The sequence below is a fragment of the Pseudomonas mediterranea CFBP 5447 genome (assembly GCF_000774145.1).
Lineage (GTDB): Bacteria > Pseudomonadota > Gammaproteobacteria > Pseudomonadales > Pseudomonadaceae > Aquipseudomonas > Aquipseudomonas mediterranea.
In genome coordinates, this window is sequence record NZ_KN322986.1 from 511,774 (window position 1) to 732,948 (window position 221,175).

A 221,175-nucleotide genomic window follows, 5' to 3' on the forward strand; every position below is an offset into this window, starting at 1 on the left:
CGCGGATCTTCTCTTCAGGCAGCTCGTCGGCGATGAACACGATCACGCTTTCCCGGGCCTCATCGGGGGCCCATTCGGTGTCCCAATCGAAGCCATACAACTTGAGCACACCCTGGAACACCAATCGCCGCGGTTCGCCGGCGATGTTCAGCACACCCTTGTAGCGCAACAACTGTTTGCCGTGGTCTTCCAGCAACTGATTCATGAACTCGCTGAGCTTGTCGATATCCAGCGGCTTGTCGGTACGCAGCACAAGGCTGCTGATACGGTCGCCCGTAGCAGCCTTGACGACCGGGCGCAGGCTGAACCCGGCGCCCAGGTCCGCATTGAGGTTGAAGCCGCGGATATCGAGCAGTTCAGCCAGGTCGATCTGGCCATGCTTCACGATACGGATGGGGGCCCGCCGGTTGATACGGGTCAGGCGCTCGCCAAGGGCCTCGACCTTGGCCGCCTCCACCAGGTCGGTCTTGCTCACCAGAAGGCGATCGGCGAATCCGACCTGGGCCTGGGCAATGGCTTGGGTCAGGTGGACCTTGGCGTGGGCGGCATCCACCAAGGTCAGGATGCCATCGAGAATGTAGCGCTCGCGCAACTCCTCATCGATGAAAAAGGTCTGGGCCACCGGGGCCGGGTCGGCCAGGCCGGTGCACTCGATCACCAGGCGATCGAAGGCGATCTCACCGCTGTCCAGCCGTTCGAGCAGCAGGTACAGGGCCTTGGTCAGGTCGGTGTGGATGGTGCAGCACACGCAGCCGTTGGCCAGGGTCATGACCTGCACCGGCTCGTCGCCCAGCAGTTGCGTGTCGATACCTGCATCGCTGAATTCATTTTCGATCACGGCTATTTTCAGGCCGTGCTCGGCCTTGAGCAGATGGCGCAGCAACGTGGTCTTGCCGGCACCGAGGAAGCCGCTGAGGATCGTCACGGGAATGGGAGCGGACAAACGGAGTCTCCTTGATGCGGATTTTTTTGTGAGAGTGAGCTTGCTCGCGATAGCAGTGGGTCAGTCACTATCGATGTGGGCTGATAGTACGCCATCGCGAGCAGGCTCGCTCCCACAGGGAATCGATGGCGGACGCAAAACCTGAGGCTGCCCAAAAACAACTGTGGGAGCAAGGCTTGCCCGCGATAGCGGTGGGTCAGCCGACATCTTCATCACTGACCCGACGCCTTCGCGGGCAAGCCTTGCTCCCACAGGCCCGCTCCCACAAGGGGTGTTACAAGGCCTTCAGCAGCACTTCGGCCCACCCTTGCCACCGTAACGGGCCTCCTGGCGTTCGCGGAAGAACGCCTCGTAGTCCATCAGCGGTTGGTCCGGGTGCTTGGTTTGCATGTGCTCGACGTAGTTGTCGTAGTCGGGCATGCCGACCATCAGGCGGGCGGCCTGACCGAGGTATTTACCGAGGCGACTCAAGTCATTGAACATCGTTGCAATCCTCGTTTCAGGCGTCCGGCAGGGCCTGGAATGGCGCTTCTTTATCCGTGCGTTCTTTCTTGCCCCAGGCGGCGACGCCGACCTTGAGCGCGTAGAACAGGATGCTCAGCACCACGAACAGGAACAGTACCGTCAGCGTGGCGTTGGTGTAGGCATTGAACACCACGTGCTGCATCTGCTCGACGCTCTTGGCCGGGGCCAGGATCTGGCCGGCCGCCAGGGCCTCGTTGTATTTGCGCGCCAGGGCCAGGAAGCCGATCGCCGGATTGGCGTCGAACAGCTTGATCAGGCCCGCCGTGGTGGTGCAGATCAGCAGCCAGGCCGCCGGTAGCAACGTGACCCAGATGTAGCGCTGGCGCTTCATCTTGATCAGCACCACGGTGCCGAGCATCAGGGCGATACCGGCCAGCATCTGGTTGGAGATGCCGAACAGCGGCCACAAGGTGTTGATGCCGCCCAGCGGATCGATCACGCCCTGGTACAGCAGGTAGCCCCACAGTGCCACGCAACCGGCGGTGGCGATCAGGTTGGCGCTCCAGGATTCGGTGCGCTTGAGCGATGGCACGAACGAGCCCAGCAGGTCCTGCAGCATGAACCGCCCGGCACGGGTGCCGGCGTCCACCGCGGTGAGGATGAACAGCGCTTCGAACAGGATCGCGAAGTGGTACCAGAACGCCATGGTGTTCTCACCCGGCAGCACCGAGTGCAGGATCTGCGCGATACCGACCGCCAGGGTCGGCGCACCGCCGGCACGGGCCAGGACGGTGGTCTCGCCGATGTCCCGGGCCACCGCCTGCAGCGCATCCGGGGTAATGGCAAAGCCCCAGCCGCTGATGGTCTGGGCCACGGCCACGACGTCACCGCCGACCACCGCCGCCGGGCTGTTCATGGCGAAGTACACGCCCGGCTCGATCACCGACGCGGCGACCATGGCCATGATCGCCACGAAGGACTCCATCAGCATGCCGCCGTAGCCGATGTAGCGGGCGTTGGTTTCGTTGTCCAGCAGCTTGGGCGTGGTGCCCGAGGAGATCAGCGCATGGAAGCCCGAGACCGCGCCGCAGGCGATGGTGATGAACAGGAACGGGAACAGCCCGCCCTTCCACACCGGGCCCATGCCGTTGGTGAACTGGGTCAGCGCCGGCATTTTCAGCTCGGGCATGGTGATCAGGATGCCGATCGCCAGGGCGACGATGGTGCCGATCTTGAGGAACGTCGACAGGTAGTCCCGCGGCGCCAGGATCAGCCACACCGGCAGCACCGCCGCGACGAAACCGTAGCCGATCAGCATCCAGGTGATCTGGATCCCGGTGAAAGTGAAGGCCTTGGCCCAGACCGGGTCGGCGGCGATCTGCCCGCCCAGCCAGATAGAACCGAGCAGCAACAGCACGCCGATGAGCGAGATTTCACCGATGCGGCCCGGGCGGATGTAGCGCATGTAGATGCCCATGAACATCGCGATCGGGATGGTCGCCATCACCGTGAAGATCCCCCACGGGCTCTCGGCCAGGGCCTTGACCACGATCAGCGCGAGCACCGCGAGGATGATGATCATGATCAGGAAGCAGCCGAACAGCGCGATGGTGCCGGGGATGCGGCCCATTTCCTCGCGGACCATGTCGCCCAGGGAACGCCCGTTGCGGCGGGTGGACAGGAACAGGATCATGAAGTCCTGCACGGCCCCGGCCAGCACCACGCCGGCGATCAGCCAGAGCGTGCCGGGCAGGTAGCCCATCTGCGCTGCCAGAACCGGCCCGACCAGCGGCCCCGCGCCGGCAATGGCGGCGAAGTGGTGACCGAAGAGGATGTGTTTGTTGGTCGGGACGAAATCCAGGCCATCGTTGTTGAGCACGGCAGGGGTGGCCCGGCGCGCATCGAGTTGCATCACGTTGTTGGCGATGAAGAGGCTGTAGTAGCGGTAGGCGACCAGGTAGATGGCCACGGCTGCGACGACGATCCAGAGGGCGTTGATGGATTCGCCGCGGCGCAAGGCCACTACGCCCAGGGCGCACGCTCCTACAACGGCCAGCAGGAGCCACGGTAGATGGCGCAGCAGGCTATTATTGTTTTTCATTTTTATATTCCAGCCAGGGGTGGACAAGAAAGACAGCCACCGAAGTTTAGCTCTAACGACGGCAAAGGCCATACCCGACATTCGTCTGTCATCGGTCGAACGGTGACGACGATGCTTCAGCTGGGTCTATAGTCAGTGAATCTTCAGAGGGATTGGGCAATGAGCGAACGACGCCGCTTCGTACGAATCGAGTTTCATACCAGGACCGAGCTGAGCCAGGGCGAATACATCTGGCCGGTAAAATTACTGGACCTGTCCCTGAAAGGCTTGCTGATCGAAAAGCCCGAGCCATGGCTCGGCGACCCCGAGGAACCTTTCGAAGCCGATATTCACCTGGGCAAGGATGTCGAGGTGAAAATGGAGGTTCGGCTCGCCCATGACGACAACGGCCACCTGGGGTTTGTCTGCGAACATATCGACCTGGACTCCATCGCACATCTGCGTCGGTTGGTGGAGTTGAACCTGGCCGATCACGATGAGCTGGAACGGGAATTGGCGGCGCTGGTCCAGATCTGACAGGTACGCAGCCATCCTGTGGCGAGGGAGCTTGCTCCCGCTGGGGCGCGAAGCGGCCCTCAAACCCGAAAAACCGGTACACCAGCCAAATTGAGCAGGCTGCTTTTGGGGCTGCTGCGCAGCCCAGCGGGAGCAAGCTCCCTCGCCACAAAAGATCACAGGCGCTGCACTACTCGAACAACGCATCCAGCGCCTGCTCCAACCGCGTCACGGCAATGATCTGCAAACCTGCCGGCGCTTCCTTCGGCGCGTTGCCCTTGGGCACGATGGCGCGTTTGAAGCCATGCTTGGCCGCCTCCTTGAGTCGCTCCTGCCCGCTGGGCACCGGCCGGACTTCGCCCGACAGGCCGACTTCACCGAACACCAGCAAATCATGGGGCAGCGGCCGGTTGCGCAGGCTGGACATGACCGCCGCCATCAACGCCAGGTCGGAGGCGGTTTCCAACACCTTCACCCCGCCCACCACGTTAAGGAAAACGTCCTGGTCGTGGGTCGGAATGCCGCCGTGTCGATGCAGCACGGCCAGCAACATCGCCAGCCGGTTCTGATCCAGCCCCAGGGTGACCCGGCGCGGGTTCGCCAGGTGACTGTCATCCACCAGCGCCTGGACCTCCACCAACATCGGCCGAGTCCCTTCCCAGGTCGCCATGACCACGCTGCCCGGGACTTCTTCCTGGGCACGCGTCAGAAAGATCGCTGAAGGATTGGAGACTTCTTTCAAGCCCCTGTCGGTCATGCCGAACACACCCAGCTCGTTCACGGCGCCAAAGCGATTCTTCACCGCCCGCAACAAGCGCAGGCGTCCATCGGACTCGCCCTCGAAATACAACACGGTATCGACCATGTGCTCCAGCACCCGCGGCCCTGCCAGCGCACCTTCCTTGGTGACATGGCCCACCAGGAAGATCGCCGTGCCGCTCTGCTTGGCGTAACGCACCAGCAACGCCGCGCTTTCACGCACCTGGGACACACCGCCCGGCGCCGATTGCAGCTGTTCGGTGAAAATCGTCTGGATCGAGTCGATCACCATCACCTTGGGCTTTTCCAGGCGCGCCGTGGCGATGATGGTTTCGATGCAGGTCTCGGTCATGACCCGCAACTGATCCTGGGGCAGGCCCAGGCGGCGGGCGCGCATGGCGACTTGCTGCTGGGACTCCTCGCCAGTGACGTACAGCGCCGGCATGCGCGTGGCGATGTTGCACAGGGTTTGCAGCAGGATGGTGGATTTGCCGATCCCTGGGTCGCCGCCGATCAAGACCACGGAGCCGTCCACCAACCCGCCACCCAATACGCGGTCCAGTTCACCGGACGCGGTGGAAAATCGCGGGATCTCCTCGACGCTGACTTCGGCCAGGGTCTTGATCTGCGTCTGCTGGCCGGCCCACCCGGTGCGTCCGGTGGGCGCCGCGGCACCGCCGCTTTCCACCATGGTTTCGGTCAAGGTATTCCAGGCGCCGCACTCACCGCACTGGCCAGCCCATTTGGGAAAGGTCGAGCCGCACTCGGTGCAGCCGTACATGCGCTTTGCCTTGGCCATCTGAACTCCGGGAGAAAAACCGCGATGATAGCCCAGGCGAGGGTCAGCGCGGGGCCGGCATTCTGATTTCACCGCTGGCCAGATTCGCCGCCGTATTGCCCAACGGGTCCGCAGCGTCCATGTCGGCACCCTTGGCCTTCAAGGCATCGAGCAGCTCGACACGGTTGAACAGGCCGGCATACATGGCGGCGGTCTGCCCGGCGCCGTTGCGCTGGTCCGGACTGCAATCGGTGGATAACAGGCGCCGCGCGATCTGCACTTCGCCCTTGAAAATGGCCCCCATCAGCGCCGTGTTGCCGCGCTTGTCCTGGACACAGGCATCGGCCCCCGCGGCCAACAGCCGCTCCACCGCTGGGCCGTGACCATGGTAAGCCGCCAGGATCAGGGCGGTGTAGCCCTTCTCATCCTGGGTATTGAGCGAGTAATGCGCATTGATGAAGGCATCGAGCATGGCCACGTCACCCCGTCGGGCGGCGTCGAAATAATAGGTCTGCAACTCTTCTTGCACGGCTGCCGGGTCGGTCGGCAGGGACTGATCGGCCAACGCGGTCAACGACCAGGTGGCAAGCAACGAACACAGGAAATAACGCATCACGGTGCCTCCTTTTGACACAGGACTGTGGGAGCAGACCTTGCTCCCACAGGGCATGTACCTGACCTATGGATCAGTCGGTCAGTTTTTCCGCCAGCGCCTTGACGCGGGCCAGGTCACCCTTGGCGACACGGGCCACGCCAGTGCCATATTCCGGGTCGGCCTTGTAGAGGAACGACAGGATGATGTGCTTGCTCTCGTCATCGGTGGTGGCCAATGAGCCGCCGAAGCTTTCAATCAGGTCATTGCGCTCCTTCTGGTTGAACGAGCGGTACAGGTCGCCGGCCTGCTTGAAGTTCTGCTCGCGCTGGATCTTCGCCTGCTGGGTACTGCCGCTCAACGCGGTCTGGCTGTAGCGCGCCGACTGCAACTCCTCGCGGGGCATCAGGCGGCTCGGCTGGTAATTCACCCCGGTGCTGGTGCTCCCCGGGTTCATCGCGCCGTCCTGGTTACCGGTGTTCACCGCCACCTTGGGGGCGTTGATCGGCAATTGCAGGGCATTGGCGCCTATCCGGTACATTTGTGTATCGGCATAGGAAAACACCCGGCCCTGCAACAGACGATCTTCCGAAGGTTCGATGCCCGGAACCAGATTGGCCGGAGCCATCGCCACCTGTTCGGTTTCCTGGAAGACATTGGCCGGATTGCGGTTCAAGACCATCTGCCCGACTTTACGCTCAGGCACACCCGGCCAGATCTTGGTTGCATCCAGCGGGTCGAAATCGAACTTGGACAAGTCCTGCGGGTTCAGGACCTGAACATACAAGTCCCACTTCGGAAAATCGCCCTTATTGATATGGCTGACCAAATCGTTGGTCATGTGGCTGTAGTCCTGGCCTTGAACCTTCACAACTTCTTTCGGATCGAGATTCTTCAGGCCCTGCAGACTTTTCCAATGGAACTTGACGTAATGAACTTCGCCCTTGGCATTCACCAACTTGTAGGCATGCACGCCATTACCGTCCATTTCACGGTAACTGGCCGGAGTACCGGAGTTGGAGTACAACTCGGTCAGTGTCCGAGTTGCTTCCGGTACATGGGAGAAGAAGTCGAAACGACGTGAATCGTCGTCCAGGTTGGTTCGTGGATCGGGTTTGAAGGCATGGACCATGTCCGGAAACTTGATGGCGTCGCGAATGAAGAAGGTCGGGAAGTTGTTCCCCACCAGGTCCCAGTTACCGTCGGCCGTGTAGAACTTGGTGGCAAAGCCACGGGGGTCGCGCAGGGTTTCCGGCGAATGATTGCCATGCACCACGGCAGAAAAACGCACGAATACGGGAGTGACCTGCCCTGCCGCAAAGACCTTCGCCTTGGTCAGATCACTGAGGTCGTTGGACACGGTAAAGGTGCCATGGGCACCGGTGCCACGGGCATGCACCACGCGCTCGGGAATGCGCTCACGATCGAAACGCTGGAGTTTCTGGATCAACTGCACGTCCTGCAGCAAGGTCGGCCCATTGGGGCCTGCTGTCTGCGAGTTCTGGTTGTCGCCGACAGCCGCGCCATTGTCCCGGGTCAGGGGGGCAGCGTCGACGGAAAAGGACAGCAGGCCAGCGGTCAGCACAAAAAGGGCGCGACGTTGGGGAAGAGTCCCGCCGCCAAGGGAAGTGTTCATAGAATTTCCTCTGATGTTATAGAGCGCATCCATGTGCGCCTGTCAGAGGCTAGTGCTCGAAAAAGCAAAACCTAAATAGAAATGCCATACCGCACTGATAGAAAAAACCTTGTAGGGAGTCCACTTGAAACCGCGTATCACGCGCGATTGATGGCACTTTGTAAACTTTTAGCGGGGAGCCAGGTCGATAGCTGGGGAGCTTTGTAAGTAGACGTGTCGAGCGAGGTGCGTTTGACTGAATTACACTGCCATTCAACTCATTTGTCACAAGGAACCATTCATGGGCATGTTAAGCGAGTTCAAGGCCTTCGCGGTCAAAGGCAATGTCGTCGACATGGCCGTCGGGATCATCATCGGCGCCGCTTTCGGTAAAATCGTCTCGTCATTTGTTGGCGACGTGGTCATGCCGCCAATCGGCCTGCTGATAGGCGGGGTGGACTTCAGTGACCTGGCCATCACCCTCAAGGCTGCCCAAGGTGACACACCGGCGGTGGTGCTGGCCTACGGCAAATTCATCCAGAGCACCATCGACTTCATCATCGTTGCGTTCGCGATCTTCATGGGCGTCAAGGTGATCAACCGTCTCAAGCGTGAAGAGGCCGTTGCCCCGAGTGCGCCACCGGTTCCCAGCAAGGAAGAACTGTTGCTGAGCGAGATTCGCGATCTGCTCAAGGCCCAGAACGAAAGGTCCTGAACGCTATCTGCTGGAGTGGTTACTTGAACACTGTCTATCAGCAGCCCTGACTTGGGGGCTGCTGCGCAGCCCAGCGGGAGCAAGCTCCCTCGCCACAAGATGCCTGCTGGACACCGGCCTACCAATAGTTTTCCACCGCCACTTGGCCCGGCCGCCGGGAAAGACTCAATTGCAGGCCCCTGGCCTTGAGCAGCTTGCGCGTGTCATCGATCATCTGCGGGTTGCCGCACAACATGACCCGCGAATGCTCCGGCGTCAGCGCGACCCCGGCCGCTCGCTCCAACTCGCCATTTTCCAGCAGGGCCGTGATACGTCCATTCAATGCCCCGGGATGCTGCTCCCGGGTCACCGTCGCGATAAAACGAAACTTGTGGGCGTGCTCGGCCAGGTAGTCGCGCTGGCCCAAGCCATCGATCAGCTCCTGATACGCCAGCTCCTTGGCCTCGCGAACGCTGTACACCAGGATGATCCGCTCGAATCTTTCCCATACCTCGAAATCCTGGAGAATCGAGAGAAACGGCGCCACTCCCGTCCCGGTGGACAGCAACCATAAATCCCGTCCATCAACGAAGCGGTCGAGTGTCAGGTAACCAAATGCCTGACGGTCCACCAACAGGCTGTCATCCGGTTTCAAACGGCTGAGTTCACTGGTGAATTCGCCATCCGGAACGACGATGGAAAAAAACTCGAGAAACTCGTCAAACGGCGAGGACACCATTGAATAGGCCCTCCAGACAGTATTACCGTCCGCCTTGACCACCCCCAACCGGGCAAACTGCCCCGCCCGGAAACGAAAGCCACGATCCCGGGTGGTGCGCAAGGTAAACAAATGGGAGGTCAATGGTTGCACGTCCAGCAGGGTCTGACGGGTGAACTTCTCTGCGCTGTCGGTCATGAGCCACTCCAAAGGGACGAGGACCACAGTGTCCCGCAAAGTGAGCGCCTTAACCACCGACAAAGAGTAGTGGCATTTTAATTACGACTATTTCATTAACTGTTTGGAACATATACCAAAGCTATACAAATATAAGAACTCTGTAACAGGTCCAACTCTGCGCTGTATTTTCGTAAATACCGTCCATAGTCTGTGAAATTAAAAATTCTAACTACCACGTAGGAAAAGTCCTACACTATCCTTTCGCATCAGATTGGATCCACACCGTTGAACGTCAATCCAGGAGAAGACGATGGACAAGTGGAAGGACTTACAGTTAAGGAAGTTATCTTGCGAAAAAGACCTGCAGACAGCCTATCGCCTGGTCCTGAATTTCTTTAATAATCAAGGATTTGAATTCTGTGCATTTGCGTCTTATTCCGGCAGCCCGGATAAACATTCCAGCAGGGTAAACCTGAATAACTACCCCTATGGCTGGGACAGGTTATATGAACAGAATGGTTATGCCTCCTGCGATCCAGTAGTAGCACACTGCAATCAATCGCCTCTTCCCATCCTTTGGGATGAGAGCCTCTTTGCCCAGGCACCGAAGTTATGGCTCGAACTGAATCGACAAGGTCTGCGATATGGTTGGACACAGGCCGTTCATGACGAACATGGGGGCTATTGCAGCCTGTTCAGCCTCGCTCGGACTCATAGCCCTATCGATATCGAGGAGCATTATGGGAATCTTGGCTACGCCATCTTCGCCAGTCAGAGGCTGCATGCGCTGGCGAGCAAGAAAATGGCAGACACCACTGCATCCACGCAGAAATGCCATTTGTCACCGAGGGAAATCGAAGTCCTGAGATGGTCAGCCGAAGGGAAGACCGCGTCGGAGGTCGGCAGGATATTGTGTTTATCCGAACGTACGGTGAACTTCCATGTCTGCAGTTGCATGCGAAAGCTGAACGTCAACAATAAGATTTCAGCCGTGGCCAAGGCAGCTCACATCCACGTGATCTGATCGGATCGACCTCCTCGACTTTGAAAACCCTCGGGTAATGCGCAGCAAAAAAAAGTACCATCACGGCCCCACTTGAATGATGTCGCCCTCAGCCCCCGACGCAGTTCATTCAGGCGGCCCCGCTGAAACACCTGCCTCAGGCAGCGGGACATTCGTCGATTGCCAGAGCCCCCACCATGCCGTTGCTTGCCAGCCCCTTCGCCCAACTCGATCTGATCCGCCAACCCGAACAGCCGAACGAACCGCTGCAAGCTTTCGATGCGGCCGATGAGTACCTGCTCGCCCATCTGGCCGAACAGCAACCGGCTGCAAGTACTCGGGTCCTGGTGCTCAATGACGGCTTCGGCGCCCTCGCCGCCAGCCTGGCCGGCCAGGTTGAAGTAATCAGCAGCAGCGACTCGTTCCTGGCCTTGCAAGCATTGCAGAAAAATCTGGTGCGTAACGGACGCCCCTTCGATGCGGTGCCGGTACTACCGGCCAGTGAACCGTTGACCGGACCCTTCGACAGGGTCTTGATCAAAGTGCCGAAGACCCTGGCCCTGCTGGAAGAACAACTGAGTCGCCTGCAAGGCCAACTGGCCCCCGGCGCCCAAGTGGTGGCGGGCGCAATGATCAAGCACCTGCCCCGGGCAGCCGGCGACCTGCTGGAGCGTTACATCGGCCCGGTGCAGGCCTCGCTGGCGGTGAAGAAGGCTCGCCTGTTGATCGCCACGCCGCAAACCGCCTCGTCGGCCCCGCAGGTATCGCCCTACCCCACCCGCTACTGGCTGGACGAGCCGAAGATTGAATTGCTCAACCACGCCAATGTGTTCTGCCGCGAAGGACTGGACATCGGCACCCGGGCCTTCCTGCCGCATCTGCCCACGAACCTGGGGACAGCCCGGGTCGCTGACCTGGGCTGCGGCAACGGCGTGCTGGCCATTGCCAGCGCCCTGCGCAACCCCGAAGCGCATTACACGTTGGTGGATGAGTCCTTCATGGCCGTGCAATCGGCCGCCGAGAACTGGCGAGCGGCCTTGGGCGAGCGCAAGGTCACCGTACGGGCCGGCGATGGCCTGGCCGGGCAACCAGCGCAGTCGCTGGACGTGGTGCTGTGCAATCCACCGTTCCATCAACAGCAGGTGGTGGGCGATTTCCTGGCCTGGCGGATGTTCCAACAGGCCCGCGAAGCGCTGGTGGTTGGCGGCGCGCTGTACATCGTGGGCAACCGGCACCTGGGCTATCACAGCAAACTGGCGCGGCTGTTCCGCAGCGTCGAGCAAGTGGCCGCCACGCCGAAGTTCGTGATTCTCAAGGCTCGGAAATAACTCGCCTGGCGGGGCAGCGTTGCCCCGGCCGGATATCAATGAGTCGTCAGCCCCGCAGCATTCATGAACATCCGCATCAGGCTGGCGACGATGAACAGCGCCAGCACGCTGCCCATCCAGATCCCCGCCAACCAACCCAGACGCTGCCAGAGCGGCTTGCGTTCGGCGGCTTCGATGTCCTTCAAGTCCGGCTTGGCCATTTCAATCCCCCCGCTGCTCGGTCAATGGTAACCGTCGTCATGGGTGACCTTGCCCCGGAACACGTAGTAGCTCCAGAAGGTGTACACCAGGATCAACGGGATGATGAACAGCGTGCCCACCAACATGAACCCCTGGCTCTGGGGCGGTGAGGCGGCATCCCAGATCGAGATGGACGGCGGCACGATGTTCGGCCAGAGGCTGATGCCCAGGCCGCTGTAGCCAAGGAATATCAGCACCAGCGTCAGGATGAACGGCGTGTAGTGCGCGTTGCGGGCGACGGCGCGGAATAACCCGTACATGGTCACCAGTACCAGGATCGGCACCGGCAGGAACCAGAACAGGTTCGGCAGTGTGAACCAGCGCGCGGCGATTTCGGCGTGGGCCAACGGCGTCCAGAGGCTGACGATGCCGATCACCGCCAGCACCACGAACGCCAGCGGCCGGGCGAGGTCGTGCATCTGTTCCTGCAATTTGCCCTCGGTCTTCATGATCAGCCAGGTACACCCGAGCAAGGCATAGGCTGCGATCAAGGCCATGCCGCAGAACATCGTGAACGGCGTGAGCCAGTCCAGGGAACCGCCGGCGAACTGGCGATTGACCACCTGGAACCCATCGATGAACGCGCCCAGCGCCACCCCCTGGAAGAAGGTGGCGGTCAGCGATCCGCCAATGAACGCCTTGTCCCAGAGATGTCGCTTTTCGGCCTTGGCCTTGAAGCGGAACTCGAAGGCGACACCACGAAAAATCAGGCCGATGAGCATCAGGATCAGCGGCAGGTACAGCGCCGACAGCACCACCGAGTAAGCCAGTGGAAACGCCCCGAACAGGCCGGCACCGCCCAGCACCAGCCAGGTTTCATTACCGTCCCAGACCGGTGCCACGGTATTCATCATCACGTCGCGGTCGCGCTCGCCCTTGATGAAGGGGAAGAGAATGCCGATTCCCAGGTCGAAACCGTCCATGATCACGTACATCATGATGCCGAAGATGATGACCACGGCCCAGATCAGCGGAAGATCAATACCCATGACTCAATTCCCCTTGTTCGAGCGGTCGTTGTGGTCCATCTCTTCGTCGCCCTCGTTGGCGGCCGACAGTGGCCGCGCCGGGGTACGTTTCTGGCCCGGGCCGCCATCGGTCGGCTCGGCCTCGTGGGCCACCGGCCCTTTGCGCACCAGGCGCATCATGTAACTCAGGCCGGCACCGAACAGCGCGAAATAGACCACGACGAACAACACCAGGGTGATACTCATCTGAGCGAAGCTATGCCCGGACGACGCATCGGCCGTACGCATCAGGCCGTAGACCACCCACGGCTGGCGGCCGATCTCGGTGGTGAACCAGCCGGCCAGGATCGCGACCAGGCCGGACGGGCCCATCCACAACACCAGGTGGAGGAACGGCCGCGATTGATAGAGTCGGTCGTTGCGGCGCAACCAGAGGCTGCACAGGCCGGTGAAAATCATCAGCAATCCCAGGCCCACCATGACCCGGAACGACCAGAACACGATGGTCGAATTCGGTCGGTCCTCAGGCGGGAACTCCTTGAGGGCCGGCACCTGCTTGTCCAGGCTGTGGGTCAGGATCAGGCTGCCCAGGTAAGGAATCTCCACGGCGAAGCGGGTCTTCTCCGCCTTCATATCCGGAAGGCCGAACAGAATCAGCGGCGTGGGCTCGTTGCCGACGTTTTCCCAATGGCCTTCGATGGCCGCGATCTTCGCCGGTTGATGCTTGAGGGTATTGAGGCCATGGAAGTCGCCGATCACCGCCTGTACCGGCGCCACCAGCAATGCCATCCACATCGCCATCGAGAGCATCCGGCGGATGGCCGGTGTATCGCGCCCGCGCAACAAATGCCAGGCGGCCGATGAGCCGACGAAGAACGCCGTGGCGACAAACGCCGCGGTGGACATGTGCAGCAGGCGATAAGGAAACGAAGGATTGAAGACCACCGCCAGCCAGTCCACCGGGATGACCCGGCCATCGACGATTTCATAGCCCTGGGGCGTCTGCATCCAGCTGTTGGAAGACAGGATCCAGAATGTCGAGATCAGCGTGCCGATCGCCACCATGACCGTGGAAAAAAAGTGCAGGCCTCGGCCGACCCTACTCCAACCGAACAACATCACGCCGAGAAAGCCCGCTTCGAGGAAGAACGCCGTGAGTACTTCGTAGGTCAGGAGCGGTCCGGTGACGGCACCGGCGAAGTCCGAAAATCGGCTCCAATTGGTACCGAACTGATAAGCCATGACCAACCCGGAGACCACGCCCATGCCGAAGTTGACGGCGAATATCTTCGACCAGAAGTGGTACAGATCGCGGTAGGTATCGTCGCGGGTCTTGAGCCACAGGCCTTCGAGTACCGCGAGATAACTCGCCAGGCCGATGGTGATGGCCGGGAACAGGATGTGGAACGAGATCGTGAATGCGAACTGGATCCGGGCGAGATCGAGCGCCTCCAAACCGAACATAAGTCTTCCTCTGTCAGGTAAAACCGGCTGCGGGCGGGGCCTGCATCGCTGCCCCCAGGGATATGGAGTGCGACGCTTTTCAAATCGTTCTTTTTAAAACCGTCACAACGCAGGAACCTGGCCGGTTGGCCACCAGATCGACGCCCCAAGCGGAGTTGATCTGGATCAAGCAATGTTCAAAGAGTAGTCGCATTCTCGCCGATGAACGGCGTGGTCTTTTGTCGCGTGACAGGTTGACTCAGTGGCTGGCAACGCTGTTGCAGCTTGCCTGTACTGCAAATCTGTGGGAGCAAGGCTTGCCCGCGATGCAGGCACCTCGGTCTCGGGGATACTCCGAACAGCATCGCGAGCAAGCTTTGCTCCCACAAGAAATTCGGTATTCCACCCAAAGATCGATGTCTGGCTAACTATTTTTTCGCTGGTCGCAACTTCCAGTTACAGCTCGGTGATAATCTCGCTGCCTTCATCAGTGGATCCGTCATCGATGCCCAGCCAAGCGCCCACGCTGCTCCGTCACCACCGCCCCTTCATCGCCTTCTGGCTGGCCCGGATCTTCACCGCCAGCGGTTTTCAGATGCTCACCGTGGCCATCGGCTGGAACCTTTACCAACTGACCGGCAACGTCCTGGACCTGGGCCTTGTGGGGTTGGTGGAATTCGCGCCGCGGGTGCTGTTCATGTTGCACACCGGGCATGTAGCGGACCGCTATGACCGGCGCAAGGTCGCGGCGATCTGCCAGTCGTTGCAAGCGATGATCGCCCTGGCCCTGGCGATCGGCAGCGCCACCGACAATGTCACGCGAGAGATGATCTTCATCCTCGCCTTCCTGCTGGGCGCCGCCCGCTCCTTTGAAATGCCGACCACCCAGGCACTGTTGCCGAGCATCGTACCGGCCGCGCTGTTTCCCCGTGCCGTGGCCGCCGCGCAATCGGCCCAGCAGTCAGCCACCATCGTCGCCCCGGCCCTCGGTGGCCTGCTGTATGCCTTCGGCAGTGTCTGGGTCTATGGACCGACCGTGGTGCTCTACCTCATCGCCTGCAGCCTGATGCTCAACCTGCCCGCTCGCCAGACGCCGCTGAACAAAGGCAAGGCGACCCTGGATTCATTGCTGGCCGGGATCCGTTTCATCCGCAGCCGCCCGGACATTCTCGGCGCCATTTCCCTGGATCTGTTCGCAGTCCTGCTGGGCGGCGCGACGGCGCTGCTGCCGGTATTCGCCAAGGACATCCTGCTCACCGGCCCCTGGGGCCTGGGCCTGTTGCGCTCGGCCCCGGCGGTCGGTGCCCTGCTGATGTCGCTGTGGCTGGCGCGGTTCGCCGTGGAACGCCAGGTGGGCCGGGTGATGTTCAGCGCCGTGGGCGTGTTCGGCGTCGCCACCATTGCGTTCGGCCTCTCCACCTCGTTCTGGTTTTCCCTGGCGGTGCTGGTGGTGCTGGGCGCGGCGGACATGATCAGCATGGTGATCCGCGCGTCCTTCGTGCAGTTGGAAACACCGGATGAGATGCGCGGCCGGGTCAGCGCGGTGAACGGGCTGTTCATCGGCGCGTCGAACCAGCTGGGCGAATTCGAGTCAGGCCTGACCGCCCACTGGTTCGGCACGGTGCCGGCGGTGGTCATGGGCGGCGTCGGTACGCTGCTGGTGACCGGGGCCTGGATCAAACTGTTCCCGACCCTGGCCAACCGCGACCGGATGCATGAACCGGTGGACGACGCTAAAGCAACTTATCCAGGGTGATGGGGAAGTCCCGCACCCGCTTGCCGGTGGCGTGATAAATCGCATTGGCCACCGCCGCCGCCACGCCGACGATACCGATTTCACCGACGCCCTTGGAACCCAGCGCGTTCACGATGTCGTCCGGTTCTTCGACGAAAACCACATCGATGTCACCGATATCGGCATTCACCGGCACGTGGTACTCGGCAAGGTTGTGATTCATGTGGCGTCCCAGGCCATGGTCGGTCAGGGTCTCTTCGTGCAACGCCATGCCGACGCCCCAGACCACGCCGCCGAGGATCTGGCTGCGGGCCGTTTTCGGGTTGATCACCCGTCCCGCCGCAATCGCGCTGACCACCCGATTGACCTTCACCGTCCCCAAGTCCTCGTCCACCGCTACTTCGACGAACACCGCCGAATGCGTGGCGGTGGCATAGGCCTGGCGCTTCTTGTCCGGCTCGGCGGTCACCTGGGCCTGCAACGGTGTCTCACCACTGTTTTGCGCCAACTCCGCCAACGACACGCAGGCATCGCCCAGGCGCAACTGACCGTCGGCAAACGTCACCTGCTCAAGGGTCGCGCCGCTGAAGGCCGGACAGGTCTGCCGGGCCACGGCCAGCAGTTTTTCCTTGAGAGCTTCACAGGCCTGCTGCACCGCTGTGCCCACCGACGAGACAGTGAACGAGCCACCTTGCAGCGGTGCGGTCGGCAGGGATGAATCGCCGAGGATGAACCGGACATTTTCCAGCGCAACCCCTGACGCCTCGGCGGCGATCTGGGTCATGACGGTGTAGGTGCCGGTACCGATGTCCGTGGTGGCACTGCTGACGGTCAGCTTGCCATCAGCCGCCAGCGAAGCCTGGGCACTGGCCTTCTGCTGCATGGCTTCCCAGACACCGCCCGCCATGCCCCAACCCACCAGATGCCGGCCCGTGCGCATGCTGCGCGGTTCCGGATTGCGCTTGTCCCAGCCGAAACGCTGGGCACCTTCGGCATAGCATTCGCGCAACGCCTTGCTGGAATACGGCTTGCCTTCGTTCTCGTTACGCTCGGCATAGTTGATCAACCGCAACTGGAGTGGATCGATCGCCAGGGCACAGGCCAGCTCGTCCATGGCGCACTCCAGCCCGATCAACCCGAGGGCTGCGCCGGGGGCACGCATGTCCAGCGGCGTGTAGACATCCAACGGCACCAGTTTGTAGGTCAACTCCACGTTGTCGCAGTGATAGAGCATGCCGCTCCACTCCACCACGTGCTCGGTGAAGTCTTCGAAGCGCGACGTCTGGCCAATGGCGGTGTGCGCTACGGCCAGCAACCGTCCATTGGCCGCGGCGCCCAATTGCAGGCGTTGCAAGGTCCGCGGCCGATAACCGAAGGTGAACATTTGCTGGCGCGTCAGGCTGACCCGTATCGAGCGCTTGAGCGCCAGCGCGGCCATCACCGCCAGGGGCAGCTGGTATTGCGGTCTCAGCCCGGAGCCGAAGGCACCGCCGACAAACGCGGCGAATACGCGCACCTGTTCTTTCTCAAGCCCGAACACTTTTTGTACGTAGGCCTGGCAGTTTTGCGTGCCCTGGGTCTTGTCATGGATGTGCAGGCTGCCATCAGGTTGATACAGCACGGTGCTGGCGTGGGGCTCCATCGGGTTGTGATGTTCCACAGGGGTGCTGTAGGACACATCCACATTGATCGCCGAACTGGCGTACTCACCCTGAAAATTCCCACGGGGCTTGGGCAGTTCGGCCGGTGCCGGATGGGCTTCGTTTTGCAGGATGGTCAGATCGGTCTGATGGTCTTGGGCTTCATATTCGATTTCAATGAGTGAGCCGGCGTAACGAGCCAGTTCGAGATTCTCCGCAACCACCAGGGCCAGCGGCTGGCCACTGTAGAGGACCTGGTCGTTGTACAACGGCCGGAACGGCGAACCGTCCGCCGCGTCGGCATCCTGGTAGGGCTCGTCATAGCTGGCGATTTTTGGCCGGTTGGTATGGTCGATCACCGCGACTACGCCGGGCAGCGCCAGGGCTCGGGAGGCATCGATGCGCACCACGCGGCCACGGGCGACAGTACCGGACACGACGCTGCCATGCAGCAAGCCTTCCTCAGGGTATTCGCCCGCATAACGGGCCCGGCCCGTCACCTTGAGCAAGCCATCGACCCGGTCCAGCGGCTGCCCCATGGGTTTGTTCGGTGCATTCATCTGGCTTCTCCTCCCAGTGCGGCATCGCTCAAGGCGCGAACGATCGCCCGGCGCGCCAGCCTGACCTTGAAGCCGTTGTGGGCCAACGGCTCGGCGTTCTGCAGCAGCGCGTCGGCGGCGGCCGTGAAGGTTTCGCGGCTGACGGTCTGGCCCGCCAGCCAACTCTCCACGGCCCGGTCGCGCCAGGGTTTGTGGGCAACGCCTCCCAGGGCCAGGCGCGCCTGGCGGATGACCGGCCCCTCCAGCTCCAGCGCCGCCGCCACGGAAACCAGCGCAAACGCGTAGGAAGCCCGGTCCCGGATCTTCAGGTAATGGCTGTGTTCGGCAAAACCGGCGGCAGGCAACTCGATGGCGGTGATCAGCTCATCATCGGCCAGTTGATTGTCCCGCTCCGGTGCATCGCCGGGCAGTCGGTGGAAGTCGGCGAACTCGATGGTCCGCGCCCCGCCTCGACCAAGGACATGGACCACCGCCTCGAGGGCGGCCAGCGCGACACACATGTCGGAAGGATGGGTCGCAACGCAATGATCGCTCGCGCCGAAAATCGCATGGATCCGGTTCAGTCCATCCCGCGCCGGACAGCCACTGCCGGGCTGGCGCTTGTTGCAGGGCACGTTGGCGTCATAGAAGTAATAACAGCGGGTCCGTTGCAGCAGGTTGCCACCGGTGCTGGCCATGTTGCGCAGCTGCGGCGAGGCGCCGGCCAGGATCGCCTGGGACAACAGCGGATAACGACGCTCGATCCACGGATGCCAGGCCAGGTCGGCATTGCTCACCAAGGCACCGATCATCACGCCGCCGGAAGGGGTTTCACTGAGGTCCGCCAGGGGCAGGCCGGTAATGTCGATCAGATGCGCGGGGCGGGTGAGGTTTTCTTTCATCAGGTCCAGCAGGTTGGTACCGCCGGCGATGAAGCGTGACGTGGGACTCGACAAGTCGATGGCCGCCTGCACGGTGTCGGGCTTGCTGTAGTGGAAGGGGTTCATTGGTCGTCCCCCTGCTGCTGGCACAGGGGCAGCGCCTCCTCGATGGCGTCACGGATGTTGTTGTAGGCGCCGCATCGACAAAGGTTGCCACTCATCAGCTCGCTAATCTGGGCGCTCGTCTGCGCCCTTCCCTCGTTGACCAACCCCACCGCCGAACAGATCTGCCCGGGCGTGCAATAACCGCACTGGAAGGCATCATGCTTGATGAACGCCTGCTGCAGGGGATGCAATCGATCGCCATCGGCCAAGCCTTCAATGGTGGTCAGCTCGACGCCGTCGCACATCACCGCCAGGGTCAGGCACGCGTTGATGCGCTTGCCATCGCGCAGCACGGTACAGGCACCGCATTGGCCGTGGTCACAGCCTTTCTTGCTGCCCACCAGATCCAACTGCTCGCGCAACAGGTCCAGCAGAGTGGTCCAGGGCAACACTTGCAACTCACGCTCTTGCCCATTGAGTGTCAGACGGATCGGATGGCGGACGAAGGACGCCTGCGTCGCTTCGGACAGGGTCGCGCTCATGGAACACCTCACGGTTGGACGTACACGCGGCGTTTTGGAAAACCGCCGTCATAAGGGGTACGACTTCGGGGTGAGGTGAGTGTTCAAGGTAATTGCGCAGGCCGGGTACAAGCGCTGGCACGGCATGACGCATACATTTGTCGGGCATGTGCGGTATATAGATACCGCACCGAGTGTAATGTATCGCCTTACACTCGTTTCCATGATTAAATCCTTCCAGCACAAAGGTCTTCGCATTTTCTATGAAACGGGTTCGACTCGTGGCATCCGGGCCGACCACGGAAAGCGCCTGGCTCGCATGCTTCAGTTCATGGACAGGGCGACAGCACCGAACGACCTTGATGTCCCGGGATGGCGTCTGCACCCACTCAAGGGCGAACTGACGGAGTACTGGTCGCTGAGCGTTTCGGGTAACTGGCGAATCATTTTTCGTTTTATCGGATCGGATATCGAACTGGTCGATTATCTGGATTACCACTGACAGGAGGCTGGAACATGCCCATGCACAACCCGCCACACCCTGGCGAAACGCTCCTGATGGACGTGCTGCCCGAACTGGGTATCACCGTCACCGAACTGGCGCGGCACCTGGGTTTCGCCCGGCCTCATCTCTCTCGGGTGTTGCATGGCCACGCCCCTGTCAGCCCGGACCTGGCTGTTCGCCTGGAACGGGCAGGAATCGGGAAGGCCAGGGTCTGGTTGGGGGTTCAGACCGACTACGATTTGTGGCAAGCCGAACAGCGCGAACAACCTGTTATCGAACCTTTCTCACAACACGCCTGACGTCTGTCAGGCCAGCATTTCCGCCGCCACCACGGCGCGCACGCCTTTGCCACTGAGCTGTTCTACCAGCGTCAGGGCAAACGCCAGGGCAGCCGCCGAGCCCTGGGCGGTGATGCAGTTGCCGTCCACCACCACAGGTTGATCGACAAAGCTGCAACCGGACAGTTGCTGGCTGACGGCGGGCAGGCAGGTCATGCGCCGCTGGCGCAGGACACCGAACGCCTGCAGCGCCAGTGCCGGCGCTTCGGCGATGGCGGCGAAGAAACGTCCGGCGGCGGCCTGGTCCTTGAGCAACTGTTGCAGAGGCTGATGGGCCGCCAGGTGCTGGGCACCGATGATGCCGCCGGGCAGGACGACCAGGTCAAAGTCCTGCACCAGCATGTCCACCAACATGCCGTCGGCCGTCAGGCGAGTACCGCGGGCACAGGTCAGCATCCGTCGCCCTTCGATACTCGCCACGACGACTTCGACCTGGGCCCGGCGCAGCACATCGATCAGGGTGACGGCTTGCAAATCGTCGACACCTTCGGCGACGGCGATCAGGGCCCTCGGGATCTTGGTTCCAGGAATCATGGCGACTCTCCGCTGAGTGATTACTGGAAGCCTAGTCAGGTTTGCCGGATTGCGTGCCAAGCATCGCGCGGGCTATTTGATGTACAGCTGGGTCGACATGCGATTGCCCGGGGCGTTGATCGAGGTATTGCTGAAGCTGAAGGTGCCTTCCTGCTTGCCCTTCAGATCGAAGACATACAGGTAGCCGACCACTTGGGTCCGGGTGGAACAATCGTTGAGGTTGCCATTGCTGAACGCACACACCGGCGAACGGGTGCCGTCGACTTCGAAACCGTCCAGCGTGACATGAGGCTGGTGGCCGTAGCCAACCTCCAGCACGTAGACCTTGATATTCGGTCCACTGTGATCGCAGCGGGTCTGGGCCTGCCCTTCGGTGATGTCTTCGAAGCCACAGGCCGGCGACTCGACCTTGAGCACCTTGACCTGGCTCAATGGCGGAGCCGATGCGGCGTTGACGACCTGAGCGGGCAACCACAGGCCCACTGCGCACGCCACTGCCAGCAGATTTCTTTTCATTGGACACCTATCGAGCTCCGGGAACCGCGCGCAGTATGGCCCTCTTTTTGCTTCGGTAAAACATCGACGACGATCGCAGTCACATCGCCGCGCTGCTGGTATCATGCGCGGCTTTTTCCGACCCGCAGAAAACTCCCGGACGCCATCGGCCGTCTGTGCTTTGCTGTTGAGGTCGATACATTCACGGCGCCCGGCGCGCCACGGGGAGCAGACATGCTGGAAAGGCTGTTTCAACTCAAGGCACACAACACCAACGTGCGGACCGAGATCCTGGCGGGCGTCACGACATTCCTGGCCATGGCCTACATTCTGTTCGTCAACCCGAGCATCCTCGGCGAAACCGGCATGGACAAAGGCGCGGTGTTCGTCGCCACCTGCCTGGCCGCGGCCATCGGCTCCACGGTCATGGGCCTGATCGCCAACTACCCGATCGCCCTCGCCCCGGGCATGGGCCTGAACGCCTTCTTCACCTACACCGTAGTCCTGCACATGGGCCATACCTGGCAAGTGGCGCTGGGTGCGGTGTTCGTCTCCGCCGTATTGTTCTTCCTGCTGTCGATCTTTCGCATCCGCGAGTGGATCATTAACAGCATCCCCTTGCCCCTGCGCTCGGCCATTGCCGCCGGCATCGGCCTGTTCCTGGCGCTGATCGCCCTGGGCAATGCCGGCATCGTGGTGAAGAACCCGGCCACCATGGTCGGCCTTGGCGACTTGAAGCAACCGGCGCCGATTCTCGCCACGCTCGGCTTCATCCTGATCGTCGCCCTCGAAGCACTGAAAGTGCGCGGGGCCGTACTGATCGGCATCCTCGCGGTCACCATTGTCTCGATCCTGATGGGCTTCACCCCGTTCGGCGGCGTGATGTCGATGCCGCCATCCCTGGCCCCGACGTTCCTGCAACTGGACATCAAGGGCGCCCTGGACATCGGTCTGGTCAGCGTGATCTTCGCCTTCCTCTTCGTCGACCTGTTCGACAACTCCGGCACCCTGATCGGCGTCGCCAAGCGCGCCGGGTTGATGGGCAAGGACGGCCACATGCCGAAGATGGGCCGTGCGCTGATCGCCGACAGCACCGCCGCCATGGCCGGTTCGCTGCTGGGCACCTCCACCACCACCAGCTACATCGAATCGGCCGCGGGCGTCAGCGCCGGTGGCCGCACCGGGCTGACCGCCATCGTCGTGGCGATCCTGTTCCTGCTGGCGCTGTTCTTCTCCCCACTGGCCGCCAGCGTGCCAGCCTTTGCCACCGCCCCGGCCTTGCTGTTCGTGGCCGTGCTGATGACCTCGGGCCTGGCGGAAATCGACTGGGACGACATCACCGTCGCCGCCCCGGTCGTGATTACCGCACTGGCGATGCCGTTCACCTACTCCATCGCCAACGGCATTGCCTTCGGTTTCATCGCCTGGACCGCCATCAAACTGGTGTCCGGTCGCGGCCGTGAGCTGAACCCGGCGCTGGTCATCCTGTCGATTCTGTTCGTGATCAAGTTGGGTTGGTTCAACGCATGACTTTCGATACCCAGGCCTACACCGCCCAGCTCCAGGACAAGGTCGCCCGTTTGCGCGACCTGCTGGCCCCGTTCGATGCACCGGAGCCGACCGTGTTCGACTCGCCGCTGCAAAACTTCCGTTTGCGCGCCGAGTTCCGCCTCTGGCGCGAGGCCGGCGAACGGCATTACGCGATGTTCTCCCAGGAGGACAAGCGCACGCCGATCCTCATCGAAGAGTTCCCGATCGCCAGCCTGCGCATCAACCAGTTGATGCCGCAACTCAAGGCCGCCTGGCAGGCCAGCGCGCCCTTGAGCCACAAGCTGTTCCAGGTGGAGTTCCTGACCACCCTGGCGGGCGATGCGATGATCACCCTGTGTTACCACCGCCCGCTGGATGAGCACTGGCACGCCGCGGCCTCGAAGCTGGCGAGCGATCTGGGCGTCAGCATCATTGGTCGCTCCAAGGGCAAGCGGGAAGTGATCGGCCATGACTACGTGGTAGAAAAACTGGACGTGGGCGGTCGCACCTTCAGCTATCGCCAGCCCGAAGGCGCTTTCACCCAACCCAACGGCACCGTGAACCAGAAGATGCTCAACTGGGCTTATGAAGCTTTGGGCGATCGCAGCGACGACCTGCTGGAGTTGTACTGCGGCAACGGCAACTTCACCCTGCCCCTGGCGACCCGTGTGCGCAAAGTGCTGGCCACTGAAATCAGCAAGACTTCGGTGAACGCGGCGCTGAGCAACCTCAGTGAAAACGCGGTGGACAACGTGACGCTGGTGCGCCTGTCGGCCGAAGAACTGACCGAAGCCTTGAACGAAGTCCGGCCGTTCCGTCGCCTGCACGGCATCGACCTGAAAAGCTACGCATTCGGCAGCGTCTTCGTCGATCCACCCCGCTCCGGCATGGACCCGGACACGTGCGAGTTGACCCGGCGCTTCGACAACATCCTGTACATCTCCTGCAACCCGGAAACTCTCGCCGCCAACATCGCGCAACTGCACGACACTCACCGCATCACCCGCTGCGCCTTGTTCGATCAATTCCCCTGGACCCACCACATGGAATCCGGGGTGTTACTGACCCGGCGTTGAGTCAGATCCTGTGACAAGGGATTTATCTGTGGCGAGGGGATTTATCCCCGCTGGGCTGCGAAGCAGCCCCTAAACCATGCACCGCGGTGTAACAGGCAAACCTTGTTGGCTGGTTTGCGACTGCTTCGCACTCGAGCGGGGATAAATCCCCTCGCCACAGTCATCACTCGCCACAACGCCCCTGCCAGATTGAGAGCTGGTGTTCGATCACCGAACACTTAATGGCTATGGGCGTCGGCTTCGTTTGACCAAATTAACCATCTAGTACAATTTATCTCCACCGGCTGAAAACCAACCGAAGCCGACAATAACAATGTGGAGAAACTGCAATGCCTCCGATCGTTCTGGTGCTCAACGGCCCGAACCTGAACCTGCTTGGTACCCGCGAGCCGGCCACCTACGGCCATGAAACCCTGGCGGATATCTCGGCACTGTGCGGCCGCGCAGCCGAAGAGTTCGGCCTGGCGGTGGAGTTTCGCCAGACCAACCAGGAAAGCGAGCTGCTGGACTGGATTCACGGCGCCCGTGGCCGGTGCGCCGGAATCGTGATCAACCCGGCGGCCTGGACCCACACGTCGGTGGCGATCCGCGATGCGCTGGTCGCCAGCGAAGTGCCGGTGATCGAAGTCCACCTGTCCAACGTCCATGCCCGGGAAACGTTCCGTCACCACTCCTTCGTTTCATCCGTCGCCATCGGTGTGATGTGCGGCTTTGGCAGCCATGGCTATCGCTTGGCCCTGGAACATTTCAGTCAGCGGTTGAAAGGTTGAAACGCATGTCGAATAGCACCGTACTGGCCGGCCTGATCGGCGCAGGCATCCAGGCGTCTCGCACTCCCGCGCTCCACGAGCATGAAGGCGATGCCCAAGGCATGCGCTATCTCTATCGATTGATCGATCTTGACGCGTTGAAACTCGACAGCAGTGCCCTGCCCGATCTGCTGACCGCCGCCGAACGCATGAGCTTCACCGGACTGAACATCACCTTCCCCTGCAAGCAGGCGATCATTCCGCTGCTCGATGAGCTCTCGGCCGAGGCCCGCGGCATTGGCGCGGTGAACACCGTGGTGTTCAAGGGCGGCAAGCGCATCGGCCACAACACCGACTGCCTCGGGTTTGCCGAGGGTTTTCGCCGCGGCCTCGGCGATGTTGCGCGTCGATCCGTGGTGCAGATGGGCGCCGGAGGTGCCGGCGCGGCCGTTGCCCATGCGCTGCTGGCGGAAGGTGTCCAGGCCCTGAGTATCTTTGACGTCGAATTCAGCCGTGCCGAAGCCCTGGCCAACAATCTGAACCAGCACTTCGGTGCTGGCCGGGCCCGTGCCGGACACGATTTGCCCACGGCCATGGCCGAGGCGAACGGCCTGGTCAACACCACCCCGATGGGCATGGCGAAACTGCCAGGCATACCAGTGCCGGTCGAGTTGCTGCGGGGCGAATTGTGGGTCGCCGAGATCGTCTACTTCCCGCTGGAAACCGAACTGCTGCGCCACGCCCGGACCCTGGGTTGCCGCACACTGGACGGCGGCAACATGGCGGTGTTCCAGGCCGTCAAGGCGTTCGAACTGTTCAGTGGCGTCGCCCCGGATGCGCAGCGGATGCTGGAACATTTCCAAAGCATGAATCACTGAAGAACCTGTGGGAGCGAGCCTGCTCGCGATAGCGGTGTGTCAGTCACTTATATTTCGACTGACACACCGCTATCGCGAGCAGGCTCGCTCCCACATGGGTCACTATCAGGTTTGCAGATAGCGCAACACCGATTCGCAAATCATCTGGCGATGACGCTGCTTGATCGCCTCGTCCGCCAGATCGATCTGGAAAATCTCGCCGAAGGTGTGACGGTTGGACACCCGGTGAAAACAGAACGAACTGATCAGCAGGTGCACATCCTGCGGTTCGAGGCCGGTACGGAACACGCCTTCTTCGGCGCCGCGGCGCAGGATCAGGTCCAAGGCGTCGAGGATGCTGCTGTTCATCGCCTTGATCACGCTTGATTGCTTGACGTATTCGGCGTTGTGGATGTTCTCGATAGAGACGATGCGCACGAAATCCACATTGCGGTCGTGATGGTCGAAGGTGAACTCCACCAGGCGCCGGATCGCGTCGACCGGGGCCAGTTCCGCCAGGTGCAGGCGGCTCTCGGTGCTGCGGATATCACCGTAGAGTTTTTCCAGCACCTCGATGTACAACTGCTCCTTGCTGTTGAAGTAGTAGTAGATCATCCGCTTGGATGTGTGGATGCGCTCAGCGATGGCATCGACCCGGGCACCGGCCAGGCCCTGCTGGACAAACTCGACGATGGCTTCCTGAAGAATGTTTTCCCGGGTCTTTTCCGGGTTGTTCTTGCGCCCCTTGCGCGGCGCGGCGAGAGGCTCGTCGAGGGCATCGGACAGTTCTGGATTCATAGTCATTGCGGGCTCACGGCCATCACTGCACAAGCTGGCGATTATGGGCTGCACCGTGCAGTGAAGGAAGGCACAGGGTTGCCGTTTTACTGCCGCGCTTACGATTTCCCTACAACTTGGCGTGCCGCAGGCCACCGCTGCGGGACTTGGCCATGGCCGCCAGCCGCACCGCGACGTTGGCCGCGCCATACCCGGCATAACCGTTCTTGCGCTGGATGATTTCAAAGAAGAATCGCCCCTCGAACGGTTCGGTATAGACATGGAACAGTTCACCGCCCTGGGCGTCGCGGTCGTACAACACGTTGAAATACGCCAGTTCGCTGAGGAACTCATCGTCGAAATCGAAGCGTGCCGCCAGGTCGTCGTAATAGTTGAGCGGAATATCCAGCAACGGCACGCCGGCCTCCTTGGCGCGGCTGACCTGGGCGAAGATGTCGTCACAGTCGAAGGCGATGTGATGCACGCCGGAACCGCGATAGCTCGACAGCGCATGCGAGATTGCGGTGTTGCGGTTTTCGGAAATGTTCAGGGGCAAGCGGATCGAACTGCAGCGACTGCGCAGGGCCCGGCTCTTCACCAGGCCATAAGGGTCAGGCAACACCACTTCGTCATCGGCTTCGAAATCCAGCAGGCTCTTGTAGAACAGCACCCAGCTGTCGAGGCTGTCGGCCGGCAATGCCATCGCCATGTGGTCGATGCGCTTGAGCCCGGCCCCAATGACCGCGCCCGGTTGCAGGTTGAAATCCGTTCCATAGACGTCCGCCTCCCGGTCCACCAGGTAGATCAGGCTGCCGTCAGGTGCGCGCACCGCCGCCAGTTCCAGCTCATTGGGCCCCACCAGGCCGCGATAGGGCTGCCCCTTGTAATCCACGGCCCGCTTCAGGGCGCTGGCACTGTCTTTCACCCGCACCGCAGTGGCGCACAGCGACGGCCCGTGAGCCTCAAAGAAACTGTGGGCGAAGGAGTACGGCTCGCAGTTGAGGATCAGGTTGATATCGCCCTGGCGCAGCAGGCTCACGTTCTTGGAGCGATGCTGGCCGGCCTTGACGAACCCCAACCGCTCCAGCCAGTGGGACAGTTTGGCGCCGAGGTTATCGTCCACGGCGAACTCGAGAAACTCGATGCCGTCGTATTCGCTGGGCGGTGGCGGGGCAAACAATGGATCGAGGTTGGCCACCGGCTCAGCTTCCGCAGCCAGGCGCTGGCGGGTTTTCTCCTCCAGATAGAGCAATGAACGCAGGCCATCGGCGGCATTGGCCCGTGGCGGTGCGGCGCGAAAACCGTCGTTGAAGATCTCCAGCGACAGTGGCCCGGTATAGCCGCTCTTGATGATCGGCGCCAGGAAACCCGGCAGGTCGAATTCGCCCTGCCCCGGGAAACAACGGAAATGCCGGCTCCACTCCAGCACGTCCATCGCCAGGATCGGCGCGTCGGCCATTTGCACGAAGAAAATCTTCTCGCCAGGGATCTCGGCGATGGCATTCGGGTCGCCCTTGAGGGACAAGGTATGGAAGCTGTCGAGCAGGACACCCAGGCTGGGGTGATCGGCCTGGCGCACAAGGTTCCAGACCTGTTGATAAGTATTCACGTGCCGCCCCCAGGCCAGCGCCTCGTAACCGATGCGCAAGCCCCGCGCACCGGCTCGCTCGGCCAGCAGCCGCAGGTCATCCACCAGCATCCGCTCGTCTCCCAGGCTGTCGGCCGAGGCGTTGCTGCACACCAGCACCAGGTCGGTGCCGAGCTCCTGCATCAGGTCGAACTTGCGCTCGGCGCGCTCCAGGTTGCGGGCCAGGCGATCGCGGCGACAACCTTCGAAGTCACGAAACGGCTGGAACAACGTGATCGCGATGCCCAGGTCAGCGCACATCTGCCGGATTTCCCGAGGGCTGCCGTCGTAATAAAGCAGGTCGTTCTCGAAGATTTCCACGCCGTCGAAACCGGCGGCGGCAATGGCTTCGAGCTTTTCCGGCAGGGTACCGCTCAAGGATACGGTGGCAATGGAACGCTGCATGGGTTCGGCTCCCGGGACAGGCATCGGCTACAGAAGATTCGCCGCTTTTGAAAGAGTGAACAGATTATTGAGGCGCCAATGCCTTTCAGCAATTTAATATGTACCACCCAGTTAGTTTTATGGGCGATTATCGAACAAAATGCCCTGGAGCGAATTGACGACTTTTCGTCCACTGCGCACCATCGGTCCCACATTGCTGCAGGCGCAGAACGCCGGCAGCAATGGATGAAACCCAGACCACCCCATAAGAATTTCAAAAACGGGTACACCCTATGAATCCTTCCCAAAGTTCCCCCTTGAGCCCAGGCATGGGCGTCACGACCGGCGGCATCGGCGACAAGATCCGCGGCGCCCTGGCCGTGGGCAAGACCCGTTGGGGCATGCTCGCACTGGTGTTTTTCGCCACGACGCTGAACTACATCGACCGCGCCGCCCTGGGCGTGATGCAGCCCATCCTTGCCAAGGAAATGAGCTGGACGGCGATGGATTACGCCAACATCAACTTCTGGTTCCAGGTCGGCTATGCGGTCGGCTTCATATTGCAGGGCCGGTTGATCGACCGGATCGGCGTCAAGCGTGTGTTCTTCTTCGCCGTGCTGCTCTGGAGCCTGGCGACCGGCGCCCATGGCCTGGCGACTTCCGCGGCGGGCTTCATGGTCTGCCGTTTCATCCTGGGCCTCACCGAAGCCGCCAACTACCCCGCCTGTGTGAAGACCACCCGGCTGTGGTTCCCGGCGGGCGAACGAGCCGTGGCCACCGGTATCTTCAACGCCGGGACCAACGTTGGCGCGATGTTCACGCCCATGCTGCTGCCGCTGATCCTGCAAGTGTGGGGCTGGCAGGCGGCATTCCTGTGCATGGCGGCATTGGGCGGGGTCTGGTTGCTGTTCTGGGGCCTGAAATACTTCAATCCGGAAGACCACCCCAGCGTCAAACAGTCGGAACTGGACTACATCCAACGTGAGAGCGAACCGGAACAGGTTCGCGTGCCGTTCTCCCGCATCCTGCGCATGCGCGGCACTTGGGCGTTCGCCCTGGCCTACTCGATCACGGCGCCAGTGTTCTGGTTCTACCTCTACTGGCTGCCACCGTTCTTGAACCAGCAATACAGCCTGGGCATCAATGTAACCCAGATGGGCATCCCGCTGATCATCATCTACCTCACCGCCGACTTCGGCAGCGTGGGCGGCGGCATCCTCTCTTCGTTCCTGATCGGTCGCGGGCTGAACCCGATCAAGGCACGACTGGTCTCCATGCTGCTGTTCGCCTGCTGCATCGTCGGCGTGATCATGGCCGCCGGCGCCAGCAACCTGTGGATGGCGGTGTTCGCCATTTCCCTGGCCATCGGCGCACACCAGGCCTGGACCGCCAACATCTGGAGTCTGGTGATGGACTACACGCCCAAGCACATGATGAGCACGGTGTTCGGCTTCGGCGGCATGTGCGCGGCCATCGGAGGGATGTTCATGACCCAACTGGTGGGACACATCCTGACAGTGACCCATAACAACTACACCGTGTTGTTCACCCTGATCCCGGCGATGTACTTCACGGCCCTGATCTGGCTGTACTTCATGGCACCGCGCAAGATTCCGACGCTGGAGAGTTGATACGCCTTCAACCACCTGTGGCGAGGGAGCTTGCTCCCGCTGGGTCGCGAAGCGGCCCCCGGCTTCTGGCGATTGCTGCGCAATCGAGCGGGAGCAAGCTCCCTCGCCACAGAGGTCCGGGCACGACCAGTCATTTGCGCCGCTGCTGCCACGCAGCGGCCAACCCACTGAGACAGATCAGCACGATACCCAGCACCGTGGTCAGGGTCGGCGTGTGGTTGAACAGCAGCCACCCCAGCAAGCCGGCGAACACGATCTGGCAATAGCTGAAGGGCGCCAGCAGCGCCGGGGCGGCGACGCGGAAGGCCTGGGTCAGCATCAGGTGCGCCGTCATTCCACAAGCGCCCAACGCCAGCATCATCGCCCCGTGCAACAGGCTCGGCACCTGCCAGAAGAACGGCACCAATGCGCTCATCACCAACGTGTTGCACAGGCCGGCGAAGAAATTGCTGGTGGTCGGGCTGTCAACTTCGCTGAGCTTGCGCGTGAGCAACTGATAGAAACAGAAGAACAGCGCCGAACAGAACGGCAACAGCACGGCCGGTGTGAACAGGTCTCCGCCAGGATGGACGATGATCAACACCCCGATGAAGCCGAAGATCACCGCCACCCATTGACCGCGTGTCACCCGCTCGCCCAGCAGCGGCACCGACAACGCCGTGACCAGCACCGGGGCCAGGAAGTTGACCGCCGTCGCCTCGGCCAATGGGATGTACAACAGCGACGTGGTGAAAAACAGACTGGTGCCCAGCAGGCACAATGCCCGCGCCAACTGCCACAACGGGCGCTTCGTACGCAGCACCCGCAACCCCGAGCGCGGCAGGAAAATGCCCGCCATCAGCAGGGTATGCACCACATAACGGGCCCACACCACCATGATGATTGGATAGAAACCCGAGAGGTATTTCGACAGCGCGTCGTGGCTGGAAAACAGGAACGTCGCGAAGACAATCAGCAGGATGCCCTTGAAGGCCTGATTGACACCGGAAAGCGGGGTGCTGACGGTCATGGAGTGATCCTGGGTGACGTAATTTAGGGGCCAATCTCTGCTTGTGTCAGCTGAATAACTCCGACGCCTGGCTCGCTTGCGACAATTCCTCAGCAAACGCCAGCAAGGTCGGGGCCAATTCATGCAACCGCACCCGCGTCATCCGTGCGCTGGGTCCGGCAACGCTGAGTACACCGACGACCCGGTCGTCCAGCGGGTGTCGCACCACGGCGGCGATGGCCGAGGTGCCGACCGCCGAGCTTTCCTCGACACAGGCATACCCTTGCTCGCGAGCCGCCCGCAGGTATTCGAGCAGTTCATGGTTATTATGGGGCGCGTTTGGCCCCACATCCGCGGGCACCTGCGCAGCCTGGCGCTCGACCAGCGCCAGCGCCTCGGCATCGCTCATGCATGCCAGCCAGGCATGGCCCGACGCCGTATAGAACAACGGCGTCTCGCGGCCCATGTCCGGGTCGTAGCGCAAACCGGACCGCGCGCCCTGGGACTTGGCGATCCAGGTCTGGCGATCCCCTTCGATCACTCCCAGGCGCACCAGCTCACCGGTTTCCCGGGCCAGACGGTCCAGCACCGGCTGCACAATGTCGGCGCCGCTGCGCGAGAGATAGCGAAACCCCAGGGCGACCAGCCGGGTGGACACGTGATAACGCAGGTTCTCGGGATTCTGGCGCACGTAGCCCAGGCGCATCAGTTCGGCAAGCAATCGGTGGGTGGCACTCTTGGGGATCTGCAGTTGCTCGGCCAGCCCTTGGAGCGGCCAGCCGCGAGGTTCGCTGGCGAGACTTTCCAGCACATCGAAAACCCGCTCAATTTGACTTCCAGCCATGGGACCCCGATGCGATGTTATCGATTCCAGAATTTTGAAAGTCTAATGCAGATTCTGGAACCAAGTACACTTTCATCGGCAGATGCTGTCTCTTGTGGGAGCTTATGTCAGAAAGCTGTTAGTAAACTGGCGTCATTCCCACTCAACGGCAACACTGTCCACACGGTCAATCAGAGGACTCCCACATGCTATGGAAAAAAGGTCGCCGCAGTGACAACGTGGTGGACGCCCGTGGCGATGGTGACGGCGGCGGTGGCGGGATGCGCTTTGGTGGGGGCAAGGGACTGAGCCTGACGGCCATTCTGTTGATCGTCGGCATCGGCTGGATCACCGGCCAGGATCCGATGCAGATCCTCGGGCAACTCGCCGGGCAGATGGATCAGTCCGCACCGACTTCTTCTCAAACCCGCCAGGCACCACCGGCCAACGATGAACAGGCCGAGTTCGTGCGTTCGATCCTTGGTGATACCGAAGACACCTGGGGCCAGGTCTTCCAGCAGGCCGGACGCCAGTACCAGCAACCCAAACTGGTGCTGTTCAGCGGTCGGGTCAACTCGGCGTGCGGCCTCGCTTCTTCGGCAACCGGGCCGTTCTACTGCCCGGCGGATCGGCAGGTCTACCTGGACATGAGCTTCTTCAAGGAGATGTCCCAGCGCTTCTCCGCCGCCGGAGACTTCGCCCAAGCCTATGTCATCGCCCATGAAGTCGGCCACCACGTGCAGACGTTGCTCGGTGTGTCGGCAAAAATCCAGGAGGCTCGCCAGCAAGGCCGGCAGATGGAAGGCGACGGCGGGCTGCTGGTGCGTCAGGAATTGCAGGCCGATTGCCTGGCCGGCGTCTGGGCCAACCATGCGCAGAAGCGCCTGAACTGGCTGGAGCCCGGAGACGTCGAAGAAGCCTTGAACGCCGCCAACGCCATCGGTGACGACCGCTTGCAGCAGCAAGGCCAGGGGCGCGTGGTGCCGGACTCCTTTACCCACGGCACCTCAGCGCAACGGGTGCGCTGGTTCAAGGCCGGGTTTACCCAGGGCCAGGTCAGCCAATGCGACACCTTCGCGGCGAAAAACCTGTAGATGAAATGGGCCACAGCGATCGCACTGGTGCTGTGCAGCCTCTTTGCCCAGGCTGACGAGCACGCGGTGAACACGGTGGCGCAGGGGCGGTTGCAGCTCAAGGGCGGCAGCATGGTCGTCGGCGTCAGCCCGCCCCCGGCGTCTATCCAGCGCGTGCTGATCATCCTCCATGGGCGGCTGCGCAATGCCGATACCTACTTGCACAACGCCGAGAAAGCCGCCGGCCAGGCCGGACAACTGGCTACCACGCTGATCATCGCCCCGCAGTTTCTCAACGAACAGGACATCGCCCGTCATCAACTCCCCAATGAACTGTTGCGCTGGCAAGGCAACGACTGGATGGCCGGCGGCTTATCCACCGGACCGAGTCCGGTCAGTTCCTACCAAGTGCTCGACGACATCGTTGCGCGGGTCAGCGATCGGCAGCAGTTTCCCGACGTGAAGGAAATCGTCATCGCCGGTCACTCCGGCGGCGCCCAGGTGGTCCAGCGGTATGCCCTGCTCGCCCATGGGCAGTACCGGATCGCCCCGCGCTTCGTCATCGCCAACCCGTCCTCCTATGCCTATTTCGATGCACAGCGGCCCATGGCCTTCGACCCTACTGGTTGCCCCGGTTTCAACCGCTGGAAATACGGTCTGCTCAACCTTCCCGCCTATGCCGCCGGGCAGACAGCCGCCCAACTGGAAGAGAACTACATCAAGCGCGACATCACCTACCTGCTCGGGCAACAGGACGTCGACCCGGAGCACCCGGCGCTGGATAAAAGCTGCGAGGCGCAGACCCAGGGACCGTATCGGTTGCTGCGCGGGCATTTCTTCTTCGATTATCTAACCCGACGCCACCCCGAGGGGCTGAACCAGCGGTTGATCGAAGTGCCCGGCGTGGGGCATGACGGGGATGGGATGTTCAATTCGCCTGAGGGGCTGAAGGCCTTGTTTGGGCAGTAAAGGCCTCATCGCGAGCAGGCTCGCTCCCACAAGCGAACGCTGATCTTGTAACCGACACCGATCTACTGTGGGAGCGAGCCTGCTCGCGATAGCGATTGACCTGCCAACCTGTTTCTCAAGCCGAAATCATCCGCCGCAACTCGCCACAATCCCGGGCATGCCAATCCGTCAGCTCCGGCCACGGATTGTCCGGCAGGTTCACCAGCACGGTCCGCGCACCCGCCGCACGACCACAGTCCAGGTCAAAGCGATAATCGCCGACCATGACCATGTCCGCAGGCGCCACGCTCCAGGCTTCGGCCAGTTTCAACAGGCCACCCGGGTGCGGCTTGGGCGGCGCTTCGTCACGGCCCAGCACGTCCTCCACGGCGAAACAATCGGCCAGGCCAATGGCCTCGAGTGTCACATGGGCCAGTTCCCGGGCGTTGCGGGTCAGGATCCCCAAGCGATAGCCACGCCCGGCCAGCTCACGTACCAACTCGACCGCACCCGGCGCCGGTTTGGAGCCCAGCGCCAGGTCCCGCTCGTGCTCCAGCAGCCAGGCATGCTTGGCCGCGGCTTCATCCGCCGGCAAGGCCGCCAGGTGGGTCAGGATGTCGTCTTCGGCCGGAATCGCCAGGGCCACCCGGATGGCCGCGAAATCATGCACGGCAATGGTCAGCGTGCCATCCATGTCGAAGACCCAGTGCCGTACATCCGCCAGGCTCATGCCCAGTCCTTGCGATGCCGGATCAGGCCTTCCTGGGTCACCGAGGCCACCAGTTGCCCGGCGCGATTGAACACGCTGCCACGGGAAAATCCCCGGGAGTTGCCAGCCCAAGGGCTGTCCATGGCGTAGAGCAACCAGTCATCGGCACGCAGGTCGGCATGAAACCACAAGGCGTGGTCGAGGCTGGCGACCTGCATGTCCTTCTGCCAGACCGATTTGCCATGGGGCAGCATCGACGTGGTCAGCAGGCCGAAGTCCGAAGCGTAGGCCAGCAGGTATTTGTGCAATGCCGGCGAATCCGCCAGGGCGCCATCGGCGCGGAACCACACGTATTTGATCGGATCGGCCGGCTGCGGGTTGTACGGGTCTTTTTCCGTGACCGGGCGTACCTCGATCGGCTTGGGGCACAGCAGTTTTTCCCGCATGTGCTCGGGCAACAGGTGCGCCCGCTGCTGGGTCAGCTCCAGTTCGGAGGGCAGATTTTCCGGGCCGACGACCTGGGGCATGGTGCTCTGGTGCTCGAAGCCCTGTTCGTCGTACTGGAACGACGCACTGCAGGTGAAGATCGGATTACCTTTCTGGATCGCCGTGACCCGGCGGGTGCTGAAGCTGCCGCCGTCGCGTACCCGGTCCACCTGGTAGACCACAGGCAACGCCGCGTCGCCCGGACGCAGGAAATAGCCATGCATCGAATGCACATGGCGCGCCTCTTCCATGGTCTGGCTGGCCGCCGACAACGACTGGCCCAGCACCTGGCCGCCGAACAACTGGCGGAACCCGAGGTCCTGGCTGCGACCGCGGAACAGGTTTTCTTCGATCGGCTCCAGGGTCAGCAGGTCGACCAGATCTTCCAACACGTGGCTCATTCAGACTTCCTCACACAGCACACCGCGCAGTCTGCGCTGCGACGGTGGATCAATTGTCGCCCGTTCTGGCGGGCAGTGTAGACGTCCGTGTCGGTTAACCGTGCAGGGTCTGCAGCCACTGCTCGCGGTTGATGCGATAGAGCACATGGTGACGCAATGGATGACCGACCGCGAGTTTTGGATGTTCGAAATCGTCAACCGGGTCATGGAGCATGCCGATCGCCTGCATGACCTTTTGCGACGGCAGGTTATCGGTCGAGGTGAATGCCACCACTTCGTCCAGCCCCAGGCGGTCAAACCCACAGCGCAACGCCGTCCAGGCGGCCTCGCTGGCATAACCCAGGCCCCAGTGCTCCCGGGCCAGGCGCCAGCCGATCTCGATGGCCGGCGTGAAGTGCGCGTCGAACCCCACCACACCCAGCCCGGTAAAACCGATGAAGGCACCGGTGTCCTTGCGTTCCAGCGCCCACAGGCCAAAACCATGTTCGGCAAAGTGCCCACGCACGCGCCCGATCAGCGCGGCACTTTCAAGGCGACTCAAGGGTGCCGGGAAATAACGCATCACCTGCGGATCGGCAGACATGGCCGCAAACGCCGGCAAATCCTCATCGTGCCACTGCCGCATGAGCAGTCGCGCACTTTCCAGTTCCAGTATCGGCTCCATCTCTACTCCCCTTCCATGCCCCAAAGTCTACATCGCTGGTAGGATTCGTCATTCAATAACCGCTGAAAACACCATGCCGCTGCCGCTTATCTATCACGAAGACTACAGTCCCGAATTCCCGGCGGAACACCGTTTCCCCATGGACAAATTCCGCCTGCTGCGCGACCACCTGGTGGACAGCGGGCTGACCCGCGACGCGGACCTGTTGCGCCCGGCGCTGTGCCCGCCGGAGATCCTCGCCCTGGCCCATGATCGCGTCTATATCGAACGCTACATGAGTGGCGAGTTGTCCCGCGAAGACCAACGGCGGCTCGGCCTGCCCTGGAGCGACGCCCTGGCCCGGCGAACGGTACGGGCCGTGGGCGGTTCGCTGCTGGCGGCCGAGCAGGCCCTCGAACACGGGCTGGCCTGTCACCTGGCCGGAGGTACCCACCACGCCCATTACGATCACCCTGCGGGATTTTGCATTTTCAACGATCTGGCGGTGATCAGCCGTTATTTCCTCGCCAGTGGCCGCGTCTCTCGGGTGCTGATTTTCGACTGCGACGTGCATCAGGGCGACGGTACCGCCCGAATACTCCATGACACCCCGGACGCAGTGACAGTTTCCTTGCATTGCGAAAAGAATTTTCCCGCACGCAAGGCCCAGAGCGACTGGGACATTCCTCTGCCAATGGGCATGGAAGACTCGGCGTACCTGAAGGTGGTGGACGACGCCCTCAACTATCTGCTGCCGCTCTACCAGCCGGACCTGGTGCTGTACGATGCCGGTGTCGATGTGCACAAGGACGACGCCCTCGGTTACCTGAAGCTGACAGACCAAGGGCTCGCCGCCCGGGACGAAAGCGTCATGCGTCATTGTCTCGGGCGCGACATCCCGGTGGTCGGGGTGATCGGCGGCGGCTACAGCAAGGACCGCAGGGCCCTGGCCCGGCGTCACGGGATCCTGCATCACAGCGCACAAAAAGTCTGGACGTCATCAGGCTGTCATTGAAATCTGGGTGCGTTACCCACAATGCCTGTGGAGCGGCCTGTGGATAACCTGAGCGAAACGGCCTACAGGCTATATCGGGCATAGCTTGCAGAGGCCTGGTTGTTTTTTAACCACATTTCAGCAACACCCCCATCCCCCCTGTGGGAGCGAGCCTGCTCGCGATAGCGGTCCACCCTCCAACATTGATGTCGCTGATCCACCGCAATCGCGAGCAGGCTCGCTCCCACAGGATTTTTGTGCTGATAGAATGCCGCGCTTATTCCCATCTCTGCAGTCCACGCCATGACCTCGACCGCCCCATCCACCACCCCAAGCATCGCCATCATCGGCGGCGGCCCTGCCGGCCTGATGGCGGCCGAGGTGTTGAGCCAGGCCGGCATCCAGGTCGACCTGTACGACGGCATGCCCTCGGTGGGCAGGAAGTTTCTGCTGGCCGGTGTCGGTGGCATGAATATCACTCATTCGGAAGCCTTCCCGGCCTTCCTGTCCCGCTACGCCGAACGGGCCGCGAATATCGCCCCATTGCTGCGGGCATTCGGCGCGGATGAGCTGTGCAGCTGGATTCACGGGCTGGGGATCGACACCTTTGTCGGCAGCTCCGGGCGGGTGTTTCCTACGGACATGAAAGCCGCCCCGCTGCTGCGTGCCTGGCTCAAGCGTCTGCGCGATGCCGGGGTGATGATCCACACCCGCCACCGCTGGCTCGGCTGGAACCCCGACAACAGCCTGCGAATAGCCAGCCCCGAAGGCGAAAAGACCCTTCAGCCCGACGCCACGCTGCTGGCACTGGGCGGCGGCAGTTGGTCACGCCTGGGCTCCGACGGCGCCTGGATGCTGGCCTTGGAGCAGCGCGGTGTCGTCCTTGCGCCGTTGCAACCGAGCAACTGCGGCTTCGACGTGCAGGCCTGGAGCGACCTGATGGTCAGCAAATTCGCCGGCGCCCCGCTGAAAAACATTGCCATCGGCCTGAACGACGACGTCCCCCGTCTTGGCGAGTGCGTGATCACCGCCACCGGTATCGAAGGCAGCCTGATCTATGCGCTGTCGGCACCGATTCGCGAGGCTATCAATCACCATGGCAGCGCGACGATCCATCTGGACCTGTTGCCGGGCCGGCCTGTGGATAAAATTTTCCGGGCCTTGAACAAGCCGCGCGGTTCACGCTCGATGGCCAAGCACTTGCACAGCCAGTTGGGGATCGATGGGGTCAAGGCTGGGCTGCTACGCGAACTCACACCGGCCGACGGCTTCGCCGACCCCGCACGCCTGGCCCAAGCCATCAAGGCGTTGCCCATCACCCTGGTCAGAACCCGCCCCCTGGACGAAGCCATCAGCAGCGCCGGTGGCGTGACATTCGACGCCATGGATGAAAACCTGATGCTCAAGCAGATACCCGGCGTGTTCTGCGCGGGGGAAATGCTCGACTGGGAAGCACCGACCGGGGGTTATCTACTGACGGCGTGCTTTGCCAGCGGGCGGGCGGCGGGGTTGGGGATGCTGGAGTTCCTGAAGCAGTGATCATTCCCACGCTCTGCGTGGGAATGCCTCAACGGACGCTCCGCGTTCGGCTTTTTGGGACGCGGAGCGTCCCCGGATGCATTCCCACGCTGAGCGTGGGAACGATCAACGGGTCAGGGTTTCTTTTTACGCGGCCCGGTATTGAACACCGGCACTTTGCGCACCGGCTTGACCGAAGGTTCCACCGGCCCCGTGTCCCCGCTGTCCACCCACTTGCCGAGGTTGCGCTTGCCACCACCGCCCGGCGTTTTTGGCTTCTTCGGCTTTTTCGGCTTCTTGATCACCTGGCCACTGGCGTCGGTATCCGGCACCCGGTGTTCAGGCTCGAAGTCCTGCTCCATCTGGCGAGTCAACGTCTGGCGGGTCAACATCTCGATGGCTGACAGCAGGTTCACTTCATCGGCACACACCAGGGAAATCGCTTGCCCCGTGGCGCCCGCCCGGCCAGTACGGCCAATGCGATGGATATAGTCTTCGGCGACGATCGGCAAATCGAAATTCACCACCAGCGGCAGGTCTTCGATATCCAGCCCACGGGCGGCGACGTCGGTGGCCACGAGGATCTGGACTTCACCGAGCTTGAAACGGTCCAGCGCGCGCTGGCGGGTGGCCTGGGGTTTGTCGCCGTGGATGCCGTCAGCGTTGACGCCCAGTCCCTGGAGTTTTTCCACCAATGCATCGACGCCGTTGCGGGTCTTGGCGAATACCAGCACCTGCTTCCACTTGTTCTTGCGCAGCAGGTGCACGAACAATTCCGGCTTGCGCTTCTTGTCCACCGTCACCACCCATTGCTTGACAGTGTTGGCGGCGACGTTGCGCGGGCTCACTTCGATGCTCAGCGGATCGTTGAGCATCTGCCCGGCCAGCAAACGGATGGCGTCGGAAAAGGTCGCCGAGAACAGCAGTGTCTGGCGCTTCTTCGGCAGGGCCCTGTAGATATTCGCCAGCTCTTCGGAGAAGCCCAGGTCAAGCATGCGGTCGGCTTCGTCCAGCACCAGGGTCTGCAACTGGTTGAACTTCAGCGCGTTCTGTCGGAAGAGATCGAGTAGGCGTCCCGGCGTGGCGACCAGCAGATCGACACCCTTGCGCAGCTTCATCATCTGCGGGTTGATGCTGACGCCACCGTATACCGCGTAGGTGCTCAACGGCAGGTTTTGCGCGTACTGGCGCACGCTTTCATGGACCTGCTCGGCCAATTCGCGGGTCGGCACCAGGATCAGCGCCCGCACCGAGTTGGCGGCCACTTTCGGCCCTTCGGTGGTCAGCAACTGCAACAGCGGCACGGCGAAACCGGCGGTCTTGCCGGTGCCGGTCTGGGCCGCGGCCATCAGGTCGCGACCGGCCAGCACCGCCGGCATGGCCTGGGCCTGTACCGGGGTCGGGGTCTGGTAGCCGAGCGTCTCGAGGGCGCGCAACAAAGGTTCGATCAGGCCAAGGGTGGCGAAAGTCATGGAAGTACCGTAGGAAAAATCAGCGCAGGGTGTGCAATGCGCGGCAGTTTACCTTAATTCAGGATTCAACCGGCGCAGGCTTGGGCTTGCGCCACTGAGGCAGCCCGATCAACACCACGGCACTGATGATCACCAGCATCGCCAGGGACTCTTCGACACCGATGCTTTCGCCGGCAAACACGATCCCCAGCAGCACCGCCACCGCCGGGTTGACGTAGGCATAACTGGTGGCCGCCGCCGGCCGCACATGCTTGAGCAGGTACATGTAGGCGTTGAAGGCAATGATCGAACCGAAAAAGGTCAGGTAGGCCAGCGCGAACCAGCCTTCGAACGGCGGGATGCGCTCCAGCTGTTCGCCACTGGCGAAACTGCCGATCAACAGCACCACGCCGCCCACCAGCATTTCCACGGCACTGGCCATCGCCCCCGCCGGCAAGGGCAGATGTTTGCTCAGCACCGAGCCGAAGGCCCACGATGCCGCAGCGAACACCAGCAGGGTTGCACCCAGCGGACTGGATTGCAGGTTTGAGCCCAGGTTGAGCATGGCGATGCCGATCAGCCCCAGCACAATGCCCGCCCATTCCAGGCGTGTATTACGTGCCCCCCAGAAATACCCACAAAGCAGGGTAAACAAAGGCACCGTCGCCACAGCCAACGCCGCGACCCCGGACGCCACGCCGGTGTGCTCGGCGACACTGACCGCGCCGTTGCCGAAACTGAGCAGCAGCACGCCGATGATGGCCCCGGCCTTCCACTGCGCCCAGGTCGGCGCCGGCGCCCCGCGCCAGCGCAGGAAGCCGTACATGAGCGAGCCGGCCAGCACGAAGCGAATCCCGGCCAGCAACAACGGCGGCCAATGCTCCACGCCGATGCGAATCACCAGGTAAGTCGATCCCCAGATGACATACAGGGCGAAGAAAGCAGCGATCAGCGGCAGTGGAAAACGGCGTGGGCCAGGCATGGTCAGCTCGAAGTCAGGACAATGAAAGACGTTATTCTAGAAAGGCGACGAACGGAAAATAAGCTACAAAACCTGTTTATCCTACCCATACACTTTTCAAATCAAGGAGATCGGCGCTATAAACCGTGCTTTCGAAAGTCATGTCATCTGGAAGCCAAACCGTGGATAAATACGACCGCATGCTGCTCAGCGCCCTGTTGGAAAACGGTCGTGCGTCCTACGCCGAACTGGCCCGCAAAGTGAACCTCTCGGCCCCGGCCGTGGCCGAACGCGTCAGCAAACTGGAGGCCAGCGGCATCATTACCGGCTACCAGGCCAAGGTCGACATGGCCAAGATCGGCCTGCCGGTGCAGTGCGTGATCGAATTGCGGATGAACCAGCACGGCAACCAGAAGGCCTACGACGACTTGTGCAAGATTCCCCAACTGACCGAATGCCACCGCGTGACCGGCGACCCCTGCGTGATCATGCAAGCGGCGGTCGGCTCGATGCCGGAGCTGGAAGAACTGATCAACCGGATCGCCAAGTTCGGCTTCAGCAAGACCTCGATCGTGCTGTCCAGTGCCATTGAAAAGCGGGTGCCGCTGGGGCAGCTGGAAAGCAACGGCAAGTAGCCGCTTTCACCTGTGGGCGAGCCTGTGGGAGCGAGCCTGCTCGCGATAGCGCCAGCCCAGTCAATATTTGCGGTGACTGACACACCGCTATCGCGAGCAGGCTCGCTCCCACATTTGGATGACGGTGCTCCTAGAACCCTCGATGGCGCTTGAGATGCTCATTGATCTTCGCGGCCGGGACCTTCTGCAAACTGCACAACAGATCATGGGACAACTCCCGCAGCCCATGCTTGTGCCGCAGTTCCGAAGCCAGGTGCGCGGTGAGGTTGGCGGCCATTTCGGCGTCGGCCATGGCCCGGTGGGCCTGGCCGGTATGGGGCAGGCCGGCAAAGGCGTTGAGGGTGCCGAGCTTGTGGTTCGGCGCGGCCGGTATCAGGCGTCGGGCGAGCAGCAGCGAACAGGCAAAATTCTGCAGGCGGGTGCGCTTGATCCGCCCCAGTTCGAAGTCCCAGAACTTCTGGTCGAACGCGGCGTTATGCGCCAGCAGCGGCGTGGTGCCGACGAACTCGTTGACCTCGTTCATCACCCGCTCGGCCGACGGCGCGCTGCGCAGCATGGCATTGCTGATGCCGGTCAGTTGCTCGATGAAGGCCGGCACCCGCACGCCGGCATTCATCAGGCTCTGGTAGCGGTCGACGATCCGGCCTTGCTCAAGCATCACCACGGCGATTTCCGTGGCCCGGCAACTGCTGCTCGGGGTGATTCCGGTGGTTTCAAAGTCGATGACTGCGATGCGTTCCAAACCTGTCTGAACTCCGTAACGATCAATTCTTGAGCAGCAGCGCGCCTTCGATGGGCACGTAGCGACTGGCGGCGCGGATCAGCGAGTTGGCCGTCAACCCCGGCACGCCGTACGCCACCGCCTGCACGCCGTGCTTGCTGATGATGCGTTCGAGCAGCATGTCGAAATCGCCGTCACCCGAGGCCAGCACGACCTCGTCGACATGGTCGGCGGCATCCATGATGTCCAGCGTGATGCCCACGTCCCAATCGCCCTTGGCCGAGCCGTCGCTGCGCTGGATGTAGGGCTTGAGCTTCACGGTGAAACCCAGGTTGCGCAGGATCTGCTGGAATTGCTGCTGCTTGCTGTCACCGCGATCGATCGCATAGGCGTAGGCCTCGACGATCTGCCCCTGTTTGCTGACATCGGCCCACAGGGCGGCGTAGTTGAAGTGACAACCATAGGCTTGGCGCACGGTGTAATAGAGGTTCTGAACATCGGCGAACACTGCGATTTTCTTCACCGCGGTTCCTCTTGAATGCACAAGCGCACAGGCTCTGGGTCAGGCATCAGTGGCCGATGTGGCCACCGGGCCCGAAAAGGCGCCCAGTATGCCAGCCCGGAGGAGGGTTCCGCGAATAATCGGTCCGAGGCGCGTGGGCACCCCGGACGAATGGCAGGTCAGACGAAGGAATCGTCGTCGCCAAAGAAGGAAGAGTCGTCGCTGTAGTCCGCGTCGCTGAAGCCGCCCTGGTCGTTGCCGTAGTTATCGTTGTCGGCCATGCGCTGGTCGTCGCCCCAACCGTTGTCGCTGCCGTTACCCACGTCGTTGACCGGTTGGGCCGGCTCTTCCTTGATGATCTCGACGATCTCCTGGGGCTGCTGACCGCTGTGGAACAGACTGCTGATACCTTGCGCCAGCATCACGCCACCCGCGACGCTGGCCGCGGTTTTCAGGGCGCCACCCAGGAAGCCGCTCGCTGCCGGGGCTTGTTGTTGCGCAGCGCCATAGCCCGCTGGCGGCGCACCGAAGCCCTGCTGCGCCTGGGCGTTGTTGAAAGACGGCCGCGCAGGCTCGCGCCAGCCGCCACCACCGGTTGCCGGAGCGCTTGGGGCGGGGGCCGGTCGCGAATCGCGACTGCTGCCACCAAAAATACTCGAGAGGAAACCACCGCCACCGCTGGGAGCCGAGGCCTGGCTGCGAGCGTTCTGCAGGTCCGCCTGCAGTTGCTGGACTTGCTCGGTCAGTTGCCTGTTCTGCTCGTCGAGGCGCTTGATTGCCGCCTCCTGCACCAGAATCGCCTGGGCCATGAAATAGCCGGCCGCAGGCTGGCTGGCCAGGTGCTCCTTGATCCGCGCCTCGGCCTGGGCGTCGCGCGGGGCTGAATCCTTTTCGGCCTGTTGCAGCCGTGAAAACAGTCCATCGATCAGGGTTTGTTCTTCGCTGTTCATGGCGACCTCATCAGATTGCCGGGTAGAAAACCAAGCCGGTTCCGCAGAACCGGTGCTCATCAGTAATGGGGTTTGCCACGAGGGTTTCAATGGTCTTTACCTGATGTTTACGTTTGCTTGTGCGGGTGCCTGATCGGTTAAAGTGTCGGACCGCTTCTGGACCTGCGATCCGACTCATGAATCCGTTTGACGTGCTGCGCGACTCTTTGTATTTCTTCAAGCGCCATCTGGGCCGGATCGCCCAGCTGTGCCTGCCGCTGGTGATACTCGAGGCCGTGCTGCAACAAGCCGTCGACAGCGCTCTCGGCCCGGATGGTTTTCCGGGCTACAGCGTGATCGTCGGGCTGCTGGTGTATCCGGTGTACACCGCCGCACTGATCCTGTTTCTCGACGCCCGCAGCCGAGGCGAATCGCCGCACATTCGCGACCTCCTCGCCGCGGCCCTGATCCTCTGGCCGCGCTTCGCGTTGCTGACCGCCCTCAACACGTTGCTGATCCTGCTGGGGATTTCGTTGTACATCCTGCCAGGCCTGTGGCTGATGGTGACCCTGGCGTTCAGCGAGTATCTGCTGGTGCTCCGAGGCCTGGCGCCGCTGGCGGCGATGAAGGAAAGCCTGCGCATGAGCCGCGGCCAGTTCTGGCGGATCCTGTTGTGCATCATGGGCGTGATGGGGCCGCTGTGGCTGCTCAAGGGCGCCAGCGTCTCGGTGTATCCGCCACCCCAGAACCCCTGGCTAGGCCTGTTGATCGACAGCATTCACAGCTTCCTGCAACTGTTCACCAGCGTTGTGCTGTTCCGGATATTCATGCTGATCGGGGAAAAAACCGAGCCATGACCCGTTTACTGCGCTACACATTGCTGGGCTTGTTGTTGGCCGTCTGCCTCGCGGCCCTGGCGATCTACGGCCTGACCTGGCGTCCACAAGCCCGGGAAACACTGCCGGTCAATTGCACCGCCGGCGCCGCACCGCTGATGCCCGGCCAAGCGGTAAAAGTGATGACCTGGAACGTCCAGTTCCTGGCCGGCAAGCGCTACGTGTTCTGGCACGACCTGGCCCAGGGCGACGATGAAAGCCCAACCCTGGAAGACATGGCGTTCAGCCTCGACGAAGTGGCACGGGTCATCCGTGACGAACAGCCCGGCATCGTCCTGCTGCAGGAACTGGACAACGGTGCCAAGGCCAGCGACTACCAGGACCAGCTCAAGTTGTTGCAGGAGCGGCTTGCCGACCTTTACCCCTGCAGCACCAGCGCCTTCGACTGGAAGGCCGATTTCATCCCCACCCCCCATATCTTCGGCAGCGTCGGCCGACAACTGGCCACGCTGAGCCGCTACCGCATCGATCACGCCGAACGGGTGCAACTGCCGGTGGCCGAAACCAACTTCATCAGCCGCCAGTTCCAACCGAAGAATGCCCTGCTGGTGAGCTATATGCCGCTGAGCGATGGCAGCCAACTGGCCGTGCTCAACACGCACCTGGAGCGAGCCGCGCAGCCGGACGACACCCTGCCCAGGCAGGTCACTGCCGTGGCCAAGGCCTTGGACAAGTTCGAATCCCGAGGCATGCCCTGGCTGATCGGCGGCGACTTCAACCTGCTGCCCCTGGGCCAGTACCTGCGGCTGCCGCCCGAACAGCGTACCCCCTACTCTGCCGACAGCCCGCTGCACCTGCTGTGGGACAAGTACCCGATGATTCCCACCAACAACGAGGCCAGCGGCATCGACCGTGCACACTGGCTGACCCACTACCCGAACGACCCCGGCCTCAACGGCCCGGACCGCACCGTCGACTATCTGTTCTACAGCCCGCGCATCAAACGGGTCGAGGCCCAGGTAAGGCAGGACGACACGTTGCGCATCTCCGATCATTTGCCGGTGATTGCGCGGTTTCTGCTGCCCGTTACGCCATAGCCGCAAACCTGTGGAACGGGTCTGCTCGCGATAGCCCTGTGTCAGCCAGTTTCAATGTCGACTGACAGGCCGCTATCGCGAGCAGGCTCGCTCCCACAGGAACCTGCTGATGAATAGCAATCGTGCCGCCAGCCCGGAGCCAATGTGGGAGCGAGCCTGCTCGCGATAGCGGATGTTCGGCCAATGTTGATGTGACTGACAGATGGCCATCGCGAGCAGGCTCGCTCCCACACGGGTGGGTCCACTTGGATTAACGTCTGTTCACTTACGCGGTTTGACCCGCGCCGTCGCCTCCGCCACTAACGGATCATCCGGCCAGTAATGCTTGGGGTATCTGCCCTTGAGATCCTTCTTCACCTCGGCATAGGTGCTGCGCCAGAAGTTCGCCAGGTCCTGGGTCACCTGCACCGGCCGGCGTGCCGGGGACAGCAGGTGCAGCTTGACCACCTGGCGTCCGCCGGCGATGCGCGGGGTGTCGGCCAGGCCGAAGAGTTCCTGCAAGCGCACCGCCAGGATCGGCGGATGTTCGCTGTAGTCCAGGCGGATCGACGAACCCGAGGGCACGCTCAGGTGATGGGGTGCTTGCTCGTCCAGCCGCTGCGGCAGGGGCCAGGGCAACAGGTTGTGAACAATGCTCGACAAGTCCAGGTTGGCAAAATGGCTGAGGCGCGAGACTCGGCCCAGGTAAGGCATCAGCCAATGTTCAAGACTGCCGAGCAGCGCTGCGTCGCTGACGTCGGGCCATTCGCTTTCGCCCTTGGCGTCCAGGTCCAGACGACGCAGGAGTGCCACCCGCGCCTGCCATTGCCGCAGTTCCGGCGTCCAGGGCAATAATTCCAGACCTTTGCGCCGCACCAGGTTCACCATGGCCTGGCTACGAGCGGACTCATCCAGGCCGGTCAGCGGTTCGCGGCTGAGCACCAGTTCGCCGACCTTGCGCTGGCGCTCGGCCCGCAGCACGCCTTCGCGTTCGTCCCAGTCCAGTTGATCCACCGTGTGCACCTGCTCGGCCAGTACGGAATCGAACAACGCCGGATCGAAATCCGTTGCCAGGTAGATCCGCTCTTCCCGCTGGCCCTGGCGGCTGCCGAGATCGGCGATCACCAGCCACGGCTGCTTCATCAGACTGTCAGCCTCGGCGAACAGCGCCGCACGGCCGTTGGCCAGGCGGTATTCCGCGCCGCCGGGTCGGCGCTGCTGCGCGACCCGATCCGGATAAGCGAACGCCAGCAGCGCTCCGAGCCAACGCGGATGATCGGGATCGGCCACGGCTTCTTCGGCCTTACCCCGCAAGTAACCGCGATACTGCCGGGCCAGTTGCCGCGCCCGCGTTACGCCGCCTTGTGCCCCCCGCGCCGCCCGTTCTTCGCCGGACAGCAAGGCCAGGCGACTGTGCAAATCCGCGCCGGCGCCCCTGAGAATGTCCCGTTCGCCCAACAACGCTGCCACGTTACAGGCCATGTCTGCCAGCCCAAGCGCCTGCCCACGCAGCAATAAATGGGCGATACGTGGGTGAGCCGGCAGTTCGGCCATGGCCTGGCCGTGGCGGGTCAATTGCTCGCCCTCCAGCGCCCCCAGGCGTTGCAGCAGGTCCTGGGCCTGGGCATAAGCGGCGCCGGGCGGCACGTCGAGCCAGATCAATTGCTGCGGCGTCACGCCCCAGCGTCCCAGTTGCAGGGCCAATCCGGCCAGGTCCGCCGAAAGAATCTCCGCGCTGCCATAGGCGGCCAGTTGTTCGTGCTGGTCTTCGGACCACAACCGATAACACACCCCCGGCTCCAATCGCCCGGCCCGGCCCGCCCGCTGAGTGGCGCTGGCGCGGGAAATGCGCTGGGTATCGAGCCGGGTCATGCCGCTGCCCGGGTCGAAACGTGGAACCCGGGCCAGCCCGGCATCGACCACCACCCGCACGCCGTTGATGGTCAGGCTGGTCTCGGCGATGTTGGTCGCCAGCACCACTTTGCGCAGGCCAGGAGGCGCCGGGTCAATGGCGGCACGCTGGGCCGCGAGGTCCAGTTCACCGTGCAATGGACAGAGCAGCACGTTACCGCCCTCGCCCAGGGCATCGGCCAGTTGCTGGTGAACCCGACGGATCTCCGCCTGCCCGGGCAGAAACACCAGCACACTGCCGGTTTCATCGTGCAGGGCTTCGAGCACGGTCTGCACCAGCCGCGGCTCGATGAACTCGCCGGGCTGGAATGGACGGCCCCAGCGCACGGTCACCGGGAACATCCGTCCCTCACTGCGCAGGATCAGCGCGTCGTCCAGCAACCCGGCCAGGCGCTCGCCCTCCAGGGTCGCCGACATCAGCAGGATCTTCAGCGGCTGGTCTTCGCGAAACAGCTCCCGACCGTTGAGGCTCAAGGCCAGGGCCAGGTCGGCGTCGAGACTGCGCTCGTGGAATTCATCGAAAATCAGCAGCCCCACACCTTCCAATGCCGGATCGTCCTGCAGGCGGCGGGTGAGGATCCCTTCGGTGACCACTTCGATACGGGTGCTTGGGCCCACCTTGCTGTCCAGGCGAATCCGGTAGCCGACGGTTTCACCGACCTTTTCACCCAGTTCACTGGCCAATCGCTCCGCCGCAGCCCGTGCCGCCAGGCGTCGGGGCTCGAGCATCAGGATGGTCTGTCCGGCCAGCCACGGCTCGTTCAGCAAGGCCAGGGGAACGCGGGTGGTTTTACCGGCACCGGGCGGTGCTTCGAGCACAGCTTCATGGCGTGATGCCAAGGCTTGACGCAGGGCAGGTAAAACTTCATCAATCGGCAAAGAAATCATGCTGGCTCCAAAACAGAGGGCCGAGTATAACGGCGAACTGTTTGGCGTGGTCTGGACTCAAACCAACAACGCCCCTACCTGCTCAGGAGATTGTTATGCGTATTCCCTTTCGCGTGATCGGTGGTGTCCTGGTCGCCACCCTGCTGACCCAGGTCAGCGCCTGCGGCTCGATCTTCTACCCTGACCGTCGCGGCCAGATCGACGGCAAGATCGACCCGGCCATTGCCGCACTCGACGCCGTCGGGCTGCTGTTCTACATCATCCCCGGCCTGATTGCGTTCGCGGTGGACTTCGCCACCGGCGCCATTTACTTCGAACCGGGCAAGACCGCCCAGGTCGCGCCGGAAAAACTCAAGCAGGCCATCAACCCTGACGGCAGCGTCGACAACCATAAGCTGCAGGCCATCCTGGAAAGCGAACTGGGCCGCAGCTTCCCCCTGGACGATCCACGGCTGATCCAGCACAAGGGCAGCGCGCAGCAACTGGCCGCCCTTGGACTCAAGCCGGCCGCATAACGGGCGCCACTGAAGGAACGACCGCGCCATGACCACCAGCACCGAACACGCTCGCCTGTTACGCCTGGCCACCCGCGCCTCGGTGGCCGTGGCGTCGATCCTGATTATTGCCAAGGCACTGGCCTGGTGGCTGAGCGGTTCGGTGAGCATGCTTGCCGGCCTGACCGACTCGGCCCTGGACGGCGTCACCTCGCTGCTCAATCTGCTGGCAGTGCATTACGCCTTGCGCCCCGCCGATGCCGATCATCGCTACGGTCATGGCAAGGCCGAATCACTGGCCGGCATGGCCCAGGCGCTGTTCATCGGCGGCAGCGCCGTGTTGATTGCCCTACAGGCATTCGAGCGTCTGAAAAACCCGGTTCCGGTGGAGGCACCCTGGCTCAGTGTTGGCGTGATCGTGTTTTCCCTGGCACTGACCCTGGCGCTGCTGGCATTGCAGCATCGGGTCATCCGCGCCACCGGCTCCAACGCCGTGCGCGCCGATTCGCTGCATTACCGCTCTGACCTGCTGCTTAACGGCAGTATCCTGGTGGCGCTGGTGCTGGCCGGGTTCGGCTGGTACCAACTCGACGCCTGGTTCGGCCTGGGCATCGCCGCCTACATTCTCTGGAGCGCCATCCAGATCGCCCGGGAAAGTTTCTCCGTGCTGATGGACGAAGAACTGCCGCCCGACGTCAGCCAGCACATGCTGGAACTGGCCTGCGCCGTGCCCGGCGTACTCGGAGCCCATGACCTGCGCACGCGGATTTCCGGCAACCACTGGTTCGTGCAACTGCACCTTGAATTGCCCGGGGAGCTGACCCTGTCAGTGGCCCACGGCCTCAGCGACCAGGCCGCCGATGCCATCCACCGGGCCTATCCGAAGGCCGAAGTGCTGGTGCATGCCGATCCCTCGGAAGTGGTGAAAGCGGCCAGCGCCTGATGCTTGCAGGAGTCATTGTGGCGAGGGGATTTATCCCCGCTGGACTGCGAAGCAGTCCCAAAAACTTGCAATTCAACTCGTCAGCCAAACCGAGGTCTCAGGTTTCAGGGCTGCTTCGCAGCCCAGAGGGGGACTGCATTCCAGGCTGAATGTTCAGTAACTCACCTGATACCCACGACTGCTCAGGCAATTCCCCTGGGCCTGCCGATAGGTCTGCACCACTTCCGGCGCGGGCGGGTAGGTATAGTTGCGCGGGTCGAAACCGCTCTGCTGCACCGCCCAGCGATAGCACTCGTAGCCGTCCTGATTGACCTGCTCGGGAGACTGGCCGTTGGCCGGATAGGCCACCACATCGAAACCGTTGCCCTGGGGTTGCGGCTGCGGGTTGGCGACTGGCGCGTCGACCACGACGTAGTCCTGGGTACTGGCTTCGTAAATGTAATAGGCGCCGGCGGCGAGGAAGAACAGCGAACTGCCAATCCACACTTCCCGGGCATAATCGGGCAGGTAACGGGTGCGAATGCCCCGTGGCGGCTGCACCACGACATAGCGTGGTCCTTGTGGGCGATACCAATAGCCGCCCGAGAAGAAATAGTCCTGGCCACGATAGGGCACGCGGTAGTTGCGATCCGGGAAGCGATCGATGACATAACCGGGACGATACTGCGGCCCCGGCCCCCAGCCATTGCCATGTCCGTCCGGGCGACCGGCCCAGTGCTGGTCGGGGCGATTGTCATGCTCGGGGCGTGGCCGATTGCTCGGATAGCCGTCGCTGCGGCGCGGGATATCGCGGTAGTAACCCGGTTGCGGCTCCCGGGTCTGGGTCACGCTGTCGGGCCGCCCCTGGATCGGCAGGTTATTACCCGGCTGTTGCTGCGGCGGGCGACCATGACCGTTGGGGTCCTGGGGCGATCGATCATAGGACGGGCCACCCTGGCGCTGGGCACCGGGTTCGAACTGACGACTGTTGTCACCACGAATGATTTCATTGCTCTGGGGCCGCGGCTGGCCCGAGTACCCCTGACCATTGCCGCCACGCCCATCGCGCCCCCGATCACCGTCGGGACCACCGCGATTCTGCTGATCATCGGCCATCCCTTGCGCACTGACACTTGCCCACAACAGACCAACACCTGCCAGACGCCAGATGCGCGACTTCATGTTATTCCTCACAACGGTTCAGGGCCTGATGATAAGACTGGGAAAAGCCCAGGCCGGTTCTGCACCAGATTATCAGCAGCGCCACTTATTTCGCAGGCATTAAAAAAGGGAGACCCGTCGGCCTCCCCTTGAGAACTTCGTCCGTGCTCGACGCTTTTGACGTCGGCTCACCTCACGCCGTCTTCTGGACAGTGTGCAGCTCGGGGGCCTGCCAGCACCGGTGGGTGCCGCGACCGCAGCCGGCCTGCTTGGGCGGGCTGCATTGGACTGTTTGTCCGAGCAGTGATCTTGGTAATAAGAATAAGCCTGGGGCGTCGACAGATGATTGCTAAGATTGCGGAAATAAACATCACTTGCGCAATTTTTACCCTCGGATAGATAATCCCACGCAATTATCAAGATAAAGGCCCGATTGATGAGCAAACTCGACCGTTACGACCTGAGCATTCTGGCGGAATTGCAGCGCGATGCACGCATCTCCAACCAGGAACTGGCCGAGCGCATCGGCCTGTCGCCCTCCCCTTGCTCACGACGGGTCAAGCAATTGGAGGACGACGGCTACATCACGCGTCAGGTCGCCCTGCTCGACCGAAAGATGCTGGGCCTGAGCCTGACCGCCTACGTGCTGATCGGCATGGACCGCCACACTCCCGAGCGCTTCGAAAACTTCGAAGCGGCCATCCGCAACCTACCGCAAGTGCTGGAATGCAGCCTGGTGACCGGTATGGACGCGGACTACCAGCTCAAGGTGGTGGTGCCGGACATGGACCACTATCAGAAACTGTTGCTGGGCCACCTGACCCGGATCGACGGCGTCACCAGCGTGCGCTCGAGTTTCGTGCTGAACCAGGTGCTCAGCAGTACCGAATTGCCGTTGACCCATCTGCGCAGCTGAAACCGCCATCGCGAGCAGGCTCGCTCCCACATTGATCGCGATCCCCTGTGGGAGCGAGCCTGCTCGCGATAGCGTCAGCCCAGGCGATGAATAGCTGCGACACACCGCCGCAGGTCAATCCCTCGCCCTGCCCCCATGCCGTATACTCGCCCGGTGTTTTCAACCCCGCCCACGCCGGAGTGTTTCGATGGATCCTGCTGTTTTCGAAGAGTGGATGATGACCGGCCTGGTCAGCATCCTGATCATTTTCATGGGTTTCATCGTCTGGGATCTGGCGAAGAAGTCCAAAGCCGGGCGTTTCGGTTCGTTCATCCTGTTTTTCGTACTGGGGCTCGGCGTGGCGGCGTTCGTCATCAAGAGCGTGGTGATCGGCCTGATCGAGTCGGGGGCGCTATAAGCGCGCCGGAACCTCTTTCCACTGGCCCTGATCAAGCCCTTCGATCGTCCAATCACCGATCCTGACCCGCACCAGCCGTAGCGTCGGCAAACCCACGGCGGCGGTCATGCGCCGCACTTGGCGGTTGCGCCCCTCACGGATCACCAGTTCCAGCCAACGCGTAGGCACGCTTTTGCGAAAGCGCACCGGCGGGTTGCGCGGCCATAGCTGCGGCTCATCCAGCAGTCGCGCCTCGGCGGGCAGCGTCATGCCGTCGTTCAACTCGACACCTTCGCGCAGACGCTGGAGTTGTTCGGCGCTCGGTTCACCTTCCACCTGTACCCAGTAGGTCTTCGCCAGTTTGTGCTTGGGGTCGGCGATACGTGCCTGCAATTGCCCGTCATTGGTGAGCAACAACAGCCCCTCGCTGTCGCGATCCAGCCGCCCGGCCGGGTAAATGCCCGGGATGTCGATAAAATCCTTGAGCGTCGCCCGCCCCTCGCCATCGCTGAACTGGGTCAGCACATCGAAAGGCTTGTTGAACAGGATCAGCTTCGGCTCGGCTGGGGGCGCCTTCGCCACACGGCGCGGCGTGGCGGCTGGAGGCTTCGCGCCAGGACGACGGGAAGCAGGGCGTGGAGGACGGGGCATGGCGAATACAACATCTAACGGTCAGGGCCGCCAATGCTAGTGGCCTGACCGCTAAATAACCACCGCCGTATCAGCGGAACGGTGGCTCGTCGAAGCTGCGCAATTTGCGCGAATGCAACGAATTGAGCTGGTTGCGCAACAGATCCAATGCCTCGATACCGATTTTCAGATGCTGGTTGACCGCCCGTTCATAAAACGCGTTGGCCGAGCCCGGCAACTTGATCTCGCTGTGCAGCGGTTTGTCCGAGACGCAAAGCAACGTGCCGTAGGGCACCCGCAGGCGATAACCCTGGGCGGCGATGGTGCCGCTCTCCATGTCCACCGCCACCGCACGGGACAGGTTGATCAGCGGACGCTCCTGGGCCCAGCGCAGCTCCCAGTTGCGGTCGTCGTAGGTCAGCACAGTGCCGGTGCGCAGGCGCTTCTTCAGCTCATCGCCTTTTTCGCCGGTGATGTTCGCCGCGGCTTGCTGCAGCGCCAACTGCACTTCTGCCAGGGCGGGAATCGGGATGTTCGGTGGCACTACCCGGTCGAGGATGCCATCGCGGCGCATGTAGGCGTGGGCCAGCACGTAGTCGCCGATGGTCTGGGACTGCCGCAGACCGCCGCAGTGACCGATCATCAACCAGCAGTGCGGTCGCAGCACAGCCAGGTGGTCGGTGATGTTCTTGGCGTTGGAAGGGCCGACACCGATGTTCACCAGGGTCACGCCATGGCCGTCGCTGGCCTGCAGGTGATAGGCCGGCATCTGGTAGCGGTGCCAGACCACGCCGGCGGCGATGGCCGAGGCTTCGCTGTGATCCATGTGCTTATCGATGATCACGTTGCCCGGCAGAACCATGCGCACGAAGCGCGGATCGCTGCGCAACTGCTCCAGGCCATGGACGATAAACTGATCGACATAGCGATGGTAGTTGGTCAGCAGGATCCACGGCTGCACATGGCGCCAATCGCTGCCGGTGTAGTGCACCAGACGGCGCAGGGAGAAGTCCACGCGGGCCGCGTCGAACAGCGACAGGGGCAGCGGGTCGGTGTTTTCCCAGTCATAGAGGCCGTCGGCGATGCCATCGGTGGCGGCCGACAGGTCCGTGCTGGGGAACACCCGCGCCAGCACCGCCGCCGTTACACCGGAACCGGCCAGCTCATCGCCTTGTTCCACTACATAGGGGTAGGGAATGTTCTGCTCGCTGACGCCCACTTCCACGGTGACGGTGAAGTCGTGCATCAACGGAACGAGTTGTTCGAGAAGGTATTTACGAAACGCGGCAGGATGGGTGACGGTGACGCTGTAGGTGCCCGGCAACTGGACCTTGGCATAAGCACGGGTGGTTTGCGGAACCTCGCCGTGGCAGTGATAAGTCAGGCGCAGGGCCGGGTAGCGAAACAGCGCACGTTGCTCGGCATCCGGCTCGATGCGGTCCTTGAGATAGCGCATGAGCGCCTGGTTCAACGCGGTGGTCGCACGCTCGTGCAGGGCCGCCAGGCGATCCACGGCTTGTTCGGCGGTTTGAACGACTATAAACGCTTCGGTCACGATCAGCTTCCTGTGTTCTGACTTGCAGACCTTCATCTTGCCTGCATCGTCGTCCGACGGGAACAGTGGCGTGTTGGACACTCTCGATCATCCACTGAGGCCCCACTGTGGGAGCGAGCCTGCTCGCGATCGCGGTGAGTCAGCTTGCATGGATATTGGATGAGCCGCCCCCATCGCGAGCAGGCTCGCTCCCACCCTGATCTCTGGCGGACACGCCCTCCATGCTCACCGCCAATCCCCTGTGGGAGCGAGCCTGCTCGCGATTGCGGTGGGTCAGCTTGCATTGATGCCGGATGTGCCGACGCCATCGCGAGCAGGCTCGCTCCCACAAGGGATAGGCGCCTGTCGTCGGCTTCTCAAAACCCTTGCGGGGTACAACGCGTCACGATGGCTTCCACATTCAGGCCCCGCGGCAAGGTGCCGTAGACCCGGCCAGTCGAGCCCAGGCGGCTGGCAATGAAGGCGTCGCTGATGTCGCTGTTGCCCGCCTCGAGCAGCAACCGGGCTTGCAGGCCCACGGCGATGTCTTCGGTCAATTGCCGGGCGCGGTACTGGATGTCGTCGGTGTCCTTGAACGCCGCATGCAACCGGTCGATATGAGCGGCCAGGCGTTTATCTCCATGACCGTCACCCAATTCGCTGAACAGCACCTCAAGCACCCCGGGCTCCTTGGACAGGGCCCGCAACACGTCGAGGCATTGCACATTGCCGGAACCTTCCCACGTCGAATTGACCGGTGCCTCCCGGTACAGGCGCGGCAGGATGCTGTCTTCGACATAACCGGCGCCGCCCATGCACTCGGCAGCTTCATTGATCATCGCGGGGGCGCGTTTGCAGATCCAGTACTTGCCCACCGCCGTCACCAGCCGGGCGAACTTGGCTTCGTGCTCGTCATTCAAGTGATCCAGCGCCCGCCCCATGCGCAAACTCAAGGCCAACGCGGACTCGCTCTCCAGCGCCAGGTCGGCCAGCACGTTCTGCATCAAGGGCTGCTCACTCAACAGTTTGCCGCCGACCGTCCGATGGGCGCAGTGATGGCTGGCCTGGGTCAGCGCCTGGCGCATCAGGGCGCTGGAACCGACCATGCAATCGAAGCGGGTCATGGCGACCATCTCGATGATGGTCGGCACGCCACGCCCCTCTTCACCGACCATCCAGGCCAGGGCACCACGGAACTCGACTTCGCTGGAAGCATTGGAGCAGTTGCCCAGCTTGTTTTTCAGACGCTGGATGTAGAACTGATTGCGGGTGTCGTCCGGGCGATGGCGCGGCAACAGGAAACAGGTCAGGCCCTTGTCGGTCTGGGCCAGGGTCAGGAAGGCATCGCACATCGGCGCCGAACAGAACCACTTGTGGCCCACCAGCTCATAGGCCTGGCCCGGCCCCCGGGCGCCCACCGGAAAGGCCTTGGTGGTATTGGCCCGCACATCGGTACCGCCCTGCTTCTCGGTCATGGCCATGCCAAGGGTGACCCCGGCCTTGTGGACCATGCCGACATTGCGCGGGTCATACTCGGTGGCGAGCACTTTCGGCAGCCAGCGCTCGGCCAGGTCCGGCTGCAGGCGCAGCGCCGGGACACTGGCGAAGGTCATGGTCAGCGGACAACCCGTACCGGCTTCGGCCTGGCTGTGCAAATACGTCATCGACGCCCGCGCCACGTGAGCACCGGGTTGCGGATGGGCCCAGGGCAGGCTGGGCAGTCCATGCTCGATGGCGGCCCGCATCAGTTGGTGATAAGCGGGATGGAACTCCACCAGATCGATGCGATGACCATAGCGGTCATGGCTTGAGAACACCGGCTTGTTCTGGTTGGCCAGGAACCCTGCCTCCATCAACGGCCCACCGGCCAACCCACCGTATTCATCGATCCGTGCCTGGGCCCAGCCGGCACCGAAGCGCTGTGACCATTGCTGCAGCGGCAAGTCGATGCGGTACAGGTTGGCGCCGTCCAGGGAGGGCGGCTGATTGGTGACGTCGTGGGTTTCGGCGAACTGGTGCAGGTTCATGACGGGGTCCTCGGTCGGCCAGCAGGAACCAGTTAAGCACCGCCTCCAGGCTTAACAAAGTGTCATACCCGCCTAAATGTCGGCGCTTTCACCCTGTCTCGGACACAACACACGACGCTGCAAAATCGCCTGCAGAACCTCGAATTTCACCGGTTTGCCCAGGTAATCGACCAACGCGCCCGCCGGGCAACCATTCGGGTCCAGGCTCGGACCGACCACCAGCACCGGCAAATCCTCACAGCCGGCCAAGGTACGGATCTGGCAACAGACCGACACGCCGTCCAACGGTGGCGACTGGCAGTCGAGCACCACGGCATCGAAACGCTCGTTCCGCAACATCTCCAGCGCCCCATGGCCACTGTCGGCGGTGCGCACCCGGTAGCCCAGCTTGAGCAGCATGCCGCGCATGACCAGTTGATCGATGCTGTCGTCATCGGCCAGCAATACCGTACAGTCCTGGGGCTGATGGCTACCGTGTCTTCTGTTGAGCGGACACGGCGCGGGGCCCGCCAACGGCAAGGCCATTTCAAACTCGAGGTCCAGTTGGAAACGGCTGCCGCGCCCGGGCTCGGACGAATGGGTCAAGCGTCCGCCCAGCAAGCCCACCAGTTGTCGACAAATCGCCAGGCCCACGCCCAGGCCGCCGTACTCACGGGTCATGGAACCGTCGAGCTGGAAGAAACGCTGATACAAGGTCGCCTCGCCCAGGTCGGTGAAGCCGATCCCCGTGTCGATCACGGCGAAGGACAGCCCCCAGCGATCATGCTCCATCGGCTTGCCGCTGACTCGCAGCGCCAGGCCGCCCACCCGGGTGAACTTGATGGCGTTGTCCAGCAGGCATTCCAGGCACTGGGTCAGTTTGCAGCTGTCACCGAGCAATCGATCCGCCAGCCCCGGCGCCACCTCGACCTTGAAATCCAGACCCTTGGCCTGGGCATTGGCCGCGAACTGCACCTGCAAGACATCGATCACCCCGCGCAGGCTGAACGGCGCCGGATTGACCTTGAGCTTGCCGGCCTGCAGCTCCGTAAGGGTCAGCATGCCATTGACCATGCGCATCATGTCCCGCGCCGAACCGGCGGCGGTCTGTTGGTACTGGATCAGTTCCTCGTCCATCTCGACGGTTTCCATCAACTCCAGCGAGCCGATTACGCCATTCATGGGTGTGCGCAGCTCATGGGTCAGGGTCGCGAGGAACTCGTCCTTGAGCTTGTTGCCATGGGCCAGTTGCTGGTTGAGCACCTCCAGCTTCTGCCCGGCATCCAGCAGGGTCTGGGCCTGTTGCTCGCGCATGGCATTGATGCGGTCAGCCAGGGCCAGGGACAACAACGCCACTTCGATGGCCGAGCCGATCTGGCTGGCGTACATGGTCAGGAACACGTTCGGCAGGTAACCAAGCACCATCAGGGTGTTGACGATGCCTCCCAGCAAGAAGGCCGACCAGGCAATGATGAAGTAACGCGCCACCCTCAGCCCACGCCACCAGGCAAACAGGCCGGCGGCAAAAATCACCACCGTGAACACCAGCGCCAACGCCGTCGCCAGGCGCAGTGCCAGGGCGTAGCTGGCCATCAGCGACAGCCCCACCACCCCTGCGCTGAAGACAATCAGCGCCAACAGCAGGCGATCGAGCCAACGGCTGTGTTCGCCGGTTTGCAGGAAACTGCGAGCAAACTGACTACCGAACAGGCCCGCGCAGCCGATGAAGAACGGTGTCGCGGCGTTGGTCCACCAGGGATTGTCCGGCCAGAAGTACTCGGCGGCGGCGCCGTTGACTGACAACTGGTACAGGCCGAACGAGGCAATGTAGACGATGTAATAGAGGTAACTGGTGTCCCGCACACTGAGGTAGATGAACAGGTTGTACACCAACATGCCCAGCAGTACGCCATAGATGATCCCCAGCACATACAAGCGCACCGGCTGCTGTTCGAGAAAAGCCGTGCTGGACCAGAGCGTCAGCGGCGCCTGGATCGATCCCTCGCTCTGCAGGCGCAGATAAACGATCTGCTGCTGATCGGGGACAAAATCCAGGCTGAACAGGTAGCTGTTCTGACGGATTTCCCGGGCGCCGAACGGCAGCGCATCGCCGGTCTGGCGGACCAGGCGATAGACACCGCTGGCATCAGGCAGATACAGATCGAGGTGATCCAATGGCGGATAGGCCAACTCCAGCAGCCAGGTGCGCTGGGCATTCACATTGCGGGGAAGGTAGTGAAGATCGATTTTCAACCAGAACGCCGACCGCGAGTAACCGGCATTCAGCGTTTCCTTGCCCTGGGGTTTGAAGCGGCCGGCTGCGGCCTCGGCCAGCACGTCGTCGATGGTGGCGGTGCCGTTTGCGTCTTCGAATACTTGCAGCGCCTGGCCCAGCGGCAGGCTTTGGGTGAACTCGTCGAATTCGAGGGCGCTTGCCAAGGGGGACAAGCACAGCAGCAACATCAGCAAATAGCGCATTTAAGCCCCAGCGTGGCCTGTCCGGTTGAATCAGGAAGCCCCCCATTCCCTGAGTAGACGTAAAACCGGCATTACCTGTTATTTAAGTTGGATCCATCCTTAGCATAGCCGTTGATGGCCAACTTGCACCATTGAAATCTCTTCCGCAGAAGGCTCTAGAACGGGCGTTCCAGAGCAAAGCATTGAGATAGAGCTGTTGCTTTGGTCAGGTTGCGGCGTTGCATTGGAACATCCCTCCGCCAATGGCCGGGAAATTCAACGGTGGCACCGACCGAAGGGGTTTGGTGGTAAGCTCGCGCACCATGAATATCTACAGCTCTCGTCCCGTTGTCCTCTGTCTCTCCGGCCACGACCCCAGTGGTGGCGCCGGCTTGCAGGCAGATATCGAAGCCCTGCTCGCCCAGGGTTGCCACGCCGCCCCGGCCGTTACCGCGCTGACCGTGCAAGACACGGTGAACGTGAGCGACTTCCGTGTCCTCGATCGCGAGTGGGTCCTGGCGCAAGCCAATGCCGTACTCAACGATTCGCCGGTGGCGGCAGTCAAGCTGGGCATGCTCGGCTCCCTGGAGATGGTCGACACCGTAGTCGAACTGCTCCAGGCGCACCCGCACCTGCCCATGGTCTGCGACCCGGTGCTACGCGCCGGCGGCGGCGGACGCCTGGGCAAGGACGAAGTCGGCTACGCCATGCGCGAACGCCTGCTGCCCCTGGCGATCATCGCCACCCCGAACCTGCCCGAAGCCCGCATCCTCGCCGAATTGCCCGAGGGCAGCGCCGATGAGTGCGCCGAAAAACTGCTGCCCTTCGTCCAGCACCTGTTGATCACCGGCGGGCATGGCGACGAACATGAAGTTCATAATCGCCTGTACAGCCGTGACGGTCGCCGCGAGACATTTACCTGTCAGCGCTTGCCCGGCAGCTACCACGGTTCCGGCTGCACCCTGGCCAGCGCCCTGGCCGGTCGCCTGGCCCAGGGCGAACAGCTCGCCAGCGCCGTGCGCAGCGCCCTGGACTACACCTGGCGCACCCTGCGCGACGCCGAACAACTGGGCAAAGGCCAGTTCGTGCCACGTCGCCTGCCGTTGGATTTCTGCTCGTAACATTTTTGCCAGTCACATTTTTTGCCAGAAACAGAGGGCAGTGGAATGAAATTACGTGGCCTCTATGCCATCACTGATAGCCAGTTGCTGGCCGGTAAATTCCTCGCCTACGTAGAAGCGGCACTGGAAGGCGGCGTCACCCTGCTGCAATACCGCGATAAAAGCAGCGACGAGGCCCGGCGCCTGCGCGAAGCCGAAGCCCTGCGGGACCTGTGCGAGCGCTACAAGACCCAGTTGATCATCAACGATGACGCCGAACTGGCCGCGCGCCTGGGCGTTGGCGTGCACCTGGGACAAACCGATGGGCCGCTGGCGCCGGTTCGGGCATTGCTCGGGCACAAGGCAATCATCGGATCGACCTGCCATGCCAGCCTGGAACTGGCTGCGCAGGCTGCCGCCGAAGGCGCGAGCTACGTCGCCTTCGGCCGCTTCTTCAATTCCAACACCAAGCCCGGTGCACCCAGCGCCAACCTTGAACTGCTCGAACAGGCCCGCCTCAAACTGCATGTACCGGTATGCGCCATCGGCGGCATCACCCTGGAGAACGCTGCCCCGCTGGTGGCCCACGGTGTCGACCTGCTGGCAGTGGTCCATGGCCTGTTCGGCGCCGACAGCACTCATGAAGTGACGCGCCGCGCCCGCGCATTCAACGATCTGTTGAAGATCAAATAATTTCCGTTTTCGAGAGACCGACCATGTCCCGTTCCGAAACCCTGTTTGCCAACGCCCAAAAACATATCCCCGGCGGCGTGAACTCCCCCGTGCGTGCGTTCAAGAGTGTGGGCGGCACCCCGTTGTTCTTCAAACACGCCGAAGGCGCCTATGTAACGGATGAAGACGACAAGCGCTATGTGGATTACGTGGGCTCGTGGGGTCCGATGATCCTGGGCCACAGCCACCCGGACGTGCTGGACGCAGTGCGCAGGCAGCTGGAACACGGCCTCTCCTATGGCGCCCCGACTGCCATGGAAACCGAAATGGCCGACCTGGTCTGCGCCATCGTGCCATCGATGGAAATGGTGCGCATGGTCAGCTCCGGCACCGAGGCGACCATGAGCGCGATCCGCCTGGCGCGGGGCTACACCGGCCGCGACAGCATCATCAAGTTCGAAGGCTGCTACCACGGTCACTCCGACAGCCTGCTGGTCAAGGCCGGCTCCGGCGCGCTCACCCAGGGCGTGCCGAGCTCCGCCGGTGTGCCGGCGGCATTCGCCAAACACACCCTGACCCTGCCGTTCAACGACCTCGAAGAAGTCGAAAAGATGCTCACCGACGTCGGTCAGGAAGTGGCCTGCATCATCGTCGAGCCAGTGGCCGGCAACATGAACTGCGTACCGCCGGCGCCGGGCTTCCTCGAAGGCCTGCGCAGCCTGTGCGACAAACACGGCGTGGTCTTGATCTTCGACGAAGTGATGACCGGTTTCCGTGTCGCCCTCGGCGGCGCCCAGGCCCATTACGGCGTGACGCCGGACCTGAGCACCTTCGGCAAGATCATCGGCGGCGGCATGCCGGTGGGCTGCTTCGGCGGCAAGCGCGCCATCATGGAATGCATCGCGCCACTGGGCCCGGTCTACCAGGCCGGCACGCTGTCGGGCAACCCGCTGGCCATGGCCGCCGGCCTGACCACGCTGCGCCTGATCAGCCGGCCGGGCTTCCACGCCGAGCTGACCGACTTCACCACCCGTCTGCTCGACGGCCTGCAGATTCGCGCCGATGCGGCCGGCATCCCGTTCGTGACCACCCAGGCAGGCGGCATGTTCGGCCTGTACTTCAGTGGCGCCGACGACATCGTGACGTTCGAAGACGTGATGGCCAGCGACGCCGATCGCTTCAAGCGCTTCTTCCACCTGATGCTCGAGGGCGGCGTCTACCTGGCGCCGAGCGCGTTCGAAGCCGGCTTCACCTCCATCGCCCATGGCGAGACCGAGTTGAAAATCACCCTCGACGCGGCTGAGCGGGCCTTCGCCGCCATGAAGTAAGCCTGTGGATAACTGACGCTGGCTGACACCGGCGTCAGTGATTACCGACAAGCATTGTCTCTTTTCCTACGTATTGGTCTATAAAGCAGCCATCGACAGGCTCTGGCAGCAGAAAAACGAGTAAAGACTTTGTAAGGATGGCCCTGCTTATTTCATAATGCGCGCTTATTGGATCCCCCGGAGGGTCCGCGCGCCCCTCAGAGGTAAGTCGATTCCCATGAACCGCACCGGCCGCACCCTTGCCCTGGGCTGCCTGTTGCTCCTTCAGCCGCTGCTCGCGAATGCACAAGCAGGCGGCAACTCGTTGTTGATCCCGGCGGTGGGCCGTTGCACGCTCAATACCCAGCCACAAGATCTCGCACCGGCACTCGACGCCTGTCAAAAAGCGGCGGACGCTGGCGATGCGCAAGCGCAATACGAGTTGGGCGAGTTCTACTACGAAGGCAAGGCCGCGCCACGCGACCTCAAGCAAGCCCTCAACTATTTCGAAAAAGCCTCGTTGCAGGGCCATGCCCAGGCGCAATTCAAGCTGGGTGGCATGTTCTTCCATGGCGAAGGCGTACCCGCCAATAACGTCCAGGCCTACATCGTGCTGAAGATGGCTGCGGTCAACGGCGCCGAAGACGCCCTGGACACCGCCGACGAAGTCGCCGAGCAGATGCCTCGTGACGAACTGGAAGTGGCGACCCAGGTGTTGGGGCAGATCTTCCGCAAATACCTGATGGAACTGCAGAACGCCGATGGGCGCACGCCCTTCTCGCCGTTACCCTGATTTTGCTGTGGTCTTGATGGCCTCATCGCGAGCAGGCTCGCTCCCACATTGGCACTCTGTGAGCACAAGATTTGTGATCATCTGTTATCCAGTGTGGGAGCGAGCCTGCTCGCGATTGGCAGCGACTCGGACTTGAACCTTACTTCTCAGGCATCGGCATCGGAAACGGCATCACATTGCCGACCGTACCGCGGGCTTCGCTGATCTTCGGGGTACCCAGGCGTTCGACTTCGTCGATGCGCACGATCGAATGCATCGGCACGAAGCTGCGCACCACGCCTTCGAACTGGGCCTTGAGCTTTTCTTCGCTCGGGTCGACGACCACTTGCGTGCGCTCGCCAAAGACGAACTCTTCCACTTCCAGAAAGCCCCACAGATCACTTTGATAGATCTGCTTGGCGTACATTTCGAACACCTGGCCCTGGTTGAGGAAAATCACCTTGTAGATTGGAGCTTCACGTTTGGTCATGGCGGGCGAAACACATCGGCAGGTAAAAATGAGGGCGCGAACTATAGCATAGCCACTGCTCGCACAGCGGTAGGAACCGCGGGACTTGTTCCCTATAATGCGCGGTTCTTTGAATCACGTGATGACCCCCTCCATGGCCAAGAAGCTTTATATCGAAACCCACGGTTGCCAGATGAACGAGTACGACAGCTCGCGCATGGTCGATCTGCTGGGTGAGCACCAGGCCCTGGAAGTCACCGCACGCGCCGAAGACGCGGACGTGATCCTGCTCAACACCTGTTCGATCCGCGAACGCGCCCAGGATCGGGTCTATTCCCAGCTCGGCCGCTGGCGCGAACTGAAGCTGGCCAACCCGGAAATGGTCATCGCCGTGGGCGGTTGCGTGGCCAGCCAGGAAGGCGCTGCGATTCGTGACCGCGCGCCCTACGTGGATGTGGTCTTCGGTCCGCAAACCCTGCACCGCCTGCCGGAGATGATCGACGCGGCGCGTGTCACCAAGCTGCCGCAGGTGGACGTTTCGTTCCCGGAAATCGAGAAATTCGACCACCTGCCAGAGCCGCGTATCGATGGCCCGAGCGCCTATGTCTCGGTCATGGAAGGCTGCAGCAAGTACTGCACGTTCTGCGTGGTGCCCTATACCCGGGGCGAAGAAGTCAGCCGCCCCTTCGACGACGTGATCGCCGAGATCATCCACCTGGCGGAAAACGGTGTGCGGGAAGTGACGCTGCTGGGGCAGAACGTCAACGGCTATCGCGGCCTGACCCACGACGGACGGCTGGCGGACCTCGCCGAGCTGATCCGCGTGGTGGCGGCTGTGGACGGCATCGATCGCATTCGCTACACCACCTCCCATCCGCTGGAGTTCTCCGACAGCCTGATCCGTGCCCACGCCGAGGTTCCCGAGCTGGTCAAGCACCTGCACCTGCCGGTGCAATCGGGCTCCGACCGGATCCTGGCCGCCATGAAGCGCAACCACACGGCGCTGGAATACAAATCCAAGCTGCGCAAGCTGCGGGCGGCGGTGCCGGGGATCTGCATCAGTTCGGACTTCATCGTGGGCTTTCCCGGCGAAACCGAGAAAGACTTCCAACAGACCATGAAGCTGATCGAAGACGTGGGGTTCGACTTCTCCTACTCGTTCGTCTACAGCCAGCGCCCCGGCACCCCGGCGGCAGATCTGGCGGACGACACCCCCGAAGAACTGAAAAAAGAACGGCTCAATGCCCTGCAACACCGCCTGAACCAGCAGGGTTTCGAGATCAGCCGACAAATGGTCGGTTCCGTCCAGCGGATTCTGGTCACCGATTATTCGAAAAAAGACCCGGGCGAACTGCAAGGCCGGACTGAAAACAATCGCATCGTCAATTTCCGCTGCGACACCCCGGCCCTGATCGGCCAGTTCGCCGACGTGCACATCGACTCCGCGCAACCCCACTCCCTGCGCGGCTCGCTGGTTCAGTAAACACCATTCCCTGTGGGAGCGAGCCTGCTCGCGATATGGGCCTATCAGTCGACATCCATGTTGAATGACACCCCGATATCGCGAGCAGGCTCGCTCCCACAAATCACTTCCATACAGGCCGCGTCGGTCGCTGGAATGGGTTTACCCCGCTTAAGAGCTTTCGCACCCAGCCTACTGGCGTTATCCTTGATTTCATCTCAATTGCCCCCGGGCGGCTAAAAACGACCTTGAACGCACCCATCGAACCCCATCGTTTCATTCTCGAGCCCTTTGAGGCTCGCCGCTTCGCCAATCTGTGCGGGCAATTCGACGAGCATCTGCGCTTGATCGAACAGCGCCTGGCCATCGAGATCCGCAACCGCGGAAACCAGTTCGAACTGATCGGCGAACCCAAGCACACCACCTCCGCGGAAAACCTGCTGCGCCGCCTCTACCGGGAAACCAAGGGAAGCGAGCTGTCGCCGGACACTGTCCACCTGTTCCTGCAGGAATCGGCCCTCGAAGAGCTCGACAACCACGCCCCGGCGGAACCTGCCGTGGCCCTGCGCACGAAGAAAGGCATGATTCGCCCTCGCGGCTTGAATCAGCAGCGCTACGTGAAGGAAATCCTCGGCAACGATATCAATTTCGGTATCGGCCCGGCCGGTACGGGCAAGACCTACCTGGCCGTGGCCTGCGCAGTCGATGCCCTGGAGCGCGAACAGGTGCGACGCATCCTGCTGGTGCGCCCGGCGGTCGAAGCCGGGGAAAAACTCGGCTTCCTGCCCGGCGACCTGACCCAGAAAATCGACCCGTACCTGCGCCCGCTCTATGACGCGCTGTATGAAATGCTCGGCTTCGAATACGTGGCCAAGCTGATCGAACGCCAGGTCATCGAAGTCGCGCCGCTGGCCTACATGCGTGGCCGGACCCTGAACAACAGCTTCATCATCCTCGACGAGAGCCAGAACACCACCGTCGAGCAAATGAAGATGTTCCTGACCCGGATCGGCTTCGGTTCCACCGCCGTCATCACCGGGGACATCACCCAGGTCGACCTGCCCCGCGGTACCAAGTCCGGGCTGCACCACGTGATCCAGGTGCTCAAGGACGTGCCGGGCATCAGCTTCACGCATTTCCTGCCCAAGGACGTCGTGCGCCATCCATTGGTGCAGCGCATCGTCGAAGCCTACGAGCGCTTCGAGCAGCGCGCCGAGGATACGCACGAAAGCAAAGGCAGCCGTCAAGATGCTTGAACTTGACCTGCAACTGGCCAGCGCACATGCCGTCCCCAGCGAAGTCCAGTTCCGCCAGTGGTGCGAACTGGCCCTGCGCCAGCGCAGCGCCGACTCGGAGCTGACGATCCGCCTGGTGGACGAACCCGAAGGCCGGGAACTGAACCATACCTGGCGGCAGAAAGACTACGCGACCAACGTGCTGTCCTTTCCCGCCGACGTGCCCGACGAGCTGCTCGATATCCCGCTGCTGGGGGACCTGGTGATCTGCGTCCCGGTGGTGGAGCGCGAAGCCACGGAACAAGGCAAACCTTCCGAGGCCCACTGGGCCCATCTGGTCATTCACGGCTGCTTGCATCTGCTTGGTTACGACCATATTGAAGATGACGAAGCCGAAGAAATGGAAGCACTGGAACGAACGTTGCTTGCAGAGCTGGGTCATGCCGACCCCTACGCCGGCGACGAGCACTGATACATCAACCTGTAATGAAAAAGGATTCAGAGTAATCGCTATGAGCGAAGATCGATCGAGCAACGGGCAGAAGTCATGGCTGGGCAAGCTCACCCAGGCTTTTGCCCATGAGCCGAAAAACCGCCAGGAGCTGCTGGAGCTGCTGCGCGATGCACACCAGAACAAACTGCTGGACAGCGAAGCGCTGGCCATCGTCGAAGGCGCCATCCAGGTCGCTGACCTGCAAGTACGGGACATCATGGTGCCGCGCTCGCAGATGGTCAGCATCAAGGCGACCCAGACACCCCGCGAATTCCTGCCTGCCGTGGTCGATTCCGCCCATTCGCGCTACCCGGTGATCGGTGAGAGCCACGACGACGTCATGGGCGTGCTGCTGGCCAAGGATCTGCTGCCGCTGATCCTCCAGGAGAACGGCGACAGCTTCAATATCAAGGATTTGCTGCGCCCGGCCACCTTCGTGCCCGAGTCCAAGCGCCTGAACGTGCTGCTGCGTGAGTTCCGCGCCAACCACAACCACATGGCCATCGTCATCGACGAATACGGCGGCGTAGCCGGGTTGGTCACCATCGAGGACGTGCTCGAGCAGATCGTCGGCGACATCGAGGACGAGCACGATGTCGAGGAAGACAGCTACATCAAGCCGTTGCCCAGCGGCGACTTCCTGATCAAGGCCCTGACGCCGATCGAAAACTTCAACGAATTCTTCGACAGCCAATTCTCCGACGACGAGTTCGACACCGTCGGCGGCCTGGTGATGAGCGCTTTCGGACACCTGCCCAAGCGCAACGAAACCACGGAAATCGGCTCCTGGCGCTTCCGCATCCTGAACGCCGACAGCCGCCGGATCCACCTGTTGCGCCTGTCACCCATTGGCCGATAACCCCTGCGAGACCCGCTAAGGACACACATGCGCTGGATAACCCGCCCCGGCTGGCCCGGTAACCTGCTGGCCGTGGCGGCCGGTGCGATCACCACCCTGGCCCTGGCGCCGTTCGATATATGGCCGCTGGCGCTGCTGGCCGTCGGGCTGTTCTACGCCGGGTTGCGCGAACTCTCGCCACGCCAGGCCCTGGGTCGGGGCTGGTGCTTCGGTTTTGGCCTGTTTGGCGCCGGCACCAGCTGGATCTACGTCAGTATCCATAACTTCGGCGGCGCCTCGGTACTGCTCGCCGGGCTGTTGATGCTGCTGTTCGTGGCCGCCATCGCCTGGTTCTTCGCCCTGCCCGCCTGGCTTTGGGCACGCTGGCTGCGGCGCAACGAAGCCCCGCTGGCCGACGCCCTGGCGTTCGCCGCGCTGTGGTTGGGCCAGGAAGCCTTTCGCGGCTGGTTCCTCACCGGCTTTCCATGGCTCTATTCCGGTTATAGCCAGCTCGACGGCCCCCTGGCCGGTCTCGCGCCGGTGGGTGGAATGTGGCTGATTTCCTTCACCCTGGCCCTGACCGCCGCGCTGCTGTACAACGCCCCCCGCCTGATCCGCACCGGACGCAAAGGCTTTATCGCGGCGGGCGTGGTCCTGCTGATCGGCCCGTGGGTGGCCGGCATGGCGCTCAAGGGCCATGCCTGGACCAGTCCCTCGGGCGACCCGCTCAGCGTTGCCGCCATCCAGGGCAACATCGAGCAAAGCATGAAGTGGGATCCGGAGCAGCTCAACGCGCAACTGGCGCTGTACCGCGACATGAGCTTTACCTCCAAGCGCGTCGACTTGCTGATCTGGCCGGAAACCGCGGTCCCGGTGCTCAAGGAATCTGCCCAGGGCTACCTGGACATGATGGGCAGCTTCGCTGCCGAGCGGCATTCGGCGTTGATCACCGGCGTCCCGATTCGCCAGTTGGTACGTCATGAAAAACGTTACTTCAACGGCATCACCGTGACCGGCGAAGGTGACGGCACTTACCTGAAGCAGAAACTGGTGCCTTTCGGCGAGTACGTGCCCCTGCAGGACCTGCTGCGCGGGCTGATCGCCTTCTTCGATCTACCGATGTCGGACTTCGCCCGGGGGCCGGCCGACCAGCCGTTGCTGCAAGCCAAGGGTTACCAGATTGCGCCGTTCATCTGTTACGAAGTGGTGTACCCGGAATTTGCCGCCGGCCTCTCGGCCCGCAGCGACCTGCTGCTGACCATCAGCAACGACACCTGGTTCGGCACCTCGATCGGCCCGTTGCAGCACCTGCAAATGGCCCAGATGCGCGCCCTTGAAGCCGGCCGCTGGATGATTCGCGCCACCAACAACGGCGTGACCGGCCTGATCAACCCCTTCGGCCAGATCACCGCGCGGATCCCGCAATTCGAACGCGGCATCCTGTACGGCGAAGTAGTGCCGATGCATGAACTGACGCCCTATCTGCAATGGCGCTCGTGGCCGCTGATCATCCTGTGTGTGTTGCTGCTGGGTTGGGCGTTGGTGACGAGCCGGATCGCCAAGACGGTCTGACTCACTCCCCATTTTGATCGTTCCCACGCTCCGCGTGGGAATGCAACCCGTGACGCTCCGCGTCACATTGGCAGCCGACGCCAGCCCGATTTGGAACGCAGAGCGTCCCTTGAGGCATTCCCACGCAGGAGCGTGGGAATGATCCGGTAATACCTCAGCGGTAAAACAACCAATACCCCAGCAACCCCGCCGCCTCATTCATCAACTGCCCCGACTGCCAGATGGACTTGAACTCCGGCATCCAGCCGCCCAGCGGCCGGGCATTGTCCTGCCCCAGAAAGCCCACCGGCGCCGGCACTACTTCGAACCCGGAACGCTGGAAACTCCAGACAGCCCGGGACATATGCCACGCCTGGGTCACCACCACGACACGCCGGATCCCTTCCGGATGGAGGATTCCGGCGCTCATCTGCGCGTTTTCCCAGGTGGTGCGGCTGAGGCCTTCCTGCCAGCGTACGGTGACGCCAAAATCATCCTGCATCGAGTCGGCCATCAGCTTGGCCTCGCTGGGGGGCGTACCGTAATGCAGGCCGCCGGAGGTCAGCACGGGCAAACCGGACGCCTTGGCCAGCCGCGCCGCGTAACGCTGGCGCTCCAGCCCGACCCCGGTGGGCTGGTCGGCGCCCCAGGCCGGATCACCGCGCTCGCGACCCGAGCCCAAGACCACGATGGCATCGGCCCGCTGGGCCAGGGCCGCCCACTCATCGCGGGACAGCGGCGGGTCACGCTCCAGTGCCTTGGCACTCCATTGCACCACCACGGGCAGGCTCATCAGCCAGAAACCGCCCAACCCGACGATAAAACACAGGCGCGCCAGGCGCGGCCGCGAATTGCGCCACCACCAGGCAAGCGCCAACAGCAGCAAAAGAATGCCGGGCGGCAGTAGCAATTGTTTGATGAAATAGCGAAACGGCATCGGGCATCTCCAGAGATGCCCGAAGCCTAGGTGGGTTGACGCAAAGCGACAACTGATTCGAAAGAAACCTGAATCAAAAGCTTGGACCAAAAAAGCGCAACGTGTGAATCCGGCTTTACTTGAACTGTAACGACCGGACTTTTACAGCATCCTTGTCGGGCGTCCGATCCTTGAGCCAGACAACCTTGGCCGAACGGGGCGCATCAAGACGCTGGAGTACCTGGGTCCCGCTTGTGCAGGCCTGATGTCCGACCTGTTCGAGGTAAGCCTTGACCAGTTCGAACTCTGCGGGGCTCAAGCCACGCAGTTCCAGCTCTGCCGGACGTTCATTACGCAAGCGTCCGGCGGTTCTTGCAGCGTCCAGGGCCACCCCGAGACGATCGATCAGCTTTTCATACAACTCCGGTGTAGCGACTTCTCGTTGTGATTCAACCATCCCTCACCTCATTGAAGATAAGACTCACTCCCCACTCAGAAGCTTAGCTTCGCTGGGCAAACCGACAGGACGCCGCGACCAACGGCCCTGAACGCCCGGCGCCGCCGGCTGTCGACACTGCCCGACACGCAATCAGGGTTTCCCTCCGTCGAGCGCGGTCATGTATGCTACGGCGCTTCCTGTAACTCCACTTCCAGCTCCGCTGGGCATCGAAAGCGCCGTATTCGGCGTCGTCTGCGTCCAGCATGGCAACGAAGAGGATTGGGCCACCCCATTCAGTACAAAAGTAGCCATGCACGAACACTATCAGCCCCGTGAAATCGAAGCCGCCGCCCAGTCGTTCTGGGACGAGCAAAAGTCCTTTGAAGTCAGTGAACAGCCAGGCAAGGAAACTTACTACTGCCTGTCGATGTTCCCTTACCCCAGCGGCAAGCTGCACATGGGGCACGTGCGCAACTACACCATCGGCGACGTGATTTCCCGCTACCAGCGCATGCAAGGCAAGAACGTCCTGCAACCCATGGGTTGGGACGCCTTCGGCATGCCGGCGGAAAACGCCGCGATGAAGAACAACGTGGCGCCCGCCAAGTGGACCTACGAAAACATCGCCTACATGAAGTCCCAGCTGCGCAGCCTGGGCCTGGCGGTGGACTGGTCGCGGGAAGTCACCACCTGCAAGCCCGACTACTACCGCTGGGAACAATGGCTGTTCACCCGCCTGTTCGAAAAAGGCGTGATCTACCGCAAGAACGGCACCGTGAACTGGGACCCGGTAGACCAGACCGTACTGGCCAACGAGCAAGTGATCGACGGTCGCGGCTGGCGTTCCGGCGCGCTGATCGAAAAGCGCGAAATCCCGATGTACTACTTCAAGATCACCGCCTATGCGGATGAACTGCTGGAGAGCCTCGATGAGCTGACCGGCTGGCCCGAGCAGGTCAAGACCATGCAGCGCAACTGGATCGGCAAGTCCCGGGGCATGGAAGTGCAGTTCCCCTACGACGTCGTCTCCATCGGCGAAGCCGGCACCCTGAAGGTCTTCACCACCCGTCCGGATACCCTGATGGGCGCCACCTATGTGGCCGTGGCCGCCGAGCATCCGCTGGCGACCCTGGCGGCACAGAACGATCCCGCGCTGCAGGCGTTCATCGCCGAATGCAAGGGCGGCAGCGTCGCCGAAGCCGACGTCGCCACCCAGGAAAAGAAAGGCGTGCCGACCGCGCTGTTCGTCGAGCACCCACTGACCGGTGAAAAACTCCCGGTGTGGGTCGCCAACTACGTGCTGATGCACTACGGCGATGGCGCCGTCATGGCGGTACCGGCCCACGACGAGCGCGACTTCGAGTTCGCCCACAAGTACAACCTGCCGGTCAAGACCGTGGTCCGCACCAGCGCCGGTGACCAGACCCCGGCCCCCTGGCAGGACGCCTACGGTGAACACGGCGAACTGATCAACTCCGGTGAATTCGACGGCCTGGATTTCGCCGGCGCGTTCGACGCCATCGAAGTGGCCCTGATCAAGAAGAACCTGGGTGCCTCCCGCACCCAGTTCCGCCTGCGCGACTGGGGCATCAGCCGCCAGCGTTACTGGGGCTGCCCGATCCCGATCGTGCATTGCGCGACCTGCGGTGACGTACCGGTACCGGAAGACCAACTGCCCGTGGTTCTGCCGGAAGACGTCGTTCCGGACGGCGCCGGCTCGCCGCTGGCGCGCATGCCTGAGTTCTACGAGTGCAACTGCCCGAAATGCGGCGCACCGGCCAAGCGTGAAACCGACACCATGGACACCTTCGTCGAGTCCTCGTGGTACTACGCCCGCTACGCCTCGCCGCACTATGAAGGCGGCCTGGTGGAAAAATCCGCCGCCGACCACTGGTTGCCGGTGGATCAGTACATCGGCGGCATCGAACACGCCATCCTCCACCTGCTCTATGCGCGCTTCTTCCACAAGCTGATGCGTGACGAAGGCCTGGTGAGCTCCAACGAGCCGTTCAAGAACCTGCTGACCCAGGGCATGGTGGTCGCCGAGACCTACTACCGTCGCGAAGCCAACGGTGCCTATACCTGGTTCAACCCGGCCGATGTCGAACTCGAACGCGACAGCAAGGCCAAGGTCATCAGCGCCAAGCTGATCGCAGACGGCCTGCCGGTGGAAATCGGCGGCACCGAGAAGATGGCCAAGTCGAAGAACAACGGTGTCGACCCACAGTCGATGATCGACCAGTTCGGCGCCGACACCTGCCGCCTGTTCATGATGTTCGCCTCGCCACCCGACATGAGCGCGGAGTGGTCCGACTCCGGCGTCGAGGGTTCGCACCGTTTCCTCAAGCGCGTCTGGCGCCTGGCCCAGGCTCACGTCGTCCAGGGCCTGCCGGGCAAACTGGACGTCGCCAGCCTGAACGACGAACAGAAGGCCATCCGCCGCTCGATCCACCTGGCCATCAAGCAGGCCAGCCATGATGTCGGCCAGAACCACAAGTTCAACACTGCCATCGCCCAGGTGATGACGCTGATGAATGTGCTGGAAAAAGCCGCGCAGGCGACCGAACAGGATCGCGCATTGGTTCACGAAGGCCTGGAAGCCGTGACCCTGTTGCTGGCTCCGATCACGCCGCACATCAGCCACGAGCTGTGGAACCAACTGGGCCACGCTACTCCGGTGATCGACGCCGGCTGGCCGGTGGTGGATGAAAGCGCGCTGGTGCAGGACAGCCTGACTCTGGTCATCCAGGTCAACGGCAAGCTGCGCGGCCAGATCGACATGCCGGCCACTGCAACGCGCGAAGAAGTCGAAGCCGCCGCACGGACCAACGAAAACGTGCTGCGCTTCGTCGATGGCCTGACGATCCGTAAAGTGATCGTCGTGCCCGGCAAACTGGTCAACATCGTCGCAAGCTAATTGGATCGGGCGCCTGGTCAGGGACCCGGCGCCGAATATGACCTGCCGGGGCCGCATTGCCGGCCCATAGGTTTCAAGGGGAGCAACAAGATGATGAAACGTAATCTGCTGGTCATGTGCCTGACGGTATTGCTGAGCGCCTGCGGCTTCCAGCTGCGCGGCACCGGCACCACCGAACTGGCCATCAATGAACTGGACCTCAGCGCACGCGACGCCTACGGCAGCACCGTGAAGATGCTGCGCGAAACGCTGGAAAACAGCGGGGTTAAAGTCTATACCGGTGCACCCTACAAGCTGGTGTTGACCCGTGAACTACAAAACCAGCGCAGCCTGAGCTACGCCGGCGCCGGTCGTTCGGCCGAGTACGAGCTGAACAACGTGCTGAGCTATGAGATCCGCGGCCGGAACGATCTGGTGCTGCTGGACGACAAGTTGCAGGTGCAGAAGGTCTACCTGCACGATGGCAACAACATCACCGGTTCCGACCAGGAGTCGACCGAGGTACGCGAGGAAATGCGTCGCGACCTGGTCCAGCGCATGATGCTGCGCCTGCAACAGCTGAGCCCGAGCCAGCTGGAACAGCTGCAACAGACCGCCGATGCCAAGGCCAAGGCTGAGGCCGAGGCGCTGGAGGCGGCACGCAAGGCTGAGGCGGAAACCCCGCAACAGTCGCCCATGCAAATCCCGGCTGAATAAGCTTGGTGGGGCGCTCCGGCGCCCCACATGCTCGCTCTTATGAAGCTCGCCCCCGCCCAACTCGGCAAACACCTGCAAAGCGCCCTCGCGCCGGTCTATGTCATCAGCGGCGATGACCCGCTGTTGTGCCAGGAAGCCGCCGACGCCATTCGCTCCGCCGCCCGCCAGCAAGGCTTTGACGAACGCCAGGTGTTCGCTGCCGACGCCAGTTTCGATTGGGGCACCTTGCTGCAGGCCGGAGCGAGCATGTCGCTGTTCGCCGAAAAGCGCCTGCTGGAACTGCGCTTGCCCTCGGGCAAACCCGGTGACAAGGGCGCTGCCGCGCTGATCGAGTACTGCTCGAGGCCAGCGGAGGACACGGTGCTGCTCATCAGCCTGCCGAAACTCGACGGCAGCGCGCAAAAGACCAAATGGGGCAAGGCGCTGGTCGAAGGCCCGCAAACCCAGTTCGTGCAGATCTGGCCGGTGGACGTCAGCCAACTGCCGAGCTGGATCCGCCAACGCCTGTCCCAGGCCGGGCTGTCGGCCAGCCAGGATGCGGTGGAGCTGATCGCCGCCCGGGTCGAAGGCAACCTGCTGGCTGCCGCCCAGGAAATCGAGAAGCTCAAGCTGATGGCCGAGGGCGGCCAGATTACCGTGGAAACGGTACAGGCCGCCGTGGCCGACAGCGCGCGTTTCGACGTCTTCGGCTTGACCGATGCGATCCTCAACGGCGAAGCCGCCCATGCCCTGCGCATGCTCGAAGGCCTGCGCGGCGAAGGCGTCGAGCCGCCGGTGATCCTCTGGGCCCTGGCCCGGGAACTGCGCCTGCTGGCGAACCTGTCATTGCAATACAGCCAGGGCGTACCGCTGGACAAAGCCTTCAGCCAGGCCCGCCCGCCCGTGTGGGACAAGCGCAAGCCGCTGATGAGCAAGGCGTTGCAACGCTACTCGGCGCCGCGCTGGGCGCAATTGCTGCTGGAGGCCCAGCGCATCGACGCACAGATCAAGGGGCAGGCCGCCGGATCGCCGTGGATGAGCCTCAGTCGCCTGTCCCTGCTGATGGCCGGTCAGCGATTGGCGCTGCCTGCCGAATAACCTACCGCTCTGCCAGATGCCTTTGTGGCGAGGGAGCTTGTTGTGGGAGCAAAGCTTGCTCGCGACACAAGCGCCTCGGCTTAAGGACAAACCGCGTCAGCTTCGTCGCGGGCAAGCCTTGCTCCCACAGCTCCCTCGCCACAAAAGCTCGGTGGCCGCAACTTCCGCACACATTTCCTCCAGCCTGCAGGGACTGGACAACACCCCAGCCCTGCCCCATGATTTGCCCCGCAAAACCCACCCCCACGAGAGATCCACTCATGAGCAAAAAGCCATCCAAGCATGGCCCCAACAAGGCCAAGTCCATCATCGCCCAGCCCCTGTTCCGCAGTCGTCAGGAACGACCCGCCAAGGGCAAAGGCAGCTACCGCCGCGAAGCCTTCCAGTCTGACAACTGGGAGGCTTCTTGCTTTCTGGCAGCTTGAAACATCCGGACAAGCCCTTTGCACCCTGCCCATGATAAGGTCAGCACCTGATTTGCATTTCTGGACCCCTGCATGCCCTTTTGTCTTACCCGCCGCTGGCCATTGCGCCAATTGATGGCCGCCACAAGCTTCGCACTGCTTGTCGCCTGCGCAGAAAAACCCACCGCCGCCGATGCCCAACCGCTCCAGACCGTTCCTGCCGTGACCGCCCCGGCCATGGTGCCGCCCGTGGTGCCGACCGGTGAAAACCTGGACATCGTCCCGACCCAGACCTTCGCCGAATGGCAGGCCGGCTTTCGCAAGGAAGCATTGGCAGCAGGGATCCGCGCCGATCTGTTCGATCGCGCCTTTATCGGTGTGAGCCCCGACATGAGCGTGATCAAGGCCGATCGCAGCCAGCCGGAATTCACCCGCCCGGTGTGGGAATACCTCGATGGCGCGCTGTCACCGCTGCGAGTCGGCAAAGGCAAGACGCTGCTTCAACAGAATGCCCAGATCCTGCAAAGCATCGAGCAGCGCTACGGTGTCGATCGCCAGGCGCTGGTGGCGGTGTGGGGCATGGAGAGCAACTTCGGCCAGTTCCAGGGCACCAAGTCCGTCATCAATTCCCTGGCGACCCTGGCCTATGAAGGCCGACGTCCGGGCTTTGCCCACGCGCAACTGATCGCCGCGCTGCAAATCCTGCAACAGGGCGATATCACTCCGGAAAAAATGCTTGGTTCCTGGGCCGGCGCCATGGGCCAGACCCAGTTCATTCCCACCACGTACAACACCCATGCGGTGGATTTCGACGGCGATGGCCGCCGCGACATCTGGGGCAGCTCCACCGACGCCCTGGCCTCCACCGCGCATTACCTGCAAAGCTCCGGTTGGCAACGCGGTCAGCCATGGGGATTCGAAGTAGAACTCGAAGAAGGGTTCGACTACGCGCTGGCCGACGGCACGATCCGCAAGCCGTTTTCCGAATGGATGCGGTTGGGCGTATCCACCTACGACGGCATGCCGATTCCTCCGGGTGACCGGCAGCTGCCGGCAGCGCTGCTGCTACCGGCGGGTCACCGTGGCCCGGCGTTCCTGGTGTTCGACAACTTCCGCGCCATCCTCAAGTACAACAACTCGTCATCCTACGCACTGGCGGTCGGGCTGTTGTCGGAGCGCTTCAGCGGCGGCGGGCTGGTCTATGGCCAGTGGCCCAAGGACGACCTGCCCCTGAGCCGCAGCGAACGTATCGAATTGCAAACGCTGTTGAGCGCACGCAACTATGACGCTGGCAACCCCGACGGCATCATCGGCGCCAACACCCGCAAAGCCATCCGCAGTGCCCAACAGTCGCTCGGCTGGCCGGCGGATGGGTATCCGACGCATCAGTTGCTGGAGAACCTGCGCAAGCGCTGAGTCGTGGTAGGGCTAATGACGCCATCGCGAGCAGGCTCGCTCCCACAGGGAATTGCATTTCAATGTGGGAGCGAGCCTGCGCGCGAAGACTGACGTCCAATCAAAGCCGCACTACCGCCCCACCACCACATCCTGCTCCAACACCAACCTCTTCTCCCCCGCATCCAGACTCACCAATGCGCCCATGGGCAAGGTCAGGTTCGGATCGCAGTGACCGCTGCGCCAGCCGGACAGCACCGGGATCCGTAACGGCTCGAAGGTCTGCTTGAGCAAGCGGTTCAACGCCTCGCCATCCACCCCGGCAACGTCACCCACCAGAACCCCGCGCAACTTCTGCAACGTGCCCGCCAACCGTAGCTGGGTCAGCAATCGGTCGATCCGATACAGCGGCTCGTTGACGTCCTCGATGAACAGGATCACGTCTTCGGCGTCGATCTGATAAGGCGTGCCCATGGTCGCCGCAATGATCGACAGATTGCCCCCCAGCAGGCGCCCATGGGCGGTGCCAGGCCAGACAGTGGTCAAGGGGTAAGCCTCGGGATGGCTCAGCACATCCCCCGCCTTCAACTGCCCATGCAGCAGGCTGAAAAACGAGGTGACCGTCAAAGGCTCCTTGTCACCCAGGAGATCGGCATTGAGCAGCGGTCCATGGAAAGTGACGAAGCCCGCGTAACGGCTGATAGCCAGGTGCAGCGCAGTGATATCGCTGTAGCCGACGAAAGGCTTGGCGTTACGCCGCAAGAGCTCGAAGTCGATACGATCCAACAGACGGGGCGTGCCGTAGCCGCCGCGCAGACAGATGATGGCATTGACCTCCGGGTTGGCGAAGGCCCCGTGCAGGTCGTTGAGCCGCGTATCGTCACTGCCGGCCAGGTAACCGTCCTTTTCATAGACCCCCGGGAATATCCGTAGCTCATGCCCACGGGCGCGCATCCACTGCACCGCCTTATCCGTGTCCAACGGCGCAGGACCAGCGGGCGCGATCACGCCGATCAACCCTTCGAATGACAGGGCCGGGACAGGTTGATGGGGGCACAGGGTCTGGGTCGAGTGAAGGGTCATTCGTAGAGTTCCCTGTGGGGGTCTGATTGGTGTGCAGATCCGTTGCTTCATGCAAACCGAACCACCGCTATCGCGAGCAGGCTCGCTCCCACAGGAGGAGCATGTACGCTTCAAAGACAGATCAGCTGAACCGCTTTGCTTTTGCTTTTGCTTTTGCTTTTGATCTTCGGGCCCCGTTAACCACGCTGGCCGAACGCAGGCATTGCGCAGTGGGCAACCCGGCATGGATGCCGGGTTAGCCGCGCTGGGCCATGGATGGCCCTTCGCGGCGGCCCACGGAGCAATGCCGGAGTGAGGGCACACCTCGCCCAGGCGAGGTGCCGAGTGGTGGGGCCAAGCCCTTTTGGTTACTTTTGGGGCGTTTGCCAAAAGTAACCCGCCGTAAGGGCGGAACCGCCAGCCGCCATCACCGCAGCAATGGATATACACCCATACGGTCCAACCCAAATCAGGAACCCAACAACTCAGCCTTGACCAACTTAGCCTGCTCATCAGCATGATACGAAGACCGCACCAACGGCCCCGAAGCCACATTCTTGAAGCCCATCCTGTACCCCTCCTCCGCAAACCACGCAAAGGTATCCGGATGCACAAACCGCTGCACCGGCAAGTGACTACGCGAAGGCTGCAGATACTGCCCCAGGGTCAACATATCAATGTCATGCTCACGCATGCGCTTCATGACCTCGATCACTTCCTCATCGGTCTCGCCCAGGCCCAGCATCAGCCCAGACTTGGTCGGAATGTGCGGCATCATCTGCTTGAAGCGCTGCAGCAAGGTCAACGACCACTGGTAGTCCGAACCCGGGCGCGCAGCCTTGTACAGGCGCGGCACGGTTTCCAGGTTGTGGTTGAACACATCCGGCGGCTCGGCGGCGGTGATCTCCAGGGCGATGTCCATGCGACCGCGGTAGTCCGGCACCAGCGTCTCGAGCTGCACGTTCGGCGACAACTTGCGGATTTCACGGATGCAATCGGCAAAGTGCTGGGCACCGCCGTCACGCAGGTCGTCGCGGTCCACGGAGGTGATGACCACGTACTTGAGCTTCAGGTCGGCAATGGCAACGGCCAGGTTTTCCGGCTCGCTTGCGTCCAGCGGCTTCGGCCGGCCGTGGCCGACGTCGCAGAACGGGCAGCGACGGGTGCAGATGTCGCCCATGATCATGAAGGTCGCGGTGCCGCCGGAGAAACACTCGCCCAGGTTCGGGCAGGAGGCTTCTTCGCAGACGCTGTGCAGCTTGTGCTTGCGCAGCAGGGCCTTGATCCGGTCGACTTCCGGGGATACCGGAATGCGCACGCGGATCCAGTCCGGTTTCTTCGGCAATTCGGTGGTCGGGATGATCTTGACCGGGATGCGCGCAACCTTCTCGGCGCCGCGCAGCTTGACGCCGGCCTCGACCTTGGCACGTGGGGCCGGACGCTCGGTAACGTCCTGCGTCGGGATCATGGTTTGCACTGCATCAGTAGTCATATCAGTCGATTCCGCCCGTAAGGGTCGTCTGCTCAGCATAGTCGAGGTGTTTGACGAGCTGCGCGCGCAGCCGGGCACTTACCTCGGCAAATTCAATCGATCCTGTGTGATCGCGCAACTGGGTCATCGCCAGCCCCGCGTAGCCACAGGGATTAATCCGTCGAAACGGCGAAAGGTCCATGTCCACGTTCAACGCCAGGCCGTGAAACGAACAACCGTGGCGGATCCGCAGGCCCAGGGAGGCGATTTTCGCCCCGTCGACGTAGACCCCCGGCGCATCCGGCTTGGCCTGCGCCGTGACGCCGTAGCTGGCCAGTAACTCGATCAGGCAGTTTTCCATTCGCGTTACCAGCTCGCGCACGCCGAACCCCAGCTTGCGCACATCCAGCAACAGGTAGGCAACCAACTGGCCAGGGCCATGGTAAGTCACCTGCCCGCCCCGGTCGACCTTCACCACCGGAATATCCCCTGGCAGCAGCAGGTGCTCGGCCTTGCCGGCCTGGCCCTGGGTGAACACCGGCGGGTGTTCCACCAGCCAGACTTCGTCTTCGGCGGTGTTGCCTCGTTCGTTGGTGAAGCGCTGCATGGCATGCCAGACCGGCTCGTAAGCCATCTGACCCAGCTCGCGAAAGCCCAGCGTGCCCGGCATCACAACACCATGTGCACGACGCCGGTCGCCCGCAGCTCGCTATTGATGTCGTACAGCTGCTCCTGGCCGGTGGCAACGATGTGCAACTGGATCGTCGTGTACTTACCGTTGCTGCTCTGGCGCTCGGCCAGGGTCAGGAGATCGACGGTGGCGTGTTTTTCCAGAATGGCAACGACCTTGTCCTTGAAGCCCACTCCGGTGTCGCCAATTACTTTGATCGGATAGTCCTTGCAGGGAAATTCGATCTTTGGCGCCTTTACTTCTGAGTCTGTCATGGCGTAACGGCCTCGTAGACGTGAAAACGAACAAGGCCCCGCACCGGACAGGAACGGGGCCGTGCAGTCAACCTTCGATTCAGTTGAACAAGCCGTAGAAGAATAGCCGGATGCTATCCCACATGCGGCGGAAGATACCACCTTCCTCGACCGCGTCCAGCGCGATCAAGTCGGCGCTGTGCACCACTTTGTCTTCCAGTTTGACTTCAACCTTGCCGATCACGTCGCCCTTGGCGATGGGGGCGGTCAGTTGCGGGTTCAGGGTCATGCTGGCAGCGAGCTTCTTGAGCTGGCCTTTTGGCAGCGTCATGGTCAGGTCTTCGGCCAGGCCGGCTTTGACCTGGCTGCTGGTGCCTTTCCAGACCTGGGCCTGGGCCAGTTCGGTGCCCTTCTGGTAGAACGTCTGGGTTTCGAAGAAGCGGAAACCGTAGGTCAGCAGCTTCTGGGTTTCAGCGGCACGGGCCACTTCGCTGTTGGTGCCGAACACCACGGCGATCAGGCGCATGCCATCACGCACCGCCGAGGACACCATGCAGTAGCCGGCCTCTTCGGTATGGCCGGTCTTCAGGCCGTCGACGGTCTTGTCGCGCCACAGCAGCAGGTTGCGGTTGGGCTGCTTGATACCGTTCCAGAAGAATTCCTTCTGGGAATAGATGGCGTAGTGCGCCGGGTCTTCGTGGATGATCGCCCGGGCCAGGACCGCCATGTCGTGCGCCGACGAGTAGTGCTCGGGGTTCGGCAGGCCGGTCGGGTTCATGAAGTGGCTGTTGGTCATGCCCAGGTCGGCGACCGTCTTGTTCATCATGTCGGCGAACGCGTCTTCACTGCCGGCGATGTGCTCGGCCAGGGCGACGCTGGCATCGTTGCCGGACTGGATGATGATGCCGTGCAGCAGGTCGCTGACGGTCACCTGCGAACCGACCTTGATGAACATCCGCGAACCGCCGGTGCGCCAGGCGTTTTCGCTGACGGTCACCGGATCGTTCTCGCCGATCTGGCCGCGACGGATCTCCAGGGTCGCGATGTAGGCGGTCATCAGCTTGGTCAGGCTGGCCGGTGGCAGGCGCTGGTCACCGTTGCTCTCGACCAGCACATTGCCGCTGCTGGCGTCCATGAGCACAAAGGCCTTGGCCGCCAATTGTGGAGGCGACGGCATCATCTCGACCGCGAACGCGGCAGGTGAAAGAAGCAGCGGGACTAACAGGCAAAGGCGTTTGGCAAAGGTGGTAATGTTCATCCGTCTCTCGAAATCGCTAATGGACTGCCCGGAGGCAATACTAAACAGGCAGCCTTCTTGACGGGCCGCCGCGTATTAAGTTGCTCACTCACATCCCTTGCCGGGCTTTTGTTATTCATGGAGCCAACAACCGGACCCGCTCGAACCGCAAGCGGGCCTTCAATCAATCATTCGGCGGTGACCAGGCTCGGCGAACCGAGATTGGCCAGGCGCACGCTGTTCTGCACCTGCTGGACTTCACCCGGAGAACCGATCGGCCCCAGGCGCACCCGATGCAGTGTCTGCTGGTTGCGCACGATCGAGCTGATGAACACCGGAGCGCTCACCATCGAGCTCAGCTTCGACCGGAGCAGTTCGGCAGCGTCCGGGTTGGCGAACGCGCCCACTTGCAGATACTGGCCAGACGCTGTTGCAGAAGCGTTTTTTTTTGCCTCCAACTGCACTGGCACGACGGCCGCGGCGTGTTGCTGCGGCGGCGGTGTCCATTGTTCGACCGTACCGGTGGACGCCGTCACCGTTGGCGCGGCATTTTGCGCCACTTTTGGCTCGTTGAGCATCAAAGGCGCCGGACGGCCACGCTGGGCCCACCATTCCTGCGGGTCGATGCCCTCGACCTTGACCCGGGCGGTGCCGATTTCAGCGTAACCGAGTTTTTTCGCCGCCGCATACGACAGGTCGATGATACGGTCGGAATAGAACGGCCCACGGTCATTGACCCGCAGGATCACGCTCTTGTTGTTGTCCAGGTTGGTCACCCGCACGTAACTGGGCAACGGCAAGGTCTTGTGGGCCGCGCTCATGCCGTACAGGTCATACACTTCGCCATTGGCGGTGTTCTGGCCATGGAACTTGGTGCCGTACCAGGACGCCGTGCCCGAGGCGACGTAGGTCTTGGAGTCGGCCATCGGGAAATAGGTCTTGCCCAGCACGGTATACGGGTTGGCCTTGTAGGGACCGGTGTGCAGGGTCGGGGTGGCGTCGGGAATGCGCGAGACATCCACGTCCCACCACGGCGCGCCGTCCTTGTGGGCACGGTTGATGTCCAGGCCCGGCATGGCGCGCACGGCGGTGGTGTTTTTCTGGGTCGGTGCGCGACTGGTCGAACAACTGACGACCAACAGCGACAGCGCAGCCAGTGCCACGAACTTCAAGGGCCTGGCTTTCAGGGGTTGATAGGTAGGCAATGCCTGCATTATTTGACGCCCCGTGCTTTGACCAGCTCTTCAGACAGTTGATGCACAGCCATGGCGTACATCACACTGCGGTTATAACGCGTAATTGCGTAGAAATTCTTCAGGCCCATCCAGTATTCAGGGCCCTGCTCGCCTTCCAGGCGGATGGCGGTGACGGGCATGTCGTCACGCAGCGCATCATGACTCGACCAGCCCAGCGCCCGCAACTCCCCGACGGTTTTCGTCGGCTCGATGCCCTCGCTCAGGCCTTCGTCCACCTGCTCGCCGCGCACGTCGGCACGGCTGACCACCGGTTGGCCGGCTTCCCAGCCGTGGCGCTTGAAATAGCTGGCAACACTACCGATGGCATCGGTCGGGTTGGTCCAGATATTGATGTGGCCATCGCCATCGAAATCCACTGCATAGGCGCGGAAACTGCTGGGCATGAATTGCGGCAGGCCCATGGCCCCGGCATAGGAACCCTTGAGGGTCAGCGGATCGACCTGCTCCTCGCGGGCCAGCAAGAGGAACTCACGCAGTTCCTTGCGGAAGAATTCGGCCCGCGGCGGGTAATCGAAGCCCAGGGTCGACAGCGCGTCGATCACCCGGAAATTGCCGGTGTTGCGGCCAAAGAAGGTCTCGACGCCGATGATGGACACGATGACCTGGGCCGGCACGCCATATTCCTGCTCGGCGCGGGCCAGGGCGGCCTCATGCTGGCGCCAGAAGTCCACGCCCCGGGCGACGCGCGCCTCGGTGATGAACATCGGCCGGTACTCGCTCCACTGCTTGACCCGCTCGGCGGGCCGGGAGATCGCATCGAGGATCGACTGCTTGCGCTCGGCCTCGCGGAACACCCCCATCAGTTGCTCACCGGCGAAGCCGTAGTCGCGGGTCATTTCACCGACGAATTCGGCCACCTGGGGCGAGCCTTCGTATTCACCGGCCAAGGCGTGCGATACACCGCCCAGGAAGCCGATCAGGCCGACCCACGCATGTCGCGCCGACCAGCCACGCATTGCTTGCATTGAACTCTTCACCTTATTCAAACCTGCGCGATCCACTTGCGGTGGGTATGGATCGACATCAAGACCCCAAACGCTGACAGTAGCGTCACCAGCGAAGTTCCTCCGTAGCTGATGAAGGGCAACGGCACCCCCACGACCGGCAACAGGCCACTGACCATACCGATGTTGACGAAAACGTAAACAAAAAACGTCATGGTCAGGCTGCCCGCCAGCAACTTGCCAAACAGGGTCTGGGCCTGAGCGGTGATGACCAGCCCCCGACCGATCAGCAACAGGTAGATCAGCAGCAGCAGGCAGATCCCCACCAGGCCGAACTCCTCGCCCATCACCGCGATGATGAAGTCGGTGTGGCTTTCCGGCAGGAAGTCCAGGTGCGACTGCGTGCCCATCAGCCACCCCTTGCCGAACACCCCGCCGGAGCCGATGGCGGCCTTGGACTGGATGATGTTCCAGCCGGTGCCCAGCGGATCGCTCTCCGGGTCGAGGAAGGTCAGGATGCGCTGCTTCTGGTAGTCGTGCATCACGAAGTACCACATGGCCACCGACACCGGTACGGCGATGGCAATCACACTGAGGATCCAGCGCCAGCGCAACCCGCCCATGAACAGCACGAAGGCGCCCCCGGCCAGGATCAGCAATGAAGTGCCAAGGTCCGGCTGGCGCACGATCAGGATGAACGGGATGCCGATCAACATCAGGCTGATGCACACGTGCTTGAGCTGCGGCGGCAAGGTGCGCTTGGACAGGTACCAGGCGATGGTCGCCGGCATGATGATCTTCAGGAATTCCGACGGCTGGAAGCGGATCACCCCGGGGATGTTGATCCAGCGCGTGGCCCCCATGGCGTTATGGCCCATCACGTCCACCACCACCAACAGGCTTACGCCGACCACATAGGCCAGCGGCACCCAGCGCGCCATGAAGCGAGGTTCAAGCTGGGCGATGACGATCATCGACACCAGGCCGATACCGAACGAGGTGGCCTGCTTGGCCAGCAGGTCCCAACTCTTGCCGCTGGCCGAATACAAGACGAACAGGCTGCCCGCGGCCAGGATCAGCAGCAGGACCAGCAGCGGGCCATCGATGTGCATGCGCTGCAACAGCGTGGCGCGACGGCGCATCACGTCTTCGCTGGAGAGGATCCGGTCGAAATTATTCTTCACGGGCCGTAGCCTCCGCGGTGGTGGGGCTTGCGAATTCGGGCTTGAGCTGGCCGTGCTCGTCCAGCAGCCAGGCATCCATCACCTGGCGCACCACGGGCGCGGCGACACCGGAGCCGGACTCACCGTTCTCGACCATCACCGAGACAACGATCTTCGGGTTGTCGGCCGGGGCGAAGCCGACGAACAAGGCGTGGTCGCGGTGGCGCTCCTGAACCTTGGAACGGTCATACTTCTCGCCCTGCTTGATCGCGACCACCTGGGCCGTACCGCTCTTGCCGGCGATGCGATAAGGCGAGCCGATCGCCGCCTTGCGCGCCGTACCCCGGGCACCGTGCATCACCTGCTGCATGCCGTTGTTGACCTTCTGCCAGTCCGACGGGTTGTGCAGGACGATGTCCGGCATCGGGTCCGGGTCCACGGGCGGCTGGCCTTCGATGGTCTTGGCCAGGTGCGGGCGATGCCACTTGCCCTTGCTCGCCACCAGCGCCGTGGCCTGGGCCAGTTGCAAAGGCGTTGCCTGCATGTAGCCCTGGCCGATCCCCAAAATCAGGGTCTCACCGGGGAACCACGCCTGGCGACGGGTCGCCCGCTTCCATTCCCGGGACGGCATCAGGCCAGGCGATTCCTCGAACATGTCCAGGGAGACTTTCTGGCCGATGCCGAACTTGCCCAGGTAGGACGACAGCCGATCGATCCCCAGCTTGTGGGCCAGGTCATAGAAGTAGGTGTCGTTGGAACGCATGATTGCCGTTTCCAGGTCCACATAGCCGTCGCCGGTACGGTTCCAGTTGCGGTATTTGTGGTCATAGTTGGGCAGCATGTAATAGCCGGGGTCGAAGACCCGGCTCGAGGCGGTTACCACGCCAGCGTCCAGCCCGGCAATCGCCACGGCCGGCTTGATGGTCGAGCCCGGCGGGTAGAGCCCGCGCAGTACACGGTTGAACAGCGGCCGATCGATGGAGTCGCGCAACTCGGCATAGGCCTTGAAGCTGATGCCGGTGACAAACAGGTTCGGGTCGAAACTCGGCTGGCTGACCATCGCCAGGACCTCGCCGGTGGCCGGGTCCAGCGCCACCACGGCGCCCCGGCGTCCGCCCAGGGCCGCTTCGGCGGCTTCCTGCAACTTGATGTCCAAGCTCAGGACAATGTCCTTGCCGGGGATCGGGTCGGTACGCTTGAGCACCCGCAACACGCGACCGCGGGCGTTGGTCTCGACTTCTTCGTAACCCACCTGGCCGTGCAGCTCGGGCTCGTAGAAGCGCTCGATGCCGGTCTTGCCGATGTGGTGAGTGCCGCTGTAGTTGACCGGATCGAGGCTCTTGAGCTCTTTCTCGTTGATCCGCCCCATGTAGCCGACCGAGTGGGCAAAGTGCGCCCCCTGGGGGTAATGACGGACCAACTGCGCCACCACCTCGACGCCCGGCAGGCGGAACTGGTTCACCGCGATCAGGGCAATCTGCTCTTCGGTCAACTCGAACAGGATCGGCACCGGCTCGAACGGCCGACGCCCCTGGCGCATGCGTTTTTCGAAGATGGCCCGGTCCTCGGGCGTCAATTGCAACACTTCGACGATGACATCCAGCACCTGCTGCCAGTCGCCGGACCGCTCGCGGGTCATGCTCAGGCTGAAGCTGGGGCGGTTATCAGCCACCACTACGCCATTGCGGTCGAAGATCAAGCCGCGGGTCGGCGGGATCGGCTGCACATGCACCCGGTTGTTTTCCGACAGGGTCGAGTGGTACTCGTACTGGATCACCTGGAGGAAATAGAGCCGCGCAATCAGCACACCGATCAGCGTCACCACCGTAATGGCGCCGAACACGACGCGACTGCGCACCAGGCGGGCGTCTTTTTCGTGGTCCTTGATGCGGATCGGCTGAGGCATGAGGGCAGGATTACTTGTGGTAAGGGTGCCCGGACAGGACTGTCCAGGCACGATACAACTGTTCACCGATCAGGATCCGCACCAGCGGGTGCGGCAACGTCAGGGGCGACAACGACCAGCGCTGATCGGCCCGGGCACAGACTTCCGGCGCCAGCCCTTCCGGGCCGCCGACCATGAAGTTCACCGTGCGCGAGTCCAGCCGCCAGCGATCGAGTTCGACCGCCAGTTGCTCGGTGCTCCAGGGCTTGCCGTGGACCTCGAGGGTGACGATGCGCTCGTTCGGCCCGACCTTGGCCAGCATGGCTTCGCCCTCCTGGCGAATGAAGCGTGCCACGTCGGCGTTCTTCCCACGGGTGTTGAGCGGAATTTCCACCAGTTCCAGGGCCAGCTCGGAAGGAAGACGCTTGGCATATTCATGCCAGCCTTCTTCCACCCACTTGGGCATGCGGGAACCGACGGCGATCAGGCGCAGTCGCACAGCGATCCCTTACTGCTGGTCTTTGTTGAGCTTGGTGAAGTGCTCATGGGTGTTTTCAGGGCTGTGGTGACGGGCATCCGCCGCACGGCTCTGCTCGGCACCGGCCCACAGGCGCTCCAGGTCGTAGAACTGACGTGCCGAGGCGGTCATCATGTGCACGATGACATCGTCCATATCCAGCAGGACCCAGTCGCTGTCGCCCTTGCCTTCTTCACCCAGCGGCTTGATACCCTGGGCCTTGACCGCTTCGCGGACCTTGTCCAGCATCGCGCCGATCTGGCGGTTGGAGGTACCGGTGGCGATGATCATGAAGTCCGTGATGCTCTGCTTTTCACGAACGTCGATCACCTGGATGTCCTGGGCCTTGACGTCTTCCAGGGCGGCAACGGCCACCTTGACCAGCTCCTCGCCAGCCAGTACGGCACCGGTATGGGCCTCTACAGGCAGCGGGGCGCTTTTGAAGGTGCCCTTGCGCTTTACTTTGTTTACGTCTTTGTCAGTCATATAAAACTCGTTTTGCTCGTATATTCGGGCGCTTCGCTACACGCATTCACGTGCCTTGAAACAGCCTCGTTCAGTTCGACGCACGGTACAGCCCGTGCGCATCGATGTAGGCCAGGACCGCGTCGGGCACCAGGAAACGTACCGACTTACCGCTGGCCAGCAGTTGACGGATCTGGGTGGCGGATACCGCGAGCGGTGTCTGCCAGACGAATGCAATCTGTCCGCTCGGCCCCTTGAGGGCCAGCGGGTCGCTCACCGAGCGTGCCGCCAGCAGGTTGCGCAAGGCATCCGGCGGCTCGCTGTCGGCATCCGGGCGTTGCAACACCAGGATGTGGCAATGCTGGAGTAACTCTTCCCAGCGGTGCCAAGTGGGCAGGCCGCAAAATGCGTCCCAGCCCAGAAGCAGGAAAACCTGGGCGTCGTCGGGCATTTCGGCACGCATCAGCTCCAGGGTATCAATGGAGTAGGACGGTTTGTCCCGCTGCAATTCACGGGCGTCCACCACCAGCGGCGGCACTCCGGCCACCGCGCACTCGACCATCGCCAGACGGTCCTGCGCCGACACCTGCGGCGTATCCCGGTGAGGCGGCCTGGCGTTGGGCGTCAGGCGTAGCTCATCGAGGCCCAGGGCGTCGGCGACTTCCAGCGCACCGCGCAAATGGCCGATGTGCACCGGGTCGAACGTGCCGCCCAGGATACCGATGCGCCGGGGCGGGGCTGTGGTCGTCACAGCGGCTGACGGGTCGAGGTCGCCCAAGTCAGGCCGGCTCCTGTCCGCGCAACTGGCCATCACCGACTACGATGTACTTCTCGCAGGTCAGGCCTTCGAGGCCCACCGGGCCGCGGGCGTGCAGCTTATCAGTAGAAATGCCGATCTCGGCGCCCAATCCGTATTCAAAGCCGTCGGCGAAGCAGGTCGGGGTGTTGATCATCACCGACGCCGAATCCACTTCAGCCACGAAGCGCCGGGTTTCGCCCTGGTGCTCGCTGACAATCGAATCGGTGTGGTGCGAACCATGACGGTTGATGTGCTCGATGGCCTCATCCAGCCCGTCGACCACGCGGATCGACAGGATCGGCGCCAGGTACTCGGTGTTCCAGTCCTCTTCGGTGGCTTCTGCCGCCTCGATGATCGCCCGGGTGCGCTCGCAACCCCGCAGTTCGACGCCTTTTTCGCGGAACTGGGCGGCCATCGCCGGCAGGAATTCCTGGGCGACGGCCTGGTCCACCAGCAGGGTTTCCATGGCACCGCAGATACCGTAGCGATAGGTCTTGGCGTTGAAGGCAATGCGCTGGGCCTTCGGCAGCTCGGCGTGGGCGCTGACGTAGACGTGGCAGATACCGTCCAGGTGCTTGATCACCGGTACACGGGCATCGCGGCTGACCCGTTCGATCAGGCCCTTGCCACCACGCGGCACGATGACATCGACGAACTCGGGCATGCTGATCAGCGCGCCGACAGCGGCGCGGTCGGTGGTTTCCACCACTTGCACCACGGCGGCCGGCAGATCGGCCTCGGCCAGGCCGCGCTGGATGCAGGCGGCGATGGCACGGTTGGAATGAATCGCCTCGGAACCGCCGCGCAGGATGGTCGCGTTACCGGACTTCAGGCACAGGCTCGCGGCGTCGATGGTCACGTTCGGCCGCGACTCGTAGATGATCCCGACCACGCCCAGGGGCACGCGCATCTTGCCGACCTGGATACCCGATGGCCGGTAGCTCATGTCGCGGATCGCCCCGACCGGGTCCGGCAGGGCCGCCACCTGACGCAGACCGACGATCATGCCGTCGATGCGCGCCGGGGTCAGCGCCAGGCGCTCGAGCATGGCCGGCTCGAGGCCATTGGCCCGGCCGGCGGCCAGGTCCAGCTCGTTGGCGGCGGACAACTCGGCGCGAGCGGCGTCCAGCGCATTGGCGGCGGCTTGCAGGGCGCGGTTTTTCTGCGCGGTGCTGGCACGGCCGATGATGCGCGACGCGTCGCGAGCGGCGCGACCCAGGCGGGTCATGTAGTCAAGAACGGACTCAGTCATGGTCTGTGTGGTCTTGGCGAAGAGGAAAGCGGCAGATTATAGCTGTCGTAACCCTCGACTAACAGCATGGACTCACAGCGGTGACCGGCGGAAGCACAAAACTGTCAGGAATTTCACCTGTTCAGCGGCGATTAAGATTTCCATTGCTATCATCGCCCTTCCTTTGGCCTCAGTTCGTCTACTGTCATGACCGATTCGCCTCCTACGCCAAACGCCCTGCCCCACGCCTTCTTCGACCGCGACGCCCAGGTGCTCGCCAGGGACCTGCTGGGCAAAGTCATACGCCACAAGGTCGGCGGCCTGTGGCTCAGCGCCCGCATCATCGAGACCGAAGCCTACTATTTCGCCGAAAAGGGCAGCCACGCCTCCCTGGGCTATACGGAAAAACGTAAGGCTTTGTTTCTGGACGGCGGCCACATCTATATGTACTACGCCCGGGGCGGCGACTCGCTGAACTTCAGCGCCCAGGGGCCGGGCAACGCGGTGTTGATCAAATCGGCGTATCCGTGGGTCGATGGTATTTCCGGCCCGGAGAGCCTGGCGCAGATGCTGTTGAACAACCCCGACGCCCAGGGCCGCCCACGCACACCGCAGAAGCTCTGCGCCGGCCAGACCCTGCTGTGCAAGGCCCTGGGGCTGAAGGTGCCGGAATGGGACGCCAAACGCTTCGACCCCGAGCGATTACTGGTGGAAGACGTGGCGGTGCCGACGGTCAATGTGATCCAGACCACCCGCCTGGGCATCCCATTGGGCCGCGACGAGCACCTGCCCTACCGTTTCGTCGACGCCGCCTATGCGCCGTGGTGCACCCGCAACCCGTTGCGGCGTGGACAGGTCGAGGGGCGCGATTATTTTTTGCTGACATGACCGATGCAACACAGTTTCCTGTGGAACCAGTTTTTTTGCTTCACAACAGATCCCCTGTGGGAGCGAGCCTGCTCGCGATGGCGTCAGTACATTCAACGTTGATATTGACTGACACACCGCTATCGCGAGCAGGCTCGCTCCCACAATAACAATGCACATTCAATGGAGTTGTACCTATGGGCCCATGGCTCGATAGCATCACTGGCTGGCTAGCCGCCAACCCGCAATGGCTGGCGGTGGCGGTGTTCATCGTGGCGTGCGTGGAGTGCCTGGCGATTGCCGGATTGATCGTGCCGGGCACCGTGCTGCTGTTTGCCGTGGCGGTGCTGGCCGGCAGCGGCGCCTTGTCCCTGGGCGAGACGCTGTTGCTGGGCTTGCTCGGGGGCTTGCTCGGGGACTTGGTGTCGTACTTCCTGGGCCGACACTTCCACCAGAACATCCGGCGCCTGCCGGGACTGCGGCACCACCCGGAATGGATGAGCGCGGCGGAAAGCTATTTCCAGCGCTACGGCATCGCCAGTCTGTTGGTGGGGCGCTTTATCGGCCCGTTGCGACCGATGCTGCCAATGGTGGCCGGGATGTGCGACATGCCCTTCCCGCGCTTTGCCGCCGTCAGCCTGCTGGCCGCGTCGGGCTGGAGCGTAGCGTACCTGTTGCCGGGCTGGGCCACCGGGGCGGCGATTCGCCTGCCATTGCCCGAAGGCTTCTGGCTACAGGCCGGCATCGTCATCGGTAGCATCGCGGTGATGATCGGGTTGAGTGTCAACAGCAGCCTGCGCCGGCATCGACACGCCACGGCGCTGATTGCCGGCCTGGGCCTGGTGATCCTGCTCGGCCTGTTCATCGGTTTCCGCTACCTGACGGCCTTCGACCAAGGGTTGATGGCCCTGGTCCAGGAGCATCGCAGCGCGACCCTGGACGAAATCGCCGTGACCTTCACGCTGATCGGCGAATTCCGCTTCATGCTGATCTTCAGCGCCCTGCTGACCGGACTGCTGTTGCTGGCGCGCCAATGGCGACAGGCAATCTTCGCCGGCGCCACCATGCTGTTCACCGCCCTGGCCAATACCGGCTTCAAGCACTTCTTCGCCCGTGTGCGTCCGGAAATCCTCACCGACCCACTGACCAGCTACAGCATGCCCAGTGGCCATGCCTCCGGCTCGTTCGCGCTGTTCCTGGCGCTCGCGGTCCTGGCCGGTCGCGGACAACCGCCACGCCTGCGCCTGACCTGGCTGCTGCTGGGTTGCCTGCCGGCACTGGCGATTGCCTTGTCCCGGGTGTACCTGGGCGCCCATTGGCCCAGCGACATCCTCGCCGGCGCCATGCTCGCCGCCTGCGTCTGTGCCGCCATCCTCTGGCTGAGCCAACGCCAGACCCCGTTGCCCGCCATGCCGCCGAAGATCTGGTGGCTGATCCTGCCGGCGCTGGTGGCCGCGTTCAGCTTCTTCGCCCTGCGGCACCTGCCTCATGGGATGCTGCGGTATGCCTATTGAGACACAGAGCCCCCCTGTGGGAGCGAGCCTGCTCGCGATGGCGGCGTGTCAGTGAAGGAGGTATTGGCTGATGCACCGCTATCGCGAGCAGGCTCGCTCCCACAGGTGCAGTGAACAGCCATTTTGCGGCCACCAGCCTCAGGCGAACAACTCGCCCTGCAACTCATCGAGCAACACCTGGATCGCATCCAGGCGCTGCTGCGGATCATCCAGTTGCAGCAGGTCGATCTTGTCCAGTTCATTGAACGGCAGCAGGTAAGCCAGTTGGTTGGCCAGTGACTGTTGACCGGTCGCCTCGGTGCCCATGTTCAGGGCCTCGACCATCGGGTGCTCGGCCAGGGCCTGGAGCAATGCCACCAGGTCGGCGTCCTCGTCCTGCAGCGGTTGCTCCGGCTCATCCTCCAGCCACTCGACCTCGGCCACGGTGAGCTGGTCGGGCTGGACACTGCTGCCGTGCACGATAAAGCGGCGCCCGCCCTGCACGCGAATGCCCAGCAGACCATTGTCCTGCTGGGAAAAGTCGGTGATCAGCGCCTCACAGCCGACCCGCGCATAACCTTCCGGGGCGATACCAACCTCCTGCCCGTCCAGGATGCACACCACCCCGAACCCTTCGCCCTTTTTCATGCAGCGCCCGATCATGTCGAGGTAGCGCGCCTCGAATATCTGCAAATCGAGGATGCAGCCGGGGAAAAGCACAGTGTTCAACGGGAAAAGCGGCAAATTCATAACTGTTCTCTAGACTGTCATCGACACCACCAGCGGCAGCAGCACTGCCGTGGCCACGCCCATCAGACTCATCGCCAGCGCCGCAAAGGCGCCGGACTCCTCGCTTTCCTGCAACGCCACCGATGTCCCCACCGCGTGAGCCGTCAGGCCCAGGGCCATGCCCCGGGCTTCAGGGCTGTGGACGCCCAACCGGTTCAGGATACTCGGCCCCAGGATCGCCCCGAGCACCCCGGTGATCAAGACGAACACCGCCGCCATGGCCGCCACGCCGCCGATCTGCTCGGCCACCAGCATGGCGATCGGCGAGGTCACCGACTTGGGCGCCATGGTCATCAGGATCATGTGCTCGGCGCCGAACGCCCAGCCCAGCAACACCGCGGAACCGGTGGCGAACACCCCGCCTATCACCAGCGTAGTAAAGATCGGCCAGAACAATTGCCGGATCCGTCGCAGGTTCAGGTACAGCGGCACCGCCAACGCGACCGTGGCCGGCCCCAGCAGGATGCTGAGGATCTCGGTGCTCTTGCGGTATTCGGCGTAGCTGATGCCGCAGCTGACCAGCACACCGATCAGCAGCACCATCGACATCAGCACCGGTTGCAGGAATACCCAGCGGGTCCTCTCGAAAGCCGCCAGTACCAGTTGATAGGCCCCCAGGGTAATGCCGATGCCGAACAGCGGATGATGGATCACCGAAGCCCAGGCGCCCTGCCAGTCGAGGATCATGGCGTGTCCTCCTCAACAGCCGCGACGTGGCGCCGGCCGAGGCGCTGCATCAACACCCCGGTGAACGCCATGGACAGGACCAGCGACAACAGCAGCGCGCCAACGATGGCCCAGAAATCGGCGGCGATGGCCCGGGCGTAGACCATCACCCCCACCGCCGGCGGCACCAGCAGCAACGGCAGGTAACGCAGCAGGCTGCCGGCGGCCAGGCTCAATGGCTCGGCGACTTCGCCACGGACGATCAGATAGCCCAGCAACAGCAGCAGGCCGATGATCGGCCCCGGCAGCACCGGCAAGAACAAATGATTGATGGCGGTGCCCAGCAATTGAAACAGCACCAGCCAGGTCAGGCCCCGTAGCAACATCCGTCCTCTCCCCTGCAACCTCTACCCAATGAAAGCGCCCGCATTATAAGCACGCCCAGGCTATGGACCGGCATTCGTAAAAAGCATGGTCAGTGACCTTCCCTGTGCGTCATGTTGATCTACAGTGGTTCCCCGGGGACGCTAGCCACACAGGCCACCGACCCGTACCAAAGATAGAACCGTTGAACCAAGGAGAGTCTCAATGCCCTATGTTCCCGTTGCAGCGCTCAAAGATTATGTCGGCAAGGAACTCGGACGTTCCGACTGGCTGACTATCGACCAGGACCGCATCAACCTGTTCGCCGAAGCCACAGGCGACTTTCAGTTCATCCACGTCGATCCGGTCAAGGCCGCCCAGACGCCATTCGGCAGCACCATCGCCCACGGTTTCCTGTCGCTGTCGCTGATGCCCAAGTTGATGGAAGACATCCTGATCCTGCCTGAAGGCGTGAAAATGGTCGTCAACTACGGACTGGACAGCGTGCGCTTCATCCAGCCGGTGAAGGTCGATTCCAAGGTCCGGCTCAAGGTCGAGCTGGTAGACGCCACCGAGAAAAAACCCGGCCAATGGCTGCTCAAGGCCACCGCCACGCTGGAAATCGAAGGCTCGGACAAGCCGGCCTACATCGCCGAGCCCCTGTCGCTCTGCTTCGTGTAACCCCTTCGCGCATGCGAAACCGCCCAGGCAGTTTCGCAGCGCTTCTCTGGTTCTATCGCGCATAGCTGCGGCATACTCGTCGCCTGATTACCTGGATCCCGTTATGCGCTTACTTTTTCCCCTGGCTTTGACCCTTTTGCTGGCCGCCTGCGGCGATGGCGAATCTCTGTTGCCGCCTGACGCACGCCTGCCCGATGGCGGACGCTATCGCGGCGACTTGGTGAACGGCCTGCTGCAGGGCCAGGGACGCGTCGACTACCCCAACGGCAGTTGGTATGCCGGGCAATTCGACAAAGGTCAATGGCATGGCACCGGGGAATGGCACGGCAGCAATGGCGAGGTCTATCGCGGCCAGTTCCAGCAGGGCCTGTTCCACGGCCAGGGCAGCCTCGACACGCCCACCAGCAGCTACACCGGCGGCTTCAAGTTGGGACGCCGGGACGGCGAAGGCACGCTCAAGGAAAACGGCGTGACCTACCGTGGCGAGTTCAAGGCCGACCGTTATTCAGGCCTCGGCCGCCTGGAGCTCGCCGATGGCAGCCAATACCAGGGTCCGTTCGTCAATGGCAAGCCCAACGGCGACGGCCAGCGCTTCGATGCCGCCGGCAACCAGTTCACCGGGCATTTCGTCGATGGCCAGCTGCAAGGCAAAGGCACGTTCAACAGCGCCGATGGCGATGTCTATGTCGGCAGCTTCAAGAACAACCAGCTCAACGGTCGCGGCCGCTATGAAAATGCCGACGGCGATGTCTGGATCGGCCAGTTCAAGGATGGCGCGCTCACGGGCAAGGGCGAGCTGATCGGCGCCGATGGCAGCCATTACCTCGGCCGCTTCAATGAATGGCGCTTTACCGGCCAGGGCCGCCTGAACCTGCCCGATGGCAGTTTTTACATCGGCGAGTTCGAAAACGACGGTTACCACGGGCGCGGCACCCTGGTGCTGACCGACGGCACGGTGCAAAGCGGCACCTGGGCCAACGGCCAGCGGGTGCGCGATGCGGATGGCAAGCTGCTGCCGGACGTACTCGAACTCGGCCTGCTGTCACAGGGCCGCCTGCTGGACGACGCCCTGGCCCAGATCCCCGCTTCGACACCAGCAGTGGAGCTGTACAGCCTGACCCTGGGCGGAGACGGCAAGCAAAGCGTGTTCCTGCGCGAATCCGACTATGTCGCCAACATGCTCGCCAGCCGTTTCGGCGCGTTCGGCCAGATCCGCCTGGTCAATCATCGCGATCACCTGGGCGACCGCCCCATGGCGACCCGCGAAAGCCTGCGCCGCGCCGCCAGCACCCTGGCCGAACGCAGCGGCCCGGAAGACCTGATTTTCATCTACCTGACCAGCCATGGCACCAGCGAACATGAGCTGGTGCTCGACCAGCCACGCATGGAACTGGCCGACCTGCCCGCCGACGAACTGGCGGTGGTGCTGGCACCGCTGAAGAACCGCGACAAGATCGTGGTGATCTCGGCCTGCTACTCCGGCGGTTTCATCCCGGCGATCAAGGATGAGCGCACCCTGGTCATGACGGCTTCACGGGCCGACCGGGTGTCCTTCGGTTGCTCCGAGGAAGCCAACTTCACCTATTTCGGCGATGCCTTGTTCGCCCAGGCGCTGAACCAGACCGACGACCTGGAACAGGCCTTCAAGCTGGCCAAGGCCACCGTGGCCGAACGGGAGCAGGCGGATAATTTCGAGGCTTCCGAGCCACAGATCTGGGCCCCCAGGACGGTCCTTTCCCACTGGCAACTGCTGCGCAAACTGCAGGCGCGAAAAGCATTGCAAAGTGCTGCACTGAACGACGACGTCAAAAAGAGCAACTAAGCTGAACCGTATCAAGGGGGAAACACTATGTACTTGACGCCTCAGCATGTTTTGCTCGCCGGCGCTACCGGACTGACCGGGGAACACCTGCTGGACCGGCTGCTCAACGAGCCGACCATCAGCCGGGTCCTCGCACCCTCCCGCCGGCCGCTGGCCGAGCATCCACATCTGGAAAACCCGGTTGGGGAACCGGCCGACGTACTGCCACGCCTCAGCGGCCAGGTCGACATCGCCTTCTGCTGCCTCGGCACCACCCTCAAGAAAGCCGGCTCGGAACAAGCCTTTCGCGCGGTGGACCTGGACCTGGTCGTCGCTTTCGCCAAGCGCGCCCGGGAGCTCGGCGCACGGCACCTGGTGGTGATCAGCGCCCTGGGAGCCGACGCGAAATCATCGATTTTCTACAACCGGGTCAAAGGCGAAATGGAAGCCGCCCTCAAGGCCCAGGACTGGCCACAACTGACCATCTGCCGTCCTTCCCTGCTGTTGGGCGACCGCGTCGAGCCTCGGCTGGCCGAGCAACTGGCCGGCCCCCTGTCGAAGCTGATTCCCGGCAAATACCACGGCATCGAAGCCTGCCAACTGGCCCGCGCCATGTGGCGCCTGGCGTTGGAGGAACAGGATGGCGTGCGGGTGGTGGAATCAGATGAGTTGCGCAAGTTGGGCAAGTAAGGCTGTAGCGCACGAGCGGACGCCATCGCGAGCAGGCTCGCTCCCACAAGGACTGGGGCGCGCATTCAAAATGTGGGAGCGAGCCTGCTCGCGATGGGCGCGCCGCCGAACCAAAGCCAGGCGCTGCCCATTGTGGCGAGGGAGCTTGCTCCCGCTGGGGTGCGAAGCAGCCCTGAGCTTTTGAGGCGACTCTGCGCAGTCGAGCGGGAGCAAGCTCCCTCGCCACAGAGAGTTCACCTGCCTCCTCAGTCAAACGACGCCGCCGCGGTGTTACAACCCACCCGTCGCCCGGAACCCCACCCCCATCGCCGTAAACAACGACAACGGCAGCAGCAAGGTATCGAGCAACGCACTGCCCGGCAGATCGACACCGGGGTAGCTCGGGGCTTCGGCGCCAAAGCGGTCCTTGGCGCAGCAGCCGCCGTTGAGGGCGTAAAGGTCCAGGCGAGTGCCCGCATACACCACCGGCGCACCAGGCTTGGCGGCGTCGAGGGTGCGGGCGGTGGCGCAGCCGGTCAGTTGCAGCGCCAGCAGCACGATCAGCAGCTTATTCATCACTGCTCAAATGGTGCTCGCCCCAGCGCGGCAACATGTCCTGGGGGATATTCAGCAGGTTGAGAATCCGCGCGACCACGAAATCGATCAGGTCGTCGATGGTCTGCGGCTGGTGATAGAAGCCCGGCGAGGCCGGCAGGATGGTCACGCCCATGTTCGACAGCTTGAGCATGTGCTCCAGGTGAATACTCGAATACGGCGCCTCCCGCGGTACGAGGATCAGCTGGCGACGCTCCTTGAGCGTGACGTCCGCAGCCCGTTCGATCAGGTTGTTGCAGGCCCCGGTGGCAATAGCCGACAGCGTCCCGGTGGAGCACGGCACCACCACCATCGCCGCCGGCGAGCCGGAGCCCGACGCCACCGGCGACATCCAGTCTTCCTTGCCATACACCCGGATCTGCCCCGCCGCCGCCCCGGTGTATTCGGTGAGGAAGGCCTGCATCATCTGGGTCTTGGCCGGCAGGGTCACGTCGGTTTCCGTGGCCATCACCAACTGCGCGGCCTTGGAAATGAGGAAGTGCACCTCACGGTCCTCCCGCACCAGGCAATCGAGCAGGCGCAAGCCGTACTGGGCGCCGGACGCACCGGTCATCGCCAGCGTGATGCGCTCCGGACCATTGCTCATTTCAGCGCCTCAGCCAGTTTGCCGTGCAGGCCGCCGAAGCCGCCGTTGCTCATGATCACCACGTGAGTGCCGGGCTGGGCCTGGCTCTTCACACGCTCGATGATGCCTTCCAGGGAATCGCTGACAATCGACGGCACCGTGCACAAGGCGGCCGTGGCGCCCAGGTCCCAACCGAGGTTGGCCGGCGCATACCAGATCACCTGGTCGGCATCGACCACGCTTTCCGGCAGGCCATCACGGTGGGCACCGAGCTTCATCGAGTTGGAGCGCGGCTCGATGATCGCGATCAGCGGCGCGTCGCCAATACGCTTGCGCAAACCGTCGAGGGTCGTGGCAATGGCGGTCGGATGGTGGGCGAAATCGTCATAGATGGTGATGCCGCGCACTTCGGCGACCTTTTCCATGCGGCGCTTGACGCTCTTGAACGCACTCAGCGCGGCGATGCCCATCGACGGCACCACGCCCACGTGACGCGCCGCCGCCAAGGTGGCCAGAGCGTTGGCGACGTTGTGCTGGCCGGTCAGTTCCCACTCCACGACGCCTTGGGACTGGCCCTCGAACATCACTTCGAACTGCGAACCGTCGTCCTTCAGCAACTTCACCTGCCACTGCCCGCCCGCGCCGGTGGTCTGCACCGGGGTCCAGCAGCCCATCTCGATGACCCGCTGCAAGGCCGGCTCGGTGGTCGGATGAATCACCAGGCCTTCGCTCGGGATGGTGCGGACCAGATGATGGAATTGCCGCTCGATGGCCGCCAGATCCGGGAAGATGTCTGCGTGATCGAACTCCAGGTTATTCAGGATCGCCGTGCGCGGGCGGTAATGGACGAACTTCGAACGCTTGTCGAAAAACGCACTGTCGTATTCATCGGCTTCGATCACGAAGAACGGCGTACCGCCCAGGCGCGCCGATACCGAGAAGTTCTGCGGCACGCCGCCGATCAGGAAGCCCGGGCTCATGCCCGCGTGCTCCAGGACCCAGGCGAGCATGCTGCTGGTGGTGGTCTTGCCATGGGTCCCCGCCACGGCCAGGACCCAACGGCCCTGCAACACGTGATCGGCCAACCATTGCGGGCCGGACACATACGGCAGGCCTTTGTTGAGCACGTACTCCACCGCCGGGTTGCCACGGGACATGGCATTGCCGATGACCACCAGGTCCGGTGCCGGATCCAACTGCGCCGGGTCATAGCCCTGGGTCAGCTCGATGCCCTGGGCCTCCAGCTGGGTGCTCATCGGCGGGTAGACGTTGGCGTCGGAACCGGTCACATGATGGCCCAGCTCCTTGGCCAGGACCGCCATCGAACCCATGAAAGTGCCGCAAATACCGAGAATATGGATGTGCATAGTCGACCTCGTAAAACATGGCCGCAGGTTAGCGTAGGGAGGGGGAAATCGCACCTTGTCTTTCGGACTTCACACCACTGATCGTTCCCACGCTCCGCGTGGGAATGCAGCCCGGGACGCCCCGCGTCCCAAAGAGCCGAACGCAGAGCGTCCGTTGAAGCGTTACCACGCGGAGCGTGGGAACGATCGTCATCCGGGTCAGCGAGCGATCGCGTGCTTGCGCAGCTTTCGGTACAAGGTATTGCGGCTGATGCCCAGTTGCTCGGCCGTGTTGGTCATGTGCCAGCGGGTCTGTTCCAGCGCATTGAGCAAGGCCAGCCGTTCCGCGCCCTCCAGCGGATGTTCGGACGCGGGTGTGTCCTCCAACGCCGGGCGTGCCTGGCGAATCATCGCCGGTAGATCGTCCAGCCCGATCCGGCCACCGTCGCACAACGCGGCGAGGGTGCGCAGCACGTTGCGCATCTGCCGCACGTTGCCCGGCCAATCGAACGCCAGCAGCGCCCGGCGCGCCGGTTCGTCGATGAACACCGCTTCGGTGCCGCTTTCTTCGGCCAGCAGAAAATCCAGCAACTGCGACTTGTCGCTGCGCTCGCGCAATGCCGGCAAAGGGATTTCCAGGCCGTTGAGCCGGTAGTACAGGTCTTCGCGGAAGCTGCCGTCCTGCACTCGCTCAAGCAATTGCCGGTGGGTGGCGCTGATGATGCGCACGTTCACCGTCTCGGGTTCGCCACCGATGGGCACCACCTGGCGATCCTCCAGCACCCGCAGCAAGCGGGTCTGCAAGGCCAGGGGCATGTCGCCGATTTCATCCAGGAACAAGGTGCCGCCATCGGCCTGCTGCAGCTTGCCGCGCATGCCCTCCTTGCGAGCCCCGGTGAAACTGCCGCCGCGATAGCCGAACAGCTCGCTCTCGATCAGACTTTCGGGGATGGCCGCGCAATTGAGGGCGACGAAACTTTTCCCGGCGCGCTGGCTGGCCTGATGCACGGCCTTGGCGAAGGCCTCCTTGCCGCAACCGGTTTCACCGTTGACCAGCAGCGGTACATCGCGCTCGAACACCCGCAGCGCCTTGCGGAAATGCTCCTGCAGTTGCGCATCCCCCAGGCAGATGCCCGACAGTCGCGGCGGCTCGGAAGCCTTCGGCGGCGGCGCGAGCGGCACCGGGATACTGCGAGGCTGACCACGCAGCACCGCGAACAGATGCCGACCGTCACGGGTGCGCAACGGCCAACTGGCGCTGGCCTGGGCGCTGGCCCGGCCAAGCAATTCGTCCAGTGAACAATCGAAAAACGCTTCTACCGGCTGCCCCAGCAAGCCGCCGCGAATATGCCCCAGCAGGTTGAGCGCACTCTGGTTGACGGCACTGATTCGCCCTTCACCGTCGAATGCCAGCAGCCCCTCGCTGAACAACCCCACGGACTCGGCCTGCAGATGAAAGCGCAGCAACCATTGATTGTCGAAGCAGCGCAGGAAATAGCAGCTCTCGATCATCTTCGCCGACAGATTCACCAACGCCATGGTGTGGAACTGGCTCTGGCGCGACACGTCCGGCCGGGCCGAGGATACGTCGAGCACCGCCAGCAGTTCGCCATGGGGATCGAAGACCGGGCTGGCCGAGCAGGTCAGGCCGGTGTGGCGACCGCGAAAATGTTCTTCCTGGTGGATGGTCAGGGCCTGGCGTTCCACCAGACAGGTGCCGATGCCGTTGGTGCCCTCGCAGGCTTCACTCCAGTCGGCCCCGAGCCAGAGACCGGCCCGTTCGAAGATCTTCCGTTCGCTGGGAGCGGTGACGCAGTTGAGGATCACGCCCCGGGCGTCGGTGAGCAACACCGCGTGACCAGCGCCGGACAGTTGCTGATGCAGGCTGGTCATTTCAGAACCGGCGATATGCAGCACCTGTTGCAGACGCTCGCGGCTTTCCAGCACCCGACCATGCTCCAGCACCGTCGGCGCCAGGTTCTGGGCCGGGTCGAGGTGATAGTCCTCGAGGCAGCGCAGCCAGGAACGGGCAATCGACGGATCGCTGCCAGGCCCCTGCAAATGGGCCTTGCCCTGGGTGACCGTCAGGACCTGCTGGGCATGGCGACTCAAATGGTTGCTGTGCATTTCTTATTGTTCTCCCCGAAGGTTGCGGCCTTGCTGGAGTCACTGCTGAACACCTAGCCCCAGGTAAAGGGTTGTTTCTGTGGGAGCAAGGCTTGCCCGCGATAGCCTTGGCGCGGATCACAGGTAGACCGCGTCATCGTTCATCGCGGGCAAGCCTTGCTCCCACAGGATGCCCGACTTCTCCATCGATACTTGGGCAACTCACAGATTGCCCCAGCATCCTCCAGCCACAAGCGCTTTGCAATGCTGGCGCGACCCGCCAGTCACCGGCCGTTTCAGAAATGGCACAAAGTGTCACGCCACCTGTATCGCAATCGTCACGCACGGCTTCCGCCCGTCCGATGCATCCCCCTCTAGCCCTTGATTTTCGGGCCCTGCACGGCAGTGGCCCGACCTTTGCTCTAGGCTTAAATACCGGCGCTCAATTTGCGCGGCCTCCCGTATAAGCACAAAAGCCAAGGAGAACTCACCATGCGTTACGCTCACCCCGGTACTGAAGGCGCTATCGTCTCGTTCAAGAGCAAATACGGTAACTACATCGGCGGCGAGTTCGTCGCGCCTGTCAAAGGTCAGTACTTCACCAATACTTCCCCGGTCAATGGCCAGCCCATTGCCGAATTCCCGCGCTCCACGGCCGAAGACATCGAAAAAGCCCTGGACGCCGCCCACGCCGCTGCCGATGCCTGGGGCGCCACTTCGGCCCAGGCCCGTTCGCTGATCCTGCTGAAAATCGCCGACCGCATCGAACAGAACCTCGAAACCCTGGCGATCACCGAGTCCTGGGACAACGGCAAGGCCGTGCGCGAAACCCTCAACGCCGACATTCCCCTGGCCGCCGACCACTTCCGCTACTTCGCCGGTTGCCTGCGGGCCCAGGAAGGCAGCGCCGCCGAGATCGACGGCAACACCGTGGCCTATCACATCCACGAACCGCTGGGCGTGGTCGGGCAGATCATCCCGTGGAACTTCCCGCTGCTGATGGCCGCCTGGAAACTCGCCCCGGCCCTGGCCGCCGGCAACTGCGTGGTGCTCAAGCCTGCCGAGCAAACCCCACTGGGCATCTGCGTGCTCATGGAACTGATCGGTGACCTGTTGCCGCCCGGCGTGCTGAACGTGGTGCAAGGCTTCGGCAAGGAAGCCGGCGAAGCCCTGGCAACCAGCAAGCGCATCGCCAAGATTGCCTTCACCGGCTCGACCCCGGTGGGCTCGCACATCATGAAATGCGCCGCCGAGAACATCATCCCGTCCACCGTGGAGCTGGGTGGCAAGTCGCCGAACATCTTCTTCGAAGACATCATGCAGGCCGAGCCGAGCTTCATCGAGAAGGCGGCCGAAGGCCTGGTGCTGGCGTTCTTCAACCAGGGTGAAGTCTGCACCTGCCCATCCCGCGCCCTGGTGCAGGAGTCGATCTACGACGAATTCATGCAAGTGGTGATGAAGAAGATCGAACAGATCAAACGCGGCGACCCGCTGGACACCGACACCATGGTCGGCGCCCAGGCGTCCGAGCAGCAGTTCGACAAGATCCTCTCGTACCTGGAAATCGCCAAGGGCGAAGGCGCTCAGCTGCTGACCGGCGGCCAGGTGGAAAAACTCGAAGGCAACCTCGCCAGCGGGTATTACATCCAGCCGACCCTGCTCAAGGGCACCAACAAGATGCGCGTGTTCCAGGAAGAAATCTTCGGCCCGGTGGTGAGCATCACCACCTTCAAGGATGAAGCCGAAGCCCTGGCGATCGCCAACGACACCGAGTTCGGCCTCGGCGCCGGCCTGTGGACCCGCGACATCAACCGCGCCTACCGCATGGGCCGGGCGATCAAGGCCGGTCGCGTCTGGACCAACTGCTACCACCTCTACCCGGCGCACGCCGCATTCGGTGGCTACAAGAAGTCCGGCGTGGGTCGTGAAACCCACAAAATGATGCTCGATCACTACCAGCAGACCAAGAACCTGCTGGTGAGCTACGACATCAATCCGTTGGGCTTCTTCTAAGCCTTGGGGGCGATGCAGGTCATCCTGCGTCGCCCTTTGGATAGCTATCGCGAGCAGGCTCGCTCCCACAGGGACTGTGGAGCACCACCTATCCCCTGTGGGAGCGAGCCTGCTCGCGATAGCGTCATCACCGACACACTCAGAATCAATGCCCTGTCGCTGGCATGAGCTTTGCGTACCCGCTCCACACCCCAACCGAAAGTCCAACAGATCAAAAAGAACAGCGAGGACTTATGACAACTACCACCCAACTCAAACCCACACTCGGCACCCTCCATTTATGGGGTATTGCCGTCGGCCTGGTGATTTCCGGCGAATACTTCGGCTGGAGTTACGGCTGGGGCACCGCGGGGACCCTCGGGTTTCTGGTCACCGCGCTGATGGTGGCGCTGATGTACACCTGTTTCATCTTCAGTTTTACCGAACTGACCACCGCGATCCCCCACGCCGGCGGGCCTTTCGCCTATAGCCGGCGGGCCTTTGGCGAGAAAGGCGGCCTGATCGCCGGGATCGCCACGCTGATCGAATTCGTCTTCGCGCCACCGGCCATCGCCATGGCCATCGGCGCTTACCTCAACGTGCAGTTTCCGGAGCTGGACCCCAAGGTTGCGGCAGTCGGCGCCTACATCGTGTTCATGACCCTCAACATCCTCGGCGTCAGCATCGCCGCGGCGTTCGAGCTGGTGGTCACGGTGCTGGCGGTGGCCGAGCTGCTGGTGTTCATGGGCGTGGTCGCCCCCGGCTTCAGCTTCAGTAACTTCGTGCTCAACGGCTGGTCTGGTGCAAACGAGTTCAGCCTCGCTTCAATTCCGGGCATTTTTGCGGCGATCCCCTTCGCGATCTGGTTCTTCCTCGCCATCGAAGGCGCGGCCATGGCCGCCGAAGAAGCCAAGGACCCGAAACGCACGATTCCCCGCGCCTATGTCAGCGGCATCCTGACCCTGGTGTTCCTGGCCATCGGCGTGATGATCATGGCCGGCGGCGTGGGCGACTGGCGCCAGCTGTCGAACATCAACGACCCGCTGCCCCAAGCCATGAAAGCCGTGGTCGGCAACAACTCCACCTGGATGCACATGCTGGTGTGGATCGGCCTGTTCGGCCTGGTGGCGAGCTTCCACGGGATCATCCTCGGCTACTCGCGGCAGTTCTTCGCCCTGGCCCGGGCCGGCTACCTGCCACGGAGCCTGGCGAAACTGTCGCGCTTCCAGACCCCGCACCGGGCGATCCTCGCCGGTGGCGTCATCGGCATCGCGGCGATCTACAGCGATGGCCTGGTGAACCTGCAAGGCATGAGCCTGACGGCGGCGATGATCACCATGTCGGTGTTCGGCGCCATCGTGATGTACATCATCAGCATGCTCAGCCTGTTCCGCTTGCGTAAAGTCGAACCGAACCTGGAACGCACCTTCCGCGCCCCGGGCTACCCCATCGTGCCGGGCATCGCGCTGTTCCTGGCCGTGGTGTGCCTGGTGGCGATGGCCTGGTTCAACACCCTGATCGGCCTGGTGTTCCTCGCCTTCATGATCGTCGGCTACCTGTACTTCCAACTGACCGCCAAGCAACGCTCCGCTGCCCCGGCAGACGCTATGCTCACAGGGATCTGACCTTGCACCGGCGCCGGGCGCCGGCTTATGGAAGTGCACGCAGAACCTGCTGGGGGGCTGAGTTCGTCGTCTGAACGCAAGTCCCCCTGTGGGAGCGAATCAGTCGACCCGTGTTTTACTGGCACTCCGCTATCGCGAGCAGGCTCGCTCCCACAGGGTTCGGTGGTGTACTTGAGTTAATGAGAAAACCTGGAGGACACCGCCCATGGCCGCATTCGCCCATACCGTCGGCGCCCAGACCTATCGTTTCGACAGCCTCAAAGAGCTGATGGCCAAAGCCAGCCCGGCGCGCTCCGGGGATTTCCTTGCCGGTGTCGCGGCGCTCAACGACGGCGAGCGCGTGGCCGCGCAAATGGCCCTGGCTGACTTGCCCCTCAGCCATTTCCTGCAAGAAATGCTGATTCCCTACGAAGCCGACGAAGTCACCCGGCTGATCGTCGACACCCACGACAAACAGGCCTTCGCCGTGGTCAGCCACCTCACGGTCGGCGGCTTTCGCGACTGGCTGCTCAGCGACGGCGCCGACGAACACAGCCTGCGGGCACTGGCCCCCGGCCTGACCCCGGAAATGGTCGCGGCCGTGTCGAAAATCATGCGCGTCCAGGACCTGGTGCTGGTGGCGCAGAAAATCCGCGTGGTGACAAAATTCCGCGGCACCCTCGGCCTGCGCGGACGCCTGTCCACGCGTCTGCAACCCAACCACCCCACCGACGAACCGGCCGGGATCGCCGCGAGCATCCTCGACGGCCTGCTCTACGGCAACGGCGACGCCATGATCGGCATCAACCCGGCCACCGACAGCACCGCCTCGATCTGCGCCATGCTGGAAATGCTCGACGCCATCATCCAGCGCTACGACATCCCGACCCAGGGTTGCGTGCTGACCCACGTCACCACCTCCATCGAAGCGGCCAACCGTGGCGTGCCCCTGGACCTGGTGTTCCAGTCCATCGCCGGCACCGAAGCGGCCAATGCCAGTTTCGGCATCAACCTCAACGTGTTGAAAGAAGGCTACGACGCCGGGCTCAGCCTCAATCGGGGTACCCTCGGCAACAACCTGATGTATTTCGAAACCGGCCAGGGCAGCGCCCTGTCGGCCAACGCCCACCACGGCGTCGATCAACAGACCTGCGAAACCCGGGCCTACGCCGTGGCACGACATTTCAACCCGTTCCTGGTCAACACCGTTGTAGGCTTCATCGGCCCGGAATACCTGTACAACGGCAAACAGATCATCCGCGCCGGCCTTGAAGACCACTTCTGCGGCAAGCTGCTGGGCGTGCCGATGGGGTGCGACATCTGCTACACCAACCACGCCGAAGCCGACCAGGACGACATGGACACCCTGCTGACCCTGCTGGGCGTGGCCGGAATCAACTTCATCATGGGCATCCCCGGCTCCGACGACATCATGCTCAACTACCAGACCACCTCGTTCCACGACGCCCTCTACGCCCGCCAGACCCTGGGCCTGAAGCCGGCGCCGGAGTTCGAGCAATGGTTGGCGAACATGGGCATCTTCACCCAGGCCGACGGCCGGGTGCGGTTCGGCGACAACCTGCCTCCGGCGTTTCGTCACGCCCTGGCGCACTTGGGATGAGTGACCTGCCGATGGATAAAAAACCTGTCGATTCGCAAAACCCCTGGCTGGAACTGCGCCGCCTGACCCCGGCGCGCATCGCTCTGGGCCGCACCGGCACTAGCCTGCCGACCAAAGCACAACTGGACTTCCAATACGCCCACGCCCAGGCGCGGGACGCGGTACACCTGGCGTTCGACCACCAGGGCATTCGCGCACAACTGGCCGAGCGCGGCCGCGAGAGCCTGTTGCTCCACAGTGCCGCCAGCGACCGCAACAGTTATCTGCAGCGCCCGGATCTGGGCCGACGCCTGGACGAGCCCTCTGCGCAGGCACTGGACGATTACGCAGCGGCCCATCCCGGCGGCGTCGACCTTGCCATCGTGGTGGCCGACGGCCTGTCGGCGCTGGCGGTGCATCGTCATACCTTGCCGTTCCTGGCGCGCCTGGAAGAACAGATCGCTGCTGACGGCTGGTCGGTTTCGCCGGTCATCCTGGTGGAACAAGGCCGGGTCGCGGTGGCCGATGAAGTGGCGGAACGCCTTGGGGCAAAAATGTCGGTGATCCTGATCGGCGAACGTCCCGGCCTCAGCTCACCCGACAGCCTGGGCCTGTATTTCACCTACAACCCCAAGGTCGGCCTGACCGACGCCTACCGCAACTGCATCTCCAATGTCCGGCTCGAAGGCCTGAGCTACGGCATGGCGGCCCATCGCCTGGTCTACCTGATGCGCGAGGCCTGTCGCCGACAGCTTTCGGGGGTCAACCTGAAGGACGAAGCCCAAGTACACACGCTAGAGTCGGAAAACGGTGCCGATATGAAAGGTAATTTCCTACTGATGCCGCCCCAAAGCTGATCCGTAGATCCAATTGCGTTTTTGATCCGATTTCAGGCAGCATCAAAAGCACGGCAGCGCGCCGTTGTTGTCAGACTTTGTGTCGATCTTTGTAAACGGGACCTGCCATGCGGATTATTCAAGCGACCCTGGAACACCTGGACCTGCTGACCCCATTGTTCGTCAAATACCGGGAATTCTATGGCTCGCTGCCATACCCGGACTCGTCCCGGGCCTTTCTCGAAAAGCGCCTGCGCCGCAAGGAATCGGTGATCTACCTGGCCCTGCCCGATGACGACAACAGCAAGCTGCTGGGCTTCTGCCAGCTCTATCCGAGTTTTTCGTCGCTGTCCCTCAAGCGCGTGTGGATCCTCAACGACATCTACGTCGCCGAAGACGCCCGCCGCCAACTGGTGGCCGACCACCTGATCCGCACCGCGAAAAAAATGGCCAAGGAAACCAACGCCGTCCGCATGCGCGTCTCCACCAGCAGCGACAATGAAGTGGCGCAGAAGACCTACGAATCCATCGGTTTCAAGGAAGACACCGAGTTCAAGAACTACGTGTTGCCGATTGGCGAGGATTTCACCTGAATGCGTTGTGGCAAGGGGATTGGGCGAACGATCCCCTGGCACACAGCCTCCCCTGTGGCGAGGGGATTTATCCCCGCTGGGGTGCGAAGCAGCCCCAAAACCTAACACCCAGTGCTTCAGATTCACCGAGTTGGCCTTTCTAGGGGCGCTCCGCACCCCAGCGGGGATAAATCCCCTCGCCACAAGGATACTTCTCAACCTACTGTGAAACCCGAAATCCCCCGCAACAAACTCAACACGCCCATCACACACCTGCCCGTATAATCCCGATCTTCCCGGCGTGTAAGAAAAAGCTACAACCCGGTAGCCCTAACCAAAGCCAGGCCCAAAAGCCCGCCCAACCCGGCCGTCATCACAGGTGTATTGCATGGATTTCAATCCCCTCGACCTCATTCTGCATCTCGATGTGTACCTCGACATGCTGGTGACCAACTACGGCACATGGGTCTACGCCATCCTGTTTCTGGTGATCTTCTGTGAAACCGGCCTGGTGGTCACGCCGTTCCTGCCAGGGGATTCGCTGCTGTTCATCGCCGGCGCCGTGGCCGCGGGCGGCGCCATGGACCCACTCCTGTTGGCCGGCCTGCTGATGCTGGCAGCGATCCTCGGCGACAGCACCAACTACCTCATCGGCCGCACCGCGGGCGAGAAGCTGTTCAGCAACCCCAACTCGAAAATCTTCCGCCGCGACTACCTGCAACAAACCCACGACTTCTACGACAAGCACGGCGGCAAGACCGTGACCCTGGCGCGCTTCCTGCCAATCATCCGCACCTTCGCGCCCTTCGTCGCCGGCGTGGGGAAAATGCCCTATGCGCGCTTCTTCGGCTTCAGCGTCCTCGGCACCGTCCTCTGGGTCGGCGGCCTGGTGACCCTCGGTTACTTCTTCGGCAACGTGCCTTTCATCAAGCAGAACCTGTCGCTGCTGGTGGTAGGCATCATCCTGGTGTCGCTGTTGCCGATGATCATCAGTCTGGTCCGCAGCAAAATGGGCCAGCGTGCTTCGAAGGCCTGATCGCCCATGTGGTCCCTGAGCAACTGGCGCCGACAACGCACCCTCGCCAAGCATCCCGTGGCCGATGACACCTGGCAGCGCGTGCGTCACCACCTGAGCTTCCTCGATGGCATCAGCGCCGCCGAAGACCAGTGGCTGCGAGAGGCCTGCGTGCTGTTTCTGCAGGACAAGCACCTGACCGCCCTGCCCGGCGTCGAACTACACCAGGAACAACGCCTGCTGCTCGCCGCTCAGGCCCAATTGCCGCTGATGCACCTGGGCGAGCTGAACTGGTACCAGGGCTTCCACGAAATCGTCCTCTACCCCGATGACTTCCTCAGCCCCCAGCGTTACCGCGACGCCAGCGGCATCGAACACGAATGGGACGGCGAACACAGCGGCGAAGCCTGGCCCCAGGGCCCGATCATCCTGGCCTGGGACGGCGTGCTCGCCAGCGGCGGCTGGGACGGCTACAACCTGGTGATCCACGAACTGGCGCACAAGCTCGACATGCTCAACGGCGACGCCAACGGCCTGCCACCGCTGCACGCCGACATGCGCGTCAGCGACTGGGCCGAGGCCATGCAACAAGCCTTCGACGACCTCAACCGCCAACTGGACCATAACCCGGACGCCGAAACCCTCATCGATCCCTACGCCGCGGAAAACCCGGCGGAGTTCTTCGCCGTCACCAGCGAATACTTCTTCAGCGCCCCGGACCTGCTGCACCAGGCGTACCCGCGCGTCTATGAGCAGCTCAAGGCGTTCTACCGCCAGGATCCTCTGGCGCGGCTGCGGCAACTTCAGGCCGAGGATCCGGTCTATCAGGCGTCATACTAAGGTCTCTAAGACCCTGGTAACGTGGCATCGATGGCTGAATATGCCTATAATCGCCGCCACTTTTGGTCAATCCGACCAGCCTTTTGGTCAACTAACGGGGACACCGCCCAATGAGTTACAGCAAGATTCCGGCTGGCAAAGACCTGCCGAACGACATCTACGTTGCGATCGAAATTCCGGCCAACCACGCCCCGATCAAATACGAAATCGACAAGGACAGCGATTGCCTGTTCGTTGACCGCTTCATGGCCACCCCGATGTTCTACCCGGCCAACTACGGTTACATCCCCAACACCCTGGCCGACGACGGTGACCCCCTCGACGTGCTGGTCGTGACCCCTTACCCGGTGGCCCCTGGCTCGGTCATCCGCGCCCGTCCAGTCGGTATCCTGAACATGACCGACGACGGCGGCGGCGATGCCAAAGTCATCGCAGTACCACACGACAAACTGTCGCAACTGTACGTCAACGTGAAGGAATACACCGATCTGCCACCCCTGCTGATCCAGCAGATCGAACACTTCTTCGAGAACTACAAAGACCTCGAAAAAGGCAAGTGGGTGAAAATCGAAGGCTGGGCCGGTGCTGACGCCGCCCGCGAAGCGATCACCAAGTCGGTTGCCGCCTACAAGGGCTGAAACTGATTTAAAAAAGAACCCCGGTTTGCACCGGGGTTTTTTTATGCCTTAATAGCGCCTAATACGAAACTGTATTAACAGTGTTTAACTGCGTTTATCCAGCCGCTTTCAAATCCTGCAAACGGAAAGATCGTCTTATAAATTTGAACGACTTGTTTATTGCTCAAAATACAGTCGCTCCTAAACTTTCCGTTTATGAAAAAGACCTCCAGTGGCGACCGCTTCAGAGCCCTACTCAAAGAAGCACAAATCCGATCCGCCGACTTCGCGAAGTTATACGGCGTTAAATCACAGCACGTGAACAACTGGTTCAACCGCGGCATCCCGCCGGGTCGTATCCACAGTATCGCCGGGCTGCTGACCGTCAGCCCGCAATGGCTCGCCCACGGCGAAGGCCCACAAACCCCGCTGGGCCTCGGCCCCGGCACCACCTATGAAGCCGCCGAAGTCCAAGGCGTCTACAGCGTGGCGGAAACCCAGGACATCGAACTGCCCTTCTACACAGAAGCGCCCATCGCAACGGGCAGCAGCAAAACCCACATCACCGAAATTCCCGACCAATCCATCCGCCTGCCCCGCAGCTACCTCGAATCCCTGGAAATAAACCCCAACGACGCCATCTGCACCACCATGGTCGGCGACAGCATGGCCGAACGCATCGAAGACGGCTCCATCCTCGCCATCGACCGCGGCCTGACCCAAGTCATCGACGGCCAGATCTACGCCCTCGAACACGACGGCATGCTGCGCATCAAATACCTCCACCGAATCCCCGGCAACCGCTTGCGCCTGCGTAGCCACAACAGCACCGCCTACCCGGACGAAGTTTTCAGCGCCGAACAGATCGAAGCGCAGAACATCAGGGTATTGGGCTGGGTGTTCTGGTGGTCCACCCTCAACAAGCAACGACCGCAGGTGTTCGATTAAGGCTGCGGACTAAAGGACAGTAGCCAGCGCTTCCTGCCTGAAGGAGATTACTGTCCCAAGAAGATCCTTTTGTGTTGCTGCCCTGAGGAGAACCCTTTGTGGCGAGGGAGCTTGCTCCCGCTGGGCTGCAAAGCAGCCCTGTTTTTTCCCTTGAATCACCGGTAACCCAATGATTCCACACCACTTACCCCTGGGCTTCCGAAGAAAACCCGCGTATCCTGCGCCCCACATTTGCGAGCCCACGCCTCGCACCGACAAGGCAGATCACTTTCTGACCAAGTCCCACAGCCGGCCGCAAGAGCCGGATGTACGTTTTGAAGGCTGGTGAGGTTTGTCAAAAACGAACTGAGTCAGTCAACGAGAAGCCGGCCATAAGCCGGCTTTTTAATGTCTGAAAACCAGCAGACAAACACACAAGGATGCTTGAAGTCACCGTAATACCCGTACGAAAGCACGCTACTCAGCCAGCTAGGCGTAATGCCTGAACGCTCACAGTGATAACCTGCGCGCTCTTCTACAAATGACATTGGATCAATAATGAAAAGCTGTCTGAGGACACTCGGAACCAGCCTCGCTAACAGTATGGTGATCCCCGCCGCCTGGTTATCCGGCCTTACCACGACAGCACTTGTGTGGGGCGTGATTGCGTATTGGCCCGATAAGCTTTCCGTCTTAGGACGTCAGCTCTTCCTGGCTTCTGTTTCTATTTTTTGCCTTTCCATATGGCATTTGATCCGGCGCAAGAGACGAGCAAAAGCACTTGTAGCCTCGATCAACCTGAAAGACGGTTTGAGCCTTGACGATACTCAGATGCTCGGTTTTCCAAGCCCCCTATTTTTTGTCTTTGACCCCTCCAGCAAGAACTCGCTCAATGCCAAAGCGCCACCGGCGATTATCAAATTCGAGATTTCACGTGGGTCACAGGCTGGCACTTTGAGTGGCAACAGATTGACCACAGGGTGTCGGGCGGGGTTCTTCGAATAGTCGATGGGGCAGGCATGAGCATTCCAGCCGACGAGATTCGGCGTAGATTCATGGGATTCTCACTGGTTTTGACGATGGCCGATGCAGGTCATCCTCCCTTCCGTTTTCCAATGAGCCGGAGTGCAGCTGAAGGGTGGTGTGCCCGATGCAATGTGCTTTTCAACGGCTAAACACAAAGCCACAACGGCTCCTCCCATTCCAGCCCTTCAAAGCCCAGCTCAGACACGAATGCGCCCGGTATCATTTCGAGACTCTCGGATACGAAAAAGGTCTTGCTCAGCAAGACCTTTTTTACGCCAGGAGGCAGCGAATGCCCTGCCCTACCTCACCTCAACAATATCCAGAGCCCGATTCGCCAGCAGCTCACTCAACTCAATCACCTGCAAAATCCCCAACGCCACATGTCGCCGTGATCCTTCGAGATCAAACGCCAGATCACTGATCATGGCATTCGCCGAAGCCAGGTTTTCACTCAGGTTAGCAAGTAAACACTCCGAATCAACATCAGGCGCAATACGGAAAATAGTGTTGGGCTTGTCAGACGCTTCCTTCTCAGACGTAGGGTTCAGATAGAAATCCAAAGCCCGGGTGGCGGCATCATCAAGCTTCTTGTTACGAGCAGACTGAACACGGGACACGGCTTCGTCTGCAGCTGGGGGGGTCGGTGTAATTTTGACCACGGTAAAGCTCCTAGAGTCTGTTGGAGCTACCACCATCCGCTGCGAAACGAAGTTAGGGTGGCAGCTGTACGCGGGTTCGCAGACCGGGACTCTAGGGACCGGCAGACCAAAGGTCTCCCACGCACAGCCACCTCTGACGAAATCACAGACATGGGCTATCTGCTTTCGAAGGTGACGTTGTGCGCCTATAGAGTCCGGGCTGCGAAACCCGATCACTGATGAGCAGTGACAGGCTTCAAACTACCGACGCGGCCCAAGGCACACAAGCCGGCGGATTCTGGCGTAGTTGTAGGCAATGGCGCAAGGCGATGTCGGCTGTAGGGGCGGTGTCGTGCTTTTCGTTATGGTGAAAGGCGATGGGTCAGTTGGTTGGGTGTTGGCTGATGGATCGCTTCGCGAGCAGGCTCGCTCCCACAGGGGATTGGGGGTCATCGATCGTCCGGTCTTGTCTTTGCGCTGCTTATAAACGCCGAGCCATCAGGTATTGCTCTTTCCCCCAGGCCTCGAAGCGCTCCAACACTTCCCAGCCCAGCTTGGCGTAGTAATGACTCTGGCTGTGGGTGTGCAGGTACAAGGTGGAAAATCCAGCCTCCCTCGCATGAGTACAAATGCCTTCGATCAACTGCGCGGCGAGCCCTCTGCGTCGGGCTTCTGCTGTGATGTAGACACATGCCAACCATGGACCCAGTTCTGGCCGCTCGGGCAAGTCGTTGTCAGCAAGTGAAGCGCCACCCAGTAGTTGGCCTGATTCCATGGCGATCAGGCATTTCCAGCGCCCATCGCGTTGCCCGGCTGAGAATTCCTGCTGCCAACTGGGGAGGGATTGTTGGGCGAATTCGTAGCTGAACTCCTGATAAAGCCATCCGGCCATCAGGTCGCATTTGTCCATGTGGTTGCTGAGCCAATCCATTTGCGGCATGTGGAACGTTCCTTGTTTCGGGTGTCACGGGTGGGCAATGATGGGCTCGCGAGGCTATTGCCGCGGGCCAGGACGCATAAGTCGCGGACTCTGGCGTGGTTGGGGATTGTGGCACAAGGCGGTGGGTCAGCTTGTATTGGTGTTGACTGGGCTACCGCCTTCGCGGGCAAGCCCGGCTCCCACAGGTTTTGTGGTGTTCGTTGAAGCGGCGTTCAGTGTCGATCCGCTGTGGGAGCGAGCCTGCTCGCGATGGCGGTGGGTCAGTTGGGTTGATGTTGCTGCTGGACTGCTATCGCGAGCAAGCTCGCTCCCACAGGGATTGGTGTCGCCGTAGCTGACTTGCCCGCCTTCACACCCTGGATTCCCGCGAATGTCACTCATCGGATCCGGTCGCCAATATGAGAAAAGCACAGCACCCGAGAAACGATGTTATCGCTGCCAAAGGTCTGCTTTTTTCAATGGCTGGGTGCGAAGATGCGGCGGGAAGTCGATGCTTTAATCATGGAGAGGAAGCCTTGCCTATGACTGACAAATCCGAACTGAACGCCACCCAACACCAGAATATTGCCCCCACGGCGCGAATCGCCTCGAGCGCTGTGCTGGACGGCAATGTGTCCATCGGTGCCGGTACCGTCGTGGGGCACGGCGCGGTACTCATCGCGGAGGGTGGCTCGGTGGTGATCGGGGAAAACTGTATCGTCATGGAGAATGCGGTCATCCGCAGCACTTCCCACGATGACTGTCGGATCGGCAATCACGTGATGGTGGGACCACACTCTCACCTGACCGGTTGCTGGATTGACGATGAGGTGTTTGTCGCCACCGGCGCGTCCGTTTTCAACGGCGCTCGCATCGGCAAAGGCGCGGAGATCCGCATCAACGGGGTGGTGCACATCAGGACCGTGGTAGCGCCAGGCGCGACGGTACCGATCGGCTGGGTCGCCGTGGGCGCCCCGGCACAGTACTTTCCCCCGGACCAGCATGAGCAGATCTGGAACGTGCAGAAGGACCTGGATTTCCCTCGGTACGTCTTTGGCGTCGACCGCGAGAGCGAGGGTGTCGTCCGGCAAATGATGGAGCGTTACGCACGTTTTCTGCGCGAGCGCGGCGATTCCACGGAAGGTTGACTGTACGCGGTCTGCAAGGCCTTTAGAGTTGAGGCGGATCGCCCCCGGTCCGCCTACTCGTGCATTTCCTACAGGGCCTATAGGAAACAGCGTAGCCAATAAGAAAAAGCCCCTACAGCCTCGGCCTTAGCCCCTGGGTTAGCGTCTCTCCCGCATCGACTGGACGAGACCTGCCCCTCCGTGACACGCCAAAAAGACATCCCCCAAGTCAAGAACCCACCCGGCGGCGACGGGCATTACGTCACCTATCGGGACATGACGCCCAGCGAATTGGCCGAGCGTGAAGCCGGACAATTGAAGTACGAAGCCATGCTTGCGCGACAGGCCGCCTATGAAAAGGAACGCTGGACCAAGGTCGATAAAACGCTACTGCCCATAAACGGCAGCGTTTTCGCCAAGAGCTGCAAGTTACCCGACGGTGTCATTGATTACAGCAACCCCAACGGCTATGTGCCGGCTGACTTGGTCAGGCAGTACGGCAACTTGGTCTGGCTCGGCGGCAGACGGACTGACGCATCGGGGACTGTGCCCCTCAAGCAGATTGGCGCCGGCACGATAACCGCGTCATTGGGCAGGCTTACTCTCGGCGGCACCGCACTTGAAGCAACCGGGGCAGCGGTCAGTGGCACCGTCGTCACGGGATTGTTAACCGGCATGGTTGCCTTGCTCTGGCCTTCCAGCCTGGGCGATAGCGCCCTTTACTCCGAAGAACAACTACGCGACCTGAAGCAGGCCCGTAGCCGTATGCGCCTGCAAATCGAGCAACAGGCCGATGGCAGCCTCAAGGGCTATGGTTTCTACACGGGTCAGAACCGCGATTGGGAAATGGTCGACGTCGTTCACCTGGCTCCTCGCGCCGACCACTACGTCGCCGACCTGGGCGACGGCATCGAGCTGATCTGGACGCCAGCCGTCGATCCGTCCGACACCTTGGGTATTCCTGCCCTGGAAGCGGCGCCGCAGGCACCTCCCATCTGGATCTACCCGCCGACGCCGATGGCCGACAGCATCATCGTCGATCCGATCTATCCGCCGGAATATCGGGATTTCATTCTGGTGTTTCCGGTGGGGGCGGGGGTTCGGCCGGTTTATGTGGTTTTGAACACTGCACATCATGACTACTATCCAAAACCGGACCTCCTCCCTGCTTTCCCGGATGCTAGATGGGCACCGCCCAAAACACGCATGAAAGGCGGCGGGTTGCGTCCTCGCTGGAAAGATCCAGACAGAACGATATATGAATGGGATTTTCAACATGGCGCAGTAGAAAAATATAACAAGCGAGGAAAACACCTAGGGGAATTCGACTACGTTACCGGAGTCCAGACCAAACCAGCCAACCCGAGCAGGACGGTAGAACCATGAACCATACAATAATGGGCGTAGTTGACGGAGAGGATTTCGCGTCATACGAAATAGCGCTTCCGATTGATAGCAAGGACCTAGCTGAAATAATGAATTGGATAAACGAGGAAGAATACTTGTATGACTATCAATTAGATAAAGCTCAAATTGAAGCTTTAGAAGAGGCATGCTCAATCGAGCTGCCTCGAAACATGGTGCTTTTTTTGACCAGCAGCGGCAATTGATCAACAGCGAACGTCGATGATGTGTTGACGATCAGCCTCCTGGGCGAACAACCACCTTCCCTCTGGCATGCCCAGTGGCAACCTTTTCCAACGCCGCTCGGCTTTCAGCCAGTGTGAATGTTGAATCAATGACGATCTGCAACTGCCCCGCACTGAACTGCCGAATCGCTTCTGGAAGGAAAGGCACGGCGCTGGCGAAGAAGACGAACTCACCCGCGTGACCGTCCCGGCCTTCGATGTTGAATTCCACCAGGGTCGAGATGCGTCCGCCTGGGCGCAGTACTTGCCAGGATTCCTCCAGCGTTTCGTCGCCCAGGGTGTCGAGCACCAGGTCGATTTCCCTCACGCTGTCCAAGGTCTGGTTTCGGTAGTCAATGACTTCATCGGCGCCCAGGCTTTTCAGCAGTTCGAGGTTTTTCGCTGAGGCCGTTGCGACCACATGGCAACCGGCGAGGTGGGCCAGCTGGATCGCCATGCTGCCGACGCCGCCGGCGCCAGCATGGATCAGCACACGTTGGCCGCGCTGCAATTTGCCGATGTCGAAAAGCGCCTGGGTGGCGGTGCCATATGCAGTCGGCAATGCGGCGGCCTGTTCGAAACTCATCGGCGCGGGAATGACGCAGAGCTCGGAGGCGGCGATGACCAGATGGGTGGCGAACGCACCACCCTGCGAGGGGGAGGTTCGGCCGACCACCCGGTCTCCGGTCTTGAGGTCGCTCACCTGCTCGCCGACGGACTCAATCACGCCGCTGAAATCAGTCCCTGGCGCATAGGGGAATTCCACCGGGAAGATCGGCTGCATGTAACCGGCGAGGATTTTGACGTCCAGCGGGTTGACGCTGGCGGCCTCGATGCGCACGACCACTTCGTTGACTTGTGGCTGTCGCAATCTCGCTTCGCCCTCGACGACAACATCCGGGCCGCCGAACTCATTAATCAAAGCGCTCTTCATGGGAAATCTCCTTCAGGCCTGGGCAGGGAACTGGCCGAGTTGGAGGAACAGGGCAAACCAGTCTTCCATGTGCCACGTCGTGGTCAGCTTCGCGTCACGGAACGTGTGGAATTCATGAATGCGAAAACTGACGTGCTTGCCGGTGGCGGCGATGCCGAAGAGCTCGCCTGCATGGGTGCCGGTAATTTCGGCGCGCACGCCCATTTTCCCGGGCTCCTGGACCATGTCGTGGACGACGATCCGCACATCGGGAAACGCCTGGACGAAGCTGCGGATGATGGCCTTGATGCCTTCCGGGCCTGGCGCCTGGCCGGGTGCCAGCGGGATGTCGTCCCAGTCATGGGTGAGGACTTCATCGACGAGATCCGGCTGTTTGTCGCTGAACGCACGGTAGAAGGTTTCGACGGCCAAGCGCTCGGCATGCAGCTGCTCTGAAAGGTGAGTGGTTGATAGGGTCATTGGGGTTCTCGCCATTGAAGTGGAGTGGTAGCGAGAGTTTGGGATTGAGGGCTATGATCCGTCTAACAAATAGCCGATATGAATGATTATTTGATTTATGGATTTTCATGGAATTGATCTGAACCTGCTGGTGGCCTTCGACGCGCTGATGACGGAGCGCAATGTCACTCGCGCGGCGGCTCGGGTGGGGGTCAGCCAGCCGGCGATGAGTGCCGCGTTGGCGCGGCTGCGAACGCTGCTCGGCGACGCGTTATTTGCCCGCAGTGCCGAGGGGCTTTTGCCCACACCTCGGGCCCGGGACTTGGCGGTGCCGATTGCCCAGGCGCTGCACCAACTTCAAGTCGCCTTGGTGGAGCGGCCCGAGTTCGAGCCCGGGAAGGCTTCGCTGGCGTTCAAACTCGGCCTCTCCGATTACCCGGCCTATGTGCTCCTGCCCACGCTATTGCAGGCACTCGCAGAACAGGCGCCGGGGGTTTCGGTGAATGTGTATGCGTTCAACGACCGTGATCATGCGGTCGACATGTTGGACAGCGGCCTGATCGACGCGGCAGTGGGCGTGCCGCCGACTCAGGCGGCGGCGCGGATATTGAGCCGGACCGTGCTCACCGATGAATTTGTCACCATCGTCGCCCATGACCATCCGGTGACCCGTCGTGCCATGACCTTGAAGACCTATCTGGAGCTGCGCCATGTGCTGGTCTCGCCTGAAGGAGACCTGCACGGTCTGGTGGATCACGCCCTTGCTCAACAGGGCAAGCAGCGCGAGCTGGCCCTGACGTTGCCGCAGATGTTCGCGGTGCCCTCGCTGATCGCCCGCACCCGCTTGACCGCCACGGTGATGAGACGGGTGGCGATGGGCGCGGCGGGCAGCAACAAGCTGGTGATGTTTCCACCGCCGGTGACATTGCCTCGGATGGCGTTCGACCTGATCTGGCACCGGCGCAGCGAGTCTCATCCGGCACAGCAGTGGTTCAGGGGGTTGGTTGAGGAGGTGGCTGGGCGGGTTTGATTTTGCATTTGATGTTGTGGGTGCCTGGTCTATCGCTATCGCGAGCAGGCTCGCTCCCACAGGGGTTGGTGGTGAAGTTGAGATTCGGGATCACCCGCGAATCACTGTGGGAGCGAGCCTGCTCGCGATAGCGGTGGGTCAGACGATAGAAAAATTTCTGGATCCGAATCATGAGTTGCTCAGGGATTGCAGCCAACCCTGATAATAATCAGACTGTTCCTGGATATCCGTTACCAAGTCTTTGTCCTCATAATCAAATATATTCACTATATCGCCTTCGTCTGCTGGCTCGCCCCAGCGCAGCTCATAAGCAACTATGCCATTGGCCATCTGCGAAGACATTCGCGAAGGATGGACATTAATTTTCGCCCCTTTGCATAAAAATCTAACATCAGGAAACTCTTGCCTGACCTTACCCAAACAATAATAAAAATCTACCCCAGTGTAGCTCCTTGATACTCCATCCGGCATCGTAACGATCATAGTCACAGTTCTCCGCTCGCATTTGAATATCGCGCTTTCAGTCACACCATCCACTTCAATCACAACTTCCCTAACAGTCATTTCATCACCTATCAAAATTAGGAATAGAGTAACCAACATATGAACCGTCGGCATGCACTGGTGTAGCCCCAACTATGTCTCTTTTATCAACCCCACCAGGAACGGCTATCTCCACCTCTTTTCGATGCGGCGAGAGCAAGCCCAATTTCTTATTAACATCAATACCCACCACATTTTTCAGCACGTACACGTACCCTGATTCGAGTCCAAACCCAGTCGCAAACTTTATTGCCTCCGACTTCGAAGTCGTGGTACTGACATAGATACTCGGTGGACTTCGATTATCTTTGGCATGTAAAAACAAATCGGTACTAAACCCTAGAGGCTCAAAACCAACATCAAAAATTTCCCAAGGTTCCCTTGAGTCACCTCGATAGGTATAGGTATTTTTTTGTTTGATTTGGGGAGGATTGGGCTCCCGTACATCCACCCCAACCTTCGCAGCCGGATCCTGCTCCCCAACCGCCGCCTTGCACCCACCCTTCCCCGGGCAATCCACCAACCCCAACGGATCCACCCACCCCGTCGGGTTCAGCGTGTACCGATACCCATTGAGCCCACCCGCCAGCTTGCTCGGGTCAGGCGTCAGGTAGCGGCCCGTTTCCGGATTGTAGTAGCGGTGTCGGTTGTAGTGCAGGCCGCTTTCCGGGTCGAAGTATTGGCCCTGGAAGCGCAGCGGTTGTTCCAGTTGTTCGCCGCCGCCGTGTTCTATCGCGCGGGTTTTGCCGTAGCCGTGGTAGCGCGCCGACCAGACGATCTGGCCGCCGTAGTTGGTCAGTTCCTGGGGCGTGCCCAGGTGGTCGAGGTGGTAGTAGAACGGGCAGGCGTTGAGGCCTTTGCCGTCGAGCAGTGCCAATGGGCGGAAGGTGCCCGGTTCGTAGAGGTAGCAGCGGTGGTGCTGGCGGCTGCTTTCGGCGACGAGCTGGTCGCCCTGCCAGAAGAATTCGGTGGTCAGGCCGGCCACGGTCTTGCTGATGCGTCGGCCGAAGGCGTCGTAGCGGTAGGCCGTTTCGCGGCCGTCCGCCGTGGTGACGCCGATCAGGCGGTGCTGGCTGTCGTAGCGGTATTCGGTGACGAGTGCCTGGGCCTTGCCGCGGCGTTCGCGGATCAGGTTACCGAAGGCGTCGTAGTCGTAGTGGCGGTCGCCCTCCATCAGCAGACGATTGCCCTTGAGCTGGGTCGGGCCGGGACGGTCCTGCATCAGCAGGTTGCCGGCCGGGTCGTGGGCGAAGTGTTCCGTGGGATCGGCGTGGGAATGCTCGATCCGGGTCAGCCGGTCGAGCGGGTCGTACTGGTATTCGCGCCGACCTCGACGGCTGTCGGAAAGGGCGGCGAGGTTGCCCTTGGGGCTGTAGGCATAGTCGCGCCAGAACAAGGTCTGCTGGTTCTGCAGCACAGTGTGGGCCTTGAGCCGGCCCTGTTCGTCGTGTTCGTACTGGCTGAGCAGCAGGCCCTGTCGGCGCTGGTGTTCGCGGCCGCCACGCAGCTGGTGTTCGCTGAGGCGGGTGCCGTTCAGGTCGATGGCGGTCAGCGCGCCACCCGGGGCGTGGTGGTAGTCGACCTTGCTGTTGTCCGGCAGGCGCAGGTGATTGAGCCGCCCGCAGGTGTCGTAGCCATAGCGCAGGGTGCCCCAGCCCTGATGCTCGGTGATCAGCCGGTCCTGGGTGTCGTATTCGAAGGCCAGCGGATGGTCGCTGCCGTCATCGACATCCACCAGCCGGCCCAACCCGTCGTAGCGGTACTGGATTGTCTGGCCGTCGGGCAGGGTCTTGATCAGCAGGCGTCCGGCCGCGTCGCGCTGGTAGGCGGTGATAAGCTGGCTGCCGTCGGCACCGAACTCGGTTTTTTCCAGCAAGTGCCCATTGAGGTCGTAGGCATAGGCGCTGCGTTGGCCGTCGAAGCCGACTTGCTGTCGGATCAAGCCGCTGGGGGTGTAGTCCAGCTGATATTTTTCACCGGACTCGTTCTCGATCTCGGTCAGCAGCAGCCGCGCCGAGTCGTAGCGGTAGTGCAGCGTGCTGCCGTCGGGATTGATGCGACGGCTGACCAGGTGCAGGTCGTCGGCGTATTCGTAGCGGGTGACGCGGCCCTGTTCGTCGCGCTCGGTGGTGACTTTGCCGTAGGCGTTGTAGGTCCAGGCGCGGCTGGCGCCGCTGGGCAAGGTGGTCTGCAGCAGACGGCCCACGGCGTTCCATTGGTAGTGCGTTACCCCGCCGTGTTCGTCCTGGCGGGTCAGCAAGCGCCCCAGGACGTCGTAGGCAAAAACCCGCTGGCTGGCGTCAGACAGGGTTTCTTCCGTCAGTTGGCCGAGCCGGTTCCAGGTGAAGCGGTGTTCGCTGCCGTCCGGGTAGTGGATCGACAGCAACTGCCCGTGGGCGTCGTAGGCATAGCGGGTGCGCTGTTGATCCGGGTCGATGGCCTCGATCACCTCGCCCCGGTCGTTGCGCCGGTAGGTCCAGATGGCCTTGCCGCGAGAACGGGTGTGCAGGAAGCCGTTGCGGTATTCGTAGGACGTGGGCGCGTCTTCGGGGGGAATCAGCGCCACCAGCCGTCCGACTTCGTCGTAGTGGTATTCGGTGACGGCGCCCAGCGGGTCCTGTTCGGCAATCAGCCGGCCCTGTGCGTCGTAGGCCTTGAGGTGTTCGCCGCCGTCGGGCTCGACCTTGCGCACCAGCCGCGCGCGGTCGTCGTGGACATAGGTTTCTTCGCTGCCGTCGAGGTGGCGGACCGTGACGCTGCCGTCCTCGCCCCAGCTGTAGTGCGTGTCCATCTGCGCGAACGAGGCCCAGTGCCGCACGCAGCGGGCCGCCTGTCCGGTGCCCTGCCATTCCCAGAAGAAGCTCGCGCCGCCGGCCAGTTGCCGCTGGAGGATGACGTGGGCATCGTCGTAGTCGTAGCGCTCGCTTTCGCCGGCGGCGTTGGTGGCCTCGATCAGCCGTGAGCGTGCGTCGTAGCGGTAGGTCGCCAGGGTCTGTTCGGTGCGCCAGGCTTCGTCCAGGGTCAGCGCCGGGTGAAAGCTCTGGTAGTCGAGGGCGACGAGGTGGCGCTGTTCGTAGCGCAGCTGCAGGGCGCGCCCGGCACCGTTGTCCAGGCGGCAGATGTCGCCATGGATGTTGCGCTGGATCGTCAGGCGGTTGTCGAAGCGGTCGCTGAGGGCGGTGAGATAACCGTCGCGAAAGTGTAGGAAAGGTGAGTTTTCGCCGGGTTGGGCGACGATCAGTTCGTCCGGCTCGCTGCCCAGGTAGATCGCCGCCCGGGCCAGGCTGTTGTGGATCGCCGGGCGCTGGGCGTTGGGCAGCGGAAAGGTGGTGCGGCGGTTTTCCTGGTCGATCCAGATGACCTGCTCGCCCTCAAGCTGCAGGCGGTGCGCCAGGGCATGGCTCCAGCCGCGCCCCAGCCCCACGTCCTGCTCCGCCGCGCTGCTGCGGTACAGGCGGGTGAAGACGAACGGCAGCCGGCCATCGAGCGTGCCGTCGTCCAGGGTCAGCAGTTCTTCGCCGGTGACCATCGACACCGGGCAGCCGTCGGTGCGGGTCAGGGCCGCGCTGTCGGCGCTGTCGCCGTTGGGGTTTTTCGATTGGGCCGGGGCGTCGTCGTGGGGTTCGTACTTGCTCAGCCGGGTAGCACTTTGGGATTTTTCCCGCGCCACGGCGGCGGGATTGCTGACCGACAAGGACGGTCCATGCTCAGGCGTAATCTGCAACGGGCGGACAGGGGTCGGTTTCAATGGCGCGCCCTGGGCGCTGACCACCAGCGGTTTCAACACATCGGTATGCTGGTTGAGCCGGTCCGGAGCGAATTGGCCCAGCCGTTGGCTCGACGCCCGCAACCACTCCCGAGCTCGCCCGGATTGGAGCTGGTCCAGCACCTTGCCACTCATGCGCACGCCCAGGCCGAGGGCGCCGGTCAAGCGGATCAGCAGGAAATTGATCAGCACCGAAGCCCGTACCTGCCCGACGACTTCGCCCAGGTACTGGGGCGGCAGCATCCGCAACCAACTGGCGAATGCAGCCATGTGCACGAAGAGCAAGGGCTCGTCGCTCAGCACCATCAGGCCTTTGGCAATCGCCTCGGATGAAGCCTGGAGCAATTGGTCGAGCTCGGCCTGGGTCAGGTACTCCAGCAGCTTCTCGCTGTTGGCTTGCAAATCCGCCAGCAGTTCGAAGACCTGCTTGACGTCATCCCACAGTGCCTGCAGGGCGTTATCGAGGCCGCGCCAGTCGGCTTGCTGCAACAGGTTGTAGCGTTCGCGAAACCCGGCGTCGGAAAATTCCGCCCAGAGCGGTTGAAACTGGGTTTTCCATTCCTCTTTCAGCCAACCCTCAAGCTCGCCAATCACCCCTTGGTAAGACACGTATAGCGCCTTGACGTGATCCGCGGTGACCTCGGGGAAGAAGCTGATGCGATAGCGGCGCCCCCGCCAGCATTCGGGAATTTCCAGGATGCCGCTGGGGCCGATGGTGTAATGGAGCGGCTCGCCGAAGGTTTCCTTGCCCGGTTCACCGTCGATGACCGGTTCCAGCATCAGCGGCGTGTCGCCGATCGGCACGAAGCGCGCCGCCTGGAACATGTGCACCAGCGTCAGCGGGCCGCTCGCCGGACACGTCGCCATGGTGGCGATGAAGGGCTCATCGAGATTTTTCGGCGCTGCGAGGGCGACCTCGTTACCGACCTTGAAGACCTGCTCGATGTCCAGCGCCCAGCCGGTCCAGAAGCTCTGCGCCCAACTGTCGTAGTCGTTCAGGCAGTTGCGAAAATCCGCCAGTACCGTTGCCGCATCGGGCTGGTCGGGGTCCATGGCCGCCACCACCAGCGAGCCGATGGCGTTGTTCAGGGCCAGGAGTTTGTCGGGGGCAAACATGCAGGGATCTCGCGGTACAGGAACGGACGCGAGACTTTGCCGGGGCGAGCTGGGGAAATAAGTCAGGGAAGGAGGTATTGGATGTAGGGCGATTCGCTAAATCCAGGCGCGATGCCATCGCGAGCAAGCTTTGCTCCCACAGGGGATCTGTGCCAGGGCTAGAGACTCAGGAAATCCGCAAGTCCATGTGGGAGCGAGCCTGCTCGCGATGGCGTCGACACAGCCGACATCACCGTCGACTGATACAGCGCTATCGCGAGCAGGCTCGCTCCCACATTTGAATGAGTGTTTCCATTGCTGGCTGATTCAGCGCGAGATGTAGACCGAAGCTCATTCCCAACAAATACCCACCAGCAATCCCCCAACCTGTCGTAATCTCGCATCTGCACCGTTCACCCGAAAAACCGGCCCGAGATCCCGCCCCGATGCCCTCCATCTACCAGCTCAAACCCGCCTTCCAGAACCTGCTGCGCCCCGCCGTCCAACGGCTCTACGACAAGGGCGTCACTGCCAACCAGATCACCTTGCTCGCGGGCGTCATTTCCGTGCTGGTGGGAGTGTTCATTGCCTGGTTCGCCAGTCACCCGTGGGTGTTTGTGCTGGTGCCGGTCTGGATGTTCCTGCGCATGGCCTTGAATGCCGTGGACGGCATGCTGGCGCGGGAGTTCGGGCAGCAATCGCATCTGGGTGCCTACCTGAATGAGCTATGCGATATCATCGCCGACGCGGCCCTGATCCTTCCCTTTGCCCTGATTCCCGATGCCAGTCTGTTGCTCGTGTTGTTGGTCACGCTGTTGGCGTTGTTCAGCGAATACGCGGGTGTGCTGGGGGCGATGGTCGGAGCTTCGCGGCGCTATGACGGGCCCATGGGCAAGAGTGACCGGGCCTTTGTATGTGGCGTGTTGGCGACCGGTATTGCCTTGGGTTGGTTCGGGGCGCTGTGGGTCGATGCTGTGATGGCGGCGGTTGCCGCCCTGCTGGTTTATACCTTGGTCAACCGGGTCCGTCATGGCCTGGACCAAGTGAAGGAAAACGCTCCCTCAGCATAAGGAAGTCGCAATGCGCGAAGCTCAAGACCGGACATTCACCACCCACGACGGCGTGGGATTGTTCTACCGGCACTGGCCGGCCGTGGCCGCGGACCCGGGCGAACCCCGCAAGGCCGTGTTGCTGTTTCACCGAGGTCATGAGCATTCCGGGCGCATCGCGCATCTGGTGGATGAGCTGGATCTGCCCGGCTTCGACTTCTTTGCCTGGGACGCCCGCGGCCACGGCCAGTCTCCCGGTGAACGCGGCGACAGCCCGAGTTTCGCCACCAGCGCGCGGGACGTGCAGACCTTCTGCGATCACATCGGCGCGACGCATCAGATCGACGAGCAGAACATCGCCGTGGTGGCGCAGAGCGTCGGCGCGGTGATCGCGTCCACCTGGGTCCACGATTACGCACCGCGCATTCGCTCGCTGGTGCTGGCGTCGCCGGCGTTCAAGGTGAAACTGTACGTGCCGTTCGCCCGCCCGGGCCTGGCGCTGATGCGCAAGTTTCGCGGCAACTTTTTCGTCAACAGCTACGTCAAGGCCAAGTTCCTCAGCCATGATCCAGAACGGGTGGCGTCCTATGACAACGATCCGCTGATCACCAAGGCGATTTCGGTGAATGTGCTGCTGGGCCTGTATGAAGCCGCCGACCGCGTGGTCGCCGATGCCCAGGCGATCCAGGTGCCGACGCAGTTGTTGATCTCCGGTTCCGACTTTGTGGTGCATCGCAAACCCCAGGAGCAGTTCTTCGAGCGGCTGGGCAGCCTGCACAAGGAAAAACACATTCTCCCGGGGTTCTTCCACGACACCCTGGGCGAGAAGAACCGCGCGCCGGCCATCGCCAGCGCGCGGCGTTTCATCCTGCAGAATTTCGCCCGTCCGCTGGACCGCCCGTCCCTGCTGGATGCCGACCGCATCGGCGCGACCTGTGCCGAGTCCGAAGCCCTGGCCGCGCCCCTGCCGCACAATTCGTTGCGCGACCTGTACTGGCGCATGACCCGTGCCAGCATGCGCTTTGGCAGCACGATGTCGGACGGGGTCAAGCTGGGCTTCGACACCGGATTCGACTCCGGCAGCACCCTGGACTACGTCTACCGCAACATCCCTACCGGCACCTCGGCACTGGGACGGATGATCGACAAGAACTACCTCAACTCCATCGGCTGGCGCGGCATTCGCCAGCGCAAGCTGAACGTCGAGGAGTTGCTGCGCCTGGCGATGGGCAAGTTGCGCGAAGAGCACCGCGAGGTGCGCATCGTCGACATCGCCGCCGGTCATGGCCGCTACATTCTCGAGGCGCTGCACGGCGTTAATCCACTGCCCGAGTCGATCCTGCTGCGCGACTACAGCGATATCAACGTGCGCGACGGCAGTGCATTGATCGTTGAAAAAGGCCTCGGCGACATCGCCCGGTTCGTCAAAGGTGACGCCTTCGATCGCCAGGATCTCGCGGCGCTGGAGCCCAAGCCAACCCTCGCCGTGGTGTCCGGCCTGTACGAGTTGTTTGCCGACAACCAGATGGTCGGCGGTTCGCTCGCCGGCCTGGCCGAAGCGGTGGAGCCCGGCGGTTACCTGGTCTACACCGGCCAGCCATGGCACCCGCAACTGGAGCTGATCGCCCGCGCCCTCACCAGCCACCGTGCCGGCCAGGCCTGGGTGATGCGTCGACGCAGCCAGGCCGAGATGGATCAACTGGTCGAGGCGGCGGGCTTTCGCAAGATCACCCTGCGGGTCGATGAGTGGGGCATCTTCAGCGTGTCGCTGGCGCAGCGCGTGCAGTGATGAGCGCCGTCATCGCACCGCCCCGCGAACCTGCCCTGCTGAAACCGGCGGTGTGCTGGCTGCTGTTGCTCGCGCCGCTGTTCTTCAGCACCTATGGTTTCGCCACCTGGGTGACGTCCCAGCGCGACGACGTCGGCAGCCTGGTGTTCGGCTGGGAAAGCCACATGCCGTTCCTGGCCTGGACCATCGTGCCCTACTGGTCGATCGATCTGCTGTACGGCCTGTCGCTGTTGCTGCCCACCAGCCGCGCGGAACTCAAGCGCCATGCCTTGCGCCTGCTCACCGCCCAGGCGATTGCGGTCAGTTGCTTCCTGATCTGGCCGCTGCGCTTCACCTTTCCCCGACCGGAGATGGACGGCGTGTTTGGTTGGCTGTTCGACGTGCTCGCGGGCTTCGACAAACCGTTCAACCAGGCGCCGTCGCTGCATATCGCGCTGCTGGTGATTCTCTGGGTCTGCTATCAGCGGCACCTGCAGGGTGCTTGGCGCTGGTTGATGCACGGTTGGTTCGCGCTGATCGGCGTATCGGTGCTGACCACTTACCAGCATCACTTTGTCGACGTGCCGACCGGCGCACTGGCCGGCTGGCTGTGTGTCTGGTTGTGGCCGCTGGACCGGCCGAGCCCGCTGCAAAGCGCTCGGCTGACGGCGGACCGCAGCCGTCTGCAATTGGCCCTGCGCTATGGCATGGGTGCGGCGGCGCTGTTCGTCCCGGCATTCGCCTTTGGCGGCGCGTGGCTCTGGCTGATCTGGCCGGCGGTGGCGGTCTTGTTCGTGGCGCTCAATTATCTGCTGTTCGACGTCGGCGGCTTTCAGAAGCGTACCGATGGCCAACTGAGCCCGGCGGTACGCTGGTTGTTGGCGCCGTATCTCGCCGCTGCCTGGATCAACTCTCGCTGGTGGACGCGCGAGCATCCGCAGCCGGATCACGTGACCGATAACGTCTGGCTGGGGCGCATTCCCACCCCTCTGGAGTTGAAGGACAGCGCCTTTACCGGGGTGCTCGACCTCTGTGCCGAAATGTCCATGGACAGCAGCGGGATCGCCTATCGCTCGTTGCCGGTGCTCGATCTCACGGCGCCAACCGCCGAGCAATGCCTGGAGGCCGCGCAAGCGATTGAAAAGCTGCGCCAGCAAGGGCCGGTGCTGGTCTGCTGCGCCTTGGGCTATTCGCGCAGCGCCACCGCCGTGATCGCCTGGCTGTTGCACAGTGGCCGGGCAGCGAGCGTCGATGCCGCGATTGTGCAGCTCCAGCGCGTTCGCCCGCGTATCGTCTTGCACCACGCGCACCGTCGGGCGCTGGAACCGCTGCGCCAAGGCCATCGCCATGAGCAGTGATATGCAGCTGCACACTGTGGCTAGCCTGTTGCGCCGAGGCCATTCGCTGGACCAGTTTTCCACCGGGCTGACCCTGCTGGCGGCGCTGCTGGGGTTGGGGCAATGGCTGGTGGGCAATGTCGATCCCTGGTTGCTGTTGTTCAGCGTCGTATTGTTCAGCCTTGGCGTGTTGCAAAAGTACTGGGCCTTGCGCGTGGCGTTCGACGCCGATCTGTTCCAGCGCGTGGCCGATGGTATCCAGCCATTGGCCGAGCGGACCCAGGCACTGGATCAGGCCCTGAGTACGCTTGGCCTGCAACCGGCCGAACGCGGTGGCCGCCCGTGGAGCGAACGCAGCCACGGCGCCTTGCGGTTGCTGCGCAGGCAATCGCTGTTGTTGGCCGCACAAATTGTCTTGACTCTGGGCTTCATCCTGGCCAGCCCTTGGCTGGCTTTTTAAAACGTAACGAATACCGGATGGTGAGTGACCATTGTGGCGAGGGAGCTCGCTCCCGCTGGGCTGCGAAGCAGCCCTGGAGCCAGGCATCGCGGTGCGTCAGGCTGATGGTATCGGCCTGTTGGGGGGCTACTTCGTAGCCCAGCGCGAGCAAGCTCCCTCGCCACGGTTGTTCATCATCAACAATTGCATTGCTGCTTAAGTTCTCGGGACAAGGAATCCTCATGCTCGAACCCGTGGTCGCCAACCTCATCACCTCCGCCGCCCGCATGGTCACGGGCGCCCGCAGCCTGTGGCTCGGCAGTGCGCCGCGACCGGTGCAGCGGATCTACTTCGCCAACCACAGCAGCCACGGCGATTTCGTGCTGCTCTGGGCCTCGCTGCCACCGGCGCTGCGCAAGCTCACCCGGCCGGTGGCGGGTTCCGATTATTGGCAAAAGAGCCCGGTGCGTCGCTACATCATCAATCGGGTGTTCAACGGTGTGCTGGTGGATCGGGAGCGCAAGGATCCGTCCTACAACCCGCTGCAGCCGATGCTCGAAGCCCTGGAGAACGGCGACTCGCTGATCATCTTCCCGGAAGGCACGCGCAACCCCGATGAAGGCTTGCTGCCGTTCAAGAGCGGGATCTATCACTTGATGAAAAGTCATCCCGAGGTCGAGGTGATCCCGGTGTGGATCGCCAACCTCAACCGCGTCATGCCCAAGGGCCGCGTGCTGCCCCTACCGCTGTTGTGCACCACCAGTTTCGGCGCGCCGTTGTGTATCGAAGACGGTGAAAGCAAAGAGCACTTCCTTGAACGCAGCCGCGCCGCGCTGCTGGCACTGGCCCCGGAGCACGTCTGATGGATCGATATACCCTCATGTTGTTTGGCGGGATTGGCGCAATTCTGGTGCTGGCTTCGCTGATCGGTTTCATTCTCAAGCTGAAGACCAAAGGCACGCCAAACTCAGTCATCGACAACCTCAACGCGCGGATCAACGCCTGGTGGATCATGGTGCTGGTGATCGGCATTGCGTTCTGGCTCGGCAATGCGGCGGTGATCCTGTTGTTCTACGCGGTGTCGTTCTATGCCCTGCGGGAATTCCTGACCCTCACACCGACCCGGCGCAGTGATTATCCAGCGTTGGTGGCCGCGTTCTACCTGGCGTTGCCGCTGCAATACCTGCTGATCTACTACGACTGGTACGGACTGTTTTCGATCTTTATCCCGGTGTATGTGTTCCTGCTGCTGCCGATCCTGGCGTCCCTGGGGGGCGACAGCACGCACTTCCTGGAGCGTGCTTCCAAGGTGCAGTGGGGATTGATGATCGCGGTGTTCTGCATCTCCTTCGTGCCGGCCTTGCTGACCTTGGACATCGCCGGCTTTGAAGGACGCAACCTGCTGTTGATCGCTTACCTGGTGATCGTGGTGCAACTGTCGGATGTGCTGCAGTACGTGTGCGGCAAGCTGTTCGGCAAACACAAGATCGCACCGAACCTGTCGCCGTCGAAAACCGTCGAGGGTTTTGCCGGCGGTATTTTCCTGGCTTCGCTGATCGGTGGTGCGCTGTGGTGGATCACGCCGTTCAACCCTTGGCAATCATTCCTCATCGCCTTGCTGATCAACCTGCTGGGCTTTGCCGGCGGCATCGTCATGTCGGCGATCAAGCGCGACCGGGGCGTCAAGGATTGGGGGCACATGATCGAAGGCCATGGCGGCATGCTCGATCGGTTGGACTCGGTGTGCTTCGCCGCGCCGATCTTCTTCCATCTGGTGCGGTACTGGTGGACCTGAAAAAAAGCCCACTTGAAGTGGGCAAAAGGGAAAACGACTGTTACACCATCTTGGGAAGCATCAGGTCGACTGCTTACCGGTGGCTGGGGGCATAGCGGTGCAATCGCCCCGGACCTTGCGCGCCCGGGCCAGGGCGCGCTCCCATTCCCGGAAGTCGTGACTGCAAAAGATATCCACGGGTTGATGGTCCCGGGACAAGGCCAGTTCCCGCAAACGTCCCTGGTTATGCAGGCGCGCCGGACGATGGGTGTCCATCATGTACTGATAAAGCTTCAGGCCCGGTGGGCAATGGGGCTCGGGCTGGTGGACTTCATCGTGAAAGAAATACGCATCGCCGGCATGCAGCATCCAGCCGTCCGGGGTGCGCAGGGCGATCCCGGCGTGACCGGCGGTGTGGCCCTGTAGCGGCACCAGGAAAATATCCTCTTCCTCGGCACCGATCAGTGCACGCACCGAGTCGAAGCCGAACCAGGTGTCGCCTTCGGTGGTGTAGAACTCCCAACTGTCCACCCCCTGCCACTGGCGGGCCTGGAACCGACGCCGATTGATCCAGGTGTTTGCAGAGCGGGCCACCGCCATCTCATCGCGCATCACATGCACCCGGGCCTGGGGGAAATCCTGCAGCCCGCCGGCATGATCGAAATCCAGATGGGTCAGCAGGATATGGCGCACGTCGTGAGCATCGAAACCCAGGCGCCGGACTTGCTCCAGGGCCGTGAGGCGATGTTCGAACTTGATGTTGTTGAAGACACGAAAGAACCGGCTCAGCCGCTCCGGCGTCTGCACATCCCGCTGGCCGAAACCGGTGTCCACCAGGATCAGGCCGTTGGTGTCGGTTTCAATCAACAGGCAATGACACACCAGACACGCCGTCAGCCCCCCGCTATACCCATCGAACAAAGCCCCACCCACCGGGCACATGCAACCGCAGTTCAGGTGATGGACGCGCATGGATGGCCTCCTGTCGCGGGGGTGGGCTTGCCCTGTTTTATGAATGGGCTCTTTGAAATCGACTGGAAGTCAGGGGGAGAATTCAGGGGAGGCGACAAGCGGCGGCACCCGTCAGACCTCCTCTTCGTCTGAAAGACACCCGATCAGCAAATCGAGGTTGCCGAATACAAGAGGCAATTGTTAACGTAACGTCAAACGTCATTACAGGTACCACCCCATGGCTTCTATCAACATTCGCATCGACGACGACCTGAAGCAGCGATCATTCGCCGAGCTGGAGAAGCTCGGCGTCACACCTTCCGAGTTGCTGCGTCAGACACTTCAGTACGTAGCAGAGCGAGGCAAGCTGCCTTTTAAAGCAGCTCTGCTCAGTGAAGAAGACGAAGCACTCATTGCGGTGGTAACGGAGCGTCTTTCCAACCCTCAACGAGTGAAGGTCAGCCTGGATGACCTATAGCCTCGAGTTTGATCGACGTGCATTAAAAGAATGGAACAAGCTAGGCGATACACTGCGACAACAGTTCAAAAAGAAACTGATCGAGGTACTTGAAAACCCTCGCATCGAAGCCAATCGACTTAGACAACTTCCCGACTGCTACAAGTTGAAATTGCGAAGCGCCGGGTATCGCCTGATCTACCAAGTTATTGATCAGGAAGTTGTGGTGTTCGTTGTTGCGATAGGAAAACGCGAGCGTGAAGCAGTTTATCAAGATGCGCAGGAGCGCATCTCATCCGATTGATAAGCGCTCTCCGAGTAGCCTATTGAATTGTCCAACCGCTGTCGGACAATTCCTTTTCACGGATAGCTAAAGCTCTTCACCAACGTCAGCTCCCCCACCGCCCGCATCGGCACGACGAACGTTTCCATCTTCTCGCTCGGGGTGCCTTCCTCGGTGATCACGGTGACTTGCGCCGTGGTCAGGGCTTGCACCGCGTCCTGGCCGCCGCTGCTTTCCCCGTCGCCTTCCTCATCATCCGAAACGCTGCGATAGCCGCCGCCGTAGTAGTTCAGGTAGACCTGGTATTGCCCCTTGATCGGTGCGGGCATGGCGAAGATTTCCGGGCCGTAGCCGGTGGTGACGTCGACGTCGAGGACCGCGCCGTTGGGGGCGACGCGGTCGCCGTACCAGATGTGAGCGCCGTCCGGGGTGATGACGTGCAGGTCCAGGTCGGTGCCGTCGCTGTCCCAGGTCAGCAGCACCCGCAGCTTCGCCGGTGTGGCGCCGCCGCTGGTGTTGAGGAACTGGGTGCGGTGGCGATGCTGGCCGTCGGGGCTGCGCACCTCGACGCTGTTGCTGCCGTTGGGGAACGAGAACGGCCGGTCGAAGCGACCCTCCTCATCGAGCTTCAGCGGCAGGGCCACACCGTTGACAATGAGCTTGCCCGGGTCGTTGTTGTCCTTGGGCATGGCCTTGATCTGGCCGGTGATGCGCGCGGTGTTGGCCTGGCCCTGGGGCGTATTGACCGACGAGGCCGGGTAATTGACGGTCTGGCTGAAGTTTTCACCTTCGCCGCCCGGCGCCCCGCTGCGCCACCCACCAATCGGAGTGTCGAGTTTGATCCCATCGGCGGCAATGGCCAGGGGCAACGCGGTCATGGCGCAGAGCAACAGCAAGACCTGTGGGTAACGGAGTGTCATGGTCTATTCCAGCAAGAGGTGACGGGCGAGCCCTTCGATATAGTCTTCGTCCTGGCCGTTGGGGTGAGCTTCAAAGGCCAGGTGCAAATATTCGTGAGTCAGGTCGAGACGGTCCTGCAGCGACAGCACGCCACGGACGTAGATGCGCTGGCGTTCACGGTCAACGTAAGGCCGGCCGAAAGCGACGCGGCACACCGCGAATGAGCTGATTTCGTTGTAGCCCACTTCGCTTTCCAGCCTGGAACGCCAGCCTCGACGCTGCTTGAGCAACCAGTCCTGGGCGGCCGGCAGTGCTTCGCAGGACGCCACCGGATTGTCCCAGCGGCTGAGGCTGGCACGCGGATAGGCATGCAAGAGAATGGCGTCGTAGCGTTGGCCGGCGTTGGCTTGTTCCACGGCTTGCAGCCAGGACAATTTGTCCGGGCCGGATTGGTCGGAGTGGTAGGTGACGTCGGTGCCGGCCAGGACCAGATCGCTGGTCCAGGCCGCGATAGCGCGGGTTTCCGGTGCCGCCGGGCGTGGCGCGACGCGCTGGCGATGGCTGCTGTCGTCGATGCTCAGGCAATCGCCGTTGCGTTGGGCGTTTTGCAGCAGGTAGGTGCGGATCGCCACGGCCAGGGCCTTGGCCGCCTCGGCGGGCTCGGCCTTGGCCTCCCGTTGCAGGACTCGGGCGACATACTCCTCCCGATCCAGGCGCGCCACCAGCTTGCCGGGCGTAAGGAACAGCTCGCCATCACTGTGGATATCCAGCTGATTGCCATTGGTGAACTCGACACGGTAATCGCCCCGCAACTGACCCGGCGAGGCTGGCTGGTTGCCCGACATGACCCGCTGCAACGGATAACGGGCAAACAACCCCACTTCCACGCAACGCCCGGTTTCGGCCGGCCACTGGGTCGGCAGCGCCGTAGCCAGGCCATCACCGAACACCTTCAGGACCTGCTGGCTGGTGCCGCGTCCTCCGGCCCATACGGGCGTGCCGTCGGCCAGCCAACCGGCGAAACCACCCTGGCGTGACGACGGTCCCTGGTCGCCCAGCCAGCTCCAGGTCTTAACCCGCAAACGGCTGCCCAGTTGCCCGACGAGGCGACCATCCGCTGCGTTGAGTACCACGTCCAGCAGCACCCGGCGGGCCTGGTCCTGGGCCGGCAGCGTCGCCAATGCCTTGAGCAATTGCGCGACGGGAACCTGTTTTTGCGGTTGCAGGGTCGGCAGGTCCAGCAGCCACTCGGGCGCCTGACGGATCTGCCAGTAGTCGCGCCAACTGGCGGCCGACAACCCGAGCCGCTGCGGTTCGAAATACAAGCCGCAGGACTTCACCAGTGCCTGATCGCGACCGATACTCTTCCCGGCGCTGCAGCAGTAAACCTCTTCTTTCGACTCACCGCGGCACTCATAGGCCGGCTCGTGGGCATCGGTGTCCACCAGCCACGCGTAGACGAACAACTTCCACAGACTGCCCAGCGGGGCCTGCAGGGAATCGGGCAATGGCTGGCGATCCAGCACCTGGGTCTGGCTCACCCGCAGCAATTGGCCGTCGAAAGCCAGGCGCAACGGCTCGTCCTGCGCTGTCGCCAGCGCAGGGATCAAGCACAACAGCCACCCAACCCAACGCTTGCGCATGTCAGTTGACCGTGACTTGACCAAGCGCCGGTTTCTTTTCCCAGGCCTGATTCTGTGGCGCATAGACCTGAGTGAAGCGCACCGGTGGCAGGTTGAACTGGCCCTTCTGGGAGAAGCGCACCAGATGCCGCAGGCGCAGTTCGCCACTGAGGGCATCCACTGGTACCGCATAAGCCATCTGGCCCGGCTCGAAGCGCGCTTTTTCCAGCGACGTCGGTTCGCTGTCGGGTTTACCTTGCAGCTGGATGCCCCAGGTGGTGCGTTCCACGTCGGCACCCGGTGGCAGTGGTACTTCGAGCATGCCGTAGCGCAGCGGTATCGCGGCCTTGCTGTTGATGATCACTTCATCCAGGTAAAGGCTGTCGCTGGACAACGGTTTGTTGCCCACGGCCTCAAGCGTGAAGGTGAAGGCATCGCCACCCGGTACCAGGCGCGACAGCCGACGGGTGATGGACACGGCCATCGGTGCCACCGGCGGTTGCTGGCTCTGGAAGCTCAGCGCCGCTTGCAACGGACGCTGCTGCGCACCGCTGAGGGTCAGCGTGGTCGGCAACTGCGCACCCTGCCACTGCCAGTAGGTTTCCCCGGTGGCGCCTTGGCGGGCTTTCCAACCTTCGCCAGGAGCCAGCGCCACGGCCGGCGACGCCTGCTCGATGCTGCGCTGCAACCAGGTCAGGGCCAGGGCCCGTTCCAGGGTGGACTGTTGTGGCAGCAACCGTTCCAGCAACGCGGCGGCTCGGGCCTGATCGAAGGTTTGCAACGACAGCACCAGGGCCTGGGCAAACGGCTCGACGCTGACGTCCAGTTGCTGTTGCGCGGCGGCCAGTTGACGGTTGAAAGCATCCGGCAGCGGCACTTTCGCCTGCTTGGCGAGGGCTGCGGTCAGTACCCGAGCACTGGCCAGCCCCAGGGCCGAATCCGGTGCGTTCATGACCAGGCTGTCGTCACCGTTGTCCATCACGCTCCCGGCGCTGCCTGCACCGGCCTTCGCCAGATCGTCCATCAGACCGCTGAGCAAGGTGTTCACCGGCAATTGCATCTGCTTGGCGAACGACAGGATCAACGCGCGCTGCAACAGCGGCGTGTCACCGGCCTGCTTGGCGTAGACCTCCAGCACGCGCTGCCAGTGTTCCGGCGGCAGGCTGATGTCCAGCGCCTTGCTGGCGTGCCAGTCGGCGTAATAGGCATAGGCGGTCAGGAAAGCATCCGGCTCGCCGTCCTGGCCCCACCAGGTGAAGCTCGCCGAGGGGCCGGCCATCTGCACCAGGCGCAGGCGACTGTTCTGCATGATCAGGCGCAAGCGGTCGCGGGTCTGCGAGTCCGACGCCAGGGTCGGGTACGCGATGCTCAACGGCAGCAGGCTACTGGCGGTCTGCTCGACGCCACCGTAGGGGTAACTCAACAGGTCGTCCAGGGCGGAACGGAACAGCGCTTGCGGGCTGTCGTCCAGGCGCAGGCGAACATCGCTGGCGTCGGCCGGCAAGGCCAGTGGCGTGTCGCCGACGGCAACATCGAGGCGTTGGCTTTGGGTAACCTGCCAGCCATTGCCGACGGCGTTCAGGTGAACGGCCAGGGCGTCCTGGGTTTCACCGCTCAACTGCAATTGAACACTCAGGTCACCGCTGCTCAACTCCATGGCTGGCAGCGCCACGTAGTTGATACCTTTCTTCAGGTCCGCCACCACACGTTGCTCGGCACCGGCGTAACGGATCAGCAGTTCCGCCTTCAGCGGTTTGTCCGCCTGGCTGAAAGCGAACAGGCCCAGTTGCGGCTTGTCGCCGATACGGAACCGGGTCGGGCCGCTCCACTTCAGGTACAGCGGTTTTTCCGAAGCGATGAATTGCTTTTTCTGACCGACCTGGCCGTCATCGGAGATGGCCTTGGCGGTGATGCGCCAGCGGGTCAGCGAGTCCGGCATCTTGAAGGTGAAGCGGGCCTTGCCGCTGACATCGGTGACCAGCTCCGGCTGCCAGGCAGCCGTGTCCACGTCCTCACGACGCGGCCGCTCCAGCACCTTGACCCCACGCTCGCTGCGGTTGGCCTTGCCCGGTGCGCCGGGGCTGCCCGGCAGCGCCACGTCGTAGCTGATGAACGACAGGCTGGCACTGGTGCGCACGTTGTTGCGGCGCGGGTGATAGAAGAACTGATCGATGGTCGGCGCCACTTCCGGTTGCAGGGCGTAGATCATTTCATCCACGACACTGACGGTCAGGTGCGCCGGAATCGCCTTGCCGGCGAACTGGGTGCTCAGGTCCACGGTCACCGTGTCGCCAGGCCGGTAAGTGGCCTTGTCGGTGACGACCGCGACGTCGATCTGCGGCGTGACCACCTTGATGCCGGCGTTCTGGAAGCTGTATTGGCCGCCCTTGGTGTAGAGGACCGAGAACGTCATGTTCGGCGCAAAGTTGTCTTTCACCGGAATGCGGGCGCGGTATTGGGTCGGGCTGAGGCTTTCCATTTTCAGCCAGTCGCCGCCCTTGGACAGCAGCGCCGTGGCCTCGACCTTGTCCCGCTCCAGGGACAGCAGCGCATCGCTGACCGGCTCCGGGAAGGTGATCAGCGCCAGCGCTTCGTCACCGGCCTTGTATTCCTGCTTGTCGAGGACGATCTCGACAGTGCCCGGCACGGCCTTTACGCCTTCGCCGGTCACCGCATGCGCCGCGGCGCCGATGACCCGACCATGGTCATCCTTGAGGGTGAGGTTGTAGGTACCGGGACGGTCAAAGGCCACGGTGAAGCCCTTGTCCTTGGCCGTCAGCTTGCCCTCGCCAGTGCTCTGGTCTTCCAGGCGCACCCAGGCATAGCCGGCCGGTGTCACGGCCTTGCTCTGCTCGCTGCCGCCTTCGTTGACGTAGCTGAACGCAACCTTTTCACCAGACGCACTGAAACGCTGGCGAGCGCTCAGGCGGAAATTCGCCGCGCCACGATCGATGAGGATTTCCTTGGTGGTCTTGACCCGATACGCCGCGCCGTCGCTGGCAAACACGGTGAGTGTGTAGCGGCTTGGCTTGTCGGCAGCCGGCAGTTCGAGCGTCGCGACACCCTGGTCGTCGGTGGTCACTTCGCTGCTGGTCAGTTCAACCGGGAATTGCCCCAGGTATTGCAGTTCGTTGTCCACCATCGACAGTTGCTGGGCCCGCAGGCTCAGGCTCACCGTGGCATCGACCACCGGCTTGCCGTCCGGGTACAGCAGCACGAGATTGCCTTTGACCGGCTCGCCGGTGCGGTATTCCTGTTTGGCCAGGTTCAAGGCGATCTCGAAGTGCGGCTTGATGTATTCAGCCACACGGAAGGCGCTGCTGTAGATCTGGTCCTTGTAGCTGAAGCGCAGTTCATAGCCGCCGGCCACGGCGTTTTCCGGCAGTTGGAAACGGCCTTGGGTACCGGCCTTGGAATCCAGCTTAAGGGCCAGGGTCTGCAGCGCGGTGCCCGTGGCATCCAGCACGCTGACATTGACATCGGCCGCCGCCGGTTGCACCGAGTCACGGGCGTTCTTGAATTCACGGCCGACGATTTTCAGCGAGACCCAATCCCCCGGGCGATACAGCGGCCGGTCGGTGAAAGCGTAGAGCTTGGTGTCGTAGATTTCGCTGTCGTAGTAGAAGTTCTCGGAGACGAATACCCCACCCTCCTCGTCTTCGCCAATGACGAACGAACGCTCCGGGCTGACGTGCTTGAGGCGCAGCAGGCCGCTTTCATCGGTAGCACCACTGTTCATCACACCCAGGCCGTCGGTCCACAGCACATTGACCTTGGGCACCGAGCTGCCTTCATGCTTGCGGGCAGCCCAGACCAGCAGCTCGTCGCCGGAAATCTTGCTCACCGCCACGGTGTTCGAGACGAAGACCATGGTGGTCGCCCGGTACTTGCCGACCAGCGCTTCCACCAGGTACAGGCCAGGCTTGAGCTGGCCCAGCGGGATGTAGACGTTGCCCGGCGCGACGCTGACGAATTCGCTGGACGAACCGGCCAGGTTGACGCCCGCAGGCGGCTGGATCGGCTTGGCTTGCCACAGCGGATAACGGAACTGGCTGACCAGCGGCAGGCCCGGGATCAGTGCGAACTGGGCCGGAGCCTCGTAAGGCGTCGGTGCGACCAGGGCGTCACCTACCTTCAATTCCGGTACTTCCTCGGTGACCTGCTGGCGGGATTCGTAGGAGAACGCCCGCTGCATGACCCGACGGGACTTGCGGTACCAGTTGTCCCACAGGTACGCGAGGGTGTTCGAAAGCCCTTCGCCCTTGAACTGGCCGTCACTGACGACACGGTGCAGGTTCTTCTGGCGCTTGAGGAAGTCCAGGGGCTTTTCAATGCGATAGACGCGGATATCGGCGCCACCGTAAGGCTCCATGCGGAACCGGCGATAGTCGCGGCCCGGCGCTTCGAGGCGGACCATGGCCTGCTCATCGCTGGCGAAACTGCTGTCGGCCAGCAGGAAGAAGCTTTCACCGGACACCGGCGTGTAGCCGCTGGGCTCCACCGTGTCTTCGGCGTGCACGAAGGAAGCCAGCAACAAGGCAAACAGCAGGGACAGTTTCGAACACAAGCGCAGCATGCGGGCACCGGTCATTGGGAGAGAAAGTTGAGTCGATAGACGCCGATGAAGTTGGGGTTGGCTGCGTCGGGTATCCATCGGGTGTCCTTCCAGTTCATGAGTTGTTGCAGGCTTGCGGAGCGCATGCCGTTGTCGGTAGGGGTTGTGGTGCCGGTGTGATAGGCGATGTAGCGGCCCATCCAGATCATCAGGTGCTGGTCGTCGCCCTGGTCGAAGAACATCAGGTCGCCGGGACGGGCCTGGGCCACGTCACGGCCCACCAGGCGACTGTTGAACTGGATCAACTTGATGGCATTGACGTAGGGCCCGACCTTGCCGCCGCCCTGCTGCCATTGCTGGGCCAGGCGCCGCTGCTCGTCGCTCAACTCAAGCTCCGGCGGCAGGTAGCGATTGGACAGGCCATTGCTGCGCAGCCATTTCTCGTTGTGGACCTTCAGCGCTTCGTTGGCGGCAAAACGTACGAGCCCGGCACAGTCCTGCTGATACCAGCGCGGGCTCGGGCCCCGGCTCAACTGTTCCTCGGCGATGCGCACGAACCAGGCACGGAAGACCTGGGACTGCTGCACATCCAGCGCCGGCGTTTCCACGGCGAACGCCTGCCCTCCCAGGAACAGTGCCATCAGCCCGAGCATGCGGATCAGTCCGGTCACAGCGCTTTCCATTCCAGCGGCAACCATTGCCAGTGGCCGTCCGGCTCGCTGCCTGCGGGCAGGGTCAGTGCGTATTTGCCATAGCCACCGAGGGTCCGCAGTTTCGGAATCAGGTAGGTCTGTGCGGCGTTGTAGAACACCGGTTCCATGTCCTGGGGCAGGCTGTCCAGGGTTTCACGCTGCATCAGTTGCGCGATGGAGTCCGGGCCGAAGTAGAACGGCATCAGCAAGTCCTTGGGCACAACGTCGGCCATCGGCGGGAAGCGCTTGTCGAGGGTGCCGAGGGCCTTGTCCACCAGTTTGTCGTCGAGGGAGAACAGCAGGGTCGAACCGTGGCGCGCCAGGCTGACCCGCATGAACGCCTTGCCGGTGATGGCATCGGGTTGCAGCGAGTCCTTGGCCAGGTACGGGCCGAAGTTGGAGCTCACCTGGCGCTGCCAGTGGTGCATCGAGCCTTCCTGCTTCTCGACGACCGGGAACGCATGCTCGGCCACGTTGTTCTCATAGGCGCCGACCATCGACCCGAACAGGTTGCCCAGGTCGGCGTCGATCTTGCTGTCCTCTTCGTTCAGGCTGGCCACCAGCAACGGCGTGTACAAACGCGAATCGGCATACCAGCACAGGCCCGCCGCACCGGCCATATGGTCGATCATGGCCTGGGCAGCTTTTTCCTCGGCACCGAGTTTTACCAGCAGCGGTTTCTGTTGTTCAGCGGCCAATGGCAAGGCTACGCAGGCACTCGCGCCCATAGGCATGGCTTGCCAGATCGGCTTGAAGTCGAAATCCGGTTGGTTCTCCAGCTCGTCCATGGCCAGGAAGCTGTGCCAGCCCTTGTCGTCCATGTCGAAACGCAACCCGGCGAAGTTCGGGATGAAACGCTGGTAGCCCATGGCGAGTACGCTGGCGTTGACCGAGATGCGTTGCTTGACCTCAGGCGCCTTGGGCGGCAGGCCGAAGGCTTCGGTGAAGAGTTTGTCGCCATTGAGCAGCGCCGCCAGTGCGGTAGTGGAAACGGCACCACGCTCGTCGAACGCCCCGTTGGCCGGGTCATAGAGCTTGCTCGGATCGGACAGCACCACCAGCTTGTCGCCGTGGGAGGCGAACACCAGGGATTTGTTGGCGTTGTAGCTGAGCTGGTAGAGCGCGACGTCATCGCCGCCGACCTTCAGGTCGCTGAGCTTGCTCAATTGCGTATCGTCCAGGGCGACTTTTGCCAGCGGCTCCAGCACCTTGGCCAGCCCGCCGCGGTCCATCACCAACAGGAAATCCTTGAGCCGGCCATCCGCACCGCGCCACAGCGCCACATCGGCCGGCTGGTCGAAGAGTTCTTCGATCAGGCTGTCCTGCAGCTTCAGGTCATGCTCGTAGATGATCCGGCGCAGGCTGCCGATCAACCCCAGGCGGTCGGCATGGGCCTGGTAATAGAAGACGAAATCCTCAGTGAGCGTGGCCTTGAGGAACGGCACTGCCAACAGGTCCTTGGGCAACTGGCTCAGGGAATGGGCTTCAAGCAGCCCGTCGGGACGACTCAGGCCGAGCTTTTCCAGCGCCAGCGCCGTGGGTGGCGCCTTGGGCTTGTGCATGAACCAGCCCAACCCGGCGGCGACACCGGCCACCAGGCATAGCCCGATCAGCAGCGCCGGCCAGCGGCGCGCAGGTTTAGCGACAGGTGTCGGCACGGTCGGGGAAGCAGTGTTGTCGCTCATATTCACAAGGGCCTGTTCATCCGTGGAGCGGAATTAATAGTTGAAAGTCTTGACCAGCAAGAGATCGCCGATGGCGCGCAGGGGCACGACAAAGGTTTCGCGTTTCTCATTGACGGTGTTTTCGTTGAGCACCAGATTGATCTGCGAGGTGATCACCTCGTTCTGGTTGCTGGTTTCGTCGAAGTTATAGCCGCCGTCGCCGTAGTTGCCCCAATAATTCACATAGACCAGGTAGGTGCCGTGCATCGGCGCGGTCATGGTGAACATTTCGGGGCCGGGGCCATCGACACCGTCCGGGTCGAGGCCGCCGCCGTTGCTCAGCGCCGGCTGGCCGAAGAAGGCATGCTGGCCGTCGGGGGTGATGATGTGCAGGTCCAGCTCGGCCTTGGGGTCGTCCCAGCCCAGCACCACGCGGATCTGCGCCGGGGTCCGCAGGTTGTTGGCCTCGTAGAACTGCACACGCTTGAGGGACTTGCCTTCGGAGCTGCGGATTTCGACGCTGTTGGAGCCGGCACCGAACGCATACGGCCGGGCGAAACGGCCTTCGTCGTCGGTATAGAGATTCAGTGGATTGCCGTTGACCGCCAGGCTGTGGGGCGGACGGGCGGTGCCCATGGCCTTGAGTCGGCCCTCGATCATCGTGCGATTGCGCTGCACGCCCCGGTCGATGGGCGGCGTGGGATAGGCCACCTGCGGGTTTTCAGTGCGATCGAGCAAGCCGCTGTAACGCCAGCCGCCCACCGGCTCCGACATCTCGGCCGCAGGCTCCGCCCACACCAACGGTGCGGCCATCAGCGCGATCAGCAATGAAAGAAAACGCATGTATGCCTCCTGCCATGCACAACGCAACCTGGCGCCCTTCCTCGGCGCATTGATTATCTTTTTTCAGGTTTCGTCAGGAGCCCGCCATACGGGGGCTTTGGATGGCGCGAAGGTTAGCGATTCGGCGCGTTATTCACAATCGGGGAACGCGTGATTCTGTGTGGGAAATCACGTCTTGGGGGGAGCGTGAGCCGATTAGCTAAGTTATTCGGCTCACGAAATGAGCCGAATACGGAAAGCGGTAGACATTCTGAGCGGGTTCGCGACCTGAGAGCCAACATATTCCCGACCCAATCGCCTATCAAACCGTGGCGAGGGAGCTTGCTCCCGCTGGACTGCGTAGCGGTCCCATCAAGTTGAGTACATTTCGCCTGACACACCGTAGAGGCCGGGTTTAGGGCCGCTTCGCGCCCCAACGGGAGCAAGTTCCCTCGCCACAAGAGCAATCATCGCACCGTACCGCTGGGCTGCGTAGCAGCCGAATGCAATTCGTTGAGACGCCACGTGGCGGTTTCAGGGCCGCTTCGCAGCCCAGCGGGGATAAATCCCCTCGCCACAAGCAAGTAATCCAACAAAGCTCCTGCATACCTCATCCCACTGCTTGGCATACCGCTCTGCCCGCCCTGTCCTGATTTGCCCCGAACCCCCATGTCTGCTAGTGTCGCGCCGGTTTAACAGTCAACCGGAATAGCCGCCATGGCCCGCAAAAAAGCTGCATTGGACTTCGAACAATCCCTGGCCGACCTGCAAACGCTGGTCGAACGGCTGGAGAACGGCGAATTGTCGCTGGAAGACTCGCTGACTGCCTTCGAACAAGGTATCGGCCTGACTCGCGACTGCCAGGCGGCGCTGGCCCAGGCCGAGCAGAAGGTGCAGTTGCTGCTCGAGCGCGATGGTGAGTTGACCGAAGAGCCTTTCGACGCGGAACAGCCTGAATGATCGGCGCCTATCAGGCCAGCAGCCAGGCCCGGGTCAATGCTGCGTTGGGCACTTTGTTTAGCGCACCGAGCCCCGAGCTGGCGCGCCTGTACGAAGCCATGCGCTATAGCGTGATGAACGGCGGCAAGCGTGTGCGGCCGCTGCTGGCCTATGCCGCATGCGAAGCACTGGGCGGCGCGGCCGAACAGGCCAACGGCGCAGCGTGCGCGGTGGAGCTGATCCACGCTTATTCCCTGGTGCACGACGACCTGCCGGCCATGGACGACGACGACCTGCGTCGCGGCCAGCCGACCACCCACAAACAATTCGACGAAGCCTGCGCGATCCTGGCCGGCGATGGTTTGCAGAGCCTGGCCTTCAGCGCCCTGCTCGACCCGGCCCTCAGCGACTGCCCGGCGCAGATCCGCCTGGACATGGTCAGCGCCCTGGCGCTGGCGGCAGGCCCCGCCGGCATGGTCGGCGGCCAGGCCATCGACCTGGGTTCGGTCGGCCTGAAGCTGGATCAGGGCGCGCTGGAATACATGCACCGGCACAAGACCGGGGCCTTGATCGAGGCCAGCGTCAAGCTTGGCGCCCTCGCCAGCGGCCGGGCCACGGCTGAACACTTGCAAGCCTTGCAGAGCTACGCCCGGGCCATCGGCCTGGCGTTCCAGGTGCAGGACGATATCCTCGACGTCGAAAGCGATACCCAGACCCTGGGCAAGCGCCAGGGTGCCGACATCGCCCGTGACAAGCCGACCTACCCGGCCCTGCTGGGCCTCGACGCCGCCAAGGCCTACGCCCTGGAGTTGCGCGACCAGGCCCTGGAAGCGTTGCGACCGTTTGACGCGGCGGCCGAACCGTTGCGCGAGCTGGCGCGCTATATCGTCGAACGACGCAGCTGATACGGGGTCAACCCTTCAGACTGCGTATCGGCCAAGTTCCGGCCAACGCGTGGGCAGCTTGCGATGCATAAGGTAAACTGCCGCCTCTTTCTATACCTATAACGATTCGCCTGATGCCCACGACGTTTCAAGAGATTCCCCGCAAACGCCCGACCACGCCCCTGCTGGACCGCGCCAACACGCCGGACGGCTTGCGTCGGCTGGGTGAAGCCGAGCTGGAAACCCTGGCCGATGAGTTGCGCCTGGAACTGCTTTATACGGTCGGCCAGACCGGTGGGCACTTCGGTGCCGGCCTGGGCGTCATCGAGCTGACCATCGCGCTGCATTACGTATTCGACACCCCGGACGACCGGCTGGTGTGGGACGTCGGCCATCAGGCCTACCCGCACAAGATCCTCACCGGTCGCCGCGAGCGCATGGGCACGCTGCGCCAAAAGGACGGCATCGCCGCTTTCCCTCGGCGCTCCGAGAGCGAGTACGACACCTTTGGCGTTGGCCATTCCAGCACCTCCATCAGCGCTGCGCTGGGCATGGCCATTGCCGCCCGCCTGCAGAACAGTGACCGCAAGGCGATTGCCGTAATCGGCGACGGCGCCCTGACGGCGGGCATGGCTTTCGAGGCGCTGAACCACGCGCCGGAAGTCAACGCCAACATGCTGGTGATCCTCAACGACAACGACATGTCGATCTCGCGCAATGTCGGCGGCTTGTCCAATTACCTGGCAAAGATCCTTTCCAGCCGCACCTACGCCAGCATGCGCGAAGGCAGCAAGAAGGTCCTGTCGCGCCTGCCCGGCGCCTGGGAAATCGCCCGCCGCACCGAGGAATACGCCAAGGGCATGCTGGTCCCCGGCACGCTGTTCGAAGAACTGGGCTGGAACTACATCGGCCCGATCGACGGTCATGACCTGCCGACGCTGATCGCCACCCTGCGCAACATGCGCGACCTCAAGGGCCCACAGTTCCTGCACGTGGTAACCAAGAAAGGCAAGGGCTTCGCCCCGGCGGAAGTCGACCCCATCGGTTACCACGCCATCACCAAGCTCGAACCGCTGGATGCCCCGGCCTCCGCCCCGAAAAAGGCCGGTGGCCCCAAGTATTCCGCCGTATTCGGCCAATGGCTGTGCGACATGGCCGCCACGGACCCGCGTCTGGTGGGGATTACCCCGGCCATGAAGGAAGGCTCCGACCTGGTGGCCTTCAGCGAACGCTACCCACAGCGCTACTTCGACGTGGCGATTGCCGAGCAGCACGCCGTGACCCTCGCCGCCGGCATGGCATGCGAAGGGGCAAAACCGGTGGTGGCGATCTACTCGACCTTCCTGCAGCGCGGTTACGACCAGTTGGTGCATGACGTCGCGGTGCAGAATCTCGATGTGCTGTTCGCCATCGACCGCGCCGGCCTGGTGGGCGAAGACGGCCCGACGCACGCCGGCAGCTTCGATCTTTCCTTCCTGCGCTGCATCCCCGGCATGCTGGTGATGACCCCGAGCGATGAAAACGAGCTGCGCAAGATGCTCACCACCGGCCACCTGTTCAATGGCCCGGCGGCGGTGCGCTATCCCCGTGGCAGCGGACCGAACGCAACCATCGAGGCCACTCTGGAGCCGATTGAAATCGGCAAGGGCGTGCTCCGCCGCCAGGGCAAGCAGACCGCCCTGCTGGTGTTCGGCGTACAACTGGCCGAGGCCATGAAAGTCGCACAGACACTGGACGCCACCGTCGTGGACATGCGCTTCGTCAAACCCCTGGACGAAGCCCTGGTCCGCGAAATGGCCGCCGGCCATGAGCTGCTGGTGACCATCGAGGAAAACGCCATCATGGGCGGTGCCGGTGCGGCGGTCAGTGAATTCCTGGCCCGGGAGAACATCCTCAAGCCGGTGCTGCACCTGGGCCTGCCGGACATCTACGTCGAACACGCCAAGCCGGCGCAGATGCTGGCCGAGTGTGGCTTGGACGAGGCCGGGATCGAAGCATCCGTGCGCCAGCGGTTGCAGCTACTGGGCCTGTAACACTTACCTGTGGGAGCGAGCTTGCTCGCGATGGCGATGTGTCAGTCGATAGCTGTTTTGGACGATATACCGCCATCGCGAGCAGGCTCGCTCCCACAGAGGAATGCATTTCAATTGTGAGAGCGAGCCTGCTCGCGATAGGGACGCCGCGGTCTTTCAGCCGAGCTGACGCGGAAGGCGATACAGGTAGAACAGCACTGCGGAGGACAAGGCCAGCAACATCAGAGGCACGGCCTCCAGACCCACGAATACCGCCAGGGCACCGATCCAGGCCGGCAACCCGGCAGCCAGGAAGGCCGCACGTCGACGGGCCGACAATGTGATCCAGGCCTGGGGCTCCTCGGGGGTATCGAGGGCATTCTGGGTGGCGATCAAGGCGTGTTTGTATGCGCCGAAGAATCGCAGGCTGACGAACATCGAGGCCACGCCAGCGATGAACAGCGGCATCGCCAGCACCGGCAGGATCGCTTCGCCCTGGCCGAAGACCAGGTTGATCACGAACAGCGGCAGCAACGCCAACGCCAGGTATTTCCACCAGCTGATGGACAGCCGTCGCCGCACCTGACCCCGCGTCACGCCCGGTCGACCTCGCCCTGGTGCTCATTGCCCATCATGTGGTCGAGCTTGCTGGCCTTGGTCGCCAGGTACAGCTTGTTGTGGGGATTATGGCCGGTGTGCAGCGGCACCCGCTCCGCCACCACGATGCCCATTTCGGTCAACGCCTTGACCTTGCGCGGGTTGTTGGTCATCAACCGCAGGGACTTGACGCCCAGGTGTTCGAGCATGGGCAGGCAGATGCTGTAGTCACGCAGGTCGGCGGCAAACCCGAGGCGCTCGTTGGCTTCCACGGTATCGGCACCGCCATCCTGCAATTCATAGGCACGGATCTTGTTCAACAGACCGATGCCACGCCCTTCCTGGCGCAAGTACAGCAACACACCTCGCCCTTCGCGGGCAATGGCCTGCAGCGCGGCTTCGAGTTGCGAACCGCAGTCGCAGCGTTGGCTGAACAGGGCATCGCCCGTCAGGCATTCGGAGTGCAAGCGGCCCAATACCGGAGCACCGTCGGCAATATCACCCAGGCTCAGCACAACGTGCTCGCGGCCGGTGGCCTCATCCAGAAAACCATGCATGGTGAATTGCGCAAAGGGCGTTGGCAGCTTGGAAGCGGCAACAAAAACGACAGGCACCGGTGTGCTCCTGATCTAGTACTGGAGATTCGCAGAGGAGCGCATTGTAACAGCAGGTCCCGGGAGACGCTCAGGCTGAATTATCGACTATTACTATCGACAAGATTGATTAAGGCTTCGGCGGCTTACCGTGCTCATCGAAAGGATAAGGTTGTTTCCAGCGCTCGAAAATCGGCTTCAACTGGCCACTCTTTACCAATACCTCCATGCGCCGGTCGAACAGCGCACGCAACGCGCGCCCGTTTTCGTTGTTGGCGAAGCCCAGGTACAGCGGCAGGTTGATCAATGGCGAGAGCTTGTACTGTTGGGGATTGTCGGCCTTGGCGAGCACGCCCTGGATCTCCATCAGGGCGTCGATGTAGAAATCGGCCCGATCGTGGGCCAGCATCGGCAAAATCCCTACCGCGCGATGGATTTCATTGAAGCGCCTGATGTTGGGCAGGTAGCTGTTGTATTCGTACCCGCGCATCCATACCAGCCGATAATTGCCGATCGTCTCCAACGTGGGTGACGGCTTGGAGGCCAGCCCCAAGGCATAGATATGATCGACGTCGTAGTGCCACTGGGGATAGAGCAGCCCTTCGGTTTCATCGCGATAGGCTCCGACCTGTGCATCGGCCTCGCCGCGCTGCACCAAGCCGATCGAACGGGTATAGGGGACGCTGCGGATCTCCAGCTTCACGCCTTCGGGCTCGAACACCTCACGCAGGATGTCCCAGGCCATGCCCCGGCCATCAGCCTCGGTATAGTCGCTCCACTCCTCGCTGGCCGCGCGGATCTTGCCGGGCAGCGGCGTCGGCTCGGCCGCCAGAACGCCGAGGCAAGCCCCTAGACACAGCAACAGCAACAGCGCTCGGCTTACGCCCATGCCTGGATCCCTCAGGTAAGACACCACACCAGTCCTTGCATTGCCAGCCAGGCAAACACCCCGGCCAGGATATCGTCGAGCATGATGCCGACGCCTCCGTGGACATGCCGGTCGATCCAGCGGATCGGCCATGGTTTGAGAATATCGAAGAAGCGGAACACCAGGAAACCCGCCAACAGCCAGTACCAGCCTTCCGGCACCAGCCACAGGGTAATCCACATCCCGACCATTTCATCCCAGACGATCCCTTCATGATCGTGCACGCGCAGGTCGTCCGCCACCTTGCCACACAGCCAGAAGCCGAACAGCATGGTGATACCAAGCATCAGCCAGTAACCCCAGTCCGGCAACATCTGCCACAACGGTATGAAGGGTAGCGCAACCAGCGAACCCCATGTACCTGGCGCCTTGGGTAAAGTGCCTGAACCGAAGCCAAATGCCAGGAAATGCCAGGGATTACGCCAGACCGAGGGAGGTACGAACTCGGCTGGAACCTGGTTGGGATGATCTGTCACGGTGTCTCCCGAAAATGTTGATAACCCCGGACTTGCGGGGTGATGTCGCCTCCGTCGGCGTCCACCAGCATGACGCCCTGGCCTGTCATGACGCTGCCGATCACGTGGATCGGCCAGCCTTCGGCCTGCAACGCCGATAATCGGACCGGTGGCAGGCTGAACAGCAGCACGTAATCGTCGCCCCCGCTCAGCGCGGCCTGCTCCGCGCCCGTTTGGCCGAGCAAGGCCCGCAAAGCGTTGGACAGCGGTAGCCGGTCCCGTTCAACCTGGATGGCCACGCCGGACGCCAACGCGATATGCCCGCAATCGGCCAGCAGGCCATCGGAGATGTCCATGGCCGCGCTGGCCCTGCCCCGTAGCGCCAGCCCCAAGTCGATCTGCGGACGCGGTGACCAATAATGTGCGAGCAACGGCTCGGCGACGGCGGGCTCGGTGTGACGCTGGCCGAGCACGAGGGGCAATGCACCGGCGGCATTGCCCAGCTCACCACCGACGCAGAGCAGGTCGCCGGGCTGCGCGCCGCTTCGGGTCAACGCCTGGCCGGATGGCAGGCGACCGAACACGGTCATGGTCAGGCTCAGGGGCCCGCGAGTGGTATCTCCGCCTACCAGCGCGACACCGCAGGCCTGGGCCATCTGGTTCAAACCACGGGCATAGGCCTGCAGCCAATCGGCTGTCACCGCCGGCAAGGTCAGGGCAAGGGTAAAGGCCAGGGGCCTGGCGCCCATGGCGGCGAGATCACTGACCGCCACGGCCAGCGAGCGCTGGCCGAGCAGGAACGGATCGCAAGGATCTGGAAAATGCACACCGGCCACGAGCGTGTCGGTGGACACCGCCAACTGCTCCTCGGAAGGAACCGCCAGCAAGGCACAATCGTCGCCGATCCCCAGCGCAACGCCGTCGCCGCCCTGCGCACAAGGCGCGGCGGCGAAGTAGCTGCGGATCAGCTCGAATTCACCCATTCAGCGCTTGAACGCCTTCACTTCAGCTTCCCGCAGGCGCGGAGCGAGCTTGTCGAGCACACCGTTGACGAACTTGTGTCCGTCGGTGGAGCCGAAGACTTTCGCCAGCTCGATCCCTTCGTTGATCACCACGCGATACGGTACATCGACACGCTGCATCAGTTCCCAGGTGGACAGGCGCAACACCGCCAGTTCGACCGGGTCCAGCTCTTCGATGGTCAGGTCCAGGCAAGGTGCCAGGGCCTTGTCGATTTCGGTCTTGTGCGCCGGAACCCCGTGGAGGATCTCGCGGAAATACGCACCGTCGACATCGCTGAAATCGTTATCGACCCGGAACTGCGCTTCGATCTCGTTCAGCGACTGCTTGGCCATGTGCCATTGATACAGCGCCTGGGTCGCAAGCTGGCGGGCTTCGCGACGCTTGACGCTTTTCGAAGGCTTGCCGGCATCGGCAGGCTTGGGATCGCGCGGGTTGAAACGATCGCTTTCGTCGCTAATCACTTGGCCTCCAACTGCGCCAGCAGACTGACCATTTCCAGGGCGGACAGGGCGGCTTCGGCACCTTTGTTACCGGCCTTGGTGCCGGAACGTTCGATGGCTTGCTCGATGGAGTCAACGGTCAGTACGCCGAAAGCGACCGGCACGCCGAACTCCATGGACACCTGGGCCAGGCCCTTGGTGCACTCGCCAGCCACGTATTCGAAATGCGGTGTACCGCCACGAATGACTGCGCCCAGGGCGATGATCGCTGCATATTCGCCCTTTTGAGCGACTTTCTGCGCAACCAGCGGAATTTCGAAGGCGCCAGGAGCACGGATGATGGTGATGTCGCTTTCGCTCACGCCATGGCGAACCAGGGCATCGACCGCACCGCCAACCAGGCTCTCGACCACGAAGCTGTTGAAACGGCCCACTACCAGAGCGTAGCGGCCTTTGGGGGCGATGAAGGTACCTTCGATGGTCTTCAGGGTCATTCGTCAATTCTCTTAAAGAGCCGGAACACGCTCGATGCGCGCTCCTCGGTGATGTTTAGCCATGAATACAGGGCCTGCCGTTCAGTTCAGGAAACTGTCCCCTTGTGGGACGAGCCTGCTCGCGATGGCGTCAGCACAGTGACATCAATGTCGCCTGGCGCACCGCTTTCGCGAGCAGGCTCGCTCCCACAGGGGGAAGACCTCCTCAACTGAACGAGGTCATTATTCAGAGGGCACGTATTCTACAACTTCCAGATCGAAACCGGATATCGCATTAAATTTCATCGGTGCGCTCATCAGGCGCATTTTGCGTACGCCCAAGTCGCGCAGGATCTGCGAACCGGCGCCGACCGTGCTGTAGGTGGTGGTCTTCTTCGCCGGCAATTGCTCGCCGGTTTCGCGGATATGCGCCAACAGCACGTCGCCATCAAGGGGATGCCCGAGCAGCAGCACCACGCCGCTACCGGCCTCCGCCACCGCGGCCATCGCGGCCCGCAGGCTCCAGCGGCCAGGCTGTTTGACCATCAGCAGGTCCCGCAATGGGTCCATGTTATGCACGCGGACCAGGGTCGGCTCTTCGGCGCAGACGGTGCCCAGGGTCAAGGCCATGTGCACGTCACCTTCCACCGAGTCGCGGTAGGTCACCAGGTTGAAATGGCCCAGTTCGCTGTCCAGCGGCTGCTCGGCGATCCGCTGAACGGTACGTTCGTGGATCATCCGGTAATGGATGAGGTCGGCGATGGTGCCGATCTTGATGTCGTGCTCGGCGGCGAAGGCTTCCAGTTCCGCGCGACGGGACATGGTGCCGTCGTCGTTCATCACTTCGCAGATCACTCCGCTGGGTTCGAAACCGGCCATGCGCGCCAGGTCGCACGCCGCTTCGGTGTGGCCGGCACGGGCCAGGGTGCCGCCGGCCTGGGCCATCAGCGGGAAAATGTGGCCGGGGCTGACGATGTCTTCGGCCTTGGCGTCCTTCGCGGCGGCGGCTTGCACGGTGCGCGCGCGGTCGGCGGCGGAAATGCCGGTGGTCACGCCCTCGGCGGCCTCGATGGACACGGTGAACTTGGTGCCGAAGCCGGAACCGTTGCGCGGGGCCATCAGCGGCAACTTCAGCAGCTCGCAACGCTCGCGGCTCATCGGCATGCAGATCAGGCCCCGGGCGTGCTTGGCCATGAAGTTGATGTGCTCGGCCTTGCAGCATTCGGCGGCCATGATCAGGTCGCCTTCGTTCTCGCGGTCTTCGTCATCCATGAGGATGACCATCTTGCCTTGGCGGATATCTTCAACCAGCTCTTCGATGCTATTGAGCGCCACGCGGCACCCCCTTGGGTCAGGATTTGAGGTAGCCGTTAGCGGCCAGAAAGCTTTCGGTGATGTTGCTGCCGGACGTCGGTTCTGCAGCCTTGTCACCGAGCAGCAGGCGCTCCAGGTAACGGGCCAGCAGGTCGACTTCCAGGTTGACCCGGCGCCCGGGCCGGTACGAGGCCATGATGGTTTCGCTCAAGGTGTGCGGGATGATTGTCAGTAGGAATTCGGCGCCATCCACCGCGTTCACCGTCAGGCTGGTGCCGTCGACGGTGATCGAGCCCTTGTGGGCAATGTACTTGGCCAGTTCCTTCGGCGCGCGGATGCGAAACTCCACGGCGCGGGCGTTATCGGTGCGGGAAACCACTTCGCCGACGCCGTCGACATGGCCGCTGACCAGGTGCCCGCCCAACCGGGTCGTGGGCGTCAGGGCTTTTTCCAGGTTGACCGGGCTGCCGCTCTTGAGATCGTTCATGGCGGTGCAGTCGAGGGTTTCGCGGCTGACGTCCGCCAGGAACCCATTGCCGGGCAGCTCGACGGCGGTCAGGCAGACACCGTTCACGGCGATGCTGTCGCCCAGTTTGACGTCGCTCAGGTCGAGCTTGCCGGTTTCGACATAGACCCGCACGTCGCCGCCCTTGGGGGTGAGTGCGCGGATGCTGCCGATGGATTCGATGATGCCGGTAAACATGGAGTCCTCCTCGAGAACAGGCCGCCGCTTGAGCGAAGGCCGGGAATTATACGCTGGCCGGCGGGATGGGGACGGCGATGACTCGCCAGTCATCGCCCACGGCACGGATTTCGGTGATTTTCAGCTCGGGGGCGTCCTTCATGTGCGCCAGCGGCCAGTCCAGCAACGGTCGCGCCGAAGATCCCAGGAACTTGCCGGCGATGAAAATCTGGAATTCGTCCACCAAACCTTGCCGGGAGAATGCCCCTGCCAGGCGCGGCCCGGCCTCCACCAGTACCTCGTTGACGCCACGGGCCGCCAGCTCCATCAGCAGGCGACGCAGATCGACCTGGCCATCATCGCCTGCCACGATCATGCATTCGGGGCCGTTGGCGTATTGTTCTTCCACCGCCATGCACGTGGCGACCAGCGCCGGGCCGGCCTTGAAGAAGGGCGCATCGAGCGGCACCCGCAGGCGACCGTCCACCAGCACCCGCAGCGGCGGGCGACTCATGACCAATGCCGTCTGCTCGGCATCCAGCCCGAGTTCATCGGCGCGCACGGTCAGCCGGGCATTGTCCGCCAGTACCGTGTCGGCGCCGGTCAGCACCACGCTGGCCTGAGCCCGCAGCCGTTGCACCGCCGAACGTGCCGCCGGGCCGGTGATCCACTGGCTTTCGCCGCTTTCCATGGCGGTGCGGCCATCGAGGCTCATGGCCAGCTTGACCCGCACGAACGGCAGGCCGTGCTCCATGCGCTTGAGGAAACCCTGATTGAGCAAACGGGCCTCGCCTTCCAGCACACCGCTGTCAGTGGCGATACCGGCCTGGGCCAGGCGCTGCAAACCGCGACCGGCAACTTCCGGGTTCGGGTCCTGCATTGCCGCCACGACCCGGGCGACACCGGCGTTGACCAACGCATCGGCACAAGGCGGCGTACGGCCGTGGTGGCTGCAGGGCTCGAGGGTCACGTAGGCCGTGGCGCCCCGGGCCAGCTCACCGGCGGCGCGCAAGGCATGCACCTCGGCATGGGGTTCGCCGGCGCGGATGTGCCAGCCTTCGCCGACAATCTGTCCGTCACGCACGATGACGCAGCCCACCCGGGGATTGGGATGGGTGGTGTAGTGACCGCGCCGCGCCAGCTCCAGCGCGCGGGCCATGTAATGGGCGTCGAGGACAGCCTGCTGCGCCAAGACAGTCATTCTTTCACCGGTTCGCGGGCCAGGCGGTCGATTTCCTCACGGAATTCGTTCAGGTCCTGGAAGCGTCGGTACACCGAGGCGAAACGGATGTAGGCGACTTCGTCGAGCTTCTGCAGCTCGGCCATCACCAGCTCGCCGACCACCAGGGATTTGACCTCGCGCTCGCCGGTCGCCCGCAGCTTGTGCTTGATGTGCACCAGCGCCGCTTCGAGGCGTTCGACGCTCACCGGGCGTTTTTCCAGCGCGCGCTGCATGCCGGCGCGGAGTTTTTCTTCGTCGAACGGCTGGCGGCTGCCGTCGGTTTTGATCAGGCGCGGCAACACCAGTTCAGCGGTCTCGAACGTCGTGAAACGTTCGCCGCAGGCCAGGCACTCGCGCCGGCGGCGGACCTGTTCGCCCTCGGCGACCAGTCGCGAGTCGATGACTTTGGTGTCGTTGGCACCGCAGAATGGACAGTGCATGGTGGCAGGCAACAAAAAAAGGGAGGGCCATGGTAGCGCATCCCACTGGCAAGACAAGCCATAGGGTTTACGGTATACAGACGGGCTTACCGTCAGATCCATGGAATTCACCTTGCTGGAGCCGCACATGCCGCTACGATCGCTCTTTTTGCTCAGTCTCTTCAGCCTGCTGATGGCGTGCAGCAGTGACGCTCCCAAACCCACTGCCCCGGCACCGGCACCGGCGCCGAAACAGGCCCAGGAAAAAGCCCGCCAAGCCGCCGAGCTGGGGCCATTGCCCGCCTACCAGCGGGAACTGAGCGGCACCCTCGAAGGCGTACCGACCGGGGCCGAAGTCGAACTGGCTTTGCTGGTGATCGACGACAAGGGCCGCCCGCAGCAATTGCTCGCCAGCTCCAGCCTGATCGGCACCAACCGGGCCCTGCCCTTCCGCCTGCGCTTCAACCCGGATGCCTTCCCGGCCGGCGGTCGCGTGGAACTGCGCGGCCGTGCCAGCCAGTCGGGCCAATTGATCCTGCACCTGCCGGAACAGCGCATCGTGCAACCGACCACCCAGGCGTTGGGCGCGCTGCAATTCGTCAAAGCGCCATGAATGCACCGCAGGACTTGCAACACGCGCTGAGCGAGTTGCTGGGAGATGCTCACCTGGCGGAGTGCCCGCTACCCGGCACCGACCTGAAGCTGTGGCTGATCGACGGCGACAACATGGACCGCGCCTTCAGCCCGGAAGAAACCCGGCGCATCCTCCACGAACCGCCCTACTGGAGCTTCTGCTGGGCCAGCGGCCTGGCGATGGCCCGCTATCTGGCCGAACAACCGCAGTGGGTCGAGGGCAAGCGGGTGCTGGATTTCGGTGCCGGCTCCGGCGTGGCAGGCATCGCGGCGGTCAAGGCCGGGGCGCTGGAAGTGGTGGCGTGCGACCTGGACCCGTTGGCAATCGCGGCATGCCGGGCCAACGCCCTGCTCAATGATGTGGAGCTGGCTTACTCCACGGACTTCTTCGCCGAGGCGGATCGCTTCGACCTGATCCTGGTCGCCGATGTGCTCTACGACCGGGCCAACCTGCCACTGCTGGACCAGTTCCTCAGCCGCGGCCGCGAGGCCCTGGTGGCCGACTCCCGGGTACGGGATTTCCAGCATCCGCTGTACCGGCGCATCGAACTGCTCGAAGCCATGACCCTGCCGGATCTGGCCGAGCCCGAGGAGTTCCGGCATGTGAGTCTGTATCACGCGCGGCGTTCGCCCTGAAAGGCATCGCGAGCAGGCTCGCTCCCACAGGTGATCGGGTTTCTTCAGATAGAACGCGGTCAATTTGTGGGAGCGAGCCTGCTCGCGAAGGCGGCCTACCAGCCACCCCAAGACCCCGCGTATAGTTGCCCCATTCAAGCGTTCTACGAGATTCCCATGACCCAGGACACCTCCTACATCTTCGACGCCACCACTGCCGATTTCGACCAGTCGGTGATCGCCAACTCTTTTCACAAGCCGGTGCTGGTGGATTTCTGGGCCGAGTGGTGTGCGCCGTGCAAGGCGCTGATGCCGATGTTGCAGGGCATTGCCGAGAGCTATCAGGGCGAACTGCTGCTGGCCAAGGTCAACTGCGACATTGAGCAGGACATCGTCGCCCGCTTCGGCATCCGCAGCCTGCCGACGGTGGTGCTGTTCAAGGACGGTCAGCCCGTCGACGGGTTCGCCGGGGCCCAGCCGGAATCGGCGGTACGGGCGATGCTCGAACCCCATGTGCAGATGCCGCCTCCCGCCGCGGCCGATCCGTTCGAGCAGGCCCAGGCGCTGTTCGATGACGGGCGTTTCGCCGACGCTGAAGCGCTGCTCGCCGGGCTGCTGGGTGAAGACAACACCAACGCCAAGGCGCTGATCCTGTTTGCCCGTTGCCTGGCCGAACGCGGCGAGCTGGGCGAAGCGCAGACCGTGCTGGACTCGGTGAAAAGCGACGAGCACAAGGCTGCCCTGGCCGGGGCCAAGGCGCAGATTCAGTTCCTCGGCCTGGCCAGAAACCTGCCAGACGCCGCCGACCTCAAGGCCCGCCTGGCAAAAGACCCGCAGGACGACGAAGCGGCGTATCAACTGGCGATCCAGCAACTGGCGCGCCAGCAGTACGAGCCGGCGCTCGACGCCCTGCTCAAGCTGTTCAGCCGCAACCGCAGCTACAGCGAAGGCCTGCCGCACAAGACCCTGCTGCAAGTATTCGAACTGTTGGGCAACGATCACCCGCTGGTGACGACCTATCGCCGCAAATTGTTTGCCGCGCTGTACTAAGCCTCAGCCCCAACCCAGCTATAGAGCGGCGTATCGCCGCCGCTCAAGACCTTGACCTCGGCGCTGTGGCGCAAGCGCACCAACAGGCGCTTGCCCGCCGGCGCACTGCCCGTCAGGCCTTCCAGTTGCTCCAGCAGGTCCGGGCCGCTCAATTTCCCGGCCTTGCGCAGCAATTCCCTGGCGGTCTGCCACAGCGCATCGTCCTGACTCGCCGGTCTGGCCGCCGCCATCGCCACGCCCTCCGGCTTGACCGCCTGCAATTGCGCGCCGAGCTGCGCCCAGTCGCCTTCGTCCATTTCGATCGACAAGTCCACCGGCCAATCGCCGACGGTTCCGCGTATGCGCAACATCACCATGCTCCTGAAAATTTAATCTTCCCATGCTCCCATGGGCCTTGCGCGACGCCAAGCAGACGGTCAAACTCTGCGCATATTCGTTATAAGATTACATAACAAAACATTCACCTTACCTGGAGACTCGTCATGCGTCGTCTGCTTCTCGCTTTGCCGTTCGCCCTGTTGCCATTGGCTGTCGCTCACGCCGCGGTCGAGCACGACCATGACCACGATCATGAGCACGGCAGCCTGGGTGCCCATGAACACGGTGTTGGCCGCCTCAATGCCTCGTTGGACGGCGAGACCCTGGAATTGGAACTGGAGAGCCCGGCCATGAATCTGGTGGGCTTCGAACACGCCGCCACCAGCGATGCCGACAAGGCCAAGGTGGCCGCTGTCCGCAAGCAGTTGGAGAAGCCGGCGGCGTTGATCATTCTGGCCGATGGCAAATGCTCCCTGGAGCAGCAGGAACTGGAAAGCCCGCTGTTCGGCGACGAGCCGGACCACGAAGATCACGCCGAAGAGGCCGATGACGATGGCGACGAGCACCACGAACACAGCGAAATCCACGCTCGCTACCAGTTCCGCTGTGTCGCGGCGGGCTCCCTGACGCAACTGAACCTGGCGCCGCTGTTCAAGACCTTCCCGGCCACCCATAAAATTCTGGTGCAGATGATCGGCCCGAACGGCCAGCAAGGCGGGGAATTGACGCTTGAAGCGCCGGCCCTCAAATTCCGCTAACTCTGCAGATCCCTTTTGTGGGAGCGAGCCTGCTCGCGAAGAGGCCGGCACATCCAGCACTGAGGGTGCCTGATACACCGCTTTCGCGAGCAAGCCCGCCCCCACAGGGGCTACTCCATTTACCCTGACTTCGGCCAACATGACCCAAGCACTCATCGAATTGTCCGACCTGGTCTTCAGCTGGCCCGGGCATCCACCACTGTTGGATATCCCGGCCTTTCGCCTCGAAGCCGGCGAAACCCTGTTCCTCAAGGGCCCCAGCGGCAGTGGCAAGACCACCTTGCTGGGGCTGCTGGGCGGGGTGCAGACGCCGGATCGCGGCAGCGTCCGCCTGCTCGGCCAGTCGCTCAGCGAACTGGGTGCAGGTAGCCGCGACCGCTTTCGCGTGGATCACACCGGCTACATTTTCCAGCAATTCAACCTGCTGCCGTTTCTCTCGGTACGCGAGAACGTCGAACTGCCCTGCCACTTTTCCAGGCTACGGGCCCAGCGGTCCATCCAGCGCCACGGCAGCGTCGATCAGGCCGCCGCCACGCTGTTGGCCCACCTGGGATTGACCGATCAAACCCTGCTGGAGCGCCGCGCCGACTCGCTGTCTATCGGCCAACAGCAGCGGGTCGCCGCCGCCCGCGCGTTGATCGGCCAGCCGGAATTGGTGATCGCCGACGAACCGACCTCAGCCCTGGACTACGACGCCCGGGAAAACTTCCTGCGGCTGCTGTTCGCCGAATGCCGCGAAGCCGGCTCAAGCCTGCTGTTCGTCAGCCATGACCAGAGCCTGGCGCCGCTGTTCGACCGCAACCTCTCGCTGGCCGATCTCAATCGTGCCGCCAAGCCACTCGAGGTCTGAGATGTATTTGTTCCGTCTAGCCATGGCCAGCCTGGCGAACCGCCGTTTCACCGCGATCCTCACTGCCTTCGCCATCGCCCTGTCGGTCTGCCTGCTGCTGGCGGTGGAGCGGGTGCGCACTGAGGCGAAAGCCAGTTTTGCCAGCACCATCAGCGGCACCGACCTGATCGTCGGCGCTCGCTCCGGCTCGGTGAACCTGCTGTTGTACTCGGTGTTCCGCATCGGCAACGCCACCAATAACATCCGCTGGGACAGCTTCGAACATTTCGCCAGCAACCCGAAAGTGAAATGGGCGATCCCCATGTCCCTGGGCGATTCCCATCGCGGTTACCGGGTAATGGGCACCACCGAGGCCTATTTCGAGCATTACCAGTACGGCCGCCAGCAACACCTGGAACTGGCCGATGGTCGGGCTTTTGCCACAGACCCGTTCGAAGTGGTGCTCGGTGCCGAAGTGGCCGAAGCGTTGCATTACAAGCTCGGCGACAAGCTGGTGCTGGCCCACGGCGTGGCGGCGATCAGCCTGGTCAAGCATGACGACAAGCCCTTCACCGTGGTCGGCATTCTCAAGCGTACCGGCACCCCGGTGGACCGCACGCTGCATATCAGCCTCGGCGGCATGGAAGCGATTCACATCGATTGGAAAAACGGCGTGCCGGCCCAGGGCAGCGGTCGCATCAGCGCCGACCAGGCCCGCAACATGGACCTGACGCCCCAAGCCATCACCGCGTTCATGCTTGGCCTCAACAGCAAGATTTCCACCTTTACCTTGCAGCGCGAAATCAATGAATTCCGTGGCGAGCCGTTGCTGGCGATCCTGCCCGGCGTGGCCCTGCAAGAGTTGTGGAGCTTGATGGGCACGGCGGAAAAAGCCTTGTTCGTGATTTCGCTGTTCGTGGTCCTGACCGGATTGATCGGCATGCTCACGGCGATCCTCACCAGCCTCAACGAGCGCCGCCGGGAGATGGCGATCTTGCGTTCGGTGGGCGCGCGGCCGTGGCACATCGCGAGCCTGCTGGTGCTGGAAGCCTTTGCCCTGGCGTTGACCGGAGTGGCCGCCGGGCTGGCCTTACTGTATATCGGCATCGGCGCCGCCCAGGGTTACGTACAGTCGGCCTATGGCCTGTACCTGCCGTTGAGTTGGCCAAGCGAATATGAATGGACGCTCATGGCTGGCATCCTGGTCGCCGCCCTGCTGATGGGCAGCGTGCCGGCCTGGCGCGCCTATCGCCAATCGTTGGCCGACGGCTTGTCGATTCGTTTATGAGGACATTGAAGATGCCCCGCGCCCTGCTTGCGCTGTTGATGATGGTCGCCCTGCCGCTGTGGGCGGCCGAGCCGAGGGACCTGGCCTGGTCAGAAATGATCCCGCCCGACGCGCCGCCGGAAGCGCCGAACATGACCCCGCTGCATGACCTGTCGCAGATGGGCAATGCACTGTCCGCCGAGTCCGCCCCGGCCGCCAAGCAGGACATGCCCAATGCACCGGTGGTCAAGGCGCTCGACGGCCAGCAGATTCGCTTGCCGGGCTACATCGTGCCGCTGGAAGTCAGCGAGGAAGGCCGCACCACGGACTTTTTGCTGGTGCCGTATTTCGGCGCCTGCATCCATGTGCCGCCACCGCCTTCGAATCAGATCGTGCATGTGAAAAGCGAAGTCGGGGTGAAGCTCGATGAGCTGTACCAGCCGTACTGGGTCGAAGGGCCGATGCAGGTCAAGCCGTCCACCAGCGAACTGGCCGATGCCGGGTACCAGATGGAGGCTGAGAAGATTTATGTGTATGAGCTGCCGGAGTGAAGCCGGCAGTCATGCATTGTCTGTGAGATAGCTATCGCTAGCAGGCTCGCTCTCACAGGGGATTCTTGGTGTTCTCAGGATCAGTGTGGGGGCGAGCCTGCTTGCGATGAGGCCCTCAAAATGCTCATCACACTTTCATTGAGCTGAGTCAAAAGACCGGTCCAGAGCGCTCCGTACCATGGGACATCCTTTTCAAATGTCCTCTGGAGCCCCCATGCACAAGTCCTTGCTCAGCGCTTCCCTCGTCGCCCTCGCGCTCGCCGCCCCTCTCGCACAGGCCCATACGGCCGGCGATATCATCGTTCGCGCCGGTGCCATTACCGTCAATCCGGAAGCCGACAGTTCCAGCGTCAAGGTCGACCGTGGCCCGCTGGCCGGTGCCGACCTGGGCGGCAAGGCGACCATGAGCAGCGATACGCAACTGGGCTTGAACTTCGCCTACATGATGACCGACCACCTGGGCCTCGAGCTGCTGGCGGCCTCGCCGTTCGAGCACGACGTGAAGATCAAGGGCACCGCCCTGGGCGCGGCCAATGGCAAGCTCGGCACCCTCAAGCACCTGCCGCCGACCCTGAGCCTGGTCTACTACCCGCTCGACGCCAAATCGGCATTCCAACCGTATGTCGGCGCCGGCATCAACTACACCTGGATCTACGACGAGCACGTCGGCAGCGACGCCGGCGCCAACGGCTTCAGCAATTTCCGCGCGAGCAACAGCTGGGGCATGGCGTGGCAAGTGGGCGCCGACTACATGCTGACCGACAACATCATGATCAACGGCCAGATCCGTTACATCGACATCGACACCACGGCGTATGTCGATAACAACGCCGTGGCCGGCGGCACCCGGGCCAAGGTGAATGTCGATGTGGATCCGTGGATCTACATGGTGGGGTTGGGTTACAAGTTCTAACCGAACTCGAATATACGACGTCCCTGTGGGAGCGAGCCTGCTCGCGATGGCGGCACGACAGTCACTGAAGCGGTGAATGTCAGGCCGCTATCGCGAGCAGGCTCGCTCCCACAGTTTTTTTTGTGGCGATTGGAAACTCAGCGGCCCAACAACCGCGCCAGCCCCACGCTCATCGGCGTCTGCTGCGGGAAGCTGAAGCGCTGCAACAACCGATGATTATCCGCCCGAGAATGCTTGATATCCCCCGAACGCGCCGGGCCGTAGCTGACCGGAGGCAGGTCACCGACCACCGAGGCCAGGGCCTGGAGCAGTTGTTTGAGCGTCGTGGCCTGGTTCCAGCCGACGTTCACCGCCCCGACTTCCACCTCAGGTTTCTCGATGGCCTGCACCAGCACGTCCACCAGGTCTTCGACGTAGACGAAGTCACGGGTCTGCTCGCCATCGCCGAACACGGTGATCGGCAACCCCTTCTGTGCCCGCTCGCTGAAGATGCTGATGACCCCGGAATACGGCGAGGACGGATCCTGGCGCGGGCCATAGATATTGAAGAAGCGGAACACCACCGGCTCCAGCGCGTGCTGGCGACGATAGAAGTCAAGGTAGAACTCGCTGGCCAGCTTGTCCGAGGCGTAGGGTGTCAGCGGCGCCTTGGTGGTTTCTTCGTCGATGGACTGGCCTTCTCCGTTGTTGCCGTAGACCGCGGCGCTGGAAGCAAACAGCACCCGCTTCACGCCGGCCTGGCGCATGGCTTCGCAGACATTCAGGGTGCCGATGAAATTGCTCTGGTGAGTGCGTACCGGGTCATCCACCGAGGCTTGCACCGACGCCACCGCGGCCAGGTGCGCCACGGCGCTGCAACCGGCCATGGCCCGGGCCACCAGGGCGGCATCGGCGACGTCGCCTTCGATCAGTTCGACGGCGGGGTTGTCCAGCGGCAGGTTGCTGCGCTTGCCGGTGGACAGGTCATCGAGGATGCGCACCGAGTGTCCCTTGGCGAGCAAGGCGTCGGTCAGGTGCGAACCAATGAAGCCCGCACCGCCGGTGATGAGAACAGGGCCGTCAGCCATGGCGATAAAACCTATCCAGTAAGCCCGGGAGCGCGGCGCGCCAGGCGCGGGGCTTGATCCCGAAAGTGTGCAGAATTTTCTTGCAGGCCAGTACCGCGTGCTGCGGTTCTTCCGCGGCATCCGGCCGTGCGGCGTGAGCCTGGGGCGTGGGCTCTTCGATTGCCAGCGGATGCAGGGCACGGGCTTCGGTGAGGATCGCCTGGCCCAGCGCCAGCGGCGTGGTCGCCTCATGCCCGGCGTAATGATAAGTGCCCCACAGCGGCGCGGCGCAATCGAGTTGCTTGAGCACGGAGATGATCACCCGGGCCGCATCGTCCACCGGCGTCGGGTTACCACGACGGTCATCGGCCAGCAACAGCTCGTCGGGCTGCTCGGCCCGGGCGAGAAAACGTCCGAGGATGCCGTCGGCGCTGTCGTCCAGCAGCCAGCCGAAGCGCAGCAGCACATGTTGCGGGCACGTGGCGCGCACACTTTGCTCGATCCGCCACAGGGCCTGGCCGCGCAGGCCCAGGGGCACGGGCTCGTCTTTTTCGCTGTAGGCGGTGGCGCGGGAGCCGTCGAATACGCGATAGCTCGACGGTTGCAGCAAGATGATGTTGTGGTGCTGGCACAATTCGGCCAGGCGCTCGACTGCACGCTCCTGGCTGGCCAGGCGCTGCTCGCTGACGACCTCGGCCTGAAACCAGTCGAAGTAGTACGCCAGATTGATCAAGGCGTCCGGGCGGGTGTCGTCGAGCAACTGTGTCAGGCTCGCGGCATCCCAGCCATCTTCTGGGGGGCGGGGGGCGAGAAAACCGATGTCTTCTTCCGCACCGAGGCGAATCAGCGCCTGCCCAAGGGCATTTCCGCCGCCCAGTAACATAAGGCGCATTCGCATAAAGTCAGCAGGCCCAGTCTGTTGGCACAAGAATTTGGTCGACAACGCCCACGGGCGTCGCCGGAATCGTTGCATTTTGCGGGTTTAGTGCGCAACCGTCACCCGTAAAGTGCAGATCCGAGATTTTCGCCGCGCTCCAGGGCCTCATCGCGAGCAGGCTCGCTCCCACAGGACGAAGCGCAGCCGATCCATTGTGGGAGCGAGCCTGCTCGCGATAGGGCCTGCCAGGCAACAGAGATACCCGCCGGCACTTGCATCTTCCTCATCCCACCCGCATAACTGCCCCTATGAATCTGCCCCTTGCAGCCGACCACGCCATGGCAGGCTTTCACCCCGCCGTCCGCGCCTGGTTCAGCCAGACTTTCCCGGCGGTCACGGCCGCCCAGGCCCGGGCGTGGCCGTTGATCGGCCAGCGTCGTTCGACCCTGGTGGCCGCGCCCACCGGTTCGGGCAAGACCCTCACGGCGTTTCTCGCCGTGCTCGATGACTTGGTGCACCGCGGCCTGGAACAGGGCGGCCTGCCGGACCAGACCCTGGTGGTCTACGTCTCGCCGCTCAAGGCCTTGAGCAACGACATCCGGATCAACCTGCAAACACCGCTGGCCGGCATCACCGAACAATTGCGCCAGATGGGCCTGCCGCCCCTGCAAATCACCACCGCCGTGCGCACCGGCGACACCCCGCAGAAAGAACGCTCGGCGATGCGCAAGGCCGCGCCGCACATTCTGGTGACCACGCCCGAATCGCTCTATGTGCTGCTCGGCTCCGATTCCGGGCGACAGATGCTCGCCAGCACCCGCACGGTGATCGTCGATGAAATCCACGCCATCGCCGCCAGCAAGCGCGGCAGCCACCTGGCCCTGAGCCTGGAGCGCCTGCAAGCGCTGTGCAGCGAGCCGCTGGTGCGCGTCGGCCTGTCCGCCACGCAAAAGCCCATCGAAGCGGTGTCACGCTTTCTGGTGGGCGAAGGCCGCTCATGCGAAATCGTCGACATCGGCCATGCCCGCCCCCGCGACCTGGACATCGAGGTGCCGCCGGTGCCGCTCTCTGCGGTGATGGCCAATGACGTGTGGGAACTGGTCTACAACCGTCTTGCCGAGCTCGCCCGGGCCCACCGCACCACCCTGGTATTCGTCAATACCCGGCGCTTGGCCGAACGCTTGAGCCGCCATCTGAGCGAGCGCCTGGGCAAGGACGCCGTGGCCGCCCACCATGGCAGCCTGGCGAAAGAGTTTCGCCTCGACGCCGAGCAACGGCTCAAGCGTGGCGAATTGCAGGTGCTGATCGCCACCGCGTCCCTGGAACTGGGCATCGACATCGGCGACGTCGACCTGGTGTGCCAGATCGCCTCGCCCCGCTCGATTTCGGCGTTCCTGCAACGGGTTGGCCGTTCCGGCCACCAAGTTGGTGGCACGCCCAAGGGGCGTCTGTTCGCCACCACCCGCGACGACCTGATCGAGTGCGCCGCCCTGCTCGATTGCGTACGCCGGGGCGAACTGGACATCCTGCACATCCCCAAGGCACCGCTGGACGTGCTGGCCCAGCAGATCGTTGCCGAGGTCAGCTGCCAGGAATGGCAGGAACAGGCCTTGCTCGACGTCTTTCGCCGCGCTTCGCCCTACGCCGGACTGGACGAAGGGCATTATCAGGCGCTGTTGCAAATGCTCGCCGAAGGCCTCAACAGTCGCCAGGGCGTGCGCAGCGCCTACCTGCATCGCGACGCGGTCGCCCGCACCCTGCGCGGGCGGCGGGGCAGCAAACTGACCGCCGTGACCAGCGGCGGCACCATCCCGGACAACGCCGACTACAGCGTGCTGCTCGAACCCCAGGGCCTGAACATCGGCAGCGTCAACGAAGATTTCGCGGTGGAGAGCATCGCCGGCGACGTGTTCCAGCTCGGCAATACCTCCTACCGCATCATTCGCGTCGAGACCGGCCGCGTGCGGGTCGAGGACGCCCAGGGCCAGCCGCCGACCATTCCGTTCTGGCTCGGCGAAGCCCCGGGACGCAGCGCCGAACTGTCCCTGGCCGTGGCGCGCCTGCAAGCACAGCTCGATCAACTGCTCGGCGCCACACCCGGCAATCTGCAACCGGCCCTCGATTGGCTGACCGGTACCCTACAGCTGAACCTGGCCAGTGCCGAGCAACTGCTGGACTACCTGGCCCCGGCCCGCCTGGCCTTCGGCGCCCTGCCGTCCCAGGACACGCTGGTGATGGAGCGGTTCTTCGATGAGTCCGGCGGCACCCAACTGATCATTCATACGCCGTTCGGCAGCCGCATCAACCGCGCCTGGGGCCTGGCCCTGCGCAAGCGTTTCTGCCGCACCTTCAATTTCGAATTGCAGGCCGCCGCCAGCGAAGACGCCATCGTGCTGTCGTTGTCTACCAGCCACAGTTTCGAGCTGGATGAAGTCTGGCGCTACCTCAACAGCCACAGCGCCGAACAGATCCTGGTGCAGGCGGTGCTGGATGCGCCGCTGTTCGGCGTGCGCTGGCGCTGGAATGCCGGGGTGGCCCTGGCCCTGCCGCGCTACACCGGCGGACGCAAGGTCGCCCCGCAGATCCAGCGGATGAAGAGCGAAGACCTGATCGCCAGCGTGTTCCCCGACCAGATCGCCTGCCTGGAGAACCTCGCCGGCGAGCGGGAAATCCCCGATCACCCGCTGATAGAGCAGACCCTCGACGACTGCCTGCACGAAGCCATGGACAGCGAAGGCTGGCTGGCGCTGTTGCGACGCATGGAAGCGGGCGAGGTTCGCCTGATCAGCCGCGACCTGCCCGCCCCGTCGCCCCTGGCGGCCGAAATCCTCAGCGCTCGCCCCTACACTTTCCTCGACGACGCGCCGCTGGAAGAGCGCCGGACCCAGGCAGTCATCAACCGGCGCTGGAGCGATCCACAATCCACCGACGACCTTGGCGCGCTGGACGCCGAGGCCATCCAGTCGGTCAGGGAAGAAGCCTGGCCGACCCCGGCCAACCTCGATGAAATGCATGAAGCACTGATGAGCCTGGCCTGCATCGCCGACAACGAAGCCAGCGCTCACGAATCGTGGCCCGGCTGGCTGCAGGCGCTGGCCGACCGTGGGCGCGCCAGCCATGTGCAAATCAGCGCCGAGCGCGGCCTGTGGGTGCCACTGGAGCGGCTGACCTGCCTGCAAGGGGTTTATCCACAGGCCCCATGGCAGCCCGCACTGACACCCCTGGCCGGGTTCGATGAGGCCTGGGACAGCGACGAAGCGGTGGTGGAAGTGCTCCGTGCCCGGCTCAGCGCCTTTGGCCCGCTGCCGCTGACCGCCATCGCCTATCCGTTGGGGTTATCGACAGCGCAAGCCACCCAGGCCCTGGCGCACCTGGAACAACAAGGCTACGTGCTGCGCGGCCGCTTCACGCCGGGCACCGGCCAGGAAGAATGGTGCGAACGGCATCTGCTGGCCCGCATCCACCGCTACACCGTCAAGCGCCTGCGCCGGGAAATCGAACCGGTGATGCTGCAGGATTTCATGCGATTCCTGTTCGACTGGCAACACCTGTCGCCGTCGACCCAAGGCCGGGGCAGCGCCGTGTTGCCGTCGATCATCAGTCAGTTCGAAGGCTACCCGGCCGCGGCCTCGGCCTGGGACAGCGACCTGTTGCCGGCGCGGATCAAGGACTATTCCGCCAATTGGCTCGACGAACTGTGTCGCAGCGGTAAGCTGGTCTGGACTCGCCTCAGCGCCCGGCAGAAAGCCTCCGCCACGGCCCTGCGCAGCACGCCGGTGGTGTTGCTGCCGCGCAGTCAGGTCGCGCTGTGGAGCAGCCTGGCGGAGCAGACGCCACTGAGCGAACTGTCCCTCAAGACGCAGAAAGTCCACCAGGCTCTTAGCGAGCATGGCGCGCTGTTTTTCGACGAGTTGCTGCACGAAGCCCATCTGCTGCGCGCAGAACTGGAAATTGCCTTGCAAGAGCTGGTGGGCGCCGGCCTGGTGAATGCCGACAGCTTCGCCGGGCTGCGGGCGTTGATCACGCCCGCCAGCAAGCGCCAGGCCCGCAGCAGCCGACGCGGGCGCGGGGCGTTTGTCGGCGGGATGGACGATGCCGGCCGCTGGGCCTTGTTGCGCCGCAGCCAGCCAGCGCCGAGCGAAGGCAACCGACCCGCGCCGACACCACCGGAAACCCTGGAGCACATCGCCATGACCCTGCTGCGGCGTTATGGCGTGGTGTTCTGGCGCTTGTTGGAGCGGGAGGCGGATTGGCTGCCGAGCTGGCGCGAGTTGCTGCGCACCTTCCATCGCCTGGAGGCGCGGGGAGAAATTCGCGGTGGACGCTTCGTCAGCGGCCTGGCCGGCGAGCAATTCGCCCTGCCCGAAGCCATCCCGCTATTGCGCGAAGTCCGTCGCCGCCCTACCGACGGCAGCGTAATTGCGGTGTGCGGCGTGGATCCGCTGAACCTGGCCGGTACATTGCTGCCAGGGGCGAAAGTACCGGCGCTGGCGAGCAATCGGCTGGTGTATCGCGATGGGTTGCCGGCGGCGGCGCAGATTGCCGGGAAGCTGCACTTCTGGTTGGAGCTGGATGTGCAGGCGATGGGGGAAATCCGCAGCAAGCTTATTCAGAAAAATTGAGGTGACTGGGCGGGCCCTATCGCGAGCAGGGCTCGCTCCCACAAAGGAATGCATTTTCACAGGGGAATGTATTCAACTGTGCGAGCCTGCTCGCGATAGGGCCATCAACCCCACCACAAAGGCGAGCTTTTACTGAGGACGATCAGGCACCTCAGCCCCTTCCACCGGCTCTTCCACCAACCGCTTCGGCAACATCACCTGCTGTGGATAAGTCTGCGCGAAATGCACCGTCGGGCTGTTATCCACAAGCTTTTTCAAGCGCTGGTTGAACGCTCTGCTAACTGCATACTGCCCACCCGAAACGGTGCGGAACTGCGCCGTGAGCACCACGCCGTTGAGGTCCATCCGGTCGACGCCGAACACGTCCAGCGGTCCTTGGAGGTTGAACTTGAGAAACGGGTCTTCCGAAATCGAACGGCCGGCTTCGCGGATCAGTTCGATGGCCTGGTCCACGTCGGTGTCGTAGGTGAACTGCACCGAGAAAAAAGCGAAGGCAAACTGTCGGGACTGATTGGTCACTGCCTTGATCTGGCCGAACGGCACCGAATGCACGAACCCCTTGCCGTCGCGCAGGCGCAGGGTGCGGATCGTCAGGCCTTCCACGGTGCCGGCGTGGCCGGAGTCGAGCACCACCCAATCACCGATGGACAGGGTGTCCTCGATGATAATGAACAGCCCAGTAATTACATCCTGCACCAGTTGCTGCGAACCGAAGCCGATCGCCAATCCCACCACCCCGGCGCCCGCCAACAACGGTGCGACGTTGATGCCCAGGTTGGCCATGGTGGTGATCGCGCAAATCACCACCAGGATGATTTTCGCCGCGTTGCGCAGCAGCGGCAGGATGGTTTTGATCCGGGTGCTGGGCTGGCGTGCGCCGCGCTTGTTCAGCGGCGGTTTCAGGGCTTCCTGAATGGCCGTGTCGAGCACCACCCACATCAGCCAGGTCACCAGGAAAATCAGGCCGATGCGGCTCAGGGAATCGCTGATCGCCCTGCCCACGGCGTTGCGCGAAGCGAATTCGAACAGCGAAATCCCCCAGATCCGCCCGAGGATCTCAATGAACGCCACTGCCATGACGATCCGCAACAACGCGTGCAGCAGGCTCAGCAGCCGGCCCTTGTAGGCACTGTTGCGCTGGATGGTTTCGGCCTTGGGCGACTTGAACACATGCTGGAGCACGGTGCTGAGAAACACCGTGGCAATCAGCAAGATGGTGGTGAACAGCGCGCAGCGCAGGGCTTTCTGGTTGTCTTCGCCGACACCGATCAGGCTGACCGCCGAAACCAGCACCATCAGCAGGATCGGCCAGTTCCAGAGCCCGGAAAAGATCCGCAGCGACTCCTGCAGGGCCGGTTGTTTCAAGCGCTGGGCCAGCGGCCGGTTGCGGATCAGGTGGGCCACCGGCCGACGCATGCGAATCACCAGCCAGCCAAAGATCACCGAGGCCAGCAGCCCGGTGAACACCGCCACGCTGCTGGTGATGTTGCCACCCAGTTGCCGGGCAATCTGCGGACTGGTGAGCGCATCGCTCAGGGCGGCGAGGAAACCGATCAGGAACAGCGGTCGCGGGCTGAAATGGCGAATGATCGCCACCGCCCGGCGCTTGTGGCCGGCGTTGAACATCACGATCACACACAGCAGCACCGAGGTGGAGAAAACGCCGCTGCTGGTGGCATAGGCGAAGCACAGCGCCAGGGCGCGACCGACCGACACTTGCAGGAAATGGCTGACGTACAGGGTCAGCGGCAGGCAGACCAATGCCGGCACGGTGTAGGGCAGCAGGTAACCGAGCAGGTCCACTACCCGCTGACGGGTGCGCAGCCAACGACGCCGCCCCAGATGGCGTACCAGCAGCCGCGCGCCGGCCCAGATCAGCCCGAAGGCCCCCAGCCAGACGCCGGACAGCAGCAGGAAATCCCCCGTCACACGCCAGGACGAGCGAGAAGTCTGGTCCACCAGCCGGTCCACCTCGTCCGCCGCCCGATCCGCCCGCAAGCGCCAGGCATCGATCAGGCTCTGGTTGAGGTCGAGTTTGTCCTGGACGTCATCGATGCTCGAACTGATCGCCCCGAGCAAACCGCCCTGGACCAGGGGTTCGGGTTCGGCAGGCGCTTCACTGGGCGCGGGCGTGCCGGGAACGGCGGCGGCGCCATAGGCGACACCGCCGGTCAGCGCCAGCAAGGCCAGCAGGAATACACGGCTCAATCGAGACAAAACACGAGGCTCCTTGATGGGATCGGTAAGGAACTGATCAACAACGGGCCGGCAAGTTCGCTCCAGAGGTCAATACAAAACCTTGTGGCGAGGGGATTCATCCCCGTTGGGCTGCGCAGCAGCCCCAAGACAGTCGACACAATCTGCCTGATACACCGAGGCGTAAGTATTTAGGGCTGCTCCGCAGCCCAGCGGGGATGAATCCCCTCGCCACAAGAACCCCACCGCTTTCACCACCGGGCACTTCGTCGAAACTTTCTGCGCCGCCCGACAGTCATCAGCAAGACACCGGCAGTACGAGGTCATCTGGCACGGGAGGGACGCATGACGGCAATCCACATCGGCATTTCCGGTTGGCGATACACGCCTTGGCGGGGGGATTTCTACCCCAAGGGGCTGACCCAGAAGCGTGAATTGCAGTTCGCCTCACGAGCGGTCAACAGCATCGAAATCAACGGCTCGTTCTACGCCCTCCAACGTCCCGAACGCTATGCCCAGTGGTATGCCGAGACGCCGCCGGGCTTCGTGTTCAGCGTCAAGGCGCCGCGTTTCATCACCCATATCAAGCGCCTGCGGGATATCCACAAGCCGTTGGCCAATTTCTTCGCGTCCGGGGTGCTGGAACTCAAGGAAAAGCTCGGCGCCATCCTCTGGCAGTTTCCCCCCAGCTTCAAATTCGACCCCGAGCTGTTCGAGGACTTCCTCAAGCAGTTGCCCCACGACACCGAAAGCGCCGCCGCCCTGGCCCGGGAGCACGAGCCGCGCCTGGACGGCCACGCCAGCACCGAAACCGATAAGAAGCGCCCGCTGCGCCACGCGGTCGAGATCCGCCATGAAAGCTTCATCGACCCACACTTCATCACCCTGCTCAAGCGCTACGACATTGCACTGGTGATCGCCGACACCGCCGGCAAGTGGCCCTATCGCGAAGACGTCACCAGCGATTTCGTCTACCTGCGCCTGCACGGTGCCGAGGAACTTTATGCCAGCGGCTACACCGACGAGGCGTTAAAACGCTGGGGCGACCGGATCGAGGCCTGGAGCCACGGCACACAACCCGCAGACGCCCAGCTGATCGACCCGAAAAAGAAACCCAGGGCGCGCAAGAGCCGGGAAGTATTTTGCTATTTCGACAACGACATCAAAGTCCGCGCGCCCTATGACGCGCGCCACTTGCTGGAGCGCTTCGACCTGGACAAGGACCTCGCCACCACACCCGGCGAGCGCCCGGCAGAGGGAGTATTGCCATGAGCACGTCTGGCCCTACCGAAGCGACCCGTGATGCAACCACCGATGCGCCCCAGAACCTGGCGCATGACCTCGACCGGATCAGCCGCTTCACGGTCCTGACGGTCAACACCCACAAGGGTTTCACCGCCCTGAACCGACGCTTCATCCTGCCGGAACTGCGCGAAGCGGTGCGCAGCGTGTCCGCCGACGTGGTATTCCTGCAGGAAGTGCACGGCGCCCACGAACATCACCCTCAGCGCTTCTCCAATTGGCCGAGCATGCCGCAATACGAATTCCTCGCCGACAGCCTCTGGCCACAGTTCGCCTATGGTCGCAACGCCGTGTATCCGGCGGGCGACCACGGTAACGCGCTGCTGTCGAAGTTCCAGATCATTCGCCACGACAACCTGGACGTCTCCATCAGCGGCCATGAGAACCGCGGCATGCTTCACAGCGTGTTGCGCCTGCCGGGCGGTGACGGCCCCCAGGTCCATGCCATTTGCGTGCACCTGGGGCTGCGCGAGGGTCATCGTGTCGAGCAACTGAAATTGTTGTGCAAACGCCTGAGCGAACTGCCACCCGAGGCACCGGTAATTGTCGCCGGGGATTTCAACGATTGGCGCGGCAAGGCCAACGACCTGCTCGAACCCTGCGGCCTGCGGGAAGTCTTCGCCGAACAATGGGGCAAGCCGGCCCGCAGCTTTCCGGCGCGTCTGCCGATCCTGCGCCTGGACCGAATCTATGTGCGTAACCTCAAGGCCTATCAGCCCAAGGTGCTGAGTGTGCGCCCCTGGTCGCACCTGTCCGACCATGCGCCGCTGTCGGTGGAGATCGAACTATGAGCGCGACGATGAACAAGGCGACAGTGGAGCAGGTCGAGACGCCGCCCACCGAGCGCGATCCGGCGCTGGTGGACGTCGAATATGGCTGGCATGGCAATAACCGTGTCACCCTGCTGGAAAATGGCGAGGAATATTTCCCCCGGGTGTTCGAGGCTATTTGTCGAGCCGAAAATGAGATCCTCATCGAGACCTTCATCCTGTTCGAGGACAAGGTCGGCAACGAATTGCGCGACGTACTGGTGGGTGCCGCCCAACGGGGCGTACGAGTCACCCTGAGCCTGGATGGCTTCGGTTGCGGGGAACTGACGCCGAACTTCCTGGCCTCGTTGAGCGATGCCGGTGTCCGCCTGCAAATGTTCGACCCCGCCCCTCTGCACCTGGGCATTCGCACCAACTGGTTCCGCCGCCTGCACCGTAAGGTGGTGGTGATTGACGGGGTGATTGCCTTCATTGGCGGGATCAATTTCTCCGCCGACCATCTGGGGGATTTCGGCCCAGAGGCCAAGCAGGACTATTCGGTGGAGATCAAGGGCCCTGCGGTGGTCGATATCCATCACTTCGCGTTGATGCAAAGCGGTCGTCCGGCCCGGGCCAAATACTGGTGGCAGCGGCGCCGCAGCCGGCGCAGCGAGCTGGCTTTCAGCGACCACGACGGCCAGGTGCGGCTGGTCTATCGGGATAACCATGAGCACCAGACCGACATCGAAGAGGTCTACCTGCAAGTACTGCGCAGCGCCAAACGGCGCGTGGTCATCGCCAATGCCTATTTTTTCCCTGGCTATCGGTTGCTGCGGGAAATCCGCAATGCGGCGCGGCGTGGCGTGGAGGTGCGGCTGATCCTGCAGGGCCAGCCGGACATGATGATCGCCAAGCTGGCGGCGCGGATGCTGTACGACTATCTGCTCAAGGCCGGCGTGACGATCTACGAATATTGCGAGCGGCCCCTGCATGGCAAGGTTGCCCTGGTGGACGAGGACTGGAGTACCGTGGGTTCGAGCAACCTCGATCCCCTGAGCCTGTCGTTGAACCTGGAAGCCAACGTGCTGATCCGCGATCGGGGCTTCAACCGCGAACTGTTCCAGCGCCTCGATCACCTGAGCCGCGAGCACTGCACCGTCATGCCCGCCAACCACGCTCCACGGGGCCTGCTCTGGCGCATGACCATCGGTTTCATGGTGTTCCACTTCCTGCGTCACTTTCCGGCCTGGGCCGGATGGTTGCCGGCCCATAAACCGCGCCTGAAACCTTTTTCGCCGCCGACGGCGGTTCGGAGCGAACCCCATGAACCACTCTGAGGCGCACACCGCGCCGAGCGATACCCGTGTCCGGGACGAGAACAAGCCCAAGTCACGCTGGAGCCGCTGGAAAAGACCGCTGACCCTGGCGTTCTTCCTGCTGCTGATCGTGCTGTTCACCACCCTGGCCCGGCGCATCGACTGGTCAGAGGTGTTCGACACACTGGCGGATTTCAAGGTACGGACCCTGGTCATCGCCGCCACGCTGACCCTCGTCAGTTTCATTACCTATGCCTGCTTTGACCTGATCGGGCGCACTTACATCCGCCAGAAACTGGGTTGGCGGCAGATCTTGCCCGTGGGGGTGATCAGCTACGCCTTCAACCTCAACCTCAGCGCCTGGGTCGGTGGCATTGCCATGCGCTATCGGCTGTATTCCCGCCTGGGGGTGAGCAACGGCAATATCGCCAAGATCCTCGGCCTGAGCCTGGCCACCAATTGGTTCGGCTACATGACCCTGGCCGGGGCGGTATTCAGCAGCGGCCTGGTGACGATGCCGCCGGGCTGGAAACTGAGCAGCGATGCCTTGCAGGGTGTGGGCGCGCTGTTGCTGCTGGCAAGTGCCGGTTACCTGCTGGCCTGCCGGTTTTCCAAGCGTCGTGCCTGGACGATCCGCGGCATGGAAATCAACCTGCCCTCGCTGCGCATGGCGGTGCTGCAACTGGCCCTGGGGGCGCTGAACTGGTCGTTGATGGCGGCGGTGATCTTTACCTTGCTGCCCAGCAAACTGGAGTACCCGGTGGTGCTCGGCGTATTGCTGATCAGCAGCATTGCCGGGGTCATCACCCATATTCCGGCGGGGCTCGGCGTGCTGGAAGCGGTGTTCATCGCGCTGCTGCAACACGATGCGTCACGGGGCAGCCTGCTGGCGGGGTTGATTGCCTATCGGGCGATCTACTTCATCCTGCCGTTGCTGGTCACGGTGGTGATGTACCTGGTGATCGAGGCGAAGGCCAAGGCGTTGCGGATCAAGCCTGGGCTCAAGAAGCCCGAGCATAAATGATCATCGTCTGATTTGGCGCTATCGCGAGCAGGCTCGCTCCCACAGGGGGGGAATACGAGCCTATGTGGGAGCGAGCCTGCTCGCGATAGCGCCCCCATGGACAACGAGTCTACCGCTCCTGAATGATGCTCAACCGCTCTCCCACCACCATTTCCGTGATCCAGTCCACCAGGATCGAGGTGTAGGCCTGCTGTGAGATGGGGTCGCTCAAGGCATGGTCGGCGCCATCGATGATTCGATGGGTCAACGAATGGGTCTGCTGGCACGCGGCGCGGTAGCTCATGATGGTGGCATGGGGCACGTGATCGTCGGTTTCCGATTCCACCAACAATACATCGCCGGTGAACTGCGAACAGGCGTGCAGTGCGCGGTTGGTATCGGCGTGTACCAGGGTACTGCGATAATCCAGCAGGTCGCTTTTGTCCAGGTCGCGCTTGGGCGTGTGCCATTGCTCGTCGCGGTACAGCGCCGGCACCCGCAACGCCAGCCATCGTACCGGGCGCAGCGAGGTCAGAATCGAGGCGAGGTAACCGCCGTAGCTGGTACCGACCACTGCAATCGCCGATGTGTCCAAGGCGGGATGAGCGAGCAGGCGGTCATAGGCCGCCAGCAGGTCCCGCAAGTTGTCTTCCCGCGTCACCCGGGACAGCGGAATGCCCGCCCCGCCGGTATGGCCGCGCAAGTCGAAGGTCAGACAGACGCAACCCAGGCCGGCGATGCCCTTGGCCCGCTCCAGGTCACGTTCCTGGCTGCCGCCCCAACCGTGTACGAACAACACGCCAGGGACTTTCGACTTGGGGCTCAGGAACGTGCCGTTCATGTGCTCGTCGTCGATCTCTATCTGAATGGTTTCACTTCTAGCCGTCATGGGAATGAACCGTTACATATTTGAGGAGGAAATCACCGTTGTGTGCCGGGCCGCGGTATACTTCCATGGCGCCGGGGGGCAACGGCTGGTCAATGTAGGTTTCCACCGAGGACACGCGGACCACACTGGTCGAGGGGTCTTGGACGAATATTTGCAGCGCCGCCAGTTCCGCACTGCTGGCCCCGCCCATGCGCCAGGATTGCTCCAGCACGCCGCCACGGGGCTGGCCGCCGGTGTCGATGCCTTGGGCAATGTCGTAGTTGCGCCGGGAAGCAAAGAAACCGGGATAGGCCTGGTTCGCCGCATCGTCGAAGACTTGTGCGAGCCGCACCGCTTCGCGCATTTCATCGGGCAACTCGAGCCTGAGCAATTCGATGTAGCCGCCCTGCACGACCAGCAGATCCGAGCCGCCATACACTTCCAATCCTTGGCTGTCCCGGGTCAGGTGCTGCACACCGCAATAGCTCAGGCTCTTGCCATGGATAGTGCTCTGGCCGACGCTCTGGGTCCTGACCTCATCGAGGTTCTGCTCCAGCACCACCCCGTCGCGGAACACGGCCTGGGCATCGGGATCAGCGGCGATTTCATCGAACTGTGCAAGGTTCTGGATAACCCGCTGGTCGCGCCCGGCACAGGCGTGTATCGGCTTGAAGCGGATGGGGCCGGCGTACAACAGATGTTCGGCGGCCAGACGCGCGTCCTTGAGTGAAAAAACACTCACGCCATCGAGCACCACGCTACGGGCGAGCTTGGCAAACAGCGGCGACCAGCCGATGGGGGCGACGGCATACTTGTTCAGTAGACCGTGGGTGATGGCCTTGGTGCAGATGAAATCATGCTCGACGTAACCGCCCCACAGATCGTCCGGCCCCGAGACACCCAGTTGCCGCGCGGCTTCCGGGCCGATCAGGGTTTGCGTGGGCAGCAGATACAGATCGCGTTCGGCATGCTGCTGGCTGTCATAGCTGCCGCCATATTCAATGCCCAGGATCTGCGCCAACCAACGGGCCAAGGCACGATTGGTTTCCACTTCATGGCGCGGCGCGTGAGGATTGACCGAATGGGCCACTACGGTTTTGTTGCGATTGACTGGCGTCATGCGTTGCCCTTTTACCTGCGCTCATGGCTGTGGATAAAAGGGTGCAGAGATCAGGCCAACGGCCTGACGCGGAGCGGACGGTCAAGGAAACGGGCGCTTTGAGAAAGATTGATAGCACCGGGCCTGTTTCATTCTGCACGACCCTTGGCGGGCATCCGGCAAATTGCACGATGCTGATACACCCCCTGTGGCGAGGGAGCTTGCTCCCGCTGGGGTGCGAAGCGCCCCCAATAGAATCCCCCCCGACATTCACGCAGCCAGCGGAAGCAGGCTCCTTGCCACAGGCTCAACTACTGTTTCGAAACGCCTGGCGGACTCACCCCGAACTTTGCCCGGTAATCACTCGGCGCCAAGCCGGTGATTTTCTTGAATGTCGCCCGGAAAGCGCCCGGGTCCTGGTAACCCACCTTCCAGGCAATGTGATCGATGGTGCCGTTGGTGAACTCCAGCATTTCCCGGGCCTTGCCCACTCGCAGGTGCTGGCAGTACTCGGTGGGCTTGAGCCCGGTGGCGCTACGGAATCTGCGCAGGAAGGTGCGCTCCTCCAGGCCCGCCTGTTCGGCCATCGCAGCCAGGGAGACGTCTACCGCGCCACTACCTTGCAACCAGTGTTGCACCTTGAGAATCGCCCCGTCGCCATGCGCGAGGATCGGCGCAAAATTGCTGCCGCACTCGCTGGCGCTGTCACTGTGCTCGATGACCAGGAACCGCGCCGTGCGAGTCGCGATGCTGGGTCCCAGCAAGCGACTCACCAGCCGCAGCCCCAACTCGGCCCAGGCCATCAGCCCGGCGGTGGTGATCAGGTCGCCGTCATCGACAATCGGTTTGTCGGCTTCGAGCTTGATCCTCGGATAACGTTCGGCAAAGTTCTTGGCCGACGTCCAGTGGGTGGTGGCGCTCCGCCCATCGAGCAGGCCGCTTTCAGCCAGCAGGATCGATCCCACGCACACTCCGCCCAACACGGTGCCGCCGGCATGCTGCGCCCGTAGCCAATCCATCAGTGCCTGGCAGACAAGCCCGTCGCTGAAACCGGCGATGGAAGGCGGAATCAACAACGCAACCAACCGGCCCGCAGTGCCGGTTTCACTGTCGAACACCCGCTGCGGCACCTCTTCTTGCGCTGCCCGCCAATGGCTCACCCGCAGCCGTGGCAACTGTGCGCCACCCTGCTCGGCCGCGATCCGCTCCGCGACGGCAAACAGATCGGTCAAACCGTGCACCGCCGCCAGTTGTGCACCGGGGTAAATCAATATCCCCAGCTCGGCGACCGCCCTTTCCTGCGCCATTGTCAGTTTTCCCTCGCTTATTGTCGTTGCGGCCAATCCTCGAACCGGCGGCAAGAGCTGATACTGGCCCCACACACCTTATCGAGGAAGTCACCATGTCCAAGCAAGCGCTCATCGTAGTCGATATCCAGAATGACTACTTCCCCCAGGGTAAATGGCCACTGAGCGGCGTCGAAGCCGCCGCGGACAACGCCGCCCGCATGATCGCGGCCTTTCGCCAGGCCGGGGACCAGGTGGTGCACATCCGTCACGAGTTCACGTCCGACGATGCACCCTTCTTCGCCCCGGGCTCCGATGGCGCGAAGCTGCATCCCAAGGTGCTCAACCAGGCCGATGAACCGGTGGTGCTCAAGCACTTCGTCAATTCATTCCGCGAAACCGAACTGCAATCCTTGCTCGACCATCACGGCATCACTCAACTGGTCATCGTCGGCAGCATGAGCCACATGTGCGTCGACGGCGTCGCCCGGGCAGCGGCGGACCTGGGCTACGAGGTCACGGTGATCCACGACGCCTGCGCGACCCTCGACCTGGAGTTCAACGGCATCGTCGTTCCGGCAGCCCAGGTCCACGCCGCCTTCATGTCGGCGTTGGGGTTTGCTTATGCGAAGGTGGTGAGTACGGAGGAGTTTCTGGAGCAGGCGCAGCGTTAAGCTGCAAACTGCAAACTGCAAACAAAAAACCGCGCTGGAATTCCAAGCGCGGTTTTTTGTTTTCAGCTTGTAGCTTGAAGCCTGAGGCTCCTAGCTGTTGTCAGAACGGAATATCATCATCAAAGCTGTCGAAATCCGGAGCCGGTTGCGGTGCGGCCTGTTGTGGGGCCGCGCGCTCGCGTTGTGGCTGTGGCGCCGATTGCGGACGCGGTGCCTGCTGACGTGGAGCCGACTGCTGGTAGTTATTGCCACCCTGCTGCTGGTCACCCTGTGGACGACCGCCCAGCAGTTGCATGGTGCCTTGCATGTCGACCACGATTTCAGTGGTGTAGCGCTTGATGCCGTCTTTTTCCCACTCACGCGTCTGCAGCTTGCCTTCGATGTACACCTGCGAACCCTTGCGCAGGTATTCGCCGGCGATCTCCGCCACTTTGCCGAACATCGACACGCGGTGCCATTCGGTCTTCTCGACCTTCTGGCCGGTCTGCTTGTCGGTCCACTGTTCACTGGTCGCCAGACTCAGGTTGGTCACGGCGTTGCCGTTAGGCAGGTAGCGAACCTCGGGATCCTGGCCGCACGTGCCGACCAATATGACTTTGTTAACCCCACGGGCCATAACGTTCTCCTAGGCTTCGCACGCGCTCGGGGCCGGGTTGTTCACCAGGCGCTCGAGGGTCGCACGATCCAATAATTCGGTGTCCAGTTTGATATAAACGGCCGCCTCGTCGGCGACCACCACTGCATCGGTTACGCCAACGACGGCCCTGAGGCGCTCGACCAGGCCTGCTTCGCGCATGGCTTCGGGCGACAACGGCAAGCGCAGGCTCGTCACATACGGCGGTTCGCGCATGGTAACAGCAAAGACCAGCCAAAGTGCAGCCAGCGCGGCGCATCCCAGGAAGACAACCGACAAACCGCCATGCTGGAACAGCCAGCCACCGAGGATCCCGCCCAACGCCGAACCGAGGAACTGACTGGTGGAATAAACCCCCATTGCCGTGCCCTTGCCGCCCGCCGGTGAAACCTTGCTGATCAGCGACGGCAGCGACGCCTCCAGCAGATTGAACGCGGTGAAGAACACCACCGTGCCGATCACCAGGGCGCGCAGGCTGTCACCGAACTGCCAGAAGAATAGCTCAGTGAGCATCAACGTCACGACGGCGCCGAGCAGAACTCGTTTCATTTTGCGTCGCTTCTCGCCATAGATGATGAACGGGATCATGGCGAAGAACGAAATCAGCAGCGCAGTCAGGTAGACCCACCAGTGCTGCTCCTTGGGCAACCCGGCCTTCTCCACCAGGGCCAAGGGCAAGGCGACGAAACTGGACATCAGCATGGCGTGGAGCACGAAGATGCCCAGGTCAAGGCGCAACAGGTCCGGGTGCTTGAGCGTCGGGATCAACGCCTGGCTCGCCACGCCGGACTCACGGTGCTGCAGCGGCCCGGTGGAACGGGGCACCATGAACGCCACGATCAGGATACCCACCAGCGCCATGCCACCGGTCGCCAGGAACAGGCCCGACAAGCCGAAGGCACGGGTCAGCAAGGGGCCGACGACCATGGCGACGGCGAACGACAGCCCGATGGTCATGCCGATCATGGCCATGGCCTTGGTCCGGTGCTGTTCGCGGGTCAGATCCGAGAGCAAGGCCATGACCGCGGCGGAAATTGCCCCCGCGCCTTGCAGGATCCGTCCGGCAATCACGCCCCAGATCGAGTCGGCGTTGGCCGCCAGCACACTGCCGAGGGCAAAAACCACCAGCCCCAGGTAGATCACCGGACGACGACCGATGCGATCGGAAATGATTCCGAACGGGATCTGGAAAATGGCCTGGGTCAGGCCGTAGGCGCCAATCGCCAACCCGATCAGGGCCGGCGTCGCGCCCGCCAGGTCCATGCCATAGGTCGCCAGCACCGGCAACACCATGAACATGCCCAGCATACGGAAGGCGAACACCAGGGCCAGACCGCTTGCCGCCCGGGTCTCGCCGCCGCTCATGCGCTCGCTGTGGGGATCGTGCATGGAAAAACCTCATCTGAACCGGCGGCGATTCTACCAGTCCCATCGATTGAGGGGGTATATCGCGACTGTTTGACGCGCAGTCTTCATGTATGGCTGTGATCGCACGCTCAATAGTGTTTATCCATCCAGTATTTGCCCGTATACTCCTACGTTTTCGACGCCCGCCGAGCGAGGCCATTTTGGACAAGATCCTGATTCGTGGGGCCCGTACCCACAACCTGAAGAACATCGACCTGACCCTGCCACGGGACAAGCTGATCGTCATCACCGGCCTGTCCGGATCCGGCAAATCATCGCTGGCTTTCGATACCCTGTACGCCGAAGGTCAGCGACGCTATGTCGAATCGCTGTCGGCCTACGCCCGGCAGTTCCTGTCGATGATGGAAAAACCGGACGTCGACACCATCGAAGGCCTGTCGCCGGCGATCTCCATCGAACAGAAGTCCACCTCCCATAACCCGCGGTCGACGGTCGGCACCATCACCGAGATCTACGACTACCTGCGCCTGCTGTATGCGCGGGTCGGCATTCCCCGCTGCCCCGATCACGACATTCCCCTGGAAGCCCAGACCGTCAGCCAGATGGTCGACCTGGTGCTGGCCCAGCCGGAAGGCAGCAAGTTGATGCTGCTCGCGCCGGTCATTCGCGAGCGCAAGGGCGAGCACCTGCTGGTCTTCGAAGAACTGCGAGCTCAGGGCTTCGTGCGGGCCCGGGTCAATGGCAAGCTCTGCGAGCTGGACGAACTGCCGAAGCTGGACAAACAGAAGAAGCATTCGATCGATGTGGTGGTCGACCGCTTCAAGGTCCGGGCCGATCTGCAACAACGCCTGGCCGAATCCTTCGAGACCGCGCTGAAGCTGGCCGACGGCATCGCCCTGGTGGCGCCGATGGACGACGAGCCCGGCGAAGAAATCATTTTCTCGGCGCGCTTTGCCTGCCCGGTCTGCGGCCATGCCATCAGCGAGCTGGAACCCAAGCTGTTCTCGTTCAACAACCCGGCCGGCGCCTGCCCGACCTGCGATGGCCTGGGGGTCAAGCAGTTCTTCGACACCAAGCGCCTGGTCAACGGCGAACTGACCCTGGCCGAAGGCGCGATTCGCGGCTGGGACAGGCGCAACGTCTATTATTTCCAGATGCTTGGGTCGTTGGCGGCTCATTACAAGTTCAGCCTGGACAAGCCCTTCAACGAACTGCCCGCCGACCAGCAGAAATACATCCTGCATGGCAGCGGCTCGCAGAACGTCGACTTCAAATACCTGAACGACCGTGGCGATATCGTCAAGCGCTCCCACCCGTTCGAAGGCATCGTGCCGAACCTGGAACGGCGCTACCGCGAGACGGAATCGGCCAGCGTGCGTGAAGAATTGGCCAAGTTCCTCAGTACCCAACCTTGCCCTGATTGCCGCGGCACCCGCCTGCGTCGCGAAGCGCGGCATGTGTGGGTCGGCGAGAAGACATTGCCGGCAGTGACCAACCTGCCCATCGGCGACGCCACCGATTACTTCGCCGGCCTGAAGCTCACCGGCCGCCGCGGTGAAATCGCCGACAAGATCCTCAAGGAAATCAGCGAGCGCCTGCAATTCCTGGTGAATGTCGGACTCGATTACCTCACCCTCGACCGCAGTGCAGACACCTTGTCCGGCGGCGAAGCCCAGCGTATCCGCCTGGCCAGCCAGATCGGCGCCGGCCTGGTGGGGGTCATGTACATCCTCGACGAGCCGTCTATTGGCCTGCACCAGCGGGACAACGACCGGTTGCTGGGCACTCTGAAACATCTGCGGGACATCGGTAATACAGTGATCGTCGTCGAGCATGACGAGGACGCTATCCGCCTGGCGGACTACGTCGTGGACATCGGGCCGGGCGCGGGCGTGCATGGCGGGCATATCGTCGCCCAGGGCACCGCCGCCGAAGTCATGGCGCACCCCGACTCCCTGACCGGCAAGTACCTGTCGGGACGGGTGAAGATCAAAGTCCCGGCCAAACGAACGCCGCGCAACAAGAAGCTGTCGCTGACCCTCAAGGGCGCCCGCGGCAACAACTTGCGCAACGTCGACCTGGAAATCCCGATTGGTTTGCTGACCTGCGTCACCGGCGTGTCCGGCTCGGGCAAATCGACGCTGATCAACAATACCCTGTTTCCCCTCAGCGCCACGGCCCTGAACGGCGCGACCACCCTGGAAGCCGCGCCCCACGACAGCATCAAGGGCCTGGAGCACTTGGACAAGGTCGTCGACATCGACCAGAGCCCGATCGGTCGTACACCGCGCTCCAACCCAGCGACCTACACCGGCTTGTTCACGCCGATCCGCGAGTTGTTCGCCGGTGTGCCGGAATCCCGTTCCCGGGGTTACGGTCCGGGACGGTTCTCGTTCAACGTCAAGGGTGGGCGCTGCGAAGCCTGCCAGGGCGACGGCCTGATCAAGGTGGAGATGCACTTCCTGCCGGACATCTACGTGCCTTGCGATGTGTGCAAGAGCAAGCGCTACAACCGCGAAACCCTCGAGATCAAATACAAGGGCAAGAACATCCACGAAACCCTCGAGATGACCATCGAGGAGGCCCGGGAATTCTTCGACGCGGTGCCGGCCCTGGCGCGCAAGCTGCAGACGTTGATGGATGTCGGCCTGTCGTACATCAAGCTTGGCCAATCGGCGACGACGCTGTCCGGCGGCGAAGCCCAGCGGGTCAAGCTGTCCCGCGAGCTGTCCAAGCGCGACACCGGCAAGACGCTGTACATCCTCGACGAGCCGACCACCGGCCTGCATTTTGCGGATATCCAGCAATTGCTCGACGTGCTGCATCGCCTTCGCGACCACGGCAACACCGTGGTGGTGATCGAACACAACCTGGACGTGATCAAGACGGCCGACTGGCTGGTAGACCTGGGGCCGGAAGGCGGCTCCAAGGGTGGCCAGATCATCGCAGTGGGTACGCCTGAGCAAGTCGCCGGGATGAAGCAGTCCCACACAGGGCACTACCTGAAGCCGTTGCTGGAACGTGATCGGGATTGATCCATTCCCGAGCGTGAAAAAGCCCCTGTCATCTCATCGATGGCAGGGGCTTTTGCTTCTCTGTGGGAGCGAGCCTGCTCGCGATAGCGGTGTGTCAGTTGGCATCCATGTAACGATCAATCGCTATCGCGAGCAGGCTCGCTCCCACCATTATCTCGATCAGAACTGCGACTGCAGGTAATTCTCCAACCCGATCAACTTGATCAGACCCAACTGCTTCTCGAGCCAGTAGGTATGGTCTTCCTCGGTGTCATTGAGTTGTACACGCAGGATTTCGCGGGTGACATAGTCATTGTGCTGTTCGCACAGCTCGATCCCCTTGCACAACGCAGCCCGGACCTTGTACTCCAGGCGCAGATCGGCAGCGAGCATGTCGGGTACGGTGGTGCCGATGTCCAGGTCGTCCGGGCGCATGCGCGGCGTACCTTCGAGCATCAGGATCCGGCGCATCAAGGCATCGGCATGCTGTGCTTCTTCTTCCATTTCATGGTTGATACGTTCGTAGAGCTCGGTAAAACCCCAATCCTCGTACATCCGTGAATGGATGAAATATTGATCACGGGCTGCCAGTTCGCCTGTCAGCAGCGTGTTGAGGTAATCGATTACGTCCGGGTGACCTTGCATCGCCCTACATCTCCACAAGCCTTGAAAGACTCTAGTTTGAACCAAGCTGATCGCCAGGTCACGGTGCTATCGCAATAAAAGCGAAGAAAATCCGAGAAAACAAGGTTAAATAACGCAAAAACCGCCCTAATGAGGGCGGTTCTGCTTCTCGTTTAGACTTAGTTAAGCTGTACGCCCAACGCCTTTGCGATACCTTCTCCATAAGCGGCGTCCGCCTTGAAGAAATGCTGCAGTTGACGGTCGACGACATCCGCTGATACACCGCCCATCGCACCTGCGATATTGCTGATCAACAAGGCCTGCTGCTCGCTGTTCATCAGGCGGAACAGCGCACCGGCATGGCTGTAGTAGTCAGTGTCTTCCCGATGATCGTAACGATCCGCCGCGCCGGTAAGGGCCAAGGCTGGTTCCGCATAATGCGGCGCCTGCTTCGGCGCCTCTACGTAGCTGTTGGGCTCGTAGTTCGGTGCTGCCCCGCCATTGCTGCCAAACGCCATGGCTCCGTCGCGCTGGTAGGTATTGACCGGACTGCGCGGCGCATTCACCGGCAATTGCTGGTGATTGGTGCCGACGCGGTAGCGGTGCGCATCGGCGTAGGCGAACACACGACCTTGCAGCATGCGGTCCGGCGACAGGCCTACGCCCGGAACCATGTTGCTCGGCCCGAACGCCGCCTGTTCCACTTCGGCAAAGTAGTTCAGCGGATTGCGGTTGAGTTCGAGCTCCCCAACTTCAATCAACGGAAACTCTTTCTGCGACCAGGTCTTGGTCACGTCGAATGGATTCTCGTAATGCGCGGCAGCCTGGGCTTCGGTCATGATCTGGATGCAAACGCTCCATTTCGGGAAGTCACCGCGCTCGATGGCGTTGAACAAGTCACGCTGGGCGTAGTCCGGGTCAGTGCCCGCCAGACGCGCGGCTTCAGCCGGCGACAGGTTCTTGATGCCTTGCTTGGTCTTGTAGTGCCACTTCACCCAACGACGCTCGCCTTGGGCGTTGATCAGACTGTAGGTGTGACTGCCGAAGCCGTGCATGTGACGGTAGCCGTCAGGAATGCCGCGATCGGAGAACAGAATGGTGATCTGGTGCAACGCCTCAGGGGAATGGGACCAGAAATCCCACATTGCCTGGGCACTTTTCAGATTGCTTTGTGGCAGACGCTTCTGGGTATGGATGAAGTCCGGAAATTTCAGCGGATCACGAATGAAGAAGACTGGCGTGTTATTGCCAACGATGTCCCAGTTGCCTTCTTCGGTATAGAACTTCAGGGCGAAACCACGGGGATCGCGTTCGGTGTCGGCAGATCCACGCTCGCCACCCACGGTGGAAAAGCGCAGGAACGTCGGCGTCTGCTTACCGACCGAATCGAACAGCTTGGCGCTGGTGTACTGGGTGATGTCACGGGTAACCGTGAATGTGCCATAGGCGCCCGACCCCTTGGCATGTACACGACGCTCAGGGATGTTCTCGCGGTTGAAGTGAGCAAGTTTTTCGATGAGGTGAAAATCGTCGAGCAACAGCGGGCCTCGTGGGCCAGCGGAGCGAGAATTCTGGTTATCGGCGACAGGAGCGCCGCTTGCGGTCGTAAGCGTTTTGATCTGGCTCATGCTCAATCTTCCTCGGTCGGTCTTCGAACTGCCGCTAATCGGCTGGAAAGGAGTATTGAACATGTTAGTGACAGTATCCAAATTTATTAAATCATGGACGTCGATAGTCATTATCTAACGAAGCCGTATTGCCAATAGCGAAGCCAACCGCAACGGCTCTTTCACTTTTCATCAGGCACAAAAAACCGGGCACTAGGCCCGGTTCTTTGTATATTGCCGTCTTACTCAGCGGATACAGCTTCACCGCCGGTAGCACGATCAACCAACTCGACGTACGCCATAGGCGCGTTGTCGCCAGCGCGGAAACCGCACTTGAGGATGCGCAGGTAGCCACCCTCACGGGTAGCGTAACGCTTGCCCAGATCGTTGAAGAGCTTACCAACGATAGCTTTCGAACGAGTACGGTCGAAAGCCAGGCGGCGGTTAGCCAGGCTATCTGTCTTGGCCAGAGTGATCAGCGGCTCAGCAACGCGACGCAGTTCTTTGGCTTTCGGCAGTGTAGTTTTGATCAGCTCGTGCTCGAACAGCGACACCGCCATGTTTTGGAACATGGCCTTGCGGTGCGAGCTGGTGCGGCTCAGGTGACGACCACTTTTACGATGACGCATGGTTCATTCCTTACCAAACACAACGTTCGGTGATTACGACGATCAGGCAGTCGCCTTGTCGTCCTTCTTAAGACTTGCAGGCGGCCAGTTGTCGAGGCGCATGCCGAGGGACAGACCGCGGGAGGCCAGAACGTCCTTGATTTCAGTCAAGGATTTCTTGCCAAGGTTCGGAGTCTTCAACAGCTCTACTTCGGTACGCTGAATCAGGTCGCCGATGTAGTAGATGTTTTCCGCCTTAAGGCAGTTAGCCGAACGTACAGTCAGTTCCAGATCGTCAACCGGGCGAAGCAGGATCGGATCGATCTCGTCTTCCTGCTCGACAACCACTGGCTCACTGTCACCCTTGAGGTCGACGAACGCAGCCAACTGCTGTTGCAGGATGGTTGCAGCGCGGCGGATAGCCTCTTCAGGATCCAGGGTACCGTTGGTTTCCAGATCAATAACCAGCTTGTCCAGGTTGGTACGCTGCTCGACACGGGCGTTTTCCACCACGTATGCGATACGGCGAACCGGGCTGAACGAAGAGTCGAGCTGCAAGCGACCGATGCTGCGGCTTTCGTCTTCATCGCTCTGACGCGAGTCTGCCGGTTCATAACCACGACCACGAGCTACGGTGAGCTTCATGTTCAGGGCGCCGTTAGACGCCAGGTTAGCGATTACGTGATCGGGGTTAACGATCTCGACATCATGATCCAGCTGAATATCGGCAGCGGTAACCACCCCCGAACCCTTCTTCGACAAGGTCAGCGTAACTTCGTCACGACCGTGCAGCTTGATAGCCAGACCTTTAAGGTTCAACAGGATTTCAATGACATCTTCCTGTACGCCTTCGATGGCGCTGTACTCGTGGAGTACACCGTCAATCTCGGCCTCGACTACTGCACAGCCGGGCATTGAGGACAACAGGATGCGGCGCAGCGCGTTGCCCAGGGTGTGGCCGAAACCACGCTCGAGAGGCTCGAGAGTGATCTTGGCGCGGGTTGGACTGACAACCTGCACATCAATATGGCGGGGTGTCAGGAACTCATTTACCGAAATCTGCATGGATGCACCTATTTTCTAGCCCTTACTTGGAGTAGAGCTCGACAATCAGGCTTTCGTTGATGTCGGCGGACAGATCACTGCGAGCTGGAACGTTCTTGAAAACGCCCGACTTCTTCTCAGTGTCTACTTCTACCCATTCTACGCGGCCACGTTGGGCACACAGATCGAGAGCTTGGACAATGCGAAGTTGGTTCTTTGCTTTCTCGCGAACAGCAACCACGTCACCAGCACGAACCTGGTAGGACGGAACGTTTACGGTCTGACCGTTAACGCTGATCGACTTGTGCGATACCAGCTGACGGGATTCGGCACGAGTAGAACCGAAACCCATACGGTATACAACGTTGTCCAGACGGCATTCGAGCAGCTGCAACAGGTTTTCGCCGGTTGCGCCTTTCTTGCCAGCAGCTTCTTTGTAGTAGCCGCTGAATTGACGCTCGAGAACGCCGTAGATACGACGGACCTTCTGCTTTTCACGCAGTTGGGTGCCGTAGTCGGACTGGCGACCGCGGCGTTGGCCGTGGATACCAGGTGCTGCTTCGATGTTGCACTTCGATTCGATCGCGCGCACGCCGCTCTTCAGGAAGAGATCGGTGCCTTCGCGACGAGCGAGTTTGCATTTTGGACCAATGTAACGAGCCATTCTTTACAATCTCCTGGATTACACGCGGCGCTTCTTCGGCGGACGGCACCCGTTGTGCGGGATTGGCGTCACGTCGGTGATGCTGGCGATCTTGTAGCCACAGCCGTTCAAAGCACGAACTGCGGATTCACGACCTGGACCTGGACCCTTGACGTTGACGTCGAGGTTTTTCAGGCCGTATTCCAGCGCAGCTTGACCAGCACGCTCAGCAGCTACTTGAGCAGCGAACGGGGTGGACTTGCGGGAACCGCGGAAACCCGAACCACCGGAGGTAGCCCAGGAAAGAGCGTTACCTTGACGGTCGGTAATGGTCACGATGGTGTTGTTAAAAGAAGCATGGATGTGGGCGATGCCATCAACCACTGTCTTTTTAACTTTTTTACGAGGACGAGCAGCAGGTTTTGCCATGATTAAATTCCTGTCGATTCGCTGGGGCGATTACTTGCGGATCGGCTTACGCGGACCTTTACGGGTACGCGCGTTGGTCTTGGTACGCTGACCGCGTACTGGCAGACCACGACGATGACGCAGACCGCGATAGCAACCGAGGTCCATCAAGCGCTTGATTTTCATGTTGACTTCGCGACGCAGGTCACCTTCAGTGGTGAACTTCGCCACTTCGCCACGCAGCTGTTCAATCTGCTCGTCGCTCAGATCTTTGATCTTTGCCGCTGGGTTGACCCCAGCCACTGCACAAATTTTCTGTGCAGTAGTGCGACCAACACCATAGATGTAGGTCAGCGAGATAACAGTATGCTTGTTATCTGGAATGTTGACGCCTGCAATACGGGCCATTCAGTGGGACTCCAATTGACAGCTACCTACGCCCCGGAAGCCAAGAAATAGGGCGCGAGATAATATCGCTGTAATAACAAATAATCAACCCGGCAGCGCACTAGCTGCCGGGCTTAAAGCACAATCACACTCAGCCTTGGCGCTGTTTGTGACGCGGTTCCGCGCTGCAAATTACTCGAACAACACCTTCGCGGCGAATAATCTTGCAGTTACGGCACAGCTTTTTCACCGATGCACGAACTTTCATCACCAACTCCTCGAACCTTATGGACGCTACTCAGCGCAGCATGCCGCTGCCGTAGCCCTTCAGGTTGGCTTTCTTCATCAGGGATTCGTACTGGTGCGAAACGAGGTGCGATTGTACTTGGGACATGAAGTCCATCACAACCACGACCACGATCAGCAACGAGGTCCCGCCAAGGTAGAACGGTACGTTTGCTGCAACCACCAGGAACTGGGGCAACAGGCAGACGGCCGTCATGTAAAGAGCACCGAACATGGTCAAGCGAGTCAGAACGCCATCAATGTAGCGCGCAGACTGCTCACCTGGACGGATGCCCGGAATAAAGGCACCGGACTTCTTCAGGTTTTCCGCTACGTCTTTCGGATTGAACATCAACGCCGTATAGAAGAAGCAGAAGAAAATAATCCCTGCACTAAACAGCAGAATATTCAACGGCTGACCAGGAGCGATCGACTGCGAGAGGTCCTGCAACCAGCCCATACCTTCAGACTGGCCGAACCAGGCACCCAACGAAGCCGGGAACAGCAAGATGCTGCTCGCGAAAATAGCCGGGATAACGCCGGCCATGTTCACCTTCAACGGCAAGTGGCTGGTCTGCGCAGCAAATACCTTGCGGCCTTGCTGACGCTTGGCGTAGTGAACAGCAATACGACGCTGACCACGCTCAATGAACACCACGAAACCGATAATCGCTACTGCCAGCAAACCGATGGCAACCAGGGCGAAAATGTTGATATCACCCTGACGCGCAGACTCGAAAGACTGCCCGATCGCTCTCGGAAGACCGGCGACGATACCTGCGAAGATCAACATCGAGATACCGTTGCCAACACCACGCTCAGTAATCTGCTCACCCAACCACATCATGAACATCGCGCCCGCCACAAAGGTGGTAACCGCGACGAAATAGAAGCTGAGGTCAGCATTGAACGAAACGCCCTGCCCTGCCAGGCCAATGGACATGCCAATGGCCTGGACGAGAGCGAGTACGACAGTGCCGTAGCGGGTGTACTGGCTGATCTTGCGACGGCCAGCTTCACCTTCCTTCTTCAACTGCTCCAACTGCGGGCTGACGGCAGTCATCAGCTGCATGATGATCGATGCCGAGATGTACGGCATGATCCCCAGTGCAAAGATGCTCATCCGCTCCAGCGCGCCGCCGGAAAACATGTTGAACAAGCTAAGAATGGTCCCCTCATTCTGTCGAAACAGGTCTGCGAGTCGGTCCGGGTTGATACCTGGAACCGGGATGTGTGCGCCTATTCGGTAGACGATAATCGCCAGGAACAGAAAACGCAGACGAGCCCAGAGTTCAGACATACCGCCTTTGCCGAGCGCAGAGAGAGCACCTTGCTTAGCCATTTATTCCTCGAACTTGCCGCCAGCTGCTTCGATAGCCGCACGCGCACCTTTGGTGGCGCCGATTCCCTTTCCGATGGTGACAGCGCGAGCAACTTCGCCCGACAGCATGATTTTCACACGCTGTACGTTCTGGTTGATCACGTTGGCATCCTTCAGGGACTGCACGGTGACGATGTCGCCGTCCACTTTAGCCAGCTCGGACAGACGCACTTCTGCGCGATCCATGGCCTTCAGGGAAACGAAACCGAACTTCGGCAGGCGACGATGCAGCGGCTGTTGGCCGCCTTCAAAGCCTGGAGCAATGGTGCCACCGGAGCGGGAGGTCTGACCTTTGTGGCCACGGCCACCGGTCTTGCCCAAACCACTACCGATACCACGGCCCGGACGATGCTTTTCGCGACGGGAACCCGGCGCTGGACTCAGATCATTGAGTTTCATCGATTAACCCTCGACACGCAGCATGTAGTAAGCCTTGTTGATCATCCCGCGATTCTCGGGAGTATCCTGGACTTCTACAGTGTGACCGATGCGACGCAGACCCAGACCCTTAACGCACAGTTTGTGGTTAGGGATGCGGCCGGTCATGCTTTTGATCAGCGTAACTTTTACGGTAGCCATGATCAGAAGATCTCCTTGACGCTTTTGCCACGCTTGGCGGCAATGGATTCAGGAGACTGCATTGCCTTCAAACCCTTGAAAGTGGCGTGAACCACGTTTACTGGGTTAGTCGAGCCGTAGCACTTGGCCAGAACGTTCTGAACGCCAGCAACTTCGAGGACAGCACGCATAGCGCCGCCAGCGATGATACCGGTACCTTCAGAAGCAGGCTGCATGTACACCTTCGAAGCGCCATGGGCAGACTTCATTGCGTACTGCAGGGTGGTGCCGTTCAGATCAACCTGGATCATGTTGCGGCGAGCAGCTTCCATTGCCTTCTGGATCGCAGCAGGCACTTCACGCGACTTGCCACGGCCGAAGCCAACACGGCCTTTACCATCACCAACCACGGTCAGCGCGGTGAAAGTGAAGATACGGCCGCCTTTAACGGTTTTGGCTACGCGGTTAACTTGAACCAGCTTCTCGATGTAGCCTTCGTCGCGCTTTTGGTCGTTATTTGACATAACTTAGAACTCCAGCCCAGCTTCACGAGCAGCATCAGCCAGCGCCTTGACGCGGCCGTGGTACTTGAAGCCAGAGCGGTCGAAAGCCACCTGCGAGACGCCAGCGGCTTTAGCACGCGTAGCGACCAGCTGGCCAACCTTAGTGGCCGCGTCGATGTTGCCGGTGGCACCATCACGCAGTTCTTTATCCAAAGTCGAGGCACTTGCCAGGACCTTGTTGCCGTCGGCCGAAATGACCTGGGCGTAGATGTGCTGCGAAGAGCGGAACACGCAGAGACGCACGACTTCGAGTTCGTGCATTTTCAGGCGTGCTTTGCGAGCGCGACGCAGTCGAGTAACTTTTTTGTCGGTCATTTGCTATGCCCTACTTCTTCTTGGCTTCTTTACGACGGACGACTTCGTCCGCGTAGCGCACACCCTTGCCTTTGTACGGCTCTGGTGGACGGAAGTCGCGGATCTCGGCGGCCACTTGACCTACCAGCTGCTTGTCGATGCCCTTGATCAGGATATCGGTCTGGCTAGGAGTCTCAGCGGTGATGCCTTCCGGCAGTTCGTAATCCACTGGGTGCGAGAAGCCAAGAGCCAGGTTCAGAACCGAGCCTTTTGCTTGCGCTTTGTAACCAACACCGACCAGCTGGAGCTTGCGCTCGAAGCCTTGGCTTACGCCTTGGACCATGTTGTTTACCAACGCACGAGTGGTACCAGCCATTGCGCGAGTCTGTTGATCGCCATTGCGAGCAGCGAAACGCAGCTCACCGGCTTCTTCAACGATCTCAACGGACGAATGGATGTTCAGTTCAAGAGTGCCCTTGGCACCCTTCACCGAAAGCTGTTGGCCTGCGAATTTGACTTCGACACCGGCTGGCAGCTTAACGGGGTTCTTAGCGACGCGAGACATGCTTATCCCCCCTTAGAACACAGTGCAAAGAACTTCGCCGCCGACACCGGCAGCGCGCGCAGCACGATCAGTCATCACACCCTTGTTGGTGGAGACGATAGACACGCCCAGACCGCCGCGAACTTTCGGCAGATCCTCGACGGACTTGTACTGACGCAGGCCTGGACGGCTAACGCGCTTCACTTCCTCGATGACCGGACGGCCTTCGAAGTATTTCAGCTCGATGGACAGCAGAGGCTTGATTTCGCTGCTGATCTGATAACCCGCGATGTAACCTTCGTCCTTCAGGACTTTTGCTACAGCCACCTTCAACGTGGAAGACGGCATGCTTACGACGGACTTTTCAGCCATCTGGGCATTACGGATTCGAGTTAGCATGTCCGCTAACGGGTCCTGCATACTCATGGGCTAGACGCTCCTAATGCAAAAAAATTAGCCTTGCGGCTACTACGTGTCGCCGAGAAACTCCGAGCAAGAAAAACACGGGCTCAGGCGAGCCGGTCATTCTAGACACACCCCAGAAATGAATCAAGCCCCAAAAGGGGCTTGATTCTGCTTCAAGGCCACCGGTGGTCAGGATCCTGGGATCCCGAACACCGAGACGTTGACAGTGCTTACCAGCTGGCTTTAACCAGACCTGGAACGTCACCACGCATTGCAGCTTGGCGCAGCATGTTACGGCCGAGGCCGAACTTGCGGTATACGCCGTGCGGACGACCAGTCAGGCGGCAGCGGTTACGCATGCGCGAGGCGCTTGCGTCACGTGGCTGCTTCTGCAGTGCTACGGTCGCTTCCCAACGTGCTTCTGGACTTGCGTTCAGATCGACGATGATAGCTTTCAGCGCTGCACGCTTGGTGGCGTACTTGGCAACGGTGAGCTGACGCTTCAGCTCACGGTTCTTCATGCTCTTCTTGGCCATTTTCCTACTCCAATCAGTTGCGGAACGGGAATTTGAAAGCACGCAGCAGAGCGCGACCTTCGTCATCCGATTTGGCAGTGGTGGTCAGGGTAATGTCCAGACCGCGCAGAGCATCGATCTTGTCGTAATCGATTTCCGGGAAAATGATCTGCTCTTTCACGCCCATGCTGTAGTTGCCACGACCATCGAAGGACTTGGCATTCAGGCCGCGGAAGTCGCGAACCCGAGGCAGGGAGATCGACAGCAGACGATCCAGGAACTCATACATACGATCGCGACGCAGGGTCACTTTGACACCGATCGGCCAACCTTCGCGGACTTTGAAGCCAGCGATGGATTTGCGAGCGTGAGTCACAACGACTTTCTGGCCGGTGATCTTCTCCAGGTCAGCTACCGCGTGCTCGATGACTTTCTTGTCACCGATCGCTTCGCCCAGACCCATGTTCAGGGTGATCTTGGTAATGCGCGGAACTTCCATCACGTTCGCCAGCTTAAGTTCTTCCTTAAGCTTCGGTGCGATTTCCTTCCGGTAAATCTCTTTCAGTCGTGCCATGGTCTTCTACCTAGCAGTGTTCAAGCATCAACCGCTTTTTGGGTCGACTTGAAGACACGAATTTTTTTGCCGTCTTCTACTTTGAAACCAACGCGGTCAGCCTTGTTGGTTTCGCCGTTGAAAATGGCGACGTTGGAAGCGTGCAGTGGCGCTTCTTTCTCGACGATACCGCCCTGTACGCCCGACATCGGGTTAGGCTTGGTATGGCGCTTGACCAGGTTCAGACCACCGACAACCAGACGGTTGTCAGCGAGAACCTTGAGCACCTTACCGCGCTTGCCCTTGTCTTTGCCGGCGATCACGATGATCTCGTCGTCACGACGAATCTTTTGCATGTCGGATCTCCTTACAGCACTTCTGGGGCGAGCGAGACGATCTTCATGAACTTCTCAGTACGAAGTTCACGGGTCACTGGCCCAAAGATACGGGTGCCGATTGGCTCTTGCTTGTTGTTCAACAGAACAGCAGCGTTGCCATCAAAGCGGATGATGGAGCCGTCTGCGCGACGAACACCATGGCGAGTGCGGACTACAACAGCAGTCATCACCTGACCTTTCTTCACCTTACCGCGAGGAATTGCTTCCTTGACGGTAACTTTGATGATGTCGCCAATAGCAGCGTAACGACGATGGGAGCCACCCAGCACCTTGATGCACATAACGCGGCGAGCGCCGCTGTTATCGGCCACATCAAGCATGGATTGAGTCTGAATCATATAATTTCTCCGACCCCTAGCCCTTAGACTTCCACAGCGCGTTCGAGAACATCAACCAGCGCCCAAGATTTGGTCTTGGCCATCGGACGGGTTTCACGAATAGTGACCTTGTCGCCGATGTGGCATTGATTGGTTTCGTCGTGCGCGTGCAGCTTAGTCGAACGCTTAACGTATTTACCGTAGATCGGGTGCTTGACGCGACGCTCGATCAGAACGGTGATGGTTTTGTCCATCTTGTCGCTGACAACACGGCCAGTCAGCGTACGGACAGTTTTTTCGGCTTCAGCCATGATTACTTACCTGCCTGCTGGTTGAGCACAGTTTTCACGCGAGCGATGTCACGCTTAACTTGCGAGAGCAGATGAGACTGCCCCAACTGGCCAGTTGCTTTCTGCATACGCAGATTGAACTGGTCGCGCAGCAGGCCGAGCAGTTGCTCGTTCAGCTGCTGTGCTGATTTTTCACGAAGTTCATTCGCTTTCATCACATCACCGTCCGTTTAACAAAGGAGGTGGCGAGCGGCAGCTTTGCAGCAGCCAGGGCGAAAGCCTCACGCGCCAGCTCTTCAGAAACACCCTCGATTTCATACAGGACTTTGCCTGGCTGAATCTGGGCAACCCAGTACTCCACGTTACCCTTACCTTTACCCATCCGAACTTCGAGTGGCTTCTTGGTGACAGGCTTGTCCGGGAATACACGGATCCAGATCTTGCCGCCACGTTTTACGTGACGGGTCAGAGCACGACGTGCTGACTCGATCTGACGAGCGGTGAGACGACCACGAGCAACAGACTTCAGCGCGAACTCGCCGAAGCTGACTTTGCTACCGCGCAATGCCAGGCCACGGTTGTGACCGGTCATCTGCTTGCGGAACTTCGTACGCTTTGGTTGCAACATTTGGCGTACCCCTTACTTAGCAGCTTTTTTACGAGGCGCTGGTGCTTGTGGCTTCAGCTCTTCTTGGCGACCACCAATTACTTCGCCTTTGAAGATCCAAACCTTTACACCGATCACACCGTAGGTGGTGTGAGCTTCGTAGTTGGCATAGTCGATGTCGGCACGCAGGGTGTGCAGTGGCACACGACCTTCGCGATACCATTCAGTACGTGCGATTTCAGCACCGCCGAGACGACCGCTCACTTGGATTTTGATGCCTTTGGCACCAATGCGAATGGCGTTCTGTACTGCGCGCTTCATAGCGCGACGGAACATTACGCGACGCTCCAGCTGCTGAGCTACGCTCTGCGCAACCAGCATACCGTCGAGCTCCGGCTTGCGGATCTCTTCGATATTGATGTGCACAGGCACACCCATTTGCTTGGTCAGGTCCTGACGCAGTTTCTCAACATCTTCACCTTTCTTCCCGATAACGATACCTGGACGAGCGGTGTGGATGGTGATACGTGCAGTCTGAGCCGGACGATGGATATCGATACGGCTTACGGACGCGCTTTTTAGTTTGTCTTGGAGATACTCACGCACCTTCAGATCAGCGAACAAGTAGTCCGCATAAGTCCGACCGTCTGCGTACCAGACGGAGGTGTGCTCCTTGACGATTCCCAGGCGAATGCCAATGGGATGTACTTTCTGACCCATCTCTTCGACTCCGTTACTTGTCAGCAACCTTGACAGTGATATGGCAAGACCGCTTGACGATGCGATCAGCACGGCCTTTGGCACGTGGCATGATGCGCTTCAGCGAACGCCCTTCGTTGACGAAAACGGTGCTGACCTTGAGGTCATCAACGTCTGCGCCTTCGTTATGCTCGGCGTTGGCTACGGCCGACTCCAGCACTTTTTTCATGATCTCGGCGGCTTTCTTACTGCTGAAAGCCAACAGGTTGAGCGCTTCGCCCACCTTCTTCCCGCGGATCTGGTCGGCGACCAAGCGGGCTTTCTGGGCGGAGATTCGAGCGCCCGACAACTTAGCGGCTACTTCCATTTCCTTACCCCTTAACGCTTGGCTTTCTTGTCAGCCACGTGCCCACGGTATGTGCGGGTACCGGCGAACTCGCCCAGTTTGTGGCCGACCATGTCTTCGTTCACGAGAACTGGGACGTGCTGGCGACCGTTGTGTACTGCGATGGTCAGACCGACCATTTGTGGCAGGATCATCGAACGACGCGACCAGGTCTTAACTGGTTTGCGATCGTTCTTTTCCGCCGCCACTTCGATCTTCTTCAGTAGGTGAAGATCAATAAAAGGACCTTTTTTCAGAGAACGTGGCACTGTCGTATCCCTCTATTTACTTGCGACGACGGACGATCATTTTGTCGGTACGCTTATTACCACGAGTCTTCGCGCCCTTAGTCGGGAAGCCCCATGGCGATACCGGATGACGACCACCAGAGGTACGACCTTCACCACCACCATGTGGGTGGTCAACCGGGTTCATGGCAACACCACGAACGGTTGGGCGAACGCCACGCCAGCGCTTGGCACCAGCTTTACCCAACGAACGCAGGCTGTGCTCGGAGTTCGAGACTTCGCCCAGGGTCGCACGGCATTCAGCCAGTACTTTACGCATCTCACCAGAACGCAGACGCAGGGTCACGTAGACACCTTCACGAGCGATCAGCTGAGCCGAAGCACCAGCGGAACGAGCGATCTGCGCGCCTTTACCTGGCTTCAATTCGATGCCGTGTACGGTGCTACCAACTGGAATGTTACGCAGTTGCAGAGCGTTGCCCGGCTTGATCGGTGCCAGGGCACCTGCGATCAGCTGGTCGCCAGCGCTCACGCCTTTAGGGGCGATGATGTAGCGACGCTCGCCATCTGCGTACAGCAGCAGAGCGATGTGAGCAGTACGGTTTGGATCGTATTCGATACGCTCGACGGTGGCAGCGATGCCATCCTTGTCGTTGCGACGGAAGTCGACCAGACGATAATGCTGCTTATGACCACCACCCACGTGACGTGTAGTGATACGGCCATTGTTGTTACGACCACCAGACTTCGACTTTTTCTCGAGCAGCGGTGCGTGAGGAGCGCCTTTATGCAGCTCCTGGTTGACCACCTTGACCACAAAACGGCGGCCAGGGGAAGTCGGTTTGCATTTAACGATTGCCATGATGCACCCCTTCCTTACTCAGCACTGCTGCTGAAATCGAGATCTTGGCCTGGCTGAAGGGAGATAACTGCCTTCTTCCAGTCATTACGCTTGCCCAGACCGCGAGCAGTGCGCTTGCTTTTACCCAGAACGTTCAGGGTAGTCACGCGCTCTACTTTCACGCTGAACAGGCTTTCGACGGCCTTCTTGATTTCCAGCTTGGTTGCGTCGGTAGCAACCTTGAAAACGAACTGGCCTTTCTTGTCTGCCAGAACCGTAGCCTTCTCGGAAACGTGTGGGCCAAGCAGAACTTTAAATACGCGTTCCTGGTTCATCCCAGCAGCTCCTCGAATTTCTTCACGGCCGACACGGTGATCAACACCTTGTCGTATGCGATCAGACTGACCGGATCGGAACCCTGTACGTCACGAACATCGACGTGCGGCAGGTTGCGAGCAGCCAGGTACAGGTTCTGATCAACAGCGTCAGACACGATCAGGACGTCAGTCAGGCCCATGCCGTTCAGCTTGTTCAGCAGATCTTTGGTTTTCGGTGCTTCAACAGCGAAGTCCTGAACCACGACCAGACGATCAGTACGCACCAGCTCAGCAAGGATGGAACGCATTGCTGCGCGATACATCTTCTTGTTCAGCTTCTGGGAGTGATCCTGAGGACGAGCCGCGAAAGTGGTACCGCCGCCACGCCAGATTGGGCTACGGATAGTACCGGCACGAGCACGGCCAGTACCTTTCTGACGCCATGGGCGCTTACCGCCACCAGAAACGTCGGAACGGGTCTTTTGCTGCTTGCTACCTTGACGGCCGCCGGCCATGTAGGCCACGACTGCTTGGTGAACCAGCGTCTCGTTGAATTCGCCGCCAAATGTCAGTTCGGAAACTTCGATCGCTTGAGCGTCATTTACATTTAATTGCATGTCAGCTTCCCCTTAACCGCGAGCCTTGGCTGCTGGACGTACAACCACGTTGCCGCCAGTAGCGCCAGGAACAGCGCCCTTGACCAACAACAGATTGCGTTCAGCGTCCACGCGCACTACTTCGAGGGACTGCACGGTCACGCGCTCGGCGCCCATATGACCGGACATTTTCTTGCCCTTGAATACACGACCAGGAGTCTGGCACTGGCCGATAGAGCCTGGAACGCGGTGGGATACGGAGTTACCGTGGGTGTTATCTTGCCCGCGGAAGTTCCAACGCTTGATCGTACCCTGGAAGCCTTTACCTTTGGACTGACCGGTTACATCAACCAGCTGACCAGCAGCGAAGATTTCAGCTTTGATCAGATCGCCGGCCTGGTACTCGCCTTCTTCAAGACGGAACTCCAGTACGGTACGACCAGCGGCAACGTTCGCCTTGGCGAAGTGGCCAGCTTGAGCAGCTGTTACACGCGAAGCGCGACGCTCGCCGACAGTGACTTGCACTGCACGATAGCCATCGGTCTCTTCAGTTTTGAACTGGGTGACGCGATTCGGCTCGATCTCAATGACCGTGACCGGAATGGAGACACCTTCTTCGGTGAAAATACGGGTCATACCGCATTTACGACCGACTACACCAATAGTCATGTTGTAAACCTCATGAGTGTACGGGGCTTTCACCCGCTATGGCCGCCCATTTCAGAGCGTTACACGACTAAGACCGAGTCTTAGCCGAGGCTGATCTGCACTTCCACACCGGCCGCAAGATCGAGCTTCATAAGTGCATCAACGGTTTTATCCGTTGGCTGGACGATGTCCAGAACGCGCTTATGAGTACGGATCTCGTACTGGTCACGCGCGTCTTTGTTGACGTGCGGGGAGACCAGAACGGTGAACCGCTCTTTACGGGTAGGCAGTGGAATTGGACCACGCACTTGAGCACCAGTACGTTTCGCGGTTTCCACGATTTCCTGGGTGGATTGGTCGATCAGGCGATGGTCAAAAGCCTTCAACCTGATACGGATTTGCTGATTTTGCATTGGATTTCAGACTCCGGCTGCTATTCCCACCGGGCGCAATACGCCCGTTAAAAGGAGGCGCAATTCTATAGACGCCCCTGATAGGTGTCAACCCAATAAAAAAGCCCCCGCTAAGCGGGGGCTTTTCCAACTCTTCAAGCAGACTCTAAAAGAGGCTTACTCGATGACTTTTGCTACGACACCAGCGCCGACGGTACGACCGCCTTCACGGATAGCGAAGCGCAGACCGTCTTCCATTGCGATGGTCTTGATCAGAGTGACAGTCATCTGGATGTTGTCACCTGGCATTACCATTTCAACGCCGTCTGGCAGCTCGCAGTTACCAGTCACGTCAGTTGTACGGAAGTAGAACTGTGGACGGTAGCCTTTGAAGAACGGAGTATGACGACCGCCTTCTTCCTTGCTCAGAACGTAAACTTCTGCAACGAACTTGGTGTGTGGCTTGACGGTGCCTGGCTTGACCAGAACCTGACCACGCTCAACGTCGTCACGCTTGGTGCCGCGCAGCAGTACGCCGCAGTTCTCGCCAGCACGACCTTCGTCGAGCAGCTTGCGGAACATTTCAACGCCGGTGCAGGTAGTTTTCTGAGTGTCGCGCAGACCGACGATCTCAACTTCTTCCTGGATGCGGACGATGCCACGCTCAACACGACCAGTCACAACAGTACCGCGACCGGAGATCGAGAATACGTCTTCGATTGGCATCAGGAACGGCTTGTCGATAGCACGCTCTGGCTCTGGGATGTAGCTGTCCAGAGTTTCTACCAGCTTCTTCACAGCGCTGGTGCCCATTTCGTTGTCGTCCTGGCCGTTCAGAGCCATCAGAGCCGAACCGATGATGATTGGAGTGTCATCACCTGGGAAGTCGTAAGTGCTCAGCAGGTCGCGCACTTCCATCTCAACCAGTTCCAGCAGCTCAGCGTCGTCAACCATGTCAGCCTTGTTCAGGAAGACAACGATGTACGGAACGCCTACCTGACGGGACAGCAGGATGTGCTCACGGGTTTGTGGCATCGGACCATCGGCGGCCGAGCAAACCAGGATCGCGCCATCCATCTGAGCAGCACCGGTGATCATGTTTTTTACGTAGTCGGCGTGACCTGGGCAGTCAACGTGTGCGTAGTGACGCACGGCCGAATCGTATTCAACGTGAGCGGTGTTGATGGTGATACCGCGAGCTTTTTCTTCCGGGGCGCTGTCGATCTTGTCGAAGTCAACCTTGGCCGAACCGAAAACTTCGGAGCAGACGCGGGTCAGAGCAGCGGTCAGAGTGGTTTTACCGTGGTCAACGTGACCGATGGTGCCAACGTTGACGTGCGGTTTGTTACGTTCAAATTTTTCTTTAGCCACGACAATTAACTCCTAGCCTAAAGGGCTGAATCAGCCTTGTTTTTTAACGATAGCTTCGACGACGTTCGACGGAGCCTCGGAGTATTTGGAGAATTCCATAGAGTAGCTCGCGCGACCCTGGGACATGGAACGAACGTCGGTTGCGTAACCGAACATCTCGCCCAGCGGAACCTCGGCACGGATAACCTTACCGGAAACCGTGTCTTCCATACCCTGGATCAGACCGCGACGACGGTTCAGGTCACCCATCACGTCGCCCATGTAGTCCTCAGGTGTTACGACTTCAACCTTCATGATCGGCTCAAGAACAACACCGCCACCTTTGGTAGCCAGTTGCTTGGTCGCCATGGAGGCCGCCACCTTGAACGCCATCTCGTTGGAGTCGACGTCGTGGTAAGAACCATCGAACACGGTAGCCTTCAGGCCGATCAGCGGATAGCCGGCAACAACGCCGTTCTTCATCTGCTCTTCGATACCCTTCTGGATAGCCGGGATGTATTCCTTCGGAACCACACCTCCCACTACTTCGTTCAGGAATTGCAGACCTTCCTGACCTTCGTCAGCAGGCGCAAAACGGATCCAGCAGTGGCCGAACTGACCACGACCGCCGGACTGGCGAACGAACTTGCCTTCGATCTCACAAGCCTTCGTGATCTTCTCACGATAGGAAACCTGTGGCTTACCGATGTTGGCTTCGACGTTGAACTCACGGCGCATCCGGTCAACCAGGATGTCCAGGTGCAACTCGCCCATACCGGAGATGATCGTCTGACCAGTCTCTTCATCGGTCTTGACGCGGAAAGACGGGTCTTCCTGAGCGAGCTTGCCCAGAGCGATACCCATTTTTTCCTGGTCGTCCTTGGTTTTCGGCTCAACGGCAACCGAGATAACCGGCTCCGGGAAGTCCATGCGAACCAGGATGATTGGCTTGTCAGCGGAGCACAGGGTGTCACCAGTGGTGACGTCCTTCATGCCGATCAGGGCCGCGATGTCGCCAGCGCGTACTTCCTTGATCTCTTCGCGGGTGTTTGCGTGCATTTGCACCATACGACCCACGCGCTCTTTCTTGCCCTTGACCGAGTTGATCACGCCGTCGCCGGAGTTCAACACGCCCGAGTAAACGCGAGCAAATGTCAGGGTACCCACGAACGGGTCGGTAGCGATCTTGAATGCCAGAGCCGAGAACGGCTCGTTGTCGTCTGCGTGACGCTCCATTTCGACAGTTTCGTCATCCGGGTCGGAACCCTTGATGGCTGGAATGTCGACTGGTGCAGGCAGATAGTCGATAACGGCGTCGAGAACCAGGGGAACACCCTTGTTCTTGAAGGAAGAACCGCAAACAGCCAGAACGATTTCGCCAGCGATAGTACGCTGACGCAGAGCAGCCTTGATCTCTTCGATCGACAGCTCTTCGCCTTCCAGGTACTTGTTCATCAGCTCTTCGTTGGCTTCGGCGGCAGCCTCAACCATGTTGCTGCGCCACTCTTCAGCCAGCTCTTGCAGCTCAGCCGGGATCGGACCACGAATGGCAGCCATACCCTTGTCGCCGTCGTTCCAACGAACAGCTTCCATGGTCATCAGATCGATCTGACCTTCGAAGTTGTCTTCGGAACCGATAGCCAGCTGGATAGGCACCGGGGTGTGACCCAGACGCTGCTTGATCTGACCGATCACGCGCAGGAAGTTGGCACCAGCACGGTCCATCTTGTTTACGTAAACAAGACGCGGAACGCCGTATTTGTTGGCTTGACGCCATACGGTTTCAGACTGAGGCTCAACACCGGAAGTACCGCAGAACACAACGACAGCGCCGTCGAGTACACGCAGCGAACGCTCTACTTCAATGGTGAAGTCAACGTGGCCGGGGGTATCGATGATGTTGAAGCGGTGCTTAGGGAATTGCTTGTTCGAGCCTTCCCAGAAAGCAGTAGTAGCAGCGGAGGTAATGGTAATACCCCGCTCCTGCTCTTGTACCATCCAGTCCATGGTCGCGGCGCCATCATGCACCTCGCCCATTTTGTGGTTTACGCCCGTGTAGAACAGGACGCGCTCGGTGGTAGTGGTTTTACCCGCGTCCACGTGAGCAACGATACCAATGTTACGGTAGCGTTTAATATCGGTTGTACGAGCCATAAAGCCCTCGCAAATTGAGTGACGCTGAAATTAGAAGCGGTAGTGCGAGAAAGCCTTGTTGGCCTCAGCCATACGGTGCACGTCTTCACGCTTCTTAACTGCAGCACCTTTACCTTCAGCAGCGTCCAGCAGCTCACCAGCCAAACGCAGAGCCATGGACTTCTCGCCGCGCTTGCGGGCGAAGTCTACGAGCCAGCGCATGGCCAGAGCGTTACGACGGGACGGACGAACTTCGACCGGAACCTGGTAGGTAGCACCGCCTACGCGGCGCGACTTCACTTCGACCAGCGGAGCGATGGCGTCGAGTGCTTTTTCGAAGAGTTCCAGGGGATCGGAGTTCTTACGCTCTTTAACTTTTTCCAGCGCGCCATAAACGATACGCTCGGCAACGGCTTTCTTGCCGCTTTCCATTACGTGGTTCATGAACTTGGCGAGAATCTGGCTTCCGTATTTCGGATCGTCCAGAATCTCACGTTTGGCTGCTACGCGACGTCTTGGCATTGATAAGCCCTCAAACGGTCTTCAGGTTAGCCCGGGACAGCAAAAGCGTGCCCGACCTTACTCTTATCGACTCAATAAAAATGAAAAACTGCAAAACGGCCGATTACTTCGGACGCTTGGTACCGTACTTCGAACGACCCTGGTTACGGCCTTTAACGCCGGAGGTATCCAAGGAGCCGCGAACGGTGTGGTAACGAACACCTGGCAAGTCTTTTACACGACCGCCGCGGATCAGTACCACGCTGTGCTCTTGCAGGTTGTGGCCTTCACCGCCGATGTACGAGGAAACCTCGAAACCGTTGGTCAGACGCACACGGCATACTTTACGCAGTGCCGAGTTAGGTTTTTTCGGCGTGGTGGTATACACACGGGTGCATACGCCACGACGTTGCGGGCAGTTCTGCAGCGCAGGCACGTCGGATTTCTCGACGATACGCTTACGCGGCTGACGTACCAGCTGGTTGATAGTTGCCATCTACTAGCTCCACTGTTGTCTTGCGACGCTATTGTCTTACAAGAAAAGCAAAATGGCAGGAACGAATTCCCGCCAAATTTAGGGGATCAAGAGTCTAAAGAGGATCTTGCCCCCAGTCAAGGCAAGGCCCCGACCTCCCCGCTCGCCGGATCTCGACAATTTGTCTCGATCCAGCGAATGAGGCGACCAGGGCCAGGCGCTTAATTACCGCAGAACTCAGTTACCACTCGAGTTCAGCGCTTCGGTCAGTGCAGCTTCCACTTCACTGGCGCTTACGCGCAACGGCTTGTCTGCATCACGGCGACGCTTGCGCTCGCTGTGATAGGCCAAACCGGTACCGGCCGGGATCAGACGACCCACGACCACGTTTTCTTTCAGGCCGCGCAGGTAATCGCGCTTGCCGGTTACCGCCGCTTCGGTCAGTACGCGAGTGGTTTCCTGGAAGGAAGCCGCCGAGATGAACGATTCGGTGGACAACGACGCCTTGGTGATACCCAGCAGGACGCGGGTGAACTTGGCGACGAACTTGTCTTCCGCAGCCAGGCGCTCGTTCTCTACCAGTACGTGCGTCAGTTCCATCTGGTCGCCCTTGATGAAGCTGGAGTCGCCGGACTCGGAGATCTCAACTTTACGCAGCATCTGACGCAGGATGGTCTCGATGTGCTTGTCGTTGATTTTCACGCCTTGCAGACGGTAAACGTCCTGGATCTCGTTCACGATGTACTTGGCCAGCGCACTCACACCCAGCAGACGCAGGATGTCGTGTGGATCGCTCGGGCCGTCGGAGATAACTTCGCCGCGGTTTACCTGTTCGCCTTCGAAGACGTTCAGGTGGCGCCACTTCGGAATCAGCTCTTCGTACGGATCGCTACCGTCGTTCGGAGTGATGACCAGACGGCGCTTGCCCTTGGTCTCCTTACCGAACGCGATGGTGCCGCTGACTTCAGCCAGGATCGAGGCTTCCTTCGGACGACGGGCTTCGAACAAGTCGGCAACACGCGGCAGACCACCGGTGATGTCACGAGTCTTCGAAGTTTCTTGCGGGATACGAGCGATAACGTCACCGATCGCGATCCGCGCGCCGTCCGCCACACCGACCAGGGCGTTGGCTGGCAGGAAGTACTGAGCGATTACGTCAGTGCCTGGCAGCAACAGGTCCTTGCCGTTGTCGTCGACCATCTTCACGGCTGGACGGATGTCCTTGCCGGCAGCTGGACGATCTTTCGGATCGAGCACTTCGATGTTGGTCATACCGGTCAATTCGTCGGTCTGACGCTTGATCGTGATGCCTTCTTCCATGCCTACGTAGGTCACGGTACCTTTCATTTCGGTGACGATCGGGTGAGTGTGCGGATCCCACTTGGCCACGATTGCGCCAGCTTCGACCTTGTCACCTTCCTTCACCGAAATCACGGCACCGTAAGGCAGCTTGTAACGCTCGCGCTCACGACCGAAGTCGTCCGCGATCGCCAGCTCACCGGAACGGGATACAGCCACCAGGTGACCGTCCACGCGCTCAACGTGTTTCAGGTTGTGCAGGCGGACAGTACCGCCATTTTTCACCTGAACGCTGTCGGCCGCGGAGGTCCGGCTTGCCGCACCACCGATGTGGAACGTACGCATGGTCAGCTGGGTACCCGGCTCACCGATGGACTGGGCCGCGATAACGCCGACCGATTCACCGATGTTCACCTGGTGACCACGAGCGAGGTCACGGCCGTAGCACTTGGCGCAAATGCCGTAGCGGGTTTCGCAGCTGATCGGCGAACGCACGATCACTTCATCGATGCTGTTCAGCTCGATGAACTCTACCCACTTCTCGTCTACCAGGGTGCCAGCAGGAACGATGACGTCCTCGGTACCCGGCTTGAATACGTCACGGGCGATGACACGACCCAATACGCGCTCACCCAGCGGCTCGACCACGTCGCCGCCTTCGATGTGCGGAGTCATGACCAGGCCGTGTTCGGTGCCGCAGTCGATCTCGGTCACGACCAGGTCTTGCGCCACGTCTACCAGACGACGCGTCAGGTAACCGGAGTTCGCCGTTTTCAACGCGGTATCCGCAAGACCCTTACGAGCACCGTGCGTGGAGATGAAGTACTGGAGTACGCTCAGACCTTCACGGAAGTTCGCTGTAATCGGGGTCTCGATGATGGAGCCGTCCGGCTTGGCCATCAGGCCACGCATACCGGCGAGCTGACGGATCTGCGCAGCAGAACCCCGTGCGCCCGAGTCGGCCATCATGTACATCGAGTTGAAGGATTCCTGGTCGACTTCCTCGCCGTGACGGTCGATGACCTTCTCTTTCGAGAGGTTGGCCATCATCGCCTTGGAGACTTCATCGTTCGCCTTGGACCAGAGGTCGATAACCTTGTTGTACTTCTCGCCCTGGGTGACCAGGCCGGAGGCGTACTGACTTTCGATCTCTTTCACTTCTTCGGTAGCAGTACCGATGATGCGGGCTTTTTCATCCGGGATAACGAAGTCGTTAACGCCGATGGAAACACCGGAGATGGTCGAATAGGCAAAACCTGTGTACATCAACTGGTCGGCGAAGATCACGGTCTCTTTCAGACCTACCACGCGATAGCACTGGTTGATCAGCTTGGAGATCGCCTTTTTCTTCATCGGCAGGTTGACGACGTCGAAGGACAGACCCTTCGGCACCACCTGGAACAACAGCGCACGGCCAACGGTAGTGTCGACGATACGGGTGTTGGTCACGCTGTTGCCGTCACGATCGTTCACGGTTTCGTTGATCCGAACCTTGACCTTGGCGTGCAGTGCGGCTTCGCCGGCACGGAACACACGGTCAACTTCCTGCAGATCCGCGAACACACGACCTTCGCCCTTGGCGTTGATCGCTTCACGAGTCATGTAGTACAGACCCAATACAACGTCCTGCGACGGAACGATGATTGGCTCACCGTTGGCTGGCGACAGGATGTTGTTGGTGGACATCATCAACGCGCGCGCTTCGAGCTGGGCTTCCAGCGTCAGCGGTACGTGCACGGCCATCTGGTCGCCGTCGAAGTCGGCGTTGTACGCAGCACAGACCAGCGGGTGCAGCTGGATAGCCTTACCTTCGATCAGGACCGGTTCAAACGCCTGGATACCCAGACGGTGAAGGGTCGGTGCACGGTTGAGCAGTACCGGGTGTTCGCGAATCACTTCGGCGAGAACGTCCCAGACCTCTGGCAACTCACGCTCGACCATCTTCTTCGCAGCCTTGATGGTGGTCGCCAGACCACGCATTTCCAGCTTGCCGAAAATGAACGGCTTGAACAGCTCCAGAGCCATCTTCTTAGGCAGACCGCACTGGTGCAGACGCAGGGTCGGACCTACGGTAATTACCGAACGACCCGAGTAGTCAACGCGCTTACCGAGCAAGTTCTGACGGAAACGACCCTGCTTACCCTTGATCATGTCAGCCAGGGATTTCAGAGGACGCTTGTTGGAACCGGTGATAGCGCGGCCACGACGACCGTTGTCGAGCAATGCGTCGACCGCTTCCTGCAACATACGCTTTTCGTTGCGCACGATGATGTCCGGAGCGGACAGGTCGAGCAGACGCTTCAAGCGGTTGTTACGGTTGATCACCCGACGATACAGATCGTTAAGGTCGGAAGTTGCGAAACGACCGCCATCGAGCGGAACCAGTGGACGCAGGTCTGGCGGCAGAACCGGCAGAACGGTCAGCACCATCCACTCTGGCAGGTTGCCGGAGCCCTGGAAGGCCTCCATCAACTTCAGACGCTTGGACAGCTTCTTGATCTTGGTTTCGGAGTTGGTTTGCGGAATTTCTTCACGCAGACGGCCAATCTCGTGCTCCAGGTCGATAGCGTGCAGCAGCTCGCGGACAGCTTCGGCACCCATGCGGGCATCGAAATCGTCGCCGAACTCTTCCAGCGCTTCGAAGTACTGCTCGTCATTCAGCAGCTGACCTTTTTCAAGGGTGGTCATGCCTGGATCGATAACGACGTAGCTCTCGAAATAGAGAACGCGCTCGATATCACGCAGGGTCATGTCCATCAGCAGGCCGATACGGGACGGCAGCGATTTCAGGAACCAGATGTGGGCAACCGGGGACGCCAGCTCGATGTGCGCCATGCGCTCACGACGAACTTTTGCCAGTGCAACTTCAACGCCGCACTTCTCGCAGATCACACCACGATGCTTCAAGCGCTTGTACTTACCGCACAGGCACTCGTAATCCTTTACCGGGCCAAAGATCTTGGCGCAGAACAGGCCGTCACGCTCAGGTTTGAACGTACGGTAGTTGATGGTTTCCGGCTTTTTAACTTCACCGAACGACCACGAACGGATCATCTCAGGCGAGGCCAATCCGATACGGATGGCGTCGAACTCTTCGACTTGACCCTGGTTTTTCAGCAAATTCAGTAGGTCTTTCAAGGCCTTTCCTCCTGGCGGAGCAGAGAGCGGGCAAGACAGCCCCGCTCTCGATTCGCGTCACGTGTTATTCGGTTTCCAGATCGATATCGATGCCGAGGGAACGAATTTCCTTGATCAACACGTTGAAGGACTCGGGCATGCCCGGCTCCATACGGTGATCGCCGTCCACGATGTTCTTGTACATCTTGGTCCGACCGTTCACATCGTCCGACTTCACTGTGAGCATTTCTTGCAGAGTGTATGCAGCACCGTACGCTTCCAGTGCCCAGACCTCCATCTCCCCGAAACGCTGACCACCGAACTGTGCCTTACCACCCAGCGGCTGCTGGGTAACCAGGCTGTAAGAACCGGTAGAACGAGCGTGCATCTTGTCGTCCACCAAGTGGTTCAGCTTCAGCATGTACATGTAGCCAACGGTAACCGGACGCTCGAACTTGTTGCCGGTACGACCATCGAACAGTTGCATCTGGCCGCTTTCTGGCAGGTCCGCCAGTTTCAGCATGGCCTTGATTTCAACTTCCTTGGCACCGTCGAACACCGGAGTGGCCATTGGAACGCCGCCCTTGAGGTTCTTCGCCAGATCCAGGATTTCCTGGTCGGAGAAGCTGTCGAGCTCTTCGTTACGACCACCGATCTCGTTATAGATCTCGTGCAGGAACTTGCGCAGGTCAGCGACCTTGCGCTGCTCTTCGAGCATACGGTTGATCTTCTCGCCCAGGCCCTTGGCCGCGAGGCCCAGGTGGGTTTCAAGGATCTGACCGACGTTCATACGCGAAGGTACGCCCAGCGGGTTGAGAACGACGTCCACCGGAGTACCGTTGGCATCGTGCGGCATGTCTTCAACCGGCATGATCACGGAGACCACACCCTTGTTACCGTGACGACCGGCCATCTTGTCACCCGGCTGGATGCGACGGCGGATTGCCAGGTAGACCTTGACGATCTTCAGTACGCCCGGTGCCAGGTCGTCGCCCTGCTGCAGCTTGCGCTTCTTGTCTTCGAACTTGTCATCCAGCAGGCGACGGCGATCGACGATATAAGCCTGAGCCTTCTCGAGCTGCTCGTTCAACGCGTCCTCAGCCATGCGCAGTTTGAACCACTGGCCATGCTCGAGACCGTCGAGAACTTCGTCGGTGATTTCCTGACCTTTCTTCAGGCCGGCGCCGCCTTCGGCCTTGTGGCCAACCAGCGCTGCGCGCAGACGCTCGAAAGTTGCGCCTTCAACGATACGGAACTCTTCGTTCAGGTCCTTGCGGATCTCGTCGAGCTGAGTCTTCTCGATGGACAGTGCACGTGCATCACGCTCGACGCCGTCGCGAGTGAAGACCTGTACGTCGATGACAGTACCCTTGGTGCCGGTAGGCACACGCAGGGAGGTGTCCTTAACGTCGCTGGCCTTCTCACCGAAGATGGCACGCAGCAGTTTTTCTTCCGGAGTCAGCTGGGTCTCGCCTTTCGGGGTGACCTTGCCGACCAGGATGTCGCCGGCGCCTACTTCGGCACCTACATAAACGATACCGGCTTCGTCCAGCTTGTTCAGCGCAGCCTCACCCACGTTCGGGATGTCCGCAGTGATTTCCTCTGGGCCGAGCTTGGTGTCACGAGCCACACAGGTCAGTTCCTGGATGTGGATCGTGGTGAAGCGATCTTCCTGAACCACACGCTCGGACAGGCAGATGGAGTCTTCGAAGTTGAAGCCGTTCCACGCCATGAACGCGATGCGCATGTTCTGGCCCAGTGCCAGTTCACCCATGTCGGTGGACGGGCCGTCAGCCATGATGTCGCTACGCTGGACCCGGTCACCCTTGCTCACCAGCGGACGCTGGTTGATGCAGGTGTTCTGGTTCGAGCGGGTGTATTTGGTCAGGTTGTAGATGTCGACACCGGCTTCGCCCGGCTCAACTTCGTCATCGGCAACACGAACCACGATACGGCTGGCATCGACGGAATCGATCACGCCACCACGACGAGCCACGACGCAAACGCCGGAGTCACGGGCAACGTTACGCTCCATGCCGGTACCTACCAGCGGCTTGTCGGCACGCAGAGTCGGTACAGCCTGACGCTGCATGTTCGAACCCATCAACGCACGGTTGGCGTCGTCGTGCTCGAGGAACGGGATCAGCGACGCTGCGACCGAAACAACCTGCTTCGGCGATACGTCCATCAGGGTGACGTCTTCCGGCGCCTTGACGGTGAACTCGTTCAGGTGACGAACAGCTACCAGTTCGTCGATCAGGACTTTCTTGTCGTTCATCGTGGCCGAAGCCTGGGCGATCACGTGATCGGCCTCTTCGATGGCGGACAGGAACACGATCTCGTCGGTGACCAGGGCGTCTTTCACCACACGGTACGGGCTTTCGAGGAAGCCGTACTGGTTGGTGCGCGCATAGGCGGCCAGGGAGTTGATCAGACCGATGTTCGGACCTTCCGGCGTTTCGATCGGGCAGACGCGACCATAGTGGGTCGGGTGTACGTCACGAACTTCGAAGCCTGCACGCTCACGGGTCAGACCACCTGGGCCGAGTGCGGAGACACGACGCTTGTGGGTGATCTCGGACAGCGGGTTGTTCTGGTCCATGAACTGGGACAGCTGGCTGGAACCGAAGAACTCTTTCACCGCCGCCGCAACCGGCTTGGCGTTGATCAGGTCTTGCGGCATCAGGCCTTCGCTTTCAGCCATCGACAGACGTTCCTTGACCGCGCGCTCTACACGCACCAGGCCTACACGGAACTGGTTCTCGGCCATTTCGCCTACGCAGCGGACACGACGGTTACCCAGGTGGTCGATGTCATCGACGATGCCCTTGCCGTTACGGATGTCGACCAGGGTCTTGAGCACTGCGACGATATCGTCCTTGTTCAGCACGCCCGAACCTTCGATCTCGGTACGACCGATACGACGGTTGAACTTCATCCGGCCGACCGCAGACAGGTCATAGCGCTCAGGGCTGAAGAACAGGTTGTTGAACAGGGTTTCGGCGGCATCCTTGGTTGGTGGCTCGCCAGGACGCATCATGCGATAGATCTCGACCAGGGCTTCCAGTTGGTTGCCGGTGGAGTCGATCTTCAACGTATCGGAGATGAACGGACCGCAGTCGATATCGTTGGTGTACAGAGTTTCGATACGAACGACCTGGGCCTTGACGATTTTCGCCAGGATCTCGGTGCTCAGCTCGGTGTTGCACTCTGCGAGGATTTCTCCGGTTGCCGGGTGCACGATGGCCTTGGCAGTGGTGCGACCGAGGACGTAGTCCATAGGCACCTGCAGCTCTTTGATCCCGGCCTTTTCCAGCTGGTTGATGTGACGGGCAGTGATACGACGACCCTGCTCGACAATAACCTTGCCTTTGTCGTCCTGGATATCGAGGACCGCGATCTCACCGCGCAGGCGCTGAGGCACCAGTTCCAGGCTGAGGTTTTCACCCTGCACATGGAAGACGTTGGTGGTGTAGAACGCGTCCAGTACTTCTTCCGTGGTGTAGCCGAGCGCACGCAGCAGCACCGATGCAGGCAGCTTGCGACGACGGTCGATACGCACGAATACGCAGTCTTTCGGGTCGAACTCGAAGTCCAACCAGGAACCGCGGTAAGGAATGATGCGCGCGGAGTAGAGCAGCTTGCCGGAGCTGTGCGTCTTGCCACGGTCGTGGTCGAAGAACACGCCTGGAGAACGGTGCAGCTGGGAAACGATTACACGCTCGGTACCGTTGATTACGAAGGTACCGTTCTCAGTCATCAGGGGGATTTCACCCATGTAGACTTCTTGCTCTTTGATGTCCTTGATCGCTTTGTTCGACGATTCTTTGTCGAAAATGATCAGGCGCACTTTTACCCGCAAAGGTACGGCGTAAGTTACACCGCGCAATACGCATTCTTTGACATCAAATGCCGGTTCGCCCAGGCGATAACCGACGTACTCCAGCGCAGCATTGCCGGAGTAGCTGATGATCGGGAAAACGGATTTGAAGGCCGCATGCAGGCCCACGTCGCGGAACTGATCTTTAGTCGCTCCCGCTTGCAAGAATTCACGATACGAATCCAGCTGGATGGCCAGGAGGTACGGCACATCCATGACGTCCGGCAACTTGCTAAAGTCCTTGCGGATACGTTTTTTCTCAGTATATGAGTAAGCCATCAGCGTTCCCCAGCTTGGTCACCTGCTTGTTTGGCTCCCCCCGACGGGAGCAGCCAGAAAATCGTGCAAACCCCATGGTTTGCGCCACCGCCTCGGGTGGTTACAGCTCGTTACCGGCACCGACCCAATCGGCTGCCAATAACGGAAAAAGGCCGGTGGCAAGAGCCACCAGCCATCAGCCTTTCGCTTGACGCTCGGGCTGGAGACGCAAGGTCGAAGTTACTTAACTTCGACGGTAGCGCCTGCTTCTTCCAGCTTCTTCTTCGCGTCTTCAGCAGCTTCTTTGGAAACGCCTTCAGCGATAACCTGAGGAGCGGTATCAACCTTCTCCTTGGCTTCTTTCAGACCCAGACCGGTCAGTTCGCGAACAGCCTTGATCACGTTGACTTTCTTGTCGCCAGCGGCGGCCAGAACAACGTTGAACTCGGTTTGCTCTTCAACGACAGCAGCTGGACCAGCAGCAGCAACGGTAGCAGCAGCGGCGGTAACGCCGAACTTCTCTTCCATTGCCTTGATCAGCTCAACGATTTCCATTACGGATTTTTCGCCGATTGCTTCGATGATTTGTTCGTTAGTCAGAGACATGACTCAATTCCTGAATTGGGGGATAGCCGGCACGGCCATCGAAATAAACAAAAATACGCGAGAGAGGAAACACTCAGCCTCAGGCTGCAGCGGCTTCTTTCTGATCGCGAATTGCCGCCAGAGTACGAGCCAACTTGCTGGTAGCGCCTTGAATCACGCTCATCAGCTGAGAAATTGCTTCGTCACGGGTCGGCAGAGTTGCCAGTACGTCGATTTGGTTAGCTGCGAGGAACTTGCCCTCGAACGCAGCTGCCTTGATCTCGAACTTGTCCTGACCCTTTGCGAACTCTTTGAAGATACGGGCAGCAGCGCCCGGATGTTCTTTCGAGAATGCAATCAGGGTCGGGCCGACGAACGCGTCGTTGAGCACGTCATATTGAGTGCCTTCAACAGCGCGCTTCAGCAGGGTGTTACGTACGACACGTACATAAACACCAGCTTCGCGGGCCTCTTTACGGAGTCCGGTCATAGCGCCTACTGTTACGCCACGGGCATCAGCCACGACAGCGGACAGAGCGACTTTGGCAGCCTCGTTGACTTCAGCGACGATGGCCTTCTTGTCTTCGAGTTTAATTGCCACGGGTTTAACTCCTGCTTGTTACCGTTTCATTCGATCGAAACCGAATGTCGTTTTGGTGTCTGATTCGGTAAGGAACCGGGAGCACCATCTGCGTAGGCTTGTGGTTTAAGACTTGCGTCGCCTACGGTCTTGGATAGCCCCCGCCAGGCAGGGACCCCAATTTTTCAATTGGCGCAATTGCTTGCGCCAATCTGTGTCTTACGCGTCGAGCGAACTCTGGTCGATGACCAGACCTGGGCCCATGGTGGTGCTCAGGGTAACGCGCTTGACGTAGATACCTTTCGAGGAAGCAGGCTTGATACGCTTCAGGTCAGCGATCAGGGCTTCAACGTTTTCCTTCAGCTTGACGGCATCGAAACCGATCTTGCCAACGGAAGTGTGGATGATGCCGTTCTTGTCGGTGCGATAACGAACCTGACCAGCCTTCGCGTTCTTGACTGCGGTAGCTACGTCTGGGGTTACGGTGCCGACTTTCGGGTTAGGCATCAGACCACGTGGACCGAGGATCTGACCCAGTTGACCTACAACGCGCATGGCATCAGGGGATGCGATCACTACGTCATAGTTCAGGTCGCCGCCTTTCATTTCAGCAGCCAGATCGTCCATGCCTACGCGATCAGCGCCAGCAGCCAGAGCAGCTTCAGCTGCTGGGCCCTGGGTGAAAACAGCAACACGGACAGTCTTGCCAGTGCCGTGTGGCAGCACGGTAGCGCTACGAACGACCTGGTCGGATTTACGTGGGTCTACACCCAGGTTTACAGCAACGTCGAACGACTCGCTGAACTTGACAGTCGACAGCTCGGCCAGCAGGGCGGCGGCGTCTACAAAGTTGTAGGCCTTGCCTGCTTCGATTTTGCCGGCGATAGCCTTTTGACGCTTGGTCAGCTTAGCCATTACACACCCTCCACGTTAAGGCCCATGCTACGAGCAGAACCGGCGATAGTACGCACGGCTGCATCCATATCAGCTGCAGTCAGATCCGCGTTTTTGGTTTTCGCGATTTCTTCCAGCTGAGCACGGGTAACGGTGCCAACCTTAACGGTGTTTGGACGAGCGGAACCGCTGGTCAAACCTGCAGCCTTCTTCAGCAGAACCGAAGCAGGGGTGCTCTTTGTTTCGAAAGTGAAGCTACGGTCGCTGTAGACAGTGATGATCACTGGAGTCGGCAGACCTGGTTCAAGACCCTGGGTACGGGCGTTGAAAGCCTTGCAGAATTCCATGATGTTCACGCCGTGCTGACCCAGAGCAGGACCAACGGGTGGGCTTGGGTTAGCCTGAGCGGCCTTCACTTGCAGCTTGATGTAAGCGGTAATCTTCTTGGCCATGAGGCACTCCAATTACGGGTTCGAACGCCTCGAAAGGCTCCCCGGTTACTTGCGCGTTTATCCCAGTGACGACAAAACCCCACAGCCTTGGGCTGCGGGGTTGGGATGCCTGTTCGATCAGACCTTTTCGACCTGACTGAACTCGAGCTCTACCGGAGTAGAGCGACCGAAAATGAGCACTGCGACCTGAATCCGGCTCTTCTCGTAGTTAACTTCTTCAACCGTGCCGTTGAAATCAGCGAATGGACCATCGGTGACTCGTACCACCTCACCTGGCTCAAACAGTGTCTTCGGCTTCGGCTTGTCGCTACCATCAGCGACGCGACGCAGAATCGCTTCTGCTTCTTTGTCCGTGATTGGTGCCGGCTTGTCGGCAGTACCGCCGATGAAGCCCATCACCCGAGGGGTATCCTTGACCAAGTGCCAAGTCCCTTCGTTCATATCCATCTGTACCAGCACATAGCCTGGGAAGAACTTGCGTTCACTTTTGCGCTTCTGGCCATTACGCATCTCAACCACTTCTTCAGTGGGAACCAGAATCTCGCCAAAGCCATCTTCCATGCCAGCCAGCTTCACACGCTCTATCAGCGAGCGCATAACATGCTTCTCGTAACCCGAGTAAGCATGCACAACGTACCAACGCTTAGCCACGGGACACCCTTAGCCAACAATCAAGGAAACAAGCCAACCGAGCAGGGAATCAAGCCCCCACAACAGCAACGCCATAACCAGAACGACAGCCACAACGATCAACGTGGTCTGCGTGGTTTCCTGGCGAGTCGGCCATACGACTTTACGAATCTCGGTGCGGGCTTCCTTGGCGAGTACAAAGAACGACTTGCCCTTGGCTGTCTGCAGACCTACAAAGGCAGCAACAGCAGCGATAGCAAGCAATGCGAGTACGCGGTACAGGATCGGCGAAGCAGAAAAATACTGATTGCCAACAACGCCAACAGCCACCAAAGCGACTACCACTAGCCACTTGAGCAGATCGAAGCGAGAGCCTTGAGCTTCAGCTTTAGGAGTCATCTATGAAGATCCTGTGAAAAGAAAGCCAGACACACTGAGTGAATCTGGCAGGTCAGGAGGGAATCGAACCCCCAACCTACGGTTTTGGAGACCGTCGCTCTGCCAATTGAGCTACTGACCTAAAACAAAATCAGGCCGACCATTATGCCGGCCCGAAAAAGACATTACAACTGTTTACTCGATGACTTTTGCTACGACGCCAGCGCCGACGGTACGACCGCCTTCACGGATAGCGAAGCGCAGACCGTCTTCCATTGCGATGGTCTTGATCAGAGTGACAGTCATCTGGATGTTGTCACCTGGCATTACCATTTCAACGCCGTCTGGCAGCTCGCAGTTACCAGTCACGTCAGTTGTACGGAAGTAGAACTGTGGACGGTAGCCTTTGAAGAACGGAGTATGACGACCGCCTTCTTCCTTGCTCAGAACGTAAACTTCTGCAACGAACTTGGTGTGTGGCTTGACGGTGCCTGGCTTGACCAGAACCTGGCCACGCTCAACGTCGTCACGCTTGGTGCCGCGCAGCAGTACGCCGCAGTTCTCGCCAGCACGACCTTCGTCGAGCAGCTTGCGGAACATTTCAACGCCGGTGCAGGTAGTTTTCTGAGTGTCGCGCAGACCGACGATCTCAACTTCTTCCTGGATGCGGACGATGCCACGCTCAACACGACCAGTCACAACAGTACCGCGACCGGAGATCGAGAATACGTCTTCGATTGGCATCAGGAACGGCTTGTCGATAGCACGCTCTGGCTCTGGGATGTAGCTGTCCAGAGTTTCTACCAGCTTCTTCACAGCGCTGGTGCCCATTTCGTTGTCGTCCTGGCCGTTCAGAGCCATCAGAGCCGAACCGATGATGATTGGAGTGTCATCACCTGGGAAGTCGTAAGTGCTCAGCAGGTCGCGCACTTCCATCTCAACCAGTTCCAGCAGCTCAGCGTCGTCAACCATGTCAGCCTTGTTCAGGAAGACAACGATGTACGGAACGCCTACCTGACGGGACAGCAGGATGTGCTCACGGGTTTGTGGCATCGGACCATCGGCGGCCGAGCAAACCAGGATCGCGCCATCCATCTGGGCAGCACCGGTGATCATGTTTTTTACGTAGTCGGCGTGACCTGGGCAGTCAACGTGTGCGTAGTGACGCACGGCCGAATCGTATTCAACGTGAGCGGTGTTGATGGTGATACCGCGAGCTTTTTCTTCCGGGGCGCTGTCGATCTTGTCGAAGTCAACCTTGGCCGAACCGAAAACTTCGGAGCAGACACGGGTCAGAGCAGCGGTCAAAGTGGTTTTACCGTGGTCGACGTGACCGATGGTACCGACGTTGACGTGCGGCTTATTACGTTCGAACTTTTCCTTAGCCATCGAAATCACCCCTAGGAGAAGAATTTAGCAAGTCACACAAGCCATTAAAACAAAGGCAGATATTTTCATATCTGCCTTGTTATATGGAGCTCTTGAGCGGATTTGAACCGCTGACCTCACCCTTACCAAGGGTGTGCTCTACCAACTGAGCTACAAGAGCGAAACACTTTGCACAACCTGCAAACTTGGAGCGGGTAGCGGGAATCGAACCCGCATCATCAGCTTGGAAGGCTGAGGTTCTACCACTAAACTATACCCGCGGAGCCTGCAGCTCACGCTAGAAACTGGTGGAGGGGGAAGGATTCGAACCTTCGAAGTCGTAGACGTCAGATTTACAGTCTGATCCCTTTGGCCGCTCGGGAACCCCTCCTAAGCGAGCCGGCATTCTATATCATGCCAGCCTTCTGTCAAGCATTTTCTCATTAAAAACCTGAGGTTAGCTGCATTGACGACGCTTCGCATCGTTGACCGTTAAAGGTCTTCGCTGCGAAGCGGGCGCCATTCTATGCAAACTACCCTGCGGGTGCAACCCCCTCACAAGGCATTATTTTATGTTTTAACTCATTGAATTCTTTAGAAAGGTTTTGAATGAAGGTTTCATTCACCTTCCCGGCACTTTCTGGCGAAACCTGCACCCAAAATCCAGTCTCAAGCGAACCGGCAGCGGTGGCACGAGATACAACCCCCAACGCTGCCAGCTTCTGCTCCAGCTGCCTGTTTATTTCCGAACGAGCGAAGCCACCCAGATGAATACAGGTCTTTTGTGCCTCACCGGGCTTCCCTGAATCCCGCCTGACAAGCGCGTCCGCGGTCTCGCTCAGGAGATGAATGTCCTGTTGCGAGCCGCGGTACAAACTCAGAGGGGTGACGTCCTTGGCACGAAGCGGAGCTTCCTGTTGATGCCAGACGTAATAAAAAGCGTTCAAAACCAGCAACAACAGGAACAGCCACCGCATAGAAACCTCAAGACAAAGGACAGGCCATCGCCAAACCGACAAAAACCAGGTCAGGTACCACCCTGGCGCCAGGGACAACACCGGAAACCAGATTAGCGTCCCCTCCCGTTAGAAACACAACGAAATCCTCACCCCAATACTGCCGTGCCATCTCAAGCTGAGTCAGGACAAACCCTCTGAGCATCAGCATGCAGCCGCGCTCCACGGCCTCGACAGTCGCCCGCCCAGGAGCAAGACTCTCATGGGCCCGCTCGGCCGCCATGTCGTCATAGCGAATCCGTCGGGTATGGGTGCGCAACTGGTTACGCATCAAGGGCATGCCCGGGCAAATGAAGCCTCCGAGGTGCCCACCGTCTACGGCCACGAAATCGGCTGTAACAGCAGTGCCAAAATCGAGCACCAGGCAAGCACCCGAGGCCAGATGAAACCCTCCAAGCAAAGCCAGCCATCGATCCAAGCCCAGGCGCTCGTAATCCTCGTAGCCGTTTCGCACGCCAGCCATTTCACGGGTCGGCACAGCCCTCGCCACGGACACTCCGAACGCATCCACCAGCGCAGTCACCAGCGATTCGGTTTCTTCCTGGGTGCGCACGCTGACAAGACGGCATTTTTTGAGCTGAAATTTTCCAGCGTCGTTCAAACAAGCCAACAGATCGCTATCGGAACTGACCACGCCTCCATCGACAGGCGTAATAGCGTCGATGCGAAGTACACGCCATTTGATAAAGCTGTTGCCACAATCGAGCTCAAGAATCATCACGCAACCTCAAACTGAGCTCACCACCGCTAAAATTCCTTTCCACGCCATCCACCTTCAAACGCAGCGCTCCCTGGTAATCGATACCCAGCACAACGCCATCAATTTGATTGACACCTGCAATCAATGACACGGCCCGACCCTGCCACAAATGATGCCGCTCCCATTCTGGCTGTATTGCAGTAAATCCCGAGGCCTGGTGGAGCTTCAGGAATCGCCGGAGATTTGCCCCCAATCGCGCCACCAGCTCATTCCGATCAAAACTTCTACCAGCCACGAGACTCATGGATGTCCATTGTTGGTCAACCTCATCGCTGGACTGCATATTTACATTGACCCCAACCCCCAGGACAACGTGACAGACATCAGCCGGATCCCCTACCAACTCAAGCAATATCCCTGCAATCTTTCTATCACCGACCAGTACATCGTTAGGCCATTTCAAACCTGCCTGCTGAATCCCCATATCATGCAGAGTGTGCAAGACAGCCAACCCTACGACGAGACTCAGCCCTTCTATTTGTCGCATACCGCCATCAATCCGCAGTACGAGACTGTAATAGAGATTTTCCGCAAAAGGGCTGACCCACTTTCGACCGCGACGACCGCGACCAGCCGTCTGCCGCTCAGCCAAAATCAGGAACGGCGCCGTCACCCCGCGCTCTATGAAGCGCAACGCTTCAGCATTGGTGGAGTCGATGGAGTCGAATATATGAACAGGCCATTCGCAAGGTTCTTTTGCATCAATCTCGACCGCATCTAAAAGCAATAGCGGCCTGGCCAATTGATACCCCCGACCTCTGACTTTATGGACGGATAGGCCCAGCTCTGCCTCCAAGTGCTGCAATTGCTTCCATACAGCACTACGACTGACACCCAGCGCGGCGCCTAGCGCCTGCCCTGAATGAAAGCGACCATCCCTCAGAAGTTTTAGCAACGTGAGCATGCGAACTGCGCCCTGACAATGAGGCCCGCATCATAGCCATGCGCAAGACACTTGCATAGAAACACAAAGGAACCTTTCCCGCGGGCAAAACAAAACCCCTACCTGCATCAGCAGAT

218 protein-coding genes and 4 tRNA genes (1 of these 222 only partly in view) are annotated in these 221,175 nt (G+C 61.5%); 83 read left to right on the top strand and 139 right to left on the bottom strand.

Annotated elements, in window-relative coordinates; translation table 11 throughout:
* The 3 genes from yjiA to N005_RS19200 all read right to left on the bottom strand — a co-directional run.
* A protein-coding gene (yjiA, locus tag N005_RS19190; RefSeq protein ID WP_047702629.1) for a GTPase crosses the window boundary here: on the bottom strand, nucleotides 1-943 show its 5' portion. It extends 26 nt beyond the left edge of the window; only the first 943 of its 969 coding nucleotides appear in the window; the start codon lies at nucleotides 941-943; the stop codon falls past the left edge of the window.
* A 285-nt stretch (nucleotides 944-1,228) separates the two neighbouring features.
* A complete protein-coding gene (locus N005_RS19195) occupies nucleotides 1,229-1,426 on the bottom strand; it encodes a YbdD/YjiX family protein (protein ID WP_047702630.1) in 198 nt (65 codons plus the stop codon).
* A gap of 16 nt (nucleotides 1,427-1,442) precedes the next feature.
* A complete protein-coding gene (locus N005_RS19200) occupies nucleotides 1,443-3,509 on the bottom strand; it encodes a carbon starvation CstA family protein (protein WP_047702631.1) in 2,067 nt (688 codons plus the stop codon).
* Nucleotides 3,510-3,668: 159 nt separating this feature from the next.
* Between N005_RS19200 and N005_RS19205 the strand changes: the two genes are divergently transcribed.
* The gene (locus N005_RS19205; RefSeq protein ID WP_047702632.1) at nucleotides 3,669-4,025 is read left to right on the top strand and encodes a PilZ domain-containing protein; all 357 of its coding nucleotides are present in this window, start codon (nucleotides 3,669-3,671) and stop codon (nucleotides 4,023-4,025) included.
* A gap of 169 nt (nucleotides 4,026-4,194) precedes the next feature.
* Here N005_RS19205 and radA read toward each other — a convergent pair whose 3' ends face one another.
* The 3 genes from radA to katB form a co-directional block, all read right to left on the bottom strand.
* Nucleotides 4,195-5,562 (bottom strand): DNA repair protein RadA, encoded by a 1,368-nt coding sequence (gene radA / locus N005_RS19210; protein ID WP_047702633.1) that lies wholly within the window; start codon nucleotides 5,560-5,562, stop codon nucleotides 4,195-4,197.
* A 43-nt stretch (nucleotides 5,563-5,605) separates the two neighbouring features.
* Complete coding sequence (locus tag N005_RS19215; protein ID WP_047702634.1) at nucleotides 5,606-6,154, bottom strand: ankyrin repeat domain-containing protein; 549 nt, start codon at nucleotides 6,152-6,154, stop codon at nucleotides 5,606-5,608.
* Between the two features lie 73 nt (nucleotides 6,155-6,227).
* The gene (gene katB / locus N005_RS19220) at nucleotides 6,228-7,769 is read right to left on the bottom strand and encodes a catalase KatB (protein ID WP_047702635.1); all 1,542 of its coding nucleotides are present in this window, start codon (nucleotides 7,767-7,769) and stop codon (nucleotides 6,228-6,230) included.
* 280 nt (nucleotides 7,770-8,049) lie between these two features.
* On the opposite strand from katB, the gene mscL reads away from it, so the two are divergent.
* The gene (gene mscL, locus N005_RS19225) at nucleotides 8,050-8,463 is read left to right on the top strand and encodes a large-conductance mechanosensitive channel protein MscL (RefSeq protein WP_047702636.1); all 414 of its coding nucleotides are present in this window, start codon (nucleotides 8,050-8,052) and stop codon (nucleotides 8,461-8,463) included.
* Nucleotides 8,464-8,581: 118 nt separating this feature from the next.
* Here the strand turns inward: mscL and N005_RS19230 are convergent, their stop codons facing one another.
* Nucleotides 8,582-9,358 (bottom strand): ferredoxin--NADP reductase, encoded by a 777-nt coding sequence (locus N005_RS19230; RefSeq protein WP_047702637.1) that lies wholly within the window; start codon nucleotides 9,356-9,358, stop codon nucleotides 8,582-8,584.
* 292 nt (nucleotides 9,359-9,650) lie between these two features.
* Here N005_RS19230 and N005_RS19235 point away from each other — a divergent pair, with 292 nt between their 5' ends.
* Both N005_RS19235 and N005_RS19240 read left to right on the top strand, forming a co-directional pair.
* Entirely contained in the window at nucleotides 9,651-10,364 is a 714-nt protein-coding gene (locus N005_RS19235; protein WP_047702638.1) for an autoinducer binding domain-containing protein, read from the top strand.
* A 176-nt stretch (nucleotides 10,365-10,540) separates the two neighbouring features.
* A complete protein-coding gene (locus tag N005_RS19240; protein ID WP_047702639.1) occupies nucleotides 10,541-11,671 on the top strand; it encodes a methyltransferase in 1,131 nt (376 codons plus the stop codon).
* A gap of 35 nt (nucleotides 11,672-11,706) precedes the next feature.
* On the opposite strand, the gene N005_RS28360 is transcribed toward N005_RS19240, so the two are convergent.
* Genes N005_RS28360 through N005_RS19250 form a run of 3 tightly spaced genes read right to left on the bottom strand, consistent with a single transcriptional unit; the run spans nucleotide 11,707 to nucleotide 14,343 of the window.
* A complete protein-coding gene (locus N005_RS28360) occupies nucleotides 11,707-11,871 on the bottom strand; it encodes a DUF2474 domain-containing protein (RefSeq protein ID WP_081993294.1) in 165 nt (54 codons plus the stop codon).
* 21 nt (nucleotides 11,872-11,892) lie between these two features.
* On the bottom strand, nucleotides 11,893-12,900 hold the full coding sequence (gene cydB, locus N005_RS19245) for a cytochrome d ubiquinol oxidase subunit II (RefSeq protein ID WP_047702640.1): 1,008 nt from the start codon (nucleotides 12,898-12,900) through the stop codon (nucleotides 11,893-11,895).
* A gap of 3 nt (nucleotides 12,901-12,903) precedes the next feature.
* A complete protein-coding gene (locus tag N005_RS19250; protein ID WP_047702641.1) occupies nucleotides 12,904-14,343 on the bottom strand; it encodes a cytochrome ubiquinol oxidase subunit I in 1,440 nt (479 codons plus the stop codon).
* A gap of 484 nt (nucleotides 14,344-14,827) precedes the next feature.
* On the opposite strand from N005_RS19250, the gene N005_RS19255 reads away from it, so the two are divergent.
* A complete protein-coding gene (locus N005_RS19255) occupies nucleotides 14,828-16,078 on the top strand; it encodes an MFS transporter (RefSeq protein ID WP_047702642.1) in 1,251 nt (416 codons plus the stop codon).
* On the opposite strand, the gene N005_RS19260 is transcribed toward N005_RS19255, so the two are convergent.
* Genes N005_RS19260 through N005_RS19270 form a run of 3 tightly spaced genes read right to left on the bottom strand, consistent with a single transcriptional unit; the run spans nucleotide 16,056 to nucleotide 19,764 of the window.
* On the bottom strand, nucleotides 16,056-18,257 hold the full coding sequence (locus N005_RS19260) for a xanthine dehydrogenase family protein molybdopterin-binding subunit (RefSeq protein WP_047702643.1): 2,202 nt from the start codon (nucleotides 18,255-18,257) through the stop codon (nucleotides 16,056-16,058). The genes N005_RS19255 and N005_RS19260 overlap by 23 nt on opposite strands.
* The gene (locus N005_RS19265) at nucleotides 18,254-19,243 is read right to left on the bottom strand and encodes an FAD binding domain-containing protein (RefSeq protein WP_047702644.1); all 990 of its coding nucleotides are present in this window, start codon (nucleotides 19,241-19,243) and stop codon (nucleotides 18,254-18,256) included. The genes N005_RS19260 and N005_RS19265 overlap by 4 nt, the downstream gene beginning before the upstream one ends.
* Nucleotides 19,240-19,764, bottom strand: a complete 525-nt coding sequence (locus tag N005_RS19270; RefSeq protein ID WP_047702645.1) for a (2Fe-2S)-binding protein — start codon at nucleotides 19,762-19,764, stop codon at nucleotides 19,240-19,242. Before N005_RS19270 ends, N005_RS19265 begins: the two co-directional genes overlap by 4 nt.
* A gap of 202 nt (nucleotides 19,765-19,966) precedes the next feature.
* Here N005_RS19270 and N005_RS19275 point away from each other — a divergent pair, with 202 nt between their 5' ends.
* The gene (locus N005_RS19275; RefSeq protein ID WP_047702813.1) at nucleotides 19,967-20,245 is read left to right on the top strand and encodes a type II toxin-antitoxin system RelE/ParE family toxin; all 279 of its coding nucleotides are present in this window, start codon (nucleotides 19,967-19,969) and stop codon (nucleotides 20,243-20,245) included.
* A 14-nt stretch (nucleotides 20,246-20,259) separates the two neighbouring features.
* The gene (locus N005_RS19280) at nucleotides 20,260-20,547 is read left to right on the top strand and encodes a HigA family addiction module antitoxin (protein WP_047702646.1); all 288 of its coding nucleotides are present in this window, start codon (nucleotides 20,260-20,262) and stop codon (nucleotides 20,545-20,547) included.
* Nucleotides 20,548-20,553: 6 nt separating this feature from the next.
* On the opposite strand, the gene N005_RS19285 is transcribed toward N005_RS19280, so the two are convergent.
* Together N005_RS19285 and N005_RS19290 are read right to left on the bottom strand one after the other, a co-directional pair.
* A complete protein-coding gene (locus N005_RS19285) occupies nucleotides 20,554-21,120 on the bottom strand; it encodes a DJ-1 family glyoxalase III (RefSeq protein ID WP_047702647.1) in 567 nt (188 codons plus the stop codon).
* A 72-nt stretch (nucleotides 21,121-21,192) separates the two neighbouring features.
* Nucleotides 21,193-21,636: a DUF4879 domain-containing protein gene (locus N005_RS19290; RefSeq protein ID WP_047702648.1), complete on the bottom strand. Its 444-nt coding sequence runs from the start codon at nucleotides 21,634-21,636 to the stop codon at nucleotides 21,193-21,195.
* 213 nt (nucleotides 21,637-21,849) lie between these two features.
* On the opposite strand from N005_RS19290, the gene N005_RS19295 reads away from it, so the two are divergent.
* From N005_RS19295 to N005_RS19310, 4 genes are all read left to right on the top strand, one after another.
* On the top strand, nucleotides 21,850-23,145 hold the full coding sequence (locus N005_RS19295; protein WP_047702649.1) for an NCS2 family permease: 1,296 nt from the start codon (nucleotides 21,850-21,852) through the stop codon (nucleotides 23,143-23,145).
* Nucleotides 23,142-24,221 (top strand): tRNA (uridine(54)-C5)-methyltransferase TrmA, encoded by a 1,080-nt coding sequence (gene trmA, locus N005_RS19300; RefSeq protein ID WP_047702650.1) that lies wholly within the window; start codon nucleotides 23,142-23,144, stop codon nucleotides 24,219-24,221. Before N005_RS19295 ends, trmA begins: the two co-directional genes overlap by 4 nt.
* Before the next feature lie 329 nt (nucleotides 24,222-24,550).
* Nucleotides 24,551-24,991, top strand: a complete 441-nt coding sequence (gene aroQ / locus N005_RS19305) for a type II 3-dehydroquinate dehydratase (RefSeq protein ID WP_047702651.1) — start codon at nucleotides 24,551-24,553, stop codon at nucleotides 24,989-24,991.
* Between the two features lie 5 nt (nucleotides 24,992-24,996).
* Complete coding sequence (locus N005_RS19310) at nucleotides 24,997-25,848, top strand: shikimate dehydrogenase (protein WP_047702652.1); 852 nt, start codon at nucleotides 24,997-24,999, stop codon at nucleotides 25,846-25,848.
* Nucleotides 25,849-25,953: 105 nt separating this feature from the next.
* On the opposite strand, the gene N005_RS19315 is transcribed toward N005_RS19310, so the two are convergent.
* Both N005_RS19315 and quiC read right to left on the bottom strand, forming a co-directional pair.
* The gene (locus tag N005_RS19315; RefSeq protein WP_047702653.1) at nucleotides 25,954-26,631 is read right to left on the bottom strand and encodes a TetR/AcrR family transcriptional regulator; all 678 of its coding nucleotides are present in this window, start codon (nucleotides 26,629-26,631) and stop codon (nucleotides 25,954-25,956) included.
* Between the two features lie 103 nt (nucleotides 26,632-26,734).
* Nucleotides 26,735-28,636 carry a 3-dehydroshikimate dehydratase QuiC gene (quiC, locus tag N005_RS19320; protein WP_047702654.1) on the bottom strand — a complete coding sequence of 634 codons (1,902 nt, stop codon included), beginning with the start codon at nucleotides 28,634-28,636 and terminating at the stop codon, nucleotides 26,735-26,737.
* Between the two features lie 272 nt (nucleotides 28,637-28,908).
* Between quiC and N005_RS19325 the strand changes: the two genes are divergently transcribed.
* Nucleotides 28,909-30,246 carry an MFS transporter gene (locus tag N005_RS19325; protein ID WP_047702655.1) on the top strand — a complete coding sequence of 446 codons (1,338 nt, stop codon included), beginning with the start codon at nucleotides 28,909-28,911 and terminating at the stop codon, nucleotides 30,244-30,246.
* Between the two features lie 130 nt (nucleotides 30,247-30,376).
* Here N005_RS19325 and N005_RS19330 read toward each other — a convergent pair whose 3' ends face one another.
* Together N005_RS19330 and N005_RS19335 are read right to left on the bottom strand one after the other, a co-directional pair.
* Nucleotides 30,377-31,255 (bottom strand): DMT family transporter, encoded by an 879-nt coding sequence (locus tag N005_RS19330; protein WP_047702656.1) that lies wholly within the window; start codon nucleotides 31,253-31,255, stop codon nucleotides 30,377-30,379.
* Nucleotides 31,256-31,301: 46 nt separating this feature from the next.
* The gene (locus N005_RS19335) at nucleotides 31,302-32,078 is read right to left on the bottom strand and encodes an IclR family transcriptional regulator (protein ID WP_047702657.1); all 777 of its coding nucleotides are present in this window, start codon (nucleotides 32,076-32,078) and stop codon (nucleotides 31,302-31,304) included.
* A 185-nt stretch (nucleotides 32,079-32,263) separates the two neighbouring features.
* Between N005_RS19335 and ypfJ the strand changes: the two genes are divergently transcribed.
* Both ypfJ and N005_RS19345 read left to right on the top strand, forming a co-directional pair.
* Nucleotides 32,264-33,151, top strand: coding sequence for a KPN_02809 family neutral zinc metallopeptidase (gene ypfJ / locus N005_RS19340; RefSeq protein ID WP_047702658.1), 888 nt, complete (start codon nucleotides 32,264-32,266; stop codon nucleotides 33,149-33,151).
* Nucleotides 33,152-34,099 carry a lipoprotein gene (locus N005_RS19345; RefSeq protein ID WP_047702659.1) on the top strand — a complete coding sequence of 316 codons (948 nt, stop codon included), beginning with the start codon at nucleotides 33,152-33,154 and terminating at the stop codon, nucleotides 34,097-34,099.
* Between the two features lie 115 nt (nucleotides 34,100-34,214).
* Here the strand turns inward: N005_RS19345 and N005_RS19350 are convergent, their stop codons facing one another.
* From N005_RS19350 to N005_RS19360, 3 genes are all read right to left on the bottom strand, one after another.
* The gene (locus N005_RS19350; protein WP_047702660.1) at nucleotides 34,215-34,808 is read right to left on the bottom strand and encodes an HAD family hydrolase; all 594 of its coding nucleotides are present in this window, start codon (nucleotides 34,806-34,808) and stop codon (nucleotides 34,215-34,217) included.
* The gene (tesB, locus tag N005_RS19355; RefSeq protein WP_047702661.1) at nucleotides 34,805-35,674 is read right to left on the bottom strand and encodes an acyl-CoA thioesterase II; all 870 of its coding nucleotides are present in this window, start codon (nucleotides 35,672-35,674) and stop codon (nucleotides 34,805-34,807) included. The genes N005_RS19350 and tesB overlap by 4 nt, the downstream gene beginning before the upstream one ends.
* A 94-nt stretch (nucleotides 35,675-35,768) precedes the next feature.
* Nucleotides 35,769-36,338, bottom strand: a complete 570-nt coding sequence (locus tag N005_RS19360; protein ID WP_047702662.1) for a GNAT family N-acetyltransferase — start codon at nucleotides 36,336-36,338, stop codon at nucleotides 35,769-35,771.
* A 73-nt stretch (nucleotides 36,339-36,411) separates the two neighbouring features.
* On the opposite strand from N005_RS19360, the gene N005_RS19365 reads away from it, so the two are divergent.
* On the top strand, nucleotides 36,412-37,332 hold the full coding sequence (locus tag N005_RS19365; RefSeq protein ID WP_047702663.1) for a histone deacetylase family protein: 921 nt from the start codon (nucleotides 36,412-36,414) through the stop codon (nucleotides 37,330-37,332).
* A gap of 282 nt (nucleotides 37,333-37,614) precedes the next feature.
* The gene (locus N005_RS19370) at nucleotides 37,615-38,850 is read left to right on the top strand and encodes a TIGR03862 family flavoprotein (RefSeq protein ID WP_047702664.1); all 1,236 of its coding nucleotides are present in this window, start codon (nucleotides 37,615-37,617) and stop codon (nucleotides 38,848-38,850) included.
* Between the two features lie 113 nt (nucleotides 38,851-38,963).
* On the opposite strand, the gene rhlE1 is transcribed toward N005_RS19370, so the two are convergent.
* Both rhlE1 and yedA read right to left on the bottom strand, forming a co-directional pair.
* The gene (rhlE1, locus tag N005_RS19375; RefSeq protein WP_047702665.1) at nucleotides 38,964-40,301 is read right to left on the bottom strand and encodes an RNA helicase RhlE1; all 1,338 of its coding nucleotides are present in this window, start codon (nucleotides 40,299-40,301) and stop codon (nucleotides 38,964-38,966) included.
* Nucleotides 40,302-40,359: 58 nt separating this feature from the next.
* Nucleotides 40,360-41,262, bottom strand: a complete 903-nt coding sequence (yedA, locus tag N005_RS19380) for a drug/metabolite exporter YedA (RefSeq protein ID WP_047702666.1) — start codon at nucleotides 41,260-41,262, stop codon at nucleotides 40,360-40,362.
* Between the two features lie 161 nt (nucleotides 41,263-41,423).
* Between yedA and N005_RS19385 the strand changes: the two genes are divergently transcribed.
* Complete coding sequence (locus N005_RS19385; protein ID WP_047702667.1) at nucleotides 41,424-41,876, top strand: Lrp/AsnC family transcriptional regulator; 453 nt, start codon at nucleotides 41,424-41,426, stop codon at nucleotides 41,874-41,876.
* A 130-nt stretch (nucleotides 41,877-42,006) separates the two neighbouring features.
* On the opposite strand, the gene N005_RS19390 is transcribed toward N005_RS19385, so the two are convergent.
* The 3 genes from N005_RS19390 to N005_RS19400 all read right to left on the bottom strand — a co-directional run bounded on the left by N005_RS19390 (nucleotide 42,007) and on the right by N005_RS19400 (nucleotide 44,049).
* Entirely contained in the window at nucleotides 42,007-42,618 is a 612-nt protein-coding gene (locus N005_RS19390) for a 3'-5' exonuclease (protein WP_047702668.1), read from the bottom strand.
* A gap of 22 nt (nucleotides 42,619-42,640) precedes the next feature.
* Nucleotides 42,641-43,120, bottom strand: coding sequence for a LabA-like NYN domain-containing protein (locus N005_RS19395; protein ID WP_030140338.1), 480 nt, complete (start codon nucleotides 43,118-43,120; stop codon nucleotides 42,641-42,643).
* A gap of 158 nt (nucleotides 43,121-43,278) precedes the next feature.
* Nucleotides 43,279-44,049 carry a DUF2076 domain-containing protein gene (locus tag N005_RS19400; protein WP_047702669.1) on the bottom strand — a complete coding sequence of 257 codons (771 nt, stop codon included), beginning with the start codon at nucleotides 44,047-44,049 and terminating at the stop codon, nucleotides 43,279-43,281.
* A 176-nt stretch (nucleotides 44,050-44,225) separates the two neighbouring features.
* On the opposite strand from N005_RS19400, the gene N005_RS19405 reads away from it, so the two are divergent.
* Both N005_RS19405 and N005_RS19410 read left to right on the top strand, forming a co-directional pair.
* Nucleotides 44,226-44,885, top strand: a complete 660-nt coding sequence (locus N005_RS19405; protein WP_047702670.1) for a membrane protein — start codon at nucleotides 44,226-44,228, stop codon at nucleotides 44,883-44,885.
* Nucleotides 44,882-45,961, top strand: coding sequence for an endonuclease/exonuclease/phosphatase family protein (locus tag N005_RS19410; RefSeq protein ID WP_047702671.1), 1,080 nt, complete (start codon nucleotides 44,882-44,884; stop codon nucleotides 45,959-45,961). Before N005_RS19405 ends, N005_RS19410 begins: the two co-directional genes overlap by 4 nt.
* A 261-nt stretch (nucleotides 45,962-46,222) precedes the next feature.
* Here N005_RS19410 and hrpB read toward each other — a convergent pair whose 3' ends face one another.
* On the bottom strand, nucleotides 46,223-48,739 hold the full coding sequence (gene hrpB, locus N005_RS19415; protein WP_047702672.1) for an ATP-dependent helicase HrpB: 2,517 nt from the start codon (nucleotides 48,737-48,739) through the stop codon (nucleotides 46,223-46,225).
* A gap of 95 nt (nucleotides 48,740-48,834) precedes the next feature.
* On the opposite strand from hrpB, the gene N005_RS19420 reads away from it, so the two are divergent.
* Entirely contained in the window at nucleotides 48,835-49,254 is a 420-nt protein-coding gene (locus tag N005_RS19420) for a hypothetical protein (protein WP_047702673.1), read from the top strand.
* Between the two features lie 28 nt (nucleotides 49,255-49,282).
* Complete coding sequence (locus N005_RS19425; RefSeq protein ID WP_047702674.1) at nucleotides 49,283-50,176, top strand: cation diffusion facilitator family transporter; 894 nt, start codon at nucleotides 49,283-49,285, stop codon at nucleotides 50,174-50,176.
* A 153-nt stretch (nucleotides 50,177-50,329) separates the two neighbouring features.
* Here the strand turns inward: N005_RS19425 and N005_RS19430 are convergent, their stop codons facing one another.
* Nucleotides 50,330-51,337 carry a DUF6515 family protein gene (locus tag N005_RS19430; RefSeq protein ID WP_047702675.1) on the bottom strand — a complete coding sequence of 336 codons (1,008 nt, stop codon included), beginning with the start codon at nucleotides 51,335-51,337 and terminating at the stop codon, nucleotides 50,330-50,332.
* Nucleotides 51,338-51,752: 415 nt separating this feature from the next.
* Here N005_RS19430 and N005_RS19435 point away from each other — a divergent pair, with 415 nt between their 5' ends.
* Both N005_RS19435 and N005_RS19440 read left to right on the top strand, forming a co-directional pair.
* Complete coding sequence (locus tag N005_RS19435; protein ID WP_024780290.1) at nucleotides 51,753-52,232, top strand: Lrp/AsnC family transcriptional regulator; 480 nt, start codon at nucleotides 51,753-51,755, stop codon at nucleotides 52,230-52,232.
* 187 nt (nucleotides 52,233-52,419) lie between these two features.
* Nucleotides 52,420-52,629: a DUF2788 domain-containing protein gene (locus N005_RS19440; RefSeq protein ID WP_003185724.1), complete on the top strand. Its 210-nt coding sequence runs from the start codon at nucleotides 52,420-52,422 to the stop codon at nucleotides 52,627-52,629.
* Here the strand turns inward: N005_RS19440 and N005_RS19445 are convergent.
* The 4 genes from N005_RS19445 to N005_RS19460 form a co-directional block, all read right to left on the bottom strand.
* A complete protein-coding gene (locus tag N005_RS19445; RefSeq protein ID WP_162843631.1) occupies nucleotides 52,624-53,190 on the bottom strand; it encodes a pseudouridine synthase in 567 nt (188 codons plus the stop codon). The two genes, N005_RS19440 and N005_RS19445, sit on opposite strands and share 6 nt — an antisense overlap.
* Nucleotides 53,191-53,329: 139 nt before the next feature.
* Nucleotides 53,330-54,829 carry an AMP nucleosidase gene (amn, locus tag N005_RS19450; RefSeq protein ID WP_162843630.1) on the bottom strand — a complete coding sequence of 500 codons (1,500 nt, stop codon included), beginning with the start codon at nucleotides 54,827-54,829 and terminating at the stop codon, nucleotides 53,330-53,332.
* 320 nt (nucleotides 54,830-55,149) lie between these two features.
* Nucleotides 55,150-56,799, bottom strand: coding sequence for an acyl-CoA dehydrogenase family protein (locus tag N005_RS19455; protein WP_047702677.1), 1,650 nt, complete (start codon nucleotides 56,797-56,799; stop codon nucleotides 55,150-55,152).
* A gap of 72 nt (nucleotides 56,800-56,871) precedes the next feature.
* Complete coding sequence (locus N005_RS19460) at nucleotides 56,872-59,256, bottom strand: hybrid sensor histidine kinase/response regulator (RefSeq protein WP_047702678.1); 2,385 nt, start codon at nucleotides 59,254-59,256, stop codon at nucleotides 56,872-56,874.
* Between the two features lie 302 nt (nucleotides 59,257-59,558).
* Here N005_RS19460 and N005_RS19465 point away from each other — a divergent pair, with 302 nt between their 5' ends.
* The 4 genes from N005_RS19465 (at nucleotide 59,559) to N005_RS19480 (ending at nucleotide 63,107) form a co-directional block, all read left to right on the top strand.
* Nucleotides 59,559-60,356, top strand: a complete 798-nt coding sequence (locus tag N005_RS19465) for a hydroxymethylpyrimidine/phosphomethylpyrimidine kinase (RefSeq protein ID WP_047702815.1) — start codon at nucleotides 59,559-59,561, stop codon at nucleotides 60,354-60,356.
* A 45-nt stretch (nucleotides 60,357-60,401) separates the two neighbouring features.
* Nucleotides 60,402-61,028, top strand: a complete 627-nt coding sequence (gene thiE / locus N005_RS19470) for a thiamine phosphate synthase (protein ID WP_047702679.1) — start codon at nucleotides 60,402-60,404, stop codon at nucleotides 61,026-61,028.
* Nucleotides 61,029-61,051: 23 nt separating this feature from the next.
* Nucleotides 61,052-62,335 (top strand): glutamate-1-semialdehyde 2,1-aminomutase, encoded by a 1,284-nt coding sequence (hemL, locus tag N005_RS19475; RefSeq protein WP_047702680.1) that lies wholly within the window; start codon nucleotides 61,052-61,054, stop codon nucleotides 62,333-62,335.
* Nucleotides 62,336-62,552: 217 nt separating this feature from the next.
* Entirely contained in the window at nucleotides 62,553-63,107 is a 555-nt protein-coding gene (locus tag N005_RS19480) for a tetratricopeptide repeat protein (protein WP_047702681.1), read from the top strand.
* A gap of 139 nt (nucleotides 63,108-63,246) precedes the next feature.
* Here N005_RS19480 and N005_RS19485 read toward each other — a convergent pair whose 3' ends face one another.
* Nucleotides 63,247-63,576, bottom strand: coding sequence for a DUF1820 family protein (locus tag N005_RS19485; protein WP_024780849.1), 330 nt, complete (start codon nucleotides 63,574-63,576; stop codon nucleotides 63,247-63,249).
* Nucleotides 63,577-63,709: 133 nt separating this feature from the next.
* Here N005_RS19485 and miaB point away from each other — a divergent pair, with 133 nt between their 5' ends.
* From miaB to lnt, 5 genes are all read left to right on the top strand, one after another.
* Nucleotides 63,710-65,038 carry a tRNA (N6-isopentenyl adenosine(37)-C2)-methylthiotransferase MiaB gene (gene miaB, locus N005_RS19490; RefSeq protein WP_162843593.1) on the top strand — a complete coding sequence of 443 codons (1,329 nt, stop codon included), beginning with the start codon at nucleotides 63,710-63,712 and terminating at the stop codon, nucleotides 65,036-65,038.
* Nucleotides 65,039-65,265: 227 nt separating this feature from the next.
* Complete coding sequence (locus N005_RS19495; RefSeq protein ID WP_047702683.1) at nucleotides 65,266-66,273, top strand: PhoH family protein; 1,008 nt, start codon at nucleotides 65,266-65,268, stop codon at nucleotides 66,271-66,273.
* Complete coding sequence (gene ybeY / locus N005_RS19500) at nucleotides 66,266-66,724, top strand: rRNA maturation RNase YbeY (protein WP_047702684.1); 459 nt, start codon at nucleotides 66,266-66,268, stop codon at nucleotides 66,722-66,724. The genes N005_RS19495 and ybeY overlap by 8 nt, the downstream gene beginning before the upstream one ends.
* A 40-nt stretch (nucleotides 66,725-66,764) precedes the next feature.
* On the top strand, nucleotides 66,765-67,604 hold the full coding sequence (locus N005_RS19505) for a CorC family transporter (protein ID WP_024780845.1): 840 nt from the start codon (nucleotides 66,765-66,767) through the stop codon (nucleotides 67,602-67,604).
* 27 nt (nucleotides 67,605-67,631) lie between these two features.
* Nucleotides 67,632-69,155 (top strand): apolipoprotein N-acyltransferase, encoded by a 1,524-nt coding sequence (lnt, locus tag N005_RS19510; RefSeq protein ID WP_047702685.1) that lies wholly within the window; start codon nucleotides 67,632-67,634, stop codon nucleotides 69,153-69,155.
* Between the two features lie 154 nt (nucleotides 69,156-69,309).
* Here lnt and N005_RS19515 read toward each other — a convergent pair whose 3' ends face one another.
* Together N005_RS19515 and N005_RS19520 are read right to left on the bottom strand one after the other, a co-directional pair.
* Nucleotides 69,310-70,071, bottom strand: coding sequence for a YdcF family protein (locus tag N005_RS19515; RefSeq protein ID WP_047702686.1), 762 nt, complete (start codon nucleotides 70,069-70,071; stop codon nucleotides 69,310-69,312).
* Between the two features lie 115 nt (nucleotides 70,072-70,186).
* A complete protein-coding gene (locus N005_RS19520) occupies nucleotides 70,187-70,507 on the bottom strand; it encodes a hypothetical protein (RefSeq protein ID WP_047702687.1) in 321 nt (106 codons plus the stop codon).
* Between the two features lie 292 nt (nucleotides 70,508-70,799).
* Between N005_RS19520 and leuS the strand changes: the two genes are divergently transcribed.
* The 5 genes from leuS (at nucleotide 70,800) to N005_RS19545 (ending at nucleotide 76,999) form a co-directional block, all read left to right on the top strand.
* Nucleotides 70,800-73,406 carry a leucine--tRNA ligase gene (gene leuS / locus N005_RS19525; RefSeq protein ID WP_047702688.1) on the top strand — a complete coding sequence of 869 codons (2,607 nt, stop codon included), beginning with the start codon at nucleotides 70,800-70,802 and terminating at the stop codon, nucleotides 73,404-73,406.
* Between the two features lie 90 nt (nucleotides 73,407-73,496).
* On the top strand, nucleotides 73,497-74,102 hold the full coding sequence (locus N005_RS19530) for an LPS-assembly lipoprotein LptE (protein WP_047702689.1): 606 nt from the start codon (nucleotides 73,497-73,499) through the stop codon (nucleotides 74,100-74,102).
* A 39-nt stretch (nucleotides 74,103-74,141) separates the two neighbouring features.
* A complete protein-coding gene (gene holA, locus N005_RS19535; RefSeq protein ID WP_047702690.1) occupies nucleotides 74,142-75,179 on the top strand; it encodes a DNA polymerase III subunit delta in 1,038 nt (345 codons plus the stop codon).
* Between the two features lie 260 nt (nucleotides 75,180-75,439).
* Nucleotides 75,440-75,604: an alternative ribosome rescue factor ArfA gene (gene arfA / locus N005_RS19540; RefSeq protein ID WP_047702691.1), complete on the top strand. Its 165-nt coding sequence runs from the start codon at nucleotides 75,440-75,442 to the stop codon at nucleotides 75,602-75,604.
* Nucleotides 75,605-75,676: 72 nt separating this feature from the next.
* The gene (locus tag N005_RS19545) at nucleotides 75,677-76,999 is read left to right on the top strand and encodes a lytic murein transglycosylase (protein WP_047702692.1); all 1,323 of its coding nucleotides are present in this window, start codon (nucleotides 75,677-75,679) and stop codon (nucleotides 76,997-76,999) included.
* Between the two features lie 111 nt (nucleotides 77,000-77,110).
* Here N005_RS19545 and N005_RS19550 read toward each other — a convergent pair whose 3' ends face one another.
* Nucleotides 77,111-78,061 (bottom strand): S66 peptidase family protein, encoded by a 951-nt coding sequence (locus N005_RS19550; RefSeq protein ID WP_047702693.1) that lies wholly within the window; start codon nucleotides 78,059-78,061, stop codon nucleotides 77,111-77,113.
* A 101-nt stretch (nucleotides 78,062-78,162) separates the two neighbouring features.
* On the opposite strand from N005_RS19550, the gene N005_RS29340 reads away from it, so the two are divergent.
* The gene (locus N005_RS29340; protein ID WP_154673556.1) at nucleotides 78,163-78,300 is read left to right on the top strand and encodes a hypothetical protein; all 138 of its coding nucleotides are present in this window, start codon (nucleotides 78,163-78,165) and stop codon (nucleotides 78,298-78,300) included.
* Nucleotides 78,301-78,509: 209 nt separating this feature from the next.
* Here N005_RS29340 and lipA read toward each other — a convergent pair whose 3' ends face one another.
* From lipA to N005_RS19610, 12 genes are all read right to left on the bottom strand, one after another.
* Nucleotides 78,510-79,532 (bottom strand): lipoyl synthase, encoded by a 1,023-nt coding sequence (gene lipA, locus N005_RS19555; protein WP_047702694.1) that lies wholly within the window; start codon nucleotides 79,530-79,532, stop codon nucleotides 78,510-78,512.
* A 1-nt stretch (nucleotide 79,533) separates the two neighbouring features.
* Complete coding sequence (gene lipB, locus N005_RS19560) at nucleotides 79,534-80,181, bottom strand: lipoyl(octanoyl) transferase LipB (RefSeq protein WP_047702695.1); 648 nt, start codon at nucleotides 80,179-80,181, stop codon at nucleotides 79,534-79,536.
* Nucleotides 80,181-80,456 (bottom strand): DUF493 domain-containing protein, encoded by a 276-nt coding sequence (locus N005_RS19565; protein WP_041024391.1) that lies wholly within the window; start codon nucleotides 80,454-80,456, stop codon nucleotides 80,181-80,183. Before N005_RS19565 ends, lipB begins: the two co-directional genes overlap by 1 nt.
* Before the next feature lie 79 nt (nucleotides 80,457-80,535).
* Nucleotides 80,536-81,693: a D-alanyl-D-alanine carboxypeptidase family protein gene (locus tag N005_RS19570; RefSeq protein WP_047702696.1), complete on the bottom strand. Its 1,158-nt coding sequence runs from the start codon at nucleotides 81,691-81,693 to the stop codon at nucleotides 80,536-80,538.
* Between the two features lie 167 nt (nucleotides 81,694-81,860).
* Nucleotides 81,861-82,886 carry a septal ring lytic transglycosylase RlpA family protein gene (locus N005_RS19575; protein WP_047702697.1) on the bottom strand — a complete coding sequence of 342 codons (1,026 nt, stop codon included), beginning with the start codon at nucleotides 82,884-82,886 and terminating at the stop codon, nucleotides 81,861-81,863.
* On the bottom strand, nucleotides 82,886-83,893 hold the full coding sequence (gene mltB, locus N005_RS19580; protein ID WP_047702698.1) for a lytic murein transglycosylase B: 1,008 nt from the start codon (nucleotides 83,891-83,893) through the stop codon (nucleotides 82,886-82,888). Before mltB ends, N005_RS19575 begins: the two co-directional genes overlap by 1 nt.
* 17 nt (nucleotides 83,894-83,910) lie before the next feature.
* On the bottom strand, nucleotides 83,911-85,014 hold the full coding sequence (rodA, locus tag N005_RS19585; RefSeq protein ID WP_052126417.1) for a rod shape-determining protein RodA: 1,104 nt from the start codon (nucleotides 85,012-85,014) through the stop codon (nucleotides 83,911-83,913).
* Between the two features lie 31 nt (nucleotides 85,015-85,045).
* Nucleotides 85,046-86,941 carry a penicillin-binding protein 2 gene (gene mrdA, locus N005_RS19590; RefSeq protein WP_047702700.1) on the bottom strand — a complete coding sequence of 632 codons (1,896 nt, stop codon included), beginning with the start codon at nucleotides 86,939-86,941 and terminating at the stop codon, nucleotides 85,046-85,048.
* A gap of 10 nt (nucleotides 86,942-86,951) precedes the next feature.
* Entirely contained in the window at nucleotides 86,952-87,419 is a 468-nt protein-coding gene (gene rlmH, locus N005_RS19595) for a 23S rRNA (pseudouridine(1915)-N(3))-methyltransferase RlmH (protein ID WP_003185785.1), read from the bottom strand.
* Between the two features lie 9 nt (nucleotides 87,420-87,428).
* Nucleotides 87,429-87,923, bottom strand: coding sequence for a ribosome silencing factor (gene rsfS / locus N005_RS19600; protein WP_047702701.1), 495 nt, complete (start codon nucleotides 87,921-87,923; stop codon nucleotides 87,429-87,431).
* Between the two features lie 70 nt (nucleotides 87,924-87,993).
* Nucleotides 87,994-88,713: a nicotinate-nucleotide adenylyltransferase gene (nadD, locus tag N005_RS19605; protein WP_047702702.1), complete on the bottom strand. Its 720-nt coding sequence runs from the start codon at nucleotides 88,711-88,713 to the stop codon at nucleotides 87,994-87,996.
* Complete coding sequence (locus N005_RS19610) at nucleotides 88,682-89,953, bottom strand: glutamate-5-semialdehyde dehydrogenase (protein ID WP_047702703.1); 1,272 nt, start codon at nucleotides 89,951-89,953, stop codon at nucleotides 88,682-88,684. The genes nadD and N005_RS19610 overlap by 32 nt, the downstream gene beginning before the upstream one ends.
* Nucleotides 89,954-90,139: 186 nt before the next feature.
* Between N005_RS19610 and N005_RS19615 the strand changes: the two genes are divergently transcribed.
* Both N005_RS19615 and N005_RS19620 read left to right on the top strand, forming a co-directional pair.
* Nucleotides 90,140-90,820 carry a DNA-3-methyladenine glycosylase gene (locus N005_RS19615; RefSeq protein WP_047702704.1) on the top strand — a complete coding sequence of 227 codons (681 nt, stop codon included), beginning with the start codon at nucleotides 90,140-90,142 and terminating at the stop codon, nucleotides 90,818-90,820.
* Between the two features lie 176 nt (nucleotides 90,821-90,996).
* Complete coding sequence (locus tag N005_RS19620; protein ID WP_047702705.1) at nucleotides 90,997-92,313, top strand: bifunctional DedA family/phosphatase PAP2 family protein; 1,317 nt, start codon at nucleotides 90,997-90,999, stop codon at nucleotides 92,311-92,313.
* Nucleotides 92,314-92,451: 138 nt separating this feature from the next.
* Here N005_RS19620 and N005_RS19625 read toward each other — a convergent pair whose 3' ends face one another.
* The 3 genes from N005_RS19625 to N005_RS19635 are packed head-to-tail and all read right to left on the bottom strand — an operon-like array spanning nucleotide 92,452 to nucleotide 94,133.
* On the bottom strand, nucleotides 92,452-93,042 hold the full coding sequence (locus tag N005_RS19625; RefSeq protein ID WP_047702706.1) for an LON peptidase substrate-binding domain-containing protein: 591 nt from the start codon (nucleotides 93,040-93,042) through the stop codon (nucleotides 92,452-92,454).
* A 9-nt stretch (nucleotides 93,043-93,051) separates the two neighbouring features.
* The gene (locus N005_RS19630; RefSeq protein ID WP_047702707.1) at nucleotides 93,052-93,768 is read right to left on the bottom strand and encodes an LrgB family protein; all 717 of its coding nucleotides are present in this window, start codon (nucleotides 93,766-93,768) and stop codon (nucleotides 93,052-93,054) included.
* A complete protein-coding gene (locus N005_RS19635; protein WP_047702708.1) occupies nucleotides 93,765-94,133 on the bottom strand; it encodes a CidA/LrgA family protein in 369 nt (122 codons plus the stop codon). The genes N005_RS19630 and N005_RS19635 overlap by 4 nt, the downstream gene beginning before the upstream one ends.
* Nucleotides 94,134-94,335: 202 nt before the next feature.
* Here N005_RS19635 and N005_RS19640 point away from each other — a divergent pair, with 202 nt between their 5' ends.
* From N005_RS19640 to N005_RS19650, 3 genes are all read left to right on the top strand, one after another.
* A complete protein-coding gene (locus tag N005_RS19640; protein WP_047702709.1) occupies nucleotides 94,336-94,791 on the top strand; it encodes a MaoC family dehydratase in 456 nt (151 codons plus the stop codon).
* A gap of 103 nt (nucleotides 94,792-94,894) precedes the next feature.
* Nucleotides 94,895-96,613: a C13 family peptidase gene (locus N005_RS19645; RefSeq protein WP_047702710.1), complete on the top strand. Its 1,719-nt coding sequence runs from the start codon at nucleotides 94,895-94,897 to the stop codon at nucleotides 96,611-96,613.
* Between the two features lie 27 nt (nucleotides 96,614-96,640).
* The gene (locus N005_RS19650; protein WP_047702711.1) at nucleotides 96,641-97,282 is read left to right on the top strand and encodes an oxidoreductase; all 642 of its coding nucleotides are present in this window, start codon (nucleotides 96,641-96,643) and stop codon (nucleotides 97,280-97,282) included.
* Between the two features lie 270 nt (nucleotides 97,283-97,552).
* On the opposite strand, the gene N005_RS19655 is transcribed toward N005_RS19650, so the two are convergent.
* The 4 genes from N005_RS19655 to N005_RS19670 all read right to left on the bottom strand — a co-directional run bounded on the left by N005_RS19655 (nucleotide 97,553) and on the right by N005_RS19670 (nucleotide 101,914).
* Complete coding sequence (locus tag N005_RS19655) at nucleotides 97,553-97,837, bottom strand: YceK/YidQ family lipoprotein (protein ID WP_047702712.1); 285 nt, start codon at nucleotides 97,835-97,837, stop codon at nucleotides 97,553-97,555.
* A complete protein-coding gene (ubiX, locus tag N005_RS19660; protein WP_047702713.1) occupies nucleotides 97,830-98,462 on the bottom strand; it encodes a flavin prenyltransferase UbiX in 633 nt (210 codons plus the stop codon). Before ubiX ends, N005_RS19655 begins: the two co-directional genes overlap by 8 nt.
* Nucleotides 98,459-99,808, bottom strand: coding sequence for a UDP-N-acetylmuramate:L-alanyl-gamma-D-glutamyl-meso-diaminopimelate ligase (gene mpl / locus N005_RS19665; RefSeq protein ID WP_047702714.1), 1,350 nt, complete (start codon nucleotides 99,806-99,808; stop codon nucleotides 98,459-98,461). The genes ubiX and mpl overlap by 4 nt, the downstream gene beginning before the upstream one ends.
* A gap of 198 nt (nucleotides 99,809-100,006) precedes the next feature.
* Nucleotides 100,007-101,914, bottom strand: a complete 1,908-nt coding sequence (locus tag N005_RS19670; protein WP_047702715.1) for a sigma-54-dependent Fis family transcriptional regulator — start codon at nucleotides 101,912-101,914, stop codon at nucleotides 100,007-100,009.
* Between the two features lie 471 nt (nucleotides 101,915-102,385).
* On the opposite strand from N005_RS19670, the gene exaC reads away from it, so the two are divergent.
* The 10 genes from exaC (at nucleotide 102,386) to N005_RS19720 (ending at nucleotide 112,901) form a co-directional block, all read left to right on the top strand.
* Nucleotides 102,386-103,906: an acetaldehyde dehydrogenase ExaC gene (gene exaC, locus N005_RS19675; protein WP_047702716.1), complete on the top strand. Its 1,521-nt coding sequence runs from the start codon at nucleotides 102,386-102,388 to the stop codon at nucleotides 103,904-103,906.
* A 233-nt stretch (nucleotides 103,907-104,139) separates the two neighbouring features.
* Complete coding sequence (gene eat, locus N005_RS19680; protein WP_047702717.1) at nucleotides 104,140-105,510, top strand: ethanolamine permease; 1,371 nt, start codon at nucleotides 104,140-104,142, stop codon at nucleotides 105,508-105,510.
* A gap of 205 nt (nucleotides 105,511-105,715) precedes the next feature.
* The gene (locus tag N005_RS19685; RefSeq protein ID WP_047702718.1) at nucleotides 105,716-107,110 is read left to right on the top strand and encodes an ethanolamine ammonia-lyase subunit EutB; all 1,395 of its coding nucleotides are present in this window, start codon (nucleotides 105,716-105,718) and stop codon (nucleotides 107,108-107,110) included.
* Between the two features lie 11 nt (nucleotides 107,111-107,121).
* Complete coding sequence (gene eutC, locus N005_RS19690; protein ID WP_047702816.1) at nucleotides 107,122-107,946, top strand: ethanolamine ammonia-lyase subunit EutC; 825 nt, start codon at nucleotides 107,122-107,124, stop codon at nucleotides 107,944-107,946.
* 107 nt (nucleotides 107,947-108,053) lie between these two features.
* Nucleotides 108,054-108,518 carry a GNAT family N-acetyltransferase gene (locus N005_RS19695; protein WP_047702719.1) on the top strand — a complete coding sequence of 155 codons (465 nt, stop codon included), beginning with the start codon at nucleotides 108,054-108,056 and terminating at the stop codon, nucleotides 108,516-108,518.
* Between the two features lie 367 nt (nucleotides 108,519-108,885).
* Complete coding sequence (locus N005_RS19700) at nucleotides 108,886-109,533, top strand: DedA family protein (protein WP_047702720.1); 648 nt, start codon at nucleotides 108,886-108,888, stop codon at nucleotides 109,531-109,533.
* A gap of 6 nt (nucleotides 109,534-109,539) precedes the next feature.
* Complete coding sequence (locus N005_RS19705; RefSeq protein ID WP_047702721.1) at nucleotides 109,540-110,352, top strand: M90 family metallopeptidase; 813 nt, start codon at nucleotides 109,540-109,542, stop codon at nucleotides 110,350-110,352.
* A 110-nt stretch (nucleotides 110,353-110,462) separates the two neighbouring features.
* The gene (gene ppa / locus N005_RS19710; protein WP_041022311.1) at nucleotides 110,463-110,990 is read left to right on the top strand and encodes an inorganic diphosphatase; all 528 of its coding nucleotides are present in this window, start codon (nucleotides 110,463-110,465) and stop codon (nucleotides 110,988-110,990) included.
* A gap of 195 nt (nucleotides 110,991-111,185) precedes the next feature.
* The gene (locus N005_RS19715) at nucleotides 111,186-111,917 is read left to right on the top strand and encodes a LexA family transcriptional regulator (protein ID WP_047702722.1); all 732 of its coding nucleotides are present in this window, start codon (nucleotides 111,186-111,188) and stop codon (nucleotides 111,915-111,917) included.
* A 537-nt stretch (nucleotides 111,918-112,454) separates the two neighbouring features.
* The gene (locus N005_RS19720) at nucleotides 112,455-112,901 is read left to right on the top strand and encodes a hypothetical protein (protein ID WP_231983258.1); all 447 of its coding nucleotides are present in this window, start codon (nucleotides 112,455-112,457) and stop codon (nucleotides 112,899-112,901) included.
* Nucleotides 112,902-113,221: 320 nt separating this feature from the next.
* On the opposite strand, the gene N005_RS19725 is transcribed toward N005_RS19720, so the two are convergent.
* Together N005_RS19725 and N005_RS19730 are read right to left on the bottom strand one after the other, a co-directional pair.
* Complete coding sequence (locus tag N005_RS19725; RefSeq protein ID WP_047702723.1) at nucleotides 113,222-113,581, bottom strand: DUF6124 family protein; 360 nt, start codon at nucleotides 113,579-113,581, stop codon at nucleotides 113,222-113,224.
* Nucleotides 113,582-114,041: 460 nt separating this feature from the next.
* Nucleotides 114,042-114,500: a GNAT family N-acetyltransferase gene (locus N005_RS19730; protein WP_047702724.1), complete on the bottom strand. Its 459-nt coding sequence runs from the start codon at nucleotides 114,498-114,500 to the stop codon at nucleotides 114,042-114,044.
* 521 nt (nucleotides 114,501-115,021) lie between these two features.
* Between N005_RS19730 and N005_RS19735 the strand changes: the two genes are divergently transcribed.
* From N005_RS19735 to N005_RS19745, 3 genes are all read left to right on the top strand, one after another.
* Nucleotides 115,022-115,627 carry a gamma carbonic anhydrase family protein gene (locus tag N005_RS19735; protein ID WP_047702725.1) on the top strand — a complete coding sequence of 202 codons (606 nt, stop codon included), beginning with the start codon at nucleotides 115,022-115,024 and terminating at the stop codon, nucleotides 115,625-115,627.
* 180 nt (nucleotides 115,628-115,807) lie between these two features.
* Nucleotides 115,808-116,992 (top strand): colicin E3/pyocin S6 family cytotoxin, encoded by a 1,185-nt coding sequence (locus tag N005_RS19740; RefSeq protein WP_047702726.1) that lies wholly within the window; start codon nucleotides 115,808-115,810, stop codon nucleotides 116,990-116,992.
* On the top strand, nucleotides 116,989-117,216 hold the full coding sequence (locus tag N005_RS19745) for a hypothetical protein (RefSeq protein WP_047702727.1): 228 nt from the start codon (nucleotides 116,989-116,991) through the stop codon (nucleotides 117,214-117,216). Before N005_RS19740 ends, N005_RS19745 begins: the two co-directional genes overlap by 4 nt.
* 31 nt (nucleotides 117,217-117,247) lie before the next feature.
* On the opposite strand, the gene N005_RS19750 is transcribed toward N005_RS19745, so the two are convergent.
* Both N005_RS19750 and N005_RS19755 read right to left on the bottom strand, forming a co-directional pair.
* A complete protein-coding gene (locus N005_RS19750; protein ID WP_047702728.1) occupies nucleotides 117,248-118,168 on the bottom strand; it encodes an NADP-dependent oxidoreductase in 921 nt (306 codons plus the stop codon).
* 12 nt (nucleotides 118,169-118,180) lie between these two features.
* Nucleotides 118,181-118,627: an ester cyclase gene (locus tag N005_RS19755; RefSeq protein ID WP_047702729.1), complete on the bottom strand. Its 447-nt coding sequence runs from the start codon at nucleotides 118,625-118,627 to the stop codon at nucleotides 118,181-118,183.
* 97 nt (nucleotides 118,628-118,724) lie between these two features.
* Here N005_RS19755 and N005_RS19760 point away from each other — a divergent pair, with 97 nt between their 5' ends.
* The gene (locus tag N005_RS19760; RefSeq protein WP_047702730.1) at nucleotides 118,725-119,636 is read left to right on the top strand and encodes a LysR family transcriptional regulator; all 912 of its coding nucleotides are present in this window, start codon (nucleotides 118,725-118,727) and stop codon (nucleotides 119,634-119,636) included.
* 168 nt (nucleotides 119,637-119,804) lie between these two features.
* Here N005_RS19760 and N005_RS19765 read toward each other — a convergent pair whose 3' ends face one another.
* Nucleotides 119,805-120,200 (bottom strand): hypothetical protein, encoded by a 396-nt coding sequence (locus N005_RS19765; protein ID WP_047702731.1) that lies wholly within the window; start codon nucleotides 120,198-120,200, stop codon nucleotides 119,805-119,807.
* Between the two features lie 4 nt (nucleotides 120,201-120,204).
* Complete coding sequence (locus tag N005_RS19770) at nucleotides 120,205-125,061, bottom strand: RHS repeat-associated core domain-containing protein (protein ID WP_047702732.1); 4,857 nt, start codon at nucleotides 125,059-125,061, stop codon at nucleotides 120,205-120,207.
* A 425-nt stretch (nucleotides 125,062-125,486) separates the two neighbouring features.
* On the opposite strand from N005_RS19770, the gene N005_RS19775 reads away from it, so the two are divergent.
* From N005_RS19775 to N005_RS19800, 6 genes are all read left to right on the top strand, one after another.
* Nucleotides 125,487-126,110, top strand: a complete 624-nt coding sequence (locus N005_RS19775; RefSeq protein ID WP_047702733.1) for a CDP-alcohol phosphatidyltransferase family protein — start codon at nucleotides 125,487-125,489, stop codon at nucleotides 126,108-126,110.
* A gap of 10 nt (nucleotides 126,111-126,120) precedes the next feature.
* Complete coding sequence (locus N005_RS19780) at nucleotides 126,121-127,878, top strand: bifunctional alpha/beta hydrolase/class I SAM-dependent methyltransferase (protein ID WP_047702734.1); 1,758 nt, start codon at nucleotides 126,121-126,123, stop codon at nucleotides 127,876-127,878.
* Nucleotides 127,878-129,215 carry a phosphatase PAP2/dual specificity phosphatase family protein gene (locus N005_RS19785; RefSeq protein ID WP_047702735.1) on the top strand — a complete coding sequence of 446 codons (1,338 nt, stop codon included), beginning with the start codon at nucleotides 127,878-127,880 and terminating at the stop codon, nucleotides 129,213-129,215. The genes N005_RS19780 and N005_RS19785 overlap by 1 nt, the downstream gene beginning before the upstream one ends.
* The gene (locus N005_RS19790) at nucleotides 129,205-129,654 is read left to right on the top strand and encodes a hypothetical protein (protein ID WP_047702736.1); all 450 of its coding nucleotides are present in this window, start codon (nucleotides 129,205-129,207) and stop codon (nucleotides 129,652-129,654) included. Before N005_RS19785 ends, N005_RS19790 begins: the two co-directional genes overlap by 11 nt.
* A gap of 221 nt (nucleotides 129,655-129,875) precedes the next feature.
* Nucleotides 129,876-130,496, top strand: coding sequence for a lysophospholipid acyltransferase family protein (locus tag N005_RS19795; RefSeq protein WP_047702737.1), 621 nt, complete (start codon nucleotides 129,876-129,878; stop codon nucleotides 130,494-130,496).
* Nucleotides 130,496-131,428, top strand: coding sequence for a phosphatidate cytidylyltransferase (locus tag N005_RS19800; RefSeq protein WP_047702738.1), 933 nt, complete (start codon nucleotides 130,496-130,498; stop codon nucleotides 131,426-131,428). Before N005_RS19795 ends, N005_RS19800 begins: the two co-directional genes overlap by 1 nt.
* A gap of 60 nt (nucleotides 131,429-131,488) precedes the next feature.
* On the opposite strand, the gene N005_RS19805 is transcribed toward N005_RS19800, so the two are convergent.
* Nucleotides 131,489-132,379, bottom strand: a complete 891-nt coding sequence (locus N005_RS19805) for an MBL fold metallo-hydrolase (RefSeq protein ID WP_047702739.1) — start codon at nucleotides 132,377-132,379, stop codon at nucleotides 131,489-131,491.
* Between the two features lie 217 nt (nucleotides 132,380-132,596).
* On the opposite strand from N005_RS19805, the gene N005_RS19810 reads away from it, so the two are divergent.
* Together N005_RS19810 and N005_RS19815 are read left to right on the top strand one after the other, a co-directional pair.
* The gene (locus N005_RS19810) at nucleotides 132,597-132,836 is read left to right on the top strand and encodes a type II toxin-antitoxin system RelB/DinJ family antitoxin (protein WP_047702740.1); all 240 of its coding nucleotides are present in this window, start codon (nucleotides 132,597-132,599) and stop codon (nucleotides 132,834-132,836) included.
* Nucleotides 132,826-133,119 carry a type II toxin-antitoxin system RelE family toxin gene (locus N005_RS19815; protein ID WP_047702741.1) on the top strand — a complete coding sequence of 98 codons (294 nt, stop codon included), beginning with the start codon at nucleotides 132,826-132,828 and terminating at the stop codon, nucleotides 133,117-133,119. The genes N005_RS19810 and N005_RS19815 overlap by 11 nt, the downstream gene beginning before the upstream one ends.
* Before the next feature lie 56 nt (nucleotides 133,120-133,175).
* On the opposite strand, the gene N005_RS19820 is transcribed toward N005_RS19815, so the two are convergent.
* From N005_RS19820 to N005_RS19845, 6 genes are read right to left on the bottom strand one after another with little or no spacing between them, the layout of a single operon-like run.
* Entirely contained in the window at nucleotides 133,176-134,018 is an 843-nt protein-coding gene (locus N005_RS19820; RefSeq protein WP_041021241.1) for a YfaP family protein, read from the bottom strand.
* A gap of 3 nt (nucleotides 134,019-134,021) precedes the next feature.
* Complete coding sequence (locus N005_RS19825; RefSeq protein ID WP_047702742.1) at nucleotides 134,022-135,641, bottom strand: DUF2300 domain-containing protein; 1,620 nt, start codon at nucleotides 135,639-135,641, stop codon at nucleotides 134,022-134,024.
* Between the two features lies 1 nt (nucleotide 135,642).
* Nucleotides 135,643-140,211 carry an alpha-2-macroglobulin family protein gene (locus N005_RS19830; RefSeq protein ID WP_081993296.1) on the bottom strand — a complete coding sequence of 1,523 codons (4,569 nt, stop codon included), beginning with the start codon at nucleotides 140,209-140,211 and terminating at the stop codon, nucleotides 135,643-135,645.
* Complete coding sequence (locus tag N005_RS19835; RefSeq protein WP_231983271.1) at nucleotides 140,208-140,828, bottom strand: DUF1175 domain-containing protein; 621 nt, start codon at nucleotides 140,826-140,828, stop codon at nucleotides 140,208-140,210. Before N005_RS19835 ends, N005_RS19830 begins: the two co-directional genes overlap by 4 nt.
* Nucleotides 140,829-140,842: 14 nt before the next feature.
* Nucleotides 140,843-142,552, bottom strand: a complete 1,710-nt coding sequence (locus N005_RS19840) for a DUF2138 domain-containing protein (RefSeq protein ID WP_047702744.1) — start codon at nucleotides 142,550-142,552, stop codon at nucleotides 140,843-140,845.
* 33 nt (nucleotides 142,553-142,585) lie between these two features.
* Complete coding sequence (locus N005_RS19845; protein WP_047702745.1) at nucleotides 142,586-143,374, bottom strand: YfaP family protein; 789 nt, start codon at nucleotides 143,372-143,374, stop codon at nucleotides 142,586-142,588.
* Nucleotides 143,375-144,070: 696 nt separating this feature from the next.
* Between N005_RS19845 and N005_RS19850 the strand changes: the two genes are divergently transcribed.
* The 3 genes from N005_RS19850 (at nucleotide 144,071) to dxs (ending at nucleotide 147,209) form a co-directional block, all read left to right on the top strand.
* Entirely contained in the window at nucleotides 144,071-144,313 is a 243-nt protein-coding gene (locus N005_RS19850) for an exodeoxyribonuclease VII small subunit (RefSeq protein ID WP_003185917.1), read from the top strand.
* Nucleotides 144,310-145,197 (top strand): (2E,6E)-farnesyl diphosphate synthase, encoded by an 888-nt coding sequence (gene ispA, locus N005_RS19855; protein ID WP_047702746.1) that lies wholly within the window; start codon nucleotides 144,310-144,312, stop codon nucleotides 145,195-145,197. Before N005_RS19850 ends, ispA begins: the two co-directional genes overlap by 4 nt.
* A 113-nt stretch (nucleotides 145,198-145,310) precedes the next feature.
* Entirely contained in the window at nucleotides 145,311-147,209 is a 1,899-nt protein-coding gene (gene dxs / locus N005_RS19860; protein WP_047702747.1) for a 1-deoxy-D-xylulose-5-phosphate synthase, read from the top strand.
* Between the two features lie 156 nt (nucleotides 147,210-147,365).
* On the opposite strand, the gene N005_RS19865 is transcribed toward dxs, so the two are convergent.
* The 11 genes from N005_RS19865 to nrdR form a co-directional block, all read right to left on the bottom strand.
* Nucleotides 147,366-147,785 carry a hypothetical protein gene (locus N005_RS19865; protein WP_047702748.1) on the bottom strand — a complete coding sequence of 140 codons (420 nt, stop codon included), beginning with the start codon at nucleotides 147,783-147,785 and terminating at the stop codon, nucleotides 147,366-147,368.
* Nucleotides 147,782-148,399 (bottom strand): GTP cyclohydrolase II, encoded by a 618-nt coding sequence (gene ribA, locus N005_RS19870; RefSeq protein ID WP_047702749.1) that lies wholly within the window; start codon nucleotides 148,397-148,399, stop codon nucleotides 147,782-147,784. The genes N005_RS19865 and ribA overlap by 4 nt, the downstream gene beginning before the upstream one ends.
* Nucleotides 148,400-148,508: 109 nt before the next feature.
* Nucleotides 148,509-149,267, bottom strand: coding sequence for a substrate-binding periplasmic protein (locus N005_RS19875; RefSeq protein ID WP_047702750.1), 759 nt, complete (start codon nucleotides 149,265-149,267; stop codon nucleotides 148,509-148,511).
* 11 nt (nucleotides 149,268-149,278) lie between these two features.
* On the bottom strand, nucleotides 149,279-149,782 hold the full coding sequence (locus N005_RS19880) for a phosphatidylglycerophosphatase A family protein (RefSeq protein ID WP_041022465.1): 504 nt from the start codon (nucleotides 149,780-149,782) through the stop codon (nucleotides 149,279-149,281).
* Nucleotides 149,779-150,744 (bottom strand): thiamine-phosphate kinase, encoded by a 966-nt coding sequence (gene thiL / locus N005_RS19885; protein ID WP_047702751.1) that lies wholly within the window; start codon nucleotides 150,742-150,744, stop codon nucleotides 149,779-149,781. The genes N005_RS19880 and thiL overlap by 4 nt, the downstream gene beginning before the upstream one ends.
* Nucleotides 150,745-151,245 (bottom strand): transcription antitermination factor NusB, encoded by a 501-nt coding sequence (nusB, locus tag N005_RS19890; protein WP_024778364.1) that lies wholly within the window; start codon nucleotides 151,243-151,245, stop codon nucleotides 150,745-150,747.
* Nucleotides 151,242-151,718, bottom strand: coding sequence for a 6,7-dimethyl-8-ribityllumazine synthase (gene ribH / locus N005_RS19895; protein ID WP_003206025.1), 477 nt, complete (start codon nucleotides 151,716-151,718; stop codon nucleotides 151,242-151,244). Before ribH ends, nusB begins: the two co-directional genes overlap by 4 nt.
* Before the next feature lie 222 nt (nucleotides 151,719-151,940).
* The gene (ribBA, locus tag N005_RS19900) at nucleotides 151,941-153,032 is read right to left on the bottom strand and encodes a bifunctional 3,4-dihydroxy-2-butanone-4-phosphate synthase/GTP cyclohydrolase II (protein WP_047702752.1); all 1,092 of its coding nucleotides are present in this window, start codon (nucleotides 153,030-153,032) and stop codon (nucleotides 151,941-151,943) included.
* Nucleotides 153,033-153,048: 16 nt separating this feature from the next.
* Complete coding sequence (locus tag N005_RS19905) at nucleotides 153,049-153,714, bottom strand: riboflavin synthase (protein WP_047702753.1); 666 nt, start codon at nucleotides 153,712-153,714, stop codon at nucleotides 153,049-153,051.
* 46 nt (nucleotides 153,715-153,760) lie between these two features.
* The gene (gene ribD, locus N005_RS19910; protein WP_047702754.1) at nucleotides 153,761-154,894 is read right to left on the bottom strand and encodes a bifunctional diaminohydroxyphosphoribosylaminopyrimidine deaminase/5-amino-6-(5-phosphoribosylamino)uracil reductase RibD; all 1,134 of its coding nucleotides are present in this window, start codon (nucleotides 154,892-154,894) and stop codon (nucleotides 153,761-153,763) included.
* Nucleotides 154,891-155,355, bottom strand: a complete 465-nt coding sequence (nrdR, locus tag N005_RS19915; RefSeq protein ID WP_013694316.1) for a transcriptional regulator NrdR — start codon at nucleotides 155,353-155,355, stop codon at nucleotides 154,891-154,893. Before nrdR ends, ribD begins: the two co-directional genes overlap by 4 nt.
* A 127-nt stretch (nucleotides 155,356-155,482) precedes the next feature.
* Here nrdR and N005_RS19920 point away from each other — a divergent pair, with 127 nt between their 5' ends.
* The 3 genes from N005_RS19920 to trxA all read left to right on the top strand — a co-directional run bounded on the left by N005_RS19920 (nucleotide 155,483) and on the right by trxA (nucleotide 157,632).
* A complete protein-coding gene (locus N005_RS19920) occupies nucleotides 155,483-155,947 on the top strand; it encodes a lipoprotein (RefSeq protein ID WP_047702755.1) in 465 nt (154 codons plus the stop codon).
* Nucleotides 155,944-156,603 (top strand): class I SAM-dependent methyltransferase, encoded by a 660-nt coding sequence (locus N005_RS19925; protein ID WP_047702756.1) that lies wholly within the window; start codon nucleotides 155,944-155,946, stop codon nucleotides 156,601-156,603. The genes N005_RS19920 and N005_RS19925 overlap by 4 nt, the downstream gene beginning before the upstream one ends.
* A 156-nt stretch (nucleotides 156,604-156,759) precedes the next feature.
* Complete coding sequence (gene trxA, locus N005_RS19930) at nucleotides 156,760-157,632, top strand: thioredoxin (RefSeq protein ID WP_047702757.1); 873 nt, start codon at nucleotides 156,760-156,762, stop codon at nucleotides 157,630-157,632.
* On the opposite strand, the gene N005_RS19935 is transcribed toward trxA, so the two are convergent.
* On the bottom strand, nucleotides 157,629-157,982 hold the full coding sequence (locus tag N005_RS19935) for a hypothetical protein (protein WP_047702758.1): 354 nt from the start codon (nucleotides 157,980-157,982) through the stop codon (nucleotides 157,629-157,631). The genes trxA and N005_RS19935 overlap by 4 nt on opposite strands.
* A gap of 132 nt (nucleotides 157,983-158,114) precedes the next feature.
* On the opposite strand from N005_RS19935, the gene N005_RS19940 reads away from it, so the two are divergent.
* From N005_RS19940 to N005_RS19960, 5 genes are all read left to right on the top strand, one after another.
* Entirely contained in the window at nucleotides 158,115-158,708 is a 594-nt protein-coding gene (locus tag N005_RS19940) for a DUF2796 domain-containing protein (RefSeq protein ID WP_047702759.1), read from the top strand.
* Nucleotides 158,709-158,847: 139 nt separating this feature from the next.
* A complete protein-coding gene (locus N005_RS19945; protein WP_047702760.1) occupies nucleotides 158,848-159,558 on the top strand; it encodes an ABC transporter ATP-binding protein in 711 nt (236 codons plus the stop codon).
* A gap of 1 nt (nucleotide 159,559) precedes the next feature.
* Complete coding sequence (locus tag N005_RS19950; protein WP_047702761.1) at nucleotides 159,560-160,825, top strand: ABC transporter permease; 1,266 nt, start codon at nucleotides 159,560-159,562, stop codon at nucleotides 160,823-160,825.
* A gap of 11 nt (nucleotides 160,826-160,836) precedes the next feature.
* A complete protein-coding gene (locus tag N005_RS19955) occupies nucleotides 160,837-161,355 on the top strand; it encodes a DUF3299 domain-containing protein (protein WP_047702762.1) in 519 nt (172 codons plus the stop codon).
* 214 nt (nucleotides 161,356-161,569) lie between these two features.
* Nucleotides 161,570-162,268, top strand: coding sequence for an OmpW/AlkL family protein (locus N005_RS19960; protein ID WP_047702763.1), 699 nt, complete (start codon nucleotides 161,570-161,572; stop codon nucleotides 162,266-162,268).
* 137 nt (nucleotides 162,269-162,405) lie between these two features.
* On the opposite strand, the gene N005_RS19965 is transcribed toward N005_RS19960, so the two are convergent.
* Together N005_RS19965 and N005_RS19970 are read right to left on the bottom strand one after the other, a co-directional pair.
* A complete protein-coding gene (locus tag N005_RS19965; protein ID WP_047702764.1) occupies nucleotides 162,406-163,335 on the bottom strand; it encodes an NAD-dependent epimerase/dehydratase family protein in 930 nt (309 codons plus the stop codon).
* Entirely contained in the window at nucleotides 163,328-164,212 is an 885-nt protein-coding gene (locus N005_RS19970; protein WP_047702765.1) for a sugar nucleotide-binding protein, read from the bottom strand. The genes N005_RS19965 and N005_RS19970 overlap by 8 nt, the downstream gene beginning before the upstream one ends.
* Nucleotides 164,213-164,499: 287 nt before the next feature.
* Between N005_RS19970 and N005_RS19975 the strand changes: the two genes are divergently transcribed.
* Nucleotides 164,500-168,813: a DEAD/DEAH box helicase gene (locus tag N005_RS19975; RefSeq protein ID WP_047702766.1), complete on the top strand. Its 4,314-nt coding sequence runs from the start codon at nucleotides 164,500-164,502 to the stop codon at nucleotides 168,811-168,813.
* A gap of 129 nt (nucleotides 168,814-168,942) precedes the next feature.
* Here N005_RS19975 and N005_RS19980 read toward each other — a convergent pair whose 3' ends face one another.
* Nucleotides 168,943-171,030: a mechanosensitive ion channel family protein gene (locus N005_RS19980; RefSeq protein WP_144402704.1), complete on the bottom strand. Its 2,088-nt coding sequence runs from the start codon at nucleotides 171,028-171,030 to the stop codon at nucleotides 168,943-168,945.
* Nucleotides 171,031-171,354: 324 nt separating this feature from the next.
* Here N005_RS19980 and N005_RS19985 point away from each other — a divergent pair, with 324 nt between their 5' ends.
* Genes N005_RS19985 through N005_RS20000 form a run of 4 tightly spaced genes read left to right on the top strand, consistent with a single transcriptional unit; the run spans nucleotide 171,355 to nucleotide 175,400 of the window.
* Complete coding sequence (locus N005_RS19985; RefSeq protein WP_047702767.1) at nucleotides 171,355-172,281, top strand: DUF72 domain-containing protein; 927 nt, start codon at nucleotides 171,355-171,357, stop codon at nucleotides 172,279-172,281.
* Entirely contained in the window at nucleotides 172,278-173,102 is an 825-nt protein-coding gene (locus tag N005_RS19990) for an endonuclease/exonuclease/phosphatase family protein (RefSeq protein ID WP_047702768.1), read from the top strand. The genes N005_RS19985 and N005_RS19990 overlap by 4 nt, the downstream gene beginning before the upstream one ends.
* Nucleotides 173,099-174,397, top strand: coding sequence for a cardiolipin synthase ClsB (clsB, locus tag N005_RS19995; RefSeq protein WP_047702769.1), 1,299 nt, complete (start codon nucleotides 173,099-173,101; stop codon nucleotides 174,395-174,397). Before N005_RS19990 ends, clsB begins: the two co-directional genes overlap by 4 nt.
* Nucleotides 174,384-175,400, top strand: coding sequence for a lysylphosphatidylglycerol synthase domain-containing protein (locus tag N005_RS20000; protein WP_047702770.1), 1,017 nt, complete (start codon nucleotides 174,384-174,386; stop codon nucleotides 175,398-175,400). The genes clsB and N005_RS20000 overlap by 14 nt, the downstream gene beginning before the upstream one ends.
* Nucleotides 175,401-175,509: 109 nt before the next feature.
* Here N005_RS20000 and N005_RS20005 read toward each other — a convergent pair whose 3' ends face one another.
* The 3 genes from N005_RS20005 to N005_RS20015 form a co-directional block, all read right to left on the bottom strand.
* Nucleotides 175,510-176,268, bottom strand: coding sequence for an alpha/beta hydrolase family protein (locus N005_RS20005; protein ID WP_047702771.1), 759 nt, complete (start codon nucleotides 176,266-176,268; stop codon nucleotides 175,510-175,512).
* Nucleotides 176,258-177,367: a DUF3182 family protein gene (locus tag N005_RS20010; RefSeq protein ID WP_047702772.1), complete on the bottom strand. Its 1,110-nt coding sequence runs from the start codon at nucleotides 177,365-177,367 to the stop codon at nucleotides 176,258-176,260. Before N005_RS20010 ends, N005_RS20005 begins: the two co-directional genes overlap by 11 nt.
* A gap of 290 nt (nucleotides 177,368-177,657) precedes the next feature.
* Entirely contained in the window at nucleotides 177,658-178,653 is a 996-nt protein-coding gene (locus N005_RS20015) for a GlxA family transcriptional regulator (RefSeq protein ID WP_047702773.1), read from the bottom strand.
* A gap of 95 nt (nucleotides 178,654-178,748) precedes the next feature.
* On the opposite strand from N005_RS20015, the gene N005_RS20020 reads away from it, so the two are divergent.
* On the top strand, nucleotides 178,749-179,306 hold the full coding sequence (locus tag N005_RS20020) for a cysteine hydrolase family protein (RefSeq protein ID WP_047702774.1): 558 nt from the start codon (nucleotides 178,749-178,751) through the stop codon (nucleotides 179,304-179,306).
* A 100-nt stretch (nucleotides 179,307-179,406) separates the two neighbouring features.
* On the opposite strand, the gene N005_RS20025 is transcribed toward N005_RS20020, so the two are convergent.
* Complete coding sequence (locus N005_RS20025) at nucleotides 179,407-179,922, bottom strand: single-stranded DNA-binding protein (protein ID WP_047702775.1); 516 nt, start codon at nucleotides 179,920-179,922, stop codon at nucleotides 179,407-179,409.
* Between the two features lie 9 nt (nucleotides 179,923-179,931).
* Complete coding sequence (locus N005_RS20030; protein ID WP_047702776.1) at nucleotides 179,932-181,329, bottom strand: MFS transporter; 1,398 nt, start codon at nucleotides 181,327-181,329, stop codon at nucleotides 179,932-179,934.
* Between the two features lie 179 nt (nucleotides 181,330-181,508).
* Between N005_RS20030 and uvrA the strand changes: the two genes are divergently transcribed.
* On the top strand, nucleotides 181,509-184,343 hold the full coding sequence (gene uvrA / locus N005_RS20035; RefSeq protein WP_047702777.1) for an excinuclease ABC subunit UvrA: 2,835 nt from the start codon (nucleotides 181,509-181,511) through the stop codon (nucleotides 184,341-184,343).
* Nucleotides 184,344-184,502: 159 nt separating this feature from the next.
* On the opposite strand, the gene bfr is transcribed toward uvrA, so the two are convergent.
* The 50 genes from bfr to birA form a co-directional block, all read right to left on the bottom strand.
* The gene (gene bfr / locus N005_RS20040) at nucleotides 184,503-184,967 is read right to left on the bottom strand and encodes a bacterioferritin (protein WP_024778335.1); all 465 of its coding nucleotides are present in this window, start codon (nucleotides 184,965-184,967) and stop codon (nucleotides 184,503-184,505) included.
* 158 nt (nucleotides 184,968-185,125) lie between these two features.
* Nucleotides 185,126-186,574 carry a catalase gene (locus N005_RS20045; protein WP_047702778.1) on the bottom strand — a complete coding sequence of 483 codons (1,449 nt, stop codon included), beginning with the start codon at nucleotides 186,572-186,574 and terminating at the stop codon, nucleotides 185,126-185,128.
* A gap of 221 nt (nucleotides 186,575-186,795) precedes the next feature.
* Nucleotides 186,796-187,182 carry a 50S ribosomal protein L17 gene (gene rplQ, locus N005_RS20050; RefSeq protein WP_024778333.1) on the bottom strand — a complete coding sequence of 129 codons (387 nt, stop codon included), beginning with the start codon at nucleotides 187,180-187,182 and terminating at the stop codon, nucleotides 186,796-186,798.
* A 42-nt stretch (nucleotides 187,183-187,224) separates the two neighbouring features.
* Entirely contained in the window at nucleotides 187,225-188,226 is a 1,002-nt protein-coding gene (locus tag N005_RS20055; protein ID WP_003186012.1) for a DNA-directed RNA polymerase subunit alpha, read from the bottom strand.
* A 22-nt stretch (nucleotides 188,227-188,248) separates the two neighbouring features.
* The gene (gene rpsD, locus N005_RS20060; RefSeq protein WP_003176404.1) at nucleotides 188,249-188,869 is read right to left on the bottom strand and encodes a 30S ribosomal protein S4; all 621 of its coding nucleotides are present in this window, start codon (nucleotides 188,867-188,869) and stop codon (nucleotides 188,249-188,251) included.
* Between the two features lie 18 nt (nucleotides 188,870-188,887).
* On the bottom strand, nucleotides 188,888-189,277 hold the full coding sequence (gene rpsK / locus N005_RS20065) for a 30S ribosomal protein S11 (protein ID WP_002555466.1): 390 nt from the start codon (nucleotides 189,275-189,277) through the stop codon (nucleotides 188,888-188,890).
* A 30-nt stretch (nucleotides 189,278-189,307) separates the two neighbouring features.
* Nucleotides 189,308-189,664, bottom strand: a complete 357-nt coding sequence (gene rpsM / locus N005_RS20070; protein WP_024778332.1) for a 30S ribosomal protein S13 — start codon at nucleotides 189,662-189,664, stop codon at nucleotides 189,308-189,310.
* 130 nt (nucleotides 189,665-189,794) lie between these two features.
* A complete protein-coding gene (gene rpmJ, locus N005_RS28370; RefSeq protein WP_002555468.1) occupies nucleotides 189,795-189,911 on the bottom strand; it encodes a 50S ribosomal protein L36 in 117 nt (38 codons plus the stop codon).
* Between the two features lie 30 nt (nucleotides 189,912-189,941).
* Nucleotides 189,942-191,270, bottom strand: coding sequence for a preprotein translocase subunit SecY (gene secY / locus N005_RS20075; protein ID WP_047702779.1), 1,329 nt, complete (start codon nucleotides 191,268-191,270; stop codon nucleotides 189,942-189,944).
* Complete coding sequence (gene rplO / locus N005_RS20080; protein WP_003186032.1) at nucleotides 191,271-191,708, bottom strand: 50S ribosomal protein L15; 438 nt, start codon at nucleotides 191,706-191,708, stop codon at nucleotides 191,271-191,273.
* 3 nt (nucleotides 191,709-191,711) lie between these two features.
* Nucleotides 191,712-191,888 carry a 50S ribosomal protein L30 gene (gene rpmD / locus N005_RS20085; protein ID WP_003176408.1) on the bottom strand — a complete coding sequence of 59 codons (177 nt, stop codon included), beginning with the start codon at nucleotides 191,886-191,888 and terminating at the stop codon, nucleotides 191,712-191,714.
* Between the two features lie 2 nt (nucleotides 191,889-191,890).
* Nucleotides 191,891-192,391: a 30S ribosomal protein S5 gene (rpsE, locus tag N005_RS20090; protein WP_003186035.1), complete on the bottom strand. Its 501-nt coding sequence runs from the start codon at nucleotides 192,389-192,391 to the stop codon at nucleotides 191,891-191,893.
* A gap of 3 nt (nucleotides 192,392-192,394) precedes the next feature.
* A complete protein-coding gene (rplR, locus tag N005_RS20095) occupies nucleotides 192,395-192,745 on the bottom strand; it encodes a 50S ribosomal protein L18 (protein WP_003186037.1) in 351 nt (116 codons plus the stop codon).
* A 10-nt stretch (nucleotides 192,746-192,755) separates the two neighbouring features.
* Nucleotides 192,756-193,289: a 50S ribosomal protein L6 gene (gene rplF / locus N005_RS20100; protein ID WP_024077677.1), complete on the bottom strand. Its 534-nt coding sequence runs from the start codon at nucleotides 193,287-193,289 to the stop codon at nucleotides 192,756-192,758.
* Nucleotides 193,290-193,301: 12 nt separating this feature from the next.
* Entirely contained in the window at nucleotides 193,302-193,694 is a 393-nt protein-coding gene (gene rpsH / locus N005_RS20105; RefSeq protein WP_017848802.1) for a 30S ribosomal protein S8, read from the bottom strand.
* 209 nt (nucleotides 193,695-193,903) lie between these two features.
* Complete coding sequence (gene rpsN, locus N005_RS20110; protein WP_003186042.1) at nucleotides 193,904-194,209, bottom strand: 30S ribosomal protein S14; 306 nt, start codon at nucleotides 194,207-194,209, stop codon at nucleotides 193,904-193,906.
* 13 nt (nucleotides 194,210-194,222) lie between these two features.
* Nucleotides 194,223-194,762 (bottom strand): 50S ribosomal protein L5, encoded by a 540-nt coding sequence (gene rplE, locus N005_RS20115; protein ID WP_024778330.1) that lies wholly within the window; start codon nucleotides 194,760-194,762, stop codon nucleotides 194,223-194,225.
* Between the two features lie 20 nt (nucleotides 194,763-194,782).
* Nucleotides 194,783-195,097, bottom strand: coding sequence for a 50S ribosomal protein L24 (gene rplX / locus N005_RS20120; protein WP_003186046.1), 315 nt, complete (start codon nucleotides 195,095-195,097; stop codon nucleotides 194,783-194,785).
* 11 nt (nucleotides 195,098-195,108) lie between these two features.
* A complete protein-coding gene (gene rplN, locus N005_RS20125) occupies nucleotides 195,109-195,477 on the bottom strand; it encodes a 50S ribosomal protein L14 (protein WP_024778329.1) in 369 nt (122 codons plus the stop codon).
* 23 nt (nucleotides 195,478-195,500) lie between these two features.
* Nucleotides 195,501-195,767, bottom strand: a complete 267-nt coding sequence (gene rpsQ / locus N005_RS20130; protein ID WP_003194644.1) for a 30S ribosomal protein S17 — start codon at nucleotides 195,765-195,767, stop codon at nucleotides 195,501-195,503.
* A 2-nt stretch (nucleotides 195,768-195,769) separates the two neighbouring features.
* A complete protein-coding gene (gene rpmC / locus N005_RS20135) occupies nucleotides 195,770-195,961 on the bottom strand; it encodes a 50S ribosomal protein L29 (protein WP_002555481.1) in 192 nt (63 codons plus the stop codon).
* Nucleotides 195,961-196,374, bottom strand: coding sequence for a 50S ribosomal protein L16 (gene rplP / locus N005_RS20140; protein ID WP_003186052.1), 414 nt, complete (start codon nucleotides 196,372-196,374; stop codon nucleotides 195,961-195,963). The genes rpmC and rplP overlap by 1 nt, the downstream gene beginning before the upstream one ends.
* 12 nt (nucleotides 196,375-196,386) lie before the next feature.
* Nucleotides 196,387-197,073: a 30S ribosomal protein S3 gene (gene rpsC, locus N005_RS20145; RefSeq protein WP_024778328.1), complete on the bottom strand. Its 687-nt coding sequence runs from the start codon at nucleotides 197,071-197,073 to the stop codon at nucleotides 196,387-196,389.
* 13 nt (nucleotides 197,074-197,086) lie between these two features.
* Nucleotides 197,087-197,419, bottom strand: coding sequence for a 50S ribosomal protein L22 (rplV, locus tag N005_RS20150; protein WP_003103908.1), 333 nt, complete (start codon nucleotides 197,417-197,419; stop codon nucleotides 197,087-197,089).
* Between the two features lie 11 nt (nucleotides 197,420-197,430).
* Nucleotides 197,431-197,706 (bottom strand): 30S ribosomal protein S19, encoded by a 276-nt coding sequence (gene rpsS / locus N005_RS20155; protein ID WP_002555486.1) that lies wholly within the window; start codon nucleotides 197,704-197,706, stop codon nucleotides 197,431-197,433.
* Between the two features lie 16 nt (nucleotides 197,707-197,722).
* On the bottom strand, nucleotides 197,723-198,547 hold the full coding sequence (gene rplB, locus N005_RS20160) for a 50S ribosomal protein L2 (protein ID WP_007924198.1): 825 nt from the start codon (nucleotides 198,545-198,547) through the stop codon (nucleotides 197,723-197,725).
* Nucleotides 198,548-198,561: 14 nt separating this feature from the next.
* The gene (gene rplW, locus N005_RS20165) at nucleotides 198,562-198,861 is read right to left on the bottom strand and encodes a 50S ribosomal protein L23 (protein WP_002555488.1); all 300 of its coding nucleotides are present in this window, start codon (nucleotides 198,859-198,861) and stop codon (nucleotides 198,562-198,564) included.
* Nucleotides 198,858-199,460 (bottom strand): 50S ribosomal protein L4, encoded by a 603-nt coding sequence (gene rplD, locus N005_RS20170; protein ID WP_003186057.1) that lies wholly within the window; start codon nucleotides 199,458-199,460, stop codon nucleotides 198,858-198,860. The genes rplW and rplD overlap by 4 nt, the downstream gene beginning before the upstream one ends.
* Before the next feature lie 12 nt (nucleotides 199,461-199,472).
* Entirely contained in the window at nucleotides 199,473-200,108 is a 636-nt protein-coding gene (rplC, locus tag N005_RS20175) for a 50S ribosomal protein L3 (protein WP_024778327.1), read from the bottom strand.
* Nucleotides 200,109-200,188: 80 nt separating this feature from the next.
* Nucleotides 200,189-200,500: a 30S ribosomal protein S10 gene (gene rpsJ / locus N005_RS20180; protein WP_003186070.1), complete on the bottom strand. Its 312-nt coding sequence runs from the start codon at nucleotides 200,498-200,500 to the stop codon at nucleotides 200,189-200,191.
* 156 nt (nucleotides 200,501-200,656) lie between these two features.
* The gene (tuf, locus tag N005_RS20185; protein WP_047702780.1) at nucleotides 200,657-201,850 is read right to left on the bottom strand and encodes an elongation factor Tu; all 1,194 of its coding nucleotides are present in this window, start codon (nucleotides 201,848-201,850) and stop codon (nucleotides 200,657-200,659) included.
* Nucleotides 201,851-201,880: 30 nt separating this feature from the next.
* Nucleotides 201,881-203,983 (bottom strand): elongation factor G, encoded by a 2,103-nt coding sequence (fusA, locus tag N005_RS20190; RefSeq protein WP_047702781.1) that lies wholly within the window; start codon nucleotides 203,981-203,983, stop codon nucleotides 201,881-201,883.
* Between the two features lie 30 nt (nucleotides 203,984-204,013).
* The gene (gene rpsG / locus N005_RS20195) at nucleotides 204,014-204,484 is read right to left on the bottom strand and encodes a 30S ribosomal protein S7 (protein WP_024776462.1); all 471 of its coding nucleotides are present in this window, start codon (nucleotides 204,482-204,484) and stop codon (nucleotides 204,014-204,016) included.
* Between the two features lie 103 nt (nucleotides 204,485-204,587).
* On the bottom strand, nucleotides 204,588-204,959 hold the full coding sequence (gene rpsL, locus N005_RS20200; RefSeq protein ID WP_003186084.1) for a 30S ribosomal protein S12: 372 nt from the start codon (nucleotides 204,957-204,959) through the stop codon (nucleotides 204,588-204,590).
* A gap of 216 nt (nucleotides 204,960-205,175) precedes the next feature.
* Nucleotides 205,176-209,375 carry a DNA-directed RNA polymerase subunit beta' gene (rpoC, locus tag N005_RS20205; RefSeq protein ID WP_047702782.1) on the bottom strand — a complete coding sequence of 1,400 codons (4,200 nt, stop codon included), beginning with the start codon at nucleotides 209,373-209,375 and terminating at the stop codon, nucleotides 205,176-205,178.
* Nucleotides 209,376-209,439: 64 nt separating this feature from the next.
* The gene (rpoB, locus tag N005_RS20210) at nucleotides 209,440-213,513 is read right to left on the bottom strand and encodes a DNA-directed RNA polymerase subunit beta (RefSeq protein WP_047702783.1); all 4,074 of its coding nucleotides are present in this window, start codon (nucleotides 213,511-213,513) and stop codon (nucleotides 209,440-209,442) included.
* 219 nt (nucleotides 213,514-213,732) lie between these two features.
* On the bottom strand, nucleotides 213,733-214,098 hold the full coding sequence (gene rplL / locus N005_RS20215; protein ID WP_047702784.1) for a 50S ribosomal protein L7/L12: 366 nt from the start codon (nucleotides 214,096-214,098) through the stop codon (nucleotides 213,733-213,735).
* A 79-nt stretch (nucleotides 214,099-214,177) separates the two neighbouring features.
* Entirely contained in the window at nucleotides 214,178-214,678 is a 501-nt protein-coding gene (gene rplJ / locus N005_RS20220; RefSeq protein ID WP_024776458.1) for a 50S ribosomal protein L10, read from the bottom strand.
* 198 nt (nucleotides 214,679-214,876) lie between these two features.
* Nucleotides 214,877-215,572 carry a 50S ribosomal protein L1 gene (gene rplA / locus N005_RS20225; RefSeq protein ID WP_003186095.1) on the bottom strand — a complete coding sequence of 232 codons (696 nt, stop codon included), beginning with the start codon at nucleotides 215,570-215,572 and terminating at the stop codon, nucleotides 214,877-214,879.
* Nucleotides 215,572-216,003, bottom strand: coding sequence for a 50S ribosomal protein L11 (gene rplK, locus N005_RS20230; protein ID WP_003176435.1), 432 nt, complete (start codon nucleotides 216,001-216,003; stop codon nucleotides 215,572-215,574). The genes rplA and rplK overlap by 1 nt, the downstream gene beginning before the upstream one ends.
* Before the next feature lie 117 nt (nucleotides 216,004-216,120).
* The gene (nusG, locus tag N005_RS20235) at nucleotides 216,121-216,654 is read right to left on the bottom strand and encodes a transcription termination/antitermination protein NusG (RefSeq protein ID WP_010443972.1); all 534 of its coding nucleotides are present in this window, start codon (nucleotides 216,652-216,654) and stop codon (nucleotides 216,121-216,123) included.
* Nucleotides 216,655-216,663: 9 nt separating this feature from the next.
* A complete protein-coding gene (gene secE, locus N005_RS20240; protein ID WP_039594676.1) occupies nucleotides 216,664-217,032 on the bottom strand; it encodes a preprotein translocase subunit SecE in 369 nt (122 codons plus the stop codon).
* A gap of 45 nt (nucleotides 217,033-217,077) precedes the next feature.
* Nucleotides 217,078-217,153 (bottom strand) — tRNA-Trp (locus N005_RS20245).
* A gap of 53 nt (nucleotides 217,154-217,206) precedes the next feature.
* The gene (gene tuf / locus N005_RS20250; protein ID WP_047702780.1) at nucleotides 217,207-218,400 is read right to left on the bottom strand and encodes an elongation factor Tu; all 1,194 of its coding nucleotides are present in this window, start codon (nucleotides 218,398-218,400) and stop codon (nucleotides 217,207-217,209) included.
* Between the two features lie 84 nt (nucleotides 218,401-218,484).
* Nucleotides 218,485-218,560, bottom strand: a tRNA-Thr gene (locus N005_RS20255).
* Nucleotides 218,561-218,586: 26 nt separating this feature from the next.
* Nucleotides 218,587-218,660 (bottom strand) — tRNA-Gly (locus N005_RS20260).
* A gap of 25 nt (nucleotides 218,661-218,685) precedes the next feature.
* Nucleotides 218,686-218,770 (bottom strand) — tRNA-Tyr (locus N005_RS20265).
* A gap of 142 nt (nucleotides 218,771-218,912) precedes the next feature.
* Nucleotides 218,913-219,356, bottom strand: coding sequence for a hypothetical protein (locus N005_RS20270; protein WP_047702785.1), 444 nt, complete (start codon nucleotides 219,354-219,356; stop codon nucleotides 218,913-218,915).
* Nucleotides 219,357-219,363: 7 nt separating this feature from the next.
* Nucleotides 219,364-220,113 carry a pantothenate kinase gene (locus tag N005_RS20275; protein WP_047702786.1) on the bottom strand — a complete coding sequence of 250 codons (750 nt, stop codon included), beginning with the start codon at nucleotides 220,111-220,113 and terminating at the stop codon, nucleotides 219,364-219,366.
* Nucleotides 220,103-221,059 carry a bifunctional biotin--[acetyl-CoA-carboxylase] ligase/biotin operon repressor BirA gene (gene birA / locus N005_RS20280; RefSeq protein WP_047702787.1) on the bottom strand — a complete coding sequence of 319 codons (957 nt, stop codon included), beginning with the start codon at nucleotides 221,057-221,059 and terminating at the stop codon, nucleotides 220,103-220,105. The genes N005_RS20275 and birA overlap by 11 nt, the downstream gene beginning before the upstream one ends.
* Nucleotides 221,060-221,175: the final 116 nt, after the last annotated feature.

Coding starts and splice junctions, on each gene's coding strand:
- N005_RS19195 (WP_047702630.1), bottom strand. CDS start 1,426: ATGTTCAATGACTTGAGTCGCCTCGGTAAATACCTCGGTCAGGCCGCC.
- N005_RS19200 (WP_047702631.1), bottom strand. CDS start 3,509: ATGAAAAACAATAATAGCCTGCTGCGCCATCTACCGTGGCTCCTGCTG.
- N005_RS19205 (WP_047702632.1), top strand. CDS start 3,669: ATGAGCGAACGACGCCGCTTCGTACGAATCGAGTTTCATACCAGGACC.
- radA (WP_047702633.1), bottom strand. CDS start 5,562: ATGGCCAAGGCAAAGCGCATGTACGGCTGCACCGAGTGCGGCTCGACC.
- N005_RS19215 (WP_047702634.1), bottom strand. CDS start 6,154: ATGCGTTATTTCCTGTGTTCGTTGCTTGCCACCTGGTCGTTGACCGCG.
- katB (WP_047702635.1), bottom strand. CDS start 7,769: ATGAACACTTCCCTTGGCGGCGGGACTCTTCCCCAACGTCGCGCCCTT.
- mscL (WP_047702636.1), top strand. CDS start 8,050: ATGGGCATGTTAAGCGAGTTCAAGGCCTTCGCGGTCAAAGGCAATGTC.
- N005_RS19230 (WP_047702637.1), bottom strand. CDS start 9,358: ATGACCGACAGCGCAGAGAAGTTCACCCGTCAGACCCTGCTGGACGTG.
- N005_RS19235 (WP_047702638.1), top strand. CDS start 9,651: ATGGACAAGTGGAAGGACTTACAGTTAAGGAAGTTATCTTGCGAAAAA.
- N005_RS19240 (WP_047702639.1), top strand. CDS start 10,541: ATGCCGTTGCTTGCCAGCCCCTTCGCCCAACTCGATCTGATCCGCCAA.
- N005_RS28360 (WP_081993294.1), bottom strand. CDS start 11,871: ATGGCCAAGCCGGACTTGAAGGACATCGAAGCCGCCGAACGCAAGCCG.
- cydB (WP_047702640.1), bottom strand. CDS start 12,900: ATGGGTATTGATCTTCCGCTGATCTGGGCCGTGGTCATCATCTTCGGC.
- N005_RS19250 (WP_047702641.1), bottom strand. CDS start 14,343: ATGTTCGGTTTGGAGGCGCTCGATCTCGCCCGGATCCAGTTCGCATTC.
- N005_RS19255 (WP_047702642.1), top strand. CDS start 14,828: ATGCCCAGCCAAGCGCCCACGCTGCTCCGTCACCACCGCCCCTTCATC.
- N005_RS19260 (WP_047702643.1), bottom strand. CDS start 18,257: ATGAATGCACCGAACAAACCCATGGGGCAGCCGCTGGACCGGGTCGAT.
- N005_RS19265 (WP_047702644.1), bottom strand. CDS start 19,243: ATGAACCCCTTCCACTACAGCAAGCCCGACACCGTGCAGGCGGCCATC.
- N005_RS19270 (WP_047702645.1), bottom strand. CDS start 19,764: ATGAGCGCGACCCTGTCCGAAGCGACGCAGGCGTCCTTCGTCCGCCAT.
- N005_RS19275 (WP_047702813.1), top strand. CDS start 19,967: ATGATTAAATCCTTCCAGCACAAAGGTCTTCGCATTTTCTATGAAACG.
- N005_RS19280 (WP_047702646.1), top strand. CDS start 20,260: ATGCCCATGCACAACCCGCCACACCCTGGCGAAACGCTCCTGATGGAC.
- N005_RS19285 (WP_047702647.1), bottom strand. CDS start 21,120: ATGATTCCTGGAACCAAGATCCCGAGGGCCCTGATCGCCGTCGCCGAA.
- N005_RS19290 (WP_047702648.1), bottom strand. CDS start 21,636: ATGAAAAGAAATCTGCTGGCAGTGGCGTGCGCAGTGGGCCTGTGGTTG.
- N005_RS19295 (WP_047702649.1), top strand. CDS start 21,850: ATGCTGGAAAGGCTGTTTCAACTCAAGGCACACAACACCAACGTGCGG.
- trmA (WP_047702650.1), top strand. CDS start 23,142: ATGACTTTCGATACCCAGGCCTACACCGCCCAGCTCCAGGACAAGGTC.
- aroQ (WP_047702651.1), top strand. CDS start 24,551: ATGCCTCCGATCGTTCTGGTGCTCAACGGCCCGAACCTGAACCTGCTT.
- N005_RS19310 (WP_047702652.1), top strand. CDS start 24,997: ATGTCGAATAGCACCGTACTGGCCGGCCTGATCGGCGCAGGCATCCAG.
- N005_RS19315 (WP_047702653.1), bottom strand. CDS start 26,631: ATGACTATGAATCCAGAACTGTCCGATGCCCTCGACGAGCCTCTCGCC.
- quiC (WP_047702654.1), bottom strand. CDS start 28,636: ATGCAGCGTTCCATTGCCACCGTATCCTTGAGCGGTACCCTGCCGGAA.
- N005_RS19325 (WP_047702655.1), top strand. CDS start 28,909: ATGAATCCTTCCCAAAGTTCCCCCTTGAGCCCAGGCATGGGCGTCACG.
- N005_RS19330 (WP_047702656.1), bottom strand. CDS start 31,255: ATGACCGTCAGCACCCCGCTTTCCGGTGTCAATCAGGCCTTCAAGGGC.
- N005_RS19335 (WP_047702657.1), bottom strand. CDS start 32,078: ATGGCTGGAAGTCAAATTGAGCGGGTTTTCGATGTGCTGGAAAGTCTC.
- ypfJ (WP_047702658.1), top strand. CDS start 32,264: ATGCTATGGAAAAAAGGTCGCCGCAGTGACAACGTGGTGGACGCCCGT.
- N005_RS19345 (WP_047702659.1), top strand. CDS start 33,152: ATGAAATGGGCCACAGCGATCGCACTGGTGCTGTGCAGCCTCTTTGCC.
- N005_RS19350 (WP_047702660.1), bottom strand. CDS start 34,808: ATGAGCCTGGCGGATGTACGGCACTGGGTCTTCGACATGGATGGCACG.
- tesB (WP_047702661.1), bottom strand. CDS start 35,674: ATGAGCCACGTGTTGGAAGATCTGGTCGACCTGCTGACCCTGGAGCCG.
- N005_RS19360 (WP_047702662.1), bottom strand. CDS start 36,338: ATGGAGCCGATACTGGAACTGGAAAGTGCGCGACTGCTCATGCGGCAG.
- N005_RS19365 (WP_047702663.1), top strand. CDS start 36,412: ATGCCGCTGCCGCTTATCTATCACGAAGACTACAGTCCCGAATTCCCG.
- N005_RS19370 (WP_047702664.1), top strand. CDS start 37,615: ATGACCTCGACCGCCCCATCCACCACCCCAAGCATCGCCATCATCGGC.
- rhlE1 (WP_047702665.1), bottom strand. CDS start 40,301: ATGACTTTCGCCACCCTTGGCCTGATCGAACCTTTGTTGCGCGCCCTC.
- yedA (WP_047702666.1), bottom strand. CDS start 41,262: ATGCCTGGCCCACGCCGTTTTCCACTGCCGCTGATCGCTGCTTTCTTC.
- N005_RS19400 (WP_047702669.1), bottom strand. CDS start 44,049: ATGAACAGCGAAGAACAAACCCTGATCGATGGACTGTTTTCACGGCTG.
- N005_RS19405 (WP_047702670.1), top strand. CDS start 44,226: ATGAATCCGTTTGACGTGCTGCGCGACTCTTTGTATTTCTTCAAGCGC.
- N005_RS19410 (WP_047702671.1), top strand. CDS start 44,882: ATGACCCGTTTACTGCGCTACACATTGCTGGGCTTGTTGTTGGCCGTC.
- hrpB (WP_047702672.1), bottom strand. CDS start 48,739: ATGATTTCTTTGCCGATTGATGAAGTTTTACCTGCCCTGCGTCAAGCC.
- N005_RS19420 (WP_047702673.1), top strand. CDS start 48,835: ATGCGTATTCCCTTTCGCGTGATCGGTGGTGTCCTGGTCGCCACCCTG.
- N005_RS19425 (WP_047702674.1), top strand. CDS start 49,283: ATGACCACCAGCACCGAACACGCTCGCCTGTTACGCCTGGCCACCCGC.
- N005_RS19430 (WP_047702675.1), bottom strand. CDS start 51,337: ATGAAGTCGCGCATCTGGCGTCTGGCAGGTGTTGGTCTGTTGTGGGCA.
- N005_RS19435 (WP_024780290.1), top strand. CDS start 51,753: ATGAGCAAACTCGACCGTTACGACCTGAGCATTCTGGCGGAATTGCAG.
- N005_RS19440 (WP_003185724.1), top strand. CDS start 52,420: ATGGATCCTGCTGTTTTCGAAGAGTGGATGATGACCGGCCTGGTCAGC.
- amn (WP_162843630.1), bottom strand. CDS start 54,829: ATGAAGGTCTGCAAGTCAGAACACAGGAAGCTGATCGTGACCGAAGCG.
- N005_RS19455 (WP_047702677.1), bottom strand. CDS start 56,799: ATGAACCTGCACCAGTTCGCCGAAACCCACGACGTCACCAATCAGCCG.
- N005_RS19460 (WP_047702678.1), bottom strand. CDS start 59,256: ATGCGCTATTTGCTGATGTTGCTGCTGTGCTTGTCCCCCTTGGCAAGC.
- N005_RS19465 (WP_047702815.1), top strand. CDS start 59,559: ATGAATATCTACAGCTCTCGTCCCGTTGTCCTCTGTCTCTCCGGCCAC.
- thiE (WP_047702679.1), top strand. CDS start 60,402: ATGAAATTACGTGGCCTCTATGCCATCACTGATAGCCAGTTGCTGGCC.
- hemL (WP_047702680.1), top strand. CDS start 61,052: ATGTCCCGTTCCGAAACCCTGTTTGCCAACGCCCAAAAACATATCCCC.
- N005_RS19480 (WP_047702681.1), top strand. CDS start 62,553: ATGAACCGCACCGGCCGCACCCTTGCCCTGGGCTGCCTGTTGCTCCTT.
- N005_RS19485 (WP_024780849.1), bottom strand. CDS start 63,576: ATGACCAAACGTGAAGCTCCAATCTACAAGGTGATTTTCCTCAACCAG.
- miaB (WP_162843593.1), top strand. CDS start 63,710: ATGGCCAAGAAGCTTTATATCGAAACCCACGGTTGCCAGATGAACGAG.
- ybeY (WP_047702684.1), top strand. CDS start 66,266: ATGCTTGAACTTGACCTGCAACTGGCCAGCGCACATGCCGTCCCCAGC.
- N005_RS19505 (WP_024780845.1), top strand. CDS start 66,765: ATGAGCGAAGATCGATCGAGCAACGGGCAGAAGTCATGGCTGGGCAAG.
- lnt (WP_047702685.1), top strand. CDS start 67,632: ATGCGCTGGATAACCCGCCCCGGCTGGCCCGGTAACCTGCTGGCCGTG.
- N005_RS19515 (WP_047702686.1), bottom strand. CDS start 70,071: ATGCCGTTTCGCTATTTCATCAAACAATTGCTACTGCCGCCCGGCATT.
- N005_RS19520 (WP_047702687.1), bottom strand. CDS start 70,507: ATGGTTGAATCACAACGAGAAGTCGCTACACCGGAGTTGTATGAAAAG.
- leuS (WP_047702688.1), top strand. CDS start 70,800: ATGCACGAACACTATCAGCCCCGTGAAATCGAAGCCGCCGCCCAGTCG.
- N005_RS19530 (WP_047702689.1), top strand. CDS start 73,497: ATGATGAAACGTAATCTGCTGGTCATGTGCCTGACGGTATTGCTGAGC.
- holA (WP_047702690.1), top strand. CDS start 74,142: ATGAAGCTCGCCCCCGCCCAACTCGGCAAACACCTGCAAAGCGCCCTC.
- arfA (WP_047702691.1), top strand. CDS start 75,440: ATGAGCAAAAAGCCATCCAAGCATGGCCCCAACAAGGCCAAGTCCATC.
- N005_RS19545 (WP_047702692.1), top strand. CDS start 75,677: ATGCCCTTTTGTCTTACCCGCCGCTGGCCATTGCGCCAATTGATGGCC.
- N005_RS19550 (WP_047702693.1), bottom strand. CDS start 78,061: ATGACCCTTCACTCGACCCAGACCCTGTGCCCCCATCAACCTGTCCCG.
- N005_RS29340 (WP_154673556.1), top strand. CDS start 78,163: ATGTACGCTTCAAAGACAGATCAGCTGAACCGCTTTGCTTTTGCTTTT.
- lipA (WP_047702694.1), bottom strand. CDS start 79,532: ATGACTACTGATGCAGTGCAAACCATGATCCCGACGCAGGACGTTACC.
- lipB (WP_047702695.1), bottom strand. CDS start 80,181: ATGCCGGGCACGCTGGGCTTTCGCGAGCTGGGTCAGATGGCTTACGAG.
- N005_RS19565 (WP_041024391.1), bottom strand. CDS start 80,456: ATGACAGACTCAGAAGTAAAGGCGCCAAAGATCGAATTTCCCTGCAAG.
- N005_RS19570 (WP_047702696.1), bottom strand. CDS start 81,693: ATGAACATTACCACCTTTGCCAAACGCCTTTGCCTGTTAGTCCCGCTG.
- N005_RS19575 (WP_047702697.1), bottom strand. CDS start 82,886: ATGCAGGCATTGCCTACCTATCAACCCCTGAAAGCCAGGCCCTTGAAG.
- mltB (WP_047702698.1), bottom strand. CDS start 83,893: ATGCAAGCAATGCGTGGCTGGTCGGCGCGACATGCGTGGGTCGGCCTG.
- rodA (WP_052126417.1), bottom strand. CDS start 85,014: ATGCGCCGTCGCGCCACGCTGTTGCAGCGCATGCACATCGATGGCCCG.
- mrdA (WP_047702700.1), bottom strand. CDS start 86,941: ATGCCTCAGCCGATCCGCATCAAGGACCACGAAAAAGACGCCCGCCTG.
- rsfS (WP_047702701.1), bottom strand. CDS start 87,923: ATGACTGACAAAGACGTAAACAAAGTAAAGCGCAAGGGCACCTTCAAA.
- nadD (WP_047702702.1), bottom strand. CDS start 88,713: ATGGCCAGTTGCGCGGACAGGAGCCGGCCTGACTTGGGCGACCTCGAC.
- N005_RS19610 (WP_047702703.1), bottom strand. CDS start 89,953: ATGACTGAGTCCGTTCTTGACTACATGACCCGCCTGGGTCGCGCCGCT.
- N005_RS19615 (WP_047702704.1), top strand. CDS start 90,140: ATGACCGATTCGCCTCCTACGCCAAACGCCCTGCCCCACGCCTTCTTC.
- N005_RS19620 (WP_047702705.1), top strand. CDS start 90,997: ATGGGCCCATGGCTCGATAGCATCACTGGCTGGCTAGCCGCCAACCCG.
- N005_RS19625 (WP_047702706.1), bottom strand. CDS start 93,042: ATGAATTTGCCGCTTTTCCCGTTGAACACTGTGCTTTTCCCCGGCTGC.
- N005_RS19630 (WP_047702707.1), bottom strand. CDS start 93,768: ATGATCCTCGACTGGCAGGGCGCCTGGGCTTCGGTGATCCATCATCCG.
- N005_RS19635 (WP_047702708.1), bottom strand. CDS start 94,133: ATGTTGCTACGGGGCCTGACCTGGCTGGTGCTGTTTCAATTGCTGGGC.
- N005_RS19640 (WP_047702709.1), top strand. CDS start 94,336: ATGCCCTATGTTCCCGTTGCAGCGCTCAAAGATTATGTCGGCAAGGAA.
- N005_RS19645 (WP_047702710.1), top strand. CDS start 94,895: ATGCGCTTACTTTTTCCCCTGGCTTTGACCCTTTTGCTGGCCGCCTGC.
- N005_RS19650 (WP_047702711.1), top strand. CDS start 96,641: ATGTACTTGACGCCTCAGCATGTTTTGCTCGCCGGCGCTACCGGACTG.
- N005_RS19655 (WP_047702712.1), bottom strand. CDS start 97,837: ATGAATAAGCTGCTGATCGTGCTGCTGGCGCTGCAACTGACCGGCTGC.
- ubiX (WP_047702713.1), bottom strand. CDS start 98,462: ATGAGCAATGGTCCGGAGCGCATCACGCTGGCGATGACCGGTGCGTCC.
- mpl (WP_047702714.1), bottom strand. CDS start 99,808: ATGCACATCCATATTCTCGGTATTTGCGGCACTTTCATGGGTTCGATG.
- N005_RS19670 (WP_047702715.1), bottom strand. CDS start 101,914: ATGCACAGCAACCATTTGAGTCGCCATGCCCAGCAGGTCCTGACGGTC.
- exaC (WP_047702716.1), top strand. CDS start 102,386: ATGCGTTACGCTCACCCCGGTACTGAAGGCGCTATCGTCTCGTTCAAG.
- eat (WP_047702717.1), top strand. CDS start 104,140: ATGACAACTACCACCCAACTCAAACCCACACTCGGCACCCTCCATTTA.
- N005_RS19685 (WP_047702718.1), top strand. CDS start 105,716: ATGGCCGCATTCGCCCATACCGTCGGCGCCCAGACCTATCGTTTCGAC.
- eutC (WP_047702816.1), top strand. CDS start 107,122: ATGGATAAAAAACCTGTCGATTCGCAAAACCCCTGGCTGGAACTGCGC.
- N005_RS19695 (WP_047702719.1), top strand. CDS start 108,054: ATGCGGATTATTCAAGCGACCCTGGAACACCTGGACCTGCTGACCCCA.
- N005_RS19700 (WP_047702720.1), top strand. CDS start 108,886: ATGGATTTCAATCCCCTCGACCTCATTCTGCATCTCGATGTGTACCTC.
- N005_RS19705 (WP_047702721.1), top strand. CDS start 109,540: ATGTGGTCCCTGAGCAACTGGCGCCGACAACGCACCCTCGCCAAGCAT.
- ppa (WP_041022311.1), top strand. CDS start 110,463: ATGAGTTACAGCAAGATTCCGGCTGGCAAAGACCTGCCGAACGACATC.
- N005_RS19715 (WP_047702722.1), top strand. CDS start 111,186: ATGAAAAAGACCTCCAGTGGCGACCGCTTCAGAGCCCTACTCAAAGAA.
- N005_RS19720 (WP_231983258.1), top strand. CDS start 112,455: ATGAAAAGCTGTCTGAGGACACTCGGAACCAGCCTCGCTAACAGTATG.
- N005_RS19730 (WP_047702724.1), bottom strand. CDS start 114,500: ATGCCGCAAATGGATTGGCTCAGCAACCACATGGACAAATGCGACCTG.
- N005_RS19735 (WP_047702725.1), top strand. CDS start 115,022: ATGACTGACAAATCCGAACTGAACGCCACCCAACACCAGAATATTGCC.
- N005_RS19745 (WP_047702727.1), top strand. CDS start 116,989: ATGAACCATACAATAATGGGCGTAGTTGACGGAGAGGATTTCGCGTCA.
- N005_RS19750 (WP_047702728.1), bottom strand. CDS start 118,168: ATGAAGAGCGCTTTGATTAATGAGTTCGGCGGCCCGGATGTTGTCGTC.
- N005_RS19755 (WP_047702729.1), bottom strand. CDS start 118,627: ATGACCCTATCAACCACTCACCTTTCAGAGCAGCTGCATGCCGAGCGC.
- N005_RS19760 (WP_047702730.1), top strand. CDS start 118,725: ATGGATTTTCATGGAATTGATCTGAACCTGCTGGTGGCCTTCGACGCG.
- N005_RS19765 (WP_047702731.1), bottom strand. CDS start 120,200: ATGACTGTTAGGGAAGTTGTGATTGAAGTGGATGGTGTGACTGAAAGC.
- N005_RS19770 (WP_047702732.1), bottom strand. CDS start 125,061: ATGTTTGCCCCCGACAAACTCCTGGCCCTGAACAACGCCATCGGCTCG.
- N005_RS19775 (WP_047702733.1), top strand. CDS start 125,487: ATGCCCTCCATCTACCAGCTCAAACCCGCCTTCCAGAACCTGCTGCGC.
- N005_RS19780 (WP_047702734.1), top strand. CDS start 126,121: ATGCGCGAAGCTCAAGACCGGACATTCACCACCCACGACGGCGTGGGA.
- N005_RS19785 (WP_047702735.1), top strand. CDS start 127,878: ATGAGCGCCGTCATCGCACCGCCCCGCGAACCTGCCCTGCTGAAACCG.
- N005_RS19790 (WP_047702736.1), top strand. CDS start 129,205: ATGAGCAGTGATATGCAGCTGCACACTGTGGCTAGCCTGTTGCGCCGA.
- N005_RS19795 (WP_047702737.1), top strand. CDS start 129,876: ATGCTCGAACCCGTGGTCGCCAACCTCATCACCTCCGCCGCCCGCATG.
- N005_RS19800 (WP_047702738.1), top strand. CDS start 130,496: ATGGATCGATATACCCTCATGTTGTTTGGCGGGATTGGCGCAATTCTG.
- N005_RS19805 (WP_047702739.1), bottom strand. CDS start 132,379: ATGCGCGTCCATCACCTGAACTGCGGTTGCATGTGCCCGGTGGGTGGG.
- N005_RS19810 (WP_047702740.1), top strand. CDS start 132,597: ATGGCTTCTATCAACATTCGCATCGACGACGACCTGAAGCAGCGATCA.
- N005_RS19815 (WP_047702741.1), top strand. CDS start 132,826: ATGACCTATAGCCTCGAGTTTGATCGACGTGCATTAAAAGAATGGAAC.
- N005_RS19820 (WP_041021241.1), bottom strand. CDS start 134,018: ATGACACTCCGTTACCCACAGGTCTTGCTGTTGCTCTGCGCCATGACC.
- N005_RS19825 (WP_047702742.1), bottom strand. CDS start 135,641: ATGCGCAAGCGTTGGGTTGGGTGGCTGTTGTGCTTGATCCCTGCGCTG.
- N005_RS19830 (WP_081993296.1), bottom strand. CDS start 140,211: ATGACCGGTGCCCGCATGCTGCGCTTGTGTTCGAAACTGTCCCTGCTG.
- N005_RS19835 (WP_231983271.1), bottom strand. CDS start 140,828: ATGCTCGGGCTGATGGCACTGTTCCTGGGAGGGCAGGCGTTCGCCGTG.
- N005_RS19840 (WP_047702744.1), bottom strand. CDS start 142,552: ATGAGCGACAACACTGCTTCCCCGACCGTGCCGACACCTGTCGCTAAA.
- N005_RS19845 (WP_047702745.1), bottom strand. CDS start 143,374: ATGCGTTTTCTTTCATTGCTGATCGCGCTGATGGCCGCACCGTTGGTG.
- N005_RS19850 (WP_003185917.1), top strand. CDS start 144,071: ATGGCCCGCAAAAAAGCTGCATTGGACTTCGAACAATCCCTGGCCGAC.
- ispA (WP_047702746.1), top strand. CDS start 144,310: ATGATCGGCGCCTATCAGGCCAGCAGCCAGGCCCGGGTCAATGCTGCG.
- dxs (WP_047702747.1), top strand. CDS start 145,311: ATGCCCACGACGTTTCAAGAGATTCCCCGCAAACGCCCGACCACGCCC.
- N005_RS19875 (WP_047702750.1), bottom strand. CDS start 149,267: ATGGGCGTAAGCCGAGCGCTGTTGCTGTTGCTGTGTCTAGGGGCTTGC.
- thiL (WP_047702751.1), bottom strand. CDS start 150,744: ATGGGTGAATTCGAGCTGATCCGCAGCTACTTCGCCGCCGCGCCTTGT.
- ribH (WP_003206025.1), bottom strand. CDS start 151,718: ATGACCCTGAAGACCATCGAAGGTACCTTCATCGCCCCCAAAGGCCGC.
- N005_RS19905 (WP_047702753.1), bottom strand. CDS start 153,714: ATGTTTACCGGCATCATCGAATCCATCGGCAGCATCCGCGCACTCACC.
- ribD (WP_047702754.1), bottom strand. CDS start 154,894: ATGACTGTCTTGGCGCAGCAGGCTGTCCTCGACGCCCATTACATGGCC.
- nrdR (WP_013694316.1), bottom strand. CDS start 155,355: ATGCACTGTCCATTCTGCGGTGCCAACGACACCAAAGTCATCGACTCG.
- N005_RS19920 (WP_047702755.1), top strand. CDS start 155,483: ATGCCGCTACGATCGCTCTTTTTGCTCAGTCTCTTCAGCCTGCTGATG.
- N005_RS19925 (WP_047702756.1), top strand. CDS start 155,944: ATGAATGCACCGCAGGACTTGCAACACGCGCTGAGCGAGTTGCTGGGA.
- trxA (WP_047702757.1), top strand. CDS start 156,760: ATGACCCAGGACACCTCCTACATCTTCGACGCCACCACTGCCGATTTC.
- N005_RS19935 (WP_047702758.1), bottom strand. CDS start 157,982: ATGTTGCGCATACGCGGAACCGTCGGCGATTGGCCGGTGGACTTGTCG.
- N005_RS19940 (WP_047702759.1), top strand. CDS start 158,115: ATGCGTCGTCTGCTTCTCGCTTTGCCGTTCGCCCTGTTGCCATTGGCT.
- N005_RS19945 (WP_047702760.1), top strand. CDS start 158,848: ATGACCCAAGCACTCATCGAATTGTCCGACCTGGTCTTCAGCTGGCCC.
- N005_RS19950 (WP_047702761.1), top strand. CDS start 159,560: ATGTATTTGTTCCGTCTAGCCATGGCCAGCCTGGCGAACCGCCGTTTC.
- N005_RS19955 (WP_047702762.1), top strand. CDS start 160,837: ATGCCCCGCGCCCTGCTTGCGCTGTTGATGATGGTCGCCCTGCCGCTG.
- N005_RS19960 (WP_047702763.1), top strand. CDS start 161,570: ATGCACAAGTCCTTGCTCAGCGCTTCCCTCGTCGCCCTCGCGCTCGCC.
- N005_RS19965 (WP_047702764.1), bottom strand. CDS start 163,335: ATGGCTGACGGCCCTGTTCTCATCACCGGCGGTGCGGGCTTCATTGGT.
- N005_RS19970 (WP_047702765.1), bottom strand. CDS start 164,212: ATGCGAATGCGCCTTATGTTACTGGGCGGCGGAAATGCCCTTGGGCAG.
- N005_RS19975 (WP_047702766.1), top strand. CDS start 164,500: ATGAATCTGCCCCTTGCAGCCGACCACGCCATGGCAGGCTTTCACCCC.
- N005_RS19985 (WP_047702767.1), top strand. CDS start 171,355: ATGACGGCAATCCACATCGGCATTTCCGGTTGGCGATACACGCCTTGG.
- N005_RS19990 (WP_047702768.1), top strand. CDS start 172,278: ATGAGCACGTCTGGCCCTACCGAAGCGACCCGTGATGCAACCACCGAT.
- clsB (WP_047702769.1), top strand. CDS start 173,099: ATGAGCGCGACGATGAACAAGGCGACAGTGGAGCAGGTCGAGACGCCG.
- N005_RS20000 (WP_047702770.1), top strand. CDS start 174,384: ATGAACCACTCTGAGGCGCACACCGCGCCGAGCGATACCCGTGTCCGG.
- N005_RS20005 (WP_047702771.1), bottom strand. CDS start 176,268: ATGACGGCTAGAAGTGAAACCATTCAGATAGAGATCGACGACGAGCAC.
- N005_RS20010 (WP_047702772.1), bottom strand. CDS start 177,367: ATGACGCCAGTCAATCGCAACAAAACCGTAGTGGCCCATTCGGTCAAT.
- N005_RS20015 (WP_047702773.1), bottom strand. CDS start 178,653: ATGGCGCAGGAAAGGGCGGTCGCCGAGCTGGGGATATTGATTTACCCC.
- N005_RS20020 (WP_047702774.1), top strand. CDS start 178,749: ATGTCCAAGCAAGCGCTCATCGTAGTCGATATCCAGAATGACTACTTC.
- N005_RS20025 (WP_047702775.1), bottom strand. CDS start 179,922: ATGGCCCGTGGGGTTAACAAAGTCATATTGGTCGGCACGTGCGGCCAG.
- N005_RS20030 (WP_047702776.1), bottom strand. CDS start 181,329: ATGCACGATCCCCACAGCGAGCGCATGAGCGGCGGCGAGACCCGGGCG.
- bfr (WP_024778335.1), bottom strand. CDS start 184,967: ATGCAAGGTCACCCGGACGTAATCGATTACCTCAACACGCTGCTGACA.
- N005_RS20045 (WP_047702778.1), bottom strand. CDS start 186,574: ATGAGCCAGATCAAAACGCTTACGACCGCAAGCGGCGCTCCTGTCGCC.
- rplQ (WP_024778333.1), bottom strand. CDS start 187,182: ATGCGTCATCGTAAAAGTGGTCGTCACCTGAGCCGCACCAGCTCGCAC.
- N005_RS20055 (WP_003186012.1), bottom strand. CDS start 188,226: ATGCAGATTTCGGTAAATGAGTTCCTGACACCCCGCCATATTGATGTG.
- rpsD (WP_003176404.1), bottom strand. CDS start 188,869: ATGGCTCGTTACATTGGTCCAAAATGCAAACTCGCTCGTCGCGAAGGC.
- rpsK (WP_002555466.1), bottom strand. CDS start 189,277: ATGGCAAAACCTGCTGCTCGTCCTCGTAAAAAAGTTAAAAAGACAGTG.
- rpsM (WP_024778332.1), bottom strand. CDS start 189,664: ATGGCCCGTATTGCAGGCGTCAACATTCCAGATAACAAGCATACTGTT.
- rpmJ (WP_002555468.1), bottom strand. CDS start 189,911: ATGAAAGTTCGTGCATCGGTGAAAAAGCTGTGCCGTAACTGCAAGATT.
- secY (WP_047702779.1), bottom strand. CDS start 191,270: ATGGCTAAGCAAGGTGCTCTCTCTGCGCTCGGCAAAGGCGGTATGTCT.
- rplO (WP_003186032.1), bottom strand. CDS start 191,708: ATGAAACTCAATGATCTGAGTCCAGCGCCGGGTTCCCGTCGCGAAAAG.
- rpmD (WP_003176408.1), bottom strand. CDS start 191,888: ATGGCTACCGTAAAAGTTACGCTGATCAAAAGCATGACCGGCCGCATC.
- rpsE (WP_003186035.1), bottom strand. CDS start 192,391: ATGTCAAATAACGACCAAAAGCGCGACGAAGGCTACATCGAGAAGCTG.
- rplR (WP_003186037.1), bottom strand. CDS start 192,745: ATGACCGACAAAAAAGTTACTCGACTGCGTCGCGCTCGCAAAGCACGC.
- rplF (WP_024077677.1), bottom strand. CDS start 193,289: ATGTCTCGCGTCGCTAAGAACCCCGTTAAGCTGCCAGCCGGTGTCGAA.
- rpsH (WP_017848802.1), bottom strand. CDS start 193,694: ATGAGTATGCAGGACCCGTTAGCGGACATGCTAACTCGAATCCGTAAT.
- rpsN (WP_003186042.1), bottom strand. CDS start 194,209: ATGGCCAAGAAGAGCATGAAGAACCGTGAGCTGAAGCGTCAGCTCACC.
- rplE (WP_024778330.1), bottom strand. CDS start 194,762: ATGGCACGACTGAAAGAGATTTACCGGAAGGAAATCGCACCGAAGCTT.
- rplX (WP_003186046.1), bottom strand. CDS start 195,097: ATGCAAAAGATTCGTCGTGACGACGAGATCATCGTGATCGCCGGCAAA.
- rplN (WP_024778329.1), bottom strand. CDS start 195,477: ATGATTCAGACTCAATCCATGCTTGATGTGGCCGATAACAGCGGCGCT.
- rpsQ (WP_003194644.1), bottom strand. CDS start 195,767: ATGGCTGAAGCCGAAAAAACTGTCCGTACGCTGACTGGCCGTGTTGTC.
- rpmC (WP_002555481.1), bottom strand. CDS start 195,961: ATGAAAGCGAATGAACTTCGTGAAAAATCAGCACAGCAGCTGAACGAG.
- rplP (WP_003186052.1), bottom strand. CDS start 196,374: ATGTTGCAACCAAAGCGTACGAAGTTCCGCAAGCAGATGACCGGTCAC.
- rpsC (WP_024778328.1), bottom strand. CDS start 197,073: ATGGGTCAGAAAGTACATCCCATTGGCATTCGCCTGGGAATCGTCAAG.
- rplV (WP_003103908.1), bottom strand. CDS start 197,419: ATGGAAGTAGCCGCTAAGTTGTCGGGCGCTCGAATCTCCGCCCAGAAA.
- rplB (WP_007924198.1), bottom strand. CDS start 198,547: ATGGCAATCGTTAAATGCAAACCGACTTCCCCTGGCCGCCGTTTTGTG.
- rplW (WP_002555488.1), bottom strand. CDS start 198,861: ATGAACCAGGAACGCGTATTTAAAGTTCTGCTTGGCCCACACGTTTCC.
- rplD (WP_003186057.1), bottom strand. CDS start 199,460: ATGCAATTAAATGTAAATGACGCTCAAGCGATCGAAGTTTCCGAACTG.
- rplC (WP_024778327.1), bottom strand. CDS start 200,108: ATGACTATTGGTGTAGTCGGTCGTAAATGCGGTATGACCCGTATTTTC.
- rpsJ (WP_003186070.1), bottom strand. CDS start 200,500: ATGCAAAATCAGCAAATCCGTATCAGGTTGAAGGCTTTTGACCATCGC.
- fusA (WP_047702781.1), bottom strand. CDS start 203,983: ATGGCTCGTACAACCGATATTAAACGCTACCGTAACATTGGTATCGTT.
- rpsG (WP_024776462.1), bottom strand. CDS start 204,484: ATGCCAAGACGTCGCGTAGCAGCCAAACGTGAGATTCTGGACGATCCG.
- rpsL (WP_003186084.1), bottom strand. CDS start 204,959: ATGGCAACTATCAACCAGCTGGTACGTCAGCCGCGTAAGCGTATCGTC.
- rpoB (WP_047702783.1), bottom strand. CDS start 213,513: ATGGCTTACTCATATACTGAGAAAAAACGTATCCGCAAGGACTTTAGC.
- rplL (WP_047702784.1), bottom strand. CDS start 214,098: ATGTCTCTGACTAACGAACAAATCATCGAAGCAATCGGCGAAAAATCC.
- rplA (WP_003186095.1), bottom strand. CDS start 215,572: ATGGCTAAGCTGACCAAGCGTCAAAAGGCTATCGCCGGCAAAATCGAA.
- rplK (WP_003176435.1), bottom strand. CDS start 216,003: ATGGCCAAGAAGATTACCGCTTACATCAAGCTGCAAGTGAAGGCCGCT.
- secE (WP_039594676.1), bottom strand. CDS start 217,032: ATGACTCCTAAAGCTGAAGCTCAAGGCTCTCGCTTCGATCTGCTCAAG.
- tuf (WP_047702780.1), bottom strand. CDS start 218,400: ATGGCTAAGGAAAAGTTCGAACGTAATAAGCCGCACGTCAACGTCGGT.
- N005_RS20270 (WP_047702785.1), bottom strand. CDS start 219,356: ATGCGGTGGCTGTTCCTGTTGTTGCTGGTTTTGAACGCTTTTTATTAC.
- N005_RS20275 (WP_047702786.1), bottom strand. CDS start 220,113: ATGATTCTTGAGCTCGATTGTGGCAACAGCTTTATCAAATGGCGTGTA.
- birA (WP_047702787.1), bottom strand. CDS start 221,059: ATGCTCACGTTGCTAAAACTTCTGAGGGATGGTCGCTTTCATTCAGGG.